This window comes from Bordetella muralis, from assembly GCF_054781015.1.
Genome location: NZ_BAAGVF010000009.1, coordinates 1 through 228,449 on the forward strand (window position 1 = coordinate 1; position 228,449 = coordinate 228,449).

At 60.3% G+C, this 228,449-nt stretch carries 204 protein-coding genes and 2 tRNA genes (1 of these 206 running past the window's edge); 113 read left to right on the plus strand and 93 right to left on the minus strand.

Annotated elements, in window-relative coordinates:
• Positions 1-247 precede the first annotated feature (247 nt).
• Entirely contained in the window at positions 248-1,018 is a 771-nt protein-coding gene (locus tag ACYVIT_RS23525) for a class I SAM-dependent methyltransferase (RefSeq protein ID WP_415808810.1), read from the minus strand.
• A gap of 99 nt (positions 1,019-1,117) precedes the next feature.
• On the opposite strand from ACYVIT_RS23525, the gene ACYVIT_RS23530 reads away from it, so the two are divergent.
• A complete protein-coding gene (locus tag ACYVIT_RS23530) occupies positions 1,118-1,939 on the plus strand; it encodes a helix-turn-helix transcriptional regulator (RefSeq protein ID WP_415808809.1) in 822 nt (273 codons plus the stop codon).
• Positions 1,940-1,953: 14 nt separating this feature from the next.
• On the opposite strand, the gene mutY is transcribed toward ACYVIT_RS23530, so the two are convergent.
• The 3 genes from mutY to ACYVIT_RS23545 all read right to left on the minus strand — a co-directional run bounded on the left by mutY (position 1,954) and on the right by ACYVIT_RS23545 (position 4,857).
• Positions 1,954-3,012 (minus strand): A/G-specific adenine glycosylase, encoded by a 1,059-nt coding sequence (mutY, locus tag ACYVIT_RS23535; RefSeq protein ID WP_415808808.1) that lies wholly within the window; start codon positions 3,010-3,012, stop codon positions 1,954-1,956.
• A 271-nt stretch (positions 3,013-3,283) separates the two neighbouring features.
• On the minus strand, positions 3,284-4,192 hold the full coding sequence (locus ACYVIT_RS23540; RefSeq protein WP_415808807.1) for a cell division protein FtsX: 909 nt from the start codon (positions 4,190-4,192) through the stop codon (positions 3,284-3,286).
• Entirely contained in the window at positions 4,189-4,857 is a 669-nt protein-coding gene (locus ACYVIT_RS23545; protein WP_094819701.1) for a cell division ATP-binding protein FtsE, read from the minus strand. The genes ACYVIT_RS23540 and ACYVIT_RS23545 overlap by 4 nt, the downstream gene beginning before the upstream one ends.
• Before the next feature lie 215 nt (positions 4,858-5,072).
• On the opposite strand from ACYVIT_RS23545, the gene ACYVIT_RS23550 reads away from it, so the two are divergent.
• The 4 genes from ACYVIT_RS23550 (at position 5,073) to ACYVIT_RS23565 (ending at position 9,311) form a co-directional block, all read left to right on the plus strand.
• On the plus strand, positions 5,073-6,089 hold the full coding sequence (locus ACYVIT_RS23550) for an amino acid ABC transporter substrate-binding protein (RefSeq protein ID WP_415808806.1): 1,017 nt from the start codon (positions 5,073-5,075) through the stop codon (positions 6,087-6,089).
• Positions 6,090-6,217: 128 nt separating this feature from the next.
• On the plus strand, positions 6,218-7,408 hold the full coding sequence (locus ACYVIT_RS23555; protein WP_415808805.1) for an amino acid ABC transporter permease: 1,191 nt from the start codon (positions 6,218-6,220) through the stop codon (positions 7,406-7,408).
• A gap of 1 nt (position 7,409) precedes the next feature.
• A complete protein-coding gene (locus ACYVIT_RS23560; RefSeq protein WP_415808804.1) occupies positions 7,410-8,510 on the plus strand; it encodes an amino acid ABC transporter permease in 1,101 nt (366 codons plus the stop codon).
• A gap of 60 nt (positions 8,511-8,570) precedes the next feature.
• Positions 8,571-9,311 (plus strand): amino acid ABC transporter ATP-binding protein, encoded by a 741-nt coding sequence (locus ACYVIT_RS23565; RefSeq protein ID WP_415808803.1) that lies wholly within the window; start codon positions 8,571-8,573, stop codon positions 9,309-9,311.
• A gap of 138 nt (positions 9,312-9,449) precedes the next feature.
• Here the strand turns inward: ACYVIT_RS23565 and ACYVIT_RS23570 are convergent, their stop codons facing one another.
• Entirely contained in the window at positions 9,450-11,513 is a 2,064-nt protein-coding gene (locus ACYVIT_RS23570; protein WP_415808802.1) for a TonB-dependent copper receptor, read from the minus strand.
• Between the two features lie 191 nt (positions 11,514-11,704).
• Between ACYVIT_RS23570 and ACYVIT_RS23575 the strand changes: the two genes are divergently transcribed.
• Complete coding sequence (locus ACYVIT_RS23575) at positions 11,705-12,733, plus strand: Bug family tripartite tricarboxylate transporter substrate binding protein (protein ID WP_460478298.1); 1,029 nt, start codon at positions 11,705-11,707, stop codon at positions 12,731-12,733.
• Positions 12,734-12,750: 17 nt separating this feature from the next.
• Here ACYVIT_RS23575 and glpK read toward each other — a convergent pair whose 3' ends face one another.
• Together glpK and ACYVIT_RS23585 are read right to left on the minus strand one after the other, a co-directional pair.
• Complete coding sequence (gene glpK / locus ACYVIT_RS23580; protein WP_415808800.1) at positions 12,751-14,292, minus strand: glycerol kinase GlpK; 1,542 nt, start codon at positions 14,290-14,292, stop codon at positions 12,751-12,753.
• A 131-nt stretch (positions 14,293-14,423) separates the two neighbouring features.
• Positions 14,424-15,788 carry a DHA2 family efflux MFS transporter permease subunit gene (locus ACYVIT_RS23585; protein ID WP_415808812.1) on the minus strand — a complete coding sequence of 455 codons (1,365 nt, stop codon included), beginning with the start codon at positions 15,786-15,788 and terminating at the stop codon, positions 14,424-14,426.
• A 165-nt stretch (positions 15,789-15,953) separates the two neighbouring features.
• On the opposite strand from ACYVIT_RS23585, the gene ACYVIT_RS23590 reads away from it, so the two are divergent.
• The 4 genes from ACYVIT_RS23590 (at position 15,954) to ACYVIT_RS23605 (ending at position 18,374) form a co-directional block, all read left to right on the plus strand.
• A complete protein-coding gene (locus ACYVIT_RS23590; protein ID WP_415808799.1) occupies positions 15,954-16,142 on the plus strand; it encodes a DUF3460 family protein in 189 nt (62 codons plus the stop codon).
• A gap of 32 nt (positions 16,143-16,174) precedes the next feature.
• Positions 16,175-17,062 carry a segregation and condensation protein A gene (locus ACYVIT_RS23595; protein ID WP_415808798.1) on the plus strand — a complete coding sequence of 296 codons (888 nt, stop codon included), beginning with the start codon at positions 16,175-16,177 and terminating at the stop codon, positions 17,060-17,062.
• A 33-nt stretch (positions 17,063-17,095) separates the two neighbouring features.
• Positions 17,096-17,938, plus strand: a complete 843-nt coding sequence (panC, locus tag ACYVIT_RS23600) for a pantoate--beta-alanine ligase (RefSeq protein WP_415808797.1) — start codon at positions 17,096-17,098, stop codon at positions 17,936-17,938.
• A 202-nt stretch (positions 17,939-18,140) separates the two neighbouring features.
• Positions 18,141-18,374 (plus strand): LuxR C-terminal-related transcriptional regulator, encoded by a 234-nt coding sequence (locus tag ACYVIT_RS23605; protein WP_415808796.1) that lies wholly within the window; start codon positions 18,141-18,143, stop codon positions 18,372-18,374.
• A gap of 89 nt (positions 18,375-18,463) precedes the next feature.
• On the opposite strand, the gene ACYVIT_RS23610 is transcribed toward ACYVIT_RS23605, so the two are convergent.
• Together ACYVIT_RS23610 and ACYVIT_RS23615 are read right to left on the minus strand one after the other, a co-directional pair.
• Positions 18,464-20,500, minus strand: coding sequence for a PIG-L family deacetylase (locus tag ACYVIT_RS23610; RefSeq protein ID WP_415808795.1), 2,037 nt, complete (start codon positions 20,498-20,500; stop codon positions 18,464-18,466).
• A gap of 195 nt (positions 20,501-20,695) precedes the next feature.
• Entirely contained in the window at positions 20,696-21,433 is a 738-nt protein-coding gene (locus tag ACYVIT_RS23615; protein WP_415808794.1) for a copper resistance protein NlpE N-terminal domain-containing protein, read from the minus strand.
• A gap of 179 nt (positions 21,434-21,612) precedes the next feature.
• On the opposite strand from ACYVIT_RS23615, the gene ACYVIT_RS23620 reads away from it, so the two are divergent.
• The 7 genes from ACYVIT_RS23620 (at position 21,613) to ACYVIT_RS23650 (ending at position 33,313) form a co-directional block, all read left to right on the plus strand.
• The gene (locus ACYVIT_RS23620) at positions 21,613-22,485 is read left to right on the plus strand and encodes a prepilin peptidase (protein ID WP_415808793.1); all 873 of its coding nucleotides are present in this window, start codon (positions 21,613-21,615) and stop codon (positions 22,483-22,485) included.
• Positions 22,486-22,626: 141 nt separating this feature from the next.
• Entirely contained in the window at positions 22,627-23,274 is a 648-nt protein-coding gene (coaE, locus tag ACYVIT_RS23625) for a dephospho-CoA kinase (RefSeq protein ID WP_415808792.1), read from the plus strand.
• 40 nt (positions 23,275-23,314) lie between these two features.
• Positions 23,315-24,067 carry a cell division protein ZapD gene (gene zapD / locus ACYVIT_RS23630; RefSeq protein ID WP_415808791.1) on the plus strand — a complete coding sequence of 251 codons (753 nt, stop codon included), beginning with the start codon at positions 23,315-23,317 and terminating at the stop codon, positions 24,065-24,067.
• A gap of 120 nt (positions 24,068-24,187) precedes the next feature.
• Complete coding sequence (locus ACYVIT_RS23635; RefSeq protein WP_415808790.1) at positions 24,188-25,489, plus strand: MdtA/MuxA family multidrug efflux RND transporter periplasmic adaptor subunit; 1,302 nt, start codon at positions 24,188-24,190, stop codon at positions 25,487-25,489.
• On the plus strand, positions 25,486-28,662 hold the full coding sequence (locus ACYVIT_RS23640) for an efflux RND transporter permease subunit (RefSeq protein WP_415808789.1): 3,177 nt from the start codon (positions 25,486-25,488) through the stop codon (positions 28,660-28,662). Before ACYVIT_RS23635 ends, ACYVIT_RS23640 begins: the two co-directional genes overlap by 4 nt.
• Positions 28,659-31,775: a multidrug efflux RND transporter permease subunit gene (locus ACYVIT_RS23645; RefSeq protein ID WP_415808788.1), complete on the plus strand. Its 3,117-nt coding sequence runs from the start codon at positions 28,659-28,661 to the stop codon at positions 31,773-31,775. The genes ACYVIT_RS23640 and ACYVIT_RS23645 overlap by 4 nt, the downstream gene beginning before the upstream one ends.
• Positions 31,776-31,852: 77 nt before the next feature.
• Positions 31,853-33,313, plus strand: a complete 1,461-nt coding sequence (locus ACYVIT_RS23650) for an efflux transporter outer membrane subunit (protein WP_415808811.1) — start codon at positions 31,853-31,855, stop codon at positions 33,311-33,313.
• A 983-nt stretch (positions 33,314-34,296) separates the two neighbouring features.
• Here the strand turns inward: ACYVIT_RS23650 and ACYVIT_RS23655 are convergent.
• The 4 genes from ACYVIT_RS23655 to ACYVIT_RS23670 all read right to left on the minus strand — a co-directional run bounded on the left by ACYVIT_RS23655 (position 34,297) and on the right by ACYVIT_RS23670 (position 38,177).
• Positions 34,297-35,259 carry a Nudix family hydrolase gene (locus ACYVIT_RS23655; RefSeq protein WP_415809028.1) on the minus strand — a complete coding sequence of 321 codons (963 nt, stop codon included), beginning with the start codon at positions 35,257-35,259 and terminating at the stop codon, positions 34,297-34,299.
• Positions 35,252-36,118, minus strand: a complete 867-nt coding sequence (locus tag ACYVIT_RS23660; RefSeq protein WP_415809029.1) for an ATP-binding protein — start codon at positions 36,116-36,118, stop codon at positions 35,252-35,254. The genes ACYVIT_RS23655 and ACYVIT_RS23660 overlap by 8 nt, the downstream gene beginning before the upstream one ends.
• Before the next feature lie 72 nt (positions 36,119-36,190).
• On the minus strand, positions 36,191-37,417 hold the full coding sequence (gene argJ, locus ACYVIT_RS23665; RefSeq protein WP_415809030.1) for a bifunctional glutamate N-acetyltransferase/amino-acid acetyltransferase ArgJ: 1,227 nt from the start codon (positions 37,415-37,417) through the stop codon (positions 36,191-36,193).
• A gap of 271 nt (positions 37,418-37,688) precedes the next feature.
• Positions 37,689-38,177: a MarR family winged helix-turn-helix transcriptional regulator gene (locus ACYVIT_RS23670; RefSeq protein ID WP_415809031.1), complete on the minus strand. Its 489-nt coding sequence runs from the start codon at positions 38,175-38,177 to the stop codon at positions 37,689-37,691.
• 187 nt (positions 38,178-38,364) lie between these two features.
• Between ACYVIT_RS23670 and ACYVIT_RS23675 the strand changes: the two genes are divergently transcribed.
• The 12 genes from ACYVIT_RS23675 to ACYVIT_RS23730 all read left to right on the plus strand — a co-directional run bounded on the left by ACYVIT_RS23675 (position 38,365) and on the right by ACYVIT_RS23730 (position 52,165).
• Positions 38,365-39,528 (plus strand): ABC transporter substrate-binding protein, encoded by a 1,164-nt coding sequence (locus ACYVIT_RS23675; RefSeq protein ID WP_415809032.1) that lies wholly within the window; start codon positions 38,365-38,367, stop codon positions 39,526-39,528.
• Positions 39,529-39,655: 127 nt separating this feature from the next.
• A complete protein-coding gene (locus tag ACYVIT_RS23680; protein WP_415809033.1) occupies positions 39,656-40,570 on the plus strand; it encodes a branched-chain amino acid ABC transporter permease in 915 nt (304 codons plus the stop codon).
• A gap of 3 nt (positions 40,571-40,573) precedes the next feature.
• The gene (locus ACYVIT_RS23685) at positions 40,574-41,530 is read left to right on the plus strand and encodes a branched-chain amino acid ABC transporter permease (protein WP_415809034.1); all 957 of its coding nucleotides are present in this window, start codon (positions 40,574-40,576) and stop codon (positions 41,528-41,530) included.
• Complete coding sequence (locus ACYVIT_RS23690) at positions 41,527-42,342, plus strand: ABC transporter ATP-binding protein (RefSeq protein ID WP_415809035.1); 816 nt, start codon at positions 41,527-41,529, stop codon at positions 42,340-42,342. The genes ACYVIT_RS23685 and ACYVIT_RS23690 overlap by 4 nt, the downstream gene beginning before the upstream one ends.
• A complete protein-coding gene (locus ACYVIT_RS23695; RefSeq protein ID WP_460478299.1) occupies positions 42,336-43,040 on the plus strand; it encodes an ABC transporter ATP-binding protein in 705 nt (234 codons plus the stop codon). Before ACYVIT_RS23690 ends, ACYVIT_RS23695 begins: the two co-directional genes overlap by 7 nt.
• 1,168 nt (positions 43,041-44,208) lie before the next feature.
• Positions 44,209-46,653: a bifunctional salicylyl-CoA 5-hydroxylase/oxidoreductase gene (locus tag ACYVIT_RS23700; protein WP_415808457.1), complete on the plus strand. Its 2,445-nt coding sequence runs from the start codon at positions 44,209-44,211 to the stop codon at positions 46,651-46,653.
• Entirely contained in the window at positions 46,650-47,441 is a 792-nt protein-coding gene (locus tag ACYVIT_RS23705; RefSeq protein ID WP_415808456.1) for an SDR family NAD(P)-dependent oxidoreductase, read from the plus strand. Before ACYVIT_RS23700 ends, ACYVIT_RS23705 begins: the two co-directional genes overlap by 4 nt.
• A 55-nt stretch (positions 47,442-47,496) precedes the next feature.
• On the plus strand, positions 47,497-48,354 hold the full coding sequence (locus ACYVIT_RS23710) for an enoyl-CoA hydratase family protein (RefSeq protein WP_415808455.1): 858 nt from the start codon (positions 47,497-47,499) through the stop codon (positions 48,352-48,354).
• A 1-nt stretch (position 48,355) separates the two neighbouring features.
• Positions 48,356-49,525, plus strand: a complete 1,170-nt coding sequence (locus tag ACYVIT_RS23715; protein WP_415808454.1) for an acyl-CoA dehydrogenase family protein — start codon at positions 48,356-48,358, stop codon at positions 49,523-49,525.
• Positions 49,526-49,570: 45 nt separating this feature from the next.
• Positions 49,571-51,211, plus strand: a complete 1,641-nt coding sequence (locus tag ACYVIT_RS23720; protein WP_415808453.1) for an AMP-binding protein — start codon at positions 49,571-49,573, stop codon at positions 51,209-51,211.
• Positions 51,212-51,252: 41 nt separating this feature from the next.
• Positions 51,253-51,723, plus strand: a complete 471-nt coding sequence (locus ACYVIT_RS23725) for an acyl-CoA thioesterase (protein WP_415808452.1) — start codon at positions 51,253-51,255, stop codon at positions 51,721-51,723.
• Positions 51,724-51,760: 37 nt separating this feature from the next.
• The gene (locus ACYVIT_RS23730; RefSeq protein ID WP_415808451.1) at positions 51,761-52,165 is read left to right on the plus strand and encodes a RidA family protein; all 405 of its coding nucleotides are present in this window, start codon (positions 51,761-51,763) and stop codon (positions 52,163-52,165) included.
• 97 nt (positions 52,166-52,262) lie between these two features.
• Here the strand turns inward: ACYVIT_RS23730 and ACYVIT_RS23735 are convergent, their stop codons facing one another.
• Positions 52,263-53,159, minus strand: coding sequence for a LysR family transcriptional regulator (locus ACYVIT_RS23735; RefSeq protein WP_415808450.1), 897 nt, complete (start codon positions 53,157-53,159; stop codon positions 52,263-52,265).
• A 108-nt stretch (positions 53,160-53,267) separates the two neighbouring features.
• Between ACYVIT_RS23735 and ACYVIT_RS23740 the strand changes: the two genes are divergently transcribed.
• From ACYVIT_RS23740 to ACYVIT_RS23760, 5 genes are read left to right on the plus strand one after another with little or no spacing between them, the layout of a single operon-like run.
• Positions 53,268-54,260 carry a Bug family tripartite tricarboxylate transporter substrate binding protein gene (locus ACYVIT_RS23740; protein WP_415808449.1) on the plus strand — a complete coding sequence of 331 codons (993 nt, stop codon included), beginning with the start codon at positions 53,268-53,270 and terminating at the stop codon, positions 54,258-54,260.
• A 33-nt stretch (positions 54,261-54,293) separates the two neighbouring features.
• Positions 54,294-55,343 carry an Ldh family oxidoreductase gene (locus ACYVIT_RS23745; RefSeq protein ID WP_415808448.1) on the plus strand — a complete coding sequence of 350 codons (1,050 nt, stop codon included), beginning with the start codon at positions 54,294-54,296 and terminating at the stop codon, positions 55,341-55,343.
• Between the two features lie 28 nt (positions 55,344-55,371).
• On the plus strand, positions 55,372-56,349 hold the full coding sequence (locus ACYVIT_RS23750; protein WP_415808447.1) for a Bug family tripartite tricarboxylate transporter substrate binding protein: 978 nt from the start codon (positions 55,372-55,374) through the stop codon (positions 56,347-56,349).
• 3 nt (positions 56,350-56,352) lie between these two features.
• The gene (locus ACYVIT_RS23755) at positions 56,353-57,123 is read left to right on the plus strand and encodes an MBL fold metallo-hydrolase (protein ID WP_415808446.1); all 771 of its coding nucleotides are present in this window, start codon (positions 56,353-56,355) and stop codon (positions 57,121-57,123) included.
• A 23-nt stretch (positions 57,124-57,146) separates the two neighbouring features.
• The gene (locus ACYVIT_RS23760; RefSeq protein WP_415808445.1) at positions 57,147-57,887 is read left to right on the plus strand and encodes an ABC transporter substrate-binding protein; all 741 of its coding nucleotides are present in this window, start codon (positions 57,147-57,149) and stop codon (positions 57,885-57,887) included.
• 76 nt (positions 57,888-57,963) lie between these two features.
• On the opposite strand, the gene hemL is transcribed toward ACYVIT_RS23760, so the two are convergent.
• The 3 genes from hemL to ACYVIT_RS23775 are packed head-to-tail and all read right to left on the minus strand — an operon-like array spanning position 57,964 to position 60,798.
• Positions 57,964-59,247 (minus strand): glutamate-1-semialdehyde 2,1-aminomutase, encoded by a 1,284-nt coding sequence (gene hemL, locus ACYVIT_RS23765; RefSeq protein WP_415808444.1) that lies wholly within the window; start codon positions 59,245-59,247, stop codon positions 57,964-57,966.
• A gap of 7 nt (positions 59,248-59,254) precedes the next feature.
• The gene (thiE, locus tag ACYVIT_RS23770; protein ID WP_415808443.1) at positions 59,255-59,992 is read right to left on the minus strand and encodes a thiamine phosphate synthase; all 738 of its coding nucleotides are present in this window, start codon (positions 59,990-59,992) and stop codon (positions 59,255-59,257) included.
• Positions 59,989-60,798 (minus strand): bifunctional hydroxymethylpyrimidine kinase/phosphomethylpyrimidine kinase, encoded by an 810-nt coding sequence (locus ACYVIT_RS23775; protein ID WP_415808460.1) that lies wholly within the window; start codon positions 60,796-60,798, stop codon positions 59,989-59,991. The genes thiE and ACYVIT_RS23775 overlap by 4 nt, the downstream gene beginning before the upstream one ends.
• A gap of 159 nt (positions 60,799-60,957) precedes the next feature.
• Between ACYVIT_RS23775 and ACYVIT_RS23780 the strand changes: the two genes are divergently transcribed.
• The 4 genes from ACYVIT_RS23780 (at position 60,958) to ACYVIT_RS23795 (ending at position 63,052) form a co-directional block, all read left to right on the plus strand.
• On the plus strand, positions 60,958-61,122 hold the full coding sequence (locus ACYVIT_RS23780; RefSeq protein ID WP_094819754.1) for a rubredoxin: 165 nt from the start codon (positions 60,958-60,960) through the stop codon (positions 61,120-61,122).
• A gap of 49 nt (positions 61,123-61,171) precedes the next feature.
• Entirely contained in the window at positions 61,172-61,786 is a 615-nt protein-coding gene (locus tag ACYVIT_RS23785; protein WP_415808442.1) for a YqgE/AlgH family protein, read from the plus strand.
• The gene (ruvX, locus tag ACYVIT_RS23790) at positions 61,779-62,174 is read left to right on the plus strand and encodes a Holliday junction resolvase RuvX (protein ID WP_415808441.1); all 396 of its coding nucleotides are present in this window, start codon (positions 61,779-61,781) and stop codon (positions 62,172-62,174) included. The genes ACYVIT_RS23785 and ruvX overlap by 8 nt, the downstream gene beginning before the upstream one ends.
• 128 nt (positions 62,175-62,302) lie before the next feature.
• Positions 62,303-63,052: a lysophospholipid acyltransferase family protein gene (locus ACYVIT_RS23795; RefSeq protein WP_415808440.1), complete on the plus strand. Its 750-nt coding sequence runs from the start codon at positions 62,303-62,305 to the stop codon at positions 63,050-63,052.
• Positions 63,053-63,347: 295 nt separating this feature from the next.
• Here ACYVIT_RS23795 and ACYVIT_RS23800 read toward each other — a convergent pair whose 3' ends face one another.
• From ACYVIT_RS23800 to mpl, 8 genes are all read right to left on the minus strand, one after another.
• Positions 63,348-64,187 (minus strand): symmetrical bis(5'-nucleosyl)-tetraphosphatase, encoded by an 840-nt coding sequence (locus tag ACYVIT_RS23800; protein ID WP_415807466.1) that lies wholly within the window; start codon positions 64,185-64,187, stop codon positions 63,348-63,350.
• Positions 64,184-65,362: an LPS export ABC transporter permease LptG gene (gene lptG / locus ACYVIT_RS23805; RefSeq protein ID WP_415807465.1), complete on the minus strand. Its 1,179-nt coding sequence runs from the start codon at positions 65,360-65,362 to the stop codon at positions 64,184-64,186. The genes ACYVIT_RS23800 and lptG overlap by 4 nt, the downstream gene beginning before the upstream one ends.
• A 111-nt stretch (positions 65,363-65,473) precedes the next feature.
• Entirely contained in the window at positions 65,474-66,208 is a 735-nt protein-coding gene (mtgA, locus tag ACYVIT_RS23810; protein WP_415807464.1) for a monofunctional biosynthetic peptidoglycan transglycosylase, read from the minus strand.
• Positions 66,209-66,214: 6 nt separating this feature from the next.
• Positions 66,215-67,075 carry a shikimate dehydrogenase gene (gene aroE / locus ACYVIT_RS23815; protein ID WP_415807463.1) on the minus strand — a complete coding sequence of 287 codons (861 nt, stop codon included), beginning with the start codon at positions 67,073-67,075 and terminating at the stop codon, positions 66,215-66,217.
• A gap of 97 nt (positions 67,076-67,172) precedes the next feature.
• The gene (locus ACYVIT_RS23820) at positions 67,173-68,072 is read right to left on the minus strand and encodes an energy transducer TonB (RefSeq protein ID WP_415807461.1); all 900 of its coding nucleotides are present in this window, start codon (positions 68,070-68,072) and stop codon (positions 67,173-67,175) included.
• A 14-nt stretch (positions 68,073-68,086) separates the two neighbouring features.
• Positions 68,087-69,976 (minus strand): ribonuclease catalytic domain-containing protein, encoded by a 1,890-nt coding sequence (locus tag ACYVIT_RS23825; protein ID WP_415807460.1) that lies wholly within the window; start codon positions 69,974-69,976, stop codon positions 68,087-68,089.
• A 140-nt stretch (positions 69,977-70,116) separates the two neighbouring features.
• On the minus strand, positions 70,117-70,716 hold the full coding sequence (locus ACYVIT_RS23830; protein WP_415807480.1) for a YqiA/YcfP family alpha/beta fold hydrolase: 600 nt from the start codon (positions 70,714-70,716) through the stop codon (positions 70,117-70,119).
• Between the two features lie 16 nt (positions 70,717-70,732).
• On the minus strand, positions 70,733-72,115 hold the full coding sequence (gene mpl, locus ACYVIT_RS23835; protein WP_415807459.1) for a UDP-N-acetylmuramate:L-alanyl-gamma-D-glutamyl-meso-diaminopimelate ligase: 1,383 nt from the start codon (positions 72,113-72,115) through the stop codon (positions 70,733-70,735).
• Between the two features lie 69 nt (positions 72,116-72,184).
• Here mpl and ACYVIT_RS23840 point away from each other — a divergent pair, with 69 nt between their 5' ends.
• The 8 genes from ACYVIT_RS23840 to ACYVIT_RS23875 all read left to right on the plus strand — a co-directional run bounded on the left by ACYVIT_RS23840 (position 72,185) and on the right by ACYVIT_RS23875 (position 79,338).
• Positions 72,185-72,736 (plus strand): TlpA family protein disulfide reductase, encoded by a 552-nt coding sequence (locus ACYVIT_RS23840; protein WP_415807458.1) that lies wholly within the window; start codon positions 72,185-72,187, stop codon positions 72,734-72,736.
• Positions 72,737-72,871: 135 nt separating this feature from the next.
• Entirely contained in the window at positions 72,872-73,306 is a 435-nt protein-coding gene (aroQ, locus tag ACYVIT_RS23845; protein WP_415807457.1) for a type II 3-dehydroquinate dehydratase, read from the plus strand.
• 120 nt (positions 73,307-73,426) lie between these two features.
• The gene (gene accB, locus ACYVIT_RS23850) at positions 73,427-73,885 is read left to right on the plus strand and encodes an acetyl-CoA carboxylase biotin carboxyl carrier protein (RefSeq protein WP_415807456.1); all 459 of its coding nucleotides are present in this window, start codon (positions 73,427-73,429) and stop codon (positions 73,883-73,885) included.
• 8 nt (positions 73,886-73,893) lie between these two features.
• Positions 73,894-75,240 carry an acetyl-CoA carboxylase biotin carboxylase subunit gene (gene accC, locus ACYVIT_RS23855; protein ID WP_415807455.1) on the plus strand — a complete coding sequence of 449 codons (1,347 nt, stop codon included), beginning with the start codon at positions 73,894-73,896 and terminating at the stop codon, positions 75,238-75,240.
• Between the two features lie 257 nt (positions 75,241-75,497).
• Positions 75,498-76,418: a 50S ribosomal protein L11 methyltransferase gene (gene prmA / locus ACYVIT_RS23860; RefSeq protein ID WP_415807454.1), complete on the plus strand. Its 921-nt coding sequence runs from the start codon at positions 75,498-75,500 to the stop codon at positions 76,416-76,418.
• 24 nt (positions 76,419-76,442) lie between these two features.
• Positions 76,443-77,645, plus strand: coding sequence for a DUF3426 domain-containing protein (locus tag ACYVIT_RS23865; RefSeq protein ID WP_460478300.1), 1,203 nt, complete (start codon positions 76,443-76,445; stop codon positions 77,643-77,645).
• Positions 77,646-77,657: 12 nt separating this feature from the next.
• Positions 77,658-78,599 carry a carbohydrate kinase family protein gene (locus ACYVIT_RS23870; RefSeq protein ID WP_415807451.1) on the plus strand — a complete coding sequence of 314 codons (942 nt, stop codon included), beginning with the start codon at positions 77,658-77,660 and terminating at the stop codon, positions 78,597-78,599.
• Positions 78,600-78,834: 235 nt separating this feature from the next.
• Complete coding sequence (locus tag ACYVIT_RS23875; RefSeq protein WP_415807450.1) at positions 78,835-79,338, plus strand: outer membrane lipoprotein; 504 nt, start codon at positions 78,835-78,837, stop codon at positions 79,336-79,338.
• Between the two features lie 72 nt (positions 79,339-79,410).
• Here the strand turns inward: ACYVIT_RS23875 and ACYVIT_RS23880 are convergent, their stop codons facing one another.
• From ACYVIT_RS23880 to ACYVIT_RS23900, 5 genes are all read right to left on the minus strand, one after another.
• Positions 79,411-79,974 (minus strand): YggT family protein, encoded by a 564-nt coding sequence (locus tag ACYVIT_RS23880; protein ID WP_415807449.1) that lies wholly within the window; start codon positions 79,972-79,974, stop codon positions 79,411-79,413.
• A gap of 146 nt (positions 79,975-80,120) precedes the next feature.
• The gene (locus ACYVIT_RS23885; protein ID WP_460478301.1) at positions 80,121-80,723 is read right to left on the minus strand and encodes a histone H1-like DNA-binding protein; all 603 of its coding nucleotides are present in this window, start codon (positions 80,721-80,723) and stop codon (positions 80,121-80,123) included.
• Positions 80,724-81,039: 316 nt separating this feature from the next.
• Positions 81,040-82,224, minus strand: coding sequence for a ribonucleotide-diphosphate reductase subunit beta (locus ACYVIT_RS23890; RefSeq protein WP_415807447.1), 1,185 nt, complete (start codon positions 82,222-82,224; stop codon positions 81,040-81,042).
• Positions 82,225-82,251: 27 nt separating this feature from the next.
• On the minus strand, positions 82,252-85,182 hold the full coding sequence (locus ACYVIT_RS23895; RefSeq protein WP_415807446.1) for a ribonucleoside-diphosphate reductase subunit alpha: 2,931 nt from the start codon (positions 85,180-85,182) through the stop codon (positions 82,252-82,254).
• 305 nt (positions 85,183-85,487) lie between these two features.
• On the minus strand, positions 85,488-89,057 hold the full coding sequence (locus ACYVIT_RS23900; RefSeq protein WP_415807479.1) for an indolepyruvate ferredoxin oxidoreductase family protein: 3,570 nt from the start codon (positions 89,055-89,057) through the stop codon (positions 85,488-85,490).
• Positions 89,058-89,200: 143 nt separating this feature from the next.
• On the opposite strand from ACYVIT_RS23900, the gene ACYVIT_RS23905 reads away from it, so the two are divergent.
• The 3 genes from ACYVIT_RS23905 (at position 89,201) to ACYVIT_RS23915 (ending at position 91,834) form a co-directional block, all read left to right on the plus strand.
• Complete coding sequence (locus ACYVIT_RS23905) at positions 89,201-89,662, plus strand: Lrp/AsnC family transcriptional regulator (RefSeq protein ID WP_415807445.1); 462 nt, start codon at positions 89,201-89,203, stop codon at positions 89,660-89,662.
• Between the two features lie 289 nt (positions 89,663-89,951).
• A complete protein-coding gene (locus tag ACYVIT_RS23910) occupies positions 89,952-90,461 on the plus strand; it encodes a hypothetical protein (protein WP_415807444.1) in 510 nt (169 codons plus the stop codon).
• Positions 90,462-90,595: 134 nt separating this feature from the next.
• Positions 90,596-91,834: an MFS transporter gene (locus tag ACYVIT_RS23915; RefSeq protein WP_460478302.1), complete on the plus strand. Its 1,239-nt coding sequence runs from the start codon at positions 90,596-90,598 to the stop codon at positions 91,832-91,834.
• A gap of 193 nt (positions 91,835-92,027) precedes the next feature.
• Here the strand turns inward: ACYVIT_RS23915 and gltX are convergent, their stop codons facing one another.
• Positions 92,028-93,425: a glutamate--tRNA ligase gene (gltX, locus tag ACYVIT_RS23920; protein ID WP_415807442.1), complete on the minus strand. Its 1,398-nt coding sequence runs from the start codon at positions 93,423-93,425 to the stop codon at positions 92,028-92,030.
• A gap of 122 nt (positions 93,426-93,547) precedes the next feature.
• On the opposite strand from gltX, the gene ACYVIT_RS23925 reads away from it, so the two are divergent.
• Positions 93,548-95,995 (plus strand): bifunctional acetate--CoA ligase family protein/GNAT family N-acetyltransferase, encoded by a 2,448-nt coding sequence (locus ACYVIT_RS23925; protein ID WP_415807441.1) that lies wholly within the window; start codon positions 93,548-93,550, stop codon positions 95,993-95,995.
• A 132-nt stretch (positions 95,996-96,127) separates the two neighbouring features.
• On the opposite strand, the gene ACYVIT_RS23930 is transcribed toward ACYVIT_RS23925, so the two are convergent.
• Positions 96,128-96,811 (minus strand): alpha/beta hydrolase, encoded by a 684-nt coding sequence (locus ACYVIT_RS23930; RefSeq protein WP_415807440.1) that lies wholly within the window; start codon positions 96,809-96,811, stop codon positions 96,128-96,130.
• Between the two features lie 84 nt (positions 96,812-96,895).
• Complete coding sequence (yjgA, locus tag ACYVIT_RS23935; protein ID WP_415807439.1) at positions 96,896-97,447, minus strand: ribosome biogenesis factor YjgA; 552 nt, start codon at positions 97,445-97,447, stop codon at positions 96,896-96,898.
• Between the two features lie 71 nt (positions 97,448-97,518).
• On the opposite strand from yjgA, the gene pmbA reads away from it, so the two are divergent.
• The 7 genes from pmbA to erpA all read left to right on the plus strand — a co-directional run bounded on the left by pmbA (position 97,519) and on the right by erpA (position 103,999).
• A complete protein-coding gene (pmbA, locus tag ACYVIT_RS23940; protein ID WP_415807478.1) occupies positions 97,519-98,886 on the plus strand; it encodes a metalloprotease PmbA in 1,368 nt (455 codons plus the stop codon).
• Positions 98,887-99,094: 208 nt separating this feature from the next.
• The gene (locus ACYVIT_RS23945) at positions 99,095-100,192 is read left to right on the plus strand and encodes a TRAP transporter substrate-binding protein (RefSeq protein WP_415807437.1); all 1,098 of its coding nucleotides are present in this window, start codon (positions 99,095-99,097) and stop codon (positions 100,190-100,192) included.
• Between the two features lie 352 nt (positions 100,193-100,544).
• Positions 100,545-100,973, plus strand: a complete 429-nt coding sequence (gene rplM / locus ACYVIT_RS23950; protein WP_094819785.1) for a 50S ribosomal protein L13 — start codon at positions 100,545-100,547, stop codon at positions 100,971-100,973.
• A 9-nt stretch (positions 100,974-100,982) separates the two neighbouring features.
• Positions 100,983-101,375, plus strand: coding sequence for a 30S ribosomal protein S9 (gene rpsI, locus ACYVIT_RS23955; RefSeq protein ID WP_415807436.1), 393 nt, complete (start codon positions 100,983-100,985; stop codon positions 101,373-101,375).
• A gap of 249 nt (positions 101,376-101,624) precedes the next feature.
• Positions 101,625-102,689: an N-acetyl-gamma-glutamyl-phosphate reductase gene (argC, locus tag ACYVIT_RS23960; RefSeq protein ID WP_415807435.1), complete on the plus strand. Its 1,065-nt coding sequence runs from the start codon at positions 101,625-101,627 to the stop codon at positions 102,687-102,689.
• 43 nt (positions 102,690-102,732) lie between these two features.
• Entirely contained in the window at positions 102,733-103,533 is an 801-nt protein-coding gene (locus tag ACYVIT_RS23965) for a DUF6776 family protein (protein WP_415807434.1), read from the plus strand.
• Between the two features lie 97 nt (positions 103,534-103,630).
• Positions 103,631-103,999, plus strand: a complete 369-nt coding sequence (erpA, locus tag ACYVIT_RS23970) for an iron-sulfur cluster insertion protein ErpA (protein ID WP_094819788.1) — start codon at positions 103,631-103,633, stop codon at positions 103,997-103,999.
• Between the two features lie 72 nt (positions 104,000-104,071).
• Here the strand turns inward: erpA and ACYVIT_RS23975 are convergent, their stop codons facing one another.
• A complete protein-coding gene (locus ACYVIT_RS23975) occupies positions 104,072-105,280 on the minus strand; it encodes an anhydro-N-acetylmuramic acid kinase (RefSeq protein WP_415807433.1) in 1,209 nt (402 codons plus the stop codon).
• 24 nt (positions 105,281-105,304) lie between these two features.
• Positions 105,305-106,711, minus strand: coding sequence for a M23 family metallopeptidase (locus tag ACYVIT_RS23980; RefSeq protein WP_415807477.1), 1,407 nt, complete (start codon positions 106,709-106,711; stop codon positions 105,305-105,307).
• A gap of 309 nt (positions 106,712-107,020) precedes the next feature.
• Here ACYVIT_RS23980 and tyrS point away from each other — a divergent pair, with 309 nt between their 5' ends.
• The 12 genes from tyrS (at position 107,021) to ACYVIT_RS24040 (ending at position 121,663) form a co-directional block, all read left to right on the plus strand.
• Entirely contained in the window at positions 107,021-108,250 is a 1,230-nt protein-coding gene (gene tyrS, locus ACYVIT_RS23985; protein ID WP_415807432.1) for a tyrosine--tRNA ligase, read from the plus strand.
• Positions 108,251-108,280: 30 nt separating this feature from the next.
• Positions 108,281-108,937, plus strand: coding sequence for a YbhB/YbcL family Raf kinase inhibitor-like protein (locus ACYVIT_RS23990; protein WP_415807431.1), 657 nt, complete (start codon positions 108,281-108,283; stop codon positions 108,935-108,937).
• 353 nt (positions 108,938-109,290) lie between these two features.
• Positions 109,291-110,538, plus strand: a complete 1,248-nt coding sequence (glyA, locus tag ACYVIT_RS23995; protein ID WP_415807430.1) for a serine hydroxymethyltransferase — start codon at positions 109,291-109,293, stop codon at positions 110,536-110,538.
• Positions 110,539-110,734: 196 nt separating this feature from the next.
• Positions 110,735-111,214 carry a transcriptional regulator NrdR gene (nrdR, locus tag ACYVIT_RS24000; protein ID WP_094819793.1) on the plus strand — a complete coding sequence of 160 codons (480 nt, stop codon included), beginning with the start codon at positions 110,735-110,737 and terminating at the stop codon, positions 111,212-111,214.
• Positions 111,215-111,410: 196 nt separating this feature from the next.
• The gene (gene ribD, locus ACYVIT_RS24005) at positions 111,411-112,583 is read left to right on the plus strand and encodes a bifunctional diaminohydroxyphosphoribosylaminopyrimidine deaminase/5-amino-6-(5-phosphoribosylamino)uracil reductase RibD (protein ID WP_415807429.1); all 1,173 of its coding nucleotides are present in this window, start codon (positions 111,411-111,413) and stop codon (positions 112,581-112,583) included.
• Between the two features lie 66 nt (positions 112,584-112,649).
• A complete protein-coding gene (locus ACYVIT_RS24010) occupies positions 112,650-113,270 on the plus strand; it encodes a riboflavin synthase (protein ID WP_415807428.1) in 621 nt (206 codons plus the stop codon).
• Positions 113,271-113,646: 376 nt separating this feature from the next.
• A complete protein-coding gene (locus ACYVIT_RS24015) occupies positions 113,647-115,572 on the plus strand; it encodes a PrkA family serine protein kinase (RefSeq protein ID WP_460478303.1) in 1,926 nt (641 codons plus the stop codon).
• A gap of 12 nt (positions 115,573-115,584) precedes the next feature.
• Positions 115,585-116,850 carry a YeaH/YhbH family protein gene (locus ACYVIT_RS24020; RefSeq protein WP_415807427.1) on the plus strand — a complete coding sequence of 422 codons (1,266 nt, stop codon included), beginning with the start codon at positions 115,585-115,587 and terminating at the stop codon, positions 116,848-116,850.
• Complete coding sequence (locus ACYVIT_RS24025; RefSeq protein ID WP_415807425.1) at positions 116,847-118,412, plus strand: SpoVR family protein; 1,566 nt, start codon at positions 116,847-116,849, stop codon at positions 118,410-118,412. The genes ACYVIT_RS24020 and ACYVIT_RS24025 overlap by 4 nt, the downstream gene beginning before the upstream one ends.
• A gap of 252 nt (positions 118,413-118,664) precedes the next feature.
• Positions 118,665-119,627, plus strand: coding sequence for an NUDIX hydrolase (locus ACYVIT_RS24030; RefSeq protein ID WP_415807424.1), 963 nt, complete (start codon positions 118,665-118,667; stop codon positions 119,625-119,627).
• Positions 119,628-119,753: 126 nt separating this feature from the next.
• Complete coding sequence (gene nadC / locus ACYVIT_RS24035; protein ID WP_415807423.1) at positions 119,754-120,617, plus strand: carboxylating nicotinate-nucleotide diphosphorylase; 864 nt, start codon at positions 119,754-119,756, stop codon at positions 120,615-120,617.
• 101 nt (positions 120,618-120,718) lie between these two features.
• Complete coding sequence (locus ACYVIT_RS24040; protein ID WP_415807475.1) at positions 120,719-121,663, plus strand: tripartite tricarboxylate transporter substrate binding protein; 945 nt, start codon at positions 120,719-120,721, stop codon at positions 121,661-121,663.
• A 26-nt stretch (positions 121,664-121,689) separates the two neighbouring features.
• Here ACYVIT_RS24040 and ACYVIT_RS24045 read toward each other — a convergent pair whose 3' ends face one another.
• Genes ACYVIT_RS24045 through ACYVIT_RS24055 form a run of 3 tightly spaced genes read right to left on the minus strand, consistent with a single transcriptional unit; the run spans position 121,690 to position 124,673 of the window.
• Positions 121,690-122,664 (minus strand): Bug family tripartite tricarboxylate transporter substrate binding protein, encoded by a 975-nt coding sequence (locus tag ACYVIT_RS24045; RefSeq protein WP_415807422.1) that lies wholly within the window; start codon positions 122,662-122,664, stop codon positions 121,690-121,692.
• A 45-nt stretch (positions 122,665-122,709) separates the two neighbouring features.
• Positions 122,710-124,005, minus strand: coding sequence for a hydantoinase/carbamoylase family amidase (locus tag ACYVIT_RS24050; RefSeq protein WP_415807421.1), 1,296 nt, complete (start codon positions 124,003-124,005; stop codon positions 122,710-122,712).
• The gene (locus tag ACYVIT_RS24055) at positions 124,002-124,673 is read right to left on the minus strand and encodes an orotate phosphoribosyltransferase (RefSeq protein ID WP_415807420.1); all 672 of its coding nucleotides are present in this window, start codon (positions 124,671-124,673) and stop codon (positions 124,002-124,004) included. The genes ACYVIT_RS24050 and ACYVIT_RS24055 overlap by 4 nt, the downstream gene beginning before the upstream one ends.
• Before the next feature lie 198 nt (positions 124,674-124,871).
• Between ACYVIT_RS24055 and ACYVIT_RS24060 the strand changes: the two genes are divergently transcribed.
• A complete protein-coding gene (locus tag ACYVIT_RS24060; RefSeq protein ID WP_415807419.1) occupies positions 124,872-125,786 on the plus strand; it encodes a LysR substrate-binding domain-containing protein in 915 nt (304 codons plus the stop codon).
• Positions 125,787-125,800: 14 nt separating this feature from the next.
• On the opposite strand, the gene ACYVIT_RS24065 is transcribed toward ACYVIT_RS24060, so the two are convergent.
• The 9 genes from ACYVIT_RS24065 to ACYVIT_RS24105 all read right to left on the minus strand — a co-directional run bounded on the left by ACYVIT_RS24065 (position 125,801) and on the right by ACYVIT_RS24105 (position 136,357).
• The gene (locus ACYVIT_RS24065) at positions 125,801-126,595 is read right to left on the minus strand and encodes an IclR family transcriptional regulator (protein ID WP_415807418.1); all 795 of its coding nucleotides are present in this window, start codon (positions 126,593-126,595) and stop codon (positions 125,801-125,803) included.
• A gap of 80 nt (positions 126,596-126,675) precedes the next feature.
• Positions 126,676-127,374, minus strand: a complete 699-nt coding sequence (locus tag ACYVIT_RS24070; protein ID WP_415807417.1) for an ABC transporter ATP-binding protein — start codon at positions 127,372-127,374, stop codon at positions 126,676-126,678.
• Positions 127,371-128,150: an ABC transporter ATP-binding protein gene (locus ACYVIT_RS24075; protein ID WP_415807416.1), complete on the minus strand. Its 780-nt coding sequence runs from the start codon at positions 128,148-128,150 to the stop codon at positions 127,371-127,373. Before ACYVIT_RS24075 ends, ACYVIT_RS24070 begins: the two co-directional genes overlap by 4 nt.
• Positions 128,140-129,114: a branched-chain amino acid ABC transporter permease gene (locus ACYVIT_RS24080; protein ID WP_415807415.1), complete on the minus strand. Its 975-nt coding sequence runs from the start codon at positions 129,112-129,114 to the stop codon at positions 128,140-128,142. Before ACYVIT_RS24080 ends, ACYVIT_RS24075 begins: the two co-directional genes overlap by 11 nt.
• Positions 129,114-129,974, minus strand: coding sequence for a branched-chain amino acid ABC transporter permease (locus tag ACYVIT_RS24085; protein WP_415807414.1), 861 nt, complete (start codon positions 129,972-129,974; stop codon positions 129,114-129,116). The genes ACYVIT_RS24080 and ACYVIT_RS24085 overlap by 1 nt, the downstream gene beginning before the upstream one ends.
• A 43-nt stretch (positions 129,975-130,017) precedes the next feature.
• On the minus strand, positions 130,018-131,223 hold the full coding sequence (locus ACYVIT_RS24090) for an ABC transporter substrate-binding protein (RefSeq protein ID WP_415807413.1): 1,206 nt from the start codon (positions 131,221-131,223) through the stop codon (positions 130,018-130,020).
• A gap of 61 nt (positions 131,224-131,284) precedes the next feature.
• Positions 131,285-132,946 carry a hydantoinase B/oxoprolinase family protein gene (locus ACYVIT_RS24095; protein WP_415807412.1) on the minus strand — a complete coding sequence of 554 codons (1,662 nt, stop codon included), beginning with the start codon at positions 132,944-132,946 and terminating at the stop codon, positions 131,285-131,287.
• A complete protein-coding gene (locus ACYVIT_RS24100; protein ID WP_415807410.1) occupies positions 132,946-134,961 on the minus strand; it encodes a hydantoinase/oxoprolinase family protein in 2,016 nt (671 codons plus the stop codon). Before ACYVIT_RS24100 ends, ACYVIT_RS24095 begins: the two co-directional genes overlap by 1 nt.
• A 58-nt stretch (positions 134,962-135,019) precedes the next feature.
• Positions 135,020-136,357: an NAD(P)/FAD-dependent oxidoreductase gene (locus ACYVIT_RS24105; protein ID WP_415807409.1), complete on the minus strand. Its 1,338-nt coding sequence runs from the start codon at positions 136,355-136,357 to the stop codon at positions 135,020-135,022.
• A gap of 306 nt (positions 136,358-136,663) precedes the next feature.
• Between ACYVIT_RS24105 and ACYVIT_RS24110 the strand changes: the two genes are divergently transcribed.
• Positions 136,664-136,754 (plus strand) — tRNA-Ser (locus ACYVIT_RS24110).
• Between the two features lie 53 nt (positions 136,755-136,807).
• On the opposite strand, the gene ACYVIT_RS24115 is transcribed toward ACYVIT_RS24110, so the two are convergent.
• From ACYVIT_RS24115 to ACYVIT_RS24130, 4 genes are all read right to left on the minus strand, one after another.
• Entirely contained in the window at positions 136,808-138,079 is a 1,272-nt protein-coding gene (locus tag ACYVIT_RS24115) for a putative Na+/H+ antiporter (RefSeq protein WP_415807408.1), read from the minus strand.
• A gap of 180 nt (positions 138,080-138,259) precedes the next feature.
• A complete protein-coding gene (locus ACYVIT_RS24120; protein ID WP_415807407.1) occupies positions 138,260-139,009 on the minus strand; it encodes a 3'-5' exonuclease in 750 nt (249 codons plus the stop codon).
• A 2-nt stretch (positions 139,010-139,011) separates the two neighbouring features.
• Positions 139,012-140,889 carry a DUF294 nucleotidyltransferase-like domain-containing protein gene (locus ACYVIT_RS24125; protein WP_415807406.1) on the minus strand — a complete coding sequence of 626 codons (1,878 nt, stop codon included), beginning with the start codon at positions 140,887-140,889 and terminating at the stop codon, positions 139,012-139,014.
• An 82-nt stretch (positions 140,890-140,971) separates the two neighbouring features.
• The gene (locus ACYVIT_RS24130; RefSeq protein ID WP_415807405.1) at positions 140,972-142,612 is read right to left on the minus strand and encodes a BCCT family transporter; all 1,641 of its coding nucleotides are present in this window, start codon (positions 142,610-142,612) and stop codon (positions 140,972-140,974) included.
• A gap of 216 nt (positions 142,613-142,828) precedes the next feature.
• Between ACYVIT_RS24130 and ACYVIT_RS24135 the strand changes: the two genes are divergently transcribed.
• The 6 genes from ACYVIT_RS24135 (at position 142,829) to ACYVIT_RS24160 (ending at position 147,670) form a co-directional block, all read left to right on the plus strand.
• On the plus strand, positions 142,829-143,776 hold the full coding sequence (locus ACYVIT_RS24135; RefSeq protein WP_415807404.1) for a LysR family transcriptional regulator: 948 nt from the start codon (positions 142,829-142,831) through the stop codon (positions 143,774-143,776).
• Positions 143,777-143,955: 179 nt separating this feature from the next.
• On the plus strand, positions 143,956-144,927 hold the full coding sequence (locus ACYVIT_RS24140) for a tripartite tricarboxylate transporter substrate-binding protein (RefSeq protein WP_415807403.1): 972 nt from the start codon (positions 143,956-143,958) through the stop codon (positions 144,925-144,927).
• Positions 144,928-144,960: 33 nt separating this feature from the next.
• On the plus strand, positions 144,961-146,397 hold the full coding sequence (locus ACYVIT_RS24145; RefSeq protein ID WP_415807402.1) for a sulfatase-like hydrolase/transferase: 1,437 nt from the start codon (positions 144,961-144,963) through the stop codon (positions 146,395-146,397).
• Positions 146,398-146,508: 111 nt separating this feature from the next.
• The gene (locus tag ACYVIT_RS24150) at positions 146,509-146,679 is read left to right on the plus strand and encodes a hypothetical protein (protein ID WP_415807401.1); all 171 of its coding nucleotides are present in this window, start codon (positions 146,509-146,511) and stop codon (positions 146,677-146,679) included.
• Positions 146,680-146,759: 80 nt separating this feature from the next.
• Positions 146,760-147,002 carry a hypothetical protein gene (locus ACYVIT_RS24155; protein WP_415807400.1) on the plus strand — a complete coding sequence of 81 codons (243 nt, stop codon included), beginning with the start codon at positions 146,760-146,762 and terminating at the stop codon, positions 147,000-147,002.
• A gap of 17 nt (positions 147,003-147,019) precedes the next feature.
• Positions 147,020-147,670, plus strand: coding sequence for a hypothetical protein (locus ACYVIT_RS24160; protein WP_415807399.1), 651 nt, complete (start codon positions 147,020-147,022; stop codon positions 147,668-147,670).
• 7 nt (positions 147,671-147,677) lie between these two features.
• Here the strand turns inward: ACYVIT_RS24160 and ACYVIT_RS24165 are convergent, their stop codons facing one another.
• Together ACYVIT_RS24165 and ACYVIT_RS24170 are read right to left on the minus strand one after the other, a co-directional pair.
• Complete coding sequence (locus tag ACYVIT_RS24165; RefSeq protein ID WP_415807398.1) at positions 147,678-148,622, minus strand: response regulator; 945 nt, start codon at positions 148,620-148,622, stop codon at positions 147,678-147,680.
• The gene (locus tag ACYVIT_RS24170; protein ID WP_415807397.1) at positions 148,616-152,014 is read right to left on the minus strand and encodes an ATP-binding protein; all 3,399 of its coding nucleotides are present in this window, start codon (positions 152,012-152,014) and stop codon (positions 148,616-148,618) included. Before ACYVIT_RS24170 ends, ACYVIT_RS24165 begins: the two co-directional genes overlap by 7 nt.
• A gap of 315 nt (positions 152,015-152,329) precedes the next feature.
• Here ACYVIT_RS24170 and urtA point away from each other — a divergent pair, with 315 nt between their 5' ends.
• The 7 genes from urtA (at position 152,330) to ACYVIT_RS24205 (ending at position 158,777) form a co-directional block, all read left to right on the plus strand.
• Positions 152,330-153,526: an urea ABC transporter substrate-binding protein gene (gene urtA / locus ACYVIT_RS24175; protein WP_415807474.1), complete on the plus strand. Its 1,197-nt coding sequence runs from the start codon at positions 152,330-152,332 to the stop codon at positions 153,524-153,526.
• Positions 153,527-153,607: 81 nt separating this feature from the next.
• Positions 153,608-154,525 (plus strand): urea ABC transporter permease subunit UrtB, encoded by a 918-nt coding sequence (gene urtB, locus ACYVIT_RS24180; protein ID WP_415807396.1) that lies wholly within the window; start codon positions 153,608-153,610, stop codon positions 154,523-154,525.
• A gap of 11 nt (positions 154,526-154,536) precedes the next feature.
• Positions 154,537-155,646, plus strand: a complete 1,110-nt coding sequence (urtC, locus tag ACYVIT_RS24185) for an urea ABC transporter permease subunit UrtC (protein WP_415807394.1) — start codon at positions 154,537-154,539, stop codon at positions 155,644-155,646.
• 2 nt (positions 155,647-155,648) lie between these two features.
• Positions 155,649-156,416 carry an urea ABC transporter ATP-binding protein UrtD gene (urtD, locus tag ACYVIT_RS24190; RefSeq protein ID WP_415807472.1) on the plus strand — a complete coding sequence of 256 codons (768 nt, stop codon included), beginning with the start codon at positions 155,649-155,651 and terminating at the stop codon, positions 156,414-156,416.
• 26 nt (positions 156,417-156,442) lie between these two features.
• Positions 156,443-157,135 carry an ABC transporter ATP-binding protein gene (gene urtE / locus ACYVIT_RS24195; protein WP_460478304.1) on the plus strand — a complete coding sequence of 231 codons (693 nt, stop codon included), beginning with the start codon at positions 156,443-156,445 and terminating at the stop codon, positions 157,133-157,135.
• A gap of 65 nt (positions 157,136-157,200) precedes the next feature.
• On the plus strand, positions 157,201-158,430 hold the full coding sequence (fmdA, locus tag ACYVIT_RS24200) for a formamidase (RefSeq protein WP_415807392.1): 1,230 nt from the start codon (positions 157,201-157,203) through the stop codon (positions 158,428-158,430).
• A gap of 20 nt (positions 158,431-158,450) precedes the next feature.
• Entirely contained in the window at positions 158,451-158,777 is a 327-nt protein-coding gene (locus ACYVIT_RS24205) for a zinc ribbon domain-containing protein (RefSeq protein WP_460478306.1), read from the plus strand.
• A 204-nt stretch (positions 158,778-158,981) separates the two neighbouring features.
• On the opposite strand, the gene ACYVIT_RS24210 is transcribed toward ACYVIT_RS24205, so the two are convergent.
• Positions 158,982-159,728: a class II aldolase/adducin family protein gene (locus tag ACYVIT_RS24210; protein WP_415807390.1), complete on the minus strand. Its 747-nt coding sequence runs from the start codon at positions 159,726-159,728 to the stop codon at positions 158,982-158,984.
• 183 nt (positions 159,729-159,911) lie between these two features.
• On the opposite strand from ACYVIT_RS24210, the gene ACYVIT_RS24215 reads away from it, so the two are divergent.
• The 3 genes from ACYVIT_RS24215 to ACYVIT_RS24225 all read left to right on the plus strand — a co-directional run bounded on the left by ACYVIT_RS24215 (position 159,912) and on the right by ACYVIT_RS24225 (position 162,703).
• Complete coding sequence (locus ACYVIT_RS24215) at positions 159,912-160,886, plus strand: tripartite tricarboxylate transporter substrate binding protein (protein WP_415807389.1); 975 nt, start codon at positions 159,912-159,914, stop codon at positions 160,884-160,886.
• A gap of 77 nt (positions 160,887-160,963) precedes the next feature.
• Positions 160,964-161,755, plus strand: a complete 792-nt coding sequence (locus tag ACYVIT_RS24220) for an SDR family oxidoreductase (RefSeq protein WP_415807388.1) — start codon at positions 160,964-160,966, stop codon at positions 161,753-161,755.
• 117 nt (positions 161,756-161,872) lie between these two features.
• Positions 161,873-162,703, plus strand: coding sequence for an IclR family transcriptional regulator (locus ACYVIT_RS24225; protein ID WP_415807387.1), 831 nt, complete (start codon positions 161,873-161,875; stop codon positions 162,701-162,703).
• 23 nt (positions 162,704-162,726) lie between these two features.
• Here ACYVIT_RS24225 and ACYVIT_RS24230 read toward each other — a convergent pair whose 3' ends face one another.
• Complete coding sequence (locus ACYVIT_RS24230) at positions 162,727-163,440, minus strand: tellurite resistance TerB family protein (RefSeq protein ID WP_415807386.1); 714 nt, start codon at positions 163,438-163,440, stop codon at positions 162,727-162,729.
• 256 nt (positions 163,441-163,696) lie between these two features.
• On the opposite strand from ACYVIT_RS24230, the gene ACYVIT_RS24235 reads away from it, so the two are divergent.
• Positions 163,697-164,095: an OsmC family protein gene (locus ACYVIT_RS24235; protein WP_415807385.1), complete on the plus strand. Its 399-nt coding sequence runs from the start codon at positions 163,697-163,699 to the stop codon at positions 164,093-164,095.
• Here ACYVIT_RS24235 and ACYVIT_RS24240 read toward each other — a convergent pair.
• A complete protein-coding gene (locus ACYVIT_RS24240) occupies positions 164,070-165,056 on the minus strand; it encodes a LysR substrate-binding domain-containing protein (protein WP_415807383.1) in 987 nt (328 codons plus the stop codon). The two genes, ACYVIT_RS24235 and ACYVIT_RS24240, sit on opposite strands and share 26 nt — an antisense overlap.
• A gap of 129 nt (positions 165,057-165,185) precedes the next feature.
• On the opposite strand from ACYVIT_RS24240, the gene ACYVIT_RS24245 reads away from it, so the two are divergent.
• The 3 genes from ACYVIT_RS24245 to ACYVIT_RS24255 all read left to right on the plus strand — a co-directional run bounded on the left by ACYVIT_RS24245 (position 165,186) and on the right by ACYVIT_RS24255 (position 169,300).
• Entirely contained in the window at positions 165,186-166,922 is a 1,737-nt protein-coding gene (locus tag ACYVIT_RS24245; RefSeq protein WP_415807382.1) for an IlvD/Edd family dehydratase, read from the plus strand.
• A 99-nt stretch (positions 166,923-167,021) separates the two neighbouring features.
• Positions 167,022-168,344 carry an MFS transporter gene (locus ACYVIT_RS24250; RefSeq protein ID WP_415807381.1) on the plus strand — a complete coding sequence of 441 codons (1,323 nt, stop codon included), beginning with the start codon at positions 167,022-167,024 and terminating at the stop codon, positions 168,342-168,344.
• 29 nt (positions 168,345-168,373) lie between these two features.
• The gene (locus ACYVIT_RS24255; protein WP_415807380.1) at positions 168,374-169,300 is read left to right on the plus strand and encodes a dihydrodipicolinate synthase family protein; all 927 of its coding nucleotides are present in this window, start codon (positions 168,374-168,376) and stop codon (positions 169,298-169,300) included.
• 170 nt (positions 169,301-169,470) lie between these two features.
• Here ACYVIT_RS24255 and fabI read toward each other — a convergent pair whose 3' ends face one another.
• From fabI to gloB, 3 genes are read right to left on the minus strand one after another with little or no spacing between them, the layout of a single operon-like run.
• Entirely contained in the window at positions 169,471-170,253 is a 783-nt protein-coding gene (gene fabI / locus ACYVIT_RS24260) for an enoyl-ACP reductase FabI (RefSeq protein ID WP_415807379.1), read from the minus strand.
• A 54-nt stretch (positions 170,254-170,307) separates the two neighbouring features.
• A complete protein-coding gene (locus tag ACYVIT_RS24265; protein ID WP_415807378.1) occupies positions 170,308-171,687 on the minus strand; it encodes a transglycosylase SLT domain-containing protein in 1,380 nt (459 codons plus the stop codon).
• A gap of 10 nt (positions 171,688-171,697) precedes the next feature.
• Positions 171,698-172,510, minus strand: a complete 813-nt coding sequence (gene gloB, locus ACYVIT_RS24270) for a hydroxyacylglutathione hydrolase (RefSeq protein ID WP_415807377.1) — start codon at positions 172,508-172,510, stop codon at positions 171,698-171,700.
• Between the two features lie 20 nt (positions 172,511-172,530).
• On the opposite strand from gloB, the gene ACYVIT_RS24275 reads away from it, so the two are divergent.
• The 4 genes from ACYVIT_RS24275 (at position 172,531) to ACYVIT_RS24290 (ending at position 178,235) form a co-directional block, all read left to right on the plus strand.
• Positions 172,531-173,307, plus strand: a complete 777-nt coding sequence (locus ACYVIT_RS24275) for a methyltransferase domain-containing protein (protein ID WP_415807376.1) — start codon at positions 172,531-172,533, stop codon at positions 173,305-173,307.
• 42 nt (positions 173,308-173,349) lie between these two features.
• Entirely contained in the window at positions 173,350-173,811 is a 462-nt protein-coding gene (gene rnhA, locus ACYVIT_RS24280) for a ribonuclease HI (RefSeq protein ID WP_415807375.1), read from the plus strand.
• Between the two features lie 180 nt (positions 173,812-173,991).
• A complete protein-coding gene (locus ACYVIT_RS24285) occupies positions 173,992-175,140 on the plus strand; it encodes an efflux RND transporter periplasmic adaptor subunit (RefSeq protein WP_415807374.1) in 1,149 nt (382 codons plus the stop codon).
• A complete protein-coding gene (locus ACYVIT_RS24290; RefSeq protein ID WP_415807373.1) occupies positions 175,137-178,235 on the plus strand; it encodes an efflux RND transporter permease subunit in 3,099 nt (1,032 codons plus the stop codon). Before ACYVIT_RS24285 ends, ACYVIT_RS24290 begins: the two co-directional genes overlap by 4 nt.
• A gap of 4 nt (positions 178,236-178,239) precedes the next feature.
• Here ACYVIT_RS24290 and ACYVIT_RS24295 read toward each other — a convergent pair whose 3' ends face one another.
• On the minus strand, positions 178,240-178,479 hold the full coding sequence (locus ACYVIT_RS24295) for a hypothetical protein (RefSeq protein ID WP_415807372.1): 240 nt from the start codon (positions 178,477-178,479) through the stop codon (positions 178,240-178,242).
• 308 nt (positions 178,480-178,787) lie between these two features.
• Between ACYVIT_RS24295 and dnaQ the strand changes: the two genes are divergently transcribed.
• Both dnaQ and ACYVIT_RS24305 read left to right on the plus strand, forming a co-directional pair.
• Positions 178,788-179,519, plus strand: coding sequence for a DNA polymerase III subunit epsilon (gene dnaQ, locus ACYVIT_RS24300; protein ID WP_415807371.1), 732 nt, complete (start codon positions 178,788-178,790; stop codon positions 179,517-179,519).
• Positions 179,520-179,624: 105 nt separating this feature from the next.
• Positions 179,625-179,699: transfer RNA gene (locus ACYVIT_RS24305), tRNA-Val, on the plus strand.
• Positions 179,700-180,081: 382 nt separating this feature from the next.
• On the opposite strand, the gene ACYVIT_RS24310 is transcribed toward ACYVIT_RS24305, so the two are convergent.
• Both ACYVIT_RS24310 and ACYVIT_RS24315 read right to left on the minus strand, forming a co-directional pair.
• Positions 180,082-180,279: a hypothetical protein gene (locus tag ACYVIT_RS24310; RefSeq protein ID WP_415807369.1), complete on the minus strand. Its 198-nt coding sequence runs from the start codon at positions 180,277-180,279 to the stop codon at positions 180,082-180,084.
• A gap of 85 nt (positions 180,280-180,364) precedes the next feature.
• Positions 180,365-180,820: a hypothetical protein gene (locus tag ACYVIT_RS24315; RefSeq protein ID WP_415807368.1), complete on the minus strand. Its 456-nt coding sequence runs from the start codon at positions 180,818-180,820 to the stop codon at positions 180,365-180,367.
• A 179-nt stretch (positions 180,821-180,999) separates the two neighbouring features.
• Here ACYVIT_RS24315 and ACYVIT_RS24320 point away from each other — a divergent pair, with 179 nt between their 5' ends.
• A complete protein-coding gene (locus tag ACYVIT_RS24320; RefSeq protein ID WP_460478305.1) occupies positions 181,000-182,079 on the plus strand; it encodes a helix-turn-helix transcriptional regulator in 1,080 nt (359 codons plus the stop codon).
• Between the two features lie 73 nt (positions 182,080-182,152).
• On the opposite strand, the gene ACYVIT_RS24325 is transcribed toward ACYVIT_RS24320, so the two are convergent.
• From ACYVIT_RS24325 to ACYVIT_RS24340, 4 genes are all read right to left on the minus strand, one after another.
• A complete protein-coding gene (locus ACYVIT_RS24325; protein ID WP_415807470.1) occupies positions 182,153-182,776 on the minus strand; it encodes a TetR/AcrR family transcriptional regulator in 624 nt (207 codons plus the stop codon).
• 123 nt (positions 182,777-182,899) lie between these two features.
• Complete coding sequence (locus tag ACYVIT_RS24330) at positions 182,900-184,051, minus strand: CaiB/BaiF CoA transferase family protein (protein ID WP_415807366.1); 1,152 nt, start codon at positions 184,049-184,051, stop codon at positions 182,900-182,902.
• A 22-nt stretch (positions 184,052-184,073) separates the two neighbouring features.
• Positions 184,074-185,144 carry a hypothetical protein gene (locus tag ACYVIT_RS24335; protein ID WP_415807365.1) on the minus strand — a complete coding sequence of 357 codons (1,071 nt, stop codon included), beginning with the start codon at positions 185,142-185,144 and terminating at the stop codon, positions 184,074-184,076.
• Between the two features lie 20 nt (positions 185,145-185,164).
• Positions 185,165-186,331 carry an acyl-CoA dehydrogenase family protein gene (locus tag ACYVIT_RS24340; RefSeq protein ID WP_415807364.1) on the minus strand — a complete coding sequence of 389 codons (1,167 nt, stop codon included), beginning with the start codon at positions 186,329-186,331 and terminating at the stop codon, positions 185,165-185,167.
• A 200-nt stretch (positions 186,332-186,531) separates the two neighbouring features.
• On the opposite strand from ACYVIT_RS24340, the gene ACYVIT_RS24345 reads away from it, so the two are divergent.
• The 4 genes from ACYVIT_RS24345 to ACYVIT_RS24360 are packed head-to-tail and all read left to right on the plus strand — an operon-like array spanning position 186,532 to position 190,509.
• Positions 186,532-187,716 carry a CaiB/BaiF CoA transferase family protein gene (locus tag ACYVIT_RS24345; RefSeq protein WP_415807363.1) on the plus strand — a complete coding sequence of 395 codons (1,185 nt, stop codon included), beginning with the start codon at positions 186,532-186,534 and terminating at the stop codon, positions 187,714-187,716.
• 5 nt (positions 187,717-187,721) lie between these two features.
• Positions 187,722-188,726, plus strand: coding sequence for an NADPH:quinone oxidoreductase family protein (locus tag ACYVIT_RS24350; RefSeq protein ID WP_415807469.1), 1,005 nt, complete (start codon positions 187,722-187,724; stop codon positions 188,724-188,726).
• A 39-nt stretch (positions 188,727-188,765) separates the two neighbouring features.
• Positions 188,766-189,734 carry a Bug family tripartite tricarboxylate transporter substrate binding protein gene (locus tag ACYVIT_RS24355; RefSeq protein ID WP_415807361.1) on the plus strand — a complete coding sequence of 323 codons (969 nt, stop codon included), beginning with the start codon at positions 188,766-188,768 and terminating at the stop codon, positions 189,732-189,734.
• Position 189,735: 1 nt separating this feature from the next.
• A complete protein-coding gene (locus tag ACYVIT_RS24360) occupies positions 189,736-190,509 on the plus strand; it encodes an enoyl-CoA hydratase/isomerase family protein (RefSeq protein ID WP_415807359.1) in 774 nt (257 codons plus the stop codon).
• Positions 190,510-190,554: 45 nt separating this feature from the next.
• Here the strand turns inward: ACYVIT_RS24360 and ACYVIT_RS24365 are convergent, their stop codons facing one another.
• The 8 genes from ACYVIT_RS24365 to ACYVIT_RS24400 all read right to left on the minus strand — a co-directional run bounded on the left by ACYVIT_RS24365 (position 190,555) and on the right by ACYVIT_RS24400 (position 198,537).
• Complete coding sequence (locus ACYVIT_RS24365; protein ID WP_415807358.1) at positions 190,555-191,847, minus strand: TRAP transporter large permease; 1,293 nt, start codon at positions 191,845-191,847, stop codon at positions 190,555-190,557.
• Positions 191,844-192,329: a TRAP transporter small permease gene (locus tag ACYVIT_RS24370; protein WP_415807357.1), complete on the minus strand. Its 486-nt coding sequence runs from the start codon at positions 192,327-192,329 to the stop codon at positions 191,844-191,846. Before ACYVIT_RS24370 ends, ACYVIT_RS24365 begins: the two co-directional genes overlap by 4 nt.
• 64 nt (positions 192,330-192,393) lie before the next feature.
• Positions 192,394-193,419, minus strand: coding sequence for a TRAP transporter substrate-binding protein (locus ACYVIT_RS24375; RefSeq protein ID WP_415807356.1), 1,026 nt, complete (start codon positions 193,417-193,419; stop codon positions 192,394-192,396).
• Positions 193,420-193,476: 57 nt separating this feature from the next.
• Positions 193,477-194,427, minus strand: a complete 951-nt coding sequence (locus tag ACYVIT_RS24380; protein ID WP_415807355.1) for an SDR family oxidoreductase — start codon at positions 194,425-194,427, stop codon at positions 193,477-193,479.
• Complete coding sequence (locus ACYVIT_RS24385) at positions 194,424-195,218, minus strand: hydroxypyruvate isomerase family protein (RefSeq protein ID WP_415807354.1); 795 nt, start codon at positions 195,216-195,218, stop codon at positions 194,424-194,426. Before ACYVIT_RS24385 ends, ACYVIT_RS24380 begins: the two co-directional genes overlap by 4 nt.
• The gene (locus ACYVIT_RS24390) at positions 195,215-196,114 is read right to left on the minus strand and encodes an NAD(P)-dependent oxidoreductase (RefSeq protein WP_415807353.1); all 900 of its coding nucleotides are present in this window, start codon (positions 196,112-196,114) and stop codon (positions 195,215-195,217) included. Before ACYVIT_RS24390 ends, ACYVIT_RS24385 begins: the two co-directional genes overlap by 4 nt.
• The gene (ilvD, locus tag ACYVIT_RS24395; RefSeq protein WP_415807352.1) at positions 196,111-197,823 is read right to left on the minus strand and encodes a dihydroxy-acid dehydratase; all 1,713 of its coding nucleotides are present in this window, start codon (positions 197,821-197,823) and stop codon (positions 196,111-196,113) included. The genes ACYVIT_RS24390 and ilvD overlap by 4 nt, the downstream gene beginning before the upstream one ends.
• A 27-nt stretch (positions 197,824-197,850) precedes the next feature.
• Positions 197,851-198,537: a GntR family transcriptional regulator gene (locus ACYVIT_RS24400; RefSeq protein ID WP_415807351.1), complete on the minus strand. Its 687-nt coding sequence runs from the start codon at positions 198,535-198,537 to the stop codon at positions 197,851-197,853.
• Between the two features lie 273 nt (positions 198,538-198,810).
• On the opposite strand from ACYVIT_RS24400, the gene ACYVIT_RS24405 reads away from it, so the two are divergent.
• Positions 198,811-199,725 (plus strand): ChbG/HpnK family deacetylase, encoded by a 915-nt coding sequence (locus tag ACYVIT_RS24405; protein WP_415807350.1) that lies wholly within the window; start codon positions 198,811-198,813, stop codon positions 199,723-199,725.
• Here ACYVIT_RS24405 and ACYVIT_RS24410 read toward each other — a convergent pair.
• From ACYVIT_RS24410 to ACYVIT_RS24440, 7 genes are all read right to left on the minus strand, one after another.
• Positions 199,722-200,492 carry an enoyl-CoA hydratase/isomerase family protein gene (locus ACYVIT_RS24410; RefSeq protein ID WP_415807349.1) on the minus strand — a complete coding sequence of 257 codons (771 nt, stop codon included), beginning with the start codon at positions 200,490-200,492 and terminating at the stop codon, positions 199,722-199,724. The two genes, ACYVIT_RS24405 and ACYVIT_RS24410, sit on opposite strands and share 4 nt — an antisense overlap.
• Positions 200,485-201,633, minus strand: coding sequence for an extracellular solute-binding protein (locus ACYVIT_RS24415; RefSeq protein WP_415807348.1), 1,149 nt, complete (start codon positions 201,631-201,633; stop codon positions 200,485-200,487). The genes ACYVIT_RS24410 and ACYVIT_RS24415 overlap by 8 nt, the downstream gene beginning before the upstream one ends.
• The gene (locus ACYVIT_RS24420; protein WP_415807347.1) at positions 201,630-202,826 is read right to left on the minus strand and encodes a CaiB/BaiF CoA transferase family protein; all 1,197 of its coding nucleotides are present in this window, start codon (positions 202,824-202,826) and stop codon (positions 201,630-201,632) included. The genes ACYVIT_RS24415 and ACYVIT_RS24420 overlap by 4 nt, the downstream gene beginning before the upstream one ends.
• 11 nt (positions 202,827-202,837) lie before the next feature.
• On the minus strand, positions 202,838-203,608 hold the full coding sequence (locus ACYVIT_RS24425) for an SDR family NAD(P)-dependent oxidoreductase (RefSeq protein WP_415807346.1): 771 nt from the start codon (positions 203,606-203,608) through the stop codon (positions 202,838-202,840).
• Positions 203,605-204,801 carry an aldose 1-epimerase family protein gene (locus ACYVIT_RS24430; RefSeq protein WP_415807345.1) on the minus strand — a complete coding sequence of 399 codons (1,197 nt, stop codon included), beginning with the start codon at positions 204,799-204,801 and terminating at the stop codon, positions 203,605-203,607. Before ACYVIT_RS24430 ends, ACYVIT_RS24425 begins: the two co-directional genes overlap by 4 nt.
• Positions 204,802-204,878: 77 nt before the next feature.
• On the minus strand, positions 204,879-205,793 hold the full coding sequence (locus ACYVIT_RS24435; protein ID WP_415807344.1) for a sugar phosphate isomerase/epimerase family protein: 915 nt from the start codon (positions 205,791-205,793) through the stop codon (positions 204,879-204,881).
• A gap of 39 nt (positions 205,794-205,832) precedes the next feature.
• On the minus strand, positions 205,833-206,927 hold the full coding sequence (locus tag ACYVIT_RS24440) for a Gfo/Idh/MocA family protein (RefSeq protein WP_415807343.1): 1,095 nt from the start codon (positions 206,925-206,927) through the stop codon (positions 205,833-205,835).
• 365 nt (positions 206,928-207,292) lie between these two features.
• On the opposite strand from ACYVIT_RS24440, the gene ACYVIT_RS24445 reads away from it, so the two are divergent.
• Entirely contained in the window at positions 207,293-208,303 is a 1,011-nt protein-coding gene (locus ACYVIT_RS24445; protein WP_415807342.1) for a LacI family DNA-binding transcriptional regulator, read from the plus strand.
• A 181-nt stretch (positions 208,304-208,484) separates the two neighbouring features.
• Here ACYVIT_RS24445 and ACYVIT_RS24450 read toward each other — a convergent pair whose 3' ends face one another.
• The 3 genes from ACYVIT_RS24450 to ACYVIT_RS24460 form a co-directional block, all read right to left on the minus strand.
• On the minus strand, positions 208,485-209,399 hold the full coding sequence (locus ACYVIT_RS24450) for an alpha/beta hydrolase (protein WP_415807468.1): 915 nt from the start codon (positions 209,397-209,399) through the stop codon (positions 208,485-208,487).
• A 146-nt stretch (positions 209,400-209,545) separates the two neighbouring features.
• Complete coding sequence (locus tag ACYVIT_RS24455) at positions 209,546-210,181, minus strand: LysE family translocator (protein WP_415807341.1); 636 nt, start codon at positions 210,179-210,181, stop codon at positions 209,546-209,548.
• 46 nt (positions 210,182-210,227) lie between these two features.
• Positions 210,228-211,151: a DMT family transporter gene (locus tag ACYVIT_RS24460; RefSeq protein ID WP_415807340.1), complete on the minus strand. Its 924-nt coding sequence runs from the start codon at positions 211,149-211,151 to the stop codon at positions 210,228-210,230.
• Between the two features lie 156 nt (positions 211,152-211,307).
• On the opposite strand from ACYVIT_RS24460, the gene ACYVIT_RS24465 reads away from it, so the two are divergent.
• The 4 genes from ACYVIT_RS24465 (at position 211,308) to fusA (ending at position 216,310) form a co-directional block, all read left to right on the plus strand.
• Complete coding sequence (locus ACYVIT_RS24465; RefSeq protein WP_415807467.1) at positions 211,308-212,705, plus strand: aminotransferase-like domain-containing protein; 1,398 nt, start codon at positions 211,308-211,310, stop codon at positions 212,703-212,705.
• A 76-nt stretch (positions 212,706-212,781) separates the two neighbouring features.
• Positions 212,782-213,129, plus strand: a complete 348-nt coding sequence (locus ACYVIT_RS24470) for a protein tyrosine phosphatase family protein (RefSeq protein WP_415807338.1) — start codon at positions 212,782-212,784, stop codon at positions 213,127-213,129.
• A 91-nt stretch (positions 213,130-213,220) separates the two neighbouring features.
• The gene (locus tag ACYVIT_RS24475) at positions 213,221-213,688 is read left to right on the plus strand and encodes a universal stress protein (protein WP_415807337.1); all 468 of its coding nucleotides are present in this window, start codon (positions 213,221-213,223) and stop codon (positions 213,686-213,688) included.
• A gap of 510 nt (positions 213,689-214,198) precedes the next feature.
• Complete coding sequence (gene fusA, locus ACYVIT_RS24480) at positions 214,199-216,310, plus strand: elongation factor G (RefSeq protein WP_415807336.1); 2,112 nt, start codon at positions 214,199-214,201, stop codon at positions 216,308-216,310.
• Positions 216,311-216,563: 253 nt separating this feature from the next.
• Here fusA and ACYVIT_RS24485 read toward each other — a convergent pair whose 3' ends face one another.
• Positions 216,564-217,367, minus strand: a complete 804-nt coding sequence (locus ACYVIT_RS24485; RefSeq protein WP_415809055.1) for an alpha/beta fold hydrolase — start codon at positions 217,365-217,367, stop codon at positions 216,564-216,566.
• 140 nt (positions 217,368-217,507) lie between these two features.
• On the opposite strand from ACYVIT_RS24485, the gene ACYVIT_RS24490 reads away from it, so the two are divergent.
• Together ACYVIT_RS24490 and ACYVIT_RS24495 are read left to right on the plus strand one after the other, a co-directional pair.
• Positions 217,508-218,029, plus strand: coding sequence for a YbaK/EbsC family protein (locus ACYVIT_RS24490; RefSeq protein WP_415809056.1), 522 nt, complete (start codon positions 217,508-217,510; stop codon positions 218,027-218,029).
• Positions 218,026-218,934 (plus strand): EamA family transporter, encoded by a 909-nt coding sequence (locus ACYVIT_RS24495; protein ID WP_415809057.1) that lies wholly within the window; start codon positions 218,026-218,028, stop codon positions 218,932-218,934. Before ACYVIT_RS24490 ends, ACYVIT_RS24495 begins: the two co-directional genes overlap by 4 nt.
• A 222-nt stretch (positions 218,935-219,156) precedes the next feature.
• Here the strand turns inward: ACYVIT_RS24495 and ybgF are convergent, their stop codons facing one another.
• The 8 genes from ybgF to ACYVIT_RS24535 form a co-directional block, all read right to left on the minus strand.
• A complete protein-coding gene (gene ybgF / locus ACYVIT_RS24500) occupies positions 219,157-219,840 on the minus strand; it encodes a tol-pal system protein YbgF (protein WP_415808861.1) in 684 nt (227 codons plus the stop codon).
• Between the two features lie 85 nt (positions 219,841-219,925).
• Positions 219,926-220,429, minus strand: coding sequence for a peptidoglycan-associated lipoprotein Pal (gene pal / locus ACYVIT_RS24505; protein ID WP_094819863.1), 504 nt, complete (start codon positions 220,427-220,429; stop codon positions 219,926-219,928).
• A 33-nt stretch (positions 220,430-220,462) separates the two neighbouring features.
• Positions 220,463-221,782: a Tol-Pal system beta propeller repeat protein TolB gene (tolB, locus tag ACYVIT_RS24510; RefSeq protein WP_415808860.1), complete on the minus strand. Its 1,320-nt coding sequence runs from the start codon at positions 221,780-221,782 to the stop codon at positions 220,463-220,465.
• A 16-nt stretch (positions 221,783-221,798) separates the two neighbouring features.
• On the minus strand, positions 221,799-222,956 hold the full coding sequence (gene tolA, locus ACYVIT_RS24515; protein ID WP_415808859.1) for a cell envelope integrity protein TolA: 1,158 nt from the start codon (positions 222,954-222,956) through the stop codon (positions 221,799-221,801).
• Positions 222,957-222,989: 33 nt separating this feature from the next.
• On the minus strand, positions 222,990-223,466 hold the full coding sequence (gene tolR / locus ACYVIT_RS24520; RefSeq protein ID WP_094819866.1) for a protein TolR: 477 nt from the start codon (positions 223,464-223,466) through the stop codon (positions 222,990-222,992).
• Positions 223,466-224,146: a protein TolQ gene (gene tolQ / locus ACYVIT_RS24525; RefSeq protein WP_415808858.1), complete on the minus strand. Its 681-nt coding sequence runs from the start codon at positions 224,144-224,146 to the stop codon at positions 223,466-223,468. The genes tolR and tolQ overlap by 1 nt, the downstream gene beginning before the upstream one ends.
• Positions 224,147-224,149: 3 nt before the next feature.
• Complete coding sequence (ybgC, locus tag ACYVIT_RS24530) at positions 224,150-224,572, minus strand: tol-pal system-associated acyl-CoA thioesterase (protein WP_415808857.1); 423 nt, start codon at positions 224,570-224,572, stop codon at positions 224,150-224,152.
• Between the two features lie 49 nt (positions 224,573-224,621).
• Positions 224,622-226,352 (minus strand): proline--tRNA ligase, encoded by a 1,731-nt coding sequence (locus tag ACYVIT_RS24535; RefSeq protein ID WP_415808856.1) that lies wholly within the window; start codon positions 226,350-226,352, stop codon positions 224,622-224,624.
• Between the two features lie 64 nt (positions 226,353-226,416).
• On the opposite strand from ACYVIT_RS24535, the gene ACYVIT_RS24540 reads away from it, so the two are divergent.
• The 3 genes in view from ACYVIT_RS24540 to ACYVIT_RS24550 are tightly spaced (at most 19 nt apart) and all read left to right on the plus strand, a layout consistent with a single transcriptional unit that may run on beyond the window.
• Positions 226,417-226,992: an RNA pyrophosphohydrolase gene (locus ACYVIT_RS24540; RefSeq protein WP_415808855.1), complete on the plus strand. Its 576-nt coding sequence runs from the start codon at positions 226,417-226,419 to the stop codon at positions 226,990-226,992.
• Positions 226,973-227,659: a response regulator gene (locus ACYVIT_RS24545; protein ID WP_094819870.1), complete on the plus strand. Its 687-nt coding sequence runs from the start codon at positions 226,973-226,975 to the stop codon at positions 227,657-227,659. Before ACYVIT_RS24540 ends, ACYVIT_RS24545 begins: the two co-directional genes overlap by 20 nt.
• A gap of 19 nt (positions 227,660-227,678) precedes the next feature.
• Positions 227,679-228,449, plus strand: the start of a protein-coding gene (locus tag ACYVIT_RS24550; RefSeq protein WP_415808863.1) for a sensor histidine kinase. Its footprint extends 816 nt past the window's final position; only the first 771 of its 1,587 coding nucleotides appear in the window; its start codon is at positions 227,679-227,681; its stop codon lies off the right edge, out of view.

Below are 228,449 nucleotides of genomic sequence, written 5' to 3' on the forward strand. Positions count from 1 at the left end.
CGCACTCAAGCAGATCTTCCAACCAGGCACCACGCCACCCCTACCGCATGCCCGGACCGATCGCTTTCGGGGGACGCGCAGGGCGTCCCCCGAAAGCAGCACCGCAAGATCTTTCTCTCTACCACCGCGGCTGCAGAAAAACGCCAAGCAAGATAGTCGTGCCAGCGATGCTGGGAACTCTAGTTGCCTCGGCTCGACGACCAACAGAACTCCACTCCCCCCGCAAAACACCACACAAGCCGACCCCTCACCCCTTACGCACCACCAACGTCGCCGTATCGCTAGTAAACGACCCATCACCCTGAATCTCAAAATGCTCACGCACCACATCCGGCGCAATCGCATGCAGGGCCCGCAATGCGGCGACGAGGACCTCGGGCGTACGCATCCGTGCCACCCAGGACGAGAACTCCAGCGGCAAACGTCGTAACGCCGTGCTTTGCAGCGTAAAACCCGCCTGCGTCAGTAACGCAGACCATTCCGCGATCGAATAATTACGCACATGGGAGGTATCACGCAGCATTTCGAACGTTTGCAGCCATGTGTCGAGTAACGCTTCGCCGGGCGAAACCACGTCTGCAAAGGCTGCGATACCGCCGGGCTTCAATACGCGTCTGGCTTCGCGTATCGCTTGTCCCGGGTCCTGCCAATGATGGGTCGAGTAGCGGCACAGCACCAGATCGAACTGCTCATCGTCAAATGGCAGACGTTCCGCCTTGCCCTGACAGGTATCCAGGTTATGCAATCCACGGCGGGTAGCTTCGGCGGCGACGACATCGAGCATGGCTTGGGACAGATCGTAAGCAGTGACATGTTGAACCAAGGGGGCAACGAGAAAACTCACATGACCGCCGCCGCAACCGAGATCCAAGACACGAGCCGTTGGCTGCTCCCGAGCGAGGCTGGCCAGTTGTTGCAGGTCTTCGCCCTGCGCGTGAACCGCGCTGGTCAAATATGCGGCGGCTTGCGGGCTGAACTGACGCTCGACAGCGGCGTCGTGAGAGGCAGAGAGGGTCATTAATGACTCCAAAAACGGCGTTGAGACAGATGGCATGACGTGCCAGGAGTTAAGATAAGTGCCCGTTGATACGCGTACAAGACCATTGTTTATCCTGGTATGAATGCTTCCCCCCAAGCCGGTTCACCGGCATCACATGACAGTTCGACTCGCCGCCGTCACGCCTTGGGCGAGTTCGTGCGCGCTGCAAGGGCGCGGATTACACCGCAGATGGCGGGGTTGCCGGAGGGCATGCGTCGCCGCACACCCGGACTGCGGCGCGAAGAGGTTGCGCAGTTATGCGGGATCAGCGTGACTTGGTACACCTGGATCGAGCAGGGGCGCGAAGTGTCGGTGTCACCCGCAGTGTGGGCGCGGATTGCCGGGGTGCTGCAGTTGGCGCGAGCCGAGCGTGCGTATCTGTTCGAACTGGCCGAGTGCGCGGATCCACAGCACCCGCGTGATGATGGCAGCGAGGCGCCCGGGTTGTTACGCGAGTGTGTGGATGCGATTACTGCGCCGGCGTATGTGCTGGATCGGGCATGGAATGTGTTGGTGCATAACGCATCGATGAGCGAGCTGTTTGACGATTGGCCCGTACGCGACCCTCAGCCGAATTTATTGCGTTATATCTTTCTCGATCCGGCCGCACGTCAGTTGGTGGTGGATTGGGATCAACGCGCGCGCCGTGTCGTGGCCGAGTTCCGGGCCGATGCAGGGGCGCATCTGGATGAGCCGGATGTGTTGACGCTGCTCGATGAGTTGAATCGAGACAGCGAAGTGTTTGCCCATTGGTGGACGCGGCACGCCGTGGTAGAGCGCGAAGGCGGCCTGCGTGAATTTCAGCACCCGCATCATGGCCGGCTGGCTTATCAGCAAACGACGTTTCGCTTGGCAACGCATCCGGATTTGAAATTGGTGATGTTGTTGAAGGGCGAGTGAGTAATCTGGAATTCCTACTCAGGCAAGCCTGCTTCCAGAAGCCCTTCCAACAGCTTGCGTATCGGTGCCGGCAGCGCCAGCGATGGCAGCTCCGCGAGGCTCGCCCAGCGCTGCGGCATCGCCGGCTCGGCTATGCTCGCAGCCAGGCTCACGGGCAGATACCACGGCTTGATATGCAATCGGTAATGCGTAAACGTATGCGCAAACGCCGCTAGCTCGTATCGTTGGGTGGGCTCCAGACCCAATTGCCGTGCGGCCTGAGTCGGATCGCCGCCCGCGTCGAATTCCGGCAAGCTCCACAAACCACCCCAGATACCCGGCGACGGCCGTTGTTCCAGCAAAATCGCACCATCGCGTTGCAGCACCAGCATGCCGGTCTGGCGTTCGGGTATGGCTTTGCGGGCCTTGGGCGTCGGGAGTTCGCTCTGGCGCCCATCACGGCGCGCGATACAGGTTTCGGATACAGGGCAGCGCGTACAGTCGGGTTTACCGCGTGTGCATAGCGTGGCACCCAAATCCATCAAGCCTTGGGTATAGGTCGCCATATTCAGGCCGGGCGCCTCGGCGACCTGCGCATCTGCCAGTGCCCACAAACGTTGTTCGACTTCACGCCGTGCGGGCTCGCCCTCGACACCGAAATGCCGCGTGAATACGCGCTTGACGTTACCGTCCAGGATGGGGGACCGCTCTCCGTAGGCAAAGGCCGCAATCGCGGCCGCCGTGGATCGGCCTATGCCCGGCAACGTGGCGATCTGCTCCGCGGTGGGCGGAAAGCGTCCGCCCCAGTCGCTTATGATGGTTTGCGCGCAACGGTGCAGGTTGCGCGCGCGTGCGTAGTACCCCAGGCCTGCCCAATAGGGCATGACCGTTTCCTGGTCGGCAGCCGCCAGCGTTGCAACGTCGGGGAACCGTTCCAGAAACCGCTGATAGTACGGAATGACCGTCGTGACCTGTGTTTGCTGCAGCATGATCTCTGACAGCCAGATCCGATACGGGTCTTGCGTATGTTGCCAGGGGAGTCCGTGGCGGCCGTGGCTAGCTTGCCAGGCGACGATGCGAAGGGCGAAATCCATAGCGCGGGATTATCGCACCCGCGCCAGCCAAGCAGCTCGTTCGATTTCAACGAGTACAGCGAGGCGCGGATACATGATTGGATGATTTAAAAAATGGCCTGACTATATATATGAGTTATGTAGTCATCGTCAGGGGCCATTCGTCGCAACGCGTCGCGCGAAACTTTTATTTTCTAGAAGTAACCAAAAACTAACGGTGCCTGTGAATTTTCCTGCCATGAGCCCGGAAAATCGGTCTCATGGCAAGGTCGGCATTTTAATGCGTCCCCAATTAAAATCGAGTGCTGCGGGTCACTGACCAGCGTGCCGCCAGTGCGCCCAGGATACCCGTGCCCACCACCGCAATCGCCAGTATCGGCAATCCCGGCAAATGCAGGGCAAAGTTTGCCCCATAACTGCGGGCGAGCCCCACCAAGGCGTTATTCAGTGGAGTCAGGGCGGCGGCCGCCGCGCCTATGGCAATCAACGCCGCCAACGCACCGGACAGAGCGCCCAGATACAGGAACGGCCGGCGGACAAAGGATTCCGTGGCGCCCACCAGGCGTGCAACAGCGATCTCCTCTCGTTGCAGCATGGCCTGCATGCGTACGGTATTGAAGACGGCTGCCAGCACAACAGCCGCGACGCATGCCGCCAGGAATATCAGGCCAACACGCGCAAAACGCAGAATGGCTTCCAGCCGCTGCACCCACGCGCTGTCCAGCTGCACCATATCGACGTGCTCCCATTTCTGCCAAGTCTCGGCGAGCGTGTTGGCACGCTCTGCGAGCTGTTCACCCTCGGTCAGCGTGGCGACCACCGCATCCGGCAGCGGATTGCCAGGTAACACGGCCAGGGCCTCATCCCAAGTGGGGTCGTTGCGCAACGAGGCCAGTGCTTCGTCGCGTGGCACGACACGTACGGCTTGCACCTGATCGGCATTATCGTCGCGGATGCGTTGCGCAATCGCGGCGGCAGCCCCATCGGGGGCCGACGTCTTCAGGAACAATGTGACCTCTGGCGTCACCGATACTTGGCGGGCGACCGGCTGGGCCGAGACCAGAATCGCCGCTCCCAATAGCGGCAAGGCCAGGGCCAGGGCCATGACCACCAGATTGGCCAACGAGGAAAAAGGCTGCGCCGCCAACCGGCGCAACGTCACTATCAGCGCATAGCGATGCAATCGCAACCAGGATTTCATTCGTGGGCTCCCGAGTCAAAGAACTTGCCGGGTTCCAGCCGCAGGGTGCGCGTAGCGTATTGCGCCATCAGGGCCTGATCGTGCGAAGCAATCAGTGTCGTGACGCCAACGCGATTGAAGTCGCGAAACACATTCAAAATGCGCCGCGCCGTGTCCTGGTCCAGGTTTGCCGTCGGTTCGTCTGCAATCAAGATCGCAGGCCGGTTCACGATCGCGCGCGCGATGGCCAGGCGTTGCTGTTCGCCACCAGAGAGCTCGATCGGGTTCATATCTTCTTTACCTGCCAGGCCGACCTTGTCCAGGGCGGCGCGGGCGCGCGCACTGGCAGGCCCATGCGCCTGACCGGTGACTGCCAGGGGAAGCATGACGTTCTGCAGGGCGCTGCGATCAAACAGCAAATGCGTGTCTTGCAGGATCACGCCCACCGCACGCCGCAGATAGGGCCGCGCACGTGCGGAGAGCTGGTCCAGACGCTGGCCATTGACCTGGATCGAACCCCGGCTGGCGGGCTCCAGCCCGCCGATCAGTTTTAGCAGGGTGGATTTGCCCGCACCCGACGCCCCTGAGACAAACAGGAATTCACCGGCGGTTACGCGGAAATTGATGTCGGCCAGGATATTACGGCCGCGCCCATACGATTTGAAGACGTGCTGGAATTCGATCATGGCGGCAAAAAAGGATGAAGCAGCAATAGTACCGTGTGTATTCCCGTTAGTGGGGCGTGTCACGCTTGTTGCACATTTCTTGTGTCCCCTTTTTTTGTGCAACTTGTCGAGGGATTTCCCCCATGTCCCCGAATATCTCCAACCGCTACCATCCCCGGCGATGCTTGAATTGACGGATTACGTTGCACAGCAAGCGTTTCTTACAGGAGATCCAAATGAAAGCACTAAAATTAGCCGCGGTGGCTGCTGCATTATTGGCCACTGCGGCGACCGCGCATGCGGGGGCCACTTTTGATAGCGTCAAAAAGAAAGGTTTCGTCCAGTGCGGCGTGTCCACGGGGATTTCTGGATTCTCCATGGCCGACAGCAAAGGGCAATGGCAAGGAATCGACATCGACATGTGCCGCGCCATCGCAGCCACGATGTTCAACGACGCGACCAAATTTAAAGTCACCCCGCTGAATACGCAGCAGCGTTTTACCGCACTGCAGTCCGGCGAGGTCGATGTGTTGACTCGTAATACGACGCAAACGCTGACGCGTGACACCACCCTGGGCCTGATCGGCGCCGGCGTGAACTACTACGACAGCCAAGGCGTGATGGTGTCCAAAGAACTGGGCGTCAAGAGTGCGAAAGAACTGAACGGCGCTACCGTTTGCGTTCAGCCTGGCACCACCACCGAGCTCAACCTGGCCGACTGGTTCCGTGGCGAAAAGATCGAGTTCAAGCCGGTCGTGATCGACAAGTACGACGAAATCATCCGCGCTTTCTCGGCTGGCCGCTGCGATGCGTTCACGACCGACAAGTCGCAATTGGCGTCGAGCCGTACCACGCTCGAAAACCCTGACAATTACGTCATCCTGCCGGAAGACTTCTCTAAAGAGCCGCTCGGTCCCATGGTGCGTCAGGGCGACGAGCAGTGGTTCAACGTGGTTCGTTGGACGCTGAACGCCATGATCGAAGCCGAAGAGTATGGCATTACGTCCAAGAACGTCGACGAAATGACCAAGAATCCCAATCCCAATATTCAACGCATCCTGGGCGTGACCCCGGGCATGGGCAAGAACCTGGGTGTGGACGACAAGTGGGCCTACAACATCATCAAGCAAGTCGGTAACTACGGCGAAAGCTTTGAGCGCACGCTCGGGATGAGCAGCCCCATGAAACTTGAACGCGGCCTGAATGCTTCGTACAAGAAGGGCGGCATTATGTACGGTTGGCCGGTGCGCTAAGCATCGCTGCCGGGCAAGACGGGATCAACCCGTCTTGCTTTGATGTCCGCATCATGCGGACGGCAGGAGTGAGGTGGCCTGCGGCGGGTCCCAGGCCATTCCTGTTTTGACTTCTGTAGAAGCTTTTCATGACGACAAACAACCCTCAAGCTCCAGTGGCCGCGCCCAAACGCCGCCTCAGCTGGAACGATCCCGGTGTGCGCGCCGTGGTCTATCAGGTTGTCGCGCTGGCCCTCGTTGCCTGGGCCGTGTGGTTCCTGGTCTCTAATACTCTGAATAACCTGCAAGTCCGCAATATTTCAACGGGTTTTGGCTTTCTCGATCGAGAGGCTGGATTCGCGATTGGCGAGACCCCCGTCGCTTATAGTCCTGCAGACACTTATGGCCGAGCTATTTGGATAGGCCTGCTCAATACGCTGCGCGCTGCGGTGCTGGGCATCATCTTTGCGACGATTCTGGGTACGCTCATCGGCGTAGGCCGTTTGTCCAAAAACTGGCTGATTGCCAAAGTCTGCTCGGTCTATGTCGAGGTGATGCGTAACGTACCGCTGCTGTTGCAGCTGTTCTTCTGGTACGCGCTGATTACCGAAAATATGCCCGGTCCGCGCCAGGCATACAACCCATTGCCTGGAGTGTTTATTTCCAACCGTGGCCTGAAGGTGCCTGGTCTGGAAGGCAGCTCCATGGACTGGATACTCGGCGGTTTGGCACTGGCGATTGTCGGCACGATTCTGGTGGCGCACTGGGGCAAGAAACGCCAAGAGGCCACCGGCCGGATTTTCCCCTTGGGGCGTGCAGCGTTAGCGCTGTTCATTGGCTTGCCGGTACTAGGCTGGCTCATCAGCGGCGCTTCGCTGTCGTTGAATATGCCCGAGCTGAAAGGTTTCAACTTCAGCGGCGGCTTGACGCTGTCGCCTGAGTTTGCCGCGTTGCTCGCGGGTCTGGTGATCTACACCGCTGCCTTTATTGCGGAGGTCGTGCGCTCGGGTATCCAGGCCGTGAACCATGGCCAATGGGAGGCCGCCGGCTCGCTGGGGCTGCGCCGTTCCCGCGTGCTGCGTCTGGTGGTGTTGCCGCAGGCGTTGCGCGTGATCATTCCGCCGATGACCAGCCAGTACTTGAACTTGACCAAGAACAGCTCGCTGGCCGTGGCGATCGGTTACCCCGATATCGTGTCGGTGGTCAACACCATGATGAACCAGACAGGCCAGGCGATCGAGGGCATCTTGATCATCATGGCAGCCTATCTGACCGTCAGCCTGTCGATCTCGATTTTCATGAACTGGTACAACAAGCGCATTGCGCTGGTGGAGCGTTGATATGAGTACGACTACGCCTATCCCCAGCGAAGGTTTGCCACCACCCAAAAACCAGGTGGGCCTGTGGCCCACGTGGAAAGAGCGCCTGTTCTCGTCTCCCTTGAGCATCCTGGCCACCGTGTTGACGGCCTGGATACTGATCATGGCGGTGCCCGCGTTGATCGATTGGGCATTCTTGCAGGCGGACTTTACCTCATCGACTGCGCAGGAATGCCGCAAGGCCGCAGGCGCGTGCTGGGCCTTCATTGCCGAAAAGCATCGTCTGATCCTGTTTGGCACCTATCCCTACGATGAACAGTGGCGGCCTCTGATCGCAACCATCATCTTGATTGGGGTCATCGTGTGCAGCGGCTTGCGCCGTTTCTGGAACGCACGCCTGGCGCTGATCTGGGTGGTGGGCCTGACGGCAGTGGCGGTGTTGATGTGGGGCGGTGTGTTTGGCCTGACCTATGTCGAGAACTCGTTGTGGGGCGGCCTGCCGCTGACTTTGATTCTGTCCACTTTCGGTATTGCTTTTGCTTTCCCGCTGGGTGTGCTGCTGGCTCTGGGCCGTCGATCAAGGATGCCGGCCATCAAAGCCTTGTGCGTCGTGTACATCGAGTTGATTCGCGGCGTGCCGCTGATCAGCCTGTTGTTCATGTCCTCGGTCATGTTGCCGCTGTTCTTGCCGGTGGGTTTCTCCATCGACAAGCTGTTGCGCGCGCAGATCGCCATCATCATGTTCGCGGCGGCCTATATCGCCGAGACTGTGCGGGGCGGCTTGCAAGCCATTCCAAAGGGACAGTACGAGGGCGCCGATTCGCTGGGGCTCAACTACTGGCAGCAAATGCGCAAGATCATCTTGCCGCAGGCGCTGCGTATTGTGATTCCGCCTTTGGTCAGCATCTTTATTGCGCTGTTCAAGGACACGTCGCTGGTGGTGATCATCGGTATTTTCGATCTGACACTGGCTGCCAAGGCTGCGCTGTCGGATGCGGCATGGCGCGGCTTCGGGATTGAGGCCTACGTATTCATTTCACTGATTTATTTCGTGTTCTGCTTTTCGATGTCGAAATACAGCCAACGTCTGGAAACGCGTTTGGCGGCCGGACAGAAACGATAGTTGCCTGGTCCGAGGCCGCCCATGGCGGCTCGGGCAGGCGCACCTTTTGGGAGTACAGGCATGAGTGATGCCATCATCCGCTTGCAGAACGTGAACAAGTGGTACGGTCAGTTCCACGTGCTGCGCAATATCAATCTGGACGTGACGCCAGGCGAACGTATCGTGATCTGCGGCCCGTCGGGCTCGGGCAAATCGACGATGATCCGCTGCATCAATCGTCTGGAGGAACACCAGCAGGGTCAGATCATTGTCGATGGCACGGAGTTGACCAATGACCTGAAGCAGATCGAAACCATCCGCCGCGATGTCGGCATGGTGTTTCAGCACTTCAATCTGTTTCCGCATTTGACTGTGCTGGAAAACCTGACGTTGGGGCCGACGTGGGTGCTGAAGAAATCGCGTGCCGAGGCTGAGGCTACGGCTATGAAGTATCTGGAGCGTGTTCGTATTCCAGAGCAGGCCAACAAGTATCCCGGTCAGCTGTCAGGCGGCCAGCAACAGCGTGTGGCGATTGCGCGGTCCTTGTGCATGAGCCCCAAGATCATGCTGTTCGATGAGCCGACCTCGGCGCTGGATCCGGAAATGGTGAAAGAAGTGCTGGATGTGATGGTGACGCTGGCCCAGGAAAGCGGCATGACCATGCTGTGCGTGACGCACGAAATGACGTTTGCGCGCAAGGTGGCTGATCGTGTCATCTTTATGGATCGCGGTGAAATCATCGAGCAGAACAGTCCGGATCAGTTCTTCGATAATCCGCAGAACGAGCGTACGCAGCATTTCTTGAGTCAGATTCTGCATTGATTGCTCGTGGCTGCCGTTGGTGCGTCAGTGGCGTAGGATGGGGGCAGGGGTTCTATTGGACGTCGAGGCGCGCCGACATGGTCTCTGCCCCGCCTCGACGTCCAACGGAACTCGATCCCCTCCATCTTTCAACGAAAACTAGTAAATCACAGCCACCCGCGCCCACACCGCACGCCCAGGTTCGTTAAAAGCAGTATTCCCCGAGTATCCAAACCCTGCATTGCCAGCTCGATTCAAATGCTCGGTGTAGGTCTTGTTCAGTAGATTGTCTATCCCGGCTGTAAGTTGAACATGTTTGTTCACGGCATAGCCGCCGTTGACGGAAAGCACGCCGAATCCGCTGCTCGCACTGAAGTCTTTGCCGGCAGCATTGCCTGTGTTTAACGCGTAGCGGTGTTGCGGTGCGACCAGGCGCCACAAGACGCCCGCCGTCCATATGCCATCGTCATAGCTTGCCATCAGGCGAGCATCCAGCGGCGGGATCTGAGGCAAGGGTCGGCCATCGCTCGTGTTCTTGGCCCAGGCATAAGCCACGGTGGCTGTCGTCGTCCAGGTGCGCGAGAGTGCATAGCGAGTGCCGAATTCGCCACCGAAAATGCGTGCGTCGATGTTGGTGGCTTGTGTGCCGCCCATCATGCCTGTTGCGGGATATCTCAAAAGGATGAAGTCATGGATGTAGCCCGCATAGGCCGAGGCCCACGCGCTGAACGCTTCGGTTCTGTACTGCGCACCTATATCCAACTGCGTGGTTTTCTCCGGCTTGACTCCCTGAAATGCGTTGACCGACCCTTGGGGGCCGCGGCTGGGGGGAAACAGTTCCCAATAATCCGGAAAGCGCTCGACATGTCCAAGCCCGACGTACCACGTCGCAGGGGCCGTCGCCAGATCGTGCTCGTAACGCAGAAAGCCGCTGGGCAGTGTGTCAGTGCGGCGTTCGCCCGCGGTGGGGTTGGGCATACGCGTGATAGGGCGTTTCGTGTCGCGTAAATCAGTGGTCTGCGCCCAGTCCATGCGCGCACCGGCAATGATTCGTTGTGCGTCTTCTACGAGATGCCACGTCATCTCGCCGAACAGGCCAGTGTTGGCAAAGGTAGCATTCGTGTTCCAGGATTCACGGCGATACGATGCCGTGTCTGTGCCGCGACGTACACGGTGTCGGCTGCGCTGAAAATCCAATCCCGTGATGACGCTGGTGTGATCTGACAGGGTCCAGGTCCCAGCGACCCGGCCGCCCCAGGTGGTGCGATTGACGTTAGACGCAAGCCCTGAGGACATGGAGCCCATACGGTCGGGCACGCGTAGCGTGAAGTTGTCCATGACATGATTGGCATCGTTGTAATACATCTGCGCTTGTATGGCGCTCAACGTATCGCCCAAGTTGTCTTTTTCGAAACGAAAGCCGACACTCTCTCGCTTGAACTGTGTCCCGTCCATGCCACGGCTGGCATAACGCGCCTCGCCATCGCCGGTGCCGGCCGTCAACTCGTAGCGCGTGTCGGCGTCGGGAGTGAAGCCTAGCGTCAGCTCGGCACCCCATTTGTCCCAGCGCGAAGGAACGGTGTTGCCGTCGCCGTCCTTGTAGTCTTGAGAGTGCGAGTGATTGGCCGTCACGCGGGCGTATGTCTTGTCATTGCCCATGGTCAGGTCCGCGGCTTGGTCATTGCGCCCAAAGGAGCCGCCAACCAGGCTGCCATCGAATCGAACCCCCGACTCGGTAAAGCGCGGTGTGTCCCGATCGAACTTGACGGTGCCAGCCGATGCGCCCGGCCCCCACAGCACGGTCTGAGGGCCCTTAATGACCGTCAATTGATCAAAGTTCGACGGCGAAATATAAGACGTTGGCGGATCCATTCGGCCGCCGCACGCGCCAGGCATGGAGGTGCCATTGCTCAGGATGTTCAGGCGCGAGCCAAAGAGTCCGCGCAATACCGGATCGCTGTTCGTGCCGCCATTGCCAATCGCGGAGAACCCGGGAATGGTTTTCAGATAGTCGGTTCCATCGCTGGCTGGCAGGGGTTGGCGAGGCAGCTTTGGATCGGTGACAAAGATCAGCGGCGCGCTCGGTGACGTGCTGGTGATGACGATGGGGCCGGGCTGATAAACAGCGCCAGGCGCGTCCTCAGCGTGAGTTGCGGCGGGATGGATGCACATCAGTGCAGCGGCAAGGTGGCTCACGTGGAGCCAAGAGGGGGGATTTTGCATGAGGACACAGCGTGGTGTGAACAGGGCCAATGCGGACAGGTACCCCATTCGACAACAGGCGTGTACAGGAACAGCATTTTTGTGTTCAAAATAGGACCGCACGTCATTCTTTGCTCGATTCGCCTGGCGGCTTGAGATCGCATGGAGTATGCTGCGGGCCTTACAAAAACCCATGCCATGGAGACAACGCCATGTTTCAATCACCATCGCATTCACTTGTTTCGACGGTGCGCCGCACGCTGGTGCTCGGGGCTGCCGCTGTCGTGACCGGGCTGGCCAGCATCGCGCCAGCAAGTGCGCAAGACACCGATTTCCCCACCAAACCCTTGCGCTTCATCGTGCCTTATCCGCCCGGCGGGCCGCTGGATTCTTCTGCGCGTTTGCTGGCCGAGAAAGTCCGTGCCTCGCTGGGGCAGCCCGTCATCGTGGAGAACCGCGCCGGCGCGGGCGGTAACATCGGCGCCGATCTGGTCGCGAAGGCTGCGCCAGACGGCTATACCCTGGTCATGGGCGCCGTGGCGACGCACGCCATCAATCCCTGGCTGTTCGCCAATTTGCCGTACGACCCCATCAAGGATTTCGCACCGGTCACCATCGTGGCGGCGGTGCCGAATGTCCTGGTGATGAACGTCGATTTCGCCAAAGCCAACCGCATCAACACGCTGGCCGACCTGATCGATTACGCCAAGAAAAACCCTGATCGCTTGAACTACGGTTCAGGCGGCAACGGCAGCGCCGGCCATCTGGCAGGAGAGTTGCTCAAGGCACGCGCCGGCGTCCAGGCCGTGCATGTTCCCTATCAAGGGGCGTCGCCAGCCCAACTGGCGCTGCTGGGTGGGCAGTCGGATTTCATGTTCGACAATCTGGCGGCCTCGGCCCCCATGATCAAGGACGGCAAGGTCAAAGCCCTGGCTGTTACGACCCTGCAGCGTTCGTCGCTTCTGCCTGATGTTCCTACGATGGACGAGGCCGGTGTCAAAGGCTTCGACCTGGGGACCTGGTTCGGTATCTTTACCACCGGCGGCACGCCGCCCGATGTGGTGGCAAAGCTGAACAAAGCCTATGCAGATGCCATGCGCCAACCGGATATCCGCGAGCGTCTGCTCGCCATGGGTTCGGAGGCGCAGCCTATGACCGCCGAGGCTTTTGCAGAGTTCGTGAAGAAAGAAAAGGCCAAGTACCAGGAAATCGTCAAGCTTTCCGGCGCCAGCCTGAATTAAGGGCTCCGCCCGGGCATTCAGTTGCCTGGGCGCGCCCAGCCTTTGGCGTGCTCCACGGCCTGGCGCCAACGCGCCAACCTTGCTGTGCGCTGATCCGCGCTCCACTGCGGTTCAAAGCGGTGTTCGGCTTCCCATTGACTGGCAAATTCGTCCAGTCCCGACCAAAAGCCGACGGCCAGTCCTGCCAGCCCGGCTGCGCCGCGCGCAGTGGATTCCGACACCCGCGGCCTGACGACAGCGACACCCAGCAGATCGGCTTGCATCTGCATCAATAGATCGTTGCGCGCCGCACCGCCGTCCACACGCAGTTCCGACAATTCAATGTTGCTGTCGGCCTTCATGCAGGTCATCAACTCGGCACTTTGCAGTGCGATGGCTTCCAGCGTGGCTCGCGCGACGTGAGCGTGTGTCGTGCCGCGAGTCAGCCCGACGAGCGTGCCGCGCGCATAAGGATCCCAGTCGGGGGCTCCCAAGCCTGCAAAGGCGGGGACCAGGAACACATCGTCCGTGTCGGCTACGCTGGCTGCCAAGGCCTCAATCTGGTCGGAGCGTTGGATGATCTTCAGGCCGTCGCGCAGCCATTGCACGGCGGCGCCTGCCATGAAGACTCCACCCTCAAGCATGTAGGTGGGGGTCCCGGCAGAAGACCCGGCGTCATTCGAGCTGTGCTTGTCGGCAGGCAGTCCCCAGCCTATCGTCGATAGCAGGCTGTTGTGTGACACGACAGGTCTATCGCCAACATTCATCAGCATGAAGCATCCCGTGCCATAGGTATTTTTGGCCATGCCTGGCTTGAAGCACGCCTGGCCAAAGGTCGCAGCTTGTTGATCGCCTGCAACGCCGGCAATCGGAATGGAGCCGCCAAACCAGTCAGGCAGCGCGTGACCGATCACGGCGCTGCTGGGGGCGATCGATGGCAGGACGCTGCGTGGAATGTCGAGCAAGGCCAGGATCTCGTCGCTCCAGTCTTGTGTATGAATGTCGAATAACAGGGTGCGCGAGGCATTGCTGGGGTCTGTGCTGTGCACATCGCCGCCGGTCAGATGCCAGATCAGCCAACTGTCTATCGTGCCAAAAGCGACCTCACCCCGTTGCGCGGCTTTGCGTGCGCCGGGGACGTTATCCAGTAACCATGCCAGCTTGGTGCCGGAAAAATACGCATCCAGCACCAGTCCCGTGCGTTCCTGCAGCAACTTGTCATGGCCCTGCGCGCGCAGTTGATCGCACAAGGGCGCAGTACGGCGGTCTTGCCAGACCAGCGCATGCGCCAGCGGTTGGCCGGTGGCACGATCCCAGATCAATGTGGTTTCACGCTGATTGGTGATGCCGATCGCCGCAATGTCGGCCGCGGTGGCGCCGGCATTGCGCAGCGCGATACGGGCGACCTCCAACTGGCTTTGCCAGATTTCGTTGGCATCGTGCTCTACCCAACCCGGATGTGGGTAGTGCTGCCGGAATTCGCGCTGGCCCAGGCCGCGGGCCGTGCCTTGGCGGTCGAACACGATGGCACGTGAGCTGGTGGTGCCCTGGTCCAAGGCCAGGATGAACGATTTGGTCATATTGCTCGGGCCCCAGGAAATGCGTTGTCTCGTGGAATGCTGTTTTTGATCTGCCTATATCCGCAAGTATGACCGACGTTGCGAACGAGGGGTAGTCGGCTCTGCAGCGATGACCGGGCACAGCTGGCGGGCTAGGCCTGCCGCAGTTGCGCACCTGCCGTTTTCGACAAGCGCTGAAACGAGAACGTGGCGGCCGAGCACAGGACGCCGATGACCACAAAGGCCACCATGACGTCGCCGATCGCGACTCTGTCGGCGCCGCGGGCCGCGATGCTGAGATTCAGCGTGACAGCCGCGACGCCGACGCCCAGGCTGATGCCCAGTTGTTGCGCCATCGCTGCGAAACTGCTGGCCCGGCTCATGCGTTCAGGCGACATGTCGGCATAGGTCAAGGTGTTGACGGCGGTGAACTGCAGCGATCGGAAGAATCCGCCCGCGAGCAAAATCGCGATCATCAACCAGACAGGCGTCGTGGGCGTAAAGGCGGCGCAAGCAATAATGAACACCCCGGTCAACACGGCATTGATCGTCAGCACACGGCGAAAACCAAAGTGTTGCACGATAGGGGTGGCGACGAATTTCATCAACAGGGCGCCGGCCGCGCTGGCAAAGGTAATCAGGCCGGCGGCAAAGGGCGTCATGTTGAAACCCACCTGCAACTGGACAGCCAACAAAAATGGCATCGCGCCTACGGCGAACCGGCAAAGATTGCCGCCCAGCACTGAAATCGCAAAGGTTGGCTCACGCATCAGCGTCAGGTCCAGAATGGGGTGCTCGGCGCGTTTGGCATGCAGCACATAGAGCCACCCGCAGATCAGCCCGACCGCGGCCAGGCCGATGACGGCAGCCGGTGGAATCAAGCTGTGTCCCAATGCCTCAAAGGCGCTGACCAGCGTGGCTAGACAAACGGCGCTCAGCAGAAAGCCCGGCCAATCCAGGCCTGGCACCGAGGCTTCGCGGATTTCGGGGACATAGCGCCGAACCAACATGATTCCGATCGCGCCGATAGGGATATTGATCAGGAAAATCCAGTGCCACGACATGTAAGTGACCATAAATCCCCCTAGCGGCGGCCCGATGACAGGCCCGAGCAAGGCGGGGATGGACAGGAACGACATGGCTTTGAGCAGGTCTTGCTTGGGCACCACGCGCAGCAAAATGATACGGCCGACCGGCACCATCATCGCCCCGGCAATCCCCTGGGCAATCCGGGCCAGCACCAGGTGGATCAGGTTTTGCGAAAGCGCGCAGGCCACCGAACTGAGCGTGAACAGGGCGATGGCCGCCATGAAAACGCGCCGGGCGCCGTAACGGTCGGCGGCCCAGCCGCTGACAGGGACAAATACCGCCACCGCCAGCAGATAGGACGTGATCGCCACGTTGAGCCGCACCGGCGTCGATCCCAGCGCCTGAGCCATCGCCGGCAGCGCGGTCGCCACGACGGTGGAGTCGAGCATCTGCATGAACAGCGCGCATCCCACGATAAAGGGGATCATTCGGGCTGCGCGAGTGGTGTCCTGGGCAGCATCGGGTGGCGAGGCAGTACTGGCGGATTCGGGGGGCATGTCGGCGAGAGGTTCGAGGGCCTGTCGATTGTAACGCCGAGTTTTGGCCCGGCTGAAGTAAACTTGGGTTATCCGTAACCTGTTGACGCTGGTGTCATGGCCAAGAACTACGAATCCGAAATCACTCTCTTCCTCAAGGACTACAAGGCATCGCACCCCGATGTCGAGCAGCGCCAGCTCGAAGGGCGTGCCCGTCTGTGGGACAAGCCGCAGGATCCCGAGCTCCTCGAAGGCTTTCGCGCCGCTCGCGTGGCGCAGAGGCCTTACGTGTACCAAGCCGACTGATTTTCAGTCGGCGACGCTCGTAACGCGCTCTGATGCCCTCCAAACCGCCGGTTCCCGGCGATGCAATGGCCGCTCTGGTGGAACCCCCGGTAGACAGCACGCCTGATGTCGTCGATACCGTCGCGTTCGCGCGCCTGTACGGCGAGCCGCTGTTTCAGCTGCCCACCGATCTGTACATTCCGCCGGATGCGCTGGAAGTCTTTCTCGAGACTTTCGAGGGCCCGCTCGATCTGCTGCTGTATCTGATCCGCAAGCAGAACTTCAACGTGCTCGACATTCCCATGGCGGATGTCACGCGTCAGTATCTGTCCTATGTCGAGCAGATCCGCGTGCACAACCTGGAGTTGGCGGCCGAATATCTGCTCATGGCGGCCATGCTGATCGAGATCAAGTCACGCATGTTGCTGCCGGTCAAAAAGACCGACACTGGCGAAGAACCCGAGGATCCACGGGCCGAACTGGTACGCCGCCTGCTCGAATACGAGCAGATGAAACTGGCCGCCCAGAAGCTCGATGCCATGCCTCAATTGGGCCGAGATTTCAAAAGCGCTCAGGCCGTGGCGGACATCAGTTTCGAACGCATGCAGCCCGAGGTCAATCTCGACGACCTGCGTGCGGCATGGGCCGATATCCTCAAGCGCGCCAAGCTCAATCAACACCATCACATCACTCGTGAACAGCTCTCGGTGCGCGATCATATGACGCACATTCTGCGCCGTCTGAACGACGTACGGTTCATGGAATTCGGTGAACTGTTCATGGAGCGCATCCTCGAAGGGGCCCCCGTCGCCGTGGTGGTGGTGCACTTCATCGCCATGCTGGAACTGGCGCGCGAATCGCTTCTGGATATCACTCAGGCCGAGCCCTATGCGCCCATATACGTGCGCCTGGCCTATACCAGCGTTGCCGCCGCCGCGTGAGCGCGTGGCGAGCCCTCGTCTTCGGAGAATCTTTTGAAAGTCGTTCACACGATTCAGGAATTGCGTGACCATTTGCGCGGGCAGAACCGCGTGTCGTTTGTGCCCACCATGGGCAATTTGCACGAGGGTCATCTGGCCCTGATGAAATTGGCGCGCCAGCACGGCGATCCGGTGGTGGCCAGTATTTTCGTGAATCGTCTGCAGTTCGGCCCTAACGAGGACTTTGATCGATATCCTCGCACTCTGCGCGATGACATCGAGAAACTCGAACGCGAGCGTGACGTCTATGTGCTGTTCGCGCCCGACGAGCGCGAGATGTATCCCGAGCCACAAAGCTATCGTGTGCAGCCGCCCGATGATCTGGGCGATATTCTCGAGGGAGAATTCCGCCCCGGTTTTTTTGGCGGTGTCAGCACCGTCGTTCTGAAGCTGCTGTCCTGCGTGCAGCCGCGCGTGGCCGTATTTGGCAAAAAGGATTATCAACAATTGATGATCGTGCGTCAGATGTGCCGGCAATTCCAGTTGCCCGTGGACATCGTGGCGCATGAGACGGTTCGCGCCGAAGACGGTCTGGCCTTGTCCTCGCGCAACCGCTACCTGTCGACCGAGGATCGTGCCGAGGCGCCTGCACTGTACGCCGCCCTGCAAAGCATCAAACAACGGGTCGCCGCCGGCGAACATGATTTGTCCGTGGTCGAGCAGGAGGCGATGCAGGCCTTGGCCGGGCGCGGCTGGCAGGTGGATTACCTGGCTGTACGTCGCCAGCGCGATCTGCAACGTCCCGAGCTTGCCGAGATCGCGGCGGGCGAACCTCTGGTAGCGTTGGCTGCTGCCAAACTGGGCGCGACGCGTTTGATCGACAACCTGGAGCTGTAAGCCCGAGGCGGCCGCCATCGATTGCACAGGGTTTTCGCCCCGGCCAGTCTTCGGATCGAGCCGTTTCACCCGGCGCTGGCGCGCCGCTTGGATACCCTCAGATAGTGTGAGTATTTTGTCCGCCTGTCAGGACTGACAGTTGTTGGGACTGCGCATGCCCTGGCAGACTCTCTTGCAATACCGCGATGCACAAGAGAGACAGATGTCGAATTTCCCTGCGCTGCCCATTACTGCGGCTCGTTTATTGACTCCTCGCGAATGCGAGGTCGCGTCGTATCTGGCGACGGGGCGGCCTAACAAGGTCGTCGCGATTGAGTTGGGTATTTCATTGCGTACGGCCGAGGCGCACCGGGCACGCATTTTCCGCAAACTGGGCGTACGCAATACGGTGGAGCTGGCATGCAGCCTGTGCCGTCATGGCGGCTGCAGTCGATGACTGGAGGCGTTGCACTGCTGATAAGGCGCTGTCCGGCTGCTGCGGGCGATGAGCGGCAGCGGCAGATCGATCGCCGTACCCCCGATAGATCACTGTACCGCGGCTGCCGAGGTGGCTATCGTATTCACGCCAGACGTTGCCAACATCCCGGGCTCGCTCGCGGCCATACCGATAAACGGTCCGCCGCCGGCGTCGGGCAAGGCGCCTATGGCCGTCGCTGTTGCCCAAACGCCATCACGGTTGCGTGCCATCACCTGATACGACTGTATGCGCCCGGCGCTGCGGGCCACGACATACAGGGTTCCGTGCAGCGAGCGCATGGCCGGCAGCGAGGCGGCTTTGGCCTCCAGTTGAATTGCCTGTCCGTCGTCAATCAACCAGAGCGGTCCATCCGGGCGTTCCAGCACGGCGACAAGGACCTCACCGTCGTGGTCCAAGCCGATAGCGGGTTTACCCACGTAGCTCACACCCAGATCGGTGATGGCTGCCCGGCGTACCTCTGCAATATCCGCCGCATCGGCAGCCTGTGGCGCAGGCTGAATGATGCGCACCAGGTGGCGATTGTTCCGGTCGCGCAGGTACAACTCTATCTGCCCTTGGCTATTGCGTATTGCGGCCAGTCCGCCGTCGCTGACAGGCGTGGGCACGCGTTGCCAGGGGCTCCAGCTCACGGACTGCTCGCGGCGTTGGGCGCTCATGTATACATGGCCAGCTCGATCGGCCGCAAAGGCGACGAAACGGCTGTCGGGTGTTTTGGCAATGGCGGCGTTGCCTCGCGCGTGAGGCAGGGCAGGCAGGGCCTGCCACGCAGACCATCCACTATCCAGGCCTTTGAGGGCCGTCCAGTAATACAGGCCATCGTTGCCCATGGCAATGGCGGCCGCGTCGCCATGGGGCGCAACTGCAGGGGAGCGGGTCACTCGCAGGCCCGCCATGGCCTGCCAGCCTTTCCAGGATCCGTCGCGGTTTTGCTTGTTGACCCACAGCCCGCCCAAGGTATCGCGAGCAAAGAGGCCTGCCGTCGCATCGGGATAAGCAAAGGACACGAGCGGGCCGGCAGTGCGTCCGCCCAGCGTATTCCATCGACGATTGCGGCCGTCCCACATATTGACGGCATCGTTGTTTTCGCCCGCCGCAAATAACATCAGGCCCCCTTGGGAGTCTGAAAACAGGTCGGGGGCCACGTCGTGGCGCGACACATAGTACGAGCGTTTCACCCACGCCGCAGCGGGGCCGGCCGGCTCCTGGCACCCCTGCTGTCCCGAGCAGTAGTGGTAATCGTCCCAGGCATAGCGTCGGAAGATCTCGGATTTGACCGTGGCCTCGGCATCGGCCAGATTGGCCTCGTGTTCCTGGCTGGGATAGTCGATATAGCCCGTTTCCGCATAGTTGCCGGGGGCCTGGGCAATCGCCTCGCGGACCAGCCGGGCGCTGGCAATGTGATCGGGATGCCCATGGCCTGCACAACGCCAGCATAGCTGGGTGTAGGGCACGGCAATGGTGTCGTCCAGATGACGCACCGTGGTCGGGTTGTATCCGCTGATGATATTGGCCAATGTGCGTACCAGTTCATCGCGCGTGTAGACGTCGTGATAGGGGCCCAGCGTGTCCGCCGTCATGTTGGCGACGGACTCCATGCGGCTCAACGGCGTCAGGCTGCCCCAGCCTTTGCCCAGCCAGGGGTCTTTCAGGCGCATATGCCACAGCTGCACATGCGGGTTGCCTTGCAGGGTAAAGCGCGCGATATGGTAGGTGCCGACTTGCACCGTGTCTTCTTTCCATAGGTCGGGCTGCTTGGCCATGTAGGCATAGGCGGCACGTACGCCGCGCTCGCGGCCCAGCATATAGCCTTCGCCTTCCCCGGCATCGCTCGCAGTCAGATATACCACTTGCACACAGGCTCCCGCCTGAATGTTCGACGCAATATCGGGGTTCATGAACAGCAAGTCGTCATCCAGATGAGCGACAAACGTCAGGTCTTTAATGCCGTGACATTCGCTCAAGGAGGGCGGGGCGGGCGAGATGAGTTCGGGGGCGGCATACGCCTGGGAAAAGATCGCAAACCCGAGCAGCCATGGCAACACGAGGCGCATGGCGCGAGCAGCGCTGACGAAGATGGAATGCATGAAGGAGTCGGCAGCCGATAACTCGATGCCGAAGGGGCAGGCATCGCATGCCGCGCCCTCCAGTCACGCGATGCCAGCGGCACAGGGAGAGGGTGCGCGGCGAGTGTAGCCGGTTGCCCGCCGTTGCGCTATCGGGTGTTGCTATGAGACAGCAGGTCTAGGGATATCCCTGCTGTCAGGTCCGATGCCGGAATGTCAGGGGCACTTGGGCGCGGCCTGTTGCGACAGTTCGTCGATGGGGTCCAGGTCTGGCTGGCGCGTCAAGCTGTAATTCAGGTTGGGGGTGACGCCCAATACCGATCTGACGCGCAGCACGTTATTGGCCGCGACGACAAATTCCACGCGCTGATTACCGGAAGCATCCGCCAGGAATACTCTCGGCGGGCGTTCGGAGGTCACATCCCAGCAGCCTTGTTCGGTCGAGGGCGTGGCTTGGTTGCCCGCGTTATCCAGATAGGCTGAACGGCTGCGCCAACGACCGTTGGGAGCCAAGGTCAGCGTGACGCGCTGGGCGGCGCATTGCGCCGATGGGGACATGCACGGCAGCGTGCCCATATAGGTCTGAGCCTGAGGCACGAGCGCATGAGCCGCTGCCGAGGTGCTGCCCGCGGCCGTGGCGGCGGCTTCTGCCTGAGCGTCGGCGATGGCGGCTTGTTGAGCCGCTTGCTCCGCGGTCGGAGCGGACTTGCGAGGCTGGCCTGGCGGCGGTGCTTTCAATTCGATCTGCAATTGCGAGGGGGCTTGCACCAGTGGGAGGTAGCCGGCCCCTTGCCCTTGGTACTGTGCATCTGTGACAGTGCTCTCTCGCGGCGGGTTGTAGTATCCCTCTGAGCGTTGCTGCGCGCAGCCGGCAGCCATCGTGGCCCCCGCCAGGATGGTCGCGATCAGAGTCAGGGAATTTCGGCGAAACGGAACAGGCGCGGAATCGGACATGGCAGGCGCAGCATGAATAGTGAATATGTCCCGAATTCTACGCATTTATGTGCGCCTCCGATACGGCTGGATGATCGATGGCGCGTGGCTGAATGGTCACGGCCCGTTTGAACAATTTCCCGCATGCCGGAATAATGGCGCCTTTCCTGGTGAGCCCTCGCGGCCGTGTTCTGATTGCTATGTGGCACACCTTTGCTATCGATCCTGTCTGGGCTGTCGCGCTGGCTACCGTGTTTGGCCTGTTGGTCGGCAGTTGGCTGACTGTAGTCGGCCATCGGCTGCCGCGCATGATGGAGCGAGACTGGCTGCAGCAGGTCCAGGAATCCCAGCAAGGGCAGCAAGACAGTCTCTCGAATGGCCCTGATGCGGTGCCCGCGCGTTCTTCCTATAGCTTGTGGCGGCCAGGTTGGCATTGCCCGCTCTGTGCGGCGCCGGTGCGGGGCTGGTGTCGCGTACCGCTCGTGGGTTGGATCCTTGCCCGCAGGCGCTGTCAATCCTGTCGGCGCAATATCGGCTGGCGCTACCCGTTGACCGAGATCCTGACCGCGTTGCTGTTCGGCCTGTGTGCATGGCGTTTCGGGCCCACGCCGATTGCCCTGTGTGCCATGGGGCTGTGTGCGGCGCTGGTGGTGCTGTCCTGGATCGATTTGCAGACCAGCCTGCTGCCCGACGCGATCACCTTGCCTCTGGTGTGGGCCGGGTTGCTGATCAACCTCAATGGCGCGTTGGCGCCTTTGCCGCTGGCGGTGCTGGGAGCGGCGGTGGGCTATGTTTTCTTGTGGCTGTTGTTTCACATGTTTCGTTTGCTGACAGGTCGCGAGGGCATGGGCTATGGCGACTTCAAGCTGCTGGCGGCATTGGGAGCTTGGTTCGGCTTGGCGGCGCTTCCCTCATTATTGTTGGTAGCATCGCTGACCGGGGTGCTGGCCGCCGGCTGTCTGCGCCTCACAGGCCACGCGCAACGAGGCCAGGCATTGCCTTTCGGTCCCTACTTGGCGCTGGCAGGGATTGTGGCATTGTTTGCGGTGGCTGGGCGCTCTGCGTGGTTCTGAGCGCGCGGCGTGGCACGCCATCGCATGCTGAAGGCTTGGGCGTTGCTGCCGGACATGCCTGCAGCGTATGCTGTCCTCGAGCATGCAGGCCCGTCGCTTACCGGGCCCTGGTAATGACCAAGACTCTCTGGGTGATTTAGTATGTACAAAATCGGCTTGACCGGCGGGATTGGCTCCGGCAAGACGCGGGTGGCCGATATGTTGGCCGAGTGGGGCGCAGCGTTGGTCGATACCGATGCCATTGCCCATGCCCTGACTGCACCGGGTGGTGAGGCGATGCCCGCTATCGTCGAGGCGTTCGGGATCGAGGCTTCTACCGCTGAGGGGGCGTTGAATCGTGCCTGGATGCGGGACTTGGTATTTCGGGAACCGCAGGCTCGTGCGCGCCTGGAAGGCATATTGCATCCCCTCATCGGGCTGCATACGGAGCGTGCCGCCGCACAAGCCCAGGGCGTGTACCTCGTGTACGTCGTGCCGCTATTGGTGGAATCCGGGCGTTGGCGCGACCGGGTCGATCGCATCTGCGTCGTCGATTGCGATCCGGAAACCCAGGTTGCCCGGGTGCAGGCACGCAGCGGGCTGACGCCAGAAGCTATCCAGCGTATCATGGCGGCACAGGCCGCGCGGGATACACGGCTGGCGGCAGCGGATGATGTCATCGTGAACGATGGTGCGACCACTGCAGAACAGTTACGCGCGCGGGCAAAGGCTCTGCACGACCGCTGGAGCCACATGGCGGCGGCATCGCGCCGGCCGCACCGTAATGGTGTGGACGGCTTCCCTGAATAATCCGGCCCACGGGCCGATCACCGACAGGCCTGTAGCAAGCGTGATTCTTTTCGAATATCCATTTAACGAACGCATCCGAGCCTACCTTCGGCTGGAATATCTGTTCGATAGGCTTTTCTTTTTCGCCGGCGAAGGCGAACCCCATCATCACCAGATCGCTGTCTCGACCTTGTTCGACATCCTGGATGCCACCGAACGGGCCGACGTCAAGACCTCCGTACTGCAGGACCTCGAACGCCAACGCATGGCGCTGGTCGCATTGCGTGATCATCCAGGTGTCGCGCAGGATGCCCTGGAAGCCATGCTGGGCGACATGGAGCGTACGGTCAGCGCGTTGGCCGGCCAAGGCCGTGCTGGCCAGCCTTTGCGCGAAAACGAATGGTTGATCAGCCTGCGCGGCCGCCTGGCCGTTCCCGGAGGCGCCACCCAGGTCGATATGCCGTCCTACCATGCGTGGCAACACAAATCCGAGGCAGACCGTGCCGCCGATCTGCAAGCCTGGATCGCTCCGTTGCGGCCTCTATACGATGCGGTCGCCATGGCGCTGCGTTTGCTGCGAGAGTCAGGGCGCCGCACCGATATCGTGGCTGAGCAGGGCGGTTATCAGCAAATGCTGGCGGGCAAACTATTCCAACTGTTACGCGTCTGGGTGGACCCCGCCCGCGGCGTTTTTCCGGAAATCAGTGCTAACAAGTACATGATCTGGATCCGCTTCTCGTCCCAGGACGGCGATGCCAAACCCCAGCAAGTGGCAAAAGACATCGAGTTTCAGATGTCGCTTTGCAGCGCCTAGCGTTTCTGGACGGATCTGATATCTGTTGCGGCGTATTTCAGTTCGGCTGTGAGGACATGGCAATTCGACGGACTTAGGGGACAATATCGGCTCTCGACGTCCGTCTGTGCTTGACCTCCTATGCCTGAAAGCCGATCTGCTACGCCTCGCCGCAAGACCCCATGGGTTGTCATCATCCTGCTGGCAGTCGCCGCTATCGTCGCATGGTGGGTTTTTTACAAGCCTGCCGAGCAGAAGGCTTCTACACAAGCTACGCAACGGGCCAATGACGGCGGGCGTGGTGCGGGCGGCGGGATGCGCGGCATGGGGGCGGGCGCGATGCCGGACACGCCGGTACGTGTCGCATCGGCGTCGACGCAGAACATCAATATCGTACTGCGCGCCTTGGGCACCGTGACCGCGTACAACACCGTGACTGTGCGCAGCCGCGTCGACGGGGAATTGATCCGGGTAAATTTCAATGAGGGCCAACGCGTCAAGGCGGGGGAACTGCTGGCGCAGATCGATCCACGCCCCTACGAGGTCGCATTGGCGCAGGCTCAAGGCCAGCAACAACAGAACCAGGCTTTATTGGCGAATGCACGGCGCGACTTGCAGCGTTATCAGACGCTGTTCAAGCAAGACTCTATCGCGCGTCAGCAGCTCGATACGCAAGCGGCATTGGTCCGTCAATACGAGGGTACGCAGAAAGTCGATCAGGCTGCCGTCGACGATGCTCAACTGCAATTGAGCTATACCCGCATCACCGCGCCGATCAACGGCCGTTTAGGCCTGCGCAAAGTCGATCCGGGCAATCTGGTGTCGACCGGGGACACCGACGGCCTGGTCGTGATCACGCAAACAGAGCCTATCGCGGTCGTGTTTTCTTTGCCTGAAACGCAATTGCCAGAGGTGTTGGCGCAGGTTCGGCAGGGCCATACTTTGCAAGTGCAGGCCTACGATCGTGCTGATGAAAAAGTGATTGCCACAGGACAACTGGAGACCGTCGACAACCAGATCGACATCACTACAGGTACCGTCAAGCTCAAGGCGCGTTTCGACAACAAGGATGATCTGTTATTTCCCAATCAATTCGTCAATGTGCGGTTGTTGGTGCAAACACGCGACGATGCGACGGTGATTCCTACCGCCGCCGTGCAGCAAGGGTCGGCAGGGCCTTTTGTGTTCCTGATGCGTGATGACAATACCGTCGAAGTCCGGCAAGTGCAGTTGGGACCCATCAACGGTGACCGCGTGGGGGTCAACCAAGGCCTGGTGCCTGGGGATCGCGTCGTCATCGAGGGAACCGATCGATTGCGCACAGGAGCGAAGGTAAGCATCGTGACGGGCAACGCGACCATTCCCGCGACCCCCGGTGAGGCTATGGGCGCTGGGCCATCAGGGCGTCCCGCTGCAGGTCAATCTGCAACAAAGACGCCGTGAGTCTCTCTCGTCTGTTCATTCTGAGGCCGGTTGCCACCACCTTATCGATGGTGGCGATCCTGATCGCCGGTTTTATTTCCTACCGCTTGCTGCCGGTATCAGCGCTGCCCGAGGTCGACTATCCCACGATTCAGGTGGTGACCCTGTATCCGGGTGCGAGCCCGGATGTGATGACCTCGTTGGTGACTTCGCCTCTGGAACGCCAATTTGGCCAGATGCCGGGTCTGAATCAGATGTCGTCGACCAGTTCGGGCGGCGCATCGGTGATTACGCTGCAGTTCAGCCTGGACCTGGCTCTGGATGTGGCCGAACAGGAAGTGCAGGCGGCGATCAATGCCGCGTCAAATCTGCTGCCCAGCGATTTGCCGGTGCCTCCCGTATATAACAAGGTCAACCCGGCTGACGCGCCCGTCATGACGTTGGCCATCAGCTCTCCGACCATGCCGCTGCCGCAGGTGCGCGATCTGGTCGATACCCGGATGGCGCAAAAGCTCTCGCAGGTGCCGGGAGTGGGACTGGTCAGCGTGGCCGGCGGCCAGCGGCCCGCTGTTCGTATTCAGGTCAATCCCATTGCGTTGGCCTCGACCGGCATGTCATTGGGGGATTTGCGCACTGCTGTGGTGGGCGCCAACGTCAATCAGCCTAAGGGGAATCTGGACGGGCCCGAGCGCTCGACGACGATCGACGCCAATGACCAGTTGAAGTCTCCCACCGAGTACAACGATCTGATCATTGCCTATCGGAATAACGCGCCGCTGCGTCTGTCCGATATCGCGACTGCCGTGCAAGGCGCCGAGGATGTTCGCCAAGCGGCCTGGGCTGGCGGCAATCCTGCCATTCTGTTGAATGTACAGCGGCAACCCGGCGCCAATGTCATCGACGTGGTGGACCAGATTCGCGCCATGATGCCGCAGTTGCAAGCATCGATGCCTGCAACACTGGACCTCAGCGTGGTTTCTGATCGAACCCAGACGATCCGTGAGTCTGTGGCGGATGTGCAGTTCGAATTATTGCTGGCCGTGGCTCTGGTCGTGATGGTGACCTTCGTCTTTTTACGGAGCTTGACCGCCACGGTGATCCCGAGCGTAGTGGTACCGCTGTCGTTGGTGGGCACCTTCGGCATCATGTATCTGGCGGGCTTCAGTATCAACAACCTGACGCTGATGGCACTGACGATTGCCACCGGGTTTGTGGTGGACGATGCCATCGTCATGATCGAGAACATCGCCCGGCACCTGGAGGAAGGCGAAACACCGATGCAAGCCGCGTTAAAAGGCGCTGCGCAAATCGGCTTTACTCTGGTGTCGTTGACCTTCTCGCTGATCGCCGTACTGATTCCCCTGCTGTTCATGACCGAGGTCGTGGGCAGGTTGTTTCGCGAGTTCGCCATTACCTTGGCGGTGGCGATACTGATTTCACTGGTGGTGTCGCTGACGTTGACGCCGATGATGTGTGCGCGCCTTTTGCGTCCGGAATCGGAGCATCGCTATGGACGCTTTCACCGGACGACGGGAGCGTTTATCGATAAATGCATCGCCGGCTATGACCGTACGTTGCAATGGGTGCTGCGCCATCAACCGCTGACACTGCTGGTGGCGTTGGGGACATTCGCACTCACCGTGCTGCTGTATATCGCGATCCCCAAAGGTTTCTTTCCGCAGCAAGACAGCGGCATGATTCAGGCGATCACTCAGGCACCGGCCTCGATTTCGTTTACGGCGATGGCCAAACGCCAGCAAGAGGCCGCACAAATCATTCTGCAGGACCCCGACGTCGAGTCCGTGTCGTCGTTCATCGGCGTAGACGGCACCAACGCCACGCTGAACAGCGGCCGCATACAGATCGCGCTGAAACCAAACAAGGAACGCGATGCCGATCTGGCGACAATCAGCCAGCGATTGCAGGACGCCTTGGAAGACCATTTCGGATCGCCGGGAACAACAGGGTCTGGCCGCGACGTGTCAGGGGCTGCGCCAGCTGCCCACGCCGCCGCGACGACGCAACCGCCGCTGACGGTATATATGCAGCCGGTACAGGATCTGACCATCGAGGATCGCGTCAGCCGCACGCAATATCAGATGACGTTGTCCAATCCTGACATTGACGTGTTGGCCGAGTGGGCCCCCAAATTGGTCGAGCGTCTGTCTGCGCTGCCGGAAGTGACGGACGTGACCCACGATCTGCAAAACGACGGTTTGCAGACTTGGGTCGATATAGACCGCGATGCGGCGGCACGTTTGGGAATCACCACATCACAGATCGACGAGGCGCTGTACAACGCCTTTGGCCAGCGGCTGATTTCGACCATCTTTACGCAGTCCAATCAATATCGCGTGGTGCTGGAGGTCTTGCCGCAATTCAGCAAATCGCCTGAATCCTTGAACCAGGTGTACCTGACATCCGAGTCGGGTACCCAAGTACCTCTGTCGACGGTGGCGCACATTTCAGAGGGGCACACCATGCTGGCGATCAGCCGGCTGGACCAATTCCCGATGACAACGCTCTCGTTCAATCTGGCGCCGGGCGCATCACTATCGGGTGCGGTCGAGGCGATTACTGCCGCAGAGGCGGAAATCGGCATGCCGGCAGGCATCGAGACGCGTTTTCAAGGAGCCGCGCTGGCATTCCAGAATTCGTTGTCCAGCACGCTATGGTTGATCCTGGCTGCGATCGTCACGATGTATATCGTGCTGGGGGTGCTGTACGAGAGCTATATCCACCCGATCACGATTCTGTCGACCTTGCCCTCGGCGGCGGTGGGTGCCTTGCTGGCCTTGATGATCAGCGGTACGCAGCTCGATATGATCGGGATCATCGGCATTATTCTGTTGATCGGGATCGTCAAGAAAAACGCGATCATGATGATCGATTTCGCGCTGGAGGCCGAGCGCAAGCGCGGACTCGCGCCGAGGGCCGCCATACACGAGGCTGCCCTGCTGCGTTTCCGTCCGATTCTGATGACGACGCTGGCGGCATTGTTTGGCGCATTGCCCTTGATGCTGTCCACGGGGACCGGGGCCGAGTTGCGTCAGCCGTTAGGTCTGGTCATGGTAGGCGGACTGTTGTTGAGCCAAGTCCTGACGCTCTACACGACGCCGGTGATTTATCTGATGTTTGATCGTCTGTCGCGACGAGGCCGGGACCGTGCGCGTGTCGCAGCGGAGCAGCCATGATTCTGTCGGCGCCGTTCATCGTTCGTCCGGTTGCCACCGTACTGTTGTGCCTGGGGATGGTGCTGGCGGGCGTGCTGGCGTTTCGCCTGCTGCCTGTCGCGCCGCTGCCCCAGGTCGATTTGCCCATTATTTCTGTGTCGGCCAGTTTGCCGGGCGCGAGTCCCGAGACGATGGCCTCCAGTGTGGCTACGCCGTTGGAGCGTTCTCTCGGCAGCATTGCCGGCATTACCGAAATGACCTCGCGTAATTCGCAGGGGTCCACACGCATCACGCTGCAATTTGACCTGAGCCGTGATATCAACGGTGCCGCCCGCGATGTACAGGCGGCCATCAATGCGGCGCGATCGCTTCTGCCCACCGGGATGCGCAGCAATCCGACCTATCACAAGGTCAATCCCTCGTCGGCGCCCATCATGGTGTTGGCCATGACGTCGGGCACATTGAGCCAGGGCAAACTGTATGACCTGGCCTCGACCATCGTGGCGCAAAAGCTTGCGCAGGTAAATGGCATCGGCGAGGTCACCGTAGGCGGCAGTTCCTTGCCCGCGGTGCGCGTCAATTTGATTCCCGGCGCATTGTCCAGTCGCGGTGTGTCGCTGGACGAGGTGCGCACGGCGTTGAGCGAAGCCAACGCCAACAAACCCAAGGGCATGATCGAAAGCGACGAGTATCACTGGCAAATCATGGCCAGCGACCAGCTCGATCGCGCCGAACAGTATCGGCCCTTGATTGTGGCGTGGCGCGATGGATCCGCTATCCGGCTATCGGACGTGGCGACCGTCGAGGACTCGGTCGAAGATCTGTTTCAGACGGGCTATTACAACAATCGTAATGCCATTCTGATCATCATGCGGCGCCAGGCCGACGCCAACATCATCGAGACGGTAGAGGCTGTGCGTGCGCAATTGCCGCAGCTCGCGGCGCTCTTGCCAGGTGATGTCGACCTGACCGTGGCACAAGATCGCACGCCCAGTATCCGCGCCTCATTGCACGAGGCTGAACTGACGCTGGTGGTCGCGGTCGGCCTGGTGATGCTGGTGGTGCTGCTGTTCTTGCGGCATTGGCGTGCTGCCCTGATCCCCAGTGTGGCAGTGCCAGTCTCGTTGATTGGCACCTTCTGCATCATGTATTGGTGCGGCTTTACCTTGAATACCATTTCGCTGATGGCGTTGATCGTGGCCACCGGCTTTGTGGTGGATGATGCCATCGTGGTGCTTGAAAACATCATGCGGCATATCGAACGTGGAGCGTCGCCATTGCGGGCGGCCTTGCGGGGATCGCGTGAGGTCGGCTTCACCGTGCTGTCGATGAGCCTGTCGCTGGTGGCTGTGTTCATCCCGATCCTGTTGATGGGCGGCGTGGTCGGCAGGCTGTTTCGCGAGTTCGCCGTGACCTTGTCGGCTTCTGTCATGGTATCGATGGTCGTGTCGTTGACATTGACGCCCATGATGTGCGCCCGCCTGTTGCGTCAGCAGGCCCTGGAACAGCGAGCTCCAGGCCGGGTGTCGCGGATGCTCGAGTCATTCTTTGAGGCATTGCTGCGCGGCTATCGTCGTTCGTTGTCCTGGGCGTTGACGCATGGGCGTTTGATGCTGGTGTTGCTGGCGGTGACTATCGGGCTGAACGTGTACCTGTACGCTGCCGTGCCAAAGGGATTTTTCCCGCAGCAGGATACTGGGCAATTGATAGGGATTTTTCGCGTGGATCAGGGCACGTCGTTTCAAGCCATGGTCCCCAAGCTCGAGTATTTCCGCAAAGTCATCCTGGCCGATCCGGCGGTGGCGAGTATTACGGTTCACGCGGGCGGCCGCGGCGGCAGTAACAGCAGCTTCATGATGATCCAGCTCAAGCCGCAGGATGAGCGGCAAGCCGGCGCGGTCGATGTCGTGAATCGCCTGAGAGGGCAATTGCAGAGTACGCCGGGCGCGCGCGTGTTCTTGATTCCGCAGCAGGATATCTTTGTCGGCGGCGGGCAGGGGAGCGGCTCATACGACTACACGCTGCTGGCCGGAGATCTGTCATTGCTGCGCACCTGGACACCCAAGGTCAGGCAGGCCATGGCCGCGTTGCCCGAGCTGACGGATGTGGATTCCAGCGTTGAAGACAAAGGCCGCCAGGTCAATTTGATCATTGATCGCGAGGCGGCAACCCGGCTGGGCATCAACATGTCCGATATTTCAGCGGTGTTGAATAACTCGTTCAGCCAACGCCAAGTTTCCGTAATGTACGGGCCTTTGAACCAGTATCGCGTCGTGTTGGGGGTGGATCAGCGCTTTGCCCAGGATGCCGAATCGCTCAAGCAGGTGCATGTCATTACGAGCGACGGGTCTCGTGTGCCATTGGCGGCCTTTGCGCGATTTGAAATGGGCAATGCGCCATTGAGTGTGCAGCATAATGGTCTGTTTGCTGCTGACGAAATCTCTTTCAATCTCGCCCCGGGTGTGTCACAAGACCAGGCAATACGTGCGATCGATGCTGCGGTCGCGCGCATCGGGCTGCCTTCGGATCAGATCCAGGCCGGCTTTCTCGGCACGGCCGCGGCGCAGCAGGCCTTACAGAGCCAGCAGCCATGGCTGATTCTGGCCGCACTGGTCACGATGTATATCGTGCTTGGGATTTTGTACGAGAGCTTCGTGCACCCCTTGACCATTCTGTCGACGCTTCCGTCGGCCGGTATCGGCGCGCTGTTGGCGTTGATGCTGGTAGGCAGCGAGTTCACGGTCATCGCCTTGATTGGGGTGTTTTTGCTGATCGGCATTGTCAAGAAGAACGCCATCATGATGGTCGACTTCGCCTTGGATGCGGAGCGTAGATTGAATCTGTCGCCGCGCGATGCGATTTTCGAGGCCTGCCTGACGCGATTCCGGCCCATTATGATGACCACGATGGCGGCAATTTTCGGCGCGCTGCCATTATTGCTGGCTACCGGGGCCGGTGTAGAGATGCGCCAGCCTCTGGGGGTGACGATCGTAGGTGGTCTGATCCTTAGCCAGGTTTTGACGCTGTACACCACGCCTGTGGTCTATCTTTATCTGGACCGCTTCCGTTTATGGGCCCGCCGCCGTGCTGCACGTCGCACGATAGGCTCACAACCTGATGTAGAACGCCAATGAGTCGCGCATCATTTTTTTCCTTATCGTTCCGGCTTGGCCGATTGGCCGATGTACGCTTGCCGCGTTTGACTGCGGCCATGACGTGTTGCGCCCTCTTGGCCGCGTGCGCGGTGGGGCCGGATTATCAACGTCCCGAGATCGATGTGGGCGAGGGATACAAGCAAGCGCGCGATCCGGCGGCAGCACCGTCCAACCCTTCGGCGCCGGGTAGCGACGCTCAGGGTCAGCAGCCCCATGGCGCCGTCCAAACCGACGGCTGGACGCCGGCGAAGCCGCAAGACATGGCTGAGCGTGGCGCATGGTGGCAGATTTATGGCGACACCACCCTGAATGGTCTGATGGACCAGTTGAACGCGTCGAATCAGACCATTGTGCAAGCCGAGGCCAACTACAGGCAGGCACAGGCTCTGGTACGAGGCGCGCGCGCCAGCTTTTTCCCTACTGTCGGGACGAGTGCCGGCGCGACACGATCGGGATCGGGTAGCGGTTCTACCAGCAGTACGGGCAATGATTACGATCTGAGCGCGTCGGTCAGTTGGGAAGTAGACATCTGGGGGCGAGTGCGTCGCCAGGTCGAGGCCAGCCGCGCTGAAGCTCAAGCCAGCTTTGCGGATTTGGCGAATACCCGCTTGAGTACGCAGTCGTCGCTTGCGCAAAACTATTTTCAATTGCGTGTGCTGGATGAGCAAAAGCGTTTGCTGGAGTCGACAGTCGCGGCCTATGAGCGCTCGTTGAAGTTGACGCAAAACCTCTATGACGCGGGCGTTGTCGGTAAATCTGATGTGACGGTGGCGTTGGCCCAATTGGAGGGCACGCGCGCCCAGTTGGTGGATCTGGAATGGCAACGTGGTCAGTATGAGCATGCAATCGCCGTGCTGATCGGCCTGGCACCATCGCGCTTTACGCTCGCAGTTCAACCTTTTGCTCAGGTGATTCCGCAGATCCCTGTGGGGTTGCCATCGCAATTGCTGGAACGCCGTCCCGACGTCGCGTCGGCTGAGCGTTTGACGGCGGCGGCGAATGCACAGATCGGCGTGGCGCAGTCGGCGTGGTTTCCCGATCTGACGTTAAGTGCCAGTGGCGGATTTCGCAGCGGCGAGTTTGCGCAATGGCTGACGGCACCGGCGCGTTTCTGGTCCCTGGGGCCGGCATTGGCGTTGACCTTGTTCGATGGCGGCGCACGGGAGGCTCAATTGGAACAGGCCCGCGCAGCCTACGATGCCCAGGCCGCTGCGTATCGTCAGACGGTATTGAGCGCCTTGCAAGAGGTCGAGGACTATCTCATCCAATTGCGGGTGATGGGGCAAGAGCAAGTGGTGCAGCATCGGGCACTGGAGGCGGCGCGGGAATCGTTGCGGTTGGCTCGCAATCAGTATCAGGCTGGGACGATTGACTATCTGGATGTGGCTACGTTGGAAACGGGGGCGTTGAACAGCGAACGTACGGCGTTGACGTTGATGGCTAATCGGTTGACGGCTAGCGTGCAGTTGATTGCTGCGCTCGGTGGGGGGTGGGAAGGGGGTTTGGCTGGAGAGTGAAGGTGTTTTTGCGTGAGTGTGGGGTTCTATTGGTCGTCGAGCCGAGGCAATCGGCCCGGCCGGGCTTCACAAAGTCGGTCCGGCGCGCGGGCGCCGGACACCGTGTTCGCTCGTCTCGTCCGCGCCTTCGCGCTCCCTTCGACTTCCGCTCCACTCGACTTTGAGGCGCCCGGCCGGGCCGATTGCCTCGGCTCGACTGGCAGCAATTAGAGTTCTCTGCATCGCTGGCACGACTATCTTGCTTGGCGTTTTTTTGCAGCCGCGGTGGTAGAGAGAAAGATCTTGCAGTGCTGCTTTCGGAGGACGCCCAGCGCGTCCTCCTCAAGCGTTCGGTCCGGGCATGCGACGGGGTGGCGTGGTGCCTGGTTGGAAGATCTGCTTGGCCGCGTTTGATGCTTGCGACGATGATGCGTAGGGGACTTTTTTCGGCGACGTATCCGTAGCATGCTTGTGCTCTGGATCAGAGTACATCGCCGCAAACATGATTTGCGCTCACCATGATGGCGTTACAACGAGTGCCGTGCGTGGCATTACGTCAACGTGACTCGAGAGATCTTTTGTCATGCAACGGTGCCACAGCCTATGCATGCAGATCCCGAACGCGATTCTCGGGTGTGCAGGGCACCCGAGAATCGCAGCCCTGCAAGATCTTTCTCTTCACCCAGACTGATGCAGAAAAACGCCAAGCAAGAAAGTCGTGCCAGCGATGTGATGAGCTTGAGTTACTGCGAGTCGATGCGGGGCAGTGGCTGCGTGGGGGCGCCTCGTGGTCGAGTGGAGCGGACACCGTAGGGAGCGCGAAGGCGCGGACGAGGTGAGCGAACACGGTGTCCGGCGCGCAGGGCGCCGGACCGACCACGTGAAGCCCCCACGCAGCCACTGCCCCGCATCGACGTCCAATAGCACCAAACCCTCACACCCAAGACACACAACACTGTAAGCTCAATAACCAACTACCTAAATAAACGACAACAAGAACCCCGCTAAATCAGCCCCCGAATCCCCGCAATGCCATGCGCCCCGTGCCGGCGCGCCTCATCCAGGGTATCGGCAGACTGCCCCCCTAACGCATACACAGGCAGTCCAGCATCCCGATTGCCAGCAACAAAACCATCCCATCCCATACCAGCTTGCCCCGGATGCGAAGGTGTTTCCAACACTGCTCCCAACACAGCAAAATCCGCACCCATCTCACGTGCATGCACGATCTGCGCATTGTCGTGAGCCGATACGCCAACTAAAGCGCCTTCGGGCAACTCCGGCCGTGCATGCAATGCCGCTGCATCGTTCGCGCGTAAATGCACGCCGTCGGCCTGGCGCCACCAGGCTGCAGGATGCACGCTGTTGATCAGCACACGAGCACCCGCAGCGTGGCAGAGCTTGACGATGGTCTGCACGGCGTCGCGTAGCGAAGTGGCTCCAGGGCCGTCAGGCCAATCCGGCTCACGTACTTGCACGAGCTTCAGGCCACGCGCCAAGGCACGCTCCAGCCGTTCGAGAAACGAGGGCAAGCCCGCACGTCCGCCGATCGACGTAATGCCGTAGGTGTTGGGCAACTGCAGCCAACGCAAGGGCGGCAGGGTGGCCGGCAGCAGATCGCCGACACTAGACGCCTCGGCGGGGTTGACCCATTCCAGGCGCTGGTTTTCCAGACTGCGCGGCTCGCCTTTCCAGCCCGTGACCTGGCAAAACGCCAAGCGAACGGTGGTGTGAGGATAGGCGTGCACATAAGTCACCCACGGAACCGCTTGCGTGACCTCGATGCCGATTTCTTCTTGCAGCTCGCGCGCCAATGCTTGGAGCACGGTTTCACCGGGTTCCAGTTTGCCGCCAGGCAACTCCCACCAGCCCGCCCAAGGCTTGCCCTCAGGCCGTTGCCCCAGCAGGAGTTGACCGTCGGGCCGCAGAATCAGACCTGCGGCGACGTCGATGATGCCGTCAGACATGGCGTGCCGCCCAATCGCGAGCAAATTGATAGGCCACCCGGCCTGAGCGCGAGCCGCGTTCCAGCGCCCATTGCAAGGCCTCCGTGCGGCTGGCCTCGATCTGATCTGCGGGGCAGTTCAGTTCCTCCAGCCAGTGGTACACGATATCCAGATAGTCATCCTGTTTGAACGGATGAAATGACAGCCACAGCCCGAAACGCTCGGACAGCGAGATTTTTTCCTCGACGGTTTCGCCTGGATGAATCTCGCCATCGGCCTGGTGCTTGGCCTGCAGGTTCTCGCTCATGTATTCCGGCATCAGGTGACGCCGGTTGGACGTCGCATAGATCAGCACGTTGTCGCCCGATGCTGACACCGAGCCATCCAGCACTGATTTCAGGGCCTTGTAGCCGGCTTCGCCTTCCTCGAAAGACAAGTCGTCGCAGAACACGATATAGCGTTCGGGACGCGCCGCGACCAGCTCGACGATGTCGGCCAGGTCACCCAGGTCGGATTTGTCGACCTCGATCAAACGCAGCCCTTGGTCGCCATAGGCGGCCAGCATGGCCTTGACCAGCGAGCTCTTGCCGGTGCCGCGTGCGCCGGTCATCAGCACATTGTTGGCGGGTTTTTTCTGCAGGAACTGAAGCGTGTTGCGATCGATGATGCCTTTCTGGCGTTCGATGTGCTGCAGATCGGCCATGTCGATCCGGGCCACGTGGCGCACGGCGTCCAGCCAGCCGCGTGTGCCGCGTTTGCGCCAGCGGTAGGCATGGGCGGACCAATCAATTTCGGGCGGTGCGGCGGGCAGCCAGGCTTCGAGCTGGGCCAGCACGCGTTCGGCTCGTTCGATCAGAACGGAAAAATCAGCAGCACTCACGTCGGTATTTCCTGCAGGAACAATAACAAGACAACAAGGGCGCGAGATCACGCGCCCTCAGCGATCAATGTATCAAGAGCGGTAATCGGCGTTGATGCTGACGTACTCATGCGAGAAATCGCAGGTGTACACGGTGTCAGCCGCCTGGCCACGCGCCAGCGCAATGCGTACGGTGATTTCCGCTTGCTTCATGACACGCTGACCGTCTGCCTCTTGGTAGTCAGGATTGCGGCCGCCGTCTTTGGCGACCAGCACGTCGTCCAGCCAGAGGCGCAGCTTCGAGACGTCCAGATCGTCTACGCCGGCGTAGCCGATGGCGGCCAGGATGCGGCCCAGGTTGGGGTCGGAGGCGAAAAACGCCGTCTTGACCAGCGGCGAGTGGGCAACCGAGTATGCGATCTTCAGGGCTTCTTCGGTGGTCAGGGCTTCTTCGACGCGCACGGTCATGAATTTGGTCGCGCCTTCGGCGTCGCGCACGATCTTCTGTGCCAGGTCCAGTGCGGCCGCGGCCAGCGCATCGCGCACGGCGGCATAGTGCGGGTCGGCTTCGGAGGTGATCTCCACGCCCGATTGGCCGGTGGCGATGATGATGAACGAGTCGTTGGTGGAGGTGTCGCCGTCGACGGTGATGCGGTTAAACGACTGGTTGGCGATTTCCAGGGCCAGCTTGCGCAGCACCGGCTGAGCAATGCTGGCGTCCGTGGCCAGGAAGCTCAACATGGTGGCCATGTTCGGGCGGATCATGCCGGCGCCCTTGCTGATGCCGGTAAAGGTGACGGTCTTGCCGTCGATCTGCTGACGTTGCGAGTGGATCTTGGGCTGCGTGTCAGTGGTCATGATGCCGTGGGCGGCATTGAACCATTCGTTAGGGCCCAGATTGCCCAGGGCAGCGGGCAGGGCGGCGGTCAGGCGGTCCAGCGGCAGGGGCTCGAGGATGACGCCGGTCGAAAACGGCAGGATCTGCTGGGCGGGGACATTCAGCAGTTTGCCCAGGGCCACGCAGGTGTCCTGAGCTTTTTTCAGGCCTTCGGCGCCGGTGCCGGCATTGGCGTTACCGGTATTGATCACCAGGGCGCGGATCGGGCCGCCTGCGGCCAGATGCGCCTCACAGACCTGCACCGGTGCAGCACGGAAACGGTTGCGGGTGAACACGCCCGCCACATTGGAGCCAGGCGCCAGCTGGAACACGGTCAAGTCACGTCGGTTGGCCTTGCGGATACCGGCTTCGGTAACGCCGATGTCTACGCCGGCAACGGGAAAAATATCGGACTCGGAGGGGATCTGCAGGTTAACGGCCATGACTTCGTCTCTGTGGCGGGGCAAAAGGAATCTCGAAAACCCCGCCCGTCGGACGGGGGGCTCCGCGTATTATCCCACCATCGAGTGACGGACCAAGGGATTGCCCGGGGGGGGCCTTATTTTCCTGCCTCACGCAGTCAACACTCCTGGGCGTATGGCGGCTCAGGGCAGGCTTGTCTGAGGCGCCGCAGCGCAACCGTGCGGTGGCCGACCGTCATCGTGTAAGCCCGCGATATTCGCGACGCTGAGGCCAGGGCAGCGGCGGTTGCGATCAGCGATCGTGCTTGCGAGCGGCGACGACTTGCAGTTTCAATTCGCCCAACGCCTGATACAGGGCATCCCGATGATCCTCGGGCAGGTCGGCGAACATCCCTTTCACCCAGCCCTCATGAGCGCGCGCCATGCGGGTGAACATCCGGCGGCCTTGCGGGGTGAGTTTCAAGACGGAACTGCGCCGGTCGGTTTCCACCTTGGTGCGCATGACCATGCCTTCTTTTTCGAGCTGGTCGGTGATGCCGGTGATATTGCCGTTGGTGACCATCATGCGGCGCGACAGCTCACCCATTTTCATGCCCTTGGGCGCCCGTTGCAGCTGCGCCATCAGGTCAAAACGGGGCAAAGTGGTGTCGAATTCGGTGCGTAGACGGCTGCGAATCTCGGACTCGATCAGATTGCAGCAAGTCAGCATGCGCAGCCATAGGCGCAACGCATGGTGATCATCGGGCGCAGCGCGTGTTTCCAGGTCAGGCGTGTCGATCATGATATGGCGCAGAGCGAGTCTCGGTAAAAACCCTAGTCTTGTCTTGCTAGATACTTTAAACCTAAACTATGAGACACGCTAGTCCTGTTTGCGTCGTCCGGGAGATGTGCTCAGGTCAGCGACAGCCGTTTCGCATTCGCATTCCCTTATAAAAAACATCCGCCGCCCGCGGCGCAGGAGTACCACGATGCGTTTCATGACTTCTTTGGCGGCTGCTCTTGTGCTGCTGCCAGCCCTCTCGTCCGCCGATCCCGTCAAGGTCGGTATTGCTAATGATATATCGGGTCCGTTTTCCGCGCTTGGCGCCGAGGCGCGCGACGGGTTCAATCTGGCGATCAAGCAGTTGGGCGGCAAGCTGGGCGGCCAGCCGGCCGAGTTCCTGCAAACTGACATGGGCGGCAACCCCGATCAGGCGCGCCAACTGGTGTCACGCTACATCCAGCGCGACAAAATCGATTTCTTTACCGGTCCCATCGGCTCGAACGTCGCGCTCGCGGTGGGCCCTGCGTTGTTCGCCGCCAAGGTGCCCTATCTCTCCAACAACCCTGGCCCCAGCCAGTTTGCCGGCGAGCGTTGCAATCAATACTGGTTCGGCACCTCGTATCAGAACGACGCATTTCACGAGGCCGCAGGCAAAGTCGCCGCGGACAAGGGCTTCAAGAAAGTGCTGATCATGGCGCCCGACTATCCGGCGGGCAAGGACGCACTGACAGGATTCAAGCGTGGCTATAAGGCCGAAGTCGCCGAAGAGGTCTACACCAAGCTGGGCCAGCTCGATTACGCGGCCGAGTTAGCGCAGATCCGTGCCGCCAAGCCGGATGCGGTGTTTATCTTTCTGCCGGGCGGCATGGGTATTAATTTCGTCAAGCAATTCGTCTCGACGGGCTTGTCGCAAAGCGTGAAACTCATCGGTCCGGGTTTTTCGGCTGACGAGGATGTGATCCAGGCCGTTGGTGATCCGATGCTGGGCATGTTCAACACGGCGCAGTGGGCTCATGATCTGGATGTGCCCCAAAACAAGCAGTTCGTGGACGCTTTCCGCAAAGAGTACGGCGGCCGTTATCCGTCCGTCTATGCGGCGCAGGCCTATGACGTCATCATGGCCATGGACGCAGCCGTGAAGCAGGCCGGCGGAAAGGCCTCTGATCGCGACGCTATCGTGGCAGCACTTGCCAAGGCCGATTATCCCTCGGTGCGCGGCCAGTTCACCTACGGCAAAAACCATTATCCCATTCAGGCTTATTACCTGCGCGTGATTGAAAAAGACAGCGAAGGCCGTATCACCAACAAGCTGGTGGGCAAGATATTTGATGACTATCAGGACGTGTACGTGGGCCAGTGCAAGCTGTAGCCATGTAAACCGCCCCGCGGACCGGTGCCGGGCCGCGGCAATGGGGAAACAGGTTTCTTGACCGGATCCTGAGTTGGCGCAGGCGTTCACAACCGCCGGCGCAGACCCGAGGATACTGGAGTATTTGATGACGCTAGTGGTCGAGCAGTTGCTAAACGGCCTGCAGTTCGGGCTGATGTTGTTTTTGATTGCCGCCGGGTTGACGTTGGTGTTCGGGATCATGGACATCATGAACCTGGCGCACGGTTCTTTGTATATGGCGGGTGCCTATGTCGCGGCCGAAACCATGCAACGCACCGGTTCTTTTCTCGCGGCCGTTCTGGTCGCCGCATTGGCGACGGGGGTGGTGGGCCTGGTGCTGGAGCGCCTTTTGATACGGCGCCTCGCTGTGCGCGATCACCTCGCGCAGGTCTTGGGTACGTATGCCGTTATTTTGATTGCCAACGATCTGGTCAAAATGATCTGGGGCCCTGCGCCGGTGATGTTGAATTTGCCTGCCGCTTTATCCGGGCCCGTGCGTTTGCTGCCCGATCTGATGTATCCGGCCTACCGCTTGATGATCATCGCTTGCGGTTTGGCCGCAGCGGTGGGTCTGTACTGGTTCGTGACGCGTACCCGTGCGGGTGTGCTGGTGCGGGCGGGTGCTTCCAATCGGCAAATGGCGACACTGATGGGCGTGCGCGTACCGCTGCTGTTTCTAGGGGTATTCACCATCGGCGCCATGTTGGCCGCCGTGGCGGGCGCACTGCTGGGGCCGATCACTGCGGTGCAAGTCGGGATGGGCGAAGAGATCCTGATTCTGGTACTGGTGTGTATCGTGATCGGTGGCATCGGCTCGATACGAGGCGCTTTTGTCGGCGCCTTGTTGGTCGGGATGGTCGATACCGCCGGCCGGGCATTTCTGCCGATGTTTTTGCGCGAGGTCTTGCCGCCTGCAATGGCGTCCAGCCTGGCCGCGACGTTCGCGGCGATTTCCATTTATCTGCTCATGGCTGTGGTGCTGGTATTCCGGCCGGCTGGGCTGTTTCCGGCACGTGGGTGAGCGATGCGTAAAGCAATCATAGGCAGTTGGATTGTGCTGTTGGCCTTGGCGGTATTTCCGCTGGTGGCCGAGGCCATGGGATTGGATTTTTATGTGTCGGTCGTACGACGGGTACTGATCTACGCAGTGGCAGCGACGAGCTTGAATTTGATTCTGGGGTATGGCGGCATGGTGGCGCTGGGGCATGCCGCGTTTTTCGGCGCGGGGGCTTATGTCGTCGGGATTCTGGAGTCCTACGGTGTCCAGGCGGGATTGATCGTCTGGCCTGCCGCCGCTGCGCTGGCAGGCGTTCTGGCATTGCTGATCGGTGCGGTGTCGCTGCGCACGCGCGGGGTCTACTTCATCATGATCACCCTCGCTTTTGCGCAGATGGTGTATTACGTCTTCATCTCGCTGCGTCAGTATGGCGGAGAAGACGGCCTGAATCTGGCGGGGTATTCGTCCTTGCCTGGCGTGGATCTGGCCGATAGCAACAGCTTTTATTACGTCGTCCTGGCGTTGTTTGCCGTGTTGATGTGGGCCTTTGGGCGTTTGGTGAATTCGCGATTCGGAACTGCGCTGCAAGGGATACGCGAAAACGAATCGCGTATGGAGGCGCTGGGCTATCCCGTATTTCGATTGAAGCTCGCGGCGTTTGTCATCAGCGGCGCCGTGGCGGGATTGGCGGGAGCGTTGCTCGCCAATCACAACCTGTTTATTTCACCCAGCCTGATGCATTGGACGCAGTCGGCCAATCTGCTGGTCATGGTGCTGGTGGGCGGCATCGGCCTGCGCTACGGCGGCGTGGTGGGCGCCGTGGTGATGCTGGCGCTGGAGGAAGTCTTGCGCATGTGGACGGAATACTGGCATCTGCCGTTGGGGATTCTGCTGTTGTGCGTGGTGTTCGGGGCGCCACGTGGATTGGCGGGCCTGGTCGCACCGTGGTTCGCCGGGACAAGCGTGCGGGGAGGTCGGGCATGAGTGATGCAGCAAAGACCTCGGCGCCTGTGTTGCAAGCGACCGGCCTGGTTCGCCGTTTCGGCGCGTTGCTGGCGACTGATCATGTGTCGTTGTCGTTGGCGCCTGGCGAAATCCATGCCCTGATCGGCCCCAACGGTGCAGGCAAATCAACCTTGATCCATTTATTGTCCGGGACCTTGCCGGCCGATGAGGGCAGCCTGGTGTTGGGCGGTGTCGATGTGACGCGACTGAATGCGCACCAGCGCGTAGCGGCGGGTTTGTCGCGTTCGTATCAGATTACGAATATTTTCAAATCGTTCAGCGTGCTCGACAACCTGTTGCTGGCGGCGCAGGCTCATGCGGGCAGCAGTTTCCGTTTCTGGAAGCCGCGCACGGCCGATACCGCCTTGTACGACACGGCGCAGGCGCTGGCTCGTCAATGTGCGATTGACGATGCGTTGCTCGATCGCCCCGCTGCGACCCTGCCGCATGGCGAGCAGCGCAAGCTCGAGTTCGCGTTGGCTTTGGCTGCCAGGCCGAGCGTGTTGTTGTTGGACGAGCCTATGGCGGGCATGGGGCCTGATGAAACGTTGCGTTTGACCGACCTGATCGAGTCGATGCGGGGGCAGACCACCATGTTGTTGGTGGAGCACGATATGCAAGCGGTATTCCGTCTGGCCGATCGCATTTCGGTGCTGGTGTATGGACGCATCATCGCGACAGGTACGCCTGAGGAGATCCGCGCCAATCCAGACGTGCGCAAGGCCTATCTAGGCGACGATGATTCTCCCCACGCTGCAGGGGTGCGTACGCAGGAGCAAGCGTCATGTTGAATATGCGCGCTGTCGAAAGCGGCTATGGGGCCAGCCAGGTGTTGTTCGGGGTAGACCTGGATATCAGTGCGGGGCAAGTGGTCACCCTATTGGGACGCAACGGCATGGGCAAGAGCACGCTGTTGCGCACGATGTTCGGCCAGCTGCCGTTACGGGCGGGCAGCATCCGTTTTGCGGGTCAGGATATCGGCGGCTGGGCGCCGGACCGCATTGCCCGCGCGGGGCTGGCAATTGTGCCCGAGGGACGGCAATGTTTTCCGAATCTCACGGTGCGGGAGCATCTGACGGCTTTTGTCGCGGCGCGTAATCCGGATATTGGGGAGCCCTGGACGGTCGAGAGAGTGTTTGCCCTGTTTCCTCGGCTGGAGGAACGGGCGGGCAATATGGGGAATCAATTGTCTGGCGGCGAGCAACAGATGCTGGCAATCGGGCGGGCCTTGGTGACGAATCCCAGGCTGTTGATTCTGGATGAGGCGACCGAGGGACTGGCGCCGCTGGTGCGCGAGGAGATCTGGAATTGTGTGGCTACGTTGCGGGAGGCGGGGCAGACGATTTTGGTGATTGATAAGTACGTGGAGAGGCTGCTGGGGTTGGCGGATTATCACGTCGTGCTTGAGAGGGGGCGGGTGGTTTGGACGGGGGATTCTGAGGCGTTGGATGGGGATCGGGGGGTCTGGGAGAGGTATTTGGGAGTTTGAGGGTTTTGGTCGGTGTTGTTTTTGCGTGAGTGTGGGGTTCTATTGGTCGTCGAGCCGAGGCAATCGGCCCGGCCGGGCTTCACAAAGTCGGTCCGGCGCGCGGGCGCCGGACACCGTGTTCGCTCGTCTCGTCCGCGCCTTCGCGCTCCCTTCGACGGCCGCTCCACTCGACTTTGAGGCGCCCGGCCGGGCCGATTGCCTCGGCTCGACTGGCAGCAATTAGAGTTCTCTGCATCGCTGGCACGACTATCTTGCTTGGCGTTTTTTTGCAGCCGCGGTGGTAGAGAGAAAGATCTTGCGGTGTTGCTTGAGGGGGACGCCCTGCGCGTCCCCCTCAAGCGATCGGTCCGGGCATGCGGTAGGGGTGGCGTGGTGCTTGATTGGAAGATCTGCTTGGGCTGCGTCGAGGCTTGCGACGATGATGCGTGGCGCACTGCTTTGATGGTGCATCTATTGCATGCGAGCGCCTCGGTCAGGGCGTCGCTTCAAGAACCATCCACACCCATGCTTGGCATCGCGCTGCGTCTCGACATGACAAGAATGGCTTATAGAAGCTGCGATCGCGCGATAACAAATGCGATGCCGTGGCATTTCGCCCGGCCATGCCATCCCGTGGCATGAGGCCAATGTGTTACCCCGTCGCCTCACGTCAATGCAGCTCGAGAGATCTTTTGTTATGCAACGGTGCCACAGCCTCTGCATGCAGATCCCGAACGCAATGAGCGGGTGTGCAGGGCACCCGCTCATCGCAGCCCTGCAAGATCTTTCTCTTTACCCAGGCTGATGCAGAAGAATGCCAAGCAAGAAAGCCGTGCCAGCGATGTGATGAGCTTGAGTTACTGCGAGTCGATGCGGGGCAGTGGCTGCGTGGGGGCGCCTCGTGGTCGAGCGGAGCGGACACCGTAGGGAGCGCGAACGCGCGGACGAGGTGAGCGAACGCGGTGTCCGGCGCGCAGGGCGCCGGACCGGCCACGTGAAGCCCCCACGCAGCCACTGCCCCGCATCGACGTCCAATAGCACTAAAACCCTCCATCACTAACGAAAACCCGCAAGCAAAAGCCCCTTGCACGAAACCCTCCCCAGCTATATAGTTGAAACCTAAACTAATTAATCGCCAGGAAATAGCAGTACCCCCCTGGCAGAGAGCCGTTTCACGGAGTCATGTGTCATGAAGATTGTCTGCCTAGGGGGCGGCCCCGCGGGCCTGTATTTCGGGTTGCTCATGAAATTGCAGAACCCTGCCAACGAAGTGACAGTGATTGAACGTAACCGGCCGTATGACACGTTTGGCTGGGGCGTGGTGTTTTCCGACGCCACCATGGATAACCTCCGGCAGGCCGATCCCGTGTCGGCGCAGACGATTGGCGATGCGTTCAATCATTGGGACGACATCGAGATCAATTTCCAGGGACAGAGCATCCGTACCAGCGGGCACGGATTTATTGGGATTGGTCGAAAGAAATTGTTGAATATCCTGCAACAGCGCTGCGAAGACGTCGGCGTAAAGCTGGTATTCGAAACGTTCGTGCAGGATGACCAAGCCGCGGCGCAGCAATACGACGCCGATCTGGTGATCGCCTCCGATGGGTTGAATAGCGTCGTGCGCACCCGCTACGCAGACACGTTCAAGCCGGATATCGACACGCGCCGTTGCCGGTTCGTGTGGCTGGGAACGACCAAAGTCTTTGACGCGTTTACTTTTGCCTTCGTGCAAACGGAACACGGCTGGTTCCAAGCGCATGCCTATCGGTTCGAGGACGGACTGTCGACGTTCATCGTCGAGACGCCCGAGGAAACCTGGCAGGCCGCCGGGATAGGCGAGATGAGCCAAGAGGAAGGCATAGCATTCTGCGAAAAGCTGTTTGCGCCCTGGCTGGACGGGCATAAATTGATCAGCAATGCAGCGCATTTGCGCGGTGCGGCGATCTGGATTCGCTTTCCGCGAGTGATCTGCAACACCTGGGTCCAATGGAATACGCTTGATACGCCTCGCGGCCAGCGCCGCGTGCCGGTGGTGCTGATGGGCGACGCCGCACATACCGCGCATTTCTCGATCGGGTCGGGCACCAAATTGGCGTTAGAGGACGCGATTGAGTTGGCGCGCTGCCTGGGAGGCGCAGAGGGCGGGCTGGAGCAGGGCCTGCAACATTACGAAGACGTGCGTAGCGTCGAGGTGCTGAAGATTCAAAACGCTGCCCGCAACTCCACCGAATGGTTTGAAAACGTGCAGCGTTATGCGGACCTGGACCCCGAGCAGTTTGCATATTCGCTGTTGACGCGTTCGCAACGGATCTCGCACGAAAATCTGCGCTTGCGCGATCCTGCCTGGTTAAATGGCTACGAGAGCCGTCTGGCCCAGCGCGCAGCAATGCAGGTGGGCGATGTCACTGAGGCAGCGGGCCTGAAAAACGCAACGCGCGCCTCTGGCACTGCGACTGCAGCTCCTCAGGCCGACGCTGCATTGGACAACGTTTCTGCCACCGCCGCGCCTTTGCCGATGCTGACGCCGTATCGCGTGCGCGGTACGACGCTGAAGAACCGCATTGTCGTCTCTCCAATGGCCATGTATTCATGCGTGGATGGCGTTCCCGGCGAATTCCACCTGGTGCATCTGGGTGCCCGCGCGATGGGCGGCGCAGGCCTGGTCATGGTCGAGATGACATGCCCTTCGCCCGATGCACGCATCACACCGGGATGTCCGGGACTATGGAACGACGAGCAGGCGCAGGCGTTTGGCCGTATCGTGGATTTCGTGCACGCCAACAGCGATGCGCGTATCGGCATGCAGCTTGGCCATGCGGGCCGCAAAGGCTCTACGCAGTTAGGCTGGCAGCAGATGGATCATCCGTTGCCAGACGGCAACTGGCCACTGTTGTCGGCCTCCGCATTGCCTTATTTGCCGGGCATTTCTCAAACGCCGCGAGCAATGACGCGTGAGGATATGGACCGCGTGCGCGATGATTTCGTGGCATCGGCGCGCCGTGCGGCGCAGGCCGGGTTCGATTGGCTGGAATTGCACTGCGCCCACGGTTATTTGCTGTCCAGCTTTATTTCGCCTTTGACCAACCAGCGCGATGATGAGTACGGCGGCAGCCTGGAAAATCGATTGCGCTATCCGTTGGAGGTATTTAACGCGGTGCGCGAAGTGTGGCCTCAGGATTTGCCAATATCCGTGCGTATTTCCGCCCACGATTGGGTGGAAGGAGGGATCACCGCGGACGATGCGGTAGCGATCGCGCGACACTTCAAGGCGGCAGGCGCAGACATGATCGATTGCTCGTCGGGCCAGGTCAGCCCGGATCAACATCCGGTATACGGCCGCATGTATCAGACTCCCTTTGCGGATCGGGTGCGTAACGAGGCGGGCATCCCCACAATCGCAGTCGGCGCGATTTTCGAGGCCGATCATGTCAACGGCATCATTGCCTCGGGCCGTGCGGATCTGTGCGCGCTGGCTCGCCCGCATCTGGCCGATGCGGCATGGACATTGCGAGAGGCCGCGCGCGTCGGTTACCGTGATACGGCGTGGCCGAAACAGTATGCGGCAGGCAAGCGCCAACTCGAAACCAACTTTGAACGCGCCGCACTGATGGCGCAATTGGATGCGAAATGAACACGTCTATCGGCGTATTGGATGGCCGCCATGCCCTGGTGACGGGTGGTGCACGCGGCATAGGCCTGGCCTGCGCGCAGGCCTTGCAGCAACGTGGCGCAACGCTGACCTTGCTGGGGCGTGACCGGGCAGCGCTGGATGCCGCCGTGACTGCCTTGAGCAAACACGGCAAGGTCCATGCCGTAGTCGCTGATATTGCCGACGAAGCCTCAGTGCGAACCGCCTTCGAACAGGCCGCACAGTATGGCGGTGCCGTGGATATTCTGGTCAACAATGCAGGCCAGGCGGTCAGTCAGCGATTCGATCGCACCGACGCAGCAACATGGCAGTCCATGTTGGCGGTGAACTTGACCGGCACCTATCACTGCACGCAGGCCGCGCTGCCAGGCATGTTGGCCGCCGGATGGGGACGAATCATCAATGTCGCCAGCACGGCAGGCTTGATCGGCTATCCCTACGTCAGTGCCTATTGTGCAGCCAAGCATGGTGTGGTCGGACTGACTCGTGCATTAGCGCTGGAATTGGCGCGCAAGGGCATTACTGTCAACGCGGTTTGCCCGGGTTTTACCGAGACCGACATCGTGCGCGATGCCGTGAGCAATATTGTCAGCAAGACCGGCCGCTCGGCTGACGCCGCGCGTGACGAGCTGGCTGCCCGCAATCCCCAGGGCCGTCTGGTGCAACCCGCAGAGGTTGCCGAGACGGTCGCCTGGCTGGCCCTGCCGTCATCGTCATCCATCAATGGCCAGGCCATTGCCGTCGATGGCGGCGAAGTCATGCCAGGCTGAAATTTTCAACCTTATTTCGATCCCAGCGGCACGTCGCGGATCAGCAGGAGACATCATGACCGAAGCATCCACAGAGCACACCATGAAACATCATCGCCGTCCGTATGCAAACTATGCGGCGCGGACTTTCCTGTGGGAGGTGTCAGCGGATGGCAAGGTTGCGACGATCACCTTGAATCGCCCCGAACGCAAGAATCCGTTGACGTTTGACTCGTATGCCGAACTGCGGGATCTGTTTCGTAGTCTGTGCTATGCCACGGATATCAAAGTGGTCGTGGTGACCGGGGCTGGCGGCAATTTCTGCTCGGGCGGCGACGTACACGAGATCATCGGGCCGTTGACCAAAATGAGTATGCCCGAGCTGTTGGATTTCACCCGGATGACGGGCGATCTGGTCAAGGCGATGCGGGCGTGCCCGCAGCCGATTGTGGCGGCTGTGGACGGTGTATGTGCAGGTGCGGGGGCAATGATCGCCTTGGCATCGGATATGCGTCTGGGGACGCCGGTGGCGAAGACCGCGTTCCTGTTCACGCGGGTAGGGCTGGCCGGGGCGGACATGGGGGCATGCACGTTGCTGCCTCGGATGATCGGCCAGGGGCGCGCATCCGAGCTGCTCTATACCGGACGTTCCATGAACGCTGAGGAAGGTTCGCAATGGGGGTTCTTCAATAGCCTGCATGATAGTGCGCAGGTGTTGACGGCGGCGCAGACGCTGGCCGCGCAGTTGGCCGCCGGCCCGACGTTTGCGCATGGCATGACGAAAAAACTGCTGCATCAGGAATGGAACATGGGCGTGGACGAGGCGATCGAGGCGGAAGCCGAAGCCCAGGCCATCTGCATGCAGACGCGCGATTTTCATCGGGCCTATGAGGCGTTCGTGGCCAAGCAAAAACCGGTCTTCGAAGGGGATTGAGATGGCGGACACGTCATGGCTGGATTGGCCTTTTTTTGAGGACCGTCATCGCGAGATGGCTGCCGAGCTCGAGGCGTGGTGCGTCGACGCCTTGGCCGATATCGATCATCATGATACGGACCAAGCGTGCCGCCGATTAGTCGCTGCGTTGGGGCAGGCAGGCTGGTTGCGTTACTGCGTGCCGGCAGGGCCCGACAATACCTGGGGCGGCGCGTTGCCTCAGGTTGACTCGCGCATGGTGTGCATTTTGCGCGAGACGCTCGCACGGCACGAGGGATTGGCGGATTTTGCAGCGGCGATGCAGGGATTGGGCAGTGGGGCGATTGCGCTGATGGGCTCAGATGCGCTGCGTCAGCGTTATTTGCCCAGAGTGGCCAGCGGGCAGGCGATTGCTGCGTTTGCGCTGTCGGAGCCGGAGGCCGGCTCCGATGTGGCCGCACTGTCTTGCTCGGCGCGTCTCGACGGTGATCACTATGTACTCGATGGCGCCAAGACCTGGATTTCCAACGGCGGCATCGCGGACTTTTATTGCGTCTTTGCCAGGACGGGCGAGGCGCCGGGAGCGCGAGGCATCTCCGCGTTTGTGGTGGATGCCGACACGCCGGGATTCAGCGTTTCCGAACGCATTGATGTCATCGCGCCGCATCCGTTGGCGACACTGACGTTCGATAACTGCCGTATTCCTGTGGCGCAACGATTGGGCGAACCGGGGCAGGGATTCAAGCTCGCCATGATGACGCTGGATATTTTCCGCGCATCGGTGGCGGCCGCGGCGTTGGGCTTTGCGCGCCGGGCGTTGGACGAGGGCTTGTCACGCGCGCGCGAGCGCCGCATGTTCGGCCAGACTCTGGCGGATTTGCAGTTGACGCAGGCGGCCCTGGGCGACATGGCGACGGCAATCGATTCTGCTGCGCTGTTGACGTATCGCGCCGCCTGGCTGCGTGACGTCAAAGGGGTGCGCACGACACGAGAGGCCGCGATGGCCAAGATGGCCGCTACCGAGTCGGCGCAGACGGTCATCGATCGCGCTTTGCAAATGTTCGGGGGGGCCGGCGTGGTGTCGGGCGTGCCCGTCGAAAAGTTGTATCGAGAGATCCGCGCCTTGCGTATTTACGAGGGCGCGACGGAAGTCCAAAAACTCATCATCGCCAGAGAGCTGCTTAAAGACTAGCCCACTAGCAACGGCAGCCCATCATCGCATCGCAAGGGGAACACCATGGAACGCTCCGCTCATCAGGATACTTTCGCAAGAGATCATCTGCCTCCTCCTGAGGAATGGCCCGAATTTCTGCTTGATAGCCCCGATGTGAACTATCCCGAACGCATGAATTGCGCCGCGGAACTCGTCGATGCAGCGGTGATGGCGGGACGTGGCGACCGTATTGCACTGCGCTGGCGTCAGGGCGACCAGCTCAAGACCATGACGTATGCCGAGTTGCGAGCGCTGAGCAATCGGATCGCTCACGTATTGACCGAAGATATGCAGTTGGTCCCCGGAAATCGTTTGCTATTGCGTGGTCCGAATAACCCGATGATGGCCGCCTCATGGCTGGCCGCCATCAAGGCCGGCCTGGTCACGGTGCCGACGATGCCGTTGCTGCGCTCGAAGGAACTGAAACAGATCATCGAGAAAGCGCAGGTGACGGCCATGCTGTGCGACGCGCAGTTGCGCGGCGAGGCTGAGCATTGCCTGCAGCAGGATCATGAGCATTATTGCGAGCCGCTCCGTCAGATCGTGCTGTTTAATGATAGCGAGCCGAATTCGCTGGACGTGCGGGCGCAGGCCAAATCCGATGATTTCACTGTGTGCGATACGGCTGCCGATGATGTGTGCCTGATTGCGTTTACCAGCGGCACGACGGGCATGCCTAAAGGATGCATGCATTTCCATCGCGACGTGCTGGCCATGTGCGACCTGTTTCCTCGCCATGTCATCAAGCCCGGGCCCGACGATATTTTCTGCGGTACGCCGCCCTTGGCGTTCACTTTCGGTTTGGGCGGCCTGCTGTGTTTTCCGCTGCGCGTAGGCGCCAGTGTGGCGTTGGCAGAAAAACTCAATCCCGATGCGTTGATGGCCTTGATCCAGGATTTTCGCGCGACGATCGTGTTCACCGCGCCGACCTTCTATCGTCAGATGGCTGGTTTGGTCGGCAAATACGACATCAGCTCGTTAAAGAAAAGCGTGTCTGCAGGCGAGGCCTTGCCCGATGCCACTCGTGAGCTATGGAGGAACGCGACCGGAATCGAGATGATCGACGGGATCGGTGGCACCGAGATGATTCATGTGTTCGTCTCCAGCCCGCCCGATGAGGTCCGCCCGGGAGCCATAGGCAAGGTCGTGCCAGGCTATGTGGCCTGCGTCGTGGACGAAGACATGCAGCCGGTGCCTAATGGCACCGCAGGACGTTTGGCGATCAAGGGGCCGACGGGATGCCGTTACCTGGCAGATGACCGTCAAGGCCGCTTTGTGCAGCAGGGATGGAATCTGCCGGGCGATACCTTTGTACAAGACGACGACGGCTATTTCTTTTACCAGGCGCGCAATGACGACATGATCGTCTCGGCGGGGTACAACATTGCCGGACCCGAGGTCGAGGATGCGCTGCTGCATCATGAAGCCGTGGCCGAGTGCGGCGTTGTCGGCGTGCCGGATGACGAACGCGGCCAGATCGTGAAAGCGTTCGTGGTGCTCAAACCCGGCTACGAAGCGAGTGCCGAGCTGGTAAAGGCTTTGCAGGCTTTTGTAAAAGCGACGGTGGCTCCCTATAAGTATCCGCGTGCGATTGAGTTCGTGGAGGCCCTGCCGCGCACCGAAACCGGGAAACTGCAACGCTTTGCGTTGAGGCAAAGAGCCTGAGACAGGATATGGAGCAGGTTTCACCCATAGGATCGACGGCCATGTCAGGACAGCCCTTTATCAGCGAAGTCGACGTACGTTTTCGGCATTGTGACCCGGCCGGGATCGTGTTTTACCCGCGCTATTTCGAGATGATCAATGATTTCGTCGAGGAATGGTTCGATAAAGGGATGGGTCTGCCGTTTCACACGCTGCATGTCGGGCGCCGCATCGGAACGCCGCTGGCATCGGTGCAATGTGATTTTTCCGCGCCGAGCCGTTGGCATGAGACCTTGCGCCAGGAACTGGTTGTGCACCGTATCGGCGGCGCGTCGTTCAGCGCCGAAGTGACGTTCTTCGGGCCAGATGGCGGTGTGCGGCTGAAGGCAATGCTCACCATCGTCACGGTGGATCTGGATCGTATGCGGTCTACCGCGATTCCCGATGATTTGCGCCTGCGGATGCGGGAGTTTTTAATCGCGGAGCCGCCGCAGCAAGGCAATCGTGCCTTCGATGAAAGCCGCCAGCCATAGGGGCGGCGTTCGAGGTTTTTAATAAAAGGATGATTCCATGAAGATTTTGCAACCGCCTGACTGGCTGCCGCCGCGCGGCTATTCGAACGGAGTGATGACGCAAGTCGCGGTCGGGGACCGGCTGGTGTTCGTCGGGGGCCAGGTGGGCTGGAATGGTCAGCAGCAATTCGAGACGGATGACTTTGCCGGACAAGTGCGGCAGGCACTGCTGAACGTGATGGCGATATTGGCCGAAGGCGGCGGCAAGCCAGAGCACATCGTACGCATGACGTGGTATGTGAAGAATAAGCGCGAATATGTGGCGTCCTATCCAGAGATCGGCAAGCACTATCGAGAGATCGTCGGACGGCATTTCCCGCCGATGAGTGCGGTCGAGGTCGCCGATCTGGTCGAGGATCGGGCCAAGGTAGAGATCGAGGTGACAGCGGTGATTCCGGGCTGATCAACCTCTATCGGCAGGGTGGACGCACCAGCACCTGCAACATTGCGCAGATCGAGTGGCGCACGGACGGCATGTGGCCCTTGCGCTTGATTGCCGGTTAACGCCTGGACTCCACCCTTTCGGCCAGCAGGTCGTACAGCAGCCGCGCGACGGGGTTGAGGTCCTTGCCCCGGGGATGTATCAGTCCAATTGTTCGCGTGATTGTGGGATTACGCAGCGTGATGCTGACCAAGGTGTCATGGCCCTTGGATGGCATGGCCAGGCGCGGGACGACGCCGATTCCCAGGCCCGCTTCGACCATGCTGACCAGCGCCGGTACGTGTTGTACCTCACAGAAATGGCGTGGCCGCTGCTCACTGCGCGCGAGCGCCTGGTCAATCAGAAAGCGGTTGCCGCTGCCTTGGGCCAGCGTGATATAGGCGTGATGGGCCAGGTCTGCCCAATTGACGGATCGCCGCCTGGCCAAGGGATGTGTGCGGCTGACTGCTGCGACAAAAGGTTCCTCGAGCAATGGCTTGAACTCGATCTCTGCATCGTTGGTACCGATGTAAGTCAAGCCGAAATCGGCATCGCCACGAGACACTGCCGTTAATACCTGCGACGAGGATTCGTCGATGATGCGTATCCTGATACGTGGATAGCGTGCATGGTATTCACGAATCACGTCTGGCAGAAAATATCCGACAGCTGATGGTACGCAGGCGATGGTCACCATTCCCGATAGCCGCTCGGCCACGTCTTGAATGCCGACCAACGCATTTTCCAGTTCGTTCAGAACGTTCCTGGCCCTGGGAACAAAACCGCGTCCTATCGTGGTCAGTTCGACTTTTCTTGTGGTCCTCGTAAACAGTTGGACGCCAAGCGCGTCCTCCAGTTTGTCGGCGCGTCGCGATAGCGCCGATTGTGAGAGATGCAACGCCTCGGATGCTGCTCGAAAGCTTCCTAAATCGGCAACGGCCAAGAAAGCGCGCAGATCGGCAAGATCGAATTTCATGCGTTTTGGACAAGAATAGATCGAATTTTTGCACTTTACTCCATTCTGCAGCCTGGGAGACGATAGCTCCCATCGCAGAGAACGGTCTGCGAGCGAGGAGACAAACCAATGATGCTTTTACGCAGAAACCCTCTGCGCCGATGGGCGCGGCTTGCCTGGATTTCCCTATTGATCGGTGCGGCGGCGGCGGCAAACGCGGGCGAGTGGCCCGAGCGGCCTATTCGATTGCTCGTCCCTTATGGGCCTGGCGGCAGTTCGGACGTGGTCGCGCGGGCAGTTGCCGCAGAAATGTCGCGTGACTTGGGACAGCAAGTCATCGTGGAAAACAAGGGCGGTGGCCAGGGAACGATTGCCACGACCGAGGTTGCCAGGGCCAATCCGGATGGATATACCTTGATTCTGGGACATGTGGGAACGTTGGCGGTCAATCCCACCATGATGCCGAAACTGAACTACGACCCGCGCCGCGATTTCGCTCCGATCGTTTTGCTGGCCAAACTGCCTATGGTCTTCGCCGTTGGCGGCAATGTACAGGCAAAGACTTTGCCCGAGTTCGTTCAGTTGGCGAGGTCTAAACCTGGCGAGATCAATTACGGGTCTGCAGGTAACGGCAGTGCCGGGCATCTCGCATTCGAGATGTTGAAAACGGCGGCAAAGATCGACGTGGTTCATGTGCCTTATCGAGGTACCGGCGCACAGGTCAACGACTTGTTGGCTGGCAATATCGACGCTGCCGCAGCGGGAACGCCAGGGCTGCTGCCGCATGCCCTGGCGGGCAAGATCCGAATCGTGGCAGTGGGATCAGCAGCTCGGCTTTCTGTGTTGCCTGATGTGCCCACTGTTGCTGAACAGGGGTATCCAGGCTTTGAAAGTTCGCAGTGGTTTGGCCTTTTGGCGCCAGCTGGAACCCCTGAACCGGTTATCAAACGACTGCACCAGGCGGCGGTGCATGCGCTTAACACCGATGCTGTCCGAAACCGTCTGGCCCACGATGCGAGCGAACCGTCCGGCGCGGGGCCCGCTGAATTCGCGACTTTTATCGACGCAGAAGAACTGCGGTGGGGCCGGGTCGTGAAAGACGCACATCTCTCTATTGAATAAATCAAGACACCATACCATCCAGGAATATTCAGCATGACTCAAGCACGAGAAAAGATCGTTGTACCGGAAGCGCAGTTAACGGAGCTCGGCATCCGCGCCTTCGAAGGGCTGGGATTGCCTCATCAAGATGCGGTGGATGTGGTTCGAATTCTCGTGCTTGCAGACTTGTTTGGATTGTCCACACACGGCTTGTCGCGCATCGAGTCCTATGGTGAACGCCTGCAGGTTCGCGGAATCAATGCCCGTCCAAATATTCACGTGACGAGCCCCGCACCCGGGCTGCGATTGGTGGCGGGAGATAACGCCGTTGGCCCTCTGGTTGGAATGCATGCGTTACGGGCTGCCATGCAGGCGGCAGAGCAGTGTGGCGTTGGTATCGCGTTTGCACGGCAGAGTAATCATTTCGGGCCGATTTCGCCTTATGGCTTGATCGCGGCAGAGGCCGGGTTTGCCAGCATCATAGGCAGCAACGCGACCACGACCATAGCCCCTTGGGGGGGAACGGATGCTCGCGTGGGCAATAGTCCGATTGGCTTTGCCGTTCCCAATCCAGGAGGGAACCCTTTCCTGTTGGATATGGCCATGAGCGTTGTCGCCAGAGCGAAGATTCGCAATGCTCTGAAAGCCGGCACGTCGATTCCCGACACATGGGCGACGGATGCCGCAGGCCGGCCGACGACCGATCCCAAGCAGGCGCTCGATGGTTTCCTGTTGCCTATCGGCGGACATAAAGGTTACGGGCTTGCGCTGATGGTGGATCTTTTTGCCGGATTGCTATCCGGGGCGGCCTATCTGACGCACGTGAAATCATGGGTAGATGCACCGGACGAGCCCCAGAATCTAGGGCATTTCTTTCTATTGATTGATACCAGGAAACTGGGCTCGACGCAGTGGCTCACTGACAGAATGAATGATTTCGCCTCTATTTTGCACGACAGTCCTGCTGCAGATGCCGAGCGGCCAGTCATTCAACCCGGCGACATTGAACTGTCCAGATTGAACGTGCAACGAAGGGAGGGTATCGCCATTGAGCCAGAGGTGTTGGCGTTATTGCGCAAGCATGCGGGTGAGCAGCCCGCCTGAGTGTTGCGGCGTATAGAGGAGACAGGCGATGAAGAAAAAAAGGCTGTGCTTGAGCGTGGCATTAATCGCGGGATTGATGGGGGCTTCCGGTGCCGCCATGGCCGATTACCCGGATAAACCTATCCGGATGATTGTGCCCTACGTCGCGGGCGGTGCCGCCGATATCACCGCGCGCGTGTTGGCCGCACAGATGTCTCATGAGCTCGGCGGCACGATTGTTGTGGAGAACAAGCCAGGAGCCAATGGCATGATTGGCACCGATATGGTCGCCAAGTCTGCGCCGGACGGCTATACCTTGCTGCTCGATGCGAGCGGTCCGCTCGTCGTCAACCCTTCGCTTTACAAAAAAACGCCATACGATCCTGTCAAGGATTTTGCTCCTATCAGTCAGATCGCGAGCTACCAGTACGTGCTGGTCGTGCCTGAGCAATCATCGATTCACGGTCTTGATGAACTCATTGCAGCCGCAAAGGAGAAACCCGGTGAGGTGACTTATGGCTCCGCCGGTATCGGTGCCGGCGGACATTTGGCCGGGGAACTGTTGGCGATGCAGACCAAGACCGAACTCTCGCACATTCCCTACAAAGGCAATGCGCAGGCGTTGACGGATGTCCTGGGTGGCCAACTCTCTTTCACCTTTGATACGGTGGTTACTGCCACGCCCTATCTGCGTACGGGAAAACTGCGCGGGTACGCGGTATCCGGTCCTCGCCGGGCAGAAGGGCTTCCGGACATTCCCACGATGCAGGAGTTAGGCTACAAGGATTTCGTCGTGACACAGTTTCAAGGTCTCTTGGCGCCGGCCGGAACGGGCCCCAAGATCATTGCGAAGCTGCACGCCGCCGCCGTGCGCGCTGCAAAACATCCTGATGTGGTTCGCAAGCTGGAGACCGAGGGTGGCAACGAGATCATCGCCGGGACGCCCGAAGCGTTTGCGCAGCAAATACGCGAGGATCTGCTGCGCTATCGGCAGCTGATTCAAGATGCTCATGTGAAAGCGGAGTAAGCGATGTATCAGATCGATATTCTTGTGCAGGGATACCCCGGGCGTGCCGTCTGTCACGGGGGACTGGGTTGGAGCACCAGCACGTTATTGCGGGCAGCGGATCGCAAGATCCTGGTTGATGTAGGGGCTTTCGGTATACGCCATCTGCTCAACAAGCAATTGCATGCTTGTGGTGTCGATGCGTCAGAGATCACGGATGTGGTGCTGACGCACGCCCATTACGATCATGCCGTGAATTTCACGCTTTTCCCCAATGCCACCGTTTGGATAGGGGAACTGGAACTCGACTGGGCATCAAAACAACCTCCCGGTTTCAATCCCTTGCCCGAGCTGTATGTACGAGAGCTGACGCAGTTGGCCCGCGTCAAGCGTCTGCGTCATAACGAAATGTTTATTCCCGGTATTACAGCCATCGCCGCGCCGGGACATACGCCGGGCCACCTCCTGTTTTATATGGACGACGAACGCCAGCCCGTGCTGTTTACCGGAGACGCGGCAAAGAATCGCGCGGAGTTGATATCCGGCCGTGTCGTGGATACAGGGGACGTCGCTGCGAGTCAGGCAAGCGTGGAACAGATCTGGGCGCTGTGGCGCCGTCGGCCTAATACGTTGCTCGTCCCGGGGCATGATGTGGGAATGGTTTTGAATGATCAGGGCTTGCCCGAATACGTGAGCGAACGCCACGCGGCCATTAACGCGTGGTTCGGTGATGATCTGGAGCCTATGCAGATCGATCTTTGCTGTCAGCCGCGACTACAACGATTTTCCGTTTGAATTATCACTTGGCAATTTTCTCTATGACTATTGATCCGAATGTCGTTTCTTCCTTCACCCCTACTGGCCGTTTACGAGCATCTATCAATCTCGGTAATCCCATTCTCGCGAATCGAAATGCGGCGGGTGAACCGGCCGGTGTGTCTGTAGACCTCGCGGATGCTTTTGCCCGGCGCCTCGGTGTGGAGCTGGAGCTGGTGGTGCTTGATAGCGCTGGCAAGTCGGTGGACACGGTGACACAAGAACGAGCCGATATCGGTTTTTTCGCCATCGATCCGAAACGTGCGGCAGGGATATGTTTTACCGATGCCTATGTGCTGATTGAGGGGGCCTATCTGGTCCGTGATGACTCGCCGTTGCAGCACATGGACGAAGTCGATCGCGCGGGACATCGCGTGACGGTAGGCCAAGGCAGTGCCTACGATCTGTTCTTGTCTCGCGAGTTAAAACACGCGTCTATCACGCGGGCAGCGACTTCTCCGACGGTTGTGGCAACCTTTTTGGCTGATGGGACCGAGGTGGCCGCAGGGGTCAAGCAACAGCTTGAGTCGGATGCGCGCCACCATGGTGGATTGCGTTTGCTTGAAGGAAGCTTTATGACGATTCGCCAAGCGATGGGGCTGCCGCGCGGGCGAGGAGAGGCCGCTGCGAAAGTGCTGGCAAGCTTTGTCGAAGAGATGAAGCGCAGTGGATTTGTTGAGGATGCGCTGAAACGTCATGGCATCCAGGGGGCTGCTGTGGCCCCAGCTGCGGCCTTGGCCTGAGTACGATGTCATCAGGCCATCTACGGTCAGTAGACGGCCTGATGATGTTGCGATGTTTCCTTGGGCGGTCAGGCCGTTAGGCACGCATTCCCGCAAAAACTGCCTCGGCTGCGTCCAGCGTCGCATCGATGACTGCGTCATCATGCGTGGCCGAGACGAAACCGGCCTCAAAGGCCGACGGCGCAAAATGTACGCCGCGATCCAGCATGGCGTGGAAGAAATGCTTGAACGCTTCGCCGTCGCTGGCGGAAACCTCGGTGAACGAGTTGGGTACCGTGTCCCGGAAGTACAGGCCGAACATGCCGCCGACGGAATCGGCCGAGAAAGCGATATTGGCGGCTTGGGCGCGCTGGCGCAGACCGTCGACCAGGCGCGTCGTCTGGGCTGCCAGGCGATCATAGAAACCCGGCTCGCCAATCAGGCGCAAGGTGGCCAGACCGGCGGCGACCGCAACGGGGTTGCCCGACAGTGTGCCTGCCTGGTAGACAGCGCCCAGCGGAGCCAGATGTTCCATCAAATCGGCACGGCCACCCAATGCACCGACGGGCATGCCGCCACCGATGACTTTCGCCAAGGTCGTCAGATCGGGTTTGATGCCGGTCAGACCTTGGACGCCTTGAGGGCCCACACGAAAGCCTGTCATGACTTCGTCGAAAATCAGAACGGCGCCATGTCGCGTGCACAGATCCCGCAGGCCCTGCAGGAATCCATCGGCGGGTTTGATCAGGTTCATGTTGCCGGCGACAGGTTCTACGATGACGCAGGCAATGTCGGTGCCGTGCTGCGCAAACGCGGCTTCGACGGCGGTGAGGTTGTTGTATTCCAGGGTCAGCGTGTGCGAGACAAACTCAGGCGGCACGCCAGCAGAACTGGGATTGCCCAGCGTCAACAGGCCCGAGCCGGCTTTGACTAGCAGGCTGTCTGAATGGCCGTGATAACAGCCCTCGAATTTGACGATCTTGGCACGGCCGGTTGCGCCGCGAGCCAGACGGATAGCCGTCATCGTAGCCTCGGTGCCCGAGCTCACCAGGCGAACTTTGTCCAGAGAGGGCAGGCGTTCGATCAAGGTTTCCGCCAGCTCGATCTCGGCTTGGGTCGGTGCGCCGAACGACAAGCCGCCCAGCGCAGCTTCGCGCACGGCCTCGACGACTTCGGGATGGGCGTGGCCCAGGATGGCCGGACCCCAGGAGCCGACATAGTCGATGTAACGGGTGTCTTCCTCGTCCCACACGTAGGGCCCTTGGGCGCGCTTGATAAAGCGCGGTGTGCCGCCCACCGAGCGGAAGGCGCGTACAGGAGAGTTGACGCCGCCAGGGATGCTGCGGCAAGCACGATCAAAAAGTTGGGCGTTGGTGGACATGATGTTTCTATGAAAAAAACGACGCGTCCGCGTCGCGGCATGATGAGGGAAACGGCGCAGCGCAGGCCTGGGCCGCCGCTTTAATATCAGGCGCTTCGAAAAGCCCCGTGATCACCGCGATACTGTCTGCACCTGCTTGAGCGACCTGCGGGGCCAGAGCAGGCGTAATGCCGCCGATGGCAACCACAGCAGCACGTGCCACGGTAGAGGAGGGCTGCGCCGATGTGCCCGCCGCGAATGCGGTCGCGCCTTGCTCAGCGGCATGACGAGTCGCCAGTTCACGAGCCTGCGCGAGCAGGCTCAAGGGCGCTTGCACCGCTTGCGGCTTGGTGGGCGAGGAAAATACGGCCCCGAACGCGATGTAGTCTGCGCCTGCATCGAGCAACTGACGCGCCCGATCCAATTCGTTGTAGCAGGACGCGCCCAGGATCAGGTTGGGTCCGGCATCCGCACGCGCCTGCGCCAGATCACCGTCGTCACGGCCCAGGTGTGCGCCATCGGCGCCGACGTCCAGCGCCAGACGCCAATGGTCATTGATCAAAAATACGACACCGAGCTCGCGGCATAGTGGCGCCAGGGCGCGAGCCTGGGCCGCACGCTGCTCAGGGGTGGCGTTCTTGCGCCGTAGTTGCAGGGCACGCATGCCGCCCGCGGCCGCGGCACGCACGGCATCCAGCAATCGATCCGTGTCGTCCCATTCAGGGGTAACACCGTAGAGGCCCGACGGAAAGCGTAATGTGGTCATGGAGTGCCTATCCGATTTGGAATCCGTCGGCCCATTCCCGCCAAAAAGGCGGCTGCCAGGGTCTGGTCGGCGTGGTGGAGGGCTTGCTCGACCGCTTTGGGCATGTCCAGCCCCTGCGCCAGCATGGCGGCAGCCGCTGTGGCAGCGACGCCGCCTGTATCGGCATTGCGCTCGGGAGGAGCCTGCCATGGCAACGTGACGGTTTGTCCCTCGGGGCCCAGCAGTACATTGCCATTATGTCCAGGACGCACGGGGGCGCCCAGTACCAGCGCCCACTGCGCCCCACCCGCGACCAGCGCATGCATGGGGCTGGCCGCGTCACCGATGTTGATTTCGCCATCTGCATGCCATTGCGCCAGGCGTATGTGCTCGACCACCACCAGATCGGTTTGAGGCAGCACCAGCTCCAGGGTGGCGGCCAGCAGGTCTTGGGCGTCGTCCTCGGCGGCCACGTCCTGGGCCAGCACACCGCGTTGGCCCAGGTGCAGCACCAGCGGCACCTGGCTATAGTCTGCGGCGATCTGGGCTACCACGCTGGCCGTCTCGGCACTGTAAAGTCCGCCGACTTTAATTGCGTGTACCGGCATGTCTTCGAGGAGGCAGCGTGCCTGATCGTCGAGCAATTCGGGTGAAATGGGCTGGATGTCTTCGATTCCGGCAGTATCCTGCACGGTAAGGGCCGTCGCCGCGGCCAGCCCGTGGCAGCCCAGGCGGGCGCTGGTCACGGCGTCAGCGGGGAGTCCGTCGGCGCCAGAGGGGTCAACCGGCCCGAAAATCAGGATGAGAGGGGGAGTCACAGAGGTCAAATGCTGCGTGAAAGGCGGGATTTTGTCCGATCGCACGACGGCAAATCGGGCAACCCCTATTGGGTTTCGGTAAGATTGCCCCATTCTAATGGATGCGGCTTACGCTTTGCCCGTCGCGGGCGGGTCGGCCGCAATTGATGTAACAGAGAAAAGAGAACTATGCGTACTTGGATGTGTTTGATTTGTGGCTGGGTATACGATGAAGAGTCTGGCCTGCCAGAAGAAGGCATTGCGCCGGGCACCCGCTGGGAAGACGTCCCGCCGAACTGGGTCTGTCCCGAGTGCGGCGCCCGGAAAGAAGACTTTGAATTGATGGAAATCTGAACGTGCGGGCAGCCTGGCTGTCCCCGTCCAGCCCCAACAAGGGGATGTTATGACCGACGAGCATTACGATACGCATGCTGATGACGCGGACGACGATACGTCCCAGGCACCGGCCACCGATTTTTCCAACCAGTTCCTGATCGCCATGCCGCAGATGGTCGAGGGCAATCTGGCTGGGTCGGTCATTTATATTTGCGAGCATACCCAGCGCGGGGCGTTGGGGTTGGTGATCAATCGCCCTACCGACCTGACCTTGTCCGGTTTGTTCGAGCGTATTGACCTGAAACTCGAAATCCAGCCGGTGAACGATGCGCCGGTCTTCTTTGGCGGCCCGGTGCAGACAGATCGCGGATTTGTCCTGCATGCGCCTGCCGGGGACTACAGCTCGAGCATCAAGTTGGGCGATCTGGCCCTGACAACCTCGCGCGATGTGCTGCAAGCTGTTGCCGATGGTAACGGGCCCGCGCGCATCTTGGTGACGCTCGGTTATGCCGGGTGGGGCGCTGGCCAACTCGAAAGCGAAATGGCCCAGAACGCTTGGCTGAGCGTAGGTGCTGACGCCAAGGTCATCTTCGATGTGCCGCCCGAAGACCGCTACCCCGCGGCGTTGAAACTGCTGGGCGTCGATCCCGTCATGCTGTCCGGCGGTGCGGGGCATGCCTGAGGAAACCCTGCTGGCCTTCGATTTCGGGGAAAAGAAAATCGGTATCGCCATCGGGAACACCTTGACCCGGCAAGCGCGGCCGCTGGAAATCATTTTCTCCGAAGTGCGCGATGCCCGGTTTGGGCGCATTGCCCAATTGCTCGAAGAATGGCAGCCCCAACGCGTGATCGTGGGGCTGGCATTGGCCCCTGACGGCGGAGAACAACCCGCCACCGCCCGCTGTCGCCGGTTTGCCAATCAGCTTCACGGCCGTTTCGGCTTGACGGTCGAGCTCGTCGACGAGCGCGGCTCCAGCATGGAGGCCCAGCAATTGCTGGGCACGAACGAGCCCGATGACGCGATGGCCGCCTCGGTCATCCTGCAACGCTATCTCGATGCCTTGCCTTGACCCCTATCCGCTCGTGCAGCGAGGTGCCGTCCCAACGGTAATGAGATGCCAGCAAGCAATCACAGGTATGATGCTGGCCGGCCGACCGCCCCACGGGAGGGCACGCTGATGGCCAGGGAGTCCTGAACTTGTCTTTGCTCAAGTTTCCACGCATCGTTCTGCGTTTGATCCTCGTGGTGCTGTGGATCATTTTTGGCTTGCTCTGCGTAGGCCTTGTCTATCCCTTTCTGGGGCTGTCCGCACGTGCGCGGCTAAATCGCTTCTGGTCACGCTGGCTGATGTCGTTTTGCGGCATCCGCGTGGTTGTCAGCGGTCAACCCCTGCTGACCGGTGCAGTCCTGTGGGTCGCCAACCACGTCTCCTGGATCGACATCTTTGTCGTCAACTCCGTTCGCGCCACCTCGTTCGTGGCCAAAAGCGAGATCCGCAGCTGGCCTGTCATAGGCTGGCTTGCTGCAGGCGCCGGCACCCTATTTATCGAACGAGGCCAACGTCATGCCGTCCATGCCGTCGGCGAAGCCGTCCAGGCCCGTTTTAAACAAGGCGAGGCCGTTGGCCTATTCCCCGAAGGCACTACCAGCGAAGGCGACACCGTCCGTCCCTTCCACGCCAGCCTCTTCGAGCCTGCCCGCGTAGCCTGTATCCCGATCCAGCCTGTCGTCCTGCGCTTTCTGCAACACGGCCAGCGCAGTCCTTTGGCCGCCTTCGTCGGCGAAGAAACCCTTGCCACCAATCTCTGGCGCGTCCTGGGCGCCACAGGCCTCTCAGTCGAAGTCGAATTCGTCGCCCCGCTGGCCACACAGGCCCCCGATGGCACCCCAGTCACCCGATTGGAAATCTCCAAACAAGCCCGCTCCGCCATCGCCGACCGTTTATAAAAAAAGCCCGCCCCACGAAGCCTAAGCAAGACACCCGTCCCGGCGATGCGGGAAGCCTGAGACATCGCGAGTCGAGCAGGGGCAATCACGGTGTGGGGGCGCCTCGTGGTCGAGCGAGGGAAACCGAAGGAGCGCAGCGACGAGGTTGACGAAGCGATGTCGGCCGCGCAGGCGGCCGACCGACCACGCGAAGCCCCCACACCGTGATTGCCCCTGTTCGACGCCAGAAGAACTCATCCTCCCTCCAGCGGGGAGCGGACGCCTGGGTACACGTGCGAATGCAGTCGCCGCCGGGCTATTTCTCCACCAACGGATCCCGAAACTGCGAACACTTGATCTGCACGAGCTTCCGATCCTGCAGCCGCATTGCCGTCAGTTCCCCGCCCCAGACGCACCCCGTATCCAGGCAAATCACATCCGGCCTCACCAGCAACCCCAGCGTGGACCAATGCCCGAATACGATCGTTACATCCCGGGTCTGCCGTCCCTTGACGTCAAACCAGGGCACCAAGCCCGCGGGCCAGGCCCCCGGCGCCACTTTGGTATTGAACTCCATATGCCCACGCGGCGTGCACAGCCTCATGCGCGTCAATGCATTGATGATGACCCGCAGGCGTTTCCCCCCTGTATGGCCATCCTTCCAGTGCGTAGGCTCGTTGCCGTACATCTTCTGTAGCGCCTTTCGCCAATTCGGCCCGCGCAGCATGGTTTCCACTTCGCCGGCGAGCGCCAATGTCTTGGCCACATCCCATTTCGCCAAAACACCGGCATGCACCAGCAAATGGTCATGCTCAAAGTGCGCCAGCGGACGAAACCGCAGCCAGTCGATCAGTTCCTCTGCATCCGGCGCATCCAGAATCTCATCGATAGTGTCTGATTTGGAGGGTTTGCGAACCCCTGCTGCCGCCGCCAGCAAATGCAGATCATGATTACCCAGCACGGATATCGCGCGATCACCCATCGCGATGATGCGCCGCAGGCTGGCGAGCGACTGCGGTCCACGATTGATCAAGTCACCTGCGAACCAAAAATGCGCATCCGGCTCACTACTGATATCCGGATGGGATAGCAACTGCTCAAGCGGCGCGCAGCAACCCTGTACGTCGCCAATCATCCAAATGCTGCCGCCTGTCATACGGGATTTTTTCTCCAGGGCCAACGCGTTTGTATAAGACGTGTCGTCGCGTGCCGATATTCCATCAAGCTGAGTGCGCCCAGCGCCACGAGCACGGCCCCTACATTGGGACCCAAGGCGGTCAACCAGGGCGGCCAGCGGCTCAGCATGCCGACGTTCAGCGCCAGCTGATTCAGCATGAAAAAGCCTACGCCCAATAGAATCCCCACGAACACCTTGGCGCCCACGCCGCCTCGGCGCGTCTGCATAAAGCCGATCGGCGCCGCAATCGTGATCATGACAAACAGCGTGAAGGGATAGGCAACCTTGCGCCAGAGCGCGACGATCTGGCGGCTGGCATCGAGCTGGTTCTGGTTCAGATAGTCGATGTAGTCCAGCAGGGTGTTCAATGACATGCGCTCGGGCGTCAAGACACGAGCCAACAGGCGATCAGGACTGAGCGTCGTGTCCAGTTCGCGTTGCGCAACCTTGGTGACTTGAGCCGGCATCGTCGTCGGCTGCTTGGCATTGGCCAAGGCTTCGGCCGCCGCGTCATCCAGATGCGTTTCGACTACGTCGTGCAGCACCAGCTTGTCGTTGGTAAAGGAGCCTGTCGTGGCCTTGGACAGCGTTGTCAATTCCTGGCCAGGTTTGAATTCATATAGCGTCACCCCCTCGACATCGCCGTTGGCCAGCAGCGTGGCAATGTTGATGATCCGGGTGCCGCCATCGCGCGTCGGTTCCTTGAACCAATATCCGCTGTCCATGCGGGCGCCACTGGCCTTGCCGCGGAACATCAGGCTGGCTTCGCCGCTTTTGATTTCCGCGGCCGGGGTGACAAATTCGGAAAGCAGGGTGGCGCCGATGACCAGGGGCAGCGTGATGATCCACAGCATGCCCAGCAACCGCATGCCGCTGACTCCCGATACGCGCAGGATGACCAGTTCGTTACGCTGAGCGAGGCCCGCCAACGCCAGAATGGCACCGATCAGCAAGCCGATGGGCAGCAGGTCATAGAGTCGTGTGGGCAAGGCGAGCGCCTGCATGTACAACAAGGCCAGCATGCTGAATTTGTCACCGACGTTGTCCAGGTCGTCGACCAACGCGAAGAACGTGAAGAGCCCCAGCAGAGCCAACAGCACTACTGCACAAGAGCGAAAAATTTCGCGGGCCAAATAACGACGGGCGGTACGCATGAAATATAAGTCGAGCGTGGGGATACGCGTAAACGTGAAAGCTTACCAAAATCGCTCAGTCTGCCGGGGATGTTTTGCGTCGACGGAACGAGATAGGAGGTTTCCCTGGTGTTAAGGAATGTCAACCATTCGCATGCGGCGCGTCAATGTAGCCGTACGTGAATTGAGGTAACTGGTGTTGCGGTGCTTGTCGTAGTAACGCGGATTGGGCAGCATGGCTGCCAGACGGGCGGACTGCGAGGCACCGAGGCCGCCTGCACTTGTCTTGTAATAGTGGCGTGCAGCAGCCTCGGCCCCAAAGACGCCTTCACCCCACTCGGCTACATTCAGATACAGCTCCAGAATACGCTGTTTGGACATGACGTGCTCGATCATATAGGTCAGCACCAGTTCCTCTCCCTTGCGCACATAGCTGCGCGAGCTGGACAGAAACAGATTCTTGGCCAGTTGCTGCGTAATGGTCGAGCCGCCGCGCATTTTGCCGCCGCCCTTTTCCGCCTGGCGTTGGTTGTATTCCCATGCTTTGCGGATCGCATCCCACTCGACACCATCATGTTCTGTAAAGTTGGCATCCTCTGAGGCGATGACTGCGCGCTTTAACGACGTGCTGATCTTGTCATAGGGAACCCACTGATATTGCAGCTCGGCATGAGGATTGGTGTCGCGCAGCCGCGATAGTTCCTGACGCATGACCGCGCTGCTGCCGGGGTCCCGGTAGGCATACCAGACCACCAGGCAGAACATCCACAACTGATAAATGATCAGCAGGCACAACAGGGCCATCAGGCCGGCTCCGATCACCCGGCCCCAACGAATTCGGCGAACAGTCGAGTTGCGCGTCGCCATCCGGGGTCAGCCCTTGGCCAACAGTGCAGCGCGCAACGTGGCGAGCACCGGTGCAGGGTCGGGGCGCACCCCATGCCAGATCAAAAAGCTCTCCGCGGCCTGGCCGACCAGCATGCCCAAGCCATCGGCGGTGCGCGCGGCGCCATCGGCCGTCGCCTGTTGCATGAACGCGGTGGGCATGGCGGCGTACATCATGTCGTAGGCCAGCGCATTGGGGGCATAGAGACCTCGTGGCAGATCCGGCGCCGCACCTTGCAGGCTGCTGGCCGTGGCATTGATCACGACGTCCCAGCCGCCAGTAGTGCCGGCCTGGTCCAGGGCGCCCGCGGTGACGCGGGTGTGAGGCGTTGCGCCGGCAGGCCAGGACGCGACCAACTCGTGAGCACGCGCAGCGGTGCGGTTGACGATATGCAGTTGGGCACACCCCTGATCGGCCAAGGGTTGCAGCACGCCCCGCGCAGCGCCCCCGGCGCCAACCAGCAAGACGCGTGCTCCGGCCAGGGTTACCCCGAGCCGCAGAAGGTCGCCCACCAGCCCGACGCCATCGGTGTTGCAGCCCTGCCAGGCGTTATCCTGCAGCCATAGGGTGTTGACCGCACCTGCCAGGCGAGCGCGTTCACTCAAATGGGCACGGGCCAATTCAAAGGCTTCTGCTTTGAACGGTACGGTGACGTTCAGCCCCAAGCCGCCTTGTTCCCGAAAGGCTTGCACGGTCGCTGCGAATCCATCCACCGGCGCCAACAGAGGTTCGTATTGCAGCGGTTTGCCCGTCTGTGCCGAAAACAGCGCGTGAATATGGGGCGATTTGCTATGCGCCACGGGGTTGCCGATGACGGCGTAGCGAGGTAGTGAGCTGGACGGGGTCATCTGCGTTATCTGCGTCGTGGGCTTGGCTGGTTCGTCGGGCCGGATGCTGCGTCGGCTTATATAGATATGTAGTTCAAGAGGGTAGCTTACGCAAAAATCATGGGGCCCGGGTTTGCAACGTGTCGTTGACGAAATGCCAGGTCCGCGTAATGACCAGGATATCCGTCTCGCTGGCGATGTCGGCCGGTAACGGAGGGAAGGGCGACGCCAACTGCACGATACGTCGCGCCGCCTGATTCAGCACGGCATGTTGCGACGGCCGGTCGATGTCGACCGACGCGACGCTGCCGTCGGCGCGGATGGAAACGGTGATTTGCAGCGACCCATATAGCCGGCCGCGTGCCTGTTCCGGGTAATGGCGAGTGCCGATGGCCTCGACGCGCGAACGCCAACTGTCCAGATACGCGGCATAGTGTGAGGCCTGTGCCGACGGCGCGACGAAGGTTTTGCGCGGTTGGGCGTTATAGGACTGGATGCGTGAGGCCAGTGTGGCGATCTGGGCATTCTGCACGATTCCTGGCTGCTCATGCACGTCTTCGCCATCTACCGTGGCGTCAGGCCAGGGGTACACAGATTGGCGCTCGGTGCCGACCGTGACCTGGGACTGCAATTGGGTCAGCAGCCGCATTTGTTCGGCCTCGAGTTGGGTCTGGCGCTTGCGCATGGCCTGCAGCACGATAGTCTCGGCCGAATCACCGGTGCGAGGCAACGGCGTGGCAGCCACCCCACGGTCGGCGTTGCCGCCGCCGTCGACGTGATTCTGCGCAATGACCTGAGCCTGCGCCGGGGCCAGCTCGGTGCGGGCATTGACCAGCGTGATCTCCAGCGGCGCCTGCTTGGGGCGGCTGGCAGGGGGCGTGCTCAGACGCCACGCCAGCGCGCCGGCGTGCAGCAAGAGCGAGATCGCCAGGCCGATCCGCAGATAGTGCTGGGCGGGCGCGCCAAACCAGCGCAATAAACCGCCTCGCGTCGAATACAAATCAACAGAACGTCGCACGGGGGCATTTTAAATCAGGCAGGGTTTGCCGGACCCACATATCGGCAATCCAGCTCTAATCCCAACTCGTCGAAACCGAGAATGTCGAGCTCCACCGCTGCACCGCGTTCGAGCTCGGGCAGCCCCCCGACTCGCGTGACCAACGGCGCATTACTGAGGCGAACCAGATCGTCCCGCAATACATTCGCGACGACGCGGGTGATGCCTTGTTGTTGCAGCCAGCGCAGGCACCAATAGCGTTCCATGCTGTTCTGGAAATCGTTCCAGGCAGCATATTGCGCGTCAAAGGCGCCGATGATGGCAAACAGGTCGGCATCGCGCGGCTTGAAAGGCGCCACCAGACGCGCCGATACGCCGTGTTCCACGGCGGCAATCAGCTGCCATTGGTTGACCAGGTCGACATAGCGGCGCAACGGCGACGTGCTCCAGGCATACTGCGGTACCCCGATTGCCTCGTGCGGCAAGGCCTGGGTGCTCATGCGCACCCGGCCAGCTTGTTGCGACCGGTAGATACCGGGAACGCCGTGTTGGTTCAACATGCCGCCCCACACGTTGTTGGCGAGGATCATGTATTCGGCGACCAGGCGATCCAGCGGCGCGTTGCGTTGACGAGGCACCAGCCGTACCGGCGTGTCGGGATCGTCGGGATCCCCGTCCAGGTAAAAGCTGTACTCGACCCGCGAGTTGTTTTCAGGCTTGCCACGGACCGTATCGCGCTGCGCCGACAGCGCCATGGCCAATTGCCAGAGCGGGCGCATCCAGTGGCCATAGGGCAGCGGCGCGTCGGGATCATTCAACGCGGCCTCGGTGATCTGACCGTCCAACTCGTTGTGGCGCAGGTTGGCGCGCAACACGACGCGTTCTATCCGTGTTTCGGTTTCTGCGATTTCGCCAGTTGCCGGGTCTGCCGTCACATAGAGAGACAGGGCGGGGACTTCGCGTCCCGCGTCCAGCGAAAATGCCTGGATCACATTGTCCGGCTGCATGGGGATTTTCTCGCCCGGCATGTAAACCGTGGACAGGCGCGCCCGCGCCAGCTTGTCCAGGTCGCTATCACGCGTGACCGACAGGCCGGGGGCTGCGACGTGAATGCCCACGCGGATTTTCCCATCGGGCAGCGACGTCACCGATAGCGCGTCATCGATCTCTGTGGTGGTGATGTCGTCCACGGAATAAATTTCCGCATCCGCCAGCGGCAGGTCGCGCGTAAGCGCGGGAATGGGCGTGTCCGGAAAGCCCGTACCGCGCGGGAAATGGGTGGCCAGAAAACGGCGCTTGTGCAGGGCCAACGCATGCGGCCATGCACCCAATTCGAGCAACAGGCGGTCCGGGCTTTTCTGCAGCCTTGCGCACGCCGCGTCCAACGCTTTCCATGGCATGCTGTTCTTGTCGGGGCGAATCAGCAGCGTTTCCGCGACTTGGGCGATCTCTTCGGGCAGGCGGCCCGCGGCCATGTCATCGACCCATTGCTGCTGCTGTTCAGCCTGTTTCTGCTTCTTTTCCAAGGCAGCCAGCGCTGCTGCCAGGATATCCGGCGGGGCGGGGCGGTAGGTGCCTTTGCCACGGCGATGAAAATAGGCGGGCGCGCTATGCAAGCGCATCAGCAACGCGGCGCGCTCCACAGCGGTGGGTGTGTGACCGAAATAGTCGGCAGCCAGTGTTGATGAGTCGAATTCTTCTTGCGGAGCACATTCCCACAGGAACTGCAGATCCAGCGCTTCAGCATCCTGCGCGGCTTGCGCCATCAGCGCGCCCGGCGCCGGTTCGGCAAACGTGAACAGGACATTGGCGCGTTTGATCTTGCTTCGCTTGCCCGACTCTGACTCCACCTGCAGGCTGGCGTCGGTCTCCGACATGATATTGCCAGCCTTGAAGCCGCCGTCTTCTTCGTAAAACACGTACATAATTCGTCCATCGAGCGCGCGGCGTCATCCGCGCAGACCTATCTTGAAAGCACATCCCGGACCGGGCGTCGCACAGTCCGACCCTGCGAATAAGGAACTTGAATCAGCTCGACGTTCCTTGAGCGCAGGCGCTTGGTTGTCTAATTTGAGTCCAGTCCAGCGAACTCCAGCACCTCGGGTAGCCACTGTGCAAAATCCGACAGCCCGTGATCGCTGCCTGGGACGATGCGTTGGCGGCAACCCGCATAGCGATCACGCATTTCGCGCCAATCGAGCACCTCGTCCCCCGTGGCTGCTATCAGAAAATAGCGCTCCGGTTTGGTGATGGCGGGCACGTACGCGGCGGATAATTCGTCCACATATTCGGCCCGAAACTCGAATGGGGCGTCGGAATGATACAGGCGGTGGTGGCCGACCTGTGTGGCCAAATCGCGCGGCGCCTCGACCGCGGGATTGAGCAGCACGGCTTTGCAGTTCAGTTGTTCGGCGAGCCAGGTGGCATAGTAACCGCCCAGCGACGAACCAATGATCGTCAGGTCGCGCGGGGAGGCTGCCGTGGCCAATTGGCGCTGAGCCAGGGCCATCGCCAGATCCAAGGCGGCCTTGGGGCCGGCGGGCAATTGGGGGCATTGCCAGTCGCGTTCGCCCGCCCGGCCGCGATCGGTCAGCGTTTGCGCCATCAATCGGGCCTTGAACGAATCCGGCGAGGAACGAAAACCGTGCAGATACAGAATCATGATGAGTCCTGGCCGCGCGTCAGTGCGTGGTGCCGGCGCGTTGCGCCAGCGCATCGAGCAGTTTGCCGTGTACGCCTCCGAAACCGCCATTGCTCATGACGAGGACGTGGTCGCCGGGGCGTGCTGCCTGGGTGACTGCGGCCACCAGGGAGTCCAGATCATCATAGCTGCTGGCGCGCGCGCCCAGCGGGGCCAGGACCTCGTCGGGATTCCAGCCCAGCGCGTGCTTGCCGCTGCGCGCGCCAAAGCAGAATACTTGATCGGCCAATTGCAGCGATTCGGGTAAGCGCGCCGCCATGGCGCCGAGTTTCATCGTGTTCGAGCGAGGCTCCAGCACCGCCAGAATGCGCGCGTCTCCGACCTGGCGGCGCAGGCCTTCCAGGGTCGTCTCAATGGCTGTAGGGTGATGCGCGAAGTCGTCATAGACTTTGACGCCATTGACGGTCCCGCGCAGTTCCATACGGCGTTTGACGCCGCCGAATCGGCTGAGCGCGTCAATGCCGTCGGCCGGATCCACGCCGGCATGTTCGGCAGCTGCCAGCGCCGCCAAAGCATTCATCCGATTGTGTTCTCCGCCCAATGTCCAGCGCACGGTGCCCAAAGACTGTCCATCGCGCAGCACCTCAAAGGCGCCATCCGCATCGGCCGGGCCGGCTTGCCAAGCGCCATCGGCGCCAAAGCTCACCGTTTCTGACCAGCAGCCGCGAGCAATCACACGGTCCAGGGCTTCGGATTTCGTAGGCAGCACAATACGGCCCGAGCCCGGGATGGTGCGAACCAAATGATGAAATTGGGTTTCGATTGCCGCCAGATCGGGAAAAATGTCAGCGTGATCGTATTCCAGATTGTTCAGGATGGCTGTGCGGGGACGGTAGTGCACGAATTTCGAGCGTTTGTCGAAAAACGCCGTATCGTATTCGTCCGCTTCAATGACAAACGGCCGTACGGCCGGATCGTAGCGAGCCGAGACCTTCAGATCATTGGCGACGCCGCCAATCAGGAAATTGGGATGCCGCTCTGTCGCCTCGAGTATCCAGGCCAACATGGAGCTGGTGGTGGTTTTGCCGTGCGTGCCGGCGACTGCCAGTACATGGGCGCCAGGCAGAATGTTGTCCCCCAGCCATTGCGGCCCCGACACGTAGCGTGCACCGGCATCCAGAATGGCTTCCATGAGCGGATTGCCGCGCGTGACGACATTGCCGATGACATATAAGTCAGGCGACAGTGACATCTGGTCTGCGCCATATCCCTCTATCAGCTCGATGCCTTGCTCGGCCAACTGAGTGCTCATCGGTGGATAAACAGCGGTATCGCAGCCCGTGACGCGATGTCCGGCGGCTCGTGCGATGAGCGCCAGGCCACCCATGAAAGTGCCGCAAATACCAAGAATGTGCAGGTGCATAGATCATCTCCTCGGGCGCATTGTAGAGGGTGGCTGCCGGATGGCGTCACCTGAGGTTATGATCAGGCCATGAATCGTCGTCTCTTTCTTTATGCTGGAGCCGCGGTAGCGGCTGCCGCGGCGGGGGGCTATGCCTATCGCGCGCGTCAATCTTCCACCGCGTCTTCCGCACCGTCCGCCGCCTCGGGGGCGTCGACTGCTGACCCGGTTGCCGCGTTGCGCACCCTGTCCTTGCCTGATCTGGATGGCAAGCCGCATCGCATCGACCAGTGGCAAGGGCGTCCGGTGGTGGTGAATTTCTGGGCCACCTGGTGTGCACCATGTGTCAAAGAAATGCCTGAATTGCAATCTTTGCAAGAAAAATACCCCAAAATTCAATTCGTCGGGATCGGTGTCGATAAAGTTGCGAACATGCGGCAATTTCTGCAAAAAGTGCCGGTTTCGTATCCTCTGTTGGTGATGGAGGCAGGGGCTATTGATACCCTGCGAACGCTTGGTAATCCCGCAGGCGGTTTGCCGTTTACCATGGTTTTCAATGCAGATGGCAGCATTAACCGTAAAATACTGGGCCAAATCCAATTTGACGATCTCGACCGCACGCTGGGCAGTCTGGCCGTTTGATTTCGTACTTACCACAAGACGCCGTATAACGTTACTTTGCGACATCTGTTGGACAAATGGTGTGAATAGGCGTAAAAAGGCGGTTTATCGACTGTTTTGCCGACACTTTGCGGCAGGTTTTCTGGCGCGACGCTCATGGCGCAACACATCCTGGTATTGCATGGCCCCAACTTGAACCTGCTAGGTTCACGCGAACCCCATATTTACGGCAGCTTGACGCTGGCGCAAATCAATCAGGGATTGGAATCCTTGGCCGGGGAGTTGGGCGTAGGGCTTACCGCATGGCAAAGTAATCACGAAGGCGCATTGGTGGATCGCATCCAGGCTGCTCGCCAGGATGGGACCGACTTTATCGTCATCAACGCGGCGGCATACACCCATACCAGTGTAGCGTTGCGAGATGCGTTGGCGGCGGTCGCAATTCCTTTTATTGAAGTACATTTGTCGAACCTGTATAAACGCGAGCCATTCCGGCAGCATTCCTATCTGTCTGACTTGGCCGTGGGCCTGATCAGCGGCCTGGGCGCAGACGGCTATGAGGCAGCAGTGCGCTATGCGGTGCGGCATTAGTCAATGCCGCATGTCGTGTGCGACGTGGCGGTCTCAGTATTTTCCTAACTTTATATACACATACGATGCAGCGCGGTCCTGTTGAAGGCGCGTTGTCAACATTATCGGGAAGCAGCTTCTATGGATCTCCGAAAACTCAAGACCTTGATCGACTTGGTGGCTGAATCGGGCATTGCCGAGCTTGAAATCACAGAAGGCGAAGGCAAGGTTCGTATCGTCAAGTTCTCGCAGACCCTGCAACCGGTGGCTTACCATGCCCCCGAAGCAGCCGTCGCACCCGCTCCTGTCGCGGCAGCGCCCGCGGGCACTGCCGCACCGGCTGCCGAGGCTGCTCCGGTCCTGCAAGGCCATGTGGTCAAAGCACCGATGGTCGGTACTTTCTATCGTGCACCGAATCCGGGCGCCGCCCCCTTTGTCGATGTCGGTCAGACCGTCAAAGAAGGCGATCCCCTGTGCATCATCGAAGCCATGAAGCTCCTCAATGAAATCGAAGCCGACAAGTCCGGCGTCATCAAAGAGATCCTCGTCGAAAATGGCGAGCCCGTCGAATACGGTCAACCGCTGTTCGTTATTGGCTGATTGCTCCTATGTTTGAAAAAATCCTGATCGCCAACCGCGGCGAGATCGCGCTGCGCATTCAACGCGCTTGCCGCGAACTCGGCATCAAGACGGTGGTCGTGCACTCCGAGGCCGACCGCGACGCCAAATACGTACGCTTGGCCGATGAGTCGGTGTGTATCGGGCCGGCGCCGTCGCGTGAAAGCTACCTGAGCATGCCGGCCATCATTTCGGCCGCTGAGGTCACCGACTCCGAGGCTATTCACCCGGGTTACGGCTTTCTGTCTGAGAACGCCGATTTCGCCGACCGCGTTGAGAAAAGCGGTTTCGTCTTCATCGGGCCGCGCCCCGAGACCATTCGCCTGATGGGTGACAAGGTCAGCGCCAAGCGGGCCATGATCGAGGCTGGCGTGCCGGTGGTGCCGGGCTCCGAGGGCGCCTTGCCTGACGATCCCCAAGAAATCCTGCGTTCGGCCCGCGAGGTCGGCTATCCCGTCATCATCAAGGCGGCGGGCGGCGGCGGTGGACGCGGCATGCGTGTGGTCTACACCGAGGCGGCATTGTTGAATGCCGTCACGATGACGCGCTCCGAGGCGGGTGCGGCCTTCAACAATCCCGAAGTCTACATGGAGAAATTCCTCGAGAATCCTCGCCATGTGGAAATCCAGGTCTTGGCTGACGGCGGGCGTAATGCTGTCTGGCTGGGCGAGCGCGACTGCTCCATGCAGCGCCGCCACCAGAAAGTCATCGAAGAAGCTCCGGCTCCCGGCATTGCACGCCGCCTGATCGAGCGCATCGGCGATCGTTGCGCCGATGCTTGCCGCAAGATGGGCTACCGTGGCGCGGGTACGTTCGAGTTTCTCTACGAAAACGGCGAGTTCTATTTCATCGAAATGAACACCCGTATTCAGGTCGAGCATCCGGTCACGGAACTGATCACGGGCATTGATCTCGTACAACAGCAGATTCTCATCGCCTCGGGCGAAAAGTTCCTGTTGCGTCAGCGCGATATCCAGTTCAAGGGCCATGCCATTGAATGCCGTATCAACGCCGAAGACCCGTTCCGTTTCGTACCCAGCCCGGGCCGTATCACCAACTGGCACACGCCGGGCGGTCCTGGTGTCCGTATCGATTCGCACGCCTTCAACGGTTATTTCGTACCGCCCAACTACGATTCGATGATCGCCAAGGTCATCACGTATGGCGATACGCGTGAGCAGGCATTGGCTCGCATGCGCATTGCGCTGTCCGAAATGGTGGTAGAAGGCATTTCCACCAATATTCCGTTGCATCGCGAGTTGCTGCAAGACGCCCGCTTCGTCGAAGGCGGCACCAGCATTCATTATCTTGAGCACAAGCTGGCCCAGCGCCCTTGATGCCAGGCGGGCCCTCGTGGCCCGTTTTTTTGCCGCCGGGCCGTCCCAAGGCAAAAACGCCCCCTTGGGGGGCAGCAAGCCGAAGGCGTGGCGTGGGGGCCTTTTTGCCGCCGGGCCGTCCCAAGGCAAAAACGCCCCCTTTGGGGGCAGCAAGCCGAAGGCGTGGCGTGGGGGCCTTTTTGCCGCCGCCGGCTCTTTAGGCGAAAATGCTCCCTCTTTGGCTGCAAACCGGCAGACTTTTTCTGGAATACATCGTCATGCGTGAACTCGTCCTCCATTGTCTCGAGGCGCAGGCCGAGGCACTATCTGACGCTCTGCTCGAAGCCGGCGTCCTGTCGGTATCTGTCGAAGACGCCGATCTGGGCACCGAGGCCGAACGCCCCTTGTTTGGCGAGCCGGGCACAGAGCCCGATGTCCAGGCCTGGGATCGCAACCGTGTTGTCGCGTTGTTGCCTGATGGGGCCGACCCGGCACAGATCTACGAGCAAGCCACGGCCGAGGCCGGGCTGGATCCTATCGAACTCGGTGGCTGGTCGCTGCGCGACGTCCCTGATGCCGATTGGGTGCGGCTGACGCAATCCCAGTTTGGCCCGATTCACATCGGCGAACGCATCTGGATCGTGCCCAGTTGGCATCGCGATGATCATGCTGTGTCGGCGGCGGGGACGCAGGCCGACGATGCGATTCATATTGAATTGGACCCTGGCTTGGCATTCGGCACGGGCAGTCACCCCACCACACACCTGTGTCTGGCGTGGCTGGAGGCCGAATTACCGGCAGGCGCAACCGTCCTCGACTACGGATGTGGGTCCGGGATTTTGGCGATCGCCGCCCGTAAATTGGGCGCCGGGCCGACCGATGCGGTGGATATCGACCCTCAGGCAGTGCAAGCGACGGCCGACAATGCACGCGTGAACCAGGTGCAATTGCAGGCGCTGTTGCCAGATGGCCTGACCGACGGCACGTATCAGGTCGTTGTCGCCAATATTCTGTCCAACCCGCTGAAGGTGCTGGCGCCGATGTTGGCGGGGCGCGTGGCGCCCGGCGGCAAATTGGTACTGTCCGGCGTGCTCGAACGTCAAGCTGAAGAAGTCGCCGCTGCATATGCGCCGTGGTTGGCGATGTCTGTTTGGCAATCCCGGGACGGTTGGGTTTGCCTGCATGGGCACAAAAGCTGAGTCGTGACGAGCAGGGACATCGCTATGGCCATGACGACCCGTTGCCCCCAATGCGGCACTACCTTCAAGGTAGTGCCGGATCAGTTGCGGGTACGCAATGGCTTGGTGCGGTGCGGAGAATGTGCGACCGTATTCGATGGCCGCGCGTGTCTGGTAGCCCAGATTCCTGGCGGGTTTGAAATCTCATCCACGACGTCTGTGCCGTCCACCGCAGCCGCCGCACCCGTGACGCGCGCTGAACCCGTCATTGCCGCGACGGGCGCAGTCCTTGCAAACGGGAAGGCGCCCGTCGCAGGGTCACAGCCGACGGTAGCGACAACCAACGTAGCTGCGCCCGGCGAGACGCCAATCACGTCATCGCTGCCAGAGCCTGAGCCGCCAGCTGTGCTGCGAGGCCGTTCGGCCATCGCAAGGCAGGATCCCTATGTGAACGAAGGTGTCCTCGAAGAGGATGACGACGAGGATAGCGAGAGAGCGTTGCAGGCCTCCATAGAGCCTGTCGAACATCATGCGGCGAATAGTCGTGTAGACCAAGACGACGTGGTCTTCAGAATAGGCGAGCGATCCGCTGACCCGGATGCGCATGATGACGTCGATCCGCGGGACGAGCAGGACGACCACAGAACGCCCGCTGTTCGGGGAGAGTCACGTACGCGTTATCACGGCACAACGGATGTGGGTCGGACACCGCCCGAATTCTTGGATTCGGATCATCAGGCACGCCGGTCGTTTTTGCGCAGCCTCTGGGGCTATGCCTGCGTTCTGGGCCTGTTGCTGTTGGCGGTGCAATTGATTTTTGCCTACCGTTCGAGCATTGCGGACATGGCGCCCCAATTGCGTCCGCTGCTTGTGCGCCTGTGCGAGCCGCTAGGGTGCGAGGTGGGCTACGCGCGGCATATCGACCGTATTGCCATTACCTCATCATCGCTGCAGCCGCCCGCCGGCCACGCCGGTGCGCCGCAACAAGATGCTGTGACAAAGCTGGTGCTGCGCGCGTCGCTGCGCAACCGCTACGATCAGCCGCAGCCTTGGCCGGCCTTGCGTCTGGATCTGAGCGACCTTTCCGATACCGTGGTGATACGCAAAGTCTTGCTGCCCGAGGATTACCTCCCTGAGGGGCAGACGCAGCGTCCGTTTGAGGCTGGCGCGGAACTCAACATCGCTGTCCCCATCCAGGTGAACGGCCCGCACGTCAACGGTTTTCAGCTCCATAAGTTTTTTCCCTGAAGGATAATCAGCATGACGGCTTCTGTTCTGGTTTGCGGGTCGATGGCATTCGATACCATCGCGGTATTCGAAGGACGCTTTAAAGAGCATATCCTGGCCGATCGCATCCAGTCGCTCAGCGTATCGTTTCTCGTGCCCACGATGCGCAAGGAGTTTGGCGGCTGCGCAGGCAATATCGCCTACAACCTGAAGCTGCTCGGTGGGCAACCCGTGCCGGTGGCCACGGTCGGCGACGACGCTGCAGACTATATCGAGCGCTTCAATAAACTGCAGATTGATACCTCGCGGTTGCGCGTCATGCCAGGCACGTTCACGGCCCAGTGCTTTATTACGACAGATCTGGATGACAGCCAGATCGCCGCTTTTCACCCCGGTGCGATGGAGCTCTCTGCCCAGAACGACCTCACCGGCGCCAAGGCGGCTTGGGCGATCGTCGCACCTGATGCCAAAGCAGGCATGTTTGCACACGCCGAGCGCCTGCACGCAGCGGGAATCCCGTTCATCTTTGATTTGGGTCAGGCCATGCCGCTGTTTGACGGCGCCGATCTCGAGCGTATGCTGGGCCTGGCCCAGGTGTTGACGGTCAATGATTACGAAGCCGGCGTTATCGAGCAGCGTACGGGTCGCAGCATGGAACAGATCGCGGCCCAGATGCAGGCTGTCGTCGTGACACGTGGCGCGCAAGGGGCGACCTTGTTGACAGAAGGCACTGCCGTACAGGTGCCGCCGGTGCAGGCTGCTGCTGTCGTCGATCCGACTGGCTGCGGCGATTCGCACCGTGCGGGCTTACTATATGGGCTGACCAGTGGTTGGAGCTGGCTGGACAGCTGCCGTTTGGCGAATGTGATGGGATCGATAAAAATCGCCTCACGCGGCCCCCAGAACCATGCGCCCAGCCGGGCCGAGATCGATGCGCAATTGCGCGCGGCCTATGGGATCAGCCTGCCTGCCTAGGAACTTTGGTGTTCCGAAGCCAGTCAAACTGCAGATCGTCTGGCGGGTAGGAAGGGGAGCTTGAGATTGTTTGCGGTGCAGCACTGCTCGATACGGCCTTGCCGCCCTGCTTAAGCGTTACAGAGTTCGACTGAGGGTCATTCAAAAGTTGCACGCTGTTTCGCACCCGTTGTTTCCGGCCAATGCCGGGGTATCATCCGTAAAATAATTCGTGGTTACCGACCAAGGAGTCCACATGAGCCAAACCCTTTCTACTTCTGTCATCGCGCCCCGTACGGGCCGCTGGCTGGCCGTGGCTGCCGTCGTGACGTCGATGGCCGTGCTGGGTGGCTGCGCGAATCGCAGCGCCTCCAGTTCCGTCTATAGCTACGATCAGGCACAGCGAGAGCAAATCGTGCGCAATGGCACGGTGACGAGCGTGCGCCCGATCACCATCGAAGAAGACAAATCCAGCGGTGTCGGCATGATTGCCGGCGGAGCACTGGGCGGTGTCGCTGGTAATGCGATCGGCGGTGGCACGGGGCGTGCCATAGCCACCGTGGGCGGCGCGATCTTGGGCGCACTCGCGGGTAATGCCGTAGAAAACCGCGCGAGCCGCGCTTCAGGCTTGGAAATCACCGTCCGTCTGGATAACGGCGAAACCCGTGTCGTTGCCCAAGAAGCCGATACGCCGTTCAGCGTCGGGCAGCGTGTACAGGTGATCAGCGGCGCAGGTCCGACGCGCGTCGCCCCGTATTGATTTAACAAGCCCAAAAAACAACGCCCACCTTTGGTGGGCGTTGTTCATTTACGGACGGATCTGAGTCCAGCGTCAGACACCGATCAAGCTGAAGGTCAGGCGAGACAACATCATCAATACGATCTGCGCCAGGATGAACAGCACCAGCGGCGAAAAGTCGATGCTGGTGCTGCCGGGCAGAATACGGCGTATGGGCTCGAGCATCGGTGCAGTCAGCGTTTGCAGTAAGGGCATCAGCGGCGACAAGGGATGCACCCACGATAGCACCGCCTGTAGAAACGTCAGCCAGACAATGACGTTCAGCGTCCACTTTGCCACCAGCAATACCGATGCGCCCAGCGCGGCGGGCCATAAGGCGGCGGGAATCAGCGTGTGCGCAGCGATCAGCCACATCAAAATCAGATAGAGCAGCGCGGTCAACCATGCCGCAACCAGGCTCGACCAATCCAGGGTATTGCCGGCAGGGATGAGTTTGCGGATGGGCAGCACCAGCCAGTTGGTGACCTGATAGACAGCGCGAGACAACGGATTGAATGGGTGCAGTCGCACCGCATGGATCCAGGCGCGTCCGATCAAGGCTGCGCCAAACAGCATAAAGGTGATTTCAAGCAAGAAACGGAGCGTATCGCCGAGCATGAGAACAGTCTGCCAAAAAGAATAGTTTTAATTGTCGCATGGCCATATGGCAGTGTCGTGAGGCTGAATGCACCTCATCAAGCAAAAAGCCGCCTGGCGTGAGCCAGGCGGCTTTGAGGGTACCGCAGTAAACGGCTCCGCCCGTATTACGGACGGCCGCCCGTCGGGAAGGGCCACGACGCGGCAGGGTTTACCGTGGTTTTTGCGCCTTGCGCAGCAGCTGCGGTCGGTTGCGCAGCAGGCTTTTTGGCAGCGGCTTTTTTAGCGGCAGGCTTTTTGGCCGCAGCTTTTTTCGCCGGTGCTTTGGCAGCTTTTTTAGCAGGCGCCTTTTTCGCTGCTTTCTTGGCAACAGCCTTCTTGGCTACGGCCTTTTTAGCAACGGCTTTCTTGGCGACGGCTTTTTTGACTGCCTTTTTAGCGACGGCCTTTTTAACGGCCTTTTTCGCTACTGCTTTTTTAGCAACTGCTTTCTTGGCGACCGCTTTTTTGGCGACAGCTTTCTTGACTGCCTTTTTAGCGACGGCCTTTTTGACAGCTTTTTTAGCGACAGTTTTCTTCACAGCCTTTTTGGCGGCCGTTTTCTTCACTGCGGCCTTCTTGGCTGCAACTTTCTTTACCGCTTTCTTTGCCGCGACTTTCTTCACGGCGACTTTCTTCACGGCCTTTTTGGCCGGGGCTTTCTTAGCTGCGGCCTTCTTGGCTGCAACTTTCTTTACCGCTTTCTTTGCGGCCTTTTTGGCTGTTGCCATGGTCATGCTCCTTAGGTTCAGGGGTCCCAGAACGTAAACCCGTGCCACCTCCCGTCGGTTAACGGACGATGCCCGGGCTATTCATCGGCGCATGCCGCTGTCCCATTCTGGCGACAGCTACTACGGTTTGCGCTAATGAATTCGGCACAGCCATTTGATATGGCCCCCGCGATTCGCGCGAGCCATCTCAAATGGCGCCAGTAGGCAACCATCTAGGTTGCCTACTGCTTGGTACTGCGTATTCGAATACCTGGCCGACGGAGCTGTTATCAGGGCGCTGCGCAAATCACATTGCGCGCGGCTCGCCTGAAGGTCGTCATTCCCAGCTGAGCGTACCGCCAGTCTGGTATTCGATCACGCGTGTTTCGAAAAAGTTTCGTTCCTTTTTGAGGTCGATCATTTCTGCCATCCACGGGAAGGGATTTTCTTCCTGAGGGTACAACGGTTCAAGACCAATCTGTTGGCAGCGACGGTTAGCGATGAAGCGCAGGTAGGATTTAAACATAGGAGCGTTCAATCCCAATACACCACGCGGCATCGTGTCTTCGGCGTAAGCGTACTCGAGTTCTACTGCCTTTTGGAATAGTGCGCGGATTTCTTCGCGAAATTCCGGCGTCCACAAGTGAGGATTTTCGAGTTTGACGGTGTTGATCAGGTCAATGCCGAAGTTGCAGTGCATGGATTCATCGCGCAGGATGTACATGTACTGCTCGGCAGCGCCGGTCATTTTGTTCTGGCGACCCAGTGCCAGAATCTGCGTGAACCCAACATAGAAGAACAGGCCTTCCATGAGGCACGCAAACACGATCAGCGATTTCAACAACGTCTGGTCGGCTTCGGGCGTGCCGGTTTTGAAGTTGGGATCGGCGATCGCGTCGATGAACGGGATCAGGAACTCGTCTTTGGCACGAATGGACGGCACTTCGTTGTAGGCATTGAAGATCTCGGCTTCGTCCAGACCCAGGCTTTCGACGATGTATTGATACGCATGCGTGTGAATGGCTTCTTCGAATGCCTGGCGCAGCAGGAACTGGCGGCACTCAGGCGCCGTGATGTGGCGATAGGTGCCCAGCACGATATTGTTCGCGGCCAGCGAGTCGGCCGTGACGAAGAAACCCAGGTTGCGCTTGACGATGCGGCGCTCGTCTTCGGTCAGCCCGTTCGGGTTTTTCCAAAGCGCGATGTCGCGCGACATGTTGATTTCTTGCGGCATCCAATGGTTGGCGCAAGTGGCCAGGTATTTTTCCCAGGCCCATTTGTATTTGAACGGCACCAACTGATTGACGTCGGTCTCGCCGTTGATGACGCGTTTGTCCGCGGCCTGAACGCGCCGCGCGGCGGCACCGGCGCTTGCCGGTGTCGAATCGGATTGCGGGGTTGCAGGAGGCAGCGCTGCATCGGCGAATGCGCCCGTCGATGCGCGCGCCGGCTGCCCGCCCGCCGCGGGAGCGGGGGCTTGAGCCGGTTGCGTTGCGAGGTTGTCGTCTTCCCAATTAAGCATAAATAAATTCTCCGGAGGCGGTTGTGATTACTGGCAGGCTTCGCACTCTTCGAAACCGGGATCACCCGGCCGCATCGTGCAAACCGCCCCGAGAATTTCGGGTTCCGGCAAAGCAGGGGCTGCTGCGGCCACGACTGCTGCTGCAGTCTGGCCCGCGCTCACGGCGTTCAACTCGCCGCCGCGGCCCGTGGATTTTTCAGCGCTGGTGGCTCCCTTTGTGCGCAGATAGTAGGTGGTCTTCAGACCACGCAGCCATGCCAGCTTGTACGTGTCGTCGAGTTTCTTGCCCGATGCGCCCGCCATGTAGATGTTGAGCGATTGTGCTTGATCGATCCATTTCTGACGGCGCGATGCGCACTCAACCAGCCAGCGCGGTTCGACTTCGAACGCAGTGGCGTAGAGTTCGCGATGTTCGGAAGGTACGCGATCGATGCGGGACAGGCTGCCATCGAAGTACTTGAGGTCGGCGACCATGACTTCGTCCCAGAGACCGAGTTTCTTCAGGTCACGCACGAGATAATCGTTAACGACCGTGAACTCGCCGGAGAGATTCGATTTGACGTACAAGTTCTGGTAAGTAGGTTCAATGCACGCAGATACACCAATGATATTGGAAATTGTCGCTGTTGGGGCGATTGCGATGCAGTTCGAGTTGCGCATGCCGTGTTGTTTGATGCTTGCACGCAACGCATCCCAATCAAGCGTGCTCGAATCATCGACTTCAACATGGCCACCACGCTCATCGCGAAGCATCGCGACGGAGTCTTGCGGCAAGATGCCACGCGACCACAGCGAGCCTTCGTATGAAGGATAACGGCCGCGTTCTTGTGCGAGCGTGTTCGAGGCCCAGTATGCGTAGTAGCACACGGCTTCCATCGAGCGATCTGCGAATTCAACGGCCGATTGCGAGGCGTACGGCACGCGCATCATGTGCAGGCAATCTTGGAAACCCATGATGCCCATACCAACCGGACGATGGCGCTCGTTCGAGTCTTTGGCTTTTTTGACGGCGTAGTAGTTGATGTCGATCACGTTGTCGAGCATGCGCATGGCGATGCTGACGGTGCGCTTGATCTTGTCGTGATCGAGCTCGTAGCCACCGGCGGCTGCGGGTTTCATGTGAGCGACCAGGTTCACGGAACCCAGGTTGCACACGGCGATTTCCGAGTCGTTGGTGTTCAGCGTGATCTCGGTGCACAGGTTCGAGCTGTGCACGACGCCGACGTGTTGCTGCGGCGAACGGATGTTGCACGGATCTTTGAAGGTGATCCACGGATGGCCGGTTTCGAACAGCATCGACAGCATCTTGCGCCACAGTGACACGGCGGGCATTTTCTTGAAGAGCTTCAGCTCGCCGCGTTCGGCCATGGCTTCGTAGCCCACGTAGGCTTGTTCGAAAGCTTTGCCGTACTTGTCGTGCAGGTCGGGGCAGTCGGACGGCGAGAACAAGGTCCATTCGCCATTTTCCATGACGCGCTTCATGAACAGATCGGGAATCCAGTTCGCCGTGTTCATGTCGTGCGTGCGGCGGCGCTCGTCGCCGGTGTTCTTGCGCAGTTCCAGGAATTCTTCGATATCCAGGTGCCACGTTTCCAGATAGGTGCAGACTGCGCCCTTGCGTTTGCCGCCCTGGTTCACGGCGACAGCGGTGTCGTTGACGACTTTCAGGAACGGCACAACGCCCTGGCTTTCACCGTTGGTGCCCTTGATGTGGCTGCGCAAGGCACGTACCGGCGTCCAATCGTTGCCCAGGCCGCCAGCGTATTTGGCCAGCAGTGCGTTTTCCTTGATGGCGTCGTAGATGCCTTCCAGGTCATCGGACACGGTGGTCAGGTAGCACGACGACAGTTGCGAGTGCAGGGTGCCCGAGTTGAACAGCGTGGGCGTCGAGCTCATGAAGTCGAACGAGGACAGGATCTCGTAGAACTCGATGGCGCGGGCTTCGCGATCGGTTTCGCGCAGGGCCAGGCCCATGGCGACGCGCATGAAGAAGACCTGCGGCAATTCGATGCGGGTGCCGCGGATGTGCAGGAAGTAGCGGTCATACAGCGTCTGCAGGCCCAGATAGCTGAACTGCAGGTCGCGGCGCGAATCCAGGGCGGCAGCGACGCGCGCCAGATCGTATTCAGCCAGTTTGGGGTCGAGCAAGCCGCCTTCGATACCGCGCTGGATGAAGGTGGGGAAGTATTCCGCATAGCGAGTCGCCATGCTGGCTTGCGAGACTTCTTCGCCGAGGACTTCTTTGCGGATCGTGTGCAGCAGCAGACGAGCGGTGACTTGGCTGTAGGCCGGATCTTTTTCGACGAGTGCGCGAGCAGACAGAATCGCGGACTTGAAAACTTCGTCGACAGGGATGCCGTCGTACAGGTTCTTGACCGTTTCCTTCAGGATGGTTTCGGTGTCGATGAACTCGCTCAAGCCTTCGCCAGCGGCCTCGATGGTGGCACGCAGGGCGCTCAGGTTCAGCGGGCTGCGCACACCGTTTTCCACCACATTCAGGTGGCTGGTCTCGCCTTGCGACGGCGAGGTGAGGCTGCTTTGCCCCTGGGTGGCGGCGCGCTCCTGGGCACGTTTCTCGCGATACAGCACGTAGGCGCGCGCGACATCATGCTCACCCGAGCGCATCAGGGCCAGTTCGACCTGATCCTGGATGTCTTCGATATGAAAGGTGCCGCCATTGGGGCGATTGCGCACCAGCGCGTTGACTGCTTGAGTGGCCAGCGTTTCGACCAGCTCGCGCACGCGCGCGGACGCGGCACCTTGGCCGCCATTGACGGCCAGAAAAGCCTTGGTCATCGCGATAGCGATTTTGCCGGGCTCAAAGCCCACAACCGAGCCATTGCGTCGGATGACGCTATAGCTGGCCCATTGGCCGCCATTCGCGTCGGCTGATTTAACGGCAGTTTGGGAGGGCGGCTCGGCGGAAGGCCGGGTCACAGAGGCGATCGTCGTCTGCATGGAAGCTCCTGTGGAAATAACGTAAAAGGACACGGGTATGGTCCGTGTCGGGTGCTAAATGTGTCTAAATGCGTGAGGGTCGAGCTGAGCGGGGAGAACACCCGGCCGCGCCAGAATGAAGTGAATTTGGCTATGTTTCGACCACTACATATAGTGTACCACCCCTCGTATGACACTAATTCTAGTGATCAATGGGGGAGGGGCACAAGAAGAAGCTGCGAGAGGTCTGTTAATTAATCGTGACAAAATGCGAAGCACGCGCCAATCAGGCGCGTGCGGCGTAGTGATTACTTCAAGTCATTATTTTACGCGCGTCGGCGCAGAGAAATCTCCGTCATGGCCGGTGGGCCGTAATGTTCCAGTTCCTGCTGCAGAGCATTGCGGTATCGCGCCACATTGGCCATTTTGACATGGCCAAAGCCGCGAACCTGATCCGGCAGCGCCGCAATCTTCGCCGCCTGGGCCAGATTGGCGGGCGATAAATGTTCGAGCAAGGTGTCCACTGTCTGGCGATATTGAGCGATCAATTCGCGTTCCATCCGGCGTTCCTCGCTGCGGCCAAAGAGGTCGAGCCAAGTTCCCCGTACGCGTTTGCATCGCGCCAGGATTTTCATCAGGGCCATGGTCGCGGGGCCCATGGCGATCTTGCGAGGAATGCCCGTGTGCGGGTCCTTGCGTGCCAGTAGCGGTGGCGCCATGTGAAAACGCAGGGTGTAGTCCCCCTCGAATTGTTCGCGCAATTGTTGCTGGAACGTGCCATCTGTATAGAGCCGGGCGACTTCGTATTCGTCTTTGTACGCCATCAGTTTGAACAGATTGCGGGCCACCGCGATGGCCAAGCGCGGTGAGCGGGAGGAGGGCGCTATCTCGCGTTCGCGTTGCGCCACGCGTTCGACCAGTTGTTGATATTGGCGTGCATAGCTGGCGTCTTGGTAAGCAGTGAGGTCGCGAACGCGGCGCGAGACCATGCGTTCGAACGATTCGGGGACGTGCAGTTGGACGACCTGTCCCGCGGGACGCATTGCCGCCGCCAGTGCCTTTGGGTCGTGCGCGGCGAGCCGGCCGGCTTCAAAAGCATCGCGATTGGCCTGCACCGAGACGCCATTGAGCTCGATCGCGCGGACCAGTGCCGCATGCGCGAGCGGCACATGGTTGCGCTGCCAGGCGTAGCCCAACATGAACATATTGGACAGAATGCTGTCGCCGAATAGCGTTTGTGCGGCGTGATGAGCATCCAGGGCGGCAGTATGGCTGGCGCCGACCGCGTGCTGGATTTTGGCCAGCAAGGCGTCGGGCCGTAATGCCGCATCGGGGTCGCGGGTGAATTCGGAAACGGGTGCAACGTAGGTATTGACCACGGCTTGCGTGTGCGCGTGACGTAGCGCACCCAGGGCGTCAGGGGCGGTGGCGGCAACCGGATCGCACAGAATCGCGGCGTCGGCTTGTTGCCAGTCCAGTCTGACGGGGCCATTGGCGGCATGTGCGGGGGCTAACCGGATATGGCTGATGACGGTGCCGCCTTTTTGCGCCAGGCCAGTCAGGTCCAATACCGACGCTGAGAGGCCTTGCAGATGGGCGGCCATGGATACAATCGCCCCGATGGTGATCACGCCGGTGCCACCCATTCCCGCGACCAGCAAGCGATAGGGCTGCGTAAGCGTCTCAATGGAGGGCATGGGCAGCACAGCAGCGGCTTGGTGCCATGCAGCAGTCGCCGAGGTGGCGGCCGTCGCCATGGGGATCGACGTTCCGTTGCCTGCCGTGGGCGTTGCCGAGCTCTTGCGTGGTGCTGCCTGCTTGCGCAGTTTGCCGCCCATGACCGACACAAAGCTCGGGCAAAACCCTTCGGCGCAGGAATAGTCCTTGTTGCAGCTGGACTGATCGATGGCGCGCTTGCGCCCGTACGGTGTCTCCAGGGGCACGATCGATAAGCAGTTGGATTGCGTCCCGCAGTCGCCACAGCCTTCGCACACTGCACTATTAATCAGCAGCCGGCGTGCAGGGTCGGGGAATTGCTGTTTTTTGCGGCGCCGGCGTTTTTCGGCGGCACAGGTCTGGTCGTGAATCAGGACCGTGACCCCTTTGGTCTCGCGCAGTTCACGTTGCAAGGCATCCAGTTCGCGCCGGTGATGCACCGTCACGCCGGCAGGCAACTCGACGCCTTGATATTTGTCGGGCTCGTCGGTGGTGACGACGATGCGGGCAACATCCTCGCCGCGCAGTTGTTGGCAGATCTGCGGCACCGAGATCGGTCCGTCCACCGGCTGCCCGCCCGTCATGGCGACGGCATCGTTGAACAGAATCTTGTATGTGATGTTGGCCCGTGCCGCGACGGCCTGCCGGATCGCGAGGTAGCCCGAATGGTAGTACGTGCCCTCGCCCATGTTCTGGAAGACATGGGGCATCTCTATATAGTTAGAGAGCCCGATCCAGTCGACGCCTTCTCCGCCCATCTGTGTCAGGCCGGCAGTATTGCGGTCCATCCATGCAGCCATGTAATGACAGCCCACCCCCGCGAGTGCCTGGCTGCCATCGGGGACTTTGGTGGAACTGTTGTGCGGGCATCCCGAGCAAAAGTAGGGGCGGCGGCGCATGCCATCGGCGTCATTGGACAGTGGCGTTGCGCAAATCAGCGTTGCAGGAACGGACACGTGGTGCAGTCCCGCCGCACGCGCCAGCCATGCGGCCAAGGGGGCTGCCAGCAGCGAGGGGCGTAACTGGCCCGCTGACGGAATCAAAGGCTCGCCGTCCCAGCCGGTCTTGCCCGCGACCGTGGGACGCTCGGGACGGTTGTAGAGCAGATCTTTGATCTGGCTTTCGACGACCGCGCCTTTTTCTTCGATGACCAGGATGTGCGACAGCCCATGTGCGAAATCAAACAGACGTTCGGCATCGAGTGGCCAGGTCAGGCCCGGTTTGTAGATACGCACGGGACTATCCGCGGCATGCGGATTGATGCCCAGATGTACCAGTGCTTCCAGTGTGTCGAGATGCGCCTTGCCGACGGTGACGATTCCCACCGTGGCGTGTGGTGCAGGGCAGATGAGCTTGTCGATGCTGTGGCGGCGCGCAAAAGCGCGTACGGCTTTCAGGCGCGTTTGCATGCGCAGTTCGACCGCGGGGGACAGAAAGTCGCGTGCGGTGTACTCCAATGCCTCGGGCGGCAATTGGGGATCGGCAGGCATGTCGTAGTGCGCGATGGGGGCGGGGGTATACGACTGGCCGCTCTCGATGGTTTCGGAGACGGCTTTGAATGCGACCCATGCGCCGCTGTGACGCGACAAGGCCCAGCCCCAAAGGGCAAAGGTCTCGTATTCGTCGATCGAGGCGGGATGCACGATCGGCATTTGCCAGCCGATCAGCGAGGCCTCGCTCGCATGGGGAATGGATGACGATACGGCGGTGTGATCGTCGCCGACAACCACCAGCACGCCGCCATGGCGCGAGGCGCCAGCGGCGTTACCGTGATGCAGGGCGTCGCCCGCGCGATCTACGCCGGGGCCTTTGCCGTACCACAGCGCAAACACGCCATCGACTTTGCGATCGTCACGCACGCCGGCCTGTTGAGTGCCCATGACGGCGGTGGCCGCCATGTCTTCGTTGATGCCAGGCAGAAAGGTGATTTGATGGGCGTCGAGGATGGACTTGGCCTTCCACATGGCCATGTCTACGCCGCCCAGGGGCGAGCCCCGATACCCCGAAATAAAGCCTGCCGTATTCAACCCGCGCTCGCGATCGCGGCGGCGTTGGGCCAACAGGATGCGCACCAACGCTTGCGTGCCTGTCAGAAAGATGCGGCCGTTTGTGCGGGTGAGGTTGTCGTGCAGTTGATAATCCAGATCCAGTGCCGGTTCGTCTGCCGGGGCCGGATCCAGTGGGGTGCCGTCCATGATTTCGCTCCTGCCTATTATTACGATCATCATAGGTGCGCACGGATCATGATTTATTGCGTTATTGGATCGTGTAATCCCTATAATTCGAAATAAACATTTCGTTTTGAGTGAAAGCCGGGGAAAAAATGGACAAAACAGACATCGGTATCCTGCGCGCCCTGCAAGAAGACGGCCGGGCGTCGGCTCAGCAACTGTCCGAGCAGGTAGGCTTGTCCACTGCGCCGGTGTGGCGCCGGGTAAAGGCGCTGGAGGCCGCGGGCGTGATCCTGGGCTATTCGGCCCAGGTAGACCGCACCAAGGTCGGGTTGCAGGGGTGCATGTTCGCGCAGATCAGTCTCGAGCGGCACTCGGCCAGCACGGTGGAACATTTCGAGCGCTCGGTGCGCAATGCGCCCGAGATCCTGGAGTGTTATGCGGTCACGGGCGACTCGGATTTTCTGTTGAAGATCCTGGTGGAAAGCCCGGAGGCGTATGACCGGTTCCTGCATCGCTTTCTCTTCAATCTGCCGGGCATTCGTCAGACCCGCACGATTGTGGCTCTGCGCGAGATCAAGCACGAAGTCCGTTTACCCCTCGATGCCGCATGAAGTTGGCAGCATGATGTCGGTCGTTTGGAGTTTGTGACGTGATGTTCGCGGCGTGATCTCGCGGATTACGTGAACCAGGGGCGCGATCGCCCTCGGAATAACGGCGATCCTCGGCAGCAAAGTCAAGATTTTCGTGTTCATTGTTTGTTTCCAGACTGTTGCGTCGACACAGCATTCTCGATATTGCTGCATTGCATCCTGAGCACGCCCTCATTAGAGTCGCACCTGCAAATGCGCAGGGATAGATCCGCGATGCGGCGGTGTGATGCGCGTGCATTTCGAGGGTGTCATGAAGAGTGTGTGGCGGTATCGCGGTTTTGTTGTAGCGGGTGCAGTGTTGACGTTGGTGGGATGCGTGACGAAAAAAGCGCCCGTTGAGCAGGTTTCAGTTGCGTCTGAGGCGCCTCGGCCTATTGTTTGCTCGCCGGCACAGGCAGGCAGTCAGTTGGTCGGTACATGGCAATCCAATACGCGCCCTCGCGGAGTGGCTGGCGATTTCAGTGCGTTGATCGTGTTGGGGGCCGATGGCTCGATGGCCTATGACACGCAGCTGAAGGTTGGCAGACGTATTCGTCCGGGTTTGCGCGAGGCAGGCTGCTGGCAGGTCGCCGATGGCGTGATCACCTTGCAGACGATCAAATCCAATGGTGAGCCGATCGACATCGACGATCCTATTTATCAGAACCGCTATCGGATCGAGAAAACCGAACCGGCACGTTTGACGTTGCGCGAATTGCGTAGCGGCGGGCAGTCTATTACGGCGCGTCGCATGCAACCGGGTTATCGTTTACCTTATTGAGCGCTTCTGATAGCACTGCCTGATCCGATCCCTATCGGTAATAAGGAAACGTGGGGACGATCCGGCAGTGTTGTTCTGGATAGACGGTCTTCGGGCGCCCATACTTTTTTCAGAATCGAAATCACACGGCGCAGATGTCCTCTCCACATTCTCAGAATCGAGCCATTCTCTTACTGGCGCTGGCGGCTTTCGTCAGCGCCAGTGCTTTTCGTATTTGCGATCCGATGTTGCCGCGGCTGGCTGCCGAGTTTGGCACCTCGACGGGACAAGCAGGCGCCACCGTGACGGCGTTTGCAGTGGCGTACGGCTTGCTGCAGATGTTTTTCGGGCCCGTGGGGGATCGCTACGGGAAATTTCGTGTCGTCGCCATCGCGACTTTTGCGTGTGCCATCGGCAGTGCAGGGGCGGTGATGGCACCGAACCTGGACGTATTGATTGTGTGCCGGGCATTGTCTGGTGCGGCGGGCGGCGGCATCGTGCCGTTATCGATGGCGTGGATCGGTGATAACGTGCCCTACGAAGAGCGGCAGGCGACCTTGGCGCGCTTTCTGACAGGTACGATTTTGGGAATGGCGATGGGCCAGTTGGCCGGTGGATTGATTACGGACACGATGGGATGGCGCTGGGCCTTTGCGTTTTTGGTCGTGGGGTATGTAGTTGTCGGTAGCCTGTTGTTGCGCGAGGTCGCGCAACAACAGGCAGTGCAGCGGCGGTTATCTGCCGCTGCGGGCCCGGCGGTGGCGTCTCAATCAGGGCCGCGGCATGGCTTTGTGGCCCAGGTGCGTACCGTGTTTGGCGTGCCGTGGGCGCGTATTGTCCTGGTCACGGTGTTCCTGGAAGGGCTGCTGGTATTCGGCTCTTTGGCATTCGCGCCTGCCTATTTGCATGACCGTTTTGGATTGTCGTTGACGGCCGCCGGTGCTGTGGTCGCGGTATACGCCTTGGGCGGATTGCTTTACACCTTGGTGGCGGGGCGGGTGCTGCGTTGGTTGGGCGAACGAGGTCTCGCCGCCGCGGGCGGTGTCGTCCTATCCGTCGCTTTTCTTGCGTATTGGCTCGGCCCGGCATGGGGGTGGGCATTGGGGGCGAGCGTGCTTGCGGGCTTTGGGTATTACTTGCTGCATGCGACGTTGCAAACCAATGCGACACAGATGGTGCCATCAGCGAGAGGAACTGCCGTGGCGTGGTTTGCCTCGTGCTTGTTCATGGGACAGGCCGTGGGGGTGGCGTTGGCGGGCGTGTTTGTGGACGTTGCAGGCGCTGCCGTGTTGTTCGGTACGTCGGCGGTGTTGCTGCCTCTATTGGGCGCCAGCTTTGCGTGGGCATTAAAGCGCCGCGCGCAGGCGAAAACCGGCGAGCCAGTAGTTCAATGAAGGCGTGAAGCAACACCGGGCGTCAGGACTACGATGGTTTCAGGCGTGCGACCAATGCGTCCGGATCGAAGACACCGGATTGCGCCTCGACACTGTAGTTTTGGCGTTGCGCAGTCTTTGGAGTGAAAAAGGTGCTGCCAAGTCGTTAGCAGCACCTTTTCAGCCTCAACAGTTCCGGTTTGGGCGTGTCGACTCAGATTGCGCCCAAGCGCTGCAAGACCGTATCTTTTCCAATCAAAGCGAGCACTGCATCCACTGCCGGCGTCTGGGTCTGGCCCACGACGGCAACGCGCAACGGAATTGCCAGTTGCGGCATTTTCAGGCCCCGATCGGCCAGCACGGCCTTGATGAGCGCGGTGATACCTTCACGTGTCCAGTCCGTGTCTGCAGCTCGTTGCGCAAAGTCGGCCAGGGCTTCGCGCGCGGCTGGAGTCAAGTGTTGCTCCACCAGTTCGGCCGGCGCGGGCGTGAACGGCTTGCAGAATAACATCGCGGATTCGGCCAGCTGCTCCAGCGTTTCGGCGCGGTCTTTCAGTAATCCCATCGCGGCGGGCAGGTCGGTCGCGGTCGGGTTGCCGCCACGTTTTTCAATGCGCGGGGCAACGCGGGCGGCCAACTCGGCGTCGTCCATCTGCTTGATGTAGTGCGCATTGACCCAGTTCAGCTTTTTCGGGTCCCATTGCGATGCGGATTTGGACAAGTGATCCGTGTCGAACCATTGCACCAACTGTTCACGCGTGAAGAGCTCGTCATCGCCATGACTCCAGCCCAGGCGCGACAGATAGTTGATCATCGCTTCGGGCAAGTAGCCTTGCGCATCGTATTCCATCACGTTGACGGCGCCGTGGCGTTTGGAGAGCTTTTCGCCGTCGGGGCCCAGGATCATCGGCACGTGACCGTATTCCGGCACCGTGGCGCCCAGCGCGCGCAGAATGTTGATCTGGCGCGGCGTGTTGTTGACGTGATCGTCGCCGCGCAGAATATGCGTCATGCCCATGTCCCAATCGTCGACCACTACGCAGAAGTTATACGTAGGCGTGCCGTCGGGACGCGCGATGATCAGGTCGTCGAGTTCGCTGTTGTCAAAGCTGATCGGGCCTTTGACCATGTCGTTCCAGCTGGTGGAGCCGTCTTGCGGGTTCTTGAAACGCACGACGGGCTTGCGGCCTGCCGGGATGGCGGGCAGTGTCTTGCCCGGCTCCGGGCGCCAGGTGCCGTCGTAACGCGGCTTCAATCCTTTGGCGCGGGCGGCTTCTCGCATTTGCTCGACTTCTTCGGGCGAGCTGTAGCAATGATAGGCCGTCCCGGCTTGCAACATTTGTGCGACGACTTCGCGATAGCGGTCCATGCGCTGCATTTGATAGAACGGGCCTTCGTCCGGTTGCATGCCCAGCCAGTCCATGCTGTCCAGAATGGCTTGCACCGCCTCGGGCGTGGAGCGCTCCAGGTCGGTGTCTTCGATGCGCAGCACGAAAACACCCTGGTTGTGGCGTGCAAACGCCCAGGAAAACAGCGCGGTGCGGGCGCCGCCCAAATGCAGAAAACCCGTGGGCGATGGGGCAAAACGGGTGCGGATAGGGGTCGAGGTCATAGTCAGCAGAAAAAGGCGTGGCAGGCCGCCGCGACAGGGCGGAAAACATGGAGCGCGATCATGGCGATCACGCGGCCGTCTTGTTACGATGGGCTTATTTTAGAATAGCGCCCGACCTGCCTATGTTGCGACACGCTCTTGCCCCGCTGTTCGACCCCAAATCCCTGGTGATCGTGGCCGACCGGCCCCTGCCTGTGGTCAATACTTTACGGGCCGAATTGCGTGGGAGCACGACCCAGGTCGATGTGCAGGCAGGGCAGGCGCCGGCGATTCCCGAGAGCTGCCGGGGTTTGCCCGCCGGGCAGCGGCCCGATCTGGCGTTGATATGTGTTTCGCCCGCGATATTGCCGGATGTTTTGCGGCGCCTCGCAGCGTTGCAGCCGCGTGCCGCGATTGTGCTGCCCCACGAACTGCCCGATCCCTATCCCGGCGGCACCTTGGCGTTATGCCGCGCATGGGCTGAGCAAACGGGTTGCGCGCTATTGGGGCCTAGGGCCTTTGGATTGCAACGGCCCCATGCCAGCCTGAATTTCAGCCAGCATTCCTTTTTGGCGCGCGCCGGCCGTGTGGCGTTGGTGACGCAATCGCGTTCGATCACCGCCGCTGTCATGGACTGGGCGGACGATGTGCATATCGGCTTTTCCACCGCGATTTCGCTGGGAGACGAGGCTTCAATCCGTCTGGCTCAAGTGCTGGACTTTCTGGCCAGCGACCCCAGGACGGACAGCATCGTGCTGTATCTGGAAGACGTGGGCGTCGCACGTGAGTTCATGAGCGCGCTGCGCTCGGCCGCCAGCGTCAAACCCGTGATTGTGCTCAAGGCCGGCCGTGATGGCCCGCCAGGCAGTGATCCTGCGCTGGATGCCGCGCTGCGACGGGCAGGCGCGGTACGCGTCCGGTATTTTGTGCAGCTGTTCTCGGCCGTCAAGGTGCTGGGTTATACGCGGCGCCCGCGTGGCCGCCGCGTTGCGATCCTGTCCAATGGCAGCGGCCCGCCTCAGTTGGCGCTGGATCTCATCGGCCCGGACACGGCGATGTTGCGCGCCGAGTTGGCTCCTGCCACGCGGCGGGCGTTGACGGAGCTGCTCGAACCCGATGCGGCGACTGCCAATCCTGTCATTACCTATGTGCCCCTGACGCCGGAGCGCATACAGGCTATGCTGGATAGTTTGATCGACGATCAAGGGGTAGACGGCGTGCTGGTGGTGCTGGCGCCCGATGCACTGGCGGATATGCCTGCTGTTGCGCGTCAATTGGCACAGTTTGCACCAAATGCCCGCAAGCCCGTGGTCAGCTGTTTCATGGGCGACGCGGGCATGCGGCCGCTGCGTCGGATGCTCGACGATGTCGGAACCCCAGCCTTTCGCACGCCTGAGTCTGCCGCCGATGCTTTTGGCGTACTCTCCACGCACTACTACAACCAACAATTACTGCTGCAAACGCTGCCGCCCGAGCCGCCTAGCCGCTTGCCGGACGTGAGCAAGGCGCGCCTTGTGCTGGAAGGCGTTCGCGCAGCGGGCCGCCTGGATTTGTCTGTGTCCGAGTGCCGCGCCGTGTTGGATGCCTTCTATGTCCCTCTGCGTGATGTGCCTGCGGGCGTGCTGCCGGGTGAGCCCGAGTCGCGGCCCATGGCCATTCGCGTGCGGCGTGACCCAAATTTCGGGCCCATCATCCAGTTCGGTGCAGGCGGTCCCGACGCATTGCTATCAGCGGGCTCCGATAGAGGCCGGGATTTGCCGCCGCTCAATGGCTTTTTGGCGCGCCAACTGATCGAACGCAGCCGTACATGGCAGCGCGTGCTCGCCTCGCAGATCAGCAGCGCTGCTGCCGAAGCCTTGCAGCACACACTGGTTCAGGTGTCCGAGGCCATTTCCGAGTTGCCCGCCATCGAGTCGTTGGATATCGATCCGCTGTACGCGGGTGAATCGCAATTGCGCGCTGCTGGACTGCGCATCACCCTATGCGCCGAGCCTGCCTGCGCCACGCCGCAAGCCAGCGGTTATCCGCATATGGCGATTCATCCCTATCCTGCGCGCTTGGTGCGTCACCGCGAATTCGATGACGGGACAGAATGGATGATCCGTCCCATTCGTCCCGAAGACGGGCAGACCTTGCAGGATTTCATCCGTGGCCTGTCAGAGCGTTCGCGCTATATGCGTTTTGTGTCCATGATGCGCGAACTCACGCCGCGCATGGTGGCGCGATACACGCAAATCGATTACCACCGCGAGCTGGCGTTGGTGGCGACCACCTATGTCCCGAATCCGGCAAACCGGGGGCATCCGCACGAGATCATCATCGGTTTTGCGCATTATTTGCGTAATGCTGATGGGCGCGGCGCCGAGTATGCATTGGTCATCGGTGATGACTGGCAACGCCGGCATCTGGGCGGACAATTGATGCAAGCCCTGATCGACGCGGCCCGTGACCAAGGGCTGGAATATATCGATGGCCTCGTGTTGGCCAATAACCGGCCGATGCTGACGCTGATGACGCGTCTGGGATTTACGAACGATCCGGATCCGGAAGACCCCACCATGCGACGGGTGTGGTTGAGTCTGCTTTCTTGAAATCGAGGGGCAATCCGGACGTTGAATGTCTCGCTGCCCCTCGGCGCACGCCGAAATATCGGCGACGTCCTAGCCGGCCATGAGTAAACCCGAATTGGGTTTTGTCGTACCCGATTTGGGTTTTTCCCTCAATTACGCCGCTGCCAAGACTTCTCGCAAAAACGCCGCGATATCGTTGATTTCCGGGGCGCATACCGAGTGGGGCATCGGGTAGGTATGCCAGCGCACGTCATAGCCTAACGACTGTAATTGCGCCAGCGAGGCCTCGGCACGCGGCAGCGCAACGACAGGGTCAAACGTGCCGTGCGCCAGAAAAATCGGCGTGCCGGCATTGGCGGTGTGACGCTCGGCGGCTGCCGTGTCGAGCAATGGCAGGTAGCCGGACAGGCCGATCATGCCTGCCAGTTTTTCTTCCAATCGCAGCCCTGTATGCAGCGTCATCGCGCAACCTTGCGAGAATCCGGCCAGCACAATGCGCGAGGTCGGGATGCCGCGAGCATTCTCGCGGGCGATCAGCGCCCGTACGGCGGCTTCAGATTGCCGGATGCCTGCTGCGTCCTCTTGGCGCACCAAGTCAGTGACCAGAATGTCGTACCACGACCGCATGGCCATCCCGCCATTGATCGTCACGGGTTGCACCGGTGCATGGGGAAACACAAAGCGCACTGCCGGGCTATCGCCTAATCGGAGTTCAGGCACGATCGGCGCAAAGTCATTACCGTCGGCTCCCAAGCCATGCAGCCATATCACGGCATGAGTCGGGTTGGCGGCGGTCTGCATTTCGATGCAGTCCAACAGGGCAGGGGTAGCAGTCATGGTGGCAGGAAGAAACGAGAGGGCCGAAAACGGTCCGATTTGGCTAATGGGTATTGATTGGCGCCGTGGTCTGGGTCATCAGCGTCAGGCAGACAGGGCTTTCAGGGCTTGGAACAGGGCGCGGTAATGCTTGCGTTGCGGCTCTTGGCCCGGCTGCAGAGTGGCATTGCCTTGCGCTTCTTTGCGTGCCGCGCGTATCGTCGCGCGCAATGCCTGCACATCGGCGCCCGGATGGGCATCGAGTAATTGGGTCAAGGCATCGTCGTTGCTCAGCAGCTTGTCACGCAGCGATTCCAGCCGATGCATGGCGGCAGTTTCTTCGCGCGAACCGTTTTGCCAGACATCGAGCTGCGCACGGATCTCATCGGCGGGCGCATCACGCATCAGCTTGCCCACAAAATGGGTCTGCCGGCGCTTGCCTTCGCGGCTGGTCGTCTTTTGTGCCAGGCGAATTGCCTCGTACAGGCGTTCGGCCAGGGGCAATTGCTTCAGACGGTCGTCAGGCAACTCGATCAATTGTTTGCCCAAATCGAGCAGGGCATGCATTTCGCGCTTGATTTGCGATTTGCTGGGACGGTCGTAACCGTTTTCGTCGAATTCGCCTTCGGCGGTCGAATCAGGGATAGAAGAATTCATGAGGAACGCAATGAGGGAACAGCATCAACGCAGACTTGGCTATGATAACCGTCTCTGCTTACTGGACTGCAATGGTCAATACTTCTACCTCCTCTCTTCCCGTGGCCGCGAACCACGCGCGTTTCAGCGAACTGGTCGAACAAGTCCTGGCGTATGCACGCCAGATCGGCGCCAGTGACGCTGCTGCCGAGATTTCCGAAAGCCTGGGGCTGTCGGTATCGGTGCGTAAAGACGATATCGAAACGGTCGAACAAACCCGCGACCGCTCGCTGGATTTGACGGTGTACGCCGGCCAGAGCCGCGGCTCGGCCTCGACCTCGGATTTTTCCGAGGCCGCGCTGCGCCAGACGGTCGAGGCCGCATGGCACATCGCTCGCCATACGGCAGCCGACCCGGCAGCCGGATTGCCCGATGCCGACCAGTTGGCTACCGATGTACCCGATCTGGCCTTGCACTACCCCTGGCCAGTCACCACGGAGCAGGCCGCCGAACTGGCATTGCGCGCCGAGCGTGCAGCCCGAGCCGTGGATCGCCGCATCACCAATACTGATGGCGCAACCGTAGGCACCTACGAGGGCCAGTTCGTCATGGGTAATACCCGAGGCTTCTTGGGCGGTTACCCGTACTCGCGCCACAGTCTGTCGGTCGCCCCGATCGCCGGGCGTGGCAACAACATGCAGCGCGACTACTGGTATAGCTCGGAACGTGATCCGGCGTTGTTGGCCGCGCCCGAGGCCGTCGGCCGTTACGCGGCCGAGCGCACCCTGTCGCGCCTGTCGGCCAAACGAATTCGCACCGGTAAATTTCCCGTGCTCTTTGAGGCGCCTCTGGCTTTAGGGCTGCTGGGCGCGTTTACGCAGGCAACCAGCGGCGGCGCCTTGTACCGCAAGGCCAGTTTTCTGGTCGATTCCCTGGGCAAACCCATCTTTCCCGACCATATCGACATTGCCGAAGACCCCCACGTGCCTGGCGGCATGGGCAGTTCGCCCTTTGACGACGAGGGCGTGCGCACCCGAGCACGCCGCGTGGTGACAGGCGGCGTGCTGGAGGGCTATTTCCTGTCGACCTACACGGCGCGCAAGCTCGGTATGACGACCACCGGCAATGCGGGTGGTTCGCATAACCTGACCTTGTCCTCGCGCCTGACTTCGGCCGACGATGATTTCGAAGCCATGCTGCGCAAGCTCGGTACCGGGCTGCTGGTGACAGAGCTGATCGGTCAGGGCGTCAATTACGTCACGGGCGATTACTCGCGCGGCGCGTTCGGATACTGGGTGGAAGACGGTCAGATCCAGCATGCGGTCCAGGAAATCACCATCGCCGGCAATTTGGCTGATATGTTCCGTCAGATCGCCGCCGTGGGCGCCGATACGATTGCCCGTGGGACCAAGCGCACCGGTTCGATTCTTATCGAGCAAATGGCGATTGCCGGGGTCTGATTCGCGCGCCGCCAGCCGGTGACTCGCCTTTTTGTCTCTGTAGCAGGCCGGGCTGCCCGCAGTCCGGCCCTGTTGGGCGGGCCAAATCCAAGATTGCCGGCTTGCGGGCTGGTAACCCCTCTTACGGTATAGATATAACAACGTGTAATATCCGCCACATATCGCGTGCGATATCTCATACCAAATTGCTGTCGAGGAGCCAACCTTTATGCAACGTCGTTCGTTTTTGAAACAAGCCGGCCTGGGCGCTGTCGCTGGTAGCGCGGCAGTTGCCGCGCCGGTATTCGCGCAAGACGCACCCAGCCTGAACTGGCGCATGGCGTCCAGCTTCCCGCGCAGCCTGGACGCGCTGTTCGGTACTGGCGACATTTTCTGCAAGTTCGTCAACGAAGCCACCGGCGGCAAATTCAATATCCGTCACTTCCCGGGCGGTGAAATCGTTCCCGCTTTGCAGGTCATGGACGCGGTGTCCAACAACACGATTGAGTGTGGCCATACCGTGTCGTATTACTACTACGGCAAGGACCCGGCGTTCTGCTTTGACGCGGCCGTGCCTTTTGGCCTGAACGCACGTCAGATGAACGCGTGGATGTTCAACGGCGACGGCATGAAGCTGACTCGCGAGATGTTCAAGCCGCACAAAATCGTCAACTTCCCCATGGGCAACACCGGTGTGCAGATGGGGGGCTGGTACCGCAAGGAAATCAAGACCGTCGAAGACCTCAAGGGTCTGAAAATGCGTACCGCCGGGTTCGCGGGCGAAGTCCTCTCGCGTCTGGGCGTGGTGCCGCAGCAACTGGCAGGTGGCGACGTGTATCCGTCGCTCGAAAAAGGCACGCTGGACGCCGTCGAGTTCGTAGGTCCGTACGATGACGAAAAGCTGGGCTTCAACAAGGTCGCAAAGTATTACTACTATCCGGGCTGGTGGGAAGGCGGTCCTCAAGTGTCGCTGTACCTGAACGAAGGCGCCTGGAACAGCTTGCCCAAGAACTACCAAGCCATTGTCGAAGCGGCCAGCCGTGTGGCGCATGTGGCCATGACTTCGCGCTACGACGCCGAAAACCCGGGCGCGCTGCGCCGGCTCATCGCCGCGGGCGCCGAGCTGCGTCCGTTCCCGCGCGCCGTGATGGACGCGTCGTACCAGGCAGCCCAGACGGTGTACAAGGAGTTCAGCGACAAAGACCCGAAATTCAAGGCTTTGTACGACAACTACATGGGCTTCCGTGACAGCGTGGTGCCATGGTTCCGCCTGGCCGAAGGGTCGTACGACCAGTATCTGGGCGTAGCGATGTCGGCTCACAAATAAACAAGCGGTCGGCATGCAACAACGTGGGCGCCTTGTGCGCCCACGTTGCTTTTCGCGCGCTATCGCGCCGGCTCTCGCTGCGTACCAGGAGATGGTGGTGATACCGCAGAAGCCAGGCTTTTCGCCGACGATGGTCGCCGAGTTGCACAATATTTGAGCAATCGTGCTAGAATGATCAGCTTTCCCTTATTCCGGTTGGGTAGCACGGGCGGGTAATAACGCTTAGGCCAGCTGCGGATAGTATCGTCAGGCAGGGTTTTCCAGGCAGATGATGCACCTAGGCACGACGGAATAGGAAAAAAACTCTCATCAGGCTGTTCTGACGAGAAAAATTTACTTTTAGGAACCAATCATGAAGACCTTTGTGGCCAAGCCGCATGAAGTCCAACGTGACTGGTTTGTGATCGACGCCAAGGGCAAAGTCCTGGGTCGTGTGGCCAGCGAAGTCGCACGCCGCCTGCGTGGTAAGCACAAACCTGAATTCACGCCGCACGTTGATACGGGCGATTACATCGTCATCATCAACGCTGCCGACATCGTTGTTACGGGCACCAAGACGCAAGACAAAAAGTACTTCCGTCACACCGGCTATCCCGGTGGTATCCGTGAAACGAACTTCGAGAAACTGCAGCAGCGGTTTCCCGGCCGTGCCATCCAGAAGGCCGTCAAGGGCATGTTGCCCAAGGGTCCGCTGGGCTACGCCATGATCAAGAAACTCAAGGTGTATGCTGGTGCCGAGCACCCGCACACCGCTCAGCAGCCCAAGCCGCTGGATATCTAAGGAAACGCCATGATCGGTAACTGGAACTACGGAACCGGCCGTCGCAAAACCTCGGTGGCTCGTGTTTTCATCAAGAAAGGCTCGGGCAAAATCGTTGTTAACGGCAAGCCCGTCGACGAATTCTTCGCTCGCGAAACTGGCCGCATGATCGTGCGTCAGCCGCTCGAACTCACTAGCCACCTGGAATCGTTCGACATCAAAGTCAACGTGCACGGCGGCGGCGAAACCGGCCAAGCCGGTGCGATTCGTCACGGCATCACCCGCGCTTTGATCGACTACGATGCGGCCCTCAAGCCCGCGCTGTCGCAAGCCGGCTTCGTGACCCGCGATGCCCGTGAAGTCGAACGTAAGAAAGTCGGCTTCCGCAAGGCTCGTCGGCGCAAGCAGTTCAGCAAGCGCTAATCGTCTTGCTTGCCCCGGGTCGCGAAAGCGGCTCTGGTGGCAAAACAAAACGCCCCTGTTTTTACAGGGGCGTTTTGTTTTTTGCGATGCGCGAGCGATTGGGGCGGGGCGCGTCATCGTGTCCCGTGCCTGACCTGTCTTTCACGCTTGCATTCGGCAAGCCGCGTGACGATGAGATGTCGGTATTAAAAATATCGGTATTAAGTTAGCGATACAATTATTTTTCGTCTTACGGAATACCCCCCCACCATGGCCCAAGCATCGAACTCCCGTATCAAGGTTGGCATTGTCGGCGGCACCGGTTATACCGGCGTCGAGTTGCTGCGTCTGTTGTCGCAACATCCTCATGTAGAACTGACCGCCATCACCTCACGCAAAGAAGACGGGCTGCCGGTGGCCGACATGTATCCCAATTTGCGCGGCCGCGTGAATCTGGCGTTTTCCACGTCTGAAAAGGCCAATCTGGCAGATTGCGATGTTGTCTTCTTTGCCACACCGCACGGTGTGGCCATGGCGCAGGCCAAAGAGCTCCTGGCTGCCGGTACTCGTATCATCGATCTGGCTGCAGACTTCCGCCTGCAGGACACCGCCACGTTCGAGCGTTGGTACAAGATGCCGCATGCTTGCCCCGACATCCTGGCTGAGTCCACCTACGGTCTGGTCGAACTCAATCGCACTGCCGTGTCCAAGGCGCGCGTCATCGGTAATCCCGGCTGTTATCCGACGACGGTTTTGCTGGGCTTGGCCCCCTTGATCGAGAACGGCGCCCAACTGGTCGATACCCAAACCCTGATCGCTGATTGCAAATCGGGTGTCTCAGGCGCCGGTCGCAAGGCTGAGGTCGGCTCCTTGTTCTCCGAAGCCAGCGACAATTTCAAAGCCTACGGTGTGGCAGGGCATCGCCATCATCCCGAAATTACCGAGCAACTCGAAAAACTGGCGGGCGGCAAAGTCGGCCTGACGTTCGTGCCGCATCTCGTGCCGATGATCCGCGGCATGTTTTCGACCTTGTATGCGCGTATCCGCCCTGAAGCGCTGGATACGGATTTCCAGGCGCTGTACGAAAAGCGTTACGCCAACGAGGCGTTTATCGATGTGATGCCGGCCGGCAGTTTGCCCGAAACTCGTTCGGTGCGTGCGTCGAACAATCTGCGCATTTCGGTGCAGCGTCCCAATAACGGAGATCTGTTGATTGTGCTGGTGATCCAGGACAATTTGGTCAAGGGCGCATCGGGTCAGGCCGTGCAAAACATGAACCTGATGTTTGGCCTGCCCGAATCCGCCGGCCTCGATCAAGTGGCTATTCTGCCGTAGGGGATTTCTGGCCGGCCCCGACGGGCTGGCCGGATCGGCTTAGATGCAATCGGTTCCTGAATCCACGGCCGGGTCACGTCCCGGCTCTCTCTCGCGATGGCTGTTCGTGCTGAGTGCGCTGGTCGTCGGCTTGGCCATGGGGGCGCTGGCTGGCTATCAGTACGCGCAAAAATCGGTGATGGCGGTTCCCAGTGTCGTCATTACTGCTGAACAAGTCGCAGCACAAGATGCTGCGGTACGGCAAAGCCAGGCAGAGAGCCGTTTCCTGCGGGCCCAGCTCGATACGGCCGATGGCGAAATCGCGGTCGAGCGTGCCGCTCGCCAAGAACTCGAGGCACAGTTGCGCGCCGGGCAGGACGAGCTGGGCCGCGTGCGTGATCGCCTGGCTTTTTTCGAGCAATTATTGCCGCCCGGACCCGAAGGCGCTGTCGATATCCGTGGCGCAGAGGTCCAGCGTGACGGGCAAGGGCTGAGGTATCGTGTGTTGCTCATGCGCAGTGGCCGCAGCGACGCGCCATTCGTGGGCACTTTACGTTTCCAGGCTTCGGGTGTGCTCAAAGGGGACGTCGTTTCTGTCGACTTGGCCCCCATGCAAGTAAAGACCGATACCCCGGAGGGCGACGGCAACGGTGATAATGCCAAGGCCTCGCCTGGCAGCGAACCCAAGCCCTCAGCCGGCGCAGTGGCTGCCACGGGTGGCCTTTTGTCGCTGCAATTCGATCAATATCAGCGCATCGAAGGCGTGCTCGAGCTGCCAGAGGGATTCGTCCCCGAAACCGTAATCATCAGCGTACTCGAGGGATCCACCGTGCGGGCGTCCCGCACTATCAAACTGGCATTTTGAACCCCGGGCATCTCTGCGCTACTATGAGAGTATTGAGGCGGTTCGCCCGTCAACTTTATACGTGATATTGGCCGATTTTTCGGCCAGGAGCTCCACCATGAATGCAGTCACCGAAACCGTCGATCTCCAGGCGCCGCCGACGCCGCTGATTTTCACCGATTCCGCCGCGGCCAAAGTCAAAGACCTGCTGGCCGAAGAAGGCAACCCCGAATTGAAACTGCGCGTTTTTGTGCAGGGCGGCGGCTGTTCCGGTTTCCAGTATGGTTTTACCTTTGACGAGGCCGTCAGCGATGACGATACCGTGCTGGACAAGGATGGCGTGCAATTGCTGGTCGATCCCATGAGCTTCCAGTATCTGGTCGGTGCCGAAATCGACTACAAAGAAGACCTCGAAGGCGCGCAATTCGTCATTCGCAACCCGAACGCCACGACCACCTGCGGCTGCGGTTCGTCGTTCTCGGTATAACACCTGCAAGGCTGGGCGTCGCCCAGCCTGCCTGCTAGTCCGTAGCAGAATTACCCGTAAACTGCCCGCCGCTCAGGCCGGGTACAGCGCGCCCAGCACACGCGGCCCGCGTGCGCCTGTGACCTCAGGCACGCCAGCCGGAATCCGATCTAAAAAGGCTTGTGCCAGCCAGGCAAACGCCATGGCTTCGACCCATTGGGTCGGCACGCCTGCGTTGTCGGTGGGATTGACAGGGCGCTGCAGGCAGATCGCCAATTCGCGCATCAATCCTGCGTTGCGTGCCCCGCCGCCGCATACCAGTACATCGTGGGTAGCGGGGGCTGTCGCCTCTAGCGCATCCGCTACAGTACGAGCCGTAAATCGTTGCAATGTCGCTTGAACGTCCTGCGGGGCGAGTTTTGTTGCGCCCTCGTAATTTTGCAGACGTTCGTCCAGCCACGCTGCGTTGAACAAGTCGCGTCCCGTCGATTTTGGGGGCGGCAGCGCGAGCCAGGGTTCTTCGGCCAATAGGTGTTCGAGCAGGGCTGGCTGCACCTGGCCGCCAGCCGCCCATTGCCCGTCTTTGTCGTACGGCCGGCCGGTATGCCGCTGGCACCAAAGATCCAGCAAAACATTGGCGGGGCCTGTATCAAAGCCGCGTGGCGGCTCGCCAGGCGTCAATAGGGTGAGATTGGCAATGCCGCCCAGATTCAATACGGCCCGCGGGGCGGGCGAGGCAAACACGGCTGCGTGAAAGGGCGGCACCAAGGGGGCACCTTGGCCTCCTGCCGCCACATCCCGGCTGCGGAAATCAGCCACCACGTCGATGCCTGTCAACTCAGCGAGCAAGGCGGGGGCATTGAGTTGCAGCGTAAAGCCCAATTCCGGACGGTGGCGCACGGTTTGCCCGTGCGCACCAATGGCAGCGATGGCGGTAGCGGGTTGATGCGCCTGGTCCAGCAAGGTCTGGACAGTCTCGGCGTATAAGCGCACCAATCCTTGGCTGGCCAGCGCTGCGCGATGCAGCTCGTCGGCGCCGCTCTGGTTCAGCGCCAGCAACTCGCGCCGCAGTTCGGTCGGCATGGGCAATGCCGTGGTTGCCAGGACTTCCACGGCAGGCGCTTGCTCGACGTCTTCGGTGGCGTACGCGGCCGTTGGAGCGTTGCCGGATGCCGATGGAAACGCGCCGGGCGTATGTAAACGCACCAGCACGCCATCGGCGCCATCCAGGCTCGTGCCAGACATCAGGCCAATGAAGAGGCGGCCAGTCGTCAAAGCAGGTTGGCCGCGAAATCGAGACATGGCGTCAGCGAGGCAAGCGCCGGGTCAGCGGCTGGCGACATTCGTGCTGGACTCAGGCAGCGTTTGCTGCAGATGAGTCAACAACGCGAGCTGCTGCTTGTAGGGCTCCGTTGCCGCCTGGAATTTGCGAGCCTCGTCCGGATCGAGCGGGCGAGAAATCGGCAGGTCCGCGGCTAGAGGATCCACAGGCCGGTCGTTAATACGGAACTCGTAATGCAGATGCGGTCCGGTCGCCCAGCCCGTCGAGCCCACGTAGCCGATCAACTGGCCTTGCGACACCTTGGTGCCGACTTTGATGTCAGGGGCGATACGGCTCTGGTGCGCGTACAGGGTCGAATACTCGCCGTAGTGTTTCACGACGACTACGTTACCGTACCCGTTTTGCCATCCGGCAAACTCCACGGTGCCATCGGCCGTGGTATGGATCGGCGTGCCCGAGGGGGCTGCGTAATCCACGCCTTTGTGCCCCGTCCATGTTTTGTGGATGGGATGCATGCGCATGCCAAAGGTCGAACTGATGCGGGAAAATTTCAAAGCGGTGCGTAAAAACGCCCCACGCAGGCTCACGCCATCAAAGCCGTAGTAATTGCCCGATTTTCCATCCGGGCTGAACCACACCGCGTTGTAGGCCTTGCCGTTGTTGATGAACTCTACGGCCAGCAAGCGTCCGGCACCGGCATAGCGGCCCTGATGCGAACGGACCTCATAGACGACACGGAATTGGTCGCCGGGGCGGATATCGCGCAGAAAATCGATTTTGGACCCAAGCACGTCAGCCATCTGCTGCGTGATCGAATCCGGAATGCCAGCCGTATCGGTCGCACCGAACAGAGAATTACGAATCGTGCCGACAGCCACGCGCGTCTGCAAGTCCGTACGATCGGTGATCTCGCGGGCGGTATAGGAGTCTGCGGACGGCGTCACCAGCAGCATTTTGGTGGTGACCTGGCCGTCGTCTGCTTCGCCGGGGGTGTGGATGTACCGCAACCACACCAGATTGCCCTCATTGTCCGTCGCAGCCTGCACCGAGCGTCCGGGGTACAGTTTGTAAATGCTGCGGGCACTGGGCGCCTGCGTCAGAAAACGTTGCAAGCCCGGTGCGTCAATCTCGAGACGCTGCAGGACCGACGCCAGCGTATCGCCGGCACGGATACGCGTTTCGCTGACAAACGGTGCATTGCTGTCATCGCTGCTGACGCTGAGTTGATTCGCGGTCAGGGGCAAAACGCTTTGAATCTGACGCGACAGGGGTAATTGAGTGCGGTCGGGTTGTTGGACCATGCCCAACGCGGCGGCGCCAGCAAATAAACCTATAGTGCTGACCAGTAACGTGCGGCGTAGCCAGCCAGCACGACGGGGCGACTCGGGGCGAGACAGGGCGGCCGTGCTGCCAACGGAGCGATCAGCCGGGCTGTGAGGGCCACGATCTATCAAAGTAAAGCCTTTCTTTCAGGGGGGTGTAAGTCCCCAGGATGCCGGTACGCCAGCACAGCATCACCCAGCGCATCTGCGATACGCAACGGGAGCCGCCTCTGGCAGGCATCTTGTGAACAACAGGGATTAGCCGGGTCGCAACGGCAATGACGCCATAATGGCTGCAGTTGCGTATGATTAGCGTCGTATCCTAGCTGATTCGGCTAGAATTTTCGACTGATTTCCCAATCACGTTGACAGTTTTTACACGTTTTTTGCAATTTTCGGCTCTTTCTTAGCCTTTTATCGCCGCATCCGGCCCCAGATATGTCTCAACCCGAAGCCCCCATTACCCCTGAAGTCGAAGCCGACCTGCGCGTCGCCAAGCGCGGTTGCGACGAGTTGCTCGTCGAATCGGAGTTCGCCCGCAAGCTGGCCAAGAGCCGCGCGACCGGCGTACCGCTGCGTATCAAATTGGGGTTGGATCCCACCGCGCCCGACATCCATCTCGGTCACACCGTGGTGCTGAACAAGATGCGGCAATTGCAGGACCTGGGGCACAACGTCATTTTTCTCATCGGTGATTTCACGTCCACCATTGGTGATCCCAGCGGCCGCAACTCCACACGCCCACCGTTGACGCGCGAGCAGATCGAAACCAACGCCCAGACCTACTATGCGCAGGCCAGCATGGTGCTGGACCCCACGCGTACTGAAATCCGCTACAACTCCGAGTGGAGCGATCCATTGGGCGCGCGCGGCCTGATCCAATTGGCGTCCCGCTACACGGTCGCACGCATGATGGAGCGCGAAGACTTCACCAAGCGTTTCAAAGGCGGCATTCCCATTGCCGTGCACGAGTTCTTGTACCCCTTGATGCAAGGCTACGACTCCGTCGCGCTGAAGTCCGACCTCGAGCTGGGCGGCACTGACCAGAAATTCAACTTGCTGGTCGGCCGCGAGTTGCAGAAAGAGTACGGGCAGGCGCCTCAGTGCGTGCTGACCATGCCGCTGCTCGAAGGCACCGACGGTGTCGAAAAAATGTCAAAATCCAAGGGTAATTACATCGGCATTTCCGAAACCCCGGATTCCATGTTCGGCAAGCTGATGTCGATCTCCGACACGCTGATGTGGCGTTACTTCGAGTTGCTGTCGTTCCGCTCGCTGGACGATATTGCCGCGCTCAAGGCCGCTACCGACGCTGGCGCCAACCCGCGCGATGCCAAAGTCGCCCTTGCGCAAGAGATCATTACCCGTTTTCATTCGGCCCAAGCCGCCGAAGACGCCTTGGCAAATTTCCAGGCCCGTTTCCGCGACGGCGCGGTGCCCGACGAGATGCCCGAGGTCAATGTGGCTGGCGCTCCGCTGGGGATTCTCAAAGTCTTACGCGAAGCTGGCCTGGTTGCCTCGGGCGCCGAAGCCCAGCGCAATGTCGAGCAAGGCGGTGTCCGTGTCAACGGCGACCGCGTCGAAGACAAATCGTTGCAATTACAGGCCGGGTCTTACGTCATCCAAGTAGGCAAGCGCAAGTTCGCTCGTGTTAATTTGGCTGGGTAGGAAGCGCCTACTGCCTCGCAGGAGTACGACATGAAACTTTCGAGTCTATCTTTTTCCGATAACGAATCGATGCCCGACCGCTACGCTTTCGGCAAGATCGACACCCAGTCGCACGTCATCCTCGCGGACAACTTCAATCCCCAGTTTTCCTGGGGTGAAGTCCCCGACGGCACTCGTTCGTTTGCCCTGATCTGTCACGATCCGGATGTCCCCTCAAAGCCCGACGACGTCAACCAGGAAGGGCGTACCGTGCCGGCGAGCCTGCCCCGCGTGGATTTCTTTCACTGGGTCTTGATCGATCTGGATCCCGAGCTGCGTGAAATCGAAGAAGGCTCCTTTTCCAACGGCATCACCCCGCGTGGCAAGGGAGGCCCCCTGGCTCCTAACGAGGCTCGCCAAGGGATCAACGATTACACGTCATGGTTCGCTGCTGATCGCGATATGAGTGGGGATTACTTCGGCTACGACGGTCCATGCCCGCCGTGGAACGACGAGCTTTTGCATCGCTATGTCTTTACGCTGTACGCCTTGGACGTTCCTAAACTGGACGTGCATGGGAACTTCAACGGCAATGATGTGCTGAAGGCGATGCAAGGTCATATTCTGGCCCAGGATAGCCTGACTGGCGTCTATTCTCTGAACCCGGATCTGGCGCCTAAGCAAATCGGTAGCACTGCTGCGACCTGATGCTGTTTGGGATGTCGGCAGATTCGCCCCTCATCGTTTGTCGCTGAGGGGCGAATTTTTGTCAGTGAGACAGGGATGCGGGGGCCGTGTCTCAAGTTCCTCACGGCGCTGGGAATGGGGCTCGTGCTCGGGCCTTATGGCGCTGACGAGCAGGCGTACCAAACTAAATGAAATCGCCTCATGCTCAACTTGAGGCGATCTGCATGTTGTCCGCGCGTTCCTTGCTTTTGACTGCCTTCTCAGCGAAATTTCCGCAATTTCAAGGTCCTAGCCCCAAACGCCGCGGACCCATCGCGGTAAACTAACGGTCATCCATTACCTCCGTTCCCCTATTTACGCCTCAGGAACCCCCAATGTTCGACCGCAAACTCACCTTGTCCCAGGTAGATCCCGACGTCTGGGCCGCCATCCAGAAAGAAGACGTCCGCCAGGAACAGCACATCGAGCTGATCGCCTCGGAAAACTATGCCAGCCCCGCCGTCATGGAGGCCCAAGGCACTCAGTTGACCAATAAGTACGCGGAAGGCTATCCGGGCAAGCGCTACTACGGTGGTTGCGAATACGTCGACATCGTCGAACAACTGGCCATTGACCGCTTGAAGCAGATCTTCGGCGCCGAGGCGGCTAACGTGCAGCCCAACTCGGGTTCCCAGGCCAATCAGGGCGTCTACATGGCCGTGCTCAAGCCGGGCGACACCGTGCTGGGTATGAGTCTGGCCGAAGGCGGTCACCTGACGCACGGTGCCTCTGTCAACGCCTCTGGCAAGCTGTATAACTTCATTTCGTATGGCCTGGATGCCAACGAAGTGCTGGACTACGAACAAGTCGAAAAGCTCGCCAAAGAACACAAGCCCAAGTTGATCGTCGCTGGTGCGTCGGCCTATGCTTTGCGCATCGATTTCGAACGTATGGCACGCATCGCGCACGAGAACGGCGCGCTCCTGATGGTCGACATCGCCCACTATGCTGGCCTGGTCGCTGGTGGCGTATACCCGAATCCGTTCCCGCATGCTGATTTCGTGACTTCCACCACGCACAAATCCCTGCGTGGCCCGCGTGGCGGCGTCATCATGATGAAGGCCGAGTACGAAAAGATCATCAACTCGGCGATTTTCCCCGGCATTCAAGGCGGCCCGCTGATGCACGTCATCGCTGCCAAGGCCGTGGCTTTCAAAGAAGCTCTCTCGCCTGAGTTCAAACAGTACGCCGAGCAAGTCGCCAAGAACGCCAAAGTGCTGGCTGAGACCCTTGTCAAGCGTGGGTTGCGCATCGTGTCCGGCCGCACCGAAAGCCACGTCATGCTGGTCGACCTGCGTCCCAAGGGCATTACCGGCAAAGAAGCCGAGGCCGTGTTGGGCCAGGCCCACATCACCGTCAACAAAAACGCCATCCCCAACGATCCGGAAAAACCTTTCGTGACCAGCGGTATCCGTCTGGGCACCCCGGCCATGACCACGCGTGGTTTTACCGAAGCCGACGCCGAACTCACGGCCAACCTGATCGCTGACGTGCTGGATAACCCGCGCGACGAGGCCAACATCGCTGCCGTGCGCGCTCGTGTGAACGAGTTGACGGCTCGCCTGCCGGTCTACGGTCGTTAAGCCTTCGATGCAGGCGCCTGCTCAGGCGCCTGCGCATGATGGCCTGATCGGACCTGTCTACTCGCCAGTCCGCCCAGGCGGACGGCGGTAAATTCCCCCGGCTCAAGCCCTCGTCTGCCGTATATTTGCCACGCTGGCGCGTCATGCGCCCGCAACATTTACAATACGGCGACTGAAATGGACTGGGGGGCGCATCATGAAATGCCCGTTTTGCGGCAATGTCGATACCCAGGTAGTGGATAGCCGGGTATCCGAAGAAGGCGATACGATTCGCCGCCGTCGCCGCTGCCTGTCCTGTGACAAGCGTTTCACCACCTACGAGCGCATTGAGTTGGCCATGCCGTCCGTGGTCAAGCGCAATGGCAGCCGCAGCGAATACGATCCCGCCAAGCTGCGCGGCAGCCTGTCCCTGTCCCTGCGCAAGCGTCCCGTCAGCACGGACGAGGTGGACAGCGTTGTCGCTCGCATCGAAGAAACTCTCCTGGCCAGCGGACAACGCGAGGTGTCGACTGAGCGCATTGGCGAACTGGTCATGGTCGAGCTCAAAAAGCTCGATAAAGTCGCCTACGTCCGTTTCGCCTCGGTGTACAAGAACTTTGAGGACATCGGCGAGTTTGTCGAGGCGATTCGCGAGATGCAGGGCCCCATGCTGCCGGGCAAACTGCGCCGGAAATAGCGCTCGTTCGCGCTGCGTGACCGCGTCAAGGCGGATTTCCAGGCTCGACCCCGCTCGATGCCGTTCGAATTGCGGTCGTGTCGGGGGGACGGGAGTCTGAATGACGGCAGGGGGAAGGGCTGTCGATCTGTTCGCGCACATGACATCGTCGTGGGCTTTCGTGTGAATCGCAAACACGGCGCATACAATCGCACACGTGACTGATACGATCCCTTCCGACGATATCACCTGGATGCGCCAGGCCTTGGCGTTGGCGCGCAGCGTGATGACTTCCACCACTCCCAACCCCAGGGTGGGGTGCGTCATCGTGCGAGATGGCCGCATCGTGGGCCAAGGCGCGACGCAGCCGCCTGGCGGCCCTCATGCCGAGATCTGCGCGTTGCGCGACGCCGCCGCTCGCGGCGAATCGGTGCAAGGTGCCACGATGTACGTGACGCTCGAGCCTTGCAGCCATTTCGGGCGTACACCGCCGTGCGCCGACGCCGTTGCGGCCGCACAGCCCGCCCGTGTCGTGATCGCCATGGGAGACCCCAATCCTCAAGTCAATGGCCGAGGCCTTGCGCGGTTGCGGGCTGCGGGGATTGCTGTGACGACCGGGATCTGTGCCGACGAGGCGCTGGAAATCAACGCCGGATTCGTCGCCCGCATGAGTCGGGGCACGCCGTGGGCCTGGGTGAAAATGGCGGCGTCGCTCGATGGCCGCAGCGCGCTGCATAACGGCGCGTCGCAATGGATCACCGGCGAAGCCGCGCGTGCTGATGGCCACGCCTGGCGTGCGCGCAGTTGCGTGGTGCTGACCGGTATGGGCACCGTACTCAAAGATAATCCGCGTCTGAATGTACGCGCGGTGCCGACGACGCGAGCGCCGCGCCGGGCGGTCGTGGACGGGCGTTTTGAGGTCCCTGAGGACGCTCTGCTGTTCGACAGCGCAAGCGCCGATGGCGTAGAAACCCTGATTTTTACGGCAGATCCGCGGGCAGCGAATTCCGACAAAGCAGCCCGTCTGGCTGACCGGAATGTCCGTGTCATTGCCTTGCCCGAGGGCGATACCCATCGCGTCGATCTGCCCGCGATGATGCGCTGGCTGGGCAGCCACGATATCAACGAGGTCCATGTCGAAGCCGGCGCGGGCTTGGGGGGCGCGTTATTGTCGGCCGGTTGCGTGGACGAGTTGCTGGTGTATTTAGCGCCCGTCTTGCTCGGAGACGCTGCCGCCATGCTGCGTTTGCCGTTGATCGAGCACCTGGAACATGCCCGCCGGTTCGAGTTCACGGATACGCTTCGTCTCGGCGCAGATCTGCGGCTGCGTGCGCGAGATACTGCCCGCTGGCAGGCTCTACATCATGCGATCATGTGCCGTCAGGATTAGGGCGCTCGCGTGGCAAAGATAAAAAGGGCAATGCCCCACACACTTAACGGCTAAAGGAAATCCATTATGTTTACCGGTCTGGTCGCGGCAGTTGGCCGTATCACGCATCTGGAGCCACTGGCAGAGACTCAGCAGGGCGGCGTACGCCTGACGATAGACGCGGGCGAGCTCGATTTGAACGACGTGCGCCTTGGCGATTCCATCGCGGTGCAGGGCGCCTGCATGACGGTGATCGCACTGCAGGCGAATGGATTTCAGGTCGATGTGTCGCGCGAAAGCTTGAATCTGACGACGGGGCTGGATCGCGTGGGCGAGGTCAACCTCGAAAAATCACTGCGAGTCGGCGATCAGATTGGCGGGCATCTGGTGTCTGGCCATGTCGACGGCATGGGCGAGGTCCTGCGTTTCGAGGCCGTAGGGGAATCCCGCGAACTCGTGATTCGCGTGCCGGAACATCTGGCGCGGTTTCTGGCGTACAAAGGCTCCATCACCGTCAATGGCATCAGCCTGACGGTAAACCGTGTCACGGATGTTGTAGGCGGATGTGACATCAGCATCAACATCATTCCACACACCCAATCCGTCACTACCTTGCGCAACGTTGCCGCCGGTGATCGTGTCAATCTCGAAGTCGATACGATTGCGCGCTACGTCGAGCGCATGCTCAGTGTCAGTCCTTCGGTCTGATTTTCGTGAGAGCAGATCAGCACGGGGCGTGCCTGGGCACGCCCTTTTTGCGTTCTGGTGCGCACCATTCGTGCGCGTGATGCGCGCTGCTTGTGCAGTCGCGGCCTGAATTTGCGCCTCTGATATGCACTGAAACGTGCATTACCAGCTTTCACACGATTTTGATGATTCTTTGCTTGATTCGCGGAACTTGTTCCTGGATGCTATAGCCTAACGTAACACAGGCTCGTTAACCCAATCTATGGTGTGTGCCGAAAGCAACATATCAAGATGATGTGCATAATCCCATTACGAGAAAGTCTAGCGACATTCGAAAATGAGGAACACAATGGGACGACGGACTCGTTAACCGACCATGAGCTGTAGGAGGTTCTCCGTGCAAAACATCGTCGAAGGCTTCAAGTCGCTGTATGCGCAAGACCAAGAAACCGAGCTTTCCCTAGAGGAATATCTCGATCTGGTCAGAAGTGATCCCATGGCATATGCCAGTCCCGCAGAACGCATGTTGGCGGCGATAGGGGAGCCGGAACTCATCGATACGCGCAATGACCCGCGCTTGTCCCGGTTGTTTTCCAACCGAGTGGTGCGGCGCTATCCTGCCTTTAAAGAGTTTTTCGGGCTGGAAGACGTCATCGATCAAATCGTGGCTTTCTTCAAGCACGCGGCTCAAGGGCTCGAGGAACGCAAGCAGATCCTGTACTTGCTAGGGCCAGTCGGCGGCGGTAAATCCTCTATTGCAGAACGCTTGAAAGTGCTGATGGAGGCTTATCCCATCTATGCGCTGAAAGGCTCGCCCATCAACGAGTCGCCATTGGGCCTGTTTCATCCCGATCGATTCGGCGATACGCTTGAAAAGGAATACGGCATTCCCCGCCGCTATCTCAGCGGCATCATGTCGCCCTGGGCCGTCAAGCGATTGAAAGAATTCGACGGCGATATCTCGCAGTTTCGCGTGGTGCGCCTGAACCCGTCAGTATTGCGCCAAGTGGCGATTGCCAAGACCGAGCCCGGCGACGAAAACAACCAGGATATTTCCTCGCTGGTCGGCAAGGTCGATATCCGGAAGCTCGATCGCCACTCTCAGGACGATCCCGACGCCTACAGCTACTCGGGCGGGCTGTGCCTGGCCAACCAGGGGCTGCTGGAATTCGTCGAGATGTTCAAAGCGCCCATCAAGATGCTGCATCCCTTGCTGACGGCGACGCAAGAAGGCAATTTCAAGGGCACCGAAGGGTTCTCCGCGATTCCGTTCAATGGCCTGATCCTGGCGCACTCGAACGAGTCCGAATGGCAGACCTTCCGCAACAACAAGCACAACGAGGCCTTCCTTGACCGTATCTATATCGTCAAGGTGCCGTACTGCTTGCAAGTCACCGAAGAAATTGAGATCTACAACAAGCTCTTGCGCAATAGTTCGCTGTCCAAGGCGCCGTGCGCGCCGGGCACGCTGGACATGATGGCGCAGTTCTCGGTGTTGACGCGTCTGAAAGAACCGGAAAATTCCAGCATCTATTCCAAGCTGCGGGTCTACGACGGCGAGTCGCTGAAAGACGTCGATCCCAAAGCCAAGGCGTTGCAGGAATACAAAGAGTACGCCGGTACCGACGAAGGCATGACCGGGGTATCGACCCGTTTTGCCTACAAAATACTGTCCAGCGTCTTCAACCACGATCAGACCGAGGTCGCCGCGAACCCTGTGCACCTGATGTACGTGCTGGAGCAGCGCATCGGCCGCGAGGACTATCCCGAGGAGATCCGTCGCCGTTATCTGGATTTCATCAAAGGCTACCTCGCCCCGCGCTACGCGGAATTCATCGGCAAGGAAATCCAGACCGCTTATCTGGAGTCCTATTCCGAGTACGGGCAAAACATTTTCGACCGCTATGTGACTTTTGCTGATTGCTGGATCCAGGACGAGGAATTCCGCGACCCCGAGACGGGCGAGAGCTTTGACCGCAGTGCTTTGAACGACGAGCTGGAGAAAATCGAAAAGCCCGCGGGTATTGCCAACCCCAAGGACTTCCGCAACGAAATCGTGAACTTTGTATTGCGCGCCCGTGCCAATAACGCTGGCCGCAATCCGACCTGGACCAGCTACGAAAAATTGCGTGAAGTGATCGAGAAGAAGATGTTCTCGAATACCGAGGACCTGTTGCCGGTGATCTCTTTCAATGCGAAGGCTTCCGCGGAAGACAAATCCAAGCATCAGAGCTTTGTCGATCGTATGGTGGACAAGGGTTATACCGAGAAGCAGGTCCGCTTGCTGTGCGAGTGGTATTTGAGAGTGAGGAAGTCATCCTGAGCGAGGTGAATCATGAATTCACTGATCGACCGGCGTCTGAATGGCCGCAATAAAAGCGCGGTCAATCGGGAACGCTTTCTCAGGCGATACAAAGACCAGATCCGCAAGGCCGTGCAGGATATGGTGCGCGAGCGGTCCATCGAAGACATGGACCAGGGCGGGGAAATCAACCTGCCCGCTCGCGATATCTCCGAGCCGCATTTCAGGCACGGCCAAGGCGGCGACCGCGAGCTGGTGCATCCCGGCAACCGCGAGTTCGTCAAAGGCGACACGTTCCAGCGTCCTCAAGGGGGGCAGGGGCAGGGCGGGTCCGAGCCTGGTGAAGGCGAATCCGTAGACCAATTCACCTTCAGCCTGTCTCGCGCCGAATTCCTGAACCTGTTCTTCGAAGACCTGGAGCTGCCACATCTGATACGTACCCAACTGGGTGACGTAGAACAAAAGAAATGGCAGCGCGCGGGGTATACGACAACCGGTTCTCCGAGCCTCTTGAGCGTCAGCCGCACGCTCAAGGCCTCGTTATCGCGCCGCGTCGCGTTGACGGTCGCTGCGCGTGCCGCGCTGGAGGCGGCTCAGGCCAAACTGGACGCTGCAATTGCGAGAGGGGCTCCGCAAGCCGAAATAGACGTCTTGCGCCAAGAGGTCGAAGACTGCCAGCAACGCCTGGACAATGTCCCTTTTCTCGACGATCTGGACCTGCGCTACCGCAACCGTATTTCGGTCTCCATGCCGATGGCGCGCGCGGTGATGTTCTGCCTGATGGACGTCTCCGGCTCGATGGACGAAGGCAAGAAAGATCTCGCCAAACGCTTCTTTACGCTGTTGTACTTGTTTCTGTCGCGTAAATACGAACATGTGGATGTGGTGTTCATCCGTCACACCGACAATGCCGAGGAGGTCGACGAGCAGACCTTTTTCTACGATCCCAAGAGCGGCGGCACCATCGTTTTGTCGGCCTTGGAGTTGATGAACGAGATCGTGCAGAAACGCTACCCGCCCAGCGCCTGGAACGTCTATGCGGCGCAGGCCAGCGATGGCGATTCATTCGGCGCCGACGCCGGTAAAAGCGCGCGCTATTTGGCCGAAAATCTGTTGCCCGCCACGCGTTATTTCGCGTACATCGAGGTCCCGGATTCACCAGAGGCCCGCAAAAGCAGCCTGTGGGCCGAATACGAACAAAAAACGGCGCCGCATTTTGTGATGCGCCGGATCTGCGAACGCGGAGAGATTTATCCCGTGTTCCACGATCTGTTCAAGAAGGAGCCCGTATCATCATGAACGCACTGACTGGCTCTCGTGCCGAGCTGGAGGCCCTGCAAGGGGCTCGGCCCATCTCCGAAGACTCCGAGTGGACCTTCGAACTCATCCAGCGTTATGACCAAGCCATCGCGGAGGTAGCTCAGGAATTCGGCTTGGACACCTATCCGAACCAGATCGAGGTGATTACTTCCGAGCAGATGCTGGACGCCTATGCGTCAGCGGGCCTGCCTATCGGCTATCCGCACTGGTCCTATGGCAAGGAATTCATCCGCAACGAGCAGTTCTACCGGCGCGGGATGCAAGGGCTGGCGTACGAGATCGTCATTAACTCCAATCCCTGCATTGCCTACCTGATGGAAGAAAACACCATGGCCATGCAGGCTCTGGTGATCGCTCATGCCTGCTACGGCCACAACTCGTTTTTCAAGGGCAACTATCTGTTCCGTCAGTGGACGGACGCCGACAGCATTCTGGATTACCTGGTCTTTGCGCGTAAATACGTCATGGACTGCGAAAGCCGCTACGGGATCGATGCCGTGGAGTCCTTGCTGGACTCTTGCCATGCCCTGACGCCTCATGGTGTAGACCGCTACAAGCGTCCCACCCCTGTATCGTACAAAGAAGAAGCCCAACGCCAGGCCGAGCGTGCGGAACACGCCCGGCTGCAGTACAACGATCTGTGGCGCACCTTGCCGCGTGTCGAAGCCGACGCGGCTGCAGAAAAGCAGCGCGTCGTCTTTCCTCCGGAGCCCGAGGAAAACCTGCTGTATTTCATCGAAAAGCACTCGCCGAAACTGGAGCCTTGGCAGAAAGAGCTGGTGCGCATCGTGCGCAAGATCGCGCAGTATTTCTATCCGCAAGGGCAGACCAAAGTCATGAACGAGGGCTGGGCCACGTTCTGGCATTACACCATCCTGAACCGCCTGCACGAAAAAGGCTTGGTGACTGATGGCTTCATGATGGAGTTCCTGCAGAGCCATACCAACGTCGTCAGCCAACGCGGTTTCGACGAGCGCGGCTACGGCGGGATCAATCCCTATGCGCTGGGTTTTGCCATGATGCAGGACATCCGCCGCATTTGCGAATCGCCTACGGAAGAAGACCGTAAATGGTTCCCTGATATCGCAGGCAGCGATTGGATCAAGACGCTGGATTTTGCGATGCGCAACTTCAAGGACGAGTCGTTCATCTCGCAATATCTGTCGCCGCGTCTGATACGCGAGTTTCGCTTTTTCGCGATCGCCGACCACGAGGCCAAGCCGGTGCTCGAGGTCGCCGCGATTCACGACGACGAGGGCTATCGCCACATTCGTAAACTGCTGGCCGAGCAGCACAACCGGGACAATCAAGTGCCGGATATCCAGATCGTGCGCTATCGCCGCGAATCGGATCGGTCACTGGTGCTGCGGCACTTGCGTACGCGCGGCAGGCCGTTGGCGGCGGAAGACGCCGATCAGGTCATGAAACACCTGGGGCGCTTATGGGGCTTCAAAGTCCGGCTGGAAGAAACCGAGGCCGACGGGACGGTGAGCTCATACCGCGAGGTCAACCCGACCGCACCGTATCGCGAAGGCATCTAGCTGAGCGCGCCCTGCGTCGCTGTTTCTCGCACTACGGCGAGTTTGCGGTGGTAGCGGCGGCGCATTTCATACACGCTACTCCCATAGGCAAATGGCGGTTTGCTGGCGTCTGAGGCGCCATGGTCTCAATCGTCATCTGCCGCACATAGTGACCCCCTATAATTCACAGCAACCTGCAGGCTGAAGCGTAAGCCAGGCTGCAGGATTACTTTTTTTGCCCGTCATGGTTTGCTTTGCATTCTGGAGCCGCTATTGCCCGATTCCGCCGAAAATTTCGTGTCTGCCGAACTGGTCGCCGTCCTGGTGGCAGTGACCAAGGGAGAACCGCGTGTGCTGGTTCGCACCCAGGACGCTGCCAACGGGGCACGCACGAAATACGACGGCTTGCCTTCGGGGGCGTTTCAGCCCGGGCATCGATCCTTGCAGGCAGGGATGCGGGCGTGGGTAGAAACCCAAACCCATCATCCGCTAGGCTATGTCGAGCAGTTGTACACCTTTGCCGATCACGATCGGTTTGACGAATCGGGCCCTCGCGCGATTTCGATCAGCTATCTCTGTCTGACCCGGGAAAGCGATGCAACCGGCGGCACAGAGGCGGTGTGGCAGGATTGGTACCGCTATTTCCCTTGGGAAGACCGCCGCGGTGCTGAGCCCGCCGTGTTGACCGAGTCGATCGTGCCGCGACTACGTCAGTGGGTCGCCGATACGCGCGATGCCGGCTTGCGGGCTTTGCGTGCGCAACGCTTAGCCGTGGTTTTTGGTCTGGACGATGCGCCGTGGAACGAAGACATGGTGCTGCAGCGTTACGAGCTCATGTACGAAGCTGGCCTCGTCCCTGAAGCGACGCGGCATAACCCCTCGGCCGAGCGGGATGCTGTACCGGGAGACCCGATGCGCACCGATCATCGCCGCATTCTGGCCACGGGGATCGCGCGCTTGCGTGCCAAGATCAAATATCGACCGGTGGTTTTCGAACTGCTGCCAACTGAGTTCACCCTGCTGCAATTGCAGCAGACCGTCGAGGCCCTGGCCGGACGCGATTTGCACAAACAGAATTTCCGCCGCCTGATCGAGCAGCAGAATCTGGTCGAGGAAACCGGCGGCATGTCGGTCGCAGGTGCGGGCCGGCCGGCCAAGCTGTTCCGATTCCGCCGCGATTTATTGGCCGAACGCGCCATCGCGGGTAGTAAATTGCCGTTATCCCGCCAAGCCTGATCGCGTCATCTGCGCCACGCTTTCCCGCGCTGCACAACAAAAAGTGCTTGACAGTCATTTATGCTCAAAACTAGCATAAATGCGTGATGCCCATAGGGCGCTTTTTTTGCTTCTTAAATACTCAAAATGAGCATATCCAATACTCTTGCTGTCCCGCCGTTGCCAGCCGTATTGCTGGAGCCTTTGGTGCGTAACGCGCTCGTCGAAGATCTCGGGCGTGCCGGCGACATTACTACCGATGCGATCGTGCCCGCGGATGCTGTCGCCGAAACCCGTCTGGTCGCTCGGCAAGACGGCGTGCTCGCTGGACTGGATTTGGCGCGCATCGCGTTTGGGCTGGTCGATCCTCGTATTGAATTTCAGCCTCGCCTGGCCGATGGTGCGACGCTGACGCCCGGAGCAGAAATCGCGCTCATCCGCGGACCGGCGCGCGGCATGCTGACTGGTGAACGGGTGGCGTTGAATTTCCTGTGCCATCTGAGCGGCGTGGCATCGGCCACTGCGTCGATCGTGCATTCCATCCGCGAATATCGCGCGCGCGTGACGTGCACGCGCAAGACCATGCCGGGGCTGCGCGCCGTACAGAAATACGCTGTCCGTGTCGGCGGCGGCAGCAATCACCGGTTCGGTCTGGACGATGCCGTATTGATCAAGGACAACCACATCGCCATTGCCGGTGGCGTACGCCAGGCCGTCGAGCGCGCGCGTGCGGCGATCGGGCATCTGGTCAAGATCGAATTGGAGGTCGATACGCTGGAGCAACTGCGCACTGCGCTCGATCTGGGCGTGGAAGTCGTGTTGCTCGACAACATGGGGCCGGACATGTTGCGCGAAGCCGTGCGTATGGTGGATGGCCGTGCGATCACCGAGGCCTCCGGGCGCATTACGCCCGAGACGGCTCCTGCACTGGCTGCGACGGGTGTGGATCTGATGGCCATCGGTTGGTTGACCCACAGCGCGCGGGTATTGGATATCGGACTGGATAGCTAGAGGCACCGGAGCATTCGATGAAAACGCGTTTCAACCTTTCCCGGCGCGCCGCGATGTTGATGATGTCGGCGCTGGTTGGATTGGGGGCGGCGTTGGGGGGAATGGGCCTGTTGTCCGCAGCAGGATCCGAGACTCGCACCGCTGCACAGAGTTTTCCCAATCGGCCCATCACGATCATTGTGACGTTTCCTCCTGGAGGGGGAACCGACTTGTTGGCCCGTAAGCTCGGCGCCTTGATGCAGCAACGCCTGGGACAGGCCGTGGTGGTCGAGAACCGGCCGGGGGCGAGCGGCAATATCGGCGCGCGCGCCGTGGCTGAGGCTGCGCCAGATGGCTACACCCTGTTGATGGTCAATAGTTCGTTTGCCATCAACCCAGGTGTATACGGGAATCTGGGCTTTGATCCCAAACGCGATTTCCAGGCCGTGATCAATGTGGCGTTTGTGCCCTCGGTATTGATCGTGCCGCAGGATTCCCCCTATCGCACGCTCACCGATTGGATGGATGCCGGCCGCAAGCCCGGTGCGATACTGCCATTTGCCTCCTGCGGCAATGGCACCCCACAACATCTCGCCGGAGAAATGTTGACGGCCAGCGCGCATTTGCCCGTGCAGCATGTGCCGTATCGTGGCTGCGGTCCTGCACTGACGGACGTGTTGACAGGCCAGGTCCCCATGGGCATCGTGACAGCGTCCAGCGCATCGCCATTTCTGCATGCCGGCAAATTACGGGCGCTGGCAGTGACCTCGCCGCAGCGCTCGACGCTGATGGCGGACGTGCCAACAGTGGCAGAGCAGGGCATGCCCGGTTACGAGTTGGATCAATGGCATGGGCTGTTGGCCCCGGCGCAAACGCCTAAAGACATTCTCGCGAAATTGAATCGCACCGTCGCGCAGATCATGAAGCAGCCTGACGTCCGGCGCGATTTGCTGCAGTTGGGATTCAACCCGACGACCAGCACCTCGGTCGAGTTTCAGTCGCTGATTGGCCAGGATATTGACCGGTTTGCGTCGCTGACGCAGCGCATTGGCCTGCGGGCGGATTAACTGCTGATCCGCCCGCTATGCGGGTGTTACTCCAGCACGACTTTGGCGTCAGTGGCGATCTTGCCGAATTTGACGGTCTCGTCAGCGATGTAGGCTTTAAAGGCCGCAGCGTCTTTGTACGACACGGTGATGCCGGCAGCCTCCAGCTTGTCAGAGACTTCAGGCGTGCTTAGCGCCTTGTTGAGCGCGTTGCTCAATGTGGCGACGACGGCAGGATCAGTTTTGGCAGGTGCCCACAGGCCAAACCACAAGACGACATCCACGCCTGCCAGTTCGGGCGTTTCGGCCAGAGCGGGTACGTCCGGGGCGGCTTTCGTGCGGGTGGCCGAAGTCACTCCGATGCCTTTCAGTGCGCCTGAGCGGATATGGGGCAGGGCGGTCGAAAACACGAGCACGCCGCCTTCGATCTGGCCACCTACGATGTCCGCCAGGGCCGGGGCGCCGCCCTTGTAGGGCACGTGGAGCATATTGCCCCCGCTTTCTTTGGCGATCAGTTCGCCTGCCAGGTGCAAAGGGGTGCCGATGCCGGAGGTGCCGTAACGGAATTCTTCGGTTTTGGTGCGCGCGAGAAATTCTGCCACCGTCTTGACGTCGAGGTTGGGGGCAGCGACCAAGGCCAGGGGCTGCGCGCCGATCTGTCCGATAGGCGCCAAGTCGCGCTGGCCATCGTATTTCACATGCGGATTGATCTGGCTGGCAATCGAGATCTCGCTCGGCGAGCCGAGCAGAATCGTGTAGCCGTCAGGCTCGGCGTTGACCACGCGGTTTGCACCGATGACGCCGCTGGCGCCCGGCGCATTCACGATGACGACGCTTTGGCCCAACTGATCGCCCATGCCGGCGCCGACGACGCGGGCGATCAGATCATTGCTGCCGCCAGAGGCATATGGCACCACAATGGTCACAGGTTTATCTGGAAATGTGCTGGCTAGCGATGGCGCCGACAGCACGGCAGTGCAGGCCGCAAAAACCCCGGCCAGACATTTTTTTAGTGTTGACATGATATTTCCCCGGTTGATATGGGCCGATAGGTTGACCCATTTGTTTCAATTTGTGACTGATGTCGGTTGGCGAGGTGGAATTGTGCCGTTCAGGGCGCGATGAAGCAAATCGGTTCCCAACAGAAAGTCTTCGATGTCCATGGCTTCGTGCGGATTGTGCGATCCGTTTGCGTTGCGTATGAACACCATGGCCGACGGAATGCCGGCATTGGCAAATACCGATGCATCGTGGCCGGCTCCGCTGGGAATACGTTCCAGCGCCATGCCCGTTTGTGCTGCCGCTGATTCCAGTTTTGCTATCCAGGCCGGATCCATCGTTGCCGGTTCTGTGAACAGTCGCTCGTCGAACTCAAAACGCACGCCTCGACTGGCCTCGATGGCGCGGCATTCGTCGCGCATCAGGGTATAGAAGCGTTCCAGTGTCTGCGTGTCCTGGCTGCGCACCTCAAAGCTCAGTTGGACTTCGCCTGGAATGACGGACACAGCATGCGACTGCTGGGGCGTCGAACAAATGCCGCTTGTCATGACCAGATCCATACCCATCTGCAGCAGGACCCGCCAATGTTCATCCATACGTGACAGCAGTTCCGCTACCGCCAGCAGCGCGTCTTTGCGCAGCCAGCGAGGCACCGCGCCCGAATGGCCGGTTTCACCGATGCAGCGCACGTGATTGTGTCGGATGTTGCCTCGAATGCCAGTGACCGCAGCAACCGGCCACTGACGAGCCACCATGACCGGGCCCTGCTCAATGTGCAGTTCCAGATAGGCACCCATCCGGGCAGGATCGATCATCGGTTCTGCACGGCGGACTGCTTCGATATCGACGCCACAGCGGGCCATCGCGTCGCCCAGTGTGCCTTGCCCGCCGCGGTGAGGCATGTTCAACGCCGATGCGGGCAAGCGTCCCAGCAGTGCGAGGGATCCCATATAGGCCTTGCCATACCAGGCGCTTTCCTCGCCACGCAGCGCCAGAACGCGTACCGGCGGCGCATCCTCGTGATGTCCGCGCAGGCTGGACAGCACCAGCATGCCGCAGACCACACCTGCCAAACCGTCAAAGTTGCCGCCTTGCGGGACGGAATCCACGTGCGATCCGATCGTGACAAAAGGATCGGGGCGCTGGTCCTGCGGCAGCCACATCCACAAATTCTGAGCACCATCACGTTCATACGCCAGGCCCAGGCGTTCTGCATGGCTCTCCAGAATCCGCAAGGCGGCTTCTTCGCCTGCGCCATAGCTTTCACGCGTAACGCCCAGGCCGTCACGCGTGGCCTCGCGGATTTCGGCGAGAATCGTTTGCGCCAGATCGCGCAAGAGCGAGGATGTCCGACTGATCGTCATGCGCCGGTTCCTCCGTGGCCGATGGACCATGCCACCGGGTCTGCGGCGAAATCGGCGAGCATGGCCGTCTGTGCGTCATTGAGTTGTCCGCTGGCCAGCAGTGCCTGATGCAGATGCGGCCACGATGCCAGGGCATGCAACTGCAGCGAATGGTCTGCAAGTGTCTGGTTTTCTTGCGCGTAGAGCGCATAGTCCAGCAAGACCATGACGTGTTCCACGGTGGGACCCGACTGGCGCAGCGCAGCGACCGCACCGGCCTTGGAGCGGCCATCGGTTGTGATGTCATCGACCAGCAGTACGCGGGCATCGAGTGGCAGCCGGCCTTCGAGTTGAGCGGTGATGCCCCAGCCTACCGGCCGTTTACGCAAATACAGCATGGGCAGTTGCAGCCGTTCGGCCAGCCAGGCCGCGATGGCAATGCCCGAGCTCTCTGTGCCCACGATGGCATTGATCTGGCCCGCTGCAATGACCGGGGCGACCGCACGTGCGGCGATGTCCATGATCTCGGTGCGCCATTGCACATCCGACATCAAGACATGGGCATCCACGTAGACCGGGCTGGCCCAGCCCGAGGTGTAGAAAAATGGTTGGTCTGATGCGATGCGCACGGCGCCCAGCGCAACGAGCGCCTGAGCGACACGCGGGGCGTCGGAAACGGAAAGAAGCATAGGATGTCCGTTGGCAAAAGCTCGATGCTATGAAAATCCCCCCATCCCTGAGAAGCCGTGAAATTTCATTGAGCCGTTCCTAAAAGAGATGGCTCGCCCCTGGTATTGCGTTACGATGCTCTTGGTTCAGGATGAAATTTCCTTACCCGTTCCGTTTCGTGTTATCCGGCCACCACGCTATCGCGTGCCGATTCCCTTATGTCCACGTTCGCCTCTTCCCGCAGCTTTTTACGTCACGTCGATCTGTCGACGCTGGATCTGTTCATCTTGACGTGTCAGTCCGGCAGTATTGCCAGGGCTGCGGCACAGGGGCAGTTGGTCGCCTCTGCGGTGAGCAAGCGCATTGCGGAACTGGAGTCCCTGGCTCAGACGCCGCTGTTGCAACGCCATGCTCGAGGCGTACGTCCCACCGCAGCAGGCGAGTTGCTATTGCGGCATGCGCACGCGATCTTGCAGGAGGTCGAAGACCTGCGCGCCGATCTGAGCGAGTATGCCCGCGGCGTGCGAGGCGTGGTGCGTTTGAGCGCGAATGCTTCGGCTGTCGAGCAGTTCCTGCCCGAAGACATTGCCGCTTTCATGAAAGAGCATCCCGACATACGCATCGACTTGCGCCAGGCGACCAGTCGCCGGGTCGCTCAGGCCGTGAGGGACGGAGAAGCCGATCTGGGTATCTGCAGTCCCAGCGATGAGGCGGGGGGATTGGAATCGCTGTCGTATCGGCGGGAACGCATGGTATTGGTCATGCCGCGCAGCCATCCATTGGCCGAGCACCAGCAACTGGCTTATGAACAGGCTCTGGATCACGCGCAGATAGGCTTGCGCGACAGCAGCATCATTCAGGAGACGTTGAGCCGTGCCGCGCAAAGCGGGCGGCGCATGCTGCGGCAGCGTATCGAGGTCGACAGCCTGAGCGCCATGTGCCGCATGATCGAATGCGATCTAGGCGTGGGCGTCATGCCTGAGGGTGCATATCAGTCTGTCGGCAGGCCGCGGCAACTGCACGCCGTGCCGTTGACGGATACATGGGCGGAACGTACGCTGAATCTGTATGCGGTCAGTTTCGCGGAGGTGTCGGTGGCCGCCAGGCGTTTCGTGGCGAGCATCAGTCAGTGAGAGCGACCGATCGCTTAACCGAAGGCACGCACCGCATTGCTGACCGAACGGGCACACTCCATGATCTTGGAGGCGATCTGCTGCCGTACGGTCTCCAGCGTCCAACGGCTGGGCGGCGTGATTACATTGAGCGCAGCGATGGGCTGCCCTTGTCCTCCCATGATCGGTACGGCAATAGCCATATCACCTGCATACAGCTCTTCGGTATTTAATGAATAGCCTAATCGCCGGCCCTCATGCAACAAAGCTTTTAACGTTGGCTTGTCCGTCACGGTGTTCGGCGTATAGGCCTGCATGGGGATAGTGTCCAGCAGCGCATCGCATTCAGGCTCGGGCAATGCCCATAAATAGGCCCGTCCCGACGCCGTGCAGAACATGGGGATGCGGCAGCCAATGGGCATGTGCATAGGAATGAATCGATGACTGGCAAAACGCGCCACATACACCATGTCATGCCCGCTGGGTTCCATCAGATTGACGGTCTCGCCCGTCGAATTCGAGAGCTCTGCCAAAAACGGATTGGCGACATCGACCAGCGTATCGGCTGCGAGATAGTTGTAGCCGATGTCCATGACTCTGGTCGTCAGCTGAAACCGCCGCGTTTGCGGATGTTTCATCACATATCCCAGGCTCTCCAGCGTGTAGACGATGCGTTGTACCGAGCTTTTACTGAGCTCGGTTATCTCAGCAATTTCCCCCAGCGTCATGGTGCGGCGTTGGGCAGTGAAGCTGCGCAGTACTTCGATACCCTTTTCCAGGACCTGTACAAATAGCGGATTATCGCGAGGGGGGCTCTGATCACGCTTCATCGATGCTCCAGGGCCGGCGCGACCCGCTCTTGTTGTGCTTGCATGGTGTGTCCGCATGCCAGTAGGCGTTTTGTTCAATCCTAAACCGCTAAATAACGTTGTTTTATATCGTCGGCAGTCCGGAATTCATCCGCGCTGCCATGATAAACGATATGACCTTCTTCCAGAATGTAGTGGCGCGATGCCAGTTTTTCGCAGACTGCCAGATTTTGCTCGACCAGTAAAATTGTCATGCCACGTGCAGCGATCTGCACCAGCGTTTCGGTGATCTGCTCCACAATCACGGGCGCCAGGCCCTCGGTGGGCTCATCCAATAGCAGCAAGTGCGGGCCGCCCAATAGCGCGCGAGCGATCGCCAGCATTTGCTGTTCCCCGCCCGAGAGCTTTCCTCCGCCATTTTTCCGGCGCTCTTGCAGTCGAGGAAACAGTCTGTAGACATCGTCCAGACCCCAGGCAGATCCTTTACGCAGCGCGACACGCAGGTTTTCTTCGACGGTCAATAGCGAAAAAATTTTCCGGTCTTCGACGACCAGCGCAACTCCTTCACGGGCGATCCGGTGGGTCGTTTCATCACTGATGTCCCGGTCGCGTAAAGATACTTTTCCGCCTTGGCATTTCACCATGCCCATTACGGTTTTCAGGGTCGTCGATTTGCCTGCGCCATTACGTCCTAGCAACGTGACAATCTCGCCCTCGTTGACGTGCAGGTTGATGTCTCGAATTGCATGGCTGGATCCATAGTAGCCATTCACGTTGTGTAGCCGTAACAAGGTGCTCATGATAAGGCTCCCGACCCCAGATACGCGCGGCGGACGTCGGCATGGCCTTGAATATGATCCGGAGTGCCCTCCGTCAGCACCTTGCCTTGCGCCATGACGGTGATCCGATCGCTGATCGTCAACACAATGCTCATGTTGTGCTCGATCAACAATACCGTGTGATCGCGCGCCACCTCTTGGATCAAGTCACGCATCACCGGCAAATCATTGACGCCCATTCCCGATGTCGGTTCGTCGAGCAACAGCAGTTTTGGCCGTGCAGCCAGACACATGCCGACCTCCAGCATGCGCTGCTGACCATGTGCCAGGGTGCCTGCGCAGACGTCGGCATAGCGCTGCATGTTCAAGCGCTCAATGAGAGTCTGCGCCCTCTGCGAGGCCTGCTCTACGCGTTCGACGCGCTTCCAGAAGCAGGCAGCATCGCGCCGCATGACGGCTTGCGCCGCGAGCCGCAGGTTTTCGCGCACTGACAGCTGTCCGAACAAGGAGGTGATCTGAAACGAGCGGGCCATGCCGAGATGCACCCGTTGGGTGTCCGAGAGTCCAGTGACGTCGTGCCCTGAAAAGCGGATACTGCCTCTGCTGGGCAGCAATGCGCCACCCAGCAAATTGAACAGCGTGGATTTTCCTGCGCCATTTGGGCCGATCACAGAATGAATATGGCCCCGCTGGATACGCAGGTCCACGCCGGAAACGGCATGAAAATCGCCGAATTGCTTGCCCAGTCCCTGGGTCTCGATCATGGCGGATTCGAGGACCGCATCGTCATTGCGCATGTTCAGTCCTCCTTGATACCCGCCACGATTTCAATGCCTGTTGTACGCCACCCCAGAGCCCTCCCGGTGTGGACATGCTGATGAATACGAGCAGAAAGCCTATCAGCATGGGCCAGCGTGGCCAGATGGTAGACAGCCATGATGACAGGACGACATAAAAGAGGGCGCCGACCAATGACCCCGCCAGGGATCCTCCGCCGCCTATCAAGGTCATGATCAGAATGGTTTGACTCATCGTGACATCGATGGTCGTCAGGGTGGCAATGCCTAGAAACGGCGCATACAGCGCACCCGCGAGCCCGGTCAGCAGGCCAGAGAATGCAAATGCTGCGAGTTTGAATCCCCGCACGTTATAGCCCACTGCCGCGGCACGGATCTCGTTTTCCCGGATGGCGACCAGGGTGGAGCCGAAGGGCGATCCGATGATGCGTTGCAGCGCAAAAAACGCCAATAAAAACAATACGGCGCTAAATACGTAAAACGACGAGGATTGACTGAGCGATATATCCACCACGCCGAATAACGACAAAGGCGGGCGAGGAATATCCGTCATGCCGTTGTCACCACCGGTGATGTCTCGAAATGAATAGGCGAGAAAATAGAATAGTTGAGCGAAGGCCAACGTGAGCATGACGAAATAGACACCCCGTTGCCGGATCGAGAAAAATCCCACCAGCACCGCCGCTGCCGTGCCGACGAGGGCCCCAATCAGTAGCATGGAAAACAGGCCCGCGCCCCAATGAGTGCCTGCATAACCCGCTGCATAAGCGCCCATGCCAAAGAAGATACCCTGGCCAAACGACAACAGCCCTGTATAACCCAATAGCAGATTGCAGCCCAGCACTGCTATGGCAAAAATCAGCACCTCATTGGCCTGTGAGTAGCTGGGTAGTATGAAGGGCAGCAGCAACAACAGCAGTGGCGCTGCGGTCCGGTTGGCAATACGCATGAGTCTGCTTTCCATCAGCCTCTCCCAAATAGTCCGTATGGGCGCATCAGCAGCACCATGGCCATACATACATAGATGACGGGACGTGCCATCTCGGGCCAGATGCTGCTGAGCAGGCTTTGCAGCACACCCACCAACAGTCCTCCGACCAAGGCCCCGGAAAAGCTGCCCATGCCTCCGATCACGACCACAACGAACGCGATGCTGAGCCCGTCAAGCCCCATGAACGGCTCCACCCCTCTAATGGGGGCGGCCAATACTCCCGCCAAGGCGGCCAATGCCACGCCCAGGCCGAAGACGAGCATGAAAATCTTGGGAATGTCGTGTCCCAGCAGCGAAGTCATATCGCCGTGTTCGCTGCCGGCGCGCACGATAGCTCCTAGACGGGTGCCTTCGAGCAACCACCAGAGAATCAGCGCGAGTACTGCGGTGAATGCGATGACGAACAAGCGATAGGTGGGATAGATGAATGATCCGAATTCGACGATTCCACTCAATGCCTGGGGCGTGGGCATGTGCAGCGCATCGGTTCCCCAGAGGACAATGGCCAGTTCCTGCAGGATCATCGACAAGCCGAACGTCAGCAGTATCTGTGCCATATGCGACAGCCGGTAGGCGTGCCGCAACAGCACGCGTTCCAGCGCGATCGCGAATACGAACACCACGATGGGTACCAAGATCAGGCTGACCCAGAAGTCCAGCCCCAGTGATACCACGATGGCATAGGCTAGATAAGCACCGATCATGAAGAACGCGCCATGTGCGAAATTCACGAACCGCAATAACCCGAAGATGATCGACAAGCCGACCGCCATCAGGAAATAAAGCATGCCTACGCCTATGCCATTGAAGATCTGCAGTAGGTAAAGCGTCATGAGGTCCCTTTCCCGAGAAGGAGTAATGAACGCCGCACCTCGGTCAGGTGCGGACCATCTTGCAGACACTTTGCGCGATGGGGATCGTCGACTCTCCCTCACTGACGATCACCGCCATTTCATTGGGGTCAGTAATCTCTGACGCTTTTTTGCCCTTCATCAGGTAGTATTTTTTGATGCCCTGATGGTCAAACGCGCGGATCTCCTCCGGTCCGGTCAGTCCGTCATATTTCCAGCCTTCGAGCGCTTTGATGACTTTCGCTGCATCGTCGGAACCGATGCGATTGATGGCCTCCAATGTCAGTCGGGTCGATATATATGTCAATGCACTGTTATAGGGCGGTGTGACGTTGAAATTCTTGCGGCACAGTTCTACAAAGTGCTTGTTCACAGGCGCATCCACGCCATGCCAATACTGGCAGCCGAAGTACACGTCTTCGACGATATCTTTTCCCAGCGCATGAAACTGGGTGACGCCATCCGAGTACGCCATCAGGATCGTCATTCTGTTCTTCATGCCGAACGAAATCGCCTGGCGCAGCGTGGCCGAAGATTGTGCGCCATAGTTCAGGATCAGCAGGACATCGGGTTTTGTGGCCATGGCGTTGGTCAGATAACCGCTGAATTCCTGTTCGGTCAACGAGTGATAGCTGTTGCCGACGTGCTCGATATCCATTTCCTTGAAAATGCGCTTTGCATTGTTCAACAAGGCGTCTCCGAACACGTACTGCGGTGTGATCGTGTACCAGCGCTTGGCCTGAGGCATCATCTTGGCCAGCGGGCGCACTGTCTGTTCGATCGCGCCATAGGTCGTACTGGACCAGCGAAACGTCGAGATGTTGCAGTCCGCGCCAGTGACTTCATCCGCGCCGGCCCCGATAAAGGCTACGCCGCCTTCGCGATTCATCTCCTTGCCGACGGCGATGGCTTCTGAGGATAGCAATGCGCCACTCACATAACGCAGTCCTTCACGCTGCGCGGCTTCACGGACTTTGCGCACGGCCACGCCGGGGTTGCCCTCCGAGTCGATGGAGACGACACGGGTTTTCTTGCCGAGAACTTCCGGTACGTCCAGCGCCGCGGCTCGCGCACCGATGAGACTGTACTTGCCGATTTCTGCGAATACCCCCGACATGGGGGTGGCGCACCCCATTGGGAAAGTGCCGCTGTCAGCAGCGAGTACGCGTTGCAGTGGCAGTCCCGTCAGCGCCAAGCCACCGGAAATCTTGATGAAGTTGCGGCGATCCATGTTTATACCCCTTGTCTAATAATGCTTGCTTCATGAAAGAACAGCAGGAACGAGACCAGAATCAGGATGTATATCCGTACGCGACACGGGCAGTCTCTGGCGTCAGCAGGCCCGTGACCAGATCTTTATGTATCGCGTCACGCGACCGTTGCGAGGGCTCGCCGTAGCCGGCGCCACCACCGCAGAACAGCTCGATGACGTCGCCTTTTTTCAGCCATGTCGACGATTTCGACGAAACCTCGAATTGCTCCGATCCTCGGTGTACTGTGCACCTGCCCAATTGCGCAGGCGTACCGCCAAAGAGGCCGGACGGCTGGATGCGGAAACGATCCGCGTACAGCTCCAGCTTCACATCGTCACGAAGTACCCGGTAGTGCCGAGAGAATCCAGAACCGCCGCGTTGTGCTCCGTGGCCGAATGAGTCTGCTTCGAGTCTGTGTGCGATGACCCGGATGAAGTCGTGCTGCGCATCGAGCGCCTCGATGGGGGTGTTGCTGCAGTTTGACAGGGGCGAGTCCACGGCGTCGCAGCCGTCGGCTTGTGCGGATGCGCCGTATCCGCCACCGAAGATTTCCAGGCTGATGTGATAGCCCGCCGAGTCATGGCGAGAGAAGCAAATCACGGCCGTGGTGTCGAATCCGGACGCAATCACGCGCTCTGGCAAGGCCTTGGCCAGCGCTTTCATAATGGCGTTGAATGCACGATATGCGGCCTCCATACGCGCCCTGACGGGGGCAGGGTGGGTGGGATTCAGCAGCGTGCCGGGTGGGACATGGATGTGTATAGGACGCTTGATGCCCTCGTTGTAAGGGATCTCGCTCTCGGATGCCACGGACTTCACGACGTTCAGCGCGGCAGAATGCGTCGAGGACAGTGGGCAATTCACATTGCGCATCACCTGATCGCAGGTGCCAGTGAAATCGATGTAGATCTCATCCCCACGAACCTCGACCTTGACCTTGACGGTCAATGGGGCGTCGTTCGTACCGTCATCGTCGACGGCGTCTTCGCCGTAGTAGACGCCATCAGGGATCTGAGAGATTGCGTGCCGCATGCGGCGTTCGGAATAGGCCACGAACTCAGTCATCACCTCGCACACGGCATCTACGCCGTACTTTTGGCAGAGGGCCCGTACGCGGTCTGCACCGATGGCATTGGCCGAGTGCTGGGCGTTGAAGTCGCCAATCGTCAAGTCCGGTACGCGGACATTGGCTGCGACCAGCCGTTCGAACGCCCCGCCGTTCCAGTCCCGATGCATGTTGTACTTTGATGGAGGAATGCGCAGCCCTTCCTGAAATACGTCGGTAGCGCTGCTGTTCAAGCCTGGGCTGCCGCCACCTAGATCCAGGTGATGCGCCACGCTGGCGCCAAAACCGATCACTTTCCCATCGACAAAGATGGGCGTAAAAATAAAGACATCGGGTAGATGCTGACCGCCTTCGAACGGGTCGTTATTGATAAAGAAATCGCCTTCCTCCAGGGTGTCGATTGGATGACGTTCCAGGCATGGTTTGATCGTCATGCTCATGGGGCCCAATTGCATGGGAATCAGATCTGCCTGGGCGACGACATTGCCCGCTGCATCCAGCAGCGCCGACGCACCGTCGCGCGCCTCGCGCAGTACCGTTGAATAGGCCGAACGGATCAGTTTTGCGCCCATTTCGTTGGCGGCGGCGTGAAGCGCCTGGCTGATTACCGCGTAGTCGATTGCAGAAACATTCATCACGCTTTCCTCGTCAGAATCAGGTTGTCACTGGTATCCAGCGTGCTGGACCAGCCGGCAGGAATCAGGACCGTGGTGGTCACCCCTTCTATGACAGCGGGGCCGTTCAGCGGCTCGTCCACACGCAAGGCGCCCTCGGCGACCCGGCGGCAAACGTGCCATGCACCATCGCCAAACAACTCGGTGTCAGGGATCGGATGTGATGCTTGCTGCTCCCGCACGAGGTGGGGGATCTTGGCCAATGGCTTTCTGGCCGATACGCGCAAACTGATGACTTCGATCGCCCGATTGGATGTGGCGCCATGGAAATAGATACGTTCATGCGCTTCCAGAAAACGTGCACGCAGCATGTCATCGGATAGCGCCTGCAGATCCTCGGGGCTCAGATCTACGGCGACCTCAAAGGCCTGGCCGACGAAACGCATATCCACGCTCACTTTCCATTCATATGGCGCAGCGAGACCGATCTCGGCAAATTGCGCCGACAGCGTATCGCTGAGCTGTTGAATGCTCGATGCCAGCGGCTCGATCGCCTCGGGCGTCAATCGCACTTTGTGGGTGCGGCTTTCGAACTTCACGAAATCCGAGGCAAGCAGGCCGTATGCGGAAATCACACCGGCATTGGGCGGAATGACGACCTTGTCCACGCCGAGGTCGTCCGCTACCCGGCACGCATGCAGGGGGCCTGCGCCGCCGAACGGGACGATGGCATAGTCACGAGGATCGCGTCCACGCTCCGTCGATACGAGCTGAATGGCGCGTACGATATTGGCATTGGCCAGGTGGATGGCTGCCTCGGCGGTGGCTTCGATGCTCAATGAGAGTTTGTCGGCCAACGGCTTGAAGGCCTGTCGCGCGGCCTCGCGGTCGATTCTGATGTGGTTGCCGAGCTTGATGTCGGCTCTGATCGTGCCGCAGACCACGTGCGCATCTGTCACCGTCGGTTGGGTGCCCCCTTTCCCATAGCAGACCGGACCAGGGTTGGCGCCAGCGCTGCGCGGCCCGACGCGCAACATGCCGCCATCATCCATCCAGACGATGCTGCCGCCGCCTGCACCGACGGTAGCGATATCCAGCACAGGGGTACGCACGGGCAGACCGTCGATCACGGTTTCTGTGCTCATGCGAAATTCACCGTTCTCGATCAGTGACACATCGGTGCTGGTACCGCCCATATCAAAGGTAATCAGGTTCGTGAAGCCTGAGCGTCCCGTCTGGCGCGTGGCGCCTACTACGCCGGCTGCAGGGCCTGAAAACAGCGCCGATACCGCATTGCGACCCATCGCGTCTGCCGGCAGGCGGCCGCCGTTGGACTGCATGACGGAGAAATTCCCTTTGAATTGCTGCTCTGTGAGCCAGCTCGAGAATCGTTTCAGATAACCGGCAATCACGGGTTGTACGTAGGCTGAAAGTGCGGTCGTGCTGGACCGCTCATACTCGCGGAATTCATTGACGACATCGGTCGAGATCGTCACCGTGGCTTCAGGCAGATATTCGGTCAATATCGCTGCGACGCGTTTTTCGTGTGCAGGATTGGAGAAGGCGTTCAATAGGCAGACCGCAATGGCGCGGTACTCGCCCCGCTTTAGCTCGGGAATCAAGCGCTGGGTCAGATCGGTTTCATCCAGGCCGGTGTCGATAGACCCGTCGGCCAACATGCGCTCGATGACCTCGAAACACGACTCGCGACCCACCACACTGGCCGGGTTTGCATAACGCAGGTTGTAAATGTTGCGCCGATCCTGACGCTGCAGCAGCAACATATCGCGAAAACCCGCCGTCGTGACGAATGCCACACGTTCGCCCTTGCGCTCCAGGATCGCGTTGGTTGCCACGGTGGAGCCGTGCGCAAAATCCTCGATCTGCGAAATGGGCAGCCCCGATTCGATGATTGCGTTGAAGGCGCCTTGTTCTGGCGCGTGAGGGGTACTGGGGACTTTGGTGATCGTGACCGAGTCGCCATGAAAGGCAACCAGATCTGTGAACGTACCACCCACTTCTACACCGACTCTCATAACACTTTCCTCATGTATTCAACGGCAAGGATGCAAGGTGGGCGCCTAGGCGCCAGCTTTAGAACAAATCACGGATCTTGAAATACTGCACGGCAACCGCGATGTACAGGCGGTGCAGCTTGTGCAGCGGAATAGGGCGAATTGGCGTTACCGAAAACGGCAGCGCGGCACCGTTATCAAGGCGCAGGTGATCGGCAATGGCCTGCCCTATTGCGGTGGTCAAACCCACACCACGCCCATTGCAGCCCAGCGCGATCGTGATGCCGGGGGCAGGCTGGTGCAGATGCGGCATGCTGTCGCGCGTCATGGCGAGTCTGCCCGACCACCGGTAGGGCAGGGAGACGCCTGTCAATTGAGGAAAGGTGGCTTCCAGCGCGCGGCGGATGTGCTGATAATCCTGCACCCCTTGTCGAGAGGGCTGGTTGCCGCGTCCTCCGATGATCAATCGGCCCGCGGCATCCACGCGGTAATAATGCAGCAGCCGGCGAGCATCGGACACGACCTGTTGTTCTTGCAAAATGAGCGAGCGCAGTTGCGTGGGCAGCGGGTCTGTCGCGACCTGTGAGCTGACCGCGGGAACGATCGAGGTGCGCAGCCGTGGCCATAATTCGTCGGTATAGGCATTAGTGGCCAGGACGATCTGGGGCGCGCTCACCGATGCGCCTTGCTGGGTGATGACGCGCCAGTCGCGGCCGTCGCGTTCGATGCGCGTTGCCGCGGATTGCTGGAATACGTGCGCGCCCTGTTCAATCGCTGCGCTGGCCAGGCCCAATGCATAATTTAACGGGTGCACTGAACCGGCCCGCCGGTCTATCCAGCCGCCGCGATAGAGACCCGGCGCGCAGCCGATCATCTGCGTAATGGCCGGGCCATCGAGCAATTGCGCATTGGCGCCGCGCGCGATCCATTGTCTGGCCCGCTGCTCCGTTGTGCGCAACATCGAGTCGTTGTGTGCGCCTTGAATCCAGCCCTGACGTATGGCATCACATTGAATGTTGTACCGCGCAACGGTGTCAAATACCGCGTCTGCCGTTGCGGATGCGAATGCGATGATGTTTTCGGCCTGTGCCGGGCCGAATAGCGAGGTCAGCTCAGCGGGATCGTATTTGAGTCCGGGGATGACTTGGCCGCCATTGCGGCCGGAGGCGCCGAAACCCGGCGTGGCGGCTTCGAGCACTGTGACATCGACGCCGTGGCTGGCCAGTTGCAGTGCGCAGGCTAACCCTAAATAACCGCCGCCAACCACGATGACGTCAGCGCGACGGCTGGCATCTAACACCGGAAGAGCAGGTGTTGCATTTGCGGTGGCCAACCATAGTGAATGCCGCGTGTCGTGCTCCACCAACTGCGAAGTAGTGCTTGATGTGATGGCGGGATTTAGCGTGAGGTTCTGCATACAACGAGTAGGTCCTGGTTGGCCCATGGGGCGGGGGACGACTGAAGCTGAACACTGCAATTGACGCTACTTTAAATTTCATTCCAATAGTATTGCAATACATATTTTTAATATCGCATATCGATATTAATGTGGCGTTATTAGATTTATGTGGTAGAGCGGTTAACGGCCTTGTCCCGGAGCTAACACCCGCTTGAGTCCAGCGGGGCGTCGCTTTAACGCACTGTCTCCATTTCTGCTAGAATCGCGGATTCGCGTTGTGGCCAGCTTCTTTGAGGCGACTCGGCTGCAAGCGTGCCCGGATCAGGACAGGTGGCCGAGTGGTTGAAGGCGCACGCCTGGAAAGCGTGTATACGTGATAAGCGTATCGGGGGTTCGAATCCCCCTCTGTCCGCCAAAAATACAAAAGCCCTTGAGCATCTCAAGGGCTTTTTTCACATCACTCCAAATTCACAACAGCAGCAAGGCCGCCGCCGCTACCGCTGTCGGTACCAGTGCCCCCAACAGCAAGCCGCCTGCACTGACGGTTTCGTCAGAAAAACCGCGCTTGAGCAGCGCGACGCCGGCGGGGTTCGGTGCGTTCGCAATAACGGTCAGCCCACCGCCCGCAACAGCCCCTGCCATGAGCATGTATTTCGCGTCGTCGGACATTCCCTCAATCAATGATCCGAGGTAAGTCAGCGCGGCGTTGTCCGTAATAGCCGTCAAGCCTAGTGAGCCGAAGAACAGAGCAATGGGTTCGAGGCTCGATACGATGGGTTGCAGCCACCATTGCTGCATCCCCCCGAGCACCACCAGACCGGCGAGGAAAAAGCCGACCAATAAGGCTTCTTTGATGATGAGGGCGCTCTGATGGCGCTCATAGGCGTGAGTAAACCCAAGGAAAAGGAGAAAAATCCCCAGGAAGGCCACCGGGTGATGAGCAAGCAAGACAACAGCCGCCAACGTGGCGAGGTGTACCGCGACCACAGACACCGGCACGGGCTTGGCATTCGACGTGGTGCCGGAGCTCAAGGCTACGTTGTCGATGTGCGTACGGACAGCGAGCGTCGCGATGGTCGCATTCACAATAACGGCCAATGCCGACTTCCATCCGAAGTTGGCGAGCATGAAGGCAGAGTCCCATTGCCACGTGCTGGCCACCATGAGGACAGGCGGCGCGGCATATGACGTCAGCGTTCCACCGATCGACACGTTGACAAAGAGAACGCCAAGCGCGAGGTACTTGGCCCCATTGGGCATTGCTGGCCTGAAAATCTGCGGTGCGAGCAGCAGCGCTGCAATCGTCATCGCTGCAGGTTCGGTAATGAGCGAGCCCATTAGCGGCACGACGGCCAGTCCCAACCACGCTGTCGCCACAGAGGTACGGATAGGCAACATTCGCGCGATGGCATCGATCATGGCTATAACGGTTTGCAGTATGGGCCGTGAGGCCGCTACCACCATGACGACGAATACAAATAACGGTTCGGTGTAGTTACGCGATTCGGCGTACGCTAATGCTTCGCTGCCTCCCACTGTCAACGCCATAAATGCGATGAGAATGGCAGCCCAGAATCCAAAGACGATTTCTACTTCGCCTAGCAGATGAAATAAGCCGGCGTGGCGCGGGAAACGATGAGAGAGCCGTTCAAATTGCTTGGCAGCGAACGTATGGAGCAGCGCCAGCGCAAAAATGATCGCGGTTGCGACTTCAAAAAAAGAGGAAGTGGTGTCGTGCATAGTCGAAGTTACTCCGCGCGGCGGCCCGACCTGCGCGTTAACCTGCCCAGCAATGGAAGTTTGCCTGACACCCAACAAGGGAGTGTATCAAAGTGACGGCGTTTTACCAAAGCCAGGGCACGCCGTTCACATCGGACCGCGGTGAGCGAGCGAGCTTATGCATCGGAGCAATGAATGCTCTCACCGCCACAGTTCACGCAGCGGGGTTTGTGGTGAAAATCTGTGCGCCACTTGTGCCTGCAACAGTTCGGCGCTGGCCAATGCGTCAGTCAACGCATGGTGGGCGCGGTATCGCGGCAGCCGGTAGCGTGCGCGGCTGGGCGCAAGCCGGATCGAGACAGGTCGTGCTCGCCGGCCTAGCAACCTGGCAAACAGGGTGGGCGGTTTGCGGTGTAGTCTCGCTTCGAGCTCCATGGTGTCGATGACTGGAAATTCGATGCCCTCGCCGATACGAGACATGAGCGCGGTATTCAGAAAACTGCGCTCGATGTCGCGGCAATGGACGACAATGATGCGGCCCGCCAGCATTTGCAACAACTCATCGAGAATTACCTCCAAATCGGGCGCCTCTTCGATCTGCGAGTGAGTGATGGCGTGGATGGTTATCGATTCTGGCGTCAATTCTGCCTTGGGGCGCACCACCCAGTACCGGGAGGCGCTTGCCTGAATGCGCGCCAATGTCATGGGGACGACGCCGATGCTGACGATCTCGTCCTGCGATGTGTCGAGACCGGTGGTCTCCACGTCGAGAGCAACAAGCGGGGTGCCATCCAAGGGGCTGTCGCCGGATGGCGTGCCCTGCGCGTAAAAGGCTTTGAGCCGTGGGTCGTTTGCCGCCTCGGCCAGCATCGAAAAGCGCGTCGGCCAGTCGTGTGCAGGCGCGGTGCGACTGGCATCTTGCTCTGTTCGCAGGTTTCCGAGGTGCAGCATTTTTAATTGGACCGTCCCGGCTGATAACGGTACTTAAGGTACTTCTGCGCGTTGCTCAGTATCAGGAACGCATCGCGTAGACTCTTGCGTTCGAAGTCCGAAAGTTTTTCGGGCTCTACGCTGTTATCGGGATCGTTGCCTGCAGTCAGTTCATCAGCCTGGACTCGCGCCCTCACCATGGTGATGAACTCCAGGGCGTCGTACATATCTTGTCCTCGCCCTAGCGGCAAGATGGCGGCGTCGATGATTTCGCGCAGGCGATCAAACGAGTTGAGTGCCGGTGAGCCGATTGCCAATGCATGCACGCGGATCAGGTCCGTCAAAGGGCCGGTGCCGCGGCGCTTGATGTTGATGGCGTGCGTGTGCCGGCCATCGGATTCGACGACGAAGTCTTTGAAGAAACCCAATGGCGGTGTTCGCAGCAACGCATTGCGTGCCATACACGCGAGGAATCGAGAGTTCCCCTGGGCCTTGCGCGCAATCATCTTGCGCAGATGCGCTGCCCATTCCGTGCGGCCCCATACGCCATCGAGGTCAAAAAATATGCCGGCATGAAGCAGTGACTCGGGAGTTGGGCGCTCGATCCAATCGGTAAAGAGGCGTTCCCATGTTTTCAACGGCTGACGCCATTTTTCGTTGGTCGCCATGACGCCGCCTGTGCAGTACGAATAGCCGCAGCGTGCCAACCCATCGCTGACGAAGGTGGCGAGCGCCTTGAACCAGGCGTCATGCTGAGCGGGATCAAAGCGGTCGTCCACGATGAGGGCGTTGTCCTGATCGGTGACAATGAGCTGTTCCTGGCGAGCCATTGAACCCAGCGCGAGAAAGCAATAGGGCACAGGGGGCGGGCCAAGCTCGGCTTCTGCGAGTTCCAGCAGGCGTTGCTTCACGGCGCGTCCAATCGCAGTCATCGCGCTGCCTACCATGTGCGCGCAGGCTTCTTCAGCAACCATGCGGGTGAAACAGGCCTGCATGTCGGGCACCAGGGCCGCCAGTTCATCTGTATTCTGTGCGCGGAAGATGCTTCCGACTACGAAAAGACTGTTGCGTGATTCATAACGGATGATGTCTGACAGTGCGATGATACCGAGCGGGCGCTGGTCCTTCATCACGGGCAGGTGATGCACGTTATGACGCAGCATCGCCAGCATCGCTTCGAATATGACTTGATTGTGTGACACTGTTACTACATCGGGTGTCATGATGTCGGCCACTGGCGTGTCGTGAACCAAGCCTGGCGCAAGCAGCCGCGTACGCAGGTCGCGGTCGGTAAGTATCCCGGACAGCAACGGCAGACCAGGAATGTCGGGATTGTCATCCACGATCAATAGCGAGGACACGCCTTCTTGTGTCATGCGTTCCGCCGCTTCGCGCGCGCTCGCCTGGCGGCTCAGGGTCACTGCCTCGCGCGTGACGAGGGTGTCGATGGTCGCTGACAACAGATCATTGGCATCCTCGCGGCGCGACATGACTTGCCGTAACCGGGTGCGGTCTTCGATCTCGACGTAATCCGCGAACGCCTCATAGTTATCGAACAAATCGAGAAATATTGACTGCGGAATCAGGTAGATCAGCGAGTCTTCCAGCGCACGCGCAGGAAAACGAACCCGGCCGTGACGCAGCAAGCCGAATTCTCCGAAGTGTCCGCCGGACGTCAGGCGGTTATACAAAGTTCCGGTGCGTCGAAAGACTTCCACTGCACCGCTGCGTACCACGTACCAGTACTCGGAGGCCTGGCCGAACTCTACGATCTGTTCGCCCGCCTTGTAGTAACGCACGTCGACGGCCGCCGTGGCATGTTCCAGCGCCTCGCGAGGCAAGGCATCGAAAGGCGGATGGGAATGGAGAAAATCGAAGATTTCAAGCTGCTCGATCTGCATGTTTTCAGTGCGGGAGTGATGCGTAACAGTGCCGGTAGCTTGAGGGCAAGGGCGCCTTCGCGACCCGAGCCCTTGGGTTTTCTTAGCGCCGTGGTTCCGACATGAGCCCCTTGATGATCGCCAGCGTGGCTGCCAGCAACACGATGGCAAATGGCAGGCCAGTCGATACGGCCATGGCCTGCAGGGCCACCAGTCCGCCGCTGAGAATCAGCGCGATAGCTACGAGCCCTTCAAACACAGCCCAGAACACGCGCTGTGGAACCGGGGCATCGACCTTGCCGCCAGCCGAGATGACATCGATGACGAGAGAGCCGGAGTCAGAGGACGTAACAAAGAACACTACCACCAGTACGATGGCGATGAAGGAGGTGATTTCCTTCAATGGCAGTGCATCGAGCATCATGAACAGCTGCAGCGGCAATTCCGCATCGCGAGCCGCTTCGTAGCCGCTGCGCACGACTTGTGAGATCGCGGTTTCGCCGAACACAGTCATCCACAGGGTGCACGCCAGCGAAGGCACAATCAGCACTGAGATGATGAACTCACGAACCGTGCGGCCGCGCGATACACGTGCGATGAACATACCGACAAAGGGTGACCAAGAGATCCACCATGCCCAGTAAAAGGCGGTCCAGCCTTGCAGGAAATTAGTGTCCTCTCGCCCTACCGGGTTGGACAGCGCCGGCAGATACTGAAGATAGGCGCCGAGGTTCGAGAAAAATCCGCTGAGGATGTCCAGCGTTGGCCCCACGGCGATGACAAACAGCAACAGCAGTAATGCCAGCGCCATATTGATCTCGGACAGGCGCTTGACCCCCGCATCCAAGCCTGCGACGACCGAGAACAGCGCGATGGCTGTGATGACGATGACCAGTATGATCTGGACGCTGATGCCCTGGGGAGTACCAAACAGGAAGTGCAGGCCCGAACTGGCCTGCGACGCCCCAAAGCCCAGCGAGGTGGCCAAGCCGAACAGTGTGGCCAGCACGGCGAGGATGTCGATAACATGTCCCGGCCAGCCCCACACGCGCTCGCCCAGCAGCGGGTAGAACACAGACCGGATTGTCAGCGGCAGTCCTTTGTTGAACGAGAACAGTGCCAGCCCGAGCGCCAGTACGGCGTAGATGGCCCAGGGGTGTAGCGCCCAATGGTAGATCGTGGCCGCCATGCCCAGGCGGGTGGCGGCTTGCGCGTCGCCGGCTGCGGCGCCCAGAGGGGCCCAGTCGGTCCGTATGCCGTCGGTCATCTCTATGCCGCCGAACGCAGTGCCGAAATGGGTCAAGGGCTCTGAGACGCCGAAGAACATCAGCCCGATGCCCATGCCGGCGGCAAACAGCATCGAAAACCAGCCTAGATAGGTATAGTCGGGCTTTGCTTCCGTCCCGCCCAGCCGCACCCGGCCTAACGGAGAGAAGGCGACAATCAGGCACACCAGCACAAAAAAGTTGCCCGCAACAAGGAAGAATCCGTCGAGGTTGGATGTCAGCCAGTCCTTCATGCCGCTGAATATCGACTCGACTTGATCGTGAAAACCCAATGTCAACGCAACGAACAAAATCACCAGCCCGCCCGCAACGCCGAATACCGGGTTGTGGATGTCGAGGCCGAATGGCCCGACGTTAACGATGATGTTGTCCTGGCCGACCTGATAATCGGTGTCGATGGGGTTGACTTCTCCATCGGGGATCATGGGATCTTTCTTTTCTGGGCGTTCTTCCGTCATCCACATTTCCTTTAAATTACCTGGAATAGGGCGGACTCATTCCGCGAGGCATGTAACGCGCACAATAAAGGACTTGTTGCTTGACGGCAACCTGCGGGCCATTCTGGCTCAAGATAAGCTGCTACATTTATCGCCTTGCTGACCGAGCATTACGCGAATGCGTTCCATGATACTGGCCTGCTGCAAGATCAGGACAAAGGTTTCCGGTAGATTGCGATGACCCCACGCCAATTACGCTATTTCCTGGAAATCGCCCATAGCGGCAGCCTGTCGCTGGCGTCTGCGGCGTTGCGTATTGCGCAGCCCGCCTTGAGTCAGCATGTGGCGGCGCTCGAATCGGAGTTGGGTGTTGCTTTATTCGAGCGTCATGCCAAAGGCGTCGCCTTGACGTCTGAGGGCAAGCGGCTGCAATCACGCGCAGCGTCGATTCTCGATCAATTGGAGTCGCTAAAAGAAGACGTGCTCGGGCTGACCGGGACGCCCAGAGGCCCTGTGCGTATATGTATGGCGAGATCGCTGGCGCAGGTGCTTGCGGCACCGCTCGTGCGATATGTGGAGCAGACCTATCCCGAGATTCGCCTGGTGATGTCGTCGGCGTTGTCTAGCGAGATGCGGTCCGCCGTGGAGTCGCGGCAGTTGGATGTGGCGCTGATGCCTAACGCGTTCGAATTGCCGGGCTTGTACTGTAAACCGGTGTATGAAGAGGGCTTTTCGCTATTCGGTGTCGAGAAAATGTTCGATCGTCCGGCTAAGACAATCTCATTTTCTGCCGTCGGGCAGCGTCCGCTGGTGGCGCCCGATCGGGATCATGATTTGCGCAGATTGATCGAACGCACAGCATTGGATCTGGGCTGCACGCTGAATGTGAAGTACGAGATCAACGATCCTGTATTGAGCTTTGCGCTGGTGAGGGACGGCATGGCGTTCGCCATTTTGCCGGACAGTGCAGGATGGGAGTTGATGCGTGGCAATCCGGCTATGGGGGTGAGGCGTATCGTGCGCCCGGTGTTGTCCCGCACCCAGTCCATTGTCCGTATGGCGCAGGCTGAGCCCGGCCGCGCGGTGCTGGCGGTTGAAGAGAGCATAGGTATCGTGCTGCGCCGCCTGATCAAAGAAAAAACCTTGCGTGGCAGACTGGCGCAGGTATTGAGCGCTGCTGCTTGAATCGCGTTGTGCGGTTGGTCCGGTAACCGAAGCGCCTGTGATGAGCTCCAGCCATAACAAGCGAAATGCTATACAGAAAATCTTATATTGCATGAAGATAAATAATATTTGTCTTTTATGTCCGCGTCGCCTTACGCTTGCCTAAAGAAATAGACAGTACGTGAGTCACGGAGACAAGTATGCAAGGACGACGCAGGCGGTTCCTGGGCGCGTTGGGCGCTGCCCTGGGCTGTAGCATGCTGCCAATACGGCAGCTTTACGCGCGTGCTCCGTTGCGTATGTTGGTGGGATTCGCTCCCGGGGGAGCCGTGGATCTCGTGGCGCGTGGACTGGCCGAAGGGATGCGCACACAGGGTTACACCACCATCGTCGAAAACAAATCGGGGGCTGGTGGCCGGATCGCGGTGGACGCCTTGTTGGCGGCGGGTGGCGAAGGAAATTCGGTGCTGTTGACGCCCTCGACGAATCTGACGCTGTATCCGCATCTCTATAAGAACCTCGGCTATACGCCTCATGATTTCACGCCGTTAGGCACTGCCAGCGAATTTGTTTTTGGTTTTGCGGTGGGTGCGGATAGCCCTGCCCAGACACTGCAGGATTTTCTGGCGTTGGCACAACGGGATGCTCGCGTGGCGGTGTATGGCACGCCAGGGGCGGGCACGGTCATGAGTTTCCTTGGGGCGATGCTGGCCAAGGCATCGCATGTGCCGCTGACGGCCGTTCCCTATAAAGGGGGATCGTTGGCGCTGAGTGATACCGTCGGTGGAACGTTGCCGTCTTTGATCACGACGCTGCCCAACCTGATTCCTATGCACAAGGCAGGCAAGATTCGCATTCTGGCGACGACGGGCAGGGCCTCGTCTCCGAGCGTGCCCGATGTGCCGACATTTGCGGCTGCTGGATATCCGGATCTGACCATGACCGAGTACTTCGCCCTGCTTGGACATAAGCACATGTCCAGAGAAGCCGCACAGGCGTTGAGCCAAACGGTGATTGACGCAGTGGGTTCGCCGGTTTTCGAACAAGCGATGCGGCAACTGTATTTCCTGCCCAAGGCCACGACGTCCGAAGCCCTGAAACAGCAGCTCGACAAGGGCTACACGTTCTGGCGCCAGATCGTTCAGGACAGCGGCTATACCCCCGAGATTTGACGGGCCGAGTGGCCCGAGACTTCAGGATGCACCATGGAAGGTAAGAACCTCATTGTCATCATGTCTGATGAGCATAACCCCGCATTCATGGGTTGCTCCGGACATCCCTTTATCCAGACGCCTCATTTGGACGCGTTGGCGGCGCGAGGCGTGCGTTTTGCAAATGCCTATACGCCGAGTCCCATTTGTGTCCCGGCACGGGCGGCGTTCGCGACTGGACATCGGGTCCATCAAACCCGCCACTGGGATAACGCGATGCCCTACGTCGGTGACCCCAGCGGTTGGGGGCATGTCCTGCAACAGCAGGGCATTCGTGTCGAAAGTATAGGCAAGCTGCATTATCGTAATGAGAAGGACCCAGTCGGATTCGACGCCGAGCATATTCCGATGCACGTCGTGGGTGGACACGGCATGGTGTGGGCCTCTATTCGCGATCCTTATCTGCCGGTCGAGGGGCGCAAACGTATGCTGGGCGATCGCATCGGCAGTGGCGAGTCTACGTACACGTCTTACGATCGATCGGTGACCGGCCGCGCCTTGGATTGGTTGAGTGATGCCGCAGGCCGCCGAGAGCCTTTTGTCTTGTACGTAGGCTTGGTTGCGCCGCATTTCCCGTTGATTGCGCCGCAAGCGTTTTTTGGTCTGTACGAGGCGCGTCAGATTCCCGAGGCGAAGCTCCATCCCAAGGACGGCTATACGCGTCATCCATGGGTGCAGGCCTATGCCGATTTCGAGCGCAGCGAAGAGACGTTTCAGAGCGAAGACGAACGTGTGCGGGCGTTCTTGGCGTACTACGGCTTGTGTAGTTTTCTGGACAGCAATGTGGGGCAGATCGTGGACGGCCTGGATGCGTTGGGCCTGGCCGATTCGACGCATGTGGTTTACACCTCGGACCATGGTGATAACGTGGGCGCCCGTGGATTGTGGGGGAAATCTACGCTTTATCAGGAAAGTGTGGGGATCCCGATGATCCTGGCCGGACCGGACGTGGAGCCCTCGGTGTGCAACACACCGGTGGACCTGCTGGATTTATACCCAACGATATTGCAGGCAGTGGGCGTTGATCCGGGCCCGCAGATGGAATCACGTCCAGGACGCTCGCTATTTGAAGTGTCCAGAGCGCCCTATGACGCCACTCGCGCTGTGTTGAGTGAGTATCACGCCGCCGGCAGCAATACCGCGGGATTCATGCTGCGCAGAGGGCCATGGAAATATCATCACTATGTTCGTTTTGAACCAGAGCTATTCAATCTGGATACGGACCCGGAGGAGTTGCACGATCTGTGCGCGGATCCGGAGTACGCGGCGGTGTTGGCGGAGATGAGGGCTGCACTCTATGCGATATGCGATCCCGAGCAAGTCGATCGGCAGGCCAAAGCCGACCAAGCCGCGATGATCGAACGGTTAGGTGGGCTCGAGGTGGCGGGGGCAATGGGCCTGAGCGGAGCGACGCCTGCTCCCCAGGTCTGAGGCGGCATATGCTTGCGCCAGTTGGGTAACAGCATTCGTTGCATGAGGCGTAGACGGGTCCTCTTACGCAGAATACGGCTCGAATCCGTTGGCGCAGTGGTGCGCGACAGCATGAGCGTCGACGCCGCGATGGCTTCGCTCGGTTTGCCTGCGCCAGACATGCTGTTGTTTCGACCCATACTGTTGCGGGAATTACAGGCATTGGACCTCTATAACTGCGCGCGCTATCGATTGACGATGACGCAGACGCGGCAATGGATCGAGGCTGGCCGTCCGCAGTAATTAATGGGCAATCTCTATCATTATTCCAATTTTGTCGGCTATCCTTGGCGGATTCATTACCCGCCTAAGATTGTTGATTAATGACCTCTATCCGTACCCTGACGGTGAACCTGGCCTGTTTGGCCATGTTGGACCCGTTTGCGACTGACGCTTATCTGCCGCCGTTTTTAAACATAGGCAATGAGTCCGGCGCCAGCCAGTCCATGGTGCAGCAGACCTTGAGTCTGTACCTCGCCGGCTTTGCGGTCATGAGTCTGTTCTGGGGCACACTGTCCAAAAGAAATCGGCTCGGGCTTGATGCGCGGCTGAAGGTGTTTGATTAAATTTTTTAGTATCGATCATGAGTATTGCTTCGTTTGTGCGGCTATCAGGATGCCTGGCCGCGAGTGGTTTGATCATGTCTGCGGCGCTCGCAGCGACGTCTGCCGAGGACGCCGTGCGGCAGGACATCGCTGCGATGATGACGGGCCAGAAAAATCAGACCTCCATTGACCGTACGGACCGGGGCGTGTTTCTGGAAGCGCGCCACTGCCTCGATGGCAAACAGTCTTTGGTGGAGACGATGCGCGGGCAACTGCGGGTGGACCAAGAGGAGGCATTGCTTGCGCTGTTTCAGCGAGTGCTGTGCGCGCGTTCTGACGACGGGATGGGCAAATTGGCCGTGTCGCGGTTTGGCGACGATGTTGCCGATCCATTCCAGACGGGGCTGGCGATGTATTCCGGGATGCTGGAGCTCGGTGAATGGCCCATCGACTGGTCGGATAGCGGCATCGGAAAAAGCCCACGTAGCGAGGCCTCTGTCTCCATGCTGGGCTTGTCGACAAACGGTCCGTTGTCTGCCGTATCGCGTTGGGAAGTGCTATCGCCCAACCATGTGCGCGTATGGTTCGGTCAGTTCAGACAAGCCCCTTCGGATGCGATGACCTACGATTTCGAGTTGCGCGGCAAACGCTGGGTGTGGACCTCGGCAGTGGCGTCCACGCGGCTCTGAATCAGCACTACGTGTGATGCACGTGCTTCAGCGTCAATGCCGTGGCTGCCGCACGCGTTTCGACGCCGAGTTTCACGAAGATGTGTTCCAGGTGTTTGTTTACCGTGCGCGGCGCCATGCCGAGTATTTCTCCGATGTCCCGATTGGTCTTGCCTTTGGCCAGCCACAGCAGGACATCGGTTTCGCGCGCCGTCAGGCGATACTGTTCGGCGAGACGATGGCGTGGGTCGATAGGCAGCGGTTGTTCTTCGATCAGCAGGGTGAGCTCACCCTGCGTACCTTGTGGGCGTCTGGCCAGATGCATGACCAACTGACGATCGCCCCCGGGCTGGGTATAAGGGGCGATCCGATCGATCTCGGTGTGCCTCAAGGCTTCGCTGATCCAATGTTGCAGAGCTTGCGGCAGACCTGCTGCCTGGGTATCCAAGCCAAAATAAGTATGTAGCCATTGGCGTGCGCGCGCCGTTTTCCAGATCGGGTGACCGGCTTCGTCCAGTGCGATCACCGCGGTGTGGACGGCGTCGATGGCGTCGAGCGCGACGCTCATCAGCCGATGACTGCGCAAGTGAGCATTCAGGCGAGCCAACACCACATCGGTGTCCAGCGGTTTGGTGACATAGTCGATGCCGCCCGCTTGAAAACCGTGCACCACATGGTGGGTTTCCGTCAGCCCTGTCATGAAGACAATGGGTATGTGTGCGGCGCGATGATCGGCTTTCATTCGGCGGCAGGTTTCGAAGCCATCAATGCCAGGCATCATGGCGTCAAGCAGCACAATGTCCGGCGTGACGTAATCGAGGCGCTCCAGTGCCGCATGGCCATCGGTGGCGATCAGCACATCATAGCCAGCGTCGTCGAGCGCATTCGACAGCATTTTCAGGTTATCCGGGGCGTCATCTACCAGTAGCACCAGATGTTTGTCTTTGAGTTCGGCGGACATGATATTCAGCATGGTTTCTGCGTGAGCGTGGCGTGATGCTGCACATGATGCTTGAGCGTGCTTTGGTATTCGCCGAGTTGGAAGTTGCGTGCGAGGTCCATCAGGTGGTCGATGAGAACGGCGGCTTCAGGTTGGGTGCTGCGTATTGCCTCCAACCGTGCGAGGATGCCTTTGACATAACCCATGGCGCCAAGCTCGAGCAGAGCGTCGGTGTGCTGGGAGTCGAGCGCGATGCGATGCAACTCATCCATGCCCGGCGTCGGCGCCGGTGAGCTTTCGAGCTCCCGCCAACACAGTCCCAGGTGCCGGCCGATCTTGTCGAGCAGTTCATCCATGATGACGGGTTTGGTCAGAAAGTCGTCGTGCGCGTCTTGCGTGTCGTGGGGGCCGGGGCGTGCGTATGCCTTGGCCGAGAGGATGATGATAGGCACATGGACGCCGCGTGCACGCAACGTACGGCAAACGTCCCAGCCTTGCATATCTGGCATCGAGATGTCCATCAATATCAGGTCGGGCGTCAGTGCTTCGACGAGTTCCAGTGCGCTGGAGCCGTTGGCGGCCTCGTGCACGATAAATCCCAGCGGTTCCAGCATTTCGCGGACGACGAGTCGCTGTGAGGCCTGGTCATCGACGGTGAGCACCCGTTTAGGCACGCCCTCGTAGCCTACGATCTGGCCCTGTGGCAGGACGCCGGTGCGCGGCGCACGCACGGCAGGAAGGAACAATTTCAGGATAAAGACACTGCCTTGCCCGAGCGTGCTCTTGACAGTCAGCTCGCCGCCCATGATGCCGGTCAGCATGCGGCAGATTGTCAGGCCCAGGCCGCTGCCAGTGTCGGCTTGCTCTTCACCTGCCCAACTGCGTTCGAATGGCAAAAAGATGCGTTCCAAGTCCGCCGCGGGAATACCCGCGCCGCTGTCTTCGATTTCGAACTGAGCGATATCCGAGACATGGCGCACGCGAAAACTGACATGTCCTTGTTGAGTGAACTTGACGGCGTTGCTCAGCAGATTGATCAGGATCTGGCGCAGCCGCTTCTCGTCGACCTGGACGATGCGCGGCAGGTTGTCCGAGGGTTCATAGGTGAATTGCAGTCCTTTGAGCGTGACCTGGGGCCGGAACATCATGACGACTTGATCCAGGAACTCAGGCAATCGGAGTTCATGGTTTTCGAGTTTGAGTTTGCCGGCTTCAATGCGCGCCACATCCAGCAGGCCGTCGATCAGCCCGATCAGATGCTTGCCGCTGCGGTGAATCACGTCGATCGCTTCACGCCTTTGTTCCGGTAAAGCGGGATCTCGCGCCATGATTTGCGCGTAACCCAGAATGCTGTTCAACGGCGCACGCAACTCATGACTCATGCCGCTCATAAAACGGCTCTTGGCCAGGTTGGCGCTTTCCGCCGCTTCTTTGGCGCGCTGCAGTTGTGCATCGGTTTGCTCATGCGCTGCGATCTCCCGCAGCAATAGATGCGTTTGCCGATCCGACTCTTCTTGGGCGACTTGGCGGCTTTCGTTGGTCAGTACCAGCCACCAGGCTGCGACCCCGCCGATCAGAATGAGGGCGGCAAAGAGCTTGATGAAAGCCGCCTTCAGCGTACTGATGTCAGCGCCATTGCGGGTATAGGTCACGGCCTCTTGAAAATACAGCAGCGCCATGATTGAGGCCAGCAGCCCCGCCATGACGCCAAGGATGATCAAGTAGTGAGTCAGGCGCGAGTGAAATAGCGGCGTCATGGGCCCGGGAAAAATGCGCCGTAGCGCAGTACCCAATTGATCTTGAGCGCGCGATTCGGATTTACAGCGATCATGGCAGCGCGCGTCCAGCGTGCAGCATAGCGAGCAGATCGCTCCGTTGTAGGCGGGGCAATGCGCCATGTCGGGTGGCTCAAAGGTATTGGCGCAGATGACGCATTTCGACTCGAGCGCGTGTGTTGCGTTGGGCTGGCGGGCCAGGTTGTAGCGTCCGCGAGTTCTCCATGCAATCAGCGGCGCCGCTACGAACGTGGTCGCCAGTGCAATGAATGGCGATAGTGCCTGAGCCATCGCACCAAAGGCCCCGCCGAAGGCCAGCAGCGATATCGTGAGCGAGATCATCATGCTGCCCACGCCGACAGGATTGATGTCATACAGGTGCGCGCGCCGGAACTCGATGCTGGCTGGGCTCAGGCCCAGGGGCTTGTTGATGACGAGATCGGCCACCAGCGATCCGATCCAGGCCAGCGCCACGTGGGCAAAGATCGCCAGCACATGTTCCAGGGCGTCGAAGACACCCAGTTCCATGAGGCCAATGGCAATCATGACATTAAAGACCAGCCAGACGACGCGGCCTGGATGACTGTGGGTAAGGCGGGCAAAGAAGTTGGACCATGCCAGCGACCCCGCATAAGCGTTGGTCACGTTGATCTTTACCTGTGAGATGACGACAAAGACCGCCATGGCGATCAACGCCAGACCCGGGGTGGAGAACACATACTGATAGGCGACCCAATACATGTGCGTGGGATCGGCGGCTTTTTCCATGCTGACGCCGTGACCCAACGCCAGATAGGCCAAAAAGGCGCCGCCCAGCATCTTGAGCGCGCCGGGAATGATCCAGCCCGGACCGGCGCAGAGCAGGGCAGTCCACCAACGCCATCGGTTCGCGGGTGTCTGCTGTGGCAGAAAGCGCAGAAAGTCGACTTGTTCGCCAATCTGCGTGACCAGCGATGCGGCAACGGCGGACCCCGCGCCAAATAGCAGGATATCGAAATGACCGTTGTCGCGGTGATGGCCTGCGAAGCTCAGCAATCCATCCAGCGCCTGGGGCTCTTTGAACAGGATAAAGGCGTAGGGGACGATCAACAGGATCAACCAGATCGGCTGTGTCCAGTTTTGCAGGCGGTTGATCAGGGTTATCCCATATGTGACCATGGGAATGATGGCCAGGGCGCACAGCAGATAACCCAGCGTCAGCGGCAGGCCTGTCGCCAACTCGATGGCCAGCGCCATGATGGCCGCCTCCAGCGCAAAGAAGATGAAGGTAAAAGACGCGTAGACCAGCGAAGTCAGGGTAGACCCCAGGTAGCCGAAGCCTGCGCCTCGTGTCAGCAGGTCCATGTCCAGACCGTGGCGCGCGGCGTAGTACGAAATCGGCAACCCTGTCAGAAATACGATGAGCGAGACGGCAACAATCGCCCAGAAGGCATTGACGAAGCCGTAGTTCAGCGCCAGCGCGCCGCCAATGGCCTCCAGCGCCAGGAAGGACGCTGCACCGCCGGCGGTGTTTGCCACCCGGAACAAGGACCACTTGCGAAACGAATGCGGTGTGAACCGCAGGGCGTAATCCTCCAGCGTTTCGTTGGCGACCCAGGTGTTGTAGTCGCGTCGAACCTTGACGATGCGTTGAGAGGCGCTGGGATCCACGGCAATTTGTTCCAGATTGGACGACCGATGTAGTGGGCGACGCAGGGATCTCGGGCGCGTGAGCCACGTGATATGCGTCGAATGACGTAGATACGGTTTTACCTGCAGGCGGTCGCATCGCCACTACGTCAATCAACGTATATTGCGCCGCAGCATTGGTGCCTAGTATTGCACCGTATCCCGGTCAAACGCCAGCATTTGCTGGGGCGTATCCGGTCAATGGTGGCATTCATCCGCTAGGAGCAATTGATGGCTCGCAAACCTGAGTTAAACGATGATCTGATCTCCCCGGCCCGCCGACGCATGGCGTTGGCGATGGCTGCCCTGCCGTTGATGGGCGTGCCGGTGCTGTCCAGGGCCGCCGGGCCGGCGACGGCCGCGGTCAACACGACGGGCCTGGCCGTGACCGACACAGAGGTCATCGTCGGGCAACTGCACTCTGCCACAGGGACGATGGCCATCAGCGAGACGGGGTCGATCCAGGCCGAGCGTCTGGCCATCGAGCAGATCAATGCAATGGGTGGCGTGCTCGGACGCACGATCAAGGTCATTCAGGAAGACGGCGCCTCCGATTGGCCGACATTCGCCGAAAAAGCACGCAAGCTGCTGGTCAGCGACAAGGTCGCCACCGTGTTTGGCTGCTGGACCTCGGCCTCGCGTAAAGCGGTGCTGCCGGTGTTCGAGAAAGAAAACGGCCTGCTCTATTACCCCACGTTCTACGAAGGGTTGGAGCAATCCAAAAACGTCTTCTACACAGGACAAGAGGCAACGCAACAGATCTTGTCGGGGCTGGATTGGATCAATCGCGAAACCAAAGCCAAGACGTTCTACCTGATCGGCTCGGACTACATCTGGCCGAGGACGTCCAACAAGATCGCGCGCAAGCACATCGAGAACGTGCTCAAGGGCGAGGTCGTAGGCGAAGACTACTATCCGTTGGGCCATACGCAGTTCGGCTCGCTGATCAACAAGATCAAGCTCAAGAAGCCGGATGTGATCTATGCCATTGTGGTCGGCGGCAGCAACGTGTCGTTCTATAAGCAACTCAAGGCGGCAGGGGTGACTGCGGCCAAGCAGACCTTGTTGACCATCTCGGTGACTGAGGACGAATTGCTGGGTATCGGTGGCGAGAATGCCGAGGGCTTTTACTCGTGCATGAAGTATTTCCAAAGCCTGGACAATCCGAACAACAAGAAATTCGTCGAAGCCTTCAAGGCCAAATACGGCGCGAATGCCGTGATCGGGGATGTGACGCAGGCGGCGTATCTCGGACCTTGGCTGTGGAAAATGGCGGTCGAGAAAGCTGGCAGTTTCGATGTGGACAAGGTCGTGGCTGCCTCGCCTGACCTGGAATACAAAGAAGCGCCGGAAGGCTACGTCAAGATCGATCCGAACCACCACCTGTGGAGCAAGACCCGTGTGGGCAAGATCAGGCGCGATGGGCAGTTCGACGTGGTCTATGAAACCCCCGAGTTGATCAAGCCCGATCCCTTTCCCAAGGGTTATCAATAAGCAGTTGCCTGACACGTTGTCACGCCGAGTGCCCCGGGCCAGCCCCCGGGGTTTGCCCCAAATCGCTTTGAAGGCTGCGGTATGGAATCCTTATCCGAGTTTGGCGCCATCCTGTTGATGCAGGGATTCAATGGCCTGTCTGTATTCAGCGTGTTGTTGCTGATGGCGTTGGGACTGGCCCTGATTTTCGGGCAAATGGGCGTGATCAATATGGCCCACGGCGAATTCCTCGCCGTGGGGGCGTACACCACCTATTTGTCGGCCACGCTGGTGCAGACCTATGCGCCCGCCTTCACGCCCTATTATTTTCTGTTCGCGGTGGTGGCGGCTTTTGTGGTGGCGTTTGCATTGGGGTGGCTGGTCGAATGGGCCATGATTCGCCACTTGTATCGACGGCCGTTGGATACGTTGCTGGCGACCTGGGGGCTGTCCTTGATCATGCAGCAGTCGCTGCGCTCGATTTTCGGACCGCGCGAGGTCAGCCCGGAGATGCCGGAATGGCTGATGGGTTCTTGGCAGCCCATGGAGGGAGTGGACATCCCCATCAACGGACTGTTTGTCATGGTGCTGACGTTCCTGATGACGGCCAGTCTGATTTTGGCCTTGTTTCGTTCCACGTGGGGACTGCACGTGCGCGCCACCGTGCAGAATCGCGCGATGAGCGGGGCGGTGGGCATAGACACTCGCCGTGTCGATCGCGTGACTTTTGCATTGGGATGCGGGATTGCCGGAGTCGCGGGCGCTGCGTTTACCACCATCGGCGCGACGGGCCCTACGAGCGGATCGCTGTACATCGTCGATACGTTTTTGACTGTGGTCTTTGGTGGCGCAGCCAGTTTGCTGGGAACGGTCGCTTCGGCGTTTCTGATTGCTCAGACGCAGTCGGTGTCAGAGTTCTTTATGACGGGCTCCATGGCCAAGGTTCTGACCCTCACGGGCATTGTCATCATCCTGATGCTGCGTCCACAAGGGCTGTTCTCCATCAAAACGCGTAAATAAGGAGCCTGGCGATGTCGAGTTTCTACAAGAATGTGCTGGGCGCGCGCGAAGGCATGATCGGCTTGGGGATACTGGCCGCTCTTGTCTTTGTCGTGTTTCCGTTGGCGCTGGATGTCTTTCGCTTGAATCTGGTGGGCAAGTATCTGTCTTATGCCTTTGTGGCCATCGGCCTGGTCATGTGCTGGGGATATGGCGGCATTCTTAGCCTCGGGCAGGGCGTGTTCTTTGGGCTCGGGGGCTATTGCATGGCCATGTTCCTGAAGCTGGAGGCGTCTACGCCACAGGCTACGGCGATCCAGTCTACGCCCGGAATTCCGGATTTCATGGATTGGAACCAGTTGACGGCCTTGCCGCTGTTCTGGGAACCATTCAAAAGCTTTACCTTTACCTTGGTGGCAATTCCATTGATTCCGGCTTTGCTGGCCCTGGTTCTGGGCGCGGCGATGTTCAAGCGTCGTGTGGGAGAGGTGTACTTTGCCATTGTGACGCAAGCAGTGGCGTTGATCCTCTCAGTGCTGATCATCGGACAGCAGGGGTACACCGGCGGAGTCAATGGCATTACCGATCTCAAGACCTTGTTAGGTTGGGATATCCGTAGCGACAGTGCACGTGTGTTGCTGTACTTCATCAATGGCGCGCTGTTGTTCGGCTGCATCCTGTTCGGAAAATTCCTGCTGTCCTCCAAGCTCGGAAAATTGTTGATGGCCATGCGCGACAAGGAAGAGCGCGTACGGTTTTCCGGCTATGACGTGGCGAATTTCAAAGTGTTCATCTTTGTCGTGGCGGCGATTTTCTCGGCAATTGGCGGGGCCATGTTCACCTTGCAGGTCGGGTTCATGTCGCCGTCTTTTGTGGGTATTGTGCCTTCGATCGAGATGGTGATCTTTGCCGCGGTGGGAGGACGCCTGTCGTTGTTGGGTGCGGTGTATGGCACTTTGATCGTGAATTTTGGCAAAAGCTATTTTTCGGAAACCTTTCCCGAGGTCTGGTTGTTCTTGATGGGCGGATTGTTCATCGCGGTGGTGATGGCATTTCCGAACGGCCTGGCTGGTATTTACAAAGACTATGTACGGCCCAGGCTCGCGTTGCGTCGCGGTCGTGTTGTCCGGGAGGCGCTATGACTATGCCGATGATTGGTGCGCTGCCCGAAGGCAAGAATGAGTTTGCCCTGTACGTAGAGGGGCTGACCGTGGCGTTCAATGGTTTCGTCGCGGTCAATGACTTGAATTTATATGTGGAAAAGGGCGAGACGCGCGTGGTGATAGGCCCGAACGGTGCCGGCAAGACGACCGTGTTGGACCTGATCTGCGGGCGAACGAAGGCGACCTCGGGATCGATTCGATTCAAGGATATCGAGCTGACTACGATGAGCGAGCACAAGATCGTGCGGGCAGGCGTCGGCCGGAAGTTTCAAACTCCCTCGATCTATGAAACGCTCACGGTCCGCGAGAATCTGGAGGTTTCCTTTCCTCGTGGCCGTACGGTGCTGGGCGCCCTGGCATTCAGATTGACTGCCGATGTCGTAGCGTGCGTAGAAGAAGTCGCCGAACAGATATTCCTGTCGACGCATCTGCATCGCCCCGCGGAATTGCTGTCGCATGGGCAAAAGCAGTGGCTGGAGATCGGCATGTTGCTGATGCAGGCACCCGAACTCATGATGCTGGATGAACCTGTTGCCGGGATGAGTGTGTCGGAGCGGGAAAAGACCGCTGAACTATTGAATCGCATCGGCAAAGACCGGTCGATGATCGTCATTGAACACGATATGGAGTTTGCGCGGCATATCGCCGACAAGGTCACGGTACTGCATCAGGGAAAGGTACTGGCGGAAGGGTCGATGGATCATGTGCAGAATGATCCTCGCGTCATCGAAGTCTATCTGGGTCACTGAGTGTGGCGCGGCGAGAGGGGTTCGCAATGTTCGAAGTGAAAGGACTGCAAGCGGGTTATGGCCAGAGTCGTGTCGTGCATGGTGTGGATCTGAATGTGGCTCAAGGGGAGATCCTGGCCATCATGGGGCGCAACGGCATGGGCAAGACGACTTTGTTCAAGACGCTGGTCGGCATGTTGCCCGCTCAGGGCGGGGATATTTCCATTGACGGTCAGCGTGTTTCGGGATTGGAGAGTTTCAAACGCGTGCGACGTGGCATCGCCTATGTGCCCCAGGGACGCATGATTTTCCCGACGCTGACTGTGGAAGAAAACATTCGCACCGGGCTGCGCGGCCGTGCATTGGCAGACCCTATCCCCGACGAGATCTATGCCTTGTTTCCGGTGTTGCACGAGATGCGTCGCCGCCGCGGCGGCGATCTGTCCGGCGGGCAACAACAACAGTTGGCGATTGCACGCGCCTTGGTCACGCAGCCCAAAGTCCTGATGTTGGACGAGCCCACCGAAGGAATCCAGCCGTCGATCATCAAGGACATTGCCCGAAGTTTGCTGGAAATCAGATCGATGAAAAATCTGGCGATCATTGTTTCCGAGCAAGTCCTCAGTTTCACCTTGCAGATTGCCGATCGTTTGATCGTGATCGATCGTGGCCGCTTTGTGTTGGAAAGCACGCGCGCCGAGGTCGATGAACAAAGCATCAGCAAATATTTGTCCGTCTGATTTCTCACCCGATCCCGTTTCGCTGTCGCTGCAGCGTCTGTTCCCGCCTTTCCAAGGAGACTTCCATGGCAGAAACTTTGATCAAAGTCGATTTGAGCCAATCGCCCTACGAGAACGAACAAGTACACAATCGCTGGCATCCGGATATTCCGATCGCAGTGTGGGTCAAGCCGGGGGACGATTTTGTGCTGGAGACCTATGATTGGACGGGCGGCGCCATCAAGAACGATGACAGCGCCGACGACGTACGTGATGTGGATCTGAGCACCGTGCACTTTCTGTCTGGGCCAGTCGGTGTCGAGGGCGCGGAACCCGGCGATCTGCTGGTGGTCGATTTGCTCGATATCGGCGCCAAACAAGAAAGCTTGTGGGGTTTTAACGGATTCTTCAGCAAGCAGAATGGCGGCGGATTCCTGACGGATCATTTTCCCCATGCGCAGAAATCGATCTGGGATTTCGAGGGGATGTTCACGAAGTCGCGCCACATTCCTGGTGTGCGCTACGCCGGCCTGATTCACCCCGGATTGATCGGTTGCCTGCCTGATCAGGCGATGTTGGACGAATGGAATCGGCGCGAGCAAAGCTTGATTGATACCGAGCCGGCGCGTGTCCCGCCGTTGGCCAATCCGCCGTTTGCCCAGACGGCTCATATGGGCAAGTTGTCGGGCGCGGCGCGGGATAAAGCGGCCGCCGAGGGTGCGCGCACGGTGCCGCCGCGCGAGCACGGCGGCAATTGCGATATCAAGGATCTGTCGCGCGGTTCGCGGGTCTTTTTTCCTGTGTATGTGAAAGGCGGCGGCCTGTCGGTCGGCGATCTGCATTTTTCACAAGGAGATGGCGAGATCACGTTCTGCGGTGCCATTGAAATGGCCGGCTGGGTGCATATGCGGGTGTCGGTGATCAAACAGGGAATGACCAAGTACGGCATCAAGAATCCGATCTTCAAACCCAGCCCGATCGTGCCCAACTACAAGGATTATCTGATTTTTGAGGGGATCTCGGTCGACGAGCAAGGCAAGCAGCACTATCTGGATGTGCATATCGCTTATCGGCAGGCATGCTTGAACGCGATTGAATATCTGAAGAAATTTGGTTATTCCGGGGCGCAAGCGTATTCCATATTAGGGACAGCGCCGGTGCAGGGCCATATCAGTGGGGTGGTCGATATTCCTAATGCCTGCGCGACCCTGTGGCTGCCCACTGAGATTTTCGATTTTGATATCCAGCCTGGCGCCGACGGCCCGATCAAGCATATCAAGGGGGATGTCGATATGCCTGTGTCGTACGATCTTTGAGTCGAGGTCGTTCCATGCCTATGTATGAGTATTGTTGCGAGGCCTGCGGGCCGTTTGACGCGCTCAAGCCTCTGTCGGAATTCAGGGCGCCCGCTGCCTGCCCGGAATGCGGATGTTCCGCGCCACGAGTGGTGGGCAACGCGCCAGCGTTGTCCACGCTATCTGAGGCCGTACGCCGCGCGCATGCGATAAACGAGAAGAGCGCCGATGCGCCGCGCAGTACGCGTTCGGGGCACGGAATGAACTGCGGATGCTGCGCAACGCGGTCTCGTCCCGGCAAAACCCGGCGTACGGCCGATGGCGGCAAGACGTTCCAGGGGGCGAGACCCTGGATGATCAGCCACTGATTGTTCATTGCCCCGCATCGGCCACGGAAGGTGCAAGCCGTAGTTGATGCGGGCCATGTCTAGATCGGTTGTTACGAGGGTGGGTAAGGAGATGCCACACTGCCGCGCTTGTTTTCTGAGCATGGCCGCATGCTGTTCGGGGCTTGTCATATGCGTGGTCTTGCCGTTGCGTCGCAGCGCGTATGGCATGCCGCGCACGCGGCTTCAGTCCTGATAACCCGGATTACGCCTGTCCAGATAGCGCAGCATGGCTGGCCATTCCATCAAGCCGAATGGCCGGCGGACGGTCGGCTGATAAAGATGATGGGTTCTATCAATGACGGCCTGTGGCGGCATCGTCAGGGCGGCACCAGAGCACATGGCGTCGACTTGCGCGCGGCAAGCCATCTCCAGCCAGTACATGGCATTGAATGCCTCGGCGATGCTGGGGGATGCGACCAAGAGCCCATGATTGCGCAGGATCATGGCGTCCTGTTTACCCAGATCGGCGACCAATCGGGCGCGCTCATCCAGATCGATGGCGACGCTTTCGTAGTCGTGATAGGCGATGTCCTTGAATCGCATCGCCGTTTGCGTCAGGGGCAGTAATCCCTCTTTCATACATGAGACGGCCATGCCGGCACGCGAATGCGTGTGAATCACGCAGCCTACATCGTGGCGTGCGCCATGGACTGCGCTGTGGATGACGTAGCCTGCCTGATTCAGCCCGAGGTCTGTGTGCGGATTGTCTAGGACCTCACCTTGAACATTGATTTTGATCAGGCTCGACGCGGTGATCTCCTCGTACATGTAGCCATAGGGGTTGATCAGGATTTCGTCGTCCGTGCCCGGGATGCGCACGGTGATGTGGTTGTAGATCAGGTCGCTCATCCCGAACAGCGGCATCAATCGATAACAGGCGGCGAGATCGATGCGGGTCTGGCGTTCTGCGTCGCTATAGGCTTGCGTCATTTCTGTGTGACTCCAGGCTAAATGGATCGGCGTTTTTCATGATAGGCGCGATGTGTCTTTTGCTGCACATACTCCCGCTAGGGTAAGCCCGGATCTCGTCAGTGTGGTGAAGCTGCCTATAATCTGTCCATAAAATAAACACTATGACCATAATGTGGTCAAATTTAATATGGAGAGAGATAGATGAAGCGTCGTGCATTCAATCGCTGCATGGTGTCTGCGCTGTTGGGCGCCATGGCGGCAATTGCCGCCATTCCTGCAGCACAGGCGCAGAGTTTTCCGAGCCGGCCGGTGGAACTGGTGGTGCCGTTTGCCGCAGGCGGTGGCACGGACGCGTTGGCGCGCGCCATGAGCGATGCGTCGCGCAAGCATTTTCCCCAGCCTATCGTGATACTGAACAAGCCGGGCGCGGCAGGCGGAATCGGCCTGACGGATGTCGCCAGGAGCGCCCCGGACGGCTACAAGCTGGCCCTGGTGACGGCGGATATGGTGATCATTCCGCATTTGGGGTTGACCAAGACGACGCACGAAAGCTTTACGCCGATCATTCAGCTCAATGCAGATCCGTCGGCGATCACGGTAGCGGCCGATTCACCGTACAACACGATCGAAGAGTTTCTGGAGGCCGCCCGCGCCAAGCCTGAGACGATGCAACTGGGCAATGCGGGAGTGGGCTCCATCTGGCATTTGGCTGCGGCGGCGCTCGAGGACAAGACCGGCGTGAAGTTCAATCACATCCCGTTCACAGGCGGAAACCCCGCTGTATTGGCGCTGCTGGGAGGCCATATTGATGCGGTGGCAGTCAGTCCCGCAGAGGTCATCCAATACGTGAAAGCCGGAAAACTAAAGACGCTGGCTGTGATGGCGGATCAACGAGTCAAAGGCTTTGAGAATGTACCGACGCTGAAAGAGCGCAACATCGATCTGTCTATCGGTACATGGCGAGGCATCGCCGCGCCGAAGGGCACGCCTCAGCCTGTGCTGGATACACTGGGCGAAGCTTTTCGCAAAGCGGCAGCGGAAGACAGCCTGAAGAAATTTATGGATGAACAGAATCTGGGCTATGTCGTCGAGGACCAGAAAGTGTTTACCGCACAGATCGAGCGCGACAATGCTACCTTTAAGGCTCTGATCGAAAAATTCAACATGAAGCCGTAAGCGTTGTGTGCGGCGTGTTTCCCTTTGGGGTCAGCACGCCGAAGGCGTAGCGTGGCTTTTTAGACGAGGAATCAAGGATGGATTTAGGAATCGCGGGCAGGACTGCCCTGGTGGGCGGGGCAAGCAAGGGCCTGGGCTACGGCTGCGCGTTGGCGCTGGTGCGCGAAGGCGTGAATGTGGTGATCGTCGCGCGCGGCGCAGAGGCGCTGAATGCGGCACAGCAGCAGTTGCTGCAGGCTCGTTCGAATGCTGACACCTTTGTCAAAGCCGTGGCCGTCGATATCACGACGCCGCAGGGTCGCGACGCTGTGTTTGCCGAGCACCGCGATTACGATATCGTCGTGACGAATGCGGGCGGCCCGCCTCCCGGTGATTTTCGCGAATGGGATCGCGAGCAGTGGCTCAAGGCCGTCGAGGCCAACATGCTGACGCCGATTGAGTTGATCAAGGCCACGGTGGACGGCATGGCCGAACGTGGCTTTGGGCGTATCGTGAACATTACGTCCAGTGCGGTAAAGGCGCCGATCGATGTGCTGGGCTTGTCCAATGGCGCGCGCACCGGGTTGACCGGTTTCGTGGCGGGTGTGGCGCGCAGCGGCATCGCGGCCCACGGCGTGACGATCAATAATTTGCTGCCCGGAGCATTCGAGACGGATCGCCTGAAGGCGACGATGGCCGCTGCGGCCTCCAAGACCGGCAAAGAGGTCGATGCGTTGCGCGCCGCACGGCTGGCCGGAATCCCTGCCAAACGTTTCGGCAACGCCGAGGAGTTCGGCTCGATCTGCGCGTTTTTGTGCAGCGTGCAGGCGGGCTACATGACAGGGCAAAACGTGCTGGCCGACGGCGGTACATATCCTGGCACTTTCTAGGCGTTCCGCGTGTTGGGCTTTGTCTGACGGGCTCCGTACAATACGCAGACAGTGTGGGCGTCTCCTTGTGTGGCCGCCCACACTTCGCCATGTTTCGATTCGCCATCATTGATTGCCATGCCAGCCTCTACGTCCGTCGCGTCTCCTCCCACCGCCCAGGTCGCAGGGACTGCTGCATTCTCAAAGTTCATGCATATATTGCAGCTGGTGGCGGACACGTCGGATCCGATGACCATTGCAGAGCTCAGCAAGCTGAGCGGTTATCCGCGTCCTACGGTGTACCGCACCGTGGCCGCTTTGCTGGCCGAACGTTTGTTGGCCGAGCATCCCCATACGGGAAAATTGACGCTGGGGCCACGTTTGATTCAGTTGGCCAGCCGCAGCTGGGGGCGTTCGGAGTTGCGTTTGGCGGCTGTCGAGGCGCTCAAGCAGCTACGCGATGTGACGGGTGAGACCGTCCATCTGGCGGTGCCCAATGGCCAGCACATGGTCTACATCGAAAAGCTCGAAAGTCCGAGCGCCGTGCAGATGAACTCGCGCATCGGGACCAACGTTTCCTTGCATTCGACGGCGGTGGGCAAGGCTTATCTGGCGATGCTGGACAGAGCGTCGCAGCAAGCCGTGTTAGAGACATTGCCGCAGCCGTTGCCGCACTATATGCCGAACACGGTGAAAGACCTCAAGGCCTTGCGTGGGGTGCTGGAGCAGGTCCGTCAGCGTGGCTGGGCGGTGGACGACGAGGAAAACGAGGCGGGCATTTATTGTTTTGGCGCGCCGATTTTTGGCCGTGACGGTATGCCGGTCGCGGCGATCAGCGTCAGTACGCTGCGCTTTCGCCAAAAACCCGACCCCGGGACGGCTTATGTCGCGCCGCTGCTGCAGGCCTGCCGGGCGATCAGCCAGCGTCTGGCCGAGACGCCGGCGTTGTCTTCTGCGGATATGTTGTAGGGCCTGTCTGAGAGGCCCTGCCATTACGCCGGTGTTTTCACCTGGCTTTCCAGGTGTGCCTTCAAATCAGGCGCCAGCTTGAGTTGGCGTGCCAGTTCGTCCAGGTAGGCGCGTTCCATGTAGCTTTCTTCGTCGACCATGATGAGGCTGGCCAGGTACATTTCCGCGCCCATCTCGGGGCTTTGGGCGGCGGCGGCAATGGCGCTGGGGTCGAGCGGCCGGGCCAGTTCAGCCTCCAGCCACCGGCGGTCGGCTGCGTCTGTGGACAGCTTGCCGAGTTCTGTTTCCAGTAGCTGACGTTCTTCGGGGCCGATGTGGCCGTCGGCCTTGGCCGCGCCGATCATGGCCGTCAGCACGGCTGAGCTGTGCTGCTCGAGCTGGCTCGCGGGCAGGCTCTGGAAGGACTCGGCCGTCAGCGCGGGCGTCGTTGCTGCAGCCGGCGCCGATGCGGGCTGCTGAGCCTGCTTTTTCTGCCAATCACCGTATGCGCGATAAGCCAGCGCGCCCAGGGCTGCCATGCCGCCGTACATGGCGACTTTGCCGCCCACCTTGCGGGCCTTTTTGCTGCCTAGCAGCAGGCCCAACGCACCAGCGCCCAAGGCGCCGCCGCCCAGTCCGGTCAGAAAGGACGACGTGTTGCCGCCGCCAGAGGTGGCGGATTGCACTCGTGCGCTGGCATCACGGGCCAGACCCTGGCCGGATTGCAGAAGTTGTTCTAAAAGCTGGCGGGCGCTCATGAAAGGCGGGCTCCTGTCGAGAATGCGGAACAATATCTGACTGCCTGGGGGCCAGGAAGTTCAGTTTTCTGTCAGGATGCAAGATTACGCGGTATCTCTGGGGGAACGTCGTCGGAAAATGCTACAAATAGCAAGAAGGCCCGTCGCATAACGTCCGCCGGTGCGCGAACGCACTGCAAATCAAACCTGTCCCGCCGCATTGCGGCTGCGTCCCTTTTCTGCCCGGTATGAATACCGAGGCTTTTCGGAGCAAAAAATGACCATTCGCGTCCGCCAGAATGCCCCACGTACCATGGAATTCACAGCGATGGCCGAAGGCCACTCGCTGCCGTTGGCCATGCCTCAACCGCAAGGCGACGGCCCTGATCCGCATGATTATTTCGACACGGCTCTGGGGGGATGCAAGGCGCTGACAGTGCTGTGGTACGCCCAGCGCAAGGAAATGCCTCTGGAGTCCATCGATGTCGACGTCGTGCGGGACGCATCGGAGGAGCGCAAGGGGGTGTATCGCCTGACCGCCAAGCTCACGCTGCACGGCGAACTCAGCGATGCCCAGATCGACGAGCTGCATTCCGTGGCAGAGAAATGCCCGGTGCACAAGTTGATGACGGCGGTGGATGTACAGGTGTCTACGTTGGTGGTGCGGCCGCAATAGCAGGCGCAGCATGCCGCGGCGACTCCGTCCGAGCGCCAGCACGGGCGCGCAGTATCTCCAGCAAACGTGCTGTCGCCGGTGATAGCAGACGGTCGTTACGGGTGATGAGACCGTAGTCGTCCATCTGGCAGGGCATCGGCAGCGGCAAGGTCGCGACCAGACCGCATGCCGAGTAGTACCTGGCCACGTCGATAGTCAGGACAGCCAGCATGTCGCTGCGTTCGAGCAGGCTGGTGATGAACAGCAGGGCCTGGCTTTCCACGACGCTCGTCGGGGGCCGCAGGCTGGCGTGCTGGAACATCAATTCGAAACGGTGGCGCAGCACCGAGCCCATGGGTGGCACGATCCAGCTTGCGTCAGCGACCTGTTCCAATGAGAGCTCAGGCTGTTGCAACAGGGGATGGCCGAGGCGCGCGACGGCGTTGACTGGCTCGAAATCCAAGGGCTCGAAATTCAGCGCCAGCTTGTCGTGTTCGGGCGATAGGCGTCCGATAACCAGGTCCAGCCGCTCCTGGGCCAGGCGTTCCAGCAGCAAATTGCTGCTTTCGACTTCAACAGCGATGGTCATCCGTGGCCATTGTTGTTTGATCTCGGCAATCGCCGCGGGCAGCAGACTGACCGCGGGCGAGGTAATGGCGCCGATACGGATGTGGCCCGCTTGTCCGTCCTTGAGATGGGCAATTTCATCGCGCGCCTGATCGAGACTTTCAACCAACAGCCGTGCATGGCGAATCAGCGCCTGCCCATATTCCGTGGGCCGTACGCCGCGTGGCAAGCGCTCGAACAAGGGGACATCCAGCATGTGCTCCATTTCTCGCAGCATCTTGGAGGCTGCGGGCTGTGTCATGGATAGCGCGGCGGCTGCGCGGTGGATGTTGCCCGTTTCCGCCAGCGCGACGAGCAACAGCAGATGGCGTGTCTTCAGCCGCGAGCGGATATACCAGGGCTGGGGGTTGAGCATAGGGTTTTCGAGAATATGTAAATTGATATCGAAAGCGGCTGTATTTTCATTAGAACGATAACAAAAAAGTATCTACATTAGCGCTTCCTGCCGCGACGACGGCATAGCGATTCCCGGAAGAGACACAATATGACCGACAAATCCAAGCCCAAGCTGCGTTCTGCCGAATGGTTCGGCACCAACGATAAAAACGGCTTTATGTACCGCAGTTGGATGAAGAACCAAGGGCTGCCGGATCATGCGTTCGATGGGCGTCCGGTCATCGGCATCTGTAATACCTGGTCCGAGCTGACCCCCTGTAATGCGCATTTCCGCAAGATCGCCGAACACGTCAAGCGCGGCGTGTACGAGGCGGGAGGTTTTCCGGTCGAGTTTCCGGTGTTCTCCACTGGGGAATCCAATTTGCGCCCCACCGCGATGCTGACGCGTAACCTGGCGGCGATGGACGTGGAGGAAGCGATACGCGGCAATCCGATCGACGCGGTGGTGTTGCTGTGCGGCTGTGACAAGACGACGCCTGCGTTGCTGATGGGCGCAGCGAGCTGTGATGTGCCAGCTATGGTGGTGACAGGCGGTCCGATGCTCAACGGCAAACTGGATGGCAAGAATATCGGTTCGGGTACGGCGGTGTGGCAGTTGCACGAGTCGCTCAAGGCCGGCGAGATCGATCTGCACAAGTTCTTGTCGGCCGAGGCAGGGATGTCGCGTTCGGCGGGTACCTGCAACACCATGGGTACGGCATCGACGATGGCATGTATGGCGGAATCGCTGGGCGTGAGCTTGCCGCACAATGCGGCGATTCCTGCGGTGGATTCACGTCGCTACGTGCTGGCGCATATGTCGGGCCGGCGCATTGTCGAGATGGCGTTGGAAGGCCTGACGCTGTCGAAAATTCTCACGCGCGAAGCGTTTGAAAACGCGATTCGCACGAATGCGGCAATCGGCGGTTCGACCAATGCCGTCATCCATCTGAAGGCCATCGCGGGCCGCATTGGCGTGCCGTTGGAGTTGGAAGACTGGACGCGCGTGGGGCAGGGCATGCCGACGATTGTCGACCTGATGCCCTCGGGGCGTTTCCTGATGGAAGAGTTCTACTATGCCGGCGGCTTGCCTGCCGTGCTGCGCCGCATGGGCGAGGCCGGGTTGTTGCCGCATCCGCAGGCGCTCACTGTCAATGGCCATACGATCTGGGACAACGTCAAAGACGCGCCCATCTACGATGACGAGGTGATTCGTCCGCTGGATAACCCGCTGATCAACGATGGCAGCATTCGTATTCTGCGCGGCAATCTGTCGCCTCGCGGCGCGGTGCTCAAGCCCTCGGCGGCAACGCCCGCGTTGCTCAAGCATCGTGGCCGGGCCGTGGTGTTCGAGAATCTGGAACACTACAAAGAGCGCATCGTCGACGAGGACCTGGACGTCGATGCCGACTCGGTCCTGGTCATGAAAAATTGCGGTCCGCGTGGTTATCCGGGCATGGCCGAGGTCGGCAATATGGGACTCCCCCCCAAGCTGCTGCGCCAGGGCATCAAGGATATGGTGCGCATTTCCGATGCGCGTATGAGCGGCACGGCATATGGCACGGTCGTGCTGCATGTGGCGCCCGAGGCGGCAGCCGGCGGACCGCTTGCCATTGTGCAAGACGGCGACTGGATCGAGCTCGATAGCGACGCTGGCCGCCTGCATCTCGATATTCCCGAAGACGAGTATCAGTGTCGCATGGCGACCGTGCAGAAGAATGCTGCTCCCGCCGACGGCGGCTATCGGCGTCTCTACGTCGATCACGTGCTGCAGGCCGACGAAGGTTGCGATCTGGACTTTCTCGTCGGTCGCCGAGGGTCGGCAGTGCCGCGCCATTCGCATTGACATCAAGACCAGGATGACGATTCGTGCCGAGCCCTTTGTTGCAGGGTTCGCGTAGCGCTGAGTCGTCATTCTGTACAGAAATTAAAACGGAGACCAATAATGACTACTGTCGCATCCAGCGGCCAGTTGGCCGCGCCCGCCACCGCCGAGCAAGGAGAAGAGTCACGCATCATCGGCATGCTCGTGCGCAAGCTGCTGCCTTTTTTGGCGTTGATCTATATCGTGGCGTATATCGATCGCGCTGTGGTGGGCTTTGCCAAGCTGCATATGAATGCCGACATCGGCATCAGCGAAACCGCCTATGGCATTGGCGCGGGATTGTTTTTCATCGGTTATTTCTTGTTTGAAGTCCCCAGCAATCTGGCGCTGGAGCGCTTTGGCGCGCGTCGGTGGTTTGCGCGTATTTTGTTTACGTGGGGCGCGATTACGATGGCCATGGCGTTGATCCATAACGCCACGACGTTTTATATCGCGCGGTTTTTGCTGGGTGCGGCTGAAGCGGGGTTGTACCCCGGCATCCTGTATTTTCTGACCAAATGGTTTCCGTTGCGCCACCGGGCGCGCATCATTGGACTATTGGTGCTGGCCCAGCCGATTGCCTTGATCGTGACCGGGCCGATGGCGGGCTTGTTATTGGACGGGAGTGGATGGTTTGGGCTCTCGCCTTGGCAGACGCTGTTTGTGGTGAGCGGCCTGCCGGCGGTATTGCTGTGCTTACCGACTCTGCGCATTTTGCCGGAGTCGCCTGCGACGGCGAAGTGGTTGAGCGCGGATGATCGCGCCTGGATCGAACGCGAGCTGGCTGCCGATGCCTCTACGCATGCATTGAAATCACATGGCAATCCCCTCAAGGCGTTGGCCGATAAACGCGTGCTGATGCTGGCATTGCTGTTCCTGCCGTTTCCGCTGGCGATTTACGGTCTGTCGATGTGGTTGCCGACTATCATCAAACAGTTCGGTGTGACCGACTCGATGACGGGGTTCTTGTCTGCGGTGCCTTATTTGTTCGCGGTGGTGGGCCTGCTCATTGTGCCTCGGCATTCGGACAAGCACGGCGAGCGCTATTGGCATATCGCTATCGTGTCAGGGGCTGCGGCGATTACCTTGGCCGCCAGCGCCTGGTTTACGTCGCCGGCGCTGCAGTTTTTCTTTATTTGCCTGACCGCGTTTTCCATTTACTCTATCCAGGCCGTGGTCTGGGCGTTGCCTGGGCAGTTTCTCACTGGCAGCAGCGCCGCGGTGGGTATTGCGATGATCAATTCGCTGGCGAATCTGGGCGGATATATCGGCCCGTTCGGTGTCGGCTATATCAAGGACGCTACCGGCAGCACCTCGGGCGGTTTGTATTTTCTGGCCATCATGCTGGTGTTTGCGGTGGTGATGACCTTTGTCGTGCGGGCCGCGTTGGACGGCAAGCGCTGATTTGATGGATTTGATACGGAACACATAACATGGCTCATCCTTCGACACCTTATCGTGGCATTTTCCCGGTCGTGCCGACCACGTTTCATGAGGACGGTACGCTGGATCTGGCCAGCCAGAAACGCGCCATTGACTTCATGATCGATGCCGGCGTGGACGGACTGGCGATTCTGGCTAATTTTTCCGAACAGTTTTCGCTGGCCGACGATGAGCGCGACGTGCTGACGCGCACGGCACTGGAGCATGTGGCGGGGCGTGTCCCGGTGATCGTGACGACCTCTCACTATGCCAGTCAGGTCTGCGCGCAGCGCAGCCGCCGCGCACAGGATCTGGGGGCGGCGATGGTGATGGTGATGCCGCCTTACCACGGTGCGACCTTTCGGGTGCCAGAGGCCGGGATAGCGGAGTTTTATGCCCGTGTGTCAGATGCCATCGACATTCCGATCATGGTGCAGGACGCGCCTGCCAGCGGTACTGTGCTGTCCGCGGCGTTCTTGGCGAAATTGGCGCGGGAAGTCGAACACGTTTCGTATTTCAAGATCGAAACCGCCGGCGCGGCGGCCAAGCTGCGTGAATTGATCCGTTTGGGCGGCGATGCGATCGAAGGCCCGTGGGACGGCGAAGAGGCCATTACGCTGCTGGCCGACCTGCACGCTGGCGCGACCGGCTCGATGACGGGCGGCGGTTTCCCCGATGGGATTCGCCCCATTATCGAAGCGTTCCGAACCGGAGATGCCGATGCGGCCTTTACGCTGTATCAGCGTTGGCTGCCACTGATCAACCACGAGAACCGGCAGGCCGGCATGCTGGCAGCCAAGGCGCTGATGAAAGAAGGCGGCGTGATTGCCTGCGACGCACCCCGCCATCCTCTGCCGCCGATGCACCCCGAAACACGGCGTGAGCTGCTCGATATCGCACGCCGGCTCGATCCGCTGGTGTTGCGCTGGGGGCGCTGAGATGCTTGGGTGAAAGCTGGTTTGTTCCTGGCGCGAGCGCTTTGACATCGACGCGGCGCTGCCCACGGTGACAGCCTGAATGCAGAACGTCCTAGCGCTTAGCCAAAAAAACGCCCCGACGAGGGGCGTTTTTTGTTGGTCGCTGACCTTAGCGGCGGGGCGCTAGCAGCTTATTCCATGCCCGGTGTGACCGTCGAGAAACCCGCATCGACGTGGGTGATTTCACCCGTCACGCCGGCAGCCAGGTCCGACAGCAGGAAGGCGGCGACGTTGCCGACTTCTTCGATGGTGACATTGCGGCGCAGCGGAGCATGGGCCTCAACGAATTTCAGGATCGAGGAGAAGTCCTTGATCCCGCTGGCGGCCAGGGTCTTGATCGGGCCAGCCGAGATGCCGTTGGAGCGGATGCCGCGCGGGCCGAGCGCTGTCGCCAGATAGCGGACGCTGGCTTCGAGCGAGGCCTTGGCCAGGCCCATCGTGTTGTAGTTGGGGACAACACGTTCGGCGCCGAGGTAGGTCAAGGTCAATACGGATGCCTTGCGGCCCTCCATCAGGGGCAGGGCGGCCTTGGCCAGGGCGGGGAAACTGTAGGCCGAGATATCGTGGGCGATGCGAAAGCCCTCGCGTGAGAGGCCATCCAGAAAATCGCCTGCGATGGCTTCGCGCGGGGCAAAGCCGATCGAGTGCACCAGTCCGTCCAGGCCATCCCAGCGTTTGCCTAATTCAGCGAATGTTTCCTCGATCTGGCTGTCTTCGGCCACATCGCAGGGCAGCACGATATCGCTGCCGAATTGGGCGGCGAATTCGCCGACGCGGTCTTTGAAACGGTCGCCCACATAGGTGAAAGCCAGTTCAGCGCCTTGTTGGTGGCAGGCTTGTGCAATGCCGTAGGCGATGGAACGGTTGGAAAGCACCCCGGTGACCAGAATGCGTTTGCCGGCGAGAAAGCCCATGTGTCGTGTCCTATGAATTCCGTGCGGAAAGGCAGCTATTTTAAAGCGTAACGATCAGCCTCGCGTGCCGGTGCCCGGCACGCGCAGTTGTGCGCCGACTTTCAGGTTGCTGCCCTTCATGTTGTTGAGCGCGCGCAAGGCGTCGACCGAGGTGCCATAGCGCCGGGCGACGCTGCTCAGGGTGTCGCCCGAGCGCACTTTGTGAGTGCGCACGTTGGGGCGAGTTGCCGTGGTGCGTCGAGCCGAGCGAGAGGCGGGCGGGACGGCTACGCCGGCCGGGGTTTCGAGAGAGGCCAGTTGGACGCCGCCAGGCTCGCTGGCCGGGATCAACAGACTGGCGCCGCTGGCAGATTTGGTGCGGCGGGAGACGCCGTTGGCACTGCGCAGCGCCACTTCGGTGACGCCAAAACGCTTGGCGATCGAGGCATAGGATTCGCCGCGGCGAGGTTGGTAGACCTTCCAGGAGCTCAGATCGCCCTTATAGGCTTGCAGATTGGCATTGAACTTGTCCACGCGATCTGTCGGCAACAGCAGCGTGGGCTGGTGTTCGCCGCGGATAATCGGACGGTTGAACGAGGGATTCAGGGCTTTGAATTCCTCGAGCGGCATTTCTGCGAGCCGGGCCGCGACTTCGAGGTCGATGTCGCGGTTCTTGCGCACCATGGCGAAATAGGGCGAATTGTCGACGGGGGGCAGAACGACCGCGTATTTACGCGGGTTGGCGATGATGTTCTTGATGGCCTGCAGCTTGGGAACGTAGTTGCGCGTTTCCTCGGGCATGTTCAGCGACAAATAGTCCGAGGACAGATTGGCGGCTTCGTTTCGGGCCATCGCGCGCTGTACCGAGCCTTCGCCCCAGTTGTATGAGGCCAGGGCCAGATACCAGTCGCCCTGCATTTCGAACAGCTTTTCCAGATAATCCAGCGCGGCGTAAGTCGAGGCGATGGGGTCACGCCGTTCGTCGCGCCACCAGTCTTGCTTCAGATTGAAATACTGGCCCGTCGCGGGGACAAACTGCCAGAGGCCAGATGCCTGGGAGCGCGACAGCGCCGTGGGGTTGTAGGCGCTTTCGACAAAAGGCAGCAAGGCCAGCTCGGTGGGCAGGCCGCGGCGGTTGATTTCGTCAACGATGAAATACAGATACTTGCCGGCCCGCTCGGCCATGCGCTGAACCGATTCGGGGTGGGCCGCATAGTAGTCAGTCCATTCCTGCGCCAGTTCGGTGTTCAGGTTGGGGATGGCGAAACCGCGGCGGATACGGTCCCAGGCATCTACGGGGGGATTGGTCAGATCGACAGTACGCGAGGTGTCTGCTGCGACATACTGCTGCTTGTTGTTGGTGGAGGGGGCCAGCGTCGCCGATTGGCGCGGCGTGCCGGCACAACCGGCAAGGATGGCGAGAACAACAGGTAGCAGAAGTCTAAACAAGGTCATCGGGTCATTGTCACTTGAAATCGTTTTTCCATTCACGCAAAGCCGCAAACGTGGCCACAGGCGTGTCCAACGCTAGTCCGGACTGCTGGCGGGCAGCCTGAATGACAGCGGCTTGGCTGGTGCGCAAGAACGGATTGGTGTCCAATTCTAGTGCCATAGTGGTCGGCACGGTAGGACAGCCGTGTTCGCGTAATTGCTGGGCCCGCTGATACCACTGTTGCAGGGTATGGTTGGCAGGTTCAACTGCCATGGCCCAGCGCAAGTTGGATAGAGTGTACTCGTGCGCACAGCAAACCTGTGTATCGGCGGGTAAGGATATGAATTTTGCCAGAGAGGCGTGCATTTGTGCGGGCGAGCCCTCAAATAACCGGCCACAGCCGCCCGCAAACAGGGTGTCGCCGCAAAACAATACGGGTTTTTCCTGGTCCTGGACCTGGCCAAAGTAAGCAATGTGTCCAGCTGTATGTCCCGGAACGTCCAGGACTGATAGCGTCAGGCCGACCTCAGGCAGGGTGACGTGGTCGCCCTCGACGAGTCGGACATCGCAGTGCGGCAGACGTTCGTTTGCAGGGCCGTAGACGGTGGCCGGGGCATGGTGCAGCAATTCAAGCACACCTCCGACATGGTCGCCGTGGTGATGGGTGAGTAGAATGGCGCGCAGTTGCAGCCCGCGCTGCGCAATCAGGTCCAGCACCGGTCCGGCTTCGCCCGGGTCCACCACGACGGCATTATTTCCGCGCACGATGGCCCAGATATAGTTGTCGGAAAAGGCGGGCAGCGGCAGGATAGGGCCGTCGCCATTCGTGACGGGCAGAGTTTGCATCATTTTTCAGGAACGTCGACGTGACCGAGGAAACTCCGCCGATTGTAGAACTAGCCGAGTGGTTCCAGACACCGCCAGGGCAGTATGTCCTGGCGTGGGAGCGCTCGCAGTTCGACGCTATCGTGGCGGATGTGTTCGGATATTACGCTTGGCAAGTCGGTTTTGCAGAGTTTAATTTGCTGCAGGCCAACCGGATGCCCTTCAAGGGCTGGGTCGGAGCGCAGATGCCCGGCCCCGAGCAGGCGGCCCTGTGGCAAGGGTGTGTGGTGGCGAGTCCCGACGCATTGCCGTTCGAATCGCAAAGCGTGGACTTGCTGGTGTTGCCGCATGCATTCGAGTGCACGGACTCACCGCACGACGTGCTGCGCGAGGCCGAACGTGTGCTGATGCCAGAGGGGCGCCTGGTGATCTCGGGTTTCAATCCCTGGAGCCTTTGGGGCGCGCGCAACCGGACTCCCGGTATGGAGCCCTGGCTGCCGCTGCCGCCTTCGGCTCAGGTATCCTTGCCGCGCCTGAAGGATTGGCTGAAGCTCATGTCATTCGATGTCGGGTCGGGCCGTTTTGGCTGCTATGCCCCGGCATGCCGGACCGAAAAATGGCTGCAGCGATGGCACTTCATGGAAACCTATGGCCAGCGTTGGTGGGCATTGGGCGGGGCGGTCTACGTGGTGTCCGCCGTCAAGCGGGTGGCGGGTATGCGATTGGTCGGCCCTGCCTGGAAATCCGCCAAACGCCGCCGTCGCACCCGCGCCGCACCGGTCGTCGTCAATCGCGAAGCCGGGCCGGGCAAAACGTGATGAGACGTCAAGGGTGTCTCGTCGGACTTAACAGTAGGAACAATGCAAACAAACAACGATAGCGGTCTGCAGGTAGAAATGTGGACGGATGGGGCATGCAAAGGCAATCCCGGGCCGGGTGGCTGGGGGGTGTTGATGCGTGCCGGCGCACACGAGAAGACGCTGTATGGGGGGCAAGCCGGTACGACCAACAACCGCATGGAGTTGCTGGCCGTGATCGAGGGCCTGCGCGCGCTCAAGCGGCCATGCAAGGTACGGATTCATACCGACTCGCAATATGTCATGAAGGGCATGACCGAGTGGCTGGTCAACTGGAAACGCCGCGGGTGGATGACTGCGGATAAAAAGCCGGTGAAAAACTCAGAGCTCTGGCAGGCGCTGGATGAACAGGTCTCGCGCCATCAGGTGGATTGGCGCTGGGTGCGCGGTCATGCCGGGGACCCGGGCAATGAGCGTGCTGACGCACTGGCCAATCAGGGCGTGGAGAGCGTGCGAAAGGGATAACTTTTACGGCGGTTTCATGCGGGAATACCCTGGAAATAGTCCGCAGATCGCGCTCGCCGGCCAACTTTGTGCCAGTATGTAAACCGCTGGTGCTACAGTGCCAGCTCCATAGCTTGTTTCCATCCCGTCGGGCCAGCAACGCGCGCGGCTCGGCATGTTTACGCACCGCGATCATTGCGCATGAAAAAAGCTGTACTGCTGACTGCTATTGCGGTCGGGCTCGCTGCGGGCGCGGCCTTGGGGTATTGGGTTCCGCGCTGGTTGGCGGCCCCTGCGGGGTCTGTCGCAGATGCCGCTTCAACGGCGGTATCCGCCGCACCGAAAACCAAATCCCTGGATACGGTGCGGATAGAGGTCGCGCAAGTCCAGCAACTGAAATTCACGCGTGGCATCTCCGCGGTCGGCAGCCTGCGCTCTGATGAGTCGGTCGTGTTGCGTCCCGAGGTTGCGGGCCGTATTAAGACCATCGATTTCAAAGAAGGCCAGCCGGTAGAGCGCGGACAGGTACTGATCCGCCTGGACGATTCGGTGTCACGGGCCGAATTCGATCAGGCGCGTGCTAATTTGGCGTTGGCGCAAACACATTATCGCCGTGCCGTCGAGTTGCAGGGCCGTGGTTTCGTCAGCCAGCAGGCGCGCGACGAGGCCGGCAGCAACCTGAAAGTCCAACAGGCGGCCACCGCATTGGCACAGGCGCGGCTCGACAAGATGACTATACGAGCACCCTTTGCCGGCATCGTGGGTCTGCGCAGCGTGTCGGTTGGTGATTATGTCGATCAGGGGCAGGACCTCGCGCCATTGGAGGCGATTGATCCTCTGAAGGTCGATTTCCGTGTGCCCGAAATGTATTTCAACAAAATCCAGGTTGGCCAGTCGCTGACTATCCGTCTGGATGCGCTGCCTGGCTCAGAGCGCCAGGGGCAGGTATATGCCGTGAGTCCGCTGGTGGATGCGGGAGGCCGCTCGATCCTGCTGCGGGCCACGATCCCGAACCCGGATGCGCGATTGCGACCGGGTATGTTTGCTCGCGTGCAACTCTTGTTTGGGGCCGACGATGTGCTGGCGGTACCGGAAGCGGCGCTCGCGCCCTCGGGCCAGGCGCAGTACGTTTTCACGGTGCGAGAGGGGCACGCTCGCCGCACCGAGGTCACGCTGGGCGAGCGTCGGGATGGCCAGGTCGAGATACTGACGGGCGTTGCCGCGGGCGACCAGGTCGTGGTCGCCGGCTTTCAGCGGCTGACTGACGGGGCGCCGGTCGAGGTGGCCCCGGCGGCCGCCTCGAGGCCGGCGCAGAGCAAGGCGCAGGGACCACAGGCGAGTCGATCATGATTTTGTCCGAGGTCTGCATCAAGCGGCCGGTATTTGCATCGGTCTTGTCGTTGATCATTGTCTTGATCGGCCTGATCTCGTATTCGCGCTTGACGGTGCGTGAATATCCCAACATCGACGAGCCTATCGTCTCGGTCAGCACTACCTATAAAGGCGCCTCTCCGGAGGTCATCGAATCGCAGGTCACCAAACCCCTAGAAGACCAACTGGCCGGTATAGAAGGGGTGAATGTGATGACCTCGCGCAGCCGGTCCGAACGCAGCTATATCAACATCAAATTCAATCTGTCGCGAGATCCCGATGCCGCTGCCGCCGAGGTGCGCGACAAAGTATCCCGCGCGCGCCGCTATCTGCCGGACGAGATCGACGAGCCCATTATCGGCAAGGTCGAGGCTGATGCTACGCCCGTCATCTATATCGCGGTGGAGTCCGGCTCGTTATCCGTGATCCAGACGTCCGACTACATCAATCGCTATATCAAGACACGCCTGTCTGTGCTGCCCGGGGCCGCGGAAGTGCGTGTGTATGGCGAACGTCTGCCGTCTATGCGGATTTACGTCGATCGAGCAAAGCTGGCGGCCTATCAATTGACCGTTCAGGATGTCGAGAACGCGCTGTCCAGCCAGAATGTGGAGATTCCTGCGGGCCGTATCGAATCGCGTGATCGCGAGTTCACAGTCGTGTCGTCAACGGACCTTCAGACGCCTGCACAGTTCGCGGATATCGTGGTCGCGAACGTCAAAGGCTATCCCGTACGGATGCGCGATGTGGCCAGGGTCGAGGTCGGTGCGGCAGATGATCGCGTGTTGTCACGCTTTAACGGTAAGAACGCGATCAACATCGGCCTGACCAAGCAGTCCACGGCGAATCCCCTGGATCTGTCCAAGGCTGTGCGTGATGAGGTGGCGCTATTGAATGAGACCTTGCCCGATGGGATGAGGTTGAACATCGCCTACGACACGTCCACATTCATCGAGCGTTCCATCAGTTCGGTGTACCACACCATCCTCGAGGCCATTGTGCTGGTGGTGCTGGTCATTTTCTTTTTCCTGCGGAACTTGCGGGCCAGCATCATCCCCATCGTGACAATCCCGGTGTCGCTGGTCGGCGCTTGCGGTCTGATGTACATGTTTGGCTTTTCGATCAACACGCTGACGTTGTTGGCCATGGTGCTGGCGATCGGTCTGGTGGTCGATGACGCCATCGTCGTGCTCGAGAATATTTTCCGCCATATCGAAAACGGGATGCCACGCCGCGAGGCGGCATTGCAGGGATCGAAAGAAATCGGTTTTGCCGTGGTGGCAATGACACTGACCCTGGTCACGGTGTACGCGCCGCTGGCATTCGCAACGGGGCGTACCGGCAAGCTGTTCATCGAGTTTGCACTGACATTGGCTGGCGCGGTACTGGTGTCGGGTTTTGTCGCGTTGACGCTGACACCGATGATGTGCTCAGTCTTGTTGCGCCACCAATCCAGCCATAGCCGCTGGTACAACCTGATCGAGGGTTGGCTCAATGGTTTGGCGAACGGCTATCGCCGCACTTTGCTGTGGGCCCTGCATCAACGGGCACTCATCGTGATCATCGGCCTGCTCGTGGCGGCAGGTAGCGGTGTTCTGTTTTCAGTGGTGAAAAGCGAGTTGGCGCCCGTCGAAGACCGCGGGGCGATTTACGGCAGGGTGACCTCGCCCGAGGGCGCTACGCTGGGCTACATGCTCGAGAGTGTGCAGCAGATCGAACAGTTCTATGCCCAGATCCCGGAAACCGAGGCCTATCAGTCGTCGATCGGTTTTCCTACCGTCACCGACGGCACGGCGATTTTGCGCTTGGCGCCCTGGGAGCAACGCGATCGCAAACAGCAGGAGATTGCGCGCGAGCTGCAGTCTAAATTCGCTTCGCTGCCCGGGGTCAAAGCCTTTCCCACGAATCCGCCTTCATTGGGGCAATCCTCACGCTCCAAACCCGTCGAGTTCATCATCATGAGCCAGTCCTCGTATGCCGAGTTGGACAAGCTCGTGAGCGTGTATGTGAACGCGTTGCGTGATTATCCGGGGTTGATCAACCTGGACACGGATCTGCGTTTGAATACCCCCGAACTGCGTGTGCAGGTGGATCGCGACAAGATGGCCGACGTGGGCGCAGCGGTCGACGTCGTGGGCCGTACGCTGGAGTCGATGCTGGGCGGACGGCAGGTGACGCGCTACAAAGATGACGGTGAACAGTACGACGTGATCGTGCAGGTGTTGCCGCAAGACCGCAGCAATACAACAGATATCTCGGGTATTTATGTCCGTACGCGCGACGGCAGCATGGTGCAATTGGACAATCTGTTGTCGGTGCATGAGAGTGTCTCGCCTCAATCGTTGAACCATTTCAATCGCCTGCGCGCAGTGAAGATCGAGGCCGAGGTGGCGCCTGGTTACGCGTTGGGCGAAGTCCTCTCTCACATGCAAGACGTGGCGCGTCAGGTGCTGCCCCATACCTTGCAGACCGATCTGGACGGCCAGTCACGCGAATTCCGCGATTCGTCGGGCAGTATCTATCTCGTGTTCGCCATGGCGTTGGCGTTCATCTATCTGGTGATGGCCGCGCAGTTTGAGAGCTGGCGCAATCCGTTCATCATCATGTTGTCAGTGCCCTTGTCCATGACGGGGGCGTTGCTGGCGCTCTGGCTGAGTGGAGGCACCTTGTCGATCTACAGCCAGATCGGTTTGATCACGCTGGTTGGTCTGATTACCAAACACGGCATCCTGATCGTCGAGTTCGCCAATCAATTGCGTGACGAGGGGCATGAGCTGTTTGAGGCAGTCATCGAAGCCAGCGTGCTGCGTTTGCGTCCGATTTTGATGACCACTGGGGCGATGGTGTTGGGCACCCTCCCGCTCGCCGTGTCCACCGGCGCGGGGGCGGAGTCCCGGCAGCAGATTGGATGGGTGCTGGTTGGCGGGCTGATGCTCGGGACGTTTCTGACCTTGTTCGTGGTACCTGTGGCGTACACGCTGATTGCAAAGGCCCGGTTGCGCCGCGACGCGGGCGGCGACGACAAGGCGCACGCCGCCGCCAGTACCAAGGCTGCGGCTTCGGGCGAGCATTAACGGCTCAGCGGTCCTGCCTATCCGATTGTGATGTGTCCAACACGTCGTCTTCGGGGGTGATCACGCCCGGTTCGCCAGGGGGCGTAATCACGCGCCCCTGGCGGGGACGCCCGGCGACCTCGGGCGCGTCGTCCGGCATCGGCATGATGCCGGTGCCATGGACGGGGTCGGTGGGCGTTTTCGGAGACCGAGCATCGGTATCAGTGTGTTCTGAGGGAACATTCTCTCGGGCAGTTTTTTCCATGATGAACTCCTGATGGGGAATGAGTGCGGCGCGGGCCGCGACGCATTGCCAGCTTAGGTGTGCGCCAGCTCGCGGGCCGTGACGACATGTGTCCCTCGCAAGTTTCATGCCGGCGCGGACATGATCGACGGATTGAAATCTCGATCTGGCCTGCCGGGTGCGTAGATGCTAGGTACACTAATGGCTTCGCTTATGGTGCCGTACCCGGCCGCTGAGGGCGGCTGCCATGCCGCACGTCCAGTGTGCTGGCTTGGATGCCAGCTGTGCCGAGCCTCGCGGCATATCTCCTTGTTACCAAATTGCCTGACATGCGCCAAATCATTTTCGATACTGAAACCACCGGCCTGGACCCTAATCAGGGACACCGGATTGTTGAAATCGGCTGCGTCGAGATCGTCAACCGGACTGTCACCGGGAATAACCTGCACATTTATTTGAATCCGGACCGCGATAGCGACCCAGAGGCGTTGGCGGTGCACGGTCTGACTACGGACTTTCTGTCGGACAAGCCGCGCTTTAGCGAAGTGGCCGATCAGTTTCTCGAATTCATCGCGGGTGCGGAACTCATCGCCCATAACGCGGCGTTTGACGTCAAGTTCTTCAACGCCGAGCTTAAACGCATCGGCCGGGGCGAATTGGCCGGCTTGTGCGACAAGATCACGGACTCGCTGTTGTTTGCGCGGACGCTGTATCCGGGTAAACGGAACTCGCTGGATGCCCTGTGTGATCGTCTCGGGGTGTCCAATGCGCACCGGACGCTGCACGGCGCTTTGCTTGACTCGCAACTGCTGGGCGAAGTCTGGCTGGCCATGACACGAGGGCAGGACGCGTTGTTGATCGACGTCGACGACAGCGGGCCGTCCACTGGCGCGGGCGTGACGCTGAAAGCGTTTGATGGCAGTGCGCTACCCGTGTTGGCGGCATCGGCGGAGGAGTTGGTCGAGCATGAGGAGTATTTGGCGAGTCTGGATAAATCCGTAGGGGGTGACTGCGTGTGGCGTAGTCTGGACGCGCCGAAAGAGGTGGTCGCCGACGCGTGATACGGGTGGCTGCTCCCGGTAGCGTCATTGTTATCGAGAGAAAACCCCAAGAGTGTCGCCGTGTTTGCGGTGCGGGATTTTTCTATGCTAGAATTCCGCTTCTTTGGGTGGTTAGCTCAGTGGTAGAGCACTGCCTTCACACGGCAGGGGTCACAAGTTCGAACCTTGTACCACCCACCAAAGACTTCTCTGATGAAGTCTCCCAAAGCCTAAAAGCCCCTAGTTTTCAATAGCTTGGGGCTTTTTTGTTGTCTATTGTCCTCTACGAAGGGGCATAGACATGCCGTCTTGGCTGGCGGTATCCTTAACGGTAGCTCCCCATATCATCGCTACAGATACCGTCAGGAAGCCAGGATGCCCCTTACGTGCCGTTGTTTTGCTGTGGCGAGGCGATTCGCTCTTGTACCGCCTCATACATCCAAAGTAATCCAATGATCAGAAAACCGGCCATCCCCCTCTCCTCATGTAAATTTCCGTTCGTGTAGCCCGGTATCGGTCTTCACCGTGTCACTGACACTGCTCGTCGTAGGGCAGATCCAGTGTCAGGCAGTCCGCTGTCGTTCTATCGCTTGAAGTAGTAGTCCAGCATCTCGCTGGTACGGTCCTGGCGTTTTGGGTACCGCCTTGCCAGGTAGGCCTTCAGCTCTTCTTCTGCGCTCGGTGGTCGAAAGGCGTTGGGAGGTGTCCCCATCAAGCGCTGAGCCTCCTGTAATGTGCGTTGCGCGCACAGTTCTCCCGCGCTGATAGGGGCATTTCTCATATTCTTCTTCTGGTCGAGGCTTTCCATTTTTATCGGCAGAGATCAGTTAGCAAAGGAATGACTAAAAATTCGTGCCCGGCGCCGGCTATTTCTTTCGATGTGCACGTACCACTTCAATGTTGTCCCGCTGTTGCGAGGTAAACGATGCCAGCGCCTGCGGACCGGCACTCTGTTCCACTGCCAGATACATGCCGGCGTGCAGGACGGCCAGCGTGGCCGCAACATACTGCTGGCTCGACAATCCGTGCCGTGCCAATGCCGCGCGTACCTCCGGCTGGGCATCGAGCCGGCGCGCGAGACCCTCGACTGACTCGGCGTCATCGCTGTCATCGTCGTCATCGTCTGCGTCGCCGTCGCCCGCTAGCTGCACGGTGCCTAGTTCCACCGTCACGGCGGCCATACGCTCCAGCATGGCGGGAGTTAGGGCAAAGCTTGCCGGGTCAGCATCCGAGGACGCCCAGACCTGGCCTGCGGCCAGCGCGAACATCAAACATAAGGCCGCAACAAAGCGCCGAGAACAAGAGTTGCAGGAGAAAGACATGGTTCTTTCCATTCAAGAAAACCACACAGAAGGCCCGCAATCTACCCGTCTGTCATGTGCCGCGCCCCACCCCGACGGGGTAGGTGTCGCAAAATGGTAACGATGGCGCTCGCCTGTTCCTCGCGTGGATAAAATCCGCCCAGCGGTTGTTTCGATGGGAAGCCCAACGGAGAGAGTCCATGTCTACCCGCCGTTCCACGAGTCGTGCGCTGGCAAGCCTGCATCAGATGACCTGTCTGGATACGGGCGGTCCGCAGTTGATTCAGCCTTTGCTGCAAAGCATGCACCAGTTGATCGGCTTTGAATCGGGCGGTTATTTCTATCCGGGCGGCGATGGCGAGCTGGAAGCGCACATGGAAGATCCCGGCGTTGCGGCTTCAGTCCCCGAGCATTTTGATCCGTGTATCCTGCGCAGCGAAAGTCAGATGTTCCATAACACCTTGCGCCAGTCCAGCGATATCGCTCTGCATGAATACGGTCCTCGCACGCTGAGCCAGATGCTTAGGGGAACCTATCCGGGGCTGCTTCGCAGTGACTATTACAACGTGGTCATGCGCCCGGCCGGTGTCGGCGACTGGTTGTGCCTGGCATTGCGCACGCAGCAAGGGCAGGGCATCGGCATGCTGTTCCTCTTTCGTCCCGCGGGCGCGCAGGCCTTCCAACACGCTGAGGTCGAGGCGCTGGCGCGCCTCGAAGGCCATTTGGCGCGCGCCCTGCAACCCGGCGCATTCGATGCGGACGAGCGGGATGCGCATCGCCAAGGCCTGTTGATTGCCACTCTCGATGCGAGGCCGTTGTGGATATGCCCGGAGGCCGAGGTGCTGATGCCGCTGGCGTTCGGCTGGCGTTGGCGGCGTGGTGCTGAATTGCCCGCGGCCGTGAAAGCGCTGTTGCAGCGTCTTACTCCGCGACCGGGTGTTCTGCCGCTCCCGCCGTACATGGATTGGTGTAACGCGCAAGGCCGGTTCTCGCTACGCGCCGTACGTCTGGCCGCGGCCCTCGGTCATGGCGAAGCAGTGGGGGTATACATCACTCAGCACGTAGCGCGCGGCGTGCGGCTGATGTCGGCATTGAACGCGCTGCGCCTGCCGCAACGCCAATATGAATTGGCCTATTGGCTGGCGCGAGGCCTGTCGGAATCGCAAATCGCCCAACGCATGGGTATCAGTCTCAACACAGTGGTCTACCATCGCCGTCAGCTCTATAACCGATTGGGGGCGAGTCACCGCATCGAACTATTGACGAAGTTGGGGTTGTAGGGGCGCTGCGGTTCAGCCGCGTTGCTACGTATCCCTGCAGGCCACGATGACCGGCAGCGCCGAGTTTGGCTGATCAGTGATTGGAGATTTGCCAGTCGGTGGCAATGCCATATACCGCTTGGGTGGCGAGCTGTTTCGCTATTCGTTCTTTGAGATCTGGGGCCTCAGTTTCTCGCGGCCGATACCATACAGTGATCCAGTTGAGGCTTCCAAGAATGCTTTTGACCGCAAAAGAGGGATCCAATTGAGTAAATAGTCCACCCGCGATGCCTTCGGTCACGACGTGGTGGAACAATTCTTCATAGGAATCCCGCATAGCAATGACTTCAGCCAATGCTTCACGTTCCATGGGCGTGGTGCTGACGGACTGATGCAGCTCGACACCCTGGACGGTGACGCGCTGGTAATACAGCGAGTCCATCATCAGCATCGCGTGCAAGTAGGCCATGCGATGAAGTTTTTCCCGCGGCGCGAGCTTGTCGTCGCAAGCAACAGGAACTTGCGTCTTCAGATTCATGACCATCGCGCGCTTGTGCACGGCGAAGAACAGGTCGGTCTTGCTGCGATAGTGGTAGTAGACGCTGCCTTTGGTGGCGCCAATCTGGCTGGCAATCACGTCAATGGACGCTGCGGTGAATCCATAGATGGTGAACGCCTTGGCCGCCGCGTCCAGCAGTTTGAGTTGGATGGCGGGCATGTTTTCATAGTCGATGCCCACCCAGTTTTCGAGTTCGGAGGTCAGGATCACGGTATTTGCAGATCTGGCTGGCGGCGTACAGCAGTATAGCGGCAAAGCCCGGCTGTACGCCGCGCGGTACGTTCAAGTGTTGAACAAGGTTTCGTTGGCGGCGATCGTCGTGTTGCCCAGCGTCGGCGCGGGGGCTCGGATGCTGCCGGGCGTGTCGCTGAGCTTGATGGGAATGCCGGGTCCCGTATAGTCGGCCGTGCGCACGACCATGCCTCGAAACTTGGCGTGCTCGGCGTCGGCCACCGCCCGGATGTCCAGGATCGGCGCGGCCGGGACGCCCGCGGCCAGCAAGACAGGCCCGAGCTGTTCCCCGTCGACGTTTGCGAATGCGCGACACAGCTCGTCTTCCAGCGCTTCGCGGTTCTCGACGCGAGCGCGGTTGGTGGCGAATCTCGGGTCAGACGGCAGGCCAGACACGCTCAAGTGCGAGCACAACCGGGCAAACAGCCTGTCGTTGGCCACGGCCACGAATAGCGGCACGGTAGCGGTACGGTAGACGTTGTACGGCACGATGTTGGCGTGTCGATTGCCCGACGGGCCCGGTACCTTGCCTGAATGCAGATAGTTGGTCAGGAACGGATGCGCCACCGATACCGCACTGTCGTACAAGCTGACATCGGCCATCTGGCCGCGCCCTGTGCGGTGTCTGGCCTGCAAGGCCAGCAGGATGGACATCGCGGCATTCATGCCGGTTGTCAGGTCCACTACCGGCACACCGATTCGGACAGGTTCGCCCGCTTGGTCGCCGTTGATCGACAGTAGCCCGGCCATGGCTTGCACGGCGGCATCGTAGCCCGGCAAGCCGCCGTAGGGGCCTTCGTCGCCAAAGCCGGTAATGCGGCAATGGATAAGCCGAGGATACCTCTCGACGAACCATCGTGCATGCGGAATGCCCCATGCCTGCAGCGTGCTCAGCTTGAAATTCTCAATCAATACGTCGGCCGTCTCCAGCAAGGCAAAGAGTTTGTCGCGTTCGTTGGCCTGCCCCAGATCGAGAACGACGCTGCGCTTGTTGCGGTTGACGGCATTGAAATAAGCCGAGCTTTCATTAACGAACGGCGGGCCGAAGCCGCGGCACTCGTCGCCCTCCGGGCTTTCGATTTTGACGACGTCGGCACCGTGGTCGCCCAGGATCTGCCCCGCAAAGGGGCCGGCCAGCACTCTGGCGGCGTCTACTACCTTCAGGCCCGCAAGCGCTCCAACGGGATGTTGCTGCATGGTCATGCTTCTATTCCTCATCACGGACCTAGTTGCCAATTCTCCAGGCTAGGTCGTATCCCTGGCCGATTGCACGAACATCGAAGGTCATATTGAGGCGTCGATTGTGCGCCTGCAAAGCTCCCTCGATGAGGCCGTTCCAGGCGTCAGCCAGCATGGGGTGATATTCCCTGATGCCATCCATGAATACCCACCCGTTTTGGCGAACCTCATGGCTGTCGTCAAGGTGTTGAACGACTTGGCATGCGTCACCATGCGCAGTGCCCAGGTCGGCGACAAAGCGCGCGAAGCCCGCGGCATCGGGCGTGTAGTCTCCACCCAGCGCGCGCGCCACTTCGTGATAGAACTGCATACCGATCATCCGGCCGACCATCCGTAGACGATGCGCCGCTTCGTCAGGGCCCCACAACTGCAGTGCGGTAGGGTATGCCGAACGTACATATTCCATGGCGTAGTTGCGGTGCGCCTTGGCCAATCTGGCCGCTGGCCATTGGTCGGTGGGCAGTTGCGGGGCCTGGGCCGCGTCGAAATCTGGCGCGTCTTCGTCGCGGGCGAAGCGCAGCCGCTCGTGGGGTAGCAGGTCGCGGTCGTACTCGTAGTAGTAGCCTTCCAGGCCGGATTGCGCATCTACGGTCTGCTTGGTGCATACGAAGCCCAGGCGTGGGTTGCTCAACATCGTTCCGTTCTGGGCATGCCAGCCGCGCAGCATGGCCTGCGAGACTTCCGGTGCGATGCCGCACAGGGCTGTGCCAGCCCAGATCCACCGCGGCGCGGCGTATCGGATCCAGGCCTTGCGGTCGGATTCATAAATGTATTCGACGGACACTCCGCCGATATGATTGGAAAGATAGTGGTATTGGGCTGCTGCCACGGCGTGCGGCAAGTTGTCCAGGCCCAACTTTTGCAAGCCGGGAAGAAAGCGTTCGCGGCGCTGCCGGCAGAATATCTCGTATACCAGTTCTGCGGTGCTGGCCGTGCCGTGCCGCGACGACACGTACAGGACGATGCCCGTGAAATACGCGTGATACCACTCGGCCACCGCGCGCCAGGCGGCGGTTGGTTCGTCTGGGGTGTGCTCTTGCTTCACTGTCTGCTCCATAGGCTTGATAGCACGATCGGTCAGGACCCTGCGGCCTCTGCTTCGCGTTTGATGGCGCGCGCGATCACCACGCGCTGGATCTCCGAAGTGCCCTCGTAGATCTCGGTGATGCGCTGGTCGCGATAGCAACGCTCGACCGCATTGGGTTTCACATAGCCCCTGCCTCCCAGGATCTGCATCGCATCGTCGCACACGGTGTGCGAGGCTTCGCTGGTAAAAAGTTTGGCCATGGCGCCCAGGGTGCTGATGTCTTGCCCTTTATCGTAGGCTCGCGCGGCTTCGTATAGCATCATACGGGCGGCCGACAATTGCGTGGCGGCATTGGCGAGCATGAAGCCTACGCCCTGGTGGTCGATGATGGTCCGGCCGAACGTCTGGCGCGACGCCGCGAACGCGCTGGCGGCGCGATAGCTGCACAGCGCTATGCCCAGCGCCTGGGCGGCCACCACCACCCGCCCCACGTTGAGGGTCGACAGGGCCAGTTTCAGGCCCAGCCCTTCTTGTCCCACGATGCTGGAATCGGGCACCCGGACGTCGACCTTGAAATTGGTGGTCGTGGTGCCGCGGATGCCCATCTTGTCTTCATAGAAATCGACCGCGGCGCCCTCGGTGTCGCGGGGCACCCAGAACGCGGTGATGTTGTTGCGCGTGCCGGGTTCGCCGGTGCGGGCGAACACGATGAAATGCTTGGAATGCCCGCCGTTGCCGAGCCAGCACTTTTCGCCACGGATCCGCCAGTCCTTGCCCTCGCGCACGGCCGTGGTCTGAATGGCTGCGGCATCGGAACCAGCGCCGCGCTCGCTCAAGGCGAAGTTCACCGCGGTTCCTTCGCGAGCCAGGCCGCCCAGCAGCGCCTGCTTCTGCGTTTCGGTGCCGCCCAGCAGCACGGGGAACGCCCCAAGCGACAGTGCCGCCATGATGGCGGCGGTGGAGCCGCAGCCCTCAGCAATGGTCTCCACCACCGCCACCAGTGCCGTCAACGGCGCTCCGCCGCCGCCGTACTGCCGAGGAATGAACATGCCGCCGACGCCGGATTGCCGCAACGGTTCCAGGTGTTCGACCGGATAGCGCTGATCACGGTCAATTGCGTCGGCCGCTGGCGCAAAGTGCGTATCCGTCAGTTGACGGGCCGTATCCCGCCAACTGCGGGCATCGTCATCCAACGAAGGTTTCCAAATGGTTGCCATGAATTGCTTCTCCAAGTACAAGTATTTGGCAACATACTACTTGGTATCATTATAATTTTCTAGGGGATGTTGGAAAGTTTTTCATGGTGATATCGCGACTTGTCAATTGCGTAATTTAATATGATACTAGGTAGTATGTTCTATCCAACACTACTACTCGGCATGACCTGCGGAGCGCGGCGGCCGACAAGGCGAAACACATGAGCGGACCGTTGAATGGCATACGGGTCCTGGACATGACAGCGGCGTTGTCGGGTCCAGTCGCCACGCAGATCCTGGGAGACATGGGTGCCGATGTCGTCAAGATCGAACCTCCCGAAGGCGACAGCATCCGCGACTTGGGCCCGGCGCGGCATCGCGGCATGGGTGCCATGTTTTTGCACACCAATCGCAGCAAGCGCAGCATCGTGCTGGACCTGAAGCTCGATGGCGGGCGGGCCGCTTTCATGCGGCTGGCGCAAACCGCCGACGTGCTCGTCTGCAATACGCGGCCCAAGGCCATGCAACGGTTGGGCCTGGCGTACGAACAGGTGGCGGCGCACAACCCGGGTATCGTCTATGTGAACATCGTGGGATATGGCCAGGGCGGCACACATGCCGACAAGCCTGCCTACGACGACTTGATCCAGGCGGCTGCCGGCATTGCCTCGCTGCGCGCGCCCGGCGAGCCCGCGCGCTATGCGCCGGTGGCGCTGGCCGACCGCGTTACCGGCATCTGTGCGGCCAACGCAGTCCTGGGAGCGCTATACCACCGGGCGGTGAGCGGCCAGGGGCAGCACGTCGAAGTCCCCATGTTCGAGTCCATCGCCTCGCTGGTGCTGGCTGACCACATGGCCGGTCTGACGTTCGAGCCGCCCATCGGTCCGCCAGTATTCCAGCGCTATGCCTCCATCCGGCGCCCCTTCCAGACGCAGGACGGCTTTCTCTGCATGATGGTGCTCACCGACCGCCAATGGCGTGCGTTTTTCTCCGCCGTTGGCCGTCCCGAAATCATGGAAGACCCACGCTTTAGCAAGATGGCGAATCGCACCGAGAACCTCGAGGCCTTGTACGCCATCGTGTCCGAGGTACTCGCCGGGCGCGGCACCGATGCCTGGATCGCCTGCCTGGAAGAAGCAGATATCCCGGTGGCCCGGATAGAAACCATGGAATCGCTGCTGGCTCACCCGCACCTGCGGCAGACCGGATTCTTCGCCACAGTGGACCACCCCACAGAGGGCCGGATCTGCAGCATGACACGTACCAGCACTTGGTCGGTCACTCAGCCGGAGCCAACCCGTCCCACGCCCCGCTTGGGAGAACACAGCAGGGAAGTGCTGCACGAAGCGGGCTTTTCGGAAGAGGAAGTGCAAACCATGTTCGCCAGCGGAGCGGTGCAAGGATGAAAACCATGAAAGCAGTCGTGTGCAGGAAGTACGGTGGCCCAGAAGTGGCGGCGCTGGAAGACATTCCGTCGCCGGCCTTGCGCGCCGGATCGGTGCGCATTCAGGTACATGCGTGCAGCGCCAGCTTCGCCAGCCTGCTGGTCATGGAAGGCAAGCACCAGAATCGCGCGCCGCTGCCGCTGATACCCGGCACGGAAGTCGCGGGTGTCGTGGTGGAAACCGGCGCGGGCGCCTCCCGCTTCCGGGTCGGCGAGCGCGTGATCGCCGGCGTGCAGTCGGGCGGATACGCCCAGGAAGTGGTGGCGCCCGAAGAGACGGTCTTTCACCTGCCCGACGGCGTCAGCTTCGATGCGGGAGCCCAGTTTCCCACGATCTACGGCACGGCCTACGGCGCGCTGCACTGGCGCGCCCGCGTGGCACCGGGGGAGGTCGTGCTAGTGCACGGCGCGGCCGGCGGCAGCGGACTGGCCGCGGTGGAAGTGGCCAAGGCGCTGGGCGCCACGGTGATCGCCACGGCGGGCTCCAAGGCCAAGCAAGATGTCGTGCTGGAGCACGGCGCCGACCACGCTATTGACTACCACCGAGCCGACTGGCGCGACGCCGTACTGGCACTGACCGGCGGACGCGGCGCTGACGTCATCTACGACCCTGTCGGCGGCGCAACCTTCGACACCTCGCTGCGATGCATCGCGCCGAACGGCCGCATCATCCCGATGGGTTTCGCGAGCGGCGCCATTCCCACCGTGCCCGCCAACATCGTGCTGGTAAAAAACATCAGCGTCATCGGCGTCTACTGGGGCTATTACTTCGGTTGGGGGCGTCATCCGGTCGCTCCCGGCAACGATGCAAAGCTGCGCCAGGCCTATGCGCAACTGTTCGACTGGACCGCGCAGGGCAGGATCCGGCCACGGGTGCACGCCGCACTGCCCCTATCTGAATTCAAGACCGCACTGCACATGATCGCCGGCAGACAGGCGATTGGCAGGGTCATCATGCGGCCGCAGCCATAGCGGTCCTTTTTTGCCCAAGCACACATAAAGGAGACAACCATGTTCAAGCGCTTCACCCTGATCGGCGCGGCCGCATTGCTGGCGATCGGTGCCAGCACCGCGCAGGCCCAAGACAAATACCCCAGCCACGCCATTACCCTGATCTCGCCCTACCAGGCTGGCGGCACGACCGAGACGTTCGCCCGTCTCATCATCGACGACGTCGCCGCTATCCTCGGCCAGCCGATCGTAGTGGAACAAAAGCCCGGCGCGGCTGGCACGATCGGCGCCCGCCTCGTGGCGCTGAGCAAGCCCGACGGCTATACGCTGCTGGCCAACACCTCGCAGCACGTCATGTACGAAGGCATGTTCACCAACCTGTCGTTCGACCCCATGAAGGATTTCCGTCCGGTGGGCGTGCTGGGGTCGGCGCCGATCATTGTCGTCACCGGCGAGAACTCGCCTTACAAGACCTTCCGGCAAGTATTGGACACCGCCAAGACGCAGAACATCACCTTCGCCTCCGGCGCGCAGGGCTCGCTGCCGCACCTGACGGGCGAGCGAGTCGCCTTCCAGGGCAAGCTGAACATGACCCACGTACCCTTCAGCGGCACCGCCCCTGCACTGACCAACGTCATGGGCGGGCACGTGGACCTACTCTACTCCACTGCTGCCAGTGTGATGTCGCAGATCCGCGGCGGCAAGCTGCGCGCGTTGGCGGTCTCTACCAAAAGCCGCATGCCCGAGCTGCCCGACGTGCCCACCATTGCCGAGCTCGGCATACCGGATTTCGACGTGACGGCCTGGTACGGTGTGTGGGTGCCCAAAGACACCCCTACCGAGATCGTGGATGCCATCAACAAGGCCATGCGCGAAGCCTCTGCCCGTCCCGAAGCGCTCAAGCGAATGGAAGCGCTCAGCGTGACTCCCAGCAGCCTGACTGCCGAGCAGTTCGCCGCTTTCGCGCAGAGCGAACGCAAGACATGGCTGGAAGTCATGAAGCGCGCCAACATGCAACCGGCCAACTGACATGACGACATCCGACGAAATCCAGACGCGCATCCAGGACCAGATCGCCTGGGTCACCATCAATCGTCCGCACCGGATGAACGCATTGGCGCCCGCGACTTTCGCGCGCCTGGTTGACGTCTCGCTAGTCTTGGATCGGGATCCCGAGGTCAGGGTAGTGGTCTATACCGGTGCAGGTGACCGCGCATTCTCGGCCGGCGTGGATCTGAAAGAGCTGGACAGCGCGGGCAGCATGCTGCATCCCATGGACGGGCCGGCGCGCAACCTCAACGAGGTCGTGCTGGAGATGTCCAAGCCCACGATCGCGGCCATCAACGGCGTGGCTGCCGGCGGGGGCTGCGAACTGGCCCTGGCCTGCGATCTTCGCGTCGCGGCCGATAGTGCCAGGCTGGGGCTGCCAGAGGCGCGCGTCGGCATGGGCGCCAACTTCGGCAGCGTGGTGCTGCCGCAACTGATTCCCCGTGGCCTGGCGCTCGAGGCGCTCTATACCGGTGATCTGATCGGCGCGCAGCGCGCGCACGAACTCGGGCTGGTCAACCGTGTCTGCGCCGCCGCCGAGCTGTTGGAACAGGTCGAACAGCTGGCGCGCCGCATCGCGGACAACGCGCCGCTTTCAGTCCAGCGCATGAAGGCGGTCGCGTCCAGAAGTATCGGCTTGCCGATATCTGCCGCGCTGCGGCTATCAGTAGGTCCCGACCCCTACGATAGCGAAGACCGTCGAGAGGGCGCCCGAGCCTTTGTGGAAAAGCGCAAGCCGGTTTTTCACGGGCGTTGAGCGAGTTGTTGCTGCGTTGAGCGCGGTTGCTGTAGAGCTGCCACGCTAGCTCACAAAGCGCGGCAGGTATAGCGATATCGTCGGAAACAGGATCAGGATCGTCAGGCGCCCGATGTCGCTGACCACAAACGGCATCACTCCCCGGAAAATCGTCTGTGTACTCACGCCAGGCAGCAGGCCGCGCAGTACGAAGACGTTCATGCCGAACGGCGGAGTGATGAAGCTGAGTTCGGTGACGACCACCACGATGATGCCGAACCAGATCAGATCGAAGCCCAGGCTCTGCACCAGCGGATAGAACACCGGCACGGTCAGCAGGATCATCGACATGCTCTCCAGTACGCAGCCCAGTACGATGTAGATGGCGCAGATCGCGAAGATCACGGCCAGGGGACTGAGCTGATAGTGTTCGACCAGCTCGAGCAGGTCGCCGGGCAGCGACGTGAAATTGATGAAGTTGGCCAGCATCAGCGCGCCGATCATGACCACGAAAATCATGCCTGTGGTCTTGGCCGACTCCACTACTACATTCACAAAGGTGCGCCAGCTCAATGTACGGCGGCAGCACGCGAACAGGAAGCCCAGGAACGCGCCGATGCCTGCCGCTTCGGCGGGCGTGAACATGCCGACATAGATGCCGCCCATCAACAAGGCGATCAGGGCGAGCACCGCCCAGACTCGGCTCAATGCGTGGCGGATCTGTGGCCAGGTGTGGCGCTCGCCCTTGGGGCCGGCGGCAGGGTCACGCCGCACCACCCACGCTACCGCCAGCATGTAGCAAGCCATGGCCAAGAGGCCGGGCAACACGCCAGCGGCGAACATCTTGCCGATGCTCTGTTCGGTCAGCAGGCAGTACACCACCATGATGATGGACGGCGGGATCAGGATGCCGAGCGTGCCACCTGCCGCGATCGAGCCGGCGGCCAGCTTCTCGCTGTAACCGATGCGGCGCATCTCGGGGTAAGCCACCTTCGCCATGGTGGCGGCTGTAGCGAGGCTGGACCCGCAGATTGCGCCAAAGCCGCCGCAGGCCACGATGGTGGACATGGCCAGGCCACCGCGTCGGTGTCCTAACACAGCATGGGCGGCCGCATACAGCTCGCGCGACATGCGCGATTCGGTCACGAAATTGCCCATCAGGATGAATAGCGGCAGCACAGACAGCAGGTACTGAAAACCGCTTTCATAGATGACGGATCCAACCATGGCGTAGGCCGAGTTCCAATTGCGAACGAGCCCCAGGCCGATGAAGCCGACCAGCGCCATGGCAAAGGCGACTGGCACGCGCAGGAACACCAGCGTCAGCATGGCGCCCAGGGCGATCAGGGATTCGATCATGGTGTTTCGCTCCCGGTGTCGGCAATGGGGCGCAGGACATTGGCCGCGTGATAGATGGCGTCCAGAGCCAGCAGCACCGCCATGAAATAGACGAACGGCGCCAGCGGGATACCGAGCATGGCGGTCATGTCGCCGTAGTCGGCCGTGCTGGTAGCCTTGCCCCACGTGACCCAGGCCAGGAAGCCGCTGACCACGGTGGCTAGCACTGCACCGAACCGGTCTTGCAGGGCGACGGCGCGTGCCGAGAACAGATGGCTGAAGCCGTCCACCGTGATGTGTCCGCGCGAGCGGGTCATCAGGGGAATGCTGGAGAAGATCACCGCGATCATCATCAGTTCGACCAGTTCGACTGACCCAATGATGGGGTAGTTGAGCAAGTAGCGGCCGGTCGCATCGACGACCGTCAGCAGGCTCATGCCGCACAGGCTCGTTACGGCGATGGCCTTGAGCAGGACGGTGATCGCGCAGTTCAGGGTTTTCATAGCATTCTCGGTGTGACGGGCACGAGGCGCGGAGTCTGGGCCGACGCCTCGCATTCGAGTTCGGTCATTGGCTGTCGAGCTGCTTGAGCTCGGCGCGGAACGACGCCAACGCGGCAGGTCCATCGATACCCTTGGCCGCGGCAGCATCCAGCCAGGTCTGCTCAAAGCCTTTGGTGCGCTCTCGCACTGCTGCTACCAGGGCGTCGTCGGCCTTTACAACCTGGATATCGCCGCCGTCCATCACTTTCCTGGCAACCGCATCATGCTTGTCCCAGGCCTTGCCGGCCAGCTCGGCCAGGTGCCGGCCCGACAGCTTCAGCACGGTGTCCTGGTCCTGCTTGGACAGACGAGCAAAGGCGTCTTCGTTCATGATGACGGCGTGCGTATCGGAATACAGGCCGCCGGGGAACGTCGTGGCATGCTTGATGATGCTGTCCAGCTTGAACGACACCAACGATTCGGCCGGAAAGAACACGCCGTCGACCACGCCGGTGCTCAGCAGTTCGTACGATTCGGGAGCTGGCTTGGCGATGGGGCTGACGCCCAGCGCCTTGGCCACGTCGGTGGCCATGCCGCCGCCGACGCGGATCTTCAGTCTTTCGAAATCTTCGACGCGGGTGATCGATTTGCTGGTGGTGAACGCAATGCCGGGGCCGTGTGTGTAAATACCCAGTAGCCGCACGCCCTTGTGCTCGTCGGCTTTGAGCAGATATTTCTCGTAGGTGTCCCACGCGGCGACCGAGCGCGACTGCGCGGTGTTGCCGGAGAGCGGCATCACGGCGAACTTTGTCAACTGGAAACGGCCCGGGTAGTACGAGTGCGAGATGAACGTGATATCGACCAGGCCGTCACGCACGGCGTCGAAATGGCCCGCCGGATTGGTGACCGCCTTGGGCAGCAGGCGCAGCGTGACTCGGCCGTCGGTGGCTTGCTCGATCTCTTTCGCCCAAGGCGTAATGAAGTCTGCTACCAGGGCATGCGTGGGCGGCAGCCAACTGGATACGGTCAACTGCACTTTCTGGGCGTACGCAGGCACGGTGGCGGCGAGTGCCGCGCCGGCTATCGCGAGTGTGGCAAGGGCTTTGATCATGGATGTCTCTCCTCAGGTGGTTTTCGTGTTTTGGTTTGAGTCGATGGGGGGGGAGGGTTATGGCGTTTGCGCCGCACGGTCCAGCAGCGCCGCCAGGCTGCCGTCATGGCGAAAACCCTCGGCATCGGCAGCAGGCGTAAACAGCGGCGGCTGACTACCGAATTGCACTTCGATGGCAGGTTCGGGGGCATAACGCACCCGCGTGCCTGCCTGGCCGTCGCCACGCTCATCGAACGCCTGCACGATGTCCTGTACCGACACGCGTAGCGCGGGCAAAGTCCAGGCCGTGCGGTCGCCGACCGGCTGCGCGGCGAGCCACGCAGCGTGCAGCAGGTTGTCGATGCAGCATTGCCGTGACATCAGCCACAGCGTGGCTTGCGGGCCGACTGGCAGTGTGCAGGGTTCGCCAACGGTCAGCGCGCGGATCAGCGTACTGGAGAAGGCCGACCAGGCGCCGTTCGGGGCGGGCGGGCGCGGCACGATGCCGGGCAGGCGCACTGAGCGGGCGCGCAGAAAGCCGCGCCGCGTATAGTCCGCCAGCAGGATTTCCATGGACAGCTTGTGTGCGCCGTAGCTCAAGGCCGGCGCGGTCGGTGTGTCGTCATCGACGCGATCGGGCAGTGGCGCGCCGAATACCGCGATGCTGCTGGTGAATATCAGGCCGGGCGACTTGCCCTGCCGGCGCAGATGTTCCAGCAACTGCAGCGAGCCGGCCAGATTGACTTGCAGGCCAAGCTCGAATTGTTCTTCGGCGCGTCCGCTGGCCACGCAGGCGAGGTGGAATACCAGGTCCGGCGCGGGATCGGTGATCGCGGCTAGCACCGACGGATCGGCGAAACTGCCGGTGACGACGCGTACGCGTAAGTCCGCCGGCGGTTCGTCCATGGTCAGGTCGCACAACGTGATGGTGGCCGGCGTGCCGTAGCCGGGCAGACCGGGCAGCGCGCACAACCGCTGCGCCAGCGCGCGACCGACATAGCCATTGGCTCCCGTGACAAGAATGTTCATGGTGTATCGTCCGCGTCTAGTACGGCTTGGTAGGCTTCGCGCCAGGCCAGTCCGGCAGATGTGTCGCCGGCGGGGATGTATTCGCAACCGACCCAACCGGTGTAGCCGTGGCGAGCTAGCGTGCGCAGTGCGCGCGCCACGGCGGGGACAGTCGGGTCGGGCTCGTGGCGGCCTGCCGGGCTGGCGAATTGCACGTGGCGCACCAAGGGCAGCACGCTGTCTAGCGCCGCGTCCATGTCCAGGGCCTCGCGTTGCGTGTGGTACAGGTCGAACTGCAGCCGCACTGCGTCGTGACCGACTGCAGCGATGATGTCGGCGACCTGGTCGGGACGGTTATAAAAATAGCCTGGCACGTCGGCCCGGTTGAGCGCTTCCAGGGTCAGTGACACGCCGGCGCGGCTGGCGAGTACTGCGCCCTGACGCAGGTTGTCGATCAGAGTGGCGCGGCAAGCTCCCGGTGCAACGTCTGCCGCCGGCACGCCTGCCATGGCGTGGATCATGCCGCACTGCGTGGCCTCGCAGACTTGTAATGCGCGTTGCAGCGCGTGGTTGAAATCGACCTCGCGGCCAGGCAGGCTGGCCAAGCCTTTCTCGCCAGGTTGGCCGGGCGGGGTATTGATCAGGACCAGTTGCAGGCCGTGGTCGCGCAACATGGCGGCCAGTTCGTGAGGCTCCAGATCATAGGGGAACAGGATCTCCACGCCGGCAAAACCGTCACGGGCGGCCGCGGCCATGCGCTGCGCCAACGGCAGTCCGGGGTAGAGCAGCGAAAGGTTGGCAGCCAGCTTCATGATGGGTCCTGAAGTGCGGCCGGACCCGGGCGTTCGGGCCAGGCAACGCGCACGATGTCGGACAGGTCGGCCGGGCCCAGCCCTTGCGCGGCCGCGATCCGGTAGCTGGCGAGTACGCCATTCAGGCCGGCCAGCTCGGTGCCGGTGGCGTGTGCCAGCGCGGCGACGTTTTCGACATCCTTGAGCATAGTGGCCACGGTGCCTAGCAACTGGTCCACCGGCGCCGTCATGCGCGGGATAAAAATCTGCAGCAGCGTGGAGTCGGCCCAACCACCCGCCAGAGCGGTGTTCAGGACCGCCGCATCGATGCCGCTGCGCTGTGCCAGCGCCACGGCCTCGGCGATGGCATTGACAGTGCTGGCTACGATGGTTTGATTGCAGAGCTTGGCCACTTGACCGGCACCCACAGGCCCCATGCGCGTGACGCGGCTGCCATAGGCGCGCATGTAGCGCGAGGCCGCATCGATCGAGTCGGCTGGCCCGCCTGCCATGATGGATAGCGTGCCGGCCTGTGCGCCTGCCACGCCGCCGGAGACCGGCGCATCGATCCAGACGCGGCCGCAGGCCTGCTCCAGCTGGCTGGCAAACTGCCGCGCCGTGTCGGGGGCAATGCTCGAGTGGTCCACCAGCCAGGCACCGGCGGCATGATGCACGCCCTGCGCGCCGAACACGGTGTCTTGCACGGCACGCTCGTCGGTCAGACACAGGAACACACCGTCGCAGCCGCGCGCCGCTTCGGCCGGCGTAGCGGCAAGCTCGGCGCCGTCGGCCGCCAGCGCGCGGGCTTTTTCGGGACTGCGGTTCCAGATTCGGACGCGATGGCCGGCGGCCAACAGGCGTCGCACCATAGGCGCGCCCATCAGGCCGGTACCGCAGAATGCCAGTGTCGCGCTCATTCGGCCTCCGGGGTTTCGTACGGCCATTGCACGTTGCCGGAATGCGTGACCGCGCCCTCGTGGGCGGGCCGCACCAGCAGCGCGTATTTCTCCAGCGCGCCGGCCAGCCGAGCCTGTTGCGGCGGCGTGTAGGCGGCGCGGCGGGCTGCCAGCTCGGCGTCGCTCAGTTCGACATTCAAGGCGTTAGCCTGCGCGTCGATGTGGATGATGTCGCCGTCGCGGATCAGGCCGATCGGACCGCCGGCTGCGGCTTCCGGGCCGGCATAGCCGATGCACAGGCCGCGCGTGGCGCCGGAGAAGCGGCCATCGGTCAGCAGCGCCACCTTCTCGCCCATGCCCTGCCCATACAAGGCCGCCGTAACGCTGAGCATTTCTCGCATGCCGGGTCCGCCCTTGGGGCCTTCGTTGCGGATGATCAGCACCTCGCCCGGCTGGTAGGTGCGCTGCGAAACGGCGCGCATGCAATCCTCCTCGTTCTCGAATACGCGGGCCGGGCCGGAGAACTGCAGCGATTTCAGGCCAGCGATCTTGAGCAGCGCTCCCTGCGGACTGAGGTTGCCCTTGAGCACCGTGACGCCGCCCGACGGATGAATGGCGCGCGAGCAGGGCCGCACCACCTCGCCGTCGGGGTCGGGGACATCGGCCAGCGCTTGTTCCAGTGTGCGGCCGTCGAGCGTGAGCACGCTACCGTCCACGTAGCCGCCCATCAGCAGGGCCTTGAGCATGACCGGCACGCCGCCGACTTCGTGCAGGTCGCGGGCCAGAAAGCGACCGCCGGGCTGCAGGTCGGCGATCAGCGGCGTGCGCTGGAACACCTCGGCGACATCGTCGAGGGTGTAGCGGATGCCCGCTTCGTGCGCGATGGCGGGGATGTGCAGCGCGGCGTTGGTCGAGCCGCCTGTCGCTGCAACGGCCGCACAGGCGTTGTCCAGGCTGGCTCGCGTGACCAGCTCGCGCGGCAACGGGCCGCCTTGCGCCAGCGCGCGCATGACACGCTCGCCGGCCTGCTGGGCAATGGCCAGGCGTTCGCTGTAGACCGCTGGCATCATGGCCGAGCCCAGCGGCGACAGACCTAGGGCCTCGGCCACCATGGCCATGGTATTGGCCGTGAACTGGCCGGGACACGATCCCGCCGACGGCGTACAGGTGCGCTCCATGGTTTTCAGATCGGCGGCCGTCATGGTGCCGTGCTGGACACGGCCCACTGCTTCGATAGTGTCCAGGATGGTGGCCTGGCGGCCCAAAGCGTGTCCCGGCAGCGTGGCACCCCCGTACAGGAACACCGCCGGCACGTTCAGGCGCACGATGGCCATCATCATGGCGGGCAGCGTCTTGTCGCAGCCGGCGAAGGCGACCAGCCCGTCGTAGGCATGGCCGCGCACCACTAGCTCGACACTGTCGGCGATCGTTTCGCGCGACAGCAGGCTCATGCGCATGCCGGCGTGGTTCATCGAGGTGCCGTCGGATACCGAGATGGTCGAGAAACTGACCGGCACGCCGCCGCCCGCCGCCACGCCCAGGCGAGCCCGGTCGGCTTGCGGGGCCAGTGCCATCGAGCAGGGTGTGTTTTCGCCCTGCGTGCTGACGATGCCGACGATGGATTTCTCCAGGGCCGCATCGTCAAAGCCGGTGGCGCGCAGGAATGCGCGGTGTGGCGTGCGGGTCAAGCCATGAGTGACCATGCGGGAGCGGTGCTTGTGCAGGGACATGCGGGTTCCTTGTGAAGTGTGCGGGCGCTATGCGCCGGCCAGGGCGGTGCGGTGTGCCGTGAGCTGGTCGAACGCCCAGCAAATGTCGCGCTCCATGGCGGCGCGAGCCGCGTCGGCGTCGCGCCGGGCGATGGCTTGCACGATAGTGGCGTGGAGTTCGTCGGACGGCCGTTCATCGGAATGCATCAGTTCTCGGCTGGCGCGCAGGTAAGGGCCCGATTGCAACCACAGGCTTTCGATGGTGGCCATCATCGATTCCGAGCGCGCAGCGCGATAGATCGTGAAGTGGAACAACTGGTTGGTTTCCAGGCCGTCCGGCACCGAGCGCGGATCGGCCAGCGACTGGCCGATCTGAGCGGCCAAACCGCGCAGCTCGGCCAGTTCGTCGTCGGTGATGTGCTCGACCGCCCACGCCGTCACGCTACCTTCGATCAGCACGCGGGCGCGCCGGATGTCTTCTAGACGTGCGCGAGAAATGACCGGCACCCGCATCGACCGGCTTTTCATGGGTTCCAGGGCGCGTTGAGCTGCCAGCCGGCGCAGCGCCTCGCGCACAGGCATGGCGCTGGTGCCGAAGGCGTCGGCGAGCTCCTGGATGCCCAGTACTTCGCCTGCCGCGTAGTCGCCCCGCATCAGGTGGTCGCGCAGTCGCCGGTAGACGGCTTCGTTGACCGAGGTGTGGACCAGGGGTTCCAGAGTGCGAGTCGGGGGCATTTAGATCTTTGATCAAAAATCAAAGATGCTAGTTTGGGCAAAAACCGGTCGTTCCGCCTATCCAGGTTTCCCCTAGGCACGCCGGCTGGGCGGCTAGCACAGCCGGGCCAGTGGTAGCTGATGGGAAAGGTCATGGTGATACAACGGACCGCAGGCGTTCTGTCATCCATCGGTCTGATTCGGGGTCGCCGGTTGAGCGTTGCAATCAGAACGACATGCTGTGCGGTTATGGTTACCGGTATTTCCCGTCCCACGGCGAAAAGTGAGCCAAGAATGCCAGACGATAACGCCGCTACCAGATTGTTCGATTACCACTCCCAACTTGCCCAGCCGCCCGTTGGTCGGCCCTCGTCGGACGCGGGCACCGGGCAGTGGTGGAAACGCATTGTGGTGTGCGGCGATGATTTTGGCATGAACGCCAGCATCGACGCCGGAGTCATGCGACTCGCTCGGCTCGGGCGTCTGAGCGCCGTCAGTTGTTTATCGCAGGGGCAGACATTTGCCGATCACGGCCCGGATTTACGTGAATTCGATCTGGATTTAGGCGTACATCTGAATCTGACCCAGAGCCTGGGAGACCCCGCCCAGGCGCCGGTCATGGCTTTGCCTGTCCTGATCGCACGCGCCTATGCGGGGCGTCTGGACGAGGCATGGATCGATGCGCAGCTGGCGCGCCAGTTCGACGCATTCGAGGCTGTGATGGGCCGAGCCCCGGATTACGTAGACGGGCATCAGCATGTGCATCAGTTGCCTGGGGTGTTGCCACGTTTGCTGCAATTGCTGGAGTGCCGCTACGGCTCTCGCGCTCCTTGGCTGCGTCATACGGCGCCGGGTATGCAGGATGGTATTCCGCTGCGCGAGTCGGCCAAGGCACGCCTGGTGGGCGCACTAGGGGCGAGCGCCGTCGCTCGCGTGGCGGATCGAGATGGCTGGCGGACGAATCGCCGGTTATTGGGAGTGTATGACCAGCAGGGCGGCGGGCGCCGTTATTCGCGCCTGTTGCAGCGCTGGCTGCACAACGCGCGCGATGGCGACTTGGTCATGTGCCACCCGGCGTTGCCCGGTGGCTGCGATGCGCAGGCATCGCAGCGGGTGGCGGAATTCGAGGTGCTGGCACGCCCCGAGCTCGGCGAATGGATGCGCTGGAACGGCGTGCGTGTGGCGCGGCCGGTCTTGATCAACCCTTAACGCCGCTGGAACGTAGGCGAACGTTTTTCCTGAAACGCCCGACGTCCCTCCATGGCATCCGCAGTGGCAAAGCAGATGGTTTGTAGATCGCGTTCGTAGGCGGTGGCTTGTTCCATGGGCATGCTCAATGCCGCGCGCAGATTGACCTTGGCGGTTTCGGCTGCAATGGGTGCGCGGGCGGCGATCGCGCTGGCAATCGCGGCGGCACGTTCGCGCAATGCATCAGCGGCAACGACGTCACTGACCAAGCCCCAATTCAATGCCTGCTGAGCCGATATAGGGTCGCCCGTCATGACCATCAACGCGGCGTTCGAAGCGCCGATCGAATGCAGCAGTTGCGCCGTCATGCCACCTCCGCCGATCCAACCGAGCTTGATCTCCGGAGAGCCGAGCTTGGCATTGTCCGAGGCGATGCGAATATCGCATGCCAACGCCATTTCGAGACCGCCGCCAAACGCATAGCCATTGATTGCCGCAATGGCAGGTTTTTTGAGCGCGCGAATCAGATCGCAGTAGTCGCGGCGGTTGCGAAAATCCCATGGTGTGGCATAGCTGTCGAGCTCTACGATATCCGAGCCTGCGCAGAATGATTTGGGTCCCGCGCCAGTCAACACGACGGCACGTACGTCGTCGCTCTGATTGCAAGTCTCAATCGCTTGAACGAGCAGTTCGGCCATCTCGGGCGTCATCGCGTTAAGCTTTTCTGGCCGGTTCAGTTCGATCCAGGCCACATGGTCCTGAATGTGCAGGTTGACGAGGTTAGTCACAAAAATTCCTTTCAGCAATCGTAGAGTGCGGTGCGCACAGCGTGTTCAGTCCGTCGGCCAGTGTTGCGGGCGAGGATCTGTTGAACAGCCCTTCACGCAGAAATGCCGACGCGCGGCTTTGCAAAGCGATGAATCCATCATGACGAGGGCGCAGGCTGGCCGCATTCAATGTATCGAGCGTGGCGAGATAGAAATGGCTGCTGTCTGCGTTGACCCCTGGATCTCGCCAACTGGATAGGTGGCTGGGCTGGCCGGCATGCTGCGCAATGAAATGGGTTTGCGCATGTTCGCCGAGCAACCACAGTAGATGCTCGATCAGGGGAGCGTCGATCTGGCAACGCTGCGAAATCGCAATACCAGTGCCGCCGAGAATGGAGCCAGGCGCATTCGATGCAACGCGTGGTGCATTATGAAACGTCAATGCGTTGCCAGCGGCAGTTCGTGTGTAGTTCACGTAGCCATAGACCAAGGGGCATAGCAGCACATCGTCGTGCGTGGTCATGTGATGCAGCAGGGCGATCGGGTTGGCATCTCGCACGGAAACGGGGCTGAGTGCGGCAAGTTCGGCCAGCCATTCGCAGGCTTGTTGAAGTACTTCACGTTGATGCCAGCGTTTGCCGTCATCTAAAGTGAGATCCGGGTCCAGCGCAGCACACATCGACAGCAGCGTCAGAAAGGCATGTGGACCTGCCAGCGACAGCGCGACTTGTTTCGTTTGGCGTGACAGCGCCAGAACATCCTGCCATTGCACAGGCACGGCATGATCCGTTCGCGTCAGCAGATCAGGACGTACCGCCATCACTTGTGTTGCCGCGTCCAACGGCAACGCCCATTGCTGGCCGGCCATGTGATAACTGGCGTAGGTCAGCCCGATGCTGTTGCGTTCTATCGAACGCAGTGCTTCGTTAGGCAAGAGCCGATCCAGCGGTTGCAGGCAGCCTTGTGCCAAGGCTTCGCCCAAGTGCGGATGATCGAGCACAATCAGATCGTATTGCTCGCACAATTGCGCGATGGGGGCGGACTCGAAGCCCTCAAGCGAATGCGTATGCCAGTCGATCAATCCGGTCCGATCTGCGGCGGCTCGTAACGCGGCATAGCCCCTGGGATGATCCCAGGTCAGTCCTTGCCAACGTCGGCTCATGCCTGTTCCCCGCACACAATGGCGCCGTGCGCTTCAAAGGACGCGATACGATCCGCATCGAAGCCGTATTCGCGCAGAATCTGCGCACTATGTTGGCCAGTCAAGGGCGCGCCGCGCTCCACGCGCGCAGGTGTTTTGGTAAAGCGAATGGGAAAGCCCGGCGTTTTAACGTGGCCTTCGGTGGGGTGTTCGTATTCGACAAAGGTCCCGTTGTGCGCGATCTGCGGGTCTGCTACGAGCTCGGCATAACCATACACAGGGCTGCACCAGATACCGGCGGCGTTGAGCCGTTCGAACCAGTCTTTCGTCGTGCGTTGGGTCATCGCTTCGCGCACCAGGCAGAAAATCTCGTCGCGTTGATTCCAGCCCGCTGCCTCATCGGCATAGTCGAGCAGCGCAGGTTGTTCCAGCTCGCGCGCCAACACGGTCATGTCAGGCATGGCCAGCGCCAAATAGCCGTCTTGCGTCGCAAAAGTGCCGTAGGGCGCGCGAATATAGCTGTGCGCATGGGGTTCAGCGCTACGAGTCTGCGGCTTGCCGCCTACTGTGAAGACGGACAACTCCTGCATTTGCAGCGTTGTAATCGCGTCCAGCATGTTGACTTCGACTTTCTGGCCTTCGCCGGTGCGTTCGCGATGAAGCAGCGCGGCCAGTACGCCCTCAAAGGCGCAGTAGGCAGTGACCGCGTCTACCAGGTATTGGCCTGCAGCACGCGGCGCCTCGCCATCGCGGCCGGCCGACAGCATCGCACCCGACATGGCCTGCAACAGCAGATCCTGTCCGGGCCGGCGGGCATAGGGGCCGTCTTCGCCGAATCCCGACATCGAGACATAAATCAGTCTTGGATTCAACGCCGACAGGCTTTCATAGTCGACGCCCAGGCGCTGAGCGACGCCCGGACGGTAGTTTTGAATGAACACATCGGCCTGGCTTGCCATCTGGCGAATGATGGCCTGGCCGTCCTCGCTTTTCAGGTCGACGGCGAGCGATCGTTTGTTGCGGTTGAGAGAAAGAAAGGACACATTGATTTTGTTGCCCTTGATCCCACCCGCGGGCGCATGGCGTTGCCATTCACCCTCTTTGGGCTCGATCTTGATCACGTCCGCGCCTAGGTCGCCCAGCCGCTGTGCGGCAAATGGACCGGCCATGGCGATCGAGCAATCCAGGACCTTGTAACCCGTCAAAATTCCCATGATGAAACCTTTCAGTGCATGACCCAGCCGCCGTTGACGGCGAGGGTCTGGCCGGTGATGAAACCCGCTTCTTCGGAAGCGAGGAATACGATGGCAGCCGCGATGTCGTTGGCGTGGCCGCGCCGTTTGATGGACTGGCGATCGAGGACCATGCGTTCGTAGCCGGGCAGGTCGGGATGGATAGCCTCTGCCGCCGTGGGAAAGGCGCCCGGCGAGATCGCGTTGCAGGTGATGCCCGATGCGCCGAATTCGCGTGCCAGGGCCCGTGTGTTGCCCAGCATGGCGCCCTTGGATTCGACATACGGCTGCAGCAGTTCCCAGCCGCCCGACAGCGTGATGGACACGATGTTGATGATGCGGCCCCACTGTTGTTGCCGCATGCTGGGCAGGGTGGCGCGTACGATCTGCAATGCCGCTGAGACGTTGATGCGATGAATCAGCGCACGGTCGTCGTCGCTGTAGTCTTCGAAACGTTTGGACGGGTAGATGGCGGCATTGTTGATCACGACATCGATGGCGTGGTCGGCCGTCAGCGAATCCAGCGTGCGCTGCAGGGCAGTGGTATCGGCCAGATCGACGGACAGGGTCTGCAATTGACTGGCGAGGGCGGCAGGCACGGCCTCTTGCAGTTGTCGCAGTGCTTCGCTATCGCGATCCACGGCAAACAATTGTGCGCCTTGGTGCAGCAGCGCCAGGCTGACGCCATGTCCCAGCCCGCCGCCTGCCCCAGTCAGTAGCACGCGACGGCCTTGCAAGGAAAACGACATGCTCGATGGGTTCATGTCGAGGCTCCCGAATCCGTGCCACCGTTCAGGGGCAGAAACTCGCCCGAGAGTGCCGGATAGTCGTCGCCTGGTTGCTGAGCGATGGCGCGTATGCGTTGTTCGCATTGCGCGATGTCGTTGGCATCGCCCAGGATGCGGATGCACGTGTCGTAACGGCGTTCCTCTGCGTGCTCGAGCCAGATGAGTTCGCCGCGTTCACGGGCCGCGCCTTCGCCCAGCACATGATTGGTGGACGGCTCGATGCCCATGGCATATTGCCCGGCTTGAAAATTCTGCCATTGATACTGGCAAGGGAATTGATCTTTGCGTGTGGTGACTTCGATACCGATGTTCAGGCGGTCATTCACCAGCGCGACCGGCACGCAGCCGTTCTGGTCCGCTTTCATTTCGTGCTGCCACACCTGCTCGTGAAATCCCAGCTGCGGCGCGGGCATGCGTTGATAGCCTACGCCTTGTGCACGGTATTCATTGGCATGGGCCGCCCAGACGACATCCTGAATGGGGGCGAGATAGCGCGACGCCTCGTCCAGCACGGGATAGCCGACGTTCAAGTGATAGCAGAACATGTGTGGCGTGCGGTAAAAGCCGCGATTGACTACCCGGTCGTGCAATTGAATATCGTTGGTGCCGACCTCGATTTCGATACGCCGGTGCAGTTCCAAATGTTCGCCAAACACGGTGCCTTGCGACACCATGCCCTCGGCCCAGAGAAAGCAGCGATCGCCGTCCCAGCGTTCGCCATAACCTGTCAAACGTGCGGGAATCGTCCCGACGCGGCCATGAATCGAGTGCTGCACTTTTTCTCGCGGCTTATAGACGTAGTTGTCCGCCGGGGAGTCGTGCATGAACAGAATGTGATCCAGGCCGCACGTGATCATCAGGCCGGAGAATGAACGCATCCATCCCAGCCCAGATTCGCCCTCGTATTCATGCAGCCCTGGATGGCGAAAGCCCGCTGGCGAGTGCCAGCCCACGGCATAACCACGGAACTCGCATTCGGCGATGTCCATGGCACGATCGACCAGCACGGTGAATCTCAGGCCCGTGCCGCTGCGAAACTCCAGCAGCCGGATATCACGTTCGACGCCGTCTTGCAGCGTGACGAGCCGCACGCCGGCAAACTGTGCCAGTTGTCCGCAGCGCGATTCGATTTGTTGCCGGGTCATGGCGGTGGCATATAACTGTGCCATGGGTGCTTCTACTCCAGAGGTCGGCGCGCTGCCGCACCGGATAAAGGGAAATGACTAGAGATGTGCGTGTGCACGGATCACACGCCGTTGGCCAGCAACTTGCCGTCCAGGAATGCCTTGGCACGCGGGACGTCGTCTTCGGTCAAGTGCTCGATGATGATGGGGATGTTGGGATGGCGCTTGGCCAGGCGCTGCAGATACAGGTCGTAGTTCAGGCTGCCCAGCCCCGGTGCCGGCAATTCGATTTCACCCACGCCTCGGAACGTATGGCTTTCTGCAGCGTCAGCATCACCGATGTCGCTGTGCTTTTCCGATTTGTCGCCGTCGGCGCGCTTGACGTCCTTGGCGTGGGCGATGCAGATCTTGTCGGACAGCGCGTCGAATACTTGGTTGAGCGTCTTGTCCATGTCGTCGATGTTGTGGTCTTCGAAATAATTCGTCGGGTCCATCAACAACCCCAGGCCAGGATGGTTGACTTCGGCAAACATGCGCAACGTTTCCTCTACCGAGCCCACGACGTTGTTGACATAGGTCTCCAGCAAAAATATCGCGCCATGATCGTAGGCATGTTGTGCCAGGCCTTGAATCACCGAGCGGCATTGTTCCCAGCCTTCTTCGGTCTTGTTTTTCGGGTGATGCACCCAATCGCTCTCGGTGGCGAATGTGCCGGTCTCGGAGATTACGTAAGGGGACCCGAGGTACTGTGCGTGCGCGATGATTTCTTTCAGGTAGCCATTGCGTCGTTGCCGTTCTGCAGGCTCGGGATGCACGATGTTGGTATAGGCCGAGATGCAGGAAACAGGCAGGTTGTGTTCGCGAAAGGTATCGCGGATGCGTTTGCATTTTTCGGGCGTGATCTGGCCTGCGCTGAGGTCCATGTCCTTGAAATGCAGGTCCAATTGCACGGTGTTGAAACCCTGTGCCCGGATCTTGGCGGCCGAGGTCGCCAGGTCGTAGGGGAAATAACCTGAAAAAATGCCGGTTTGAATCACGTTTGTCTCCTTGGTGGAGGGCGGTGCTGCCCCTTTGGTTTACTTGTGTTGAATCGGAACTTCGTCCAGGCGCACCGTGCGGCGCTCGGCGTCGGATAGGTATGCGGCCTCGACCAGCGCCATGGTTTTGACGTTATCGGCGACGGTCAGCGCGGGCTCGGTGCCGCTGGCCAGGGCGTATTGCAGTTGTTCCATCACGCCGATAAAGGCCTGCGGAAACCACATCGAGGACCATTCAGGCGTGACCCATTGCCCCTGGGTGGCCTGCTTCGACGTGTAGGACAGCGTGGAGGGTTGGCCGTGCGGCCAGCCTATGGTGCCCTTGGCCACGCCCTCGGTGCCCTCGACGCGCCAATGGATGTACTGGTCGTCGGCATGACCCTCGCCGCGAGGCCCGGCCCATACGTCTTCCAATGACAAGGCCATCAGCCCGGATGCGAATTGCAGCGTCGTGGTGACGATGCCGTCGTGATGGGGAAATGCCGTGCGCGGGTCGCTGCGAGTCAGTGTGGTGACATGGGTCGGCTCGCCAAACAGATAGCGCAGCACATCCAGGTGATGCACGCTCATGTTCGAGAGCGTGAGCCGATCATAGTCAGCTAAGAATCCCTGCCAGTGGGGAATGGCGTGCATGTCTATCTGGGCCAGCACCGGGGTGCCGAGCACGCCTTGGTCGAGCAACTGCTTGAGCACGCGCATGGATTGGTCATAGCGCATGTTCTGATTGACCGAAAGCAGTTTGCCGGCGCGCTGCGCCTCATCACGCAATGCGATGGCTTCTGGCAAAGACAACGCTAATGGTTTCTGTGCCAGGATCGCTTTGACGTTCGGTGCTGCAAGTGCGGCGCGGATCAGTGCGGGTTGCTGATCCGGCGGGAAAGCAATATCGACGACGTCGACGCCGGGATCGTTGATGAGCGCATGGGGAGTGTCATGGACTCGCCCGATCTCCCACCGCTGCGCGACGGCCTGAGCTTTGCTCGGCGTGCGCGAGGCAATGGCGACCACTTGAAAACCGGCTTCGCGATAGGCCGCGAGATGGCACTCTGCCATGATCATCCCGGCGCCGATACATCCAATACGAAACTGGTGCTCTCGCACTGGTGGATCGGGCAGGAGGGTAAGAGGGGGCATGGCGGTCTCCGAGGCTGGCCGGTCTTGCAAGCCAGGCCAAAGGGCGGACTCACAGCAGGCGCTTGATTGATCTAATTAGAGGTGATTATTACATCATTTCAATCTTTAAATAACATCAATAAACATCAGAAATAGTCCTTATTGACAGAAAGAGTGCCTTTCGTCTATCCAGATCAGGCGTGTGCCGACGCTGAGCAGTGAGATCACTGGGCGCGCAGAGGGCTTCCTATTGTCTTGGCACACGGGGACCAATCCTAGGGGAGGATGCGTTTTGAGTTGATCCCATCATTTTGATGTATTTCAATCAAATTGATGTGATATCATCAATCCCTATACCGACTGATGATGACGTTAAGGTGACCACGATGGCGCGAGCCACCATCACGACGATTGCCGAGGCCGCGGGGGTCTCTACTGCCACGGTAGACCGTGTGCTGAACGGACGCGAAGGCGTACGTCGCCAGACGCGGGATCACGTCTTGGCAATTGCACGCAAGCTGGGTCACGGCGCCGAGCTGGGCCAGTCCGAAAGCACCGCCATGCGCCTCGATTTTGTGCTGCCAGCCGGCGACAACAGCTTTATGGTGCTGTTGCGGCAACACCTGCTGGCCGAGGCGCAATGCCGGCCAGACATTCAGGCGAGATTGCATCTGGTCGAGGGCTTTAATGCCGACAAATTGGCGGCGCAGCTCTATCAACTGAAGGGCAATACCGACGGTGTCGGGCTGGTCGGGTTGGATGACCCCCAGGTTCGAGATGCCATCGCGGCATTGCAGGTCAGCGGCATTCCTGTATGTACCCTGGTGTCGGATATTCCGACGTCATCGCGCATCGGTTATGTGGGTATCGATAATCGGGCGGCGGGACGTTTGGCCGCCAGCTTGCTGGGACGCTTTTTGCCCCCTGGCGTATCGCAGGGCGTGAGCGTATTTCTGGGCTCGCTGGCCTACCGCGGACACGAGGAACGCGAAATGGGTTTTCGCGCGTTGCTCAACGAGGAGTTCCCGCATCTGAAGATCGAACGCATGCTGGAAATCGGCGACGATCGCGCGCGCGCCTATGAGCTGACTCGGCGGGTGTTGCAGCAGTCCACGCCGGCAGGCATCTATAACGTCGGTGCCGGCAACTCAGGCATTGGCCGCGCCTTGCAAGAGGCCGGCGTGCAGCGCCAAGTCGTGTTTGTGGGACACGATCTGACGACGACCTCGCGGCAGTTTCTCCTGGATCGCACGATGGACGCGGTGATAGACCAAAATCCACGCGTCGAGGCGCGCGAAGCAATCAGCATGCTTGCGGCAGCGGTCCGAGGTTTGTCCGAGCCTACCTATATGCCGCGGCTGCAAGTGATTTTTCGCGAAAACATCCCATCGAGTTGAGTTGCGTTGCCTTGGCGGTCACGAATTCCCTTTCCGGGGCCGCGTGACCACCATGGGCCTTGCATAACGAGAAAAATGCCTATGCTGGCAATCGGTACGTTTCAAGCTCGATGCTTGTTTGCGTATGTGAGGCTGGCGAGTGTGAAGCCTGCCGGCAGAAACGGGAAAACTGCAGCGGTGTTCATCCCGCCGATCGGGCCGCGGTATTGTCGGCAGCTGCAGCTGGATAGGCTTTGCCTGCATCGCGAATGAAGTCTCGCACAGCGGTCTCATAGACCGCACCGCTGCGGATCGCACCCGAATGCGAGGCGCCCTCGATTTTGATGACGCGTTTCAGGTTTTCCGGGACTTTGACGGCTGCGGCGAAAAGCTCATCGCTCATGGTGTGCGGCACGACGCGGTCTGCCGTGCCATGCAGAAACAACATGGGCGTGCTCAGTGTCGCCAGCTTTTCTATGGAGGCAAAGGGCTGCGTCACCAGCAGGCTCGCGCCGGGAAGTTTGCCCCATTTCAACGTGCCCAGCATGGCGGCAATGCTGGTAAAGCTGGATTCGACGATGAGCCCCGCAAAGGCAGGCATGTCGGGACGCGAGGCCAGGTCGATCGCAATCGCGCCGCCCAGGCTATGGCCATAGACAAATCGCTTGGCGGGATCGGGTTGGCGGCGAGCGAGTTCGTGTAAAGCTGCCGAGGCGTCTTCGATCGCGGAGTCTTCCGATGGCAACCGGGGTGTCGATTGGCCAAAGCCGCGGTAGTCGATGGCAAGCACCGAGTAGCCCATGCGAGTCCAGCCGGACATACGAAAGGCGCTACCGTTCAGATTCCAGCGCGCGCCGTGCAGATAGAGCACTGTCGGGGCCGACGTGTTCGGGTGTTGCCAATACCAGGCATGGACTTTGTCGCCGTCGGCCAGCGTCAGGTCAAAGACCTTCGTGCCGGTCGGTGGTTCGCTCCACCAGCGCTGCGGTTCAGGCTCGGGAGAAAAAATCGCTTGCCGCTGCCAGGCATCGAGTTGCGTGCAGCCCACCACGCTGGCACAAGCCAGCAGACCGACGACGATAAGACGCCGTAAAGAGAATCGCGGCAGCAAAGGCATAAGCAAGGTGGTAGCCACAGTCTCTGCGGCCGAATACGGAATGCGTTGTCGATCATACACTGCGTCGCGTCATCGAGGCGCGAGCCCGCTGCGCAGCGCAATGGTGACGTGTGTGCTGCTGAGGGGAGGTCGACAACGGATCGTTACTAGATCATGTCCTGCACAATGGGGTATAGCGACGCGACCAGCAGCAAGGCCATGCCGATATTAAACATCCGTATCGCGTGGGGACGATGCAGAAATTTCTGCAGGGCGGCACCAAAGGCGACCCAGACGCCCAGGCTGGGCAGGTTGACCAGGCAGCACACCAGGGCTGCAAGCATCAGGTTCCAATAGAAACCCGTTTGGGGGGTATACGTGACGATGATGCCCACCGTCATGATCCATGCTTTCGGGTTGACCCATTGGAACAATGCGGCCTGCAGAAAGCTGAAGGGCCGGCTGCGTTGTTGACCGCTTTCCAGCGGGCCGGATTGGGCGATTTTCCAGGCTAGATAAAGCAGGTAGGCAGCGCCCACGTATTTCAGGATGGTATAGAGCCAGGGGAACTGATGAAATACGGTGTCCAGGCCGAGCCCCACCAGGACCAGCATGAGCGTGAACCCCAGGTTCACCCCCAACATATGGGGAATCGTGCGGCGAAAGCCAAAGTTCAGGCCCGACGAGGCCAGCATGATGTTGTTCGGCCCGGGCGTGATGGAGGTGACCAGGGCGAATAGCGATAGCGGGCCCAGCAAGAGCCAGAGTTGTTCGCTGGAGGGCACGGCGGTTGCGAGAGACATGAGGGATCGAGGCCAATGACAATGACTAGGTGCTAGGTGCTAGGTGCTATACCGCTTTTTTCACAATAGCGCGGCGGCCGCCTGCAATGATGGCAATGACAGCCAGCGCAAACACAAAGGTCATCGGCTCAACCGGCTCATGAAACAGCCACGCAGCGGCCAATACGGTCAAAAAGGGCTGCAACAGCTGTACCTGCCCGACGCGGGCGATACCGCCTATCGCCAAGCCGCGATACCACGCAAAAAATCCCAGGAACATCGACCCGAACGCCAGGTAGGCGAATGCGCCGAGTACGCCCATGTCGGGCCAACCGCGGGTCGCGATCAGATCCACGCCCATCCAGATGACAGGCCCGGCCAGGACAGGCGCGCTGATGACCAGCGCCCAACAAATCGTACGTGCGCCGCCGAGGGTGCGCGAGGCCCGGGCGCCTTCGGCGTACCCCATGCCGCCGAGGATGACGGCCACCAACAGCCACAGATCCCCTGTCTGCAGGCTGCCATGGCCTTGGCGCAAGGCATAGGTCATGACCAGCACGGCCCCCGCGCCGGCCCAGCCCCAGAACGCGCCCGACGGGCGTTCGCCGCTGCGCCAGGCAGCAAAAATAGCCGTGCAAAGCGGCAACAATCCATTAAAGACCGCGCCGTGCGAGGACGACACGGTGGCCATGGCCAGTGTCGAGGTCAGTGGCCACCCGACGACAATGCCCAGAGCGGCCAGGACCACACCGGGCCACTCGTCGCGATTGGGCAGCCGGCTGCGGGTGAGCCATAGCAGCAACGCGGCCGGCACAGCCGCCAGCAGCGCGCGTCCCAGGCCGATCAGCAGCGGCGACATGTCGGCCACGGCGATCCGGGTCATGGGCAGGGTGAGAGAAAACACCAATACCCCGATCAGGCCGTAGCTATAGCCCTCCCAGAGTGGCGAAGCAACGGGGGCGGGCGCAGCATAAGTGGTCGGGCGCGACATGATTTCAGCAGGCGTGGTTGAGCGTTGTGATTTCCCACACTCTACGCAAATAAAGCGGTACAGTACCTATACACTTTTTCAGTTCACTTTGATGTCTGGCCTGGTAAAACAACCATGACAGTTGAAATATCTCCCCCTACCTCCAACTGGCGGCCGGTGCGTCAGGCCGATGCCACGCTGGTGGCCCAGTTGGCCGAGGACGTTGCGCGCCGTATTGACGACCAAGGTTTGCGCCCGGGAACCCGGTTGCCGTCCATTCGTACGATGGCCGAGCAGACAGGCGTCAGCCGATTTACGGTCGTCGAGGCCTACGATCGCCTGGTCGCACGCGGTCTGGTGCAGTCGCGCCGCGGGGCAGGCTTTTTTGTGCGCGCGCGTCGCGAGCCGCTGAGTGCCGAGGAGGTCGCCAAGCCAGATCCCTTGGCACCGCCAGCCCGCATTGATGTGACGTGGTTGCTGCGCAGTATGTTTCGCGAGCCCACAACCTCGTCCATGCCTGGGGGGGCGGGGCTTTTGCCGGCGGACTGGCTGGATCCGGACATGGTATCGGCCGCTGTCCGTGCCGTGGGACGCTCTGTACGCGGCAATCTGGTGTCCTATGGTTCGCCGCAGGGATACGCCCCGTTGCGTCAGCAGTTGGCGTCGCGTCTGCAGGCCGAGGGTGTGCCTGCCCATCCCGAACACAACCTGCTGACCACCAACGGGGTGACGCATGGCCTGGATCTGGTCGGCCGGCATTTCGTGCAGCCAGGAGACGCCGTGCTGGTCGAGGATCCCGCCTGGTTCGTGATTTTCGGGCGCTTGGCGGCGTTCGGCGCGCGCTTGATCGGGGTGCCGCGGGGGCCGGATGGCCCGGATCTGGAACAACTGGACAGGCTCGCGGCGCTGCATAAGCCGCGTTTATTCATCACCAATACGACGGTGCACAATCCGACCGGCCATACCCTGTCGGCGGGCGCGGCGTACGATATTTTGCGCCTGGCTGAACGGCACGATTTTTGGGTGGTCGAGGATGACACGTATGGGGAATTACATCCCGGCGGCGCCGTCAAATTGGCGTCGTTGGATCGTTTGAACCGGGTCATCCTGGCCGGCGGTTTTTCCAAGATGCTGGCGGCCAGCTTGCGCGTGGGTTACCTGGCGGCCAATGCCGAGGTGTTGCGCCGACTGGGGGACCTGAAAATGCTGGCGGGTCTGACGACGCCGGAATTGGGCGAGCGAGTGGTGCATCGGGTGTTGATCGAGGGCCAGTATCGCCGGCATGTCGAACGGGTGCGCGCACGCGTCAATACGGCTCGTGAACAGTGCCTGGCCCAACTGATGTCGATGGGAATGACGGTGCCGCACGAGCCCCACGCCGGGATGTTTGTCTGGGCGGATTGCGGCCGTGATGCCGAGGTGCTGGCCCGCACAGCGGCTGATCGTGGCCTGTTGCTGGCGCCTGGCAGCTTGTTTTCGCCGTCTCAGGCGCCTTCGACCATGTTGCGGTTTTCCGTTTCGATGGTGGACACGCCGGGAATTTGGCCGGCCTTGTCTGCAGTCTTGGCAGCCTAGGCTTGTTCGGACGTCCTATACTGATTGCTTACAGGGATTGTTTTTTCATTCTACGTATTTACCCGAGGAAATCTTCATGTCTGACGTCCAGATTCGCCCATTGACAGAGCAGTTCGCGGTGGCCCCGCAGCTCTCGCCCGCAGACATGGCAGGGGTGGCTGCCGCAGGTTACAAAAGTGTGATCATCAATCGTCCCGACTATGAGGGCGGCCCCGATCAGCCTACGGCTGCGGATGTGTCCGAGGCGGCGCGCCAAGCGGGATTGCAGGTGGAGTACCAGCCGGTGGTCGGCAGTGCGATGACGGCTGATGACGTGGTCCGATTTGCGGAATTGCTGCGTACGTTGCCTGGTCCGGTGCTGGCATATTGCCGTACCGGGACGCGTTGCACGAATTTGTTCGTTGCCTCGCAGCAGCTCCCTTGATCCGCATCAAATATTGCGGAAAGCCCGCAATGTTGCGGCCGGCGTTTTCCGGTAGCATGGTATTTCCTACTAGCAGACAGGAGCAGGCATTATGTTCAAGAAAGTCTTGATTCCTACCGACGGCTCCCCGCTCTCGGCCCAGGCCGCCAATGCGGGTATCTGCTTTGCCCGGTCCGTCGGCGCCGAGGTCGTTGCCCTGCATGTGACACAGCCTTTTGCTGCCACCATCGGATTTGATGGGATGGCCGCGGCCTATGCCATCACTGACGAAGACTACGAGAAAGCGTCGGCGGAGCAGGCGGAAAAGTATCTGAAGCAAATCCTCGCGCGGGCGGAGACGGCCGGCGTCAAGGCCGATTCGCGCGCGGTATCCAATTTCAATGTGGCCGATGGGATTGTTCAGGCGGCTACTGAGAACGGATGCGATTTGATTTTTATCGGCAGCCACGGGCGTAGCGGGTTGTCGCGCTTGCTGTTGGGAAGCGTGACGGCGAAGGTGCTGTCGTTGGCTACCAATGCGGTATTGGTTTATCGCGTTAAAGAAGAAAAGAAGAAATAGCGAGGGTTCTGCGTCGTCCTTGGGTCGAAAACGGCGTCTCTTTTCTGGGGCGCAGGTCGACGGGCGGCGTGGGACCAATTTTTTCAGGCCGGATGGGCTTTTGCTGGCGAGAGGGTGGCGTTCTTTTGGCGCCGCCGTCCGCCGTGTAAAGGCCTCACCGGCCCTATCGCACGGACTCGCCCCGTTAGCAGGGGGCTCGGTCCGCTGCGCGGACTGGGATCCGTGCTCTACGGGCCGGTGAGGCCTTTACATGGCGGACGACGGCTCGCGGTGGGGGAATGCCATCGTTGCGGGTTTTGCCGAGCAGCTTTCTCCTACGGCTTTTGATTTTCAACGGGTCTTGTTGGAGGCGCTGCTCGCTGACGCGTGGCGCAGTTTGACGCGCCCTTTTGCAAACCTGTTGCGAGGATAGGGCTATAGGGGGTGGGCGTTATTTTGTGGGCGTAATATGCTTTGAGCGCAGTTCCATGACTGTGCTGGATTACTGGATTGAATTCACCAGGAAAGGCTATGACTCGCAAAACGCGCATCGATCAATATCGCAATATCGGTATCAGTGCCCATATCGACGCGGGCAAGACCACGACGACTGAGCGCATTCTGTTCTATACCGGGATCACCCATAAATTGGGCGAGGTGCATAACGGCGCCGCGGTGATGGATTGGATGGAGCAGGAGCAAGAGCGCGGTATTACGATCACGTCGGCGGCGACGACGGCGTTTTGGCGTGGGATGGCGGGGAATTATCCTGAACATCGCATCAACATCATCGATACTCCGGGACACGTCGATTTCACGATCGAGGTCGAGCGCTCGATGCGCGTGCTGGATGGCGCTTGTATGGTGTACGACGCGGTGGGCGGGGTGCAGCCGCAATCCGAGACGGTGTGGCGGCAGGCGAATAAATATGCCGTGCCGCGCATTGCGTTCGTCAACAAGATGGATCGTATCGGCGCGGATTTCTTTCGGGTGCAAAAGCAGATCGTCGACCGCCTGAAGGGCGATGCGGTGCCGATTCAGATTCCGGTTGGGGCCGAGGATCATTTCCAAGGCGTGGTCGATCTGGTCAAGATGAAGTCCATTATCTGGGACGACGAGAGCCAGGGCGTGCGGTTCGAGTATCGCGATATTCCGGACGAGCTGCAGGATGTGGCGCGCCGGTGGCATGACCACATGGTTGAAAAGGCCGCAGAGGCCGATGAGGAATTGCTGGAGAAATATCTGGCAGGCGAGACCCTGTCCGAGGACGATATCAAGCGCGGTTTGCGCAAGCGCACGATCGCCAATGAAATCGTGCCGATGCTGTGCGGCAGCGCCTTTAAGAATAAAGGTGTGCAGGCCATGCTGGATGCGGTGATCGATTATCTGCCGTCGCCGGTCGATGTGCCCGCCATCAAGGGGCACGATGAGAAAGACCGCGAGCTCGAACGCCATCCGGATGACAAGGAGCCGTTTTCGGCTTTGGCATTCAAGATCATGACCGATCCGTTCGTGGGGCAGCTGGTGTTCTTCCGCGTGTATTCGGGGGTCGTCAAATCCGGGGATTCGGTGTTGAATCCGCTCAAGGGTAAAAAGGAACGGCTGGGACGTCTGTTGCAGATGCATGCCAATGAACGGCGCGAGATCAGCGAGGTTTACGCTGGCGACATTGCTGCCGCAGTGGGGATTAAAGAGGTCACCACCGGCGACACGCTGACTGATCCGGCGCATGTGATCATTCTGGAACGCATGACATTCCCCGAGCCGGTGATTTCTCAGGCGGTCGAGCCCAAGACGAAAGCCGATCAGGAAAAGATGGGTGTGGCGTTGAATCGATTGGCGCAGGAGGATCCTTCTTTCCGGGTGCGCTCGGATGAAGAGTCCGGCCAGACCATTATTTCGGGCATGGGTGAATTGCACCTGGAGATCCTGGTCGACCGCATGAAGCGCGAGTTCGGAGTCGAGGCCACGGTAGGCAAACCTCAGGTGGCGTACCGCGAAACCATACGCAAGACCTGCGACGAGGTCGAGGGCAAGTTCGTGAAGCAATCGGGCGGGCGCGGCCAGTATGGTCACGTGGTGCTGAAACTCGAGCCCCAAGAGCCTGGCAAAGGTTATGAGTTCGTTGATGCGATCAAGGGCGGCGTGGTGCCGCGCGAATATATCCCGGCGGTGGATCGCGGGGTGCGCGAGAGTTTGAATGCCGGGGTGTTGGCGGGTTATCCGGTGGTCGATATCAAGGTTACGCTGGTGTTCGGTTCGTACCACGATGTCGATTCGAACGAAAACGCATTCCGGATGGCTGCATCGATGGCATTCAAGGAAGGCATGCGGCGCGCCAAGCCGGTGCTGCTGGAGCCCATGATGCAAGTCGAGGTCGAGACGCCAGAGGAATTCACGGGACACGTGATGGGCGATCTGTCGTCGCGTCGCGGGATGGTGCAGGGAATGGAGGACATCGCGGGCGGCGGCGGCAAGCTTGTACGCGCCGAGGTGCCGCTATCGGAGATGTTTGGCTATTCCACGTCGCTGCGCTCGCTGACGCAGGGGCGGGCGACTTATACGATGGAATTCAAGCACTATGCCGAGACGCCTAACCAGGTGGCGGAGCAGGTCATTGCTGCGCATGGTGGGGGGCGTTAAGGGGGGACGCTGTTGGGCGGTGGAGGCGTTTGCTGGCGTCGAGTGTCGCTGTCGAGACGTTCCGGCCGGGTGCCAGGAAGGCGCACCGCCCCTATCACAGCGGCTCGGCCCATGAGCAGGGGCCTCGGTCGCCTTCGGCGACTTCCCGCTGTTCAACGGGGCGGCGCACCTTCCTGGCACCCGGCCGGAACTCGTAGTCGTGACTGGCCACGAGCAGTACACGGACGGTTGTTAAAGCTAGTCTCGGGCAGCGTCAGATCAAGAAGTTCTCGATCGCACTGTTGAAGGCGCGTGGGTTGCCCAGGTTCATGCCGTGGGACGAGCCCACGATGACCTCTTTATGGGCCGAGGGCAGCCACTCTGACAGCGTTTGCAGCACGGCGGGGTAGGGTGCCGGGCTGAGTGCGCCGCCGATCAATAGCAGCGGCATGGCCAGCTTTTGGATTTGTTCGCGGCTCAGCGGATTGAGCATTTCCGTGGCCTGCCCGCGCAAGGTGGTGGCATTGTCCCGGACCATTTCTTGAAACCAAGGCACCATGCGGCGCCATGTGTCGGGGCCGGACACGGTGTCGACAAAGAGCGCCAGGCCGGCATCCAGTTCTCCGTCGTCAATCAGTTTCAGCGACCGCTGACGAAAGCCGCCACGATCATCGGCGGACGGGTTGGGAGCCAGCGGCCCCGGATCCGCGAGTGTCAGCGTTCGGATGCGTCTGGGTTCGCGCAGGGCGGCCTCGAGGGCGACGCGGGCACCACGAGAGTGGCCGACCACATGCGCTGCGCCTTCGCCGACTGTCTCGATAAAGGCCAGCAGGTCGTCGACGTGTTGATCGACGGAAAAGGGGCCGCCGTCCCACTCTTGCGGCCAATAGTGGCGCAGGCTGGGGGCGAGTACCCGAAAGGATCGGCCCAGTGGGCCCATCTGAGATTTCCAATACCGGCAGTCACACAACGATCCGTGCACCAAAACCAGCGGCGTGCCCTGACCGTGTTCGGTGTAGGTCATCGCATAATCGTTGATATAGGCGGTTTGCAGGGGCAGTTGGGGTTCGGAACGCATGGCGGGCACGGAGGGAATCAAGCTCGTGATTCTAGCGCTCCGGGCGGTTTCAGGTCTTTGCTCCCCAGTCGCTGATACACTCATTGCCCTTGCGCCGCATTGCCGGTCGCGACGTATTCGATCACACGGAATCGCCAAGCATGTCAGCTGAATCTGCCTCTGCTTTACCCGAATCTGCGCAGCGTGTGGCCCAATTGCTGCAATCATTGGGCCATGAGCATCCCATCGTCGTCCTGCCGCAAACCGGCCGTACCTCGGCAGAGGCCGCTCAGGGCCTGGGTTGCGAGGTCGCTCAAATCGCCAAATCCATCATCTTTCGGCGTCGATCCGACGATGCGCCGGTATTGGTCATCGCCAGCGGCGCCAATCGCGTCGATGAAACCAAAGTTGCCGAGATCGTGGGCGAACTCGGCAAGGCCGATGCGCGTTTCGTGCGAGAGGTGACCGGCTATGCCATCGGCGGCGTATGCCCGATCGGCCATGCGGTCAAACCCGTCATGCTGCTCGATGAGGATCTCTTTCAATACGACACCTTGTGGGCTGCGGCAGGTCATCCGCACGCGGTATTCCGCCTGAGTCCGCAGCAGCTGGCCGCTATGACAGGCGCACCCGTGGCCGACGTGGCATTACGTATTTCCTCTACTGAAAGAGCATCCGAATGACGGATTGGACCTGGGTCTGGATTCCCGCCACCTTGGCGGCTGCGGCTGCTCAGGCTGGCCGTAACGCGGTGCAGCGCAGTCTGACCGCTACGCTGGGCACTTTGGGAGCAACACAAGTCCGGTTCCTCTTCGGATTCCCGTTCGCGCTCCTGTTTCTGGCCATCGTGTTTACTTTCGATGGCGGTCTGTTGCCGAGCGTTCAGGCGGATTTTCTGCTCTTTGTCGTCGGCGGCGCCGTCTCGCAGATCGCAGCTACCGGTCTCATGCTTGCCGCCATGCGAGAGCGTTCCTTTGTCGTTGTCACCGCCTGGACCAAAACCGAGCCGATCCAGGTCGCCTTGTTTGGCTTCGTGGTGCTCGGTGATCCCCTATCGCTCACGGGAGTGTTGGCCGTCATCCTCGCCACATTAGGCGTGGTCTTGATGTCGGGCAATCCCGCCTCTGCCACCGGCCGTGGCAGCCTGCGCCCGGCCTTGCTGGGCTTGGTGTCGGGCGCCTGCTTTGCCCTGTCCGCCATCGGCTTTCGCGGCGCGATTCTCACGCTGGACAGTGGCGGTTTTGTCCTGCAAGCCACCTGGACGCTCGCATGGTCCCTTGGCATACAGACCTTGATCCTGGCCGTCTGGATGATTCTGTTCAACCGGACCCTGCTCATCGCCTGCATGGCGGCCTGGCGCACCTCCATCTGGGGCGGCCTGTTGGGCGCCTCTGCCTCGCAGGGCTGGTTTATCGGCTTCGCGCTCACTGCGGCTGCGAATGTCCGCACACTAGGTCTGGTCGAAGTCCTATTCGCCCAAATCCTTTCCCGTCGCGTTTTCTCGCATGCCACTAGCCGCCGAGAACTGTTGGGCATCGCCTTGATCATCATCGGCGTCGCAGCGCTATTGATCGCTTCAGCAGGCTAGACAACATTCCAGGCCATTCACTACTGTGAGCCCCTGCCGGGTGCCGGGAAGCCACGCCGGCCCGTTGAGCGCGGATTTAGCCCGCGAAGCGGGCCGAGGCCCCTGGTCATGGGCCGAGTCCGTGCGATAGGGCCGGCGTGGCTTCCCGGTACCCGGCAGGGGCGGCTTAATAGAGATCCTCTAGACCGGCAAGAGAATAGCGCCCCATGCCAGCAACAACCGCTACTGCAGCAACTGCAACCGATTCTTAGCCGTCCCAGCCGCCTGGCTATTCGGATAGTTTTTCACAATCCGCTCCAGCGAAGCCTTGGCCCCCGTCCGGTTATTCAGCTCGATCTGGCTACCAGCAATCACCAGCAACGCATCCGGTGCCCGAGCATCGTTCGGCGTCTGCTGCACGAGTTGATTCAGCTCTTCGATAGCACCCTTATAGTCCTTGACTGCATACCGGCTGCTGCCCAGGTAAAACTTGGCCGTCGGCGCCAACTGGCTATTGGGATACAACGCGAGAAACGCGGCGAATGAATCAGCCGCATCCTGGTATTGCGCCTGGCGGAATTGATCGATCGCGCCGTCATAGGCCGACTGCTCGCTAGGATCGCTAGCCGTCGCTCCAGGCGGATTCGCCGAGCCGTGGCTTGCCTGCCCACTAGGTTGCTGGCGCGACACCAGTTCCAACTGCTCACGCAACTGCGTGATTTCCTGCTGCATCGACTGCATCTGATCGGCCAGTTGCAGCCGCGCGCGCTGATTTTGTTCGTTTTGTTGTCTTACTTGTTCGCGCAAGTCCAGAATGGCCCGACGGGCCTCATCGTCGGCAAAAGCCTGCGCAGGGGCAGCGAGGGCTGTGGTAGCCAGAGCGACTGAGATGACCAGGGTACGCAGGGACAAGACTTTATCGCGCATAAGAAATTCCAGAGTCCAAAAAACAAAAACGTCGGAACGGCCGCTTGACCGTTCCGACGCGCGGCAGAGCTAGTGCGCGAAAAGCTTAGCGCTGATATTCGATATCGGCGCGGCGGTTTTCCGCGAAATCAGCTTCGGTAGAGCCCGTCGAACGGGGTTTTTCCTTGCCGAAGCTGATGGTCTCGATCTGAGCATCGGTGGCGCCCAGCAGCGTCATCATGCGACGCACTGCGTCGGCACGGCGTTGGCCCAAAGCCAGATTGTATTCGGCGCCGCCGCGTTCGTCAGTGTTGCCTTGGATCTGCACGCGCTGTTGCTGGTGCGAAGCCAGGTAACGGGCGTGGGTTTCCACCAAGCTGCGGTACTGTTCGGGCACCGTGTAGCTGTCGAAATCAAAGTAGACCGAGCGCTGTTGCGCCAGGATGCTTTGCGGGTTGAACGGATCCAGGATCTGGCCGGAGGCCGAGCCACCTGTGCCGCTGCCCGTGGTCGAACCAGCGTTTTGGTCATCTAGCGGTACCGAACTGCAAGCTGCCAACGTGGCGGCCAAGGCGGCAATGGTCAAGCTTTTGGCAATGCGCGTCTTCATGATGTTTCCTTTGCAAAGAAGGGTCATGCGTGTTTAGCGGGTAAAAGGGCCCCACGTGGGTTCACGTATTTCCCCGTTCAGTACGGAGAGCGTTTGCCGCACACGTCCATCACTAGATACTCCTGCCAGCACGCTGCGGCCATTTTGCACTGCAGCGTACAGGATTTGCATGCCGTTGGGAGCGAAGCTGGGTGACTGGTCATCACGACCATCAGTCAGCAGGGCTTCGTTACCAGAGGCCAGTTGTAGTGATGCGATGCGGAACGCGCCGTCGCGTTTGGAAACGTACAGCAGCGTGGAACCGTCGGGGGAAATTCGGGGTGAGATGTTGTAACTACCGTTAAAAGTCAGCCGACGGGCATCGCCTCCGTCGAGGCCGGTTTGATAGATTTGCGGTCCACCGCTGCGATCACTTGTAAAGATAATAGAACGGCCATCCGGCGTAAAGATCGGTTCGGTGTCAATGCCCGGAGAACGCGTTAAACGGCGCATATTGGAGCTTCCGTCGGCTCCAACGATGTAAATTTGCGACAAACCGTCACGGGTGAGAGCCACCGCGAGTTTGGAGCCATCAGGCGACCAGGCGGGGGCGCTGTTGTTGCCTTTGAAATTTGCAACAGGGATGCGGGCGCTGGTTGCCAATGTGTGCACATAAACAACAGGTTTGCCCGACTCGAAGCTCACATAGGCGAGTTTGCTGCCATCAGGCGACCACGCTGGCGAGATGACTGGCTCGCGCGAGCGCAAGGCAACTTGGGGGTTTTGGCCATCGGCATCGGCGATTTGCAGTTCATAGGTGTTGCCACGCTTGAGCACATAGGCAATACGCGTCGAAAACACGCCGCGAACGCCGGTGATCTTCTCGTAGATGCGGTCAGCGATCTGGTGCGCGACGCGGCGCAGTTCTTGTTCGCTACCGGAGAAGGCAACGCCGTCCAACTGGCCTTTCTTGATGGTGTCGCCCAGGCGGTAGCGCACGTCGTAGCGGCCATCCGCGCCACGGGTAATGCTGCCATAGGCCAGGAAATCGGCGCCCTTGTTGCGCCAGTCGTCATAGTTGACCTGCGAGTCGACGTTCAAACCAGCGCCGGAGGCGTTGATCAGACGGAATTGGCCTGTCCGGGTCAAATCGGCGCGGATAACGTCCGCAATAGCGCGGCCATGCACGTCATCCACGGCGAAATCGGCAATCGCCACCGGGTACTGGGTGGCCCCGGTCCCGGAGATATCAACTCGTAATTGGGCGTGAGCGGGCTGCCAGGCCAGCAGAGCGATTGCCGTCAGCAGAGTAAATAGCATGCCATAGGCACGCGCGAGCCCCGGGCTCAAGGGGCGGCTGGAGGCGGGAGTCATTATCAGCAATCTCCTGTCAGTCATACATTCTGTACACAACGTCGATAACGGACGGATAGGCGCCCGTTGAGGGTTTGGGGAACGGATTGCAACGCCGGATCCCCGTTTCGACCGCACGGTCAAATACGGAGTTGCCCGACGAACCGGTCAGATTCAAGCCAGTTACCTTGCCGTCTGAACTCAACTGTACCCGGTATTGGGCTGTCGGGTTAGACGAACCGCTGCGGGGGGGCGTGTCAAAAACGACGCCGGGGCGTACGCAGGTGCGCACCTTCGAGGCATAGCCACTGTCGTTGCCGCCACCGCCTCGCTGGTTGCGGTCAGCCGTGCCGCCCGGGATTCCGGCAGCGCCGAGGGCATCGCCTCGCATGGCGTCGCGCAGCGCCTTGTCGGCGGCCGCTTTTTTCGCAGCTGCTGCTTTTGCTGCTGCCGCTTTCTTTTCGGCCGCCGCTTTCTCGGCTGCGGCTTTCTTCTCAGCGGCGGCTTTTTCTGCTGCGGCCTTTTCAGCAGCTTCTTTCTTCTCGGCGGCAGCCTTTTCCGCAGCCGCTTTTTGTGCAGCCGCTTTTTCGGCAGCGGCTTTCTCAGCCGCAGCCTTTTGAGCGGCCGCCTTTTCAGCAGCTGCTTTCTTGGCGGCCGCTGCTTTTTCGGCTTCCGCTTCTTTACGTTCTTGTTCCAGGCGTTGCTGCTCTTTCAGCTCGGCTTGTTTGCGTATTTCGTCCTGGCGGGCCTTTTCTGCCGCCGCCTCGGCGGCCAAGCGGGCTTTTTCCTCTTGTTCGCGTTTTTTACGCGCGGCCTCGAGCGCAATTTCTGGATCGGGCTGAGGTTCCGGTTGTGCGACGGGAGGGGGCGTTTGGGGCTGGGGTTCGGGCTGCGGCTCAGGTTCAGGCTGAGGCGCAGGTTCCGGTTCTGGCTCCGGCTGAGGAGGCTGAGGTTCGGGCGTGACGTCGGGCTCGTCAGGCTGCTCTTCAGGAGGACGGGAATTGGGCGTATCGCCGTTGGCCCATAGTTCCACCTGGACCGGGCCGGGATCTTCGGTATGCCAACTGACACCAAAAATCAGGGCGATCAGCAGCAACACGTGCGCCAGGATGGCCAAGCCCAGCGCTTTGCGATTGTCTTGCGCGGCGGGAGAGTGCGGCGCGGTGCTGTCGTGTCGAAAGAGAGGCGGGGTCATAAATGATGTGGCAAAGCGGCGCGCACCTGCGCGTCAGCGCCCTCTGGTTTGCTGTGGTGCGGGCTGGGTCGATTGCTGGGCGGCAGCGCCGCCTTGGTCAACCAGCAGGCCCAGGCGTGTCACGCCGTTGCTGCGCAACTCGTCCATGACTTTGACCACGGTTTCGTAGGGCACCTTGCCGTCTGCGGCAATGACCACAGGAGTCTCGGCGGTGATTCGTTGACGGACTTGATCCACCAGTTGATCACGTGGAATGTCTTGCAGGGTGGCGCCGGCCTCGCGCATGCGCAACGCCAGTTGACCATCCTCTGAGATCTGAACTTCCAGCGGCGTTGCAGGCACGTCCGAGGCCTGACCCACCGACGGGAGATTGATCAGGCCCGGAGTGATCAGCGGAGCGGTAACCATGAAGATCACCAGCAGCACCAGCATCACGTCAATGTAGGGCACGACATTGATGTCGGCCTTCATGCGTCGGCCCGCGCGGCCGTTCGACCGTACCGAAGGCATTAGCGCACCTGGCGTTGGAGGATGTTCAGGAATTCATCGACAAAGCTGTCGAAACGAATCGACAGGCGGTCGATGTCGTGCGTGTAGCGGTTATAGGCCACCACCGCCGGAATGGCGGCAAACAGGCCGATGGCGGTGGCGATCAGCGCTTCGGCAATCCCCGGGGCGACCGATGCCAGCGTGGCTTGCTGCATGTTCGACAGGCCGATGAAGGCGTGCATGATGCCCCACACTGTACCCAGCAGGCCGATATAGGGGCTGACCGAGCCGGCCGACGCCAGGAAGTTGAGGTGGGATTCCAGCGAGTCCATTTCCCGCTGATACGCAGCACGCATAGCCCGGCGCGGGCCATCCAGGACGCTGTTGACGTCGCCGGTGGTATTGGTGCGGCGCGCTTTCAGGAATTCGGTCATGCCGGCATCGAAGATGCGGGCCAGGGCACCTTGTTCGTCACGACGGCTGGCGACGGCCTGTTGCAGCATCGACAGATCTCCACCAGACCAGAAATCGTCTTCGAAGCGGCGGGTTTGCGTGTGCGCACGCTTGATAGCCAGCCGCTTGGCGAAGATATATGTCCAGGACATGATGGAAATGCCCAGCAGCAGCAACATGATGAGCTGGACGGGGAGGCTGGCGTGCGTGACCAGCGAAATCAACGACATGTCGTTGGAGACTTGCATGGGTTATTCCTGAAGGGATTCCAATTTGGCGCGTACGACAGCAGGGAGTGCCGCCGGACGCAAATGCACTGCATCAACACAACAGATTTGGATATTGCCATGCGCGAGCAGTTCCCCGTCGCGTTCCGCGCGTTGGTCGAAATGTATCGACGCGCGGCCTACCCGGGTCACCCGGCTGCGTATGGTAATCAAATCGTCCAATCGTGCCGGTTTGCGGTATGACATGTCCAGTGAATGGACGACAAACATCCGTGATTCGTCTGCGACCAATGCCGACTGCTGAACGCCCAGGTCGCGCAGCCATTCGGTGCGCGCGCGTTCCAGGAATTTCAGATAGTTGGCGTAGAACACGACGCCACCCGCATCCGTGTCTTCGTAATAGACACGGATATTAAAGGTGGCTTCGGTGGACGTCGATTCAATCACAGTGAGAGAGCAGCCTTATCAGCACGCCTAGCTTGGTGGGCTGGGCAGTCTACAGCGTTTCCAGCTTGTCCAGCACCTGATTCAGGGCCGACTCGACAGGAATTTTTACAGTGTCGCTTTCGCAACGGGCCTGCAATTCCACCACACCGTCGTTCAGGCCGCGTTCTCCAACTGTTACGCGCAAGGGCACCCCTATCAGCTCCCATTCAGCGAACATAACCCCTGGCCTGGCGTCACGATCATCCAAAATGACGTCTACGCCACGGGCGCGCAGTTCGTCATAGAGTTTTACGGCCTCGTTACGAACAGTTTCATTTTTGCCCCAGCCTACCGGGCAAATCACGACTTCGAAGGGGGCGATGGCCTTGGGCCAGATGATGCCGCGGGCATCGTGATTCTGTTCAATGGCTGCGCCCGCGATCCGGGTGATCCCGATGCCGTAGCAGCCCATTTGCAAGGTGGCAGGCTTGCCGGTCTCGTCCAGGAAGGTCGCCTTGAGCGCTTCGGAGTATTTCGTACCCAGGAAAAAGACGTGTCCTACCTCAATGCCGCGCTGGATCGCCAGGTGGCCCACGCCATCCGGGGACGGATCGCCGGCCATCACGTTGCGCAGATCAGCGACGATTTCGGGTTCCGGCAGGTCCCGGCCCCAGTTGGCGCCGGTGTAGTGATAATCCTCGCGATTGGCGCCGCAGACAAAGTCGGCCATGTTGGCGACGGTGCGGTCCGCTACGACGCGTACCGGTAAGGCCGTGCCGATCGGGCCCAGATAGCCCGGTTTGCAGCCAAAATGCTCGACGATTTCGGATTCGGTGGCAAAGCGGAAGTCTGCCAGGCCGGGGACTTTGCCGGCCTTGATTTCGTTGAGTTCGTGGTCGCCGCGCAGCATCAGCAGCCAGATCTGAACCTTGCCCGGCTCGGGTTCGGTCGCCAGCACCAGCGATTTGAGCGTGCGCTCCAGGGGCAGGCCCAGCAATTTGGCGACGTCCTCGCACTTGGCGGCTCCGGGAGTAGGAGTGGCCTCCAGCTTCTCGGCCGGTGCGGCCCGCTCGGCCAACAGGCAGGGGGCCTCGGCCAATTCGATATTGGCGGCATACTGGGAGTCGGGGTTGTACACCAGCAGGTCTTCACCTGTGTCGGCAATGACCTGGAACTCGTGGCTGCGCGTGCCGCCAATCGAGCCCGTATCTGCCGCGACGGCGCGGAATTCCAGTCCCAGACGGCTGAAAATGCGCATGTACGCGTCATACATCTTGTCGTAGCTTTGCTGGGCGCTGGACTCGTCGCGATCGAACGAATACGCGTCCTTCATGGTGAATTCCCGGCCACGCATCAGCCCGAAACGGGGACGGCGCTCGTCTCGGAACTTGGTCTGGATGTGATAGAAATTCAGAGGCAGTTGCCGATAGCTGTGGATTTCATTGCGGGCGATATCGGTGATGACTTCTTCCGAGGTCGGCTGCAAGACGAAATCGCGCTGATGGCGGTCCTTGATGCGCAGCAGTTCCGGGCCGTATTGCACCCAGCGGCCGGATTCCTGCCAGAGCTCGGCGGGCTGCACCACGGGCATCAGCAGCTCGATCCCGCCGGCCGCGTTCATTTCGTCGCGGACGATGGCTTCGATTTTGCGGATGACCTTCAAGCCCAGGGGCATATAGGTATAGATACCGCCCGCCAATTTGCGGATCATGCCGGCCCGGGTCATCAGTTGATGGCTGACGACTTCGGCTTCAGAGGGTGCTTCTTTCAGCGTGTTGAGATGGTAGGTAGATGCGCGCATAGTTAAAGGTGGCCACGGATACGTATAATCGACTGTAATTGTATTGAATTCGGTGGGGGTGGCCATGCTTGATCGTGAAGGCTACCGTCCCAATGTCGGCATTATTCTCGTCAACAGTAAAAACGAGGTCTTTTGGGGCAAGCGAATCCGGGAACATGCATGGCAGTTTCCGCAGGGCGGCATCAAATATGGCGAAAGCCCGGTGCAGGCCATGTATCGCGAGCTCCACGAAGAAGTAGGCTTGAAGCCTGAACATGTCCGTATTTTGGGGCGCACACGCGATTGGTTGCGTTATAACGTGCCGGACCATTTCGTCCGGCGAGAGTGGCGAGGGCACTATAAGGGTCAAAAGCAGATCTGGTTTTTGTTGCGCCTGGTAGGGCGCGACTGCGATGTGTGCCTGCGCGCGACGCAGCATCCGGAGTTCGATGCTTGGCGGTGGAGCCAGTATTGGGTGCCTTTGGATGCGGTCATCGAGTTCAAACGCGAGGTATACACCCTGGCGCTGAACGAGCTTTCGAGCATTCTGTTCCGGCGTCAGCACGAAACCCGCTATCTGCGCCAACGGGTTCATGGCCCGACGCGGGTCGCCGATAGTCTTTCTGCCGACCCAGACGGCCATGCGCATATTGCTGGTTGAAGACGAGCTCGAAATGGCCTCTTGGCTGGTGCGAGCGTTGGCGCAAAGCGGGTTTACCCCCGATCATGCGCCGGACGCCCGCAGCGCCGAGGCCATGATGAGCGCTCACGAATACGACGCCATCGTCATGGACCTGCGCTTGCCCGACAAGCACGGGCTGGTGGTGTTGCGCGACATGCGTAATCGTGACGATCGCACTCCCGTACTGTTACTGACGGCGCAGGGCGCTTTGCAAGACCGGGTGCGCGGGCTCAATCTCGGCGCCGACGATTTCCTGACCAAGCCATTCGCGCTCGAGGAACTCGAAGCGCGTGTGGCGGCCTTGGTGCGGCGCAGCCGGGGGCGCCAGCAGCCGCGCCTGCAATGCGGGTCGTTGTCTTATGACGGCGAAAGCCGCGCCTTTACCCTGGACGGTGTATTGCTCCTGCTTACGCCGCGCGAGCACGCGGCCTTGGTGGCGTTGCTGACGCGCAGCGGCTATCCCGTGGACAAGGCCCAATTGTTTGGCAAGGTATTCACCCAGGACAGCGAGTCCAGCCTGGATGCCATCGAAGTCGTATTGCATCGGTTGCGCAAAAAACTGGCGGGCAGCGACGTGCGCATCGTGACGGTACGTGGCTTGGGATACATGCTGGAAAGCAGCGTCAGTGAAACTGCCGAGCTCTGACCGTTTTCGCTTGCCGCTGATCGGCATTCGCACGTTGTTGATCACCCTGTTGCTGCCAGGGGTGATCCTGTTGCTGGTCATCGACAGCTGGAACGACTATCGGACCCTGTCTGCGATCACCAATGAGGCTTACGACAGCGCGCTGCTAGAACCTGCGCGGGTGCTGGAAAGCAGTATTGAATTTACCGACGCTGGACAACTGGTGGTGACCACGCCGGTGTATGCGCAGGTGATCCTCGAGTCCAAGGCCGGGCTGCGGAAATACTTTCGCATCGAGGAAATCGTCCCCCCGCTTCCGGAAGGAGCCAACGTCGTGCCCCCTTCGGGGCGAACGTTGGCCGGTATGCCAGAATTGCCCCGCCCTCCTGCTTGGCCCTCTACTCGCGGAGAGCCAATGTTTTTCAACAGTATCTATCGTGATGATCCGGTTCGCGTGGTAGCCGTGCTGCGCGATTTGTATTACCGGGGCCAGCATCGTCAGGTGCTGGTGCTGGTGGCCGAAAGCATCGGCCGACGATTGCAAGCCGAGGAGGCCGCCCGGCGCCAGGAGTTGTTGCGCGATGCGCGTATGTTGGCGCTGGTGGCCATTCTGGTGTGGTGGGGGGTGGCCTGGTCATTACGGCCGTTGACCCGGTTACGCAACGACATCCGTGCCCGTTCGCCAGAAGATATGACGCCGTTGGACGCGTCGCGGGTTCCCAGCGAGGTGATCCCTCTGGTCGAGGCGGTGAATTATCACATCGAACGGTACAGGCGGGTATTGGATGAGCAGGCCCAGTTCCTGGCCGAT

Bases quoted from the DNA above. Each gene is read 5' to 3' on its own strand.
- ACYVIT_RS23525 (WP_415808810.1), bottom strand. From the start codon at position 1,018: ATGACCCTCTCTGCCTCTCACGACGCCGCTGTCGAGCGTCAGTTCAGC.
- ACYVIT_RS23530 (WP_415808809.1), top strand. From the start codon at position 1,118: ATGAATGCTTCCCCCCAAGCCGGTTCACCGGCATCACATGACAGTTCG.
- mutY (WP_415808808.1), bottom strand. From the start codon at position 3,012: ATGGATTTCGCCCTTCGCATCGTCGCCTGGCAAGCTAGCCACGGCCGC.
- ACYVIT_RS23540 (WP_415808807.1), bottom strand. From the start codon at position 4,192: ATGAAATCCTGGTTGCGATTGCATCGCTATGCGCTGATAGTGACGTTG.
- ACYVIT_RS23545 (WP_094819701.1), bottom strand. From the start codon at position 4,857: ATGATCGAATTCCAGCACGTCTTCAAATCGTATGGGCGCGGCCGTAAT.
- ACYVIT_RS23550 (WP_415808806.1), top strand. From the start codon at position 5,073: ATGAAAGCACTAAAATTAGCCGCGGTGGCTGCTGCATTATTGGCCACT.
- ACYVIT_RS23555 (WP_415808805.1), top strand. From the start codon at position 6,218: ATGACGACAAACAACCCTCAAGCTCCAGTGGCCGCGCCCAAACGCCGC.
- ACYVIT_RS23560 (WP_415808804.1), top strand. From the start codon at position 7,410: ATGAGTACGACTACGCCTATCCCCAGCGAAGGTTTGCCACCACCCAAA.
- ACYVIT_RS23565 (WP_415808803.1), top strand. From the start codon at position 8,571: ATGAGTGATGCCATCATCCGCTTGCAGAACGTGAACAAGTGGTACGGT.
- ACYVIT_RS23570 (WP_415808802.1), bottom strand. From the start codon at position 11,513: ATGCAAAATCCCCCCTCTTGGCTCCACGTGAGCCACCTTGCCGCTGCA.
- ACYVIT_RS23575 (WP_460478298.1), top strand. From the start codon at position 11,705: ATGTTTCAATCACCATCGCATTCACTTGTTTCGACGGTGCGCCGCACG.
- glpK (WP_415808800.1), bottom strand. From the start codon at position 14,292: ATGACCAAATCGTTCATCCTGGCCTTGGACCAGGGCACCACCAGCTCA.
- ACYVIT_RS23585 (WP_415808812.1), bottom strand. From the start codon at position 15,788: ATGATCCCCTTTATCGTGGGATGCGCGCTGTTCATGCAGATGCTCGAC.
- ACYVIT_RS23590 (WP_415808799.1), top strand. From the start codon at position 15,954: ATGGCCAAGAACTACGAATCCGAAATCACTCTCTTCCTCAAGGACTAC.
- ACYVIT_RS23595 (WP_415808798.1), top strand. From the start codon at position 16,175: ATGCCCTCCAAACCGCCGGTTCCCGGCGATGCAATGGCCGCTCTGGTG.
- ACYVIT_RS23605 (WP_415808796.1), top strand. From the start codon at position 18,141: ATGTCGAATTTCCCTGCGCTGCCCATTACTGCGGCTCGTTTATTGACT.
- ACYVIT_RS23610 (WP_415808795.1), bottom strand. From the start codon at position 20,500: ATGCATTCCATCTTCGTCAGCGCTGCTCGCGCCATGCGCCTCGTGTTG.
- ACYVIT_RS23615 (WP_415808794.1), bottom strand. From the start codon at position 21,433: ATGTCCGATTCCGCGCCTGTTCCGTTTCGCCGAAATTCCCTGACTCTG.
- ACYVIT_RS23620 (WP_415808793.1), top strand. From the start codon at position 21,613: ATGTGGCACACCTTTGCTATCGATCCTGTCTGGGCTGTCGCGCTGGCT.
- coaE (WP_415808792.1), top strand. From the start codon at position 22,627: ATGTACAAAATCGGCTTGACCGGCGGGATTGGCTCCGGCAAGACGCGG.
- ACYVIT_RS23635 (WP_415808790.1), top strand. From the start codon at position 24,188: ATGCCTGAAAGCCGATCTGCTACGCCTCGCCGCAAGACCCCATGGGTT.
- ACYVIT_RS23645 (WP_415808788.1), top strand. From the start codon at position 28,659: ATGATTCTGTCGGCGCCGTTCATCGTTCGTCCGGTTGCCACCGTACTG.
- ACYVIT_RS23650 (WP_415808811.1), top strand. From the start codon at position 31,853: ATGACGTGTTGCGCCCTCTTGGCCGCGTGCGCGGTGGGGCCGGATTAT.
- ACYVIT_RS23655 (WP_415809028.1), bottom strand. From the start codon at position 35,259: ATGTCTGACGGCATCATCGACGTCGCCGCAGGTCTGATTCTGCGGCCC.
- argJ (WP_415809030.1), bottom strand. From the start codon at position 37,417: ATGGCCGTTAACCTGCAGATCCCCTCCGAGTCCGATATTTTTCCCGTT.
- ACYVIT_RS23670 (WP_415809031.1), bottom strand. From the start codon at position 38,177: ATGATCGACACGCCTGACCTGGAAACACGCGCTGCGCCCGATGATCAC.
- ACYVIT_RS23675 (WP_415809032.1), top strand. From the start codon at position 38,365: ATGCGTTTCATGACTTCTTTGGCGGCTGCTCTTGTGCTGCTGCCAGCC.
- ACYVIT_RS23680 (WP_415809033.1), top strand. From the start codon at position 39,656: ATGACGCTAGTGGTCGAGCAGTTGCTAAACGGCCTGCAGTTCGGGCTG.
- ACYVIT_RS23685 (WP_415809034.1), top strand. From the start codon at position 40,574: ATGCGTAAAGCAATCATAGGCAGTTGGATTGTGCTGTTGGCCTTGGCG.
- ACYVIT_RS23690 (WP_415809035.1), top strand. From the start codon at position 41,527: ATGAGTGATGCAGCAAAGACCTCGGCGCCTGTGTTGCAAGCGACCGGC.
- ACYVIT_RS23695 (WP_460478299.1), top strand. From the start codon at position 42,336: ATGTTGAATATGCGCGCTGTCGAAAGCGGCTATGGGGCCAGCCAGGTG.
- ACYVIT_RS23700 (WP_415808457.1), top strand. From the start codon at position 44,209: ATGAAGATTGTCTGCCTAGGGGGCGGCCCCGCGGGCCTGTATTTCGGG.
- ACYVIT_RS23705 (WP_415808456.1), top strand. From the start codon at position 46,650: ATGAACACGTCTATCGGCGTATTGGATGGCCGCCATGCCCTGGTGACG.
- ACYVIT_RS23710 (WP_415808455.1), top strand. From the start codon at position 47,497: ATGACCGAAGCATCCACAGAGCACACCATGAAACATCATCGCCGTCCG.
- ACYVIT_RS23715 (WP_415808454.1), top strand. From the start codon at position 48,356: ATGGCGGACACGTCATGGCTGGATTGGCCTTTTTTTGAGGACCGTCAT.
- ACYVIT_RS23720 (WP_415808453.1), top strand. From the start codon at position 49,571: ATGGAACGCTCCGCTCATCAGGATACTTTCGCAAGAGATCATCTGCCT.
- ACYVIT_RS23725 (WP_415808452.1), top strand. From the start codon at position 51,253: ATGTCAGGACAGCCCTTTATCAGCGAAGTCGACGTACGTTTTCGGCAT.
- ACYVIT_RS23730 (WP_415808451.1), top strand. From the start codon at position 51,761: ATGAAGATTTTGCAACCGCCTGACTGGCTGCCGCCGCGCGGCTATTCG.
- ACYVIT_RS23735 (WP_415808450.1), bottom strand. From the start codon at position 53,159: ATGAAATTCGATCTTGCCGATCTGCGCGCTTTCTTGGCCGTTGCCGAT.
- ACYVIT_RS23740 (WP_415808449.1), top strand. From the start codon at position 53,268: ATGATGCTTTTACGCAGAAACCCTCTGCGCCGATGGGCGCGGCTTGCC.
- ACYVIT_RS23745 (WP_415808448.1), top strand. From the start codon at position 54,294: ATGACTCAAGCACGAGAAAAGATCGTTGTACCGGAAGCGCAGTTAACG.
- ACYVIT_RS23750 (WP_415808447.1), top strand. From the start codon at position 55,372: ATGAAGAAAAAAAGGCTGTGCTTGAGCGTGGCATTAATCGCGGGATTG.
- ACYVIT_RS23755 (WP_415808446.1), top strand. From the start codon at position 56,353: ATGTATCAGATCGATATTCTTGTGCAGGGATACCCCGGGCGTGCCGTC.
- ACYVIT_RS23760 (WP_415808445.1), top strand. From the start codon at position 57,147: ATGACTATTGATCCGAATGTCGTTTCTTCCTTCACCCCTACTGGCCGT.
- hemL (WP_415808444.1), bottom strand. From the start codon at position 59,247: ATGTCCACCAACGCCCAACTTTTTGATCGTGCTTGCCGCAGCATCCCT.
- thiE (WP_415808443.1), bottom strand. From the start codon at position 59,992: ATGACCACATTACGCTTTCCGTCGGGCCTCTACGGTGTTACCCCTGAA.
- ACYVIT_RS23780 (WP_094819754.1), top strand. From the start codon at position 60,958: ATGCGTACTTGGATGTGTTTGATTTGTGGCTGGGTATACGATGAAGAG.
- ACYVIT_RS23785 (WP_415808442.1), top strand. From the start codon at position 61,172: ATGACCGACGAGCATTACGATACGCATGCTGATGACGCGGACGACGAT.
- ruvX (WP_415808441.1), top strand. From the start codon at position 61,779: ATGCCTGAGGAAACCCTGCTGGCCTTCGATTTCGGGGAAAAGAAAATC.
- ACYVIT_RS23800 (WP_415807466.1), bottom strand. From the start codon at position 64,187: ATGACAGGCGGCAGCATTTGGATGATTGGCGACGTACAGGGTTGCTGC.
- lptG (WP_415807465.1), bottom strand. From the start codon at position 65,362: ATGCGTACCGCCCGTCGTTATTTGGCCCGCGAAATTTTTCGCTCTTGT.
- mtgA (WP_415807464.1), bottom strand. From the start codon at position 66,208: ATGGCGACGCGCAACTCGACTGTTCGCCGAATTCGTTGGGGCCGGGTG.
- aroE (WP_415807463.1), bottom strand. From the start codon at position 67,075: ATGACCCCGTCCAGCTCACTACCTCGCTACGCCGTCATCGGCAACCCC.
- ACYVIT_RS23825 (WP_415807460.1), bottom strand. From the start codon at position 69,976: ATGTACGTGTTTTACGAAGAAGACGGCGGCTTCAAGGCTGGCAATATC.
- mpl (WP_415807459.1), bottom strand. From the start codon at position 72,115: ATGCACCTGCACATTCTTGGTATTTGCGGCACTTTCATGGGTGGCCTG.
- ACYVIT_RS23840 (WP_415807458.1), top strand. From the start codon at position 72,185: ATGAATCGTCGTCTCTTTCTTTATGCTGGAGCCGCGGTAGCGGCTGCC.
- aroQ (WP_415807457.1), top strand. From the start codon at position 72,872: ATGGCGCAACACATCCTGGTATTGCATGGCCCCAACTTGAACCTGCTA.
- accB (WP_415807456.1), top strand. From the start codon at position 73,427: ATGGATCTCCGAAAACTCAAGACCTTGATCGACTTGGTGGCTGAATCG.
- accC (WP_415807455.1), top strand. From the start codon at position 73,894: ATGTTTGAAAAAATCCTGATCGCCAACCGCGGCGAGATCGCGCTGCGC.
- prmA (WP_415807454.1), top strand. From the start codon at position 75,498: ATGCGTGAACTCGTCCTCCATTGTCTCGAGGCGCAGGCCGAGGCACTA.
- ACYVIT_RS23865 (WP_460478300.1), top strand. From the start codon at position 76,443: ATGGCCATGACGACCCGTTGCCCCCAATGCGGCACTACCTTCAAGGTA.
- ACYVIT_RS23870 (WP_415807451.1), top strand. From the start codon at position 77,658: ATGACGGCTTCTGTTCTGGTTTGCGGGTCGATGGCATTCGATACCATC.
- ACYVIT_RS23875 (WP_415807450.1), top strand. From the start codon at position 78,835: ATGAGCCAAACCCTTTCTACTTCTGTCATCGCGCCCCGTACGGGCCGC.
- ACYVIT_RS23880 (WP_415807449.1), bottom strand. From the start codon at position 79,974: ATGCTCGGCGATACGCTCCGTTTCTTGCTTGAAATCACCTTTATGCTG.
- ACYVIT_RS23885 (WP_460478301.1), bottom strand. From the start codon at position 80,723: ATGGCAACAGCCAAAAAGGCCGCAAAGAAAGCGGTAAAGAAAGTTGCA.
- ACYVIT_RS23890 (WP_415807447.1), bottom strand. From the start codon at position 82,224: ATGCTTAATTGGGAAGACGACAACCTCGCAACGCAACCGGCTCAAGCC.
- ACYVIT_RS23895 (WP_415807446.1), bottom strand. From the start codon at position 85,182: ATGCAGACGACGATCGCCTCTGTGACCCGGCCTTCCGCCGAGCCGCCC.
- ACYVIT_RS23905 (WP_415807445.1), top strand. From the start codon at position 89,201: ATGGACAAAACAGACATCGGTATCCTGCGCGCCCTGCAAGAAGACGGC.
- ACYVIT_RS23910 (WP_415807444.1), top strand. From the start codon at position 89,952: ATGAAGAGTGTGTGGCGGTATCGCGGTTTTGTTGTAGCGGGTGCAGTG.
- ACYVIT_RS23915 (WP_460478302.1), top strand. From the start codon at position 90,596: ATGTCCTCTCCACATTCTCAGAATCGAGCCATTCTCTTACTGGCGCTG.
- gltX (WP_415807442.1), bottom strand. From the start codon at position 93,425: ATGACCTCGACCCCTATCCGCACCCGTTTTGCCCCATCGCCCACGGGT.
- ACYVIT_RS23925 (WP_415807441.1), top strand. From the start codon at position 93,548: ATGTTGCGACACGCTCTTGCCCCGCTGTTCGACCCCAAATCCCTGGTG.
- ACYVIT_RS23930 (WP_415807440.1), bottom strand. From the start codon at position 96,811: ATGACTGCTACCCCTGCCCTGTTGGACTGCATCGAAATGCAGACCGCC.
- yjgA (WP_415807439.1), bottom strand. From the start codon at position 97,447: ATGAATTCTTCTATCCCTGATTCGACCGCCGAAGGCGAATTCGACGAA.
- pmbA (WP_415807478.1), top strand. From the start codon at position 97,519: ATGGTCAATACTTCTACCTCCTCTCTTCCCGTGGCCGCGAACCACGCG.
- ACYVIT_RS23945 (WP_415807437.1), top strand. From the start codon at position 99,095: ATGCAACGTCGTTCGTTTTTGAAACAAGCCGGCCTGGGCGCTGTCGCT.
- rplM (WP_094819785.1), top strand. From the start codon at position 100,545: ATGAAGACCTTTGTGGCCAAGCCGCATGAAGTCCAACGTGACTGGTTT.
- rpsI (WP_415807436.1), top strand. From the start codon at position 100,983: ATGATCGGTAACTGGAACTACGGAACCGGCCGTCGCAAAACCTCGGTG.
- argC (WP_415807435.1), top strand. From the start codon at position 101,625: ATGGCCCAAGCATCGAACTCCCGTATCAAGGTTGGCATTGTCGGCGGC.
- ACYVIT_RS23965 (WP_415807434.1), top strand. From the start codon at position 102,733: ATGCAATCGGTTCCTGAATCCACGGCCGGGTCACGTCCCGGCTCTCTC.
- erpA (WP_094819788.1), top strand. From the start codon at position 103,631: ATGAATGCAGTCACCGAAACCGTCGATCTCCAGGCGCCGCCGACGCCG.
- ACYVIT_RS23975 (WP_415807433.1), bottom strand. From the start codon at position 105,280: ATGTCTCGATTTCGCGGCCAACCTGCTTTGACGACTGGCCGCCTCTTC.
- tyrS (WP_415807432.1), top strand. From the start codon at position 107,021: ATGTCTCAACCCGAAGCCCCCATTACCCCTGAAGTCGAAGCCGACCTG.
- ACYVIT_RS23990 (WP_415807431.1), top strand. From the start codon at position 108,281: ATGAAACTTTCGAGTCTATCTTTTTCCGATAACGAATCGATGCCCGAC.
- glyA (WP_415807430.1), top strand. From the start codon at position 109,291: ATGTTCGACCGCAAACTCACCTTGTCCCAGGTAGATCCCGACGTCTGG.
- nrdR (WP_094819793.1), top strand. From the start codon at position 110,735: ATGAAATGCCCGTTTTGCGGCAATGTCGATACCCAGGTAGTGGATAGC.
- ACYVIT_RS24010 (WP_415807428.1), top strand. From the start codon at position 112,650: ATGTTTACCGGTCTGGTCGCGGCAGTTGGCCGTATCACGCATCTGGAG.
- ACYVIT_RS24020 (WP_415807427.1), top strand. From the start codon at position 115,585: ATGAATTCACTGATCGACCGGCGTCTGAATGGCCGCAATAAAAGCGCG.
- ACYVIT_RS24025 (WP_415807425.1), top strand. From the start codon at position 116,847: ATGAACGCACTGACTGGCTCTCGTGCCGAGCTGGAGGCCCTGCAAGGG.
- nadC (WP_415807423.1), top strand. From the start codon at position 119,754: ATGAGCATATCCAATACTCTTGCTGTCCCGCCGTTGCCAGCCGTATTG.
- ACYVIT_RS24040 (WP_415807475.1), top strand. From the start codon at position 120,719: ATGGGCCTGTTGTCCGCAGCAGGATCCGAGACTCGCACCGCTGCACAG.
- ACYVIT_RS24045 (WP_415807422.1), bottom strand. From the start codon at position 122,664: ATGTCAACACTAAAAAAATGTCTGGCCGGGGTTTTTGCGGCCTGCACT.
- ACYVIT_RS24050 (WP_415807421.1), bottom strand. From the start codon at position 124,005: ATGACGATCAGTCGGACATCCTCGCTCTTGCGCGATCTGGCGCAAACG.
- ACYVIT_RS24055 (WP_415807420.1), bottom strand. From the start codon at position 124,673: ATGCTTCTTTCCGTTTCCGACGCCCCGCGTGTCGCTCAGGCGCTCGTT.
- ACYVIT_RS24060 (WP_415807419.1), top strand. From the start codon at position 124,872: ATGTCCACGTTCGCCTCTTCCCGCAGCTTTTTACGTCACGTCGATCTG.
- ACYVIT_RS24065 (WP_415807418.1), bottom strand. From the start codon at position 126,595: ATGAAGCGTGATCAGAGCCCCCCTCGCGATAATCCGCTATTTGTACAG.
- ACYVIT_RS24070 (WP_415807417.1), bottom strand. From the start codon at position 127,374: ATGAGCACCTTGTTACGGCTACACAACGTGAATGGCTACTATGGATCC.
- ACYVIT_RS24075 (WP_415807416.1), bottom strand. From the start codon at position 128,150: ATGCGCAATGACGATGCGGTCCTCGAATCCGCCATGATCGAGACCCAG.
- ACYVIT_RS24080 (WP_415807415.1), bottom strand. From the start codon at position 129,114: ATGGAAAGCAGACTCATGCGTATTGCCAACCGGACCGCAGCGCCACTG.
- ACYVIT_RS24085 (WP_415807414.1), bottom strand. From the start codon at position 129,974: ATGACGCTTTACCTACTGCAGATCTTCAATGGCATAGGCGTAGGCATG.
- ACYVIT_RS24090 (WP_415807413.1), bottom strand. From the start codon at position 131,223: ATGGATCGCCGCAACTTCATCAAGATTTCCGGTGGCTTGGCGCTGACG.
- ACYVIT_RS24095 (WP_415807412.1), bottom strand. From the start codon at position 132,946: ATGAATGTTTCTGCAATCGACTACGCGGTAATCAGCCAGGCGCTTCAC.
- ACYVIT_RS24100 (WP_415807410.1), bottom strand. From the start codon at position 134,961: ATGAGAGTCGGTGTAGAAGTGGGTGGTACGTTCACAGATCTGGTTGCC.
- ACYVIT_RS24105 (WP_415807409.1), bottom strand. From the start codon at position 136,357: ATGCAGAACCTCACGCTAAATCCCGCCATCACATCAAGCACTACTTCG.
- ACYVIT_RS24115 (WP_415807408.1), bottom strand. From the start codon at position 138,079: ATGCACGACACCACTTCCTCTTTTTTTGAAGTCGCAACCGCGATCATT.
- ACYVIT_RS24120 (WP_415807407.1), bottom strand. From the start codon at position 139,009: ATGCTGCACCTCGGAAACCTGCGAACAGAGCAAGATGCCAGTCGCACC.
- ACYVIT_RS24125 (WP_415807406.1), bottom strand. From the start codon at position 140,889: ATGCAGATCGAGCAGCTTGAAATCTTCGATTTTCTCCATTCCCATCCG.
- ACYVIT_RS24130 (WP_415807405.1), bottom strand. From the start codon at position 142,612: ATGACGGAAGAACGCCCAGAAAAGAAAGATCCCATGATCCCCGATGGA.
- ACYVIT_RS24135 (WP_415807404.1), top strand. From the start codon at position 142,829: ATGACCCCACGCCAATTACGCTATTTCCTGGAAATCGCCCATAGCGGC.
- ACYVIT_RS24140 (WP_415807403.1), top strand. From the start codon at position 143,956: ATGCAAGGACGACGCAGGCGGTTCCTGGGCGCGTTGGGCGCTGCCCTG.
- ACYVIT_RS24145 (WP_415807402.1), top strand. From the start codon at position 144,961: ATGGAAGGTAAGAACCTCATTGTCATCATGTCTGATGAGCATAACCCC.
- ACYVIT_RS24150 (WP_415807401.1), top strand. From the start codon at position 146,509: ATGAGCGTCGACGCCGCGATGGCTTCGCTCGGTTTGCCTGCGCCAGAC.
- ACYVIT_RS24155 (WP_415807400.1), top strand. From the start codon at position 146,760: ATGACCTCTATCCGTACCCTGACGGTGAACCTGGCCTGTTTGGCCATG.
- ACYVIT_RS24160 (WP_415807399.1), top strand. From the start codon at position 147,020: ATGAGTATTGCTTCGTTTGTGCGGCTATCAGGATGCCTGGCCGCGAGT.
- ACYVIT_RS24165 (WP_415807398.1), bottom strand. From the start codon at position 148,622: ATGCTGAATATCATGTCCGCCGAACTCAAAGACAAACATCTGGTGCTA.
- urtA (WP_415807474.1), top strand. From the start codon at position 152,330: ATGGCTGCCCTGCCGTTGATGGGCGTGCCGGTGCTGTCCAGGGCCGCC.
- urtB (WP_415807396.1), top strand. From the start codon at position 153,608: ATGGAATCCTTATCCGAGTTTGGCGCCATCCTGTTGATGCAGGGATTC.
- urtC (WP_415807394.1), top strand. From the start codon at position 154,537: ATGTCGAGTTTCTACAAGAATGTGCTGGGCGCGCGCGAAGGCATGATC.
- urtD (WP_415807472.1), top strand. From the start codon at position 155,649: ATGCCGATGATTGGTGCGCTGCCCGAAGGCAAGAATGAGTTTGCCCTG.
- urtE (WP_460478304.1), top strand. From the start codon at position 156,443: ATGTTCGAAGTGAAAGGACTGCAAGCGGGTTATGGCCAGAGTCGTGTC.
- fmdA (WP_415807392.1), top strand. From the start codon at position 157,201: ATGGCAGAAACTTTGATCAAAGTCGATTTGAGCCAATCGCCCTACGAG.
- ACYVIT_RS24205 (WP_460478306.1), top strand. From the start codon at position 158,451: ATGTATGAGTATTGTTGCGAGGCCTGCGGGCCGTTTGACGCGCTCAAG.
- ACYVIT_RS24210 (WP_415807390.1), bottom strand. From the start codon at position 159,728: ATGACGCAAGCCTATAGCGACGCAGAACGCCAGACCCGCATCGATCTC.
- ACYVIT_RS24215 (WP_415807389.1), top strand. From the start codon at position 159,912: ATGAAGCGTCGTGCATTCAATCGCTGCATGGTGTCTGCGCTGTTGGGC.
- ACYVIT_RS24220 (WP_415807388.1), top strand. From the start codon at position 160,964: ATGGATTTAGGAATCGCGGGCAGGACTGCCCTGGTGGGCGGGGCAAGC.
- ACYVIT_RS24225 (WP_415807387.1), top strand. From the start codon at position 161,873: ATGCCAGCCTCTACGTCCGTCGCGTCTCCTCCCACCGCCCAGGTCGCA.
- ACYVIT_RS24230 (WP_415807386.1), bottom strand. From the start codon at position 163,440: ATGAGCGCCCGCCAGCTTTTAGAACAACTTCTGCAATCCGGCCAGGGT.
- ACYVIT_RS24235 (WP_415807385.1), top strand. From the start codon at position 163,697: ATGACCATTCGCGTCCGCCAGAATGCCCCACGTACCATGGAATTCACA.
- ACYVIT_RS24240 (WP_415807383.1), bottom strand. From the start codon at position 165,056: ATGCTCAACCCCCAGCCCTGGTATATCCGCTCGCGGCTGAAGACACGC.
- ACYVIT_RS24245 (WP_415807382.1), top strand. From the start codon at position 165,186: ATGACCGACAAATCCAAGCCCAAGCTGCGTTCTGCCGAATGGTTCGGC.
- ACYVIT_RS24250 (WP_415807381.1), top strand. From the start codon at position 167,022: ATGACTACTGTCGCATCCAGCGGCCAGTTGGCCGCGCCCGCCACCGCC.
- ACYVIT_RS24255 (WP_415807380.1), top strand. From the start codon at position 168,374: ATGGCTCATCCTTCGACACCTTATCGTGGCATTTTCCCGGTCGTGCCG.
- fabI (WP_415807379.1), bottom strand. From the start codon at position 170,253: ATGGGCTTTCTCGCCGGCAAACGCATTCTGGTCACCGGGGTGCTTTCC.
- ACYVIT_RS24265 (WP_415807378.1), bottom strand. From the start codon at position 171,687: ATGACCTTGTTTAGACTTCTGCTACCTGTTGTTCTCGCCATCCTTGCC.
- gloB (WP_415807377.1), bottom strand. From the start codon at position 172,510: ATGCAAACTCTGCCCGTCACGAATGGCGACGGCCCTATCCTGCCGCTG.
- rnhA (WP_415807375.1), top strand. From the start codon at position 173,350: ATGCAAACAAACAACGATAGCGGTCTGCAGGTAGAAATGTGGACGGAT.
- ACYVIT_RS24285 (WP_415807374.1), top strand. From the start codon at position 173,992: ATGAAAAAAGCTGTACTGCTGACTGCTATTGCGGTCGGGCTCGCTGCG.
- ACYVIT_RS24290 (WP_415807373.1), top strand. From the start codon at position 175,137: ATGATTTTGTCCGAGGTCTGCATCAAGCGGCCGGTATTTGCATCGGTC.
- ACYVIT_RS24295 (WP_415807372.1), bottom strand. From the start codon at position 178,479: ATGGAAAAAACTGCCCGAGAGAATGTTCCCTCAGAACACACTGATACC.
- dnaQ (WP_415807371.1), top strand. From the start codon at position 178,788: ATGCGCCAAATCATTTTCGATACTGAAACCACCGGCCTGGACCCTAAT.
- ACYVIT_RS24310 (WP_415807369.1), bottom strand. From the start codon at position 180,279: ATGAGAAATGCCCCTATCAGCGCGGGAGAACTGTGCGCGCAACGCACA.
- ACYVIT_RS24315 (WP_415807368.1), bottom strand. From the start codon at position 180,820: ATGTCTTTCTCCTGCAACTCTTGTTCTCGGCGCTTTGTTGCGGCCTTA.
- ACYVIT_RS24320 (WP_460478305.1), top strand. From the start codon at position 181,000: ATGTCTACCCGCCGTTCCACGAGTCGTGCGCTGGCAAGCCTGCATCAG.
- ACYVIT_RS24325 (WP_415807470.1), bottom strand. From the start codon at position 182,776: ATGCCCGCCATCCAACTCAAACTGCTGGACGCGGCGGCCAAGGCGTTC.
- ACYVIT_RS24330 (WP_415807366.1), bottom strand. From the start codon at position 184,051: ATGACCATGCAGCAACATCCCGTTGGAGCGCTTGCGGGCCTGAAGGTA.
- ACYVIT_RS24335 (WP_415807365.1), bottom strand. From the start codon at position 185,144: ATGGAGCAGACAGTGAAGCAAGAGCACACCCCAGACGAACCAACCGCC.
- ACYVIT_RS24340 (WP_415807364.1), bottom strand. From the start codon at position 186,331: ATGGCAACCATTTGGAAACCTTCGTTGGATGACGATGCCCGCAGTTGG.
- ACYVIT_RS24345 (WP_415807363.1), top strand. From the start codon at position 186,532: ATGAGCGGACCGTTGAATGGCATACGGGTCCTGGACATGACAGCGGCG.
- ACYVIT_RS24350 (WP_415807469.1), top strand. From the start codon at position 187,722: ATGAAAGCAGTCGTGTGCAGGAAGTACGGTGGCCCAGAAGTGGCGGCG.
- ACYVIT_RS24355 (WP_415807361.1), top strand. From the start codon at position 188,766: ATGTTCAAGCGCTTCACCCTGATCGGCGCGGCCGCATTGCTGGCGATC.
- ACYVIT_RS24360 (WP_415807359.1), top strand. From the start codon at position 189,736: ATGACGACATCCGACGAAATCCAGACGCGCATCCAGGACCAGATCGCC.
- ACYVIT_RS24365 (WP_415807358.1), bottom strand. From the start codon at position 191,847: ATGATCGAATCCCTGATCGCCCTGGGCGCCATGCTGACGCTGGTGTTC.
- ACYVIT_RS24370 (WP_415807357.1), bottom strand. From the start codon at position 192,329: ATGAAAACCCTGAACTGCGCGATCACCGTCCTGCTCAAGGCCATCGCC.
- ACYVIT_RS24375 (WP_415807356.1), bottom strand. From the start codon at position 193,419: ATGATCAAAGCCCTTGCCACACTCGCGATAGCCGGCGCGGCACTCGCC.
- ACYVIT_RS24380 (WP_415807355.1), bottom strand. From the start codon at position 194,427: ATGAACATTCTTGTCACGGGAGCCAATGGCTATGTCGGTCGCGCGCTG.
- ACYVIT_RS24385 (WP_415807354.1), bottom strand. From the start codon at position 195,218: ATGAAGCTGGCTGCCAACCTTTCGCTGCTCTACCCCGGACTGCCGTTG.
- ACYVIT_RS24390 (WP_415807353.1), bottom strand. From the start codon at position 196,114: ATGAGCGCGACACTGGCATTCTGCGGTACCGGCCTGATGGGCGCGCCT.
- ilvD (WP_415807352.1), bottom strand. From the start codon at position 197,823: ATGTCCCTGCACAAGCACCGCTCCCGCATGGTCACTCATGGCTTGACC.
- ACYVIT_RS24400 (WP_415807351.1), bottom strand. From the start codon at position 198,537: ATGCCCCCGACTCGCACTCTGGAACCCCTGGTCCACACCTCGGTCAAC.
- ACYVIT_RS24405 (WP_415807350.1), top strand. From the start codon at position 198,811: ATGCCAGACGATAACGCCGCTACCAGATTGTTCGATTACCACTCCCAA.
- ACYVIT_RS24415 (WP_415807348.1), bottom strand. From the start codon at position 201,633: ATGAGCCGACGTTGGCAAGGACTGACCTGGGATCATCCCAGGGGCTAT.
- ACYVIT_RS24420 (WP_415807347.1), bottom strand. From the start codon at position 202,826: ATGGGAATTTTGACGGGTTACAAGGTCCTGGATTGCTCGATCGCCATG.
- ACYVIT_RS24425 (WP_415807346.1), bottom strand. From the start codon at position 203,608: ATGAACCCATCGAGCATGTCGTTTTCCTTGCAAGGCCGTCGCGTGCTA.
- ACYVIT_RS24430 (WP_415807345.1), bottom strand. From the start codon at position 204,801: ATGGCACAGTTATATGCCACCGCCATGACCCGGCAACAAATCGAATCG.
- ACYVIT_RS24440 (WP_415807343.1), bottom strand. From the start codon at position 206,927: ATGCCCCCTCTTACCCTCCTGCCCGATCCACCAGTGCGAGAGCACCAG.
- ACYVIT_RS24445 (WP_415807342.1), top strand. From the start codon at position 207,293: ATGGCGCGAGCCACCATCACGACGATTGCCGAGGCCGCGGGGGTCTCT.
- ACYVIT_RS24450 (WP_415807468.1), bottom strand. From the start codon at position 209,399: ATGCCTTTGCTGCCGCGATTCTCTTTACGGCGTCTTATCGTCGTCGGT.
- ACYVIT_RS24455 (WP_415807341.1), bottom strand. From the start codon at position 210,181: ATGTCTCTCGCAACCGCCGTGCCCTCCAGCGAACAACTCTGGCTCTTG.
- ACYVIT_RS24460 (WP_415807340.1), bottom strand. From the start codon at position 211,151: ATGTCGCGCCCGACCACTTATGCTGCGCCCGCCCCCGTTGCTTCGCCA.
- ACYVIT_RS24470 (WP_415807338.1), top strand. From the start codon at position 212,782: ATGTCTGACGTCCAGATTCGCCCATTGACAGAGCAGTTCGCGGTGGCC.
- ACYVIT_RS24475 (WP_415807337.1), top strand. From the start codon at position 213,221: ATGTTCAAGAAAGTCTTGATTCCTACCGACGGCTCCCCGCTCTCGGCC.
- fusA (WP_415807336.1), top strand. From the start codon at position 214,199: ATGACTCGCAAAACGCGCATCGATCAATATCGCAATATCGGTATCAGT.
- ACYVIT_RS24485 (WP_415809055.1), bottom strand. From the start codon at position 217,367: ATGCGTTCCGAACCCCAACTGCCCCTGCAAACCGCCTATATCAACGAT.
- ACYVIT_RS24490 (WP_415809056.1), top strand. From the start codon at position 217,508: ATGTCAGCTGAATCTGCCTCTGCTTTACCCGAATCTGCGCAGCGTGTG.
- ACYVIT_RS24495 (WP_415809057.1), top strand. From the start codon at position 218,026: ATGACGGATTGGACCTGGGTCTGGATTCCCGCCACCTTGGCGGCTGCG.
- ybgF (WP_415808861.1), bottom strand. From the start codon at position 219,840: ATGCGCGATAAAGTCTTGTCCCTGCGTACCCTGGTCATCTCAGTCGCT.
- pal (WP_094819863.1), bottom strand. From the start codon at position 220,429: ATGAAGACGCGCATTGCCAAAAGCTTGACCATTGCCGCCTTGGCCGCC.
- tolB (WP_415808860.1), bottom strand. From the start codon at position 221,782: ATGACTCCCGCCTCCAGCCGCCCCTTGAGCCCGGGGCTCGCGCGTGCC.
- tolA (WP_415808859.1), bottom strand. From the start codon at position 222,956: ATGACCCCGCCTCTCTTTCGACACGACAGCACCGCGCCGCACTCTCCC.
- tolR (WP_094819866.1), bottom strand. From the start codon at position 223,466: ATGCCTTCGGTACGGTCGAACGGCCGCGCGGGCCGACGCATGAAGGCC.
- tolQ (WP_415808858.1), bottom strand. From the start codon at position 224,146: ATGCAAGTCTCCAACGACATGTCGTTGATTTCGCTGGTCACGCACGCC.
- ACYVIT_RS24535 (WP_415808856.1), bottom strand. From the start codon at position 226,352: ATGCGCGCATCTACCTACCATCTCAACACGCTGAAAGAAGCACCCTCT.
- ACYVIT_RS24540 (WP_415808855.1), top strand. From the start codon at position 226,417: ATGCTTGATCGTGAAGGCTACCGTCCCAATGTCGGCATTATTCTCGTC.
- ACYVIT_RS24545 (WP_094819870.1), top strand. From the start codon at position 226,973: ATGCGCATATTGCTGGTTGAAGACGAGCTCGAAATGGCCTCTTGGCTG.